We start from the raw sequence: 192,483 nt of genomic DNA, 5'->3' as shown, positions 1-192,483 counted from the left end.
GCGCAGCGCTGATCGGGAAATAAACTCCTAAACGCCGAATCCATTTCAACTTCGTACTCCCATTGCGCCCTTTGCGAATTCCTTCGCGCCCTTTGCGTGAAACCAATGCCTCATTTTTCCTTCCGCGAAGAAGCCCCCAACACCACTCCACATGCCCCCTCCTTCAGCTGCACAGGCCCATCAGTCCCCAACTGATAATACCTTATCCCCATCAAAGCCGTCACCAGTACCTCTTCATATTTCTGCTCGTAAGCCATTCGAACCTTGCCAAGATGATCCATTCCCTCCTCGATCGGCACAATCAACTCCTCCCCCTCATTATCCCAACATTGGCGCTGCTTCTCCCCATCCTCAGATATCAATACCACCCCATATCGGATCGAAAAATGCGTGGCCCTTTGCGGAACATGCCTCAGACTACCCCTAAAACCAAACTCCACCACCTGCTCTTCAGTCAATATATTCACTGTAGGAAGACTCTCCACATAATCACTCACCTGGTATTCCTTGGCCAACTCAAACCCCTTCAGCAAACCCACTTTCCCATTCAACAACTTTCTGTCCCCTCTCTCCAAGAGCTCGTCAGACTGAATAATACGCTGAAAGACCCCCGTCAGATAGGAAGGCATATAGCCTGTCTTCATATCATACAAAAAACTCCACGCCACATGCCTATACAGCTGGCTCAACGACGTGGCCCTCCCAAACTCCGACGCCGTCTTCCTGCTATTGACAAACTCCGGCCTTTTCCTAAACTGTTCCCCGGTCAGCGAGCTCTTTCTTCTCGCATAATGTTTCCCATTCATCTTATAAAAGCATACCCCATCCACGGTACCCTCAAATTCATGTCCTGCTGATTGCCTTGCCATATTTTTTTTCTCCTTAATCCATTAATCCCTTAAACCATTAATCCCAAACCCATAAACCATAAGCCTTAAACCATAAACCATAAACCATCTCGTTGTGCGAACGTCTCCCACTTCGCACCCCCACATTAATCCATTAATCCCTTAAACCATTAATCCTTCCCATATGAACATTTGAACAGTGAACATTTTGAACCCTGAACATTTGAACAATAAACCCTGAACATTTGAACACCTGAACACCTAAACATTGAACACCTGAACACCTGAACACCTAAACATTGAACACCTAAACAATAAACCATAAGCCTTAAACCATAAACCATAAACCTTAACCCATAAACGAACACCTTAAACATTAAACCTTAAGCCTTAAACACTTCAAACCATTTCAAAAAGCTCCTCCCCACAGGCAGCACCTCTCCATTAACCAACTCTACCCTTCTCCCCTCATGCCTTCTGATCGCATGCATATTGACGATATAACTCCGATGGATCCTTACAAAATTCTTCGGACCCATTTTGGCCTCCACCTCCTTCATCGTCATCCTTAGCAAATCCTTCCTGCTCTCCGTATGCACATGAACATAATCACCATCAGCCTGAAAATACAAAATCTCCTTAGGTTTAAGGGAATGAAGCTTATGCACCCCCTGACGGATATACAACGGCTCCTCCTCCTCCACCCTTGACCCATAATAAGTTGAAACCTTTGAAATCGCCTCCATAATTTCCTCCTTCCCAAAAGGCTTCATCACCGCTGCCAACACGTCCCTTATCCTATAGGATGCTATCACCTTTTCAGGATGGGCCGATACCACCACCACAGGAATTTGGTACACCTTTATAGACTCCATCAGATCCATACCATCCACATCAGGCATCACCAGATCCGTAAATAAAATATCGGGACGAATCTCCCTCACTAGCCGCAAACCCTTCTTTCCATCTGTCGTACCAAATGCAATCTTCACCCCCTCCAGCTCATCAATATACTTTTCAATCAGCTTCACCACGTGAGGCTCATCGTCTATCACCCCTATGCTATATTCACGATTCATATGTCAACCTAATCTCAAGTGAATACCAACCTCTCTTTACCCGCTCCTCCATCTGGTACCCACTTCCAAAAAGCTTTTCCAAATGCACCCCCACATACTTCTTCCCAATACCACTTCCTTCATTTGAACTTGCCGACCGCAGCTTATTATGTACACATATCAATAAGGTACCCTCACCCTCCATATATACACAGATAAAGGCCGGCTGCTGGGGATCATTGTATACGCCATGATGAACCACATTCTCCAGAAGCGATATCAACACCATTCTGGGAAATACCAGACCCTCATAGTCTGCCGACAATCCATTCATCAACAACACATGCGATTTGCCGCCAGTCCGCTCATCCAAAAACTCCAAATACCGCTTGGCTACCAGCAATTCCTCCCCAAGAGTACTATCCTTACTGGCAATACTATACTTCAAGATGTGGCTCAACTTCATAAGATGCCTGGCCTGACCATGCCCCGATAGCTCACCTTCCGATTGGATCAACTGTAGCGTATTCAGCAGAAAATGGTGGCTTATCACACCCCTGGTGTAGTTAAGCTCTGCCTCCAATACCTGCTGCTTGGCTTCCAGAGCCAGTTTCTCCGCAGCCAACACCTTGTTTTCCGCATCCAAACGCTGGTTTTCCTCCTCCACTAGCTGTCTCTTCATGAGCTCTTTCTCAGTCCCAAGCTTTTGGCTTAGCTCCCCCAGGCTTGTGGAAAGGGCATAGACACCAAAAATGAACACCCGCATCACCTCCTCCACCACAAAGTCCTGAAAAATGAGCTCAATATGGCCCCACAGCCAACTGGTCAATAGCCACTTGGGCCAGAAATAAATGTTGATGAATATCAAAAACTTGATAATAGGCCCTATATACTTCCCCTCCCATAGTACAGGCCTATAGATCCATATCCAGAAGAAATAAAAAATCATCAGGGCACATATCAAATTGATCCCTACCCTCAGCGGATCTATCTCATACTTGCTATGTAAGAGCGTGGTCGTAAAATCAAACGCCAAAAACACACTCCAAAAGAGAACATGAATATACACCTGCCTTCCTACAAAGGGGATACTTTGGTCGTTTAACCGTAAAGTTTGGTCGTTCATCGCATAAATTTTTTAGGTAAAAACTAATTAGCTAACTTTTACTTGTAATTAAAAAACCGACTTCAAACCAAGCTAAACGTCTACTAAACAATGATATAGAAAATTTTCAAATTTAAATAGCATTTAATAAAAACAATTTTCAGGTAACCTTTACCATAAGGCGACAGGAAATCCATTGTCCAAAAAATGCAACTTCTAACCAATAGCCATGACCAAACACCACAACATATTGACCGAAGTCACCGCCCTCCTACTTATCCTTTTGATGGGATATACAGGACTGGCAAAACTGGTGGATTTTCAAGGATTCCAATCAGCCATGCAGAATCAGGAGATACCATTTGATTGGGCAAGGCAACTGGCCTGGGCAATCCCCTTGGTAGAGATGCTCCTGGTGGGATTATTACTTTGGGAGAAGACAAGAATCTGGGGCTTTATCGGATCCCTTGCTTTATTATCCATCTTCAGCACCTACGTAGGCCTGATCTGGATAGGCTCCTTCCCCCGAGTCCCCTGCGGCTGCGCAGGCATCTTCGACTCCATGAACTGGGGAGCCCACCTGGCGGTCAACCTGGGATTTGCCGCCATCAGTGCTCTAGGCATATATCTCTCAACCACAAATCCTGCAGTACATCATCAGGCGGTTGGAAATAGTTCAAAGTTTAATTTCCCCTAAAGCGTAGGATGGAAAGATTAATATAGAGCAGAGCATTGGTTTATGGCTTATGGTCCGCTGCGCGGACGTTTAAAGTTTAAAACCGAAAACCATAAACTTTAAGCCATAAACGTCCGCATAGCGGACAATAACCTATAAACAAAATCCCTCTTCTTCTGAGAGTGAGGGTCAATTATAAAACTGGGCGAAAAAAAAACTTTACAAAGAAGTCTGAAGGACTTCAACTATGAGTAACCCCGGGTGGCAACCCGGGGCAAATAACTACAAAACAACCAACAACCCTGAAAGGGTTGAACTATCCGCTATACTTTTGATAGCCAAATGGATATAAACAATTTCCGCCGAGGAGGATGAACGGATTAACGTAAAGCAATGAGTGGGTTTATGGTTTATGGTCCGCTTTGCGGACGGTTAAAGTTTAAAGAACCGAGGCCCATAAACCATAAGCCATAAACGTCCTCGAAGTTTACCTCCCGCGGGAGGATGACAATAAACTATAAACAAAATTCCGCTTCTTCTGAGAGTGAGGGTCAATTATAAAACTGGGCGAAAAAAAAACTTTATATAGAAGTCTGAAGGACTTCAACTATGAATAACCCCGGGTGACAACCCGGGGAACAACAACTACAAAATAACCAACAACCCTGAAAGGGTTGAACTATATACGTAATCTTCGGCGCAGACGGTTAAAGTTTAAAACCGAGGCCCGTAAACCATAAACCATAAACGTCCTCGGAGAGGACAATAACCTTTAAACTAAAAGCCTATGGATCCATAATAATACGTCAGTCTGGGATGCTGCCAGGCAGCAAGCAGGCACCAGCAGGGGGCAAAAGAAAATCCGGCCGCCCCTCTCCGAAGAGCGCTCCTCCCCTGCCCGGGAGAAAGCTCAAAGCGACCGGAAATAGTAATAAACCATAATATATAAAGTTATGAAAAAAATCGTAAAATCGCTCCCAGCCCTGGGATTGGCGCTGGCAGCAACAATGGCATTTGCGTTTAACATGCCATCAAAAACGAATCAGGTCAAATTCGCCGACCATCCTACCTTAGGTCCAATAAATGTTACAAACTGGACTCTTGGAGAGGATTATGAATGTGATTCTGGAGACCAATGCACCTATGACGAAAACGGAATGACAGTGGAGCAAGGAGCTTTCATACCATTGCGTGAGTAGTAAGGGAAATATAAGGTGATGGAATTTTTCCATCACCTTTATTACTTACCTGGGATTCTGCTCCATATTATTTAAAATCACCTCCTCCATAGGTAAGGGAAATACATATCGGGGGTCATTCGGCAACAATTCATATTCTACCCCATCAACTATCCTTCTCAATATCCTGCCATAAAAGCCTTCCCTGTTCAACCGCTTCAAATCCAACCAATTCACCCCCCGGTGGATCAGTGACTTCCTTCGTTCGGCAATCACCAAAGACATGGGGTCATCTATGGATTCTGTGGTATAGGATTCAAACGTCCCCGCCAAATACCGGTGATCGAGCAACTCATTTAATGCCTCGATCCCCTCTTCCACCTGCCCCAACCGAATAGAAGCCTCGGCATAATTAAGATACATCTCATCCAGGGCAATTCCCCCAAACCATCTAAACATTCCCGAATACTGCCCCCTGAAACTTTTACCTGTTGGTCTATCGATAAAATATAAGCTCTTTCTCAGATCACCGTCTTCGTATTTATTATACATGGCAGTATCAACCAATGTAGTAACCCTCGAAAATGTGGCAGAATGAACCAAACTGGCATGAAATACCACCTCACTGTTATACCTTTCAAATGGGTAAAGGATAGAACTATTGAGCAGATTATAATCCATTAATGAGAAAGGCCCCGTCAATACTGAATCTGCATAAAACCTGCTCATCTCATAATTGCCCATACTATGATAGATCCTGGACAGCAACCCGTACACGGCATATTTGGAGGGTCTGGTTTTGATTGCCGAAAAGTCCGGAAGGTCTGAAACCGCATCTTCCAGATCCATTAAAATTTGTTCATAACTTTCCCCAAGCGTACTTCTAACAGGCCTTTCCAGTACATTTTGGCTCAACTTTAACGGAATACCCAGCTCTCCTACATGCGCGGGATCATACTGTCGTGCAAATATGGACACAGCATTATAGTGACCGAGCCCCCTAAAGAATCTTGCACTAGCTACTATTTCCTTAATTTCTGCATTGTCAGGATCGCTTTCCAAAAACTCCAATGCTTTTTCCAAAACCACATTGGCAAAGTACACAATCTGGTAACACGACCTCCAGTCTCCCGGAAACTCCCCCTCGTATATTTCGGGTTGCCAAGTATAGGCATTCCTTTCAACCGCGTTGGTTAGACTATTATAGGCCACTGTTGGAAAGTAAATGTCATCTGAACTGAATACCCCCATCGAAGGCACAAAATTTAGCACTTCAGAATTGTCAAGCATCAGGTTAAGGTCATCTATAGTACCCGGAACCACGATTGACTTATCCGGTCTCTCGTCCAAGAAGCCCTCACAACCGAACAGCACTCCTACAGAAAGGATGGTAATAATAAAGTATATATGTTTTTTCATGATATTTTATATTTGATGTTAAAATTTATGTTGACTCCAACTATGAACCGTTAACCGTGAACTTAAATAAATACCCCGCCCGCCGGAACCGTATAACTAAACCTTATGAAGAAAGTACGGCGGAACGGGGATATTTATGACTTGACTCAGAGATCAACCCGTATCCCAAAGGCAATGCTTCTCAGGGGTCGGCTTATTGGAAAATCCGGGTCCAATGGGTCATCACTGGCTTTCCAAAGGATGCCAAGATTGTTGGCATAGGTATAAACTTCCGCACGTTCAAATGGCAGCCTAGGAAGTTTGCTTTTACGCAACATATAAGAGAACCGAACATCCTGAAACCTTATATGGTCACCCCGTTCTACCAAAATCTCTGAAAAACGGTATATGTTATCCCTGCTGATATTCACGGCAGAAGGGATCGAGGGCACATTAGTTATAAGTTCATCCCCAGGTTGCTGCCACCGGTCAGAGAAATCCGCATGAGAAATCCTGCCTGCCAATACTTCATTGTACAATACAGAATTCCGCCTGTAGAAATAACCCAGCCTGTAACTGATGTTGACCGATAATGAAAAATCACCTACTGAAAAATCATTTCTCACCGCACCAAATACTGGCGGCCTGGCAGGGCCATGGTATATCATATCCCCAACCTCGGTATTGTTGATAACCCCGAAATAATTGTTGCTGGGTTCACCGTCCAGATATCCCCTAGGGTCTCCCGTAGCAGGATCCAGACCTGCCCAAGGAAGGCTATAAACTGAGTAAAGAGGTCTTCCTACCAGAGGATAGGCATTTATTGATCCCATTGCACCGCTGCCATGCATCAAATAATTATTGACCGTGGCCTCAAAGAAATATCCGGTGATTTTTTCCCTTACCAGATTGCCTATCAGAGTCCCTGTCCATTTTAATCCTTTATCCAATATGAGGGTATTCAACACCATATCAATTCCCTGGCTTCTGGAAGTGGATGTGTTTCCCCTAAACCTGATCACCCCACTGGATGGTGCCATTTCGGTATCACCGATCAAATCCTCTCCATATTTGTCAAAAAAATCAATACTGCCCCAAAACCGGCCATTTCCATATTCAAAATCAAGTCCCAAATTGGTAACCCGCGTCTTCTCCCATCTTAACATGGGATTGGCCGGATTTTGGATCAAACTATAGGGCAGGCCCGGATTGATTGTACCTGAGCCCCCCACAATACTGGAAGAGGTCACCTCCGCTGTCAGTCTTTTATCCACGTTGCCATTATAGCCGAAAGTACTTCTGAGCTTTAAAAAATTGAATTTTTGATTTTGCAGAAAGTCCTCGTTCGAAAGCACCCAGCTGCCTCCCACAGACCACAGCGGCACTCCCCTCATATTGGCCTCAACCCCAAATAGATTGGATTGATCTTTTCTCATGCTTGCCGAAAGACCGTATTTTTCGTTGTATAGATATGACCCATTGAAATAATAGGAGACAAACCTGTCCGTAAGATCGGTATGGGCTAGGCCGTGAGGTATCGTGTTAAGCTGGCCGGGATTGTTGTACATCGGAAACCGGCTTACATAATCCACTGGCAGACTCATGGCCAGATTGGGGTTATAGCCGTAAAATCGATTGGAATTGCCACGGGTTTCCAGATCCTTGACTTCCCATCCCCCCAGTAAATTGATATCATGTACCTGACCAATTATTTTTCTGTATCGCAGCTGCCCCCTAAGGTTATGGCTTTGCGAAAACCTGTTGTTCCGGTTTGATATAGCCCCCAGCGGAATGTGCCGCACCAGTTCCGTCCCCACGGTTTCAGTATATCTATTAATCAAGTTTCTGGTAAAATAACTATCCGCGTCCCAAACCGTACCCGCATCCCTGTCATTTTGCCAATACTGATACTGAACCTCCGCATCCAATCCTGCCAAAATATTATATGAGGTTTGCAGATTTACCCGGATATCCGTGCTTTCTATGTGCTCACGCTGCCTCCCCAGATCTTCAAGCGGAATATATTGCCAATCCAACAGCCCCTGGTCTCTGGCCCCGCTTACAAACCCCTGCCTATAATCCCGGATTATGGATTGCGGCCTACCCTGATCATCTACCAACCTTGCATAAGGATAAGCTGGATCAATGGACTCAAAGGTTACTTGGGAAGGCCCCTCATTACCCGTTGTTCTGAGGTCTCTGACCAGATAAATGCCCGTTCCCACTTTTAGCCTGCCTTTCATGCCCGTCCAGGTATTTTGGGCCGAAAGCGTAATCCTGTCCTCATTGTTGTGGGTAAAGCCGGTGGTATTGTTATCATACCCTGCCGAGTAGGCATAGGTACTGGACTTGGTCCCTCCCTGAATATTGGCCGCAATTTGATAGAGATTGCGCGGTCTCAAATAATACCGGGACAAATCATGCCTGACATCTCCGCCTCCCAGCTCACTTCTGATGGCTCCCAACTCTGAGTCGGATATCAGGCCATCCCTGTGCCTTATCATGCTTTCTACATAAGGAGTTAGCGCACGGTTGTCAATGGAGCTCTCCCTGGCATTGTAAAACCCCCTGCCAAACAACAGCTCCTCCACCTCTAGAAATTCCGGGGTGGACATTATTGGATTGTACCACAGGTCATCCTGCTGGGTAGTAGTAAAATTTGTGTTGATACTTACGCGAAGAGGCCGTTCCAGTCCTCCCTTTTTCGTCGTGATCACAATTACACCGTTTCCGGCCCTGGCTCCCCAAATGGATGCTGCAGCGGCATCCTTCAGTACCGTCACCGATTCCACATCATTGGGATTGATATTTTCCAGGGGACCGTCATAAGGAAAATTATCGATAATGATCAGTGGCTGTGAATTGGCAAATATGGTATTTCGCCCTCTTATACTGAGTGGGTCCTGAGGGGAACCGGTCCTGTTGAAAACCAATCCCGGGGTGACATCCTCCAGCCGGTCCAATATATTGTTGCCCACCCTTCTATCCACAAGCTCGTTGTCCAGATAGGAAAACGAACCCGTCATTCTCTCCTTTGGCAACTCAAGGTATCCGGTGGAAACCACTTCCACCATCTGGAGCGCATTCTCACTTTCCTGAAGCGCAAATACCAATTCATTTTCGCGGGGAAAATCAACCCTTCTTACCAACTGTTCAAATCCCACGTAATCCACCGTGAGCGTATACGACCCAGCCTCCAGATTCAAAATGAAACTTCCCTCCTCATCACTCACTGCCCCCAAATCCCGGTTTTGGATCCTTATTACCGCCCCGGGCAACCCCTGCCCATTTACGGCATCCACTACCGTACCTCTGAAGGTCCGGTCGCTACGGGTCTGCCCCATTGTTGTCAGACAACTGAGGCAAACCAAAATTTTAATCAGTAATACTCTTTTCATATCAGTTATTTTAAGGTTAAAGATTTATTGTTGACTGCTTCCATGATGAGCTTTTTCATATCCTCAGGGTCGTAGGATATTTTTCCGGACCGGAAGACACGGCCTTGGGCATCAAGTATCAGGATGAAGGGATATCCCGAGATGGCATTTTTGATAAGAAAGGGGTGCCTCCCCCCATATCCATCCGTATGCAGATTTACGGCATCACTACTGGTATATTTTCCGGTAGAAAGACTCTTGAGCCAGGTATTCCTGTTTTTGTCCACCGACACGGTCACCACCTCCACATCTGGATTGTCAGCAAATTCCTCTTGTATATGGGACAGGGTATTCTTGTAGAACCCTAGACAGGCGCTGCAGCCGCTTATCCAAAAATCCAACACCACCACTTTTCCCTCAAAATCCTTCCACGTGACAAGGGAACCTTTCTCATCCACAAACTCAAAATCCATCACAGCACCTCCTGCTTTGCGGTTGGTCACAAACGCATCCAAGTCTCTTAATACCCTCTCACTCTCCACATGCATGCTGGCCCTTTGGATTTCCTCCTCGGCGGATGCTATGGAATTAAAAAACCGGATCAGGCGGCCCGCTATTGCCTTGTCCCGCGCGATGGAGGGAGGGAGACTGTATAAGGATTTTATTGCTTCTCCACTTTCCGCTTTGGCACTGGTCCTAGACCATTGTACTATCAGATCTATGTAGGCAGGAACAACCCCGAGTATGCTTTCCTCCACCCCGTAATCCGGCAGGGCCCCATACCGGCTATTGAAATATGAAAGTGCATGACCCCTGATGCCCGAGGGATCCGTTTCGGTATTAAACTGTAGCGCTAGCTCAATCTTGGCCAAAATCCTAAGATCCCGCTCCGCTGTGGCAGCCACTTCCATTGCCTTAAATTCGGAGGCTGAAAAGACCTCCTCAAACCTGGATAGCTCCTCGAGCAGCCCCCTGAGTTTTGACTCCTCGATTTTTACCACTTCCCCGATCGGTTCGGTACCCGGGCTAAATATTCTGGACTCACGGTGGGGAACGGCATTTGCATTTTCAAAATTTTTAAGCTGGAATTCATCCGCATACACCTGCTCCCTATCGGTAATCAGGGATAAGGGATGGTCCAGAATCTGGTTTCCCTTATAGGCCTTCAGATAGGATTGGGCAAAAAGCTTTTTACCTGCCGGCCCTCCAAAATTCAATGTCAGGGAAGGCATATTAATCTTGACATAGGCAGTGTCTCCAGGAGACATAAAATAGTTGTCCATCAGCGTTCTGCCCGGTTGGAAGAAACTGACAAAAATTGGATCCACCACGGGAGGGGACACCCATGTAAAACTCCGTGTATTGGCTGGAACCTGGCCCAGATAGATATTCCCTTTTTCAAGTGCCAGTGGCTCGTTAACTATCCCAGTGCCAACAAAAGCATCATAATAATAGTCCAGATAGGCTTTCACACTTAGCTCTTCAATAGGCCCGAAAGACACTATCTCACCATACACCACCACCGGCGCCCCCTCCGTCTTGGAGGAGACTTTCGGGTGAGCGGCAACTTCCTGCCCCACTACTATTTCAACCCTTCCCATCAGACATACCAGTCCCAGGAAGAAAAAGATCATTCTTTTTTTCATCGTATTAATCGTTAATATTTACCGTAATTAATTCCCCCGTTGGAAGCGCTTGTCCCGAGAGCCCCCCCCATTACTCCTCCTTAATCCTATAATCAGTCCCCGCTGGGCATTATGCCCACGGGACGATCAACCATTATCCATAAACCTTAAGCGGCGAAGCCAAATAATCCATAAACGGCGAAGCCCCGTAACCGGCCCAGCCAAGTAACCTAGACTGCGCAGCAGTCGATAAACCATAACCGGCGCAGCCCATAAACGGCGAAGCCAAGTAAACGGCGCAGCCCATAACCTAGACTGCGCAGCAGTCGATAAACCATAAACGGCGAAGCCCATAAACCATAAGCCATAAACGGCGTAGCCAAGTAACCTAGACTGCGCAGCAGTCGATAAACCATACCCGGCGCAGCCCATAAACGGCGAAGCCAAGTAAACGGCGCAGCCCATACCCTAGACTGCGCAGCAGTCGATAAACCATACCCGGCGCAGCCCATAAACGGCGAAGCCAAGTAAACGGCGCAGCCCATCACCTAGACTGCGCAGCAGTCGATAAACCATAACCTACTGCGTTTCCGGCGGCTCCTTCCCCAAAGGCCTCACCTCTACCCGAACGTCCAGCTGATTCTTCATCCCCTCCTCCCGCAGTATCACCCCTATCGCCTTGCACAGCAATATCGCCTCCTGCTGTTCCCGGCTCAGCGGCTTCGGCTTGGGATCAGGCACATACGTACAATTGGGTTTCCCCTTACCGAGCATCCCCCCCTCCAGCCCCCGATCCCCCACCAGCAGCCACAACACCCCGTCAAGAAATTGTTTTATACTTTTCATTGGTTTATAGTTTATAGTTTATTGTCCGCAAATGCGGACGGTTAAAGTTTATAAGTTCAATGTTCAATGTTCAGTGTTCAGTGCTCAGCCCTGGCTCCAACCGTGAACAGTGAACCCCTAACCGGCGAAGCCATTTAACCCTTAAGCGGCGCAGCCCATAACCGGCGAAGCCAAATAAACGGCGAAGCCAAGTAACCGGCGTAGCCACGTAAGCGGCGAAGCCATGTAACCCTTAAGCGGCGCAGCCCATAAACGGCGAAGCCAAGTAACCGGCGCAGCCATCAAGGCATACTTCTCCCCCGAAGAATTGATGCATTCTTTTTTTTATTCAATACCTTCTCGGTTTATAGCTTATTTTTTCCCCTGCGGGGAAAGTTTATGGTTTAAAAATCCGGAATTCCATAAACCATAAACCTTAATCGGCGCAGCCAAATAAACAGCGAAGCCAGTAAGCGCGCAGCAAGTAAACGGCGAAGCCAGGACCGGCGAAGCCAAATAAACAGCGCAGCGTCAATCCGGAGATTTAATCACATTCTTTTGTAATTGCTTGTTGGTTACTTTAGGATTTTGATAGATGGAACTGGGGCAGCGACATTCGACTTGTTCCAAGAGGCCGAAGCGCAGATGTAGAATTTTGTTTTTTTCAAGAATAGAAATGCAGTGTCCCACATCTTCCAAAACGGAAGTGTTTAATTTAATTATGTGGGATTTTACGAAGCACTCTTCCATAATCTAATTTTTCTGAAAGAGTCTTGTCAAGGAAGGACCTCAAAAAATAATGAGGTGGGCTACTCCCGACACGTTGTAAGGTACGTAGGAGAACCTGATTAAGACTATAACTAGCCTTAATCTGAAACGCAATGCCAAGAGTGAGCCCACCTCTATATTCACAAATATAGTGGATGGGCTTCTACTCTCAGTCCTGCGTTTCAAGAAATTTCCTACGTTTCTACAACAAGACTCTGACTAGATGCCAATTAATTTTAATAACATCTGAAATACAATGCTAAAATAAATACTTGTCCTCAAATAAACAACATAAATGTCGAAAAATGAGGACAAATTTTTCTTCCTCTTTGTTTTATGAAAGATGGAAGACATAAAATTGACACCTCGAGACTCGCCAAAAACCTCAAAAAATTGAGGCAAGAAGCCAATTTGACCATTTCAGGCGTTCATGCTGCTACTGGGATTTCCGAAGACCACCTTCGAAGGTTGGAAAAAACAGAAAACCAAATCTCTCCTAACTCTTCCACTATACAAGCATTTCTGACTTTATACGATGTAACCTATAACTCACTAACTATGAAGGAAAATGCAAAATTAGGAGCGGCTCCCACTTTCTTGGATTCTTTTAAAAAGAATAACATAACAACAAAAGCCTATTTCTTATCAAATAAATCAATCCCAAAGCTTTTAAGCGAAACCTTAAAAGAGAATCCCCAGATGAGAAAAGGAATGACCGTCTCTGAAATATTAACTTTATTCCCTAATGCTAGGCTTACAAGTAAACAAGTATCCAATGCGTTAAAACAGCTAGTGGAAAAGAATTATTTATTAAGAGAAGATCCAGCAGGTACAAAATCTGTCTATATCTATAAAATCAATCCTTTCAAAAAATTGTAGCTCTTCTTAATTCTCAAGTCTGAATTATATGCAATTGTTGAATTGGCCACAAACCTATGATTTCCAATTTTATAGATTACAGATCGTCACTTAAACGATTCTTAAAACCGAATTTTGAAAAGTTGCACCTTTTTGAATAGTCTATACTAAGATCGAAAGAGAAAAATCGAGCAGGTGGAGAATTTTTTATCATGAGATTTGAAGGCCATTATTTATGTTTATATTATAGACAAAAAGTGGTCAACAAAATAAACATTTGATTATGGATACCCAGAAACAGCTAATTGAGCTTAGGTCACGATGTGAAGCTAAATAGAAAAGCCTCTATTCCTGGCAGAAGCTACCCTATGACCGAATTGCGAAGGGAAGAGGAATAATTTCGACAATTGATTTAACACTCAACTATATTAATGATGGCAATGAAGACGGTATAGAGCTTAAAGGAACTTAGAAATATGGGATTTCAAATTTAGAAAGTCAGAAAAATTACTTTTCCTAAAATTGCGATTCAAGGCTTTTGTACCTATATTCATTTGAAAATAATAAATGGGATTAAGTTGTATACCACCCTCCAGTGAGTAACGTACAGCCTCCGAGAGATCGGGGGCTTTTTTGATGCTTTATTTTAAAGAGTAAAAAGAAATCTCACCTGCCCGTAACTATTTGTCTCACAATGAATTAGTCTCCAAAGGATTTTAGACAACAATCTAATATCTTTAAGTCACGCTTGTAACCTTATTGATCATTCATGACAGCCAAAGAAGTTAATTTATACGAAATAAGCTCTATTGCAACCCTTAATGAGTTTATCGAAAACAACATCCTCGAATTAGAAACCAGAAGGGAGCATGCAAACCTTCTGGTAAGGTATAGAGACCTTACATTAGACTAAATAGAAAAAGAAAAAGCCCAATTTGAAATTGATTACATGATTTTTCATCCTGAGCAGGATGACTTTTTTCGTCTTATTTGTAGAAAAACAGGAAAACCCGAAAAAACTTGCGCTTATGAGGACTTAACAGAAAAAGCAAAAATGGAATTTGACTATTTATTGGATAGAGCGGAAAGGTCCATTCATCCAATCTTAAAGTCTCGCTATTACCACGTGCTTTGGAAATGTCCCTCAAAACTAAAGAGAAAAGATTTTGCCCAAAAAGCCATATCGAATTACTTTGCAACAATTGATGTCTATCTGAATATCCTCAAAACCGGAATACAGGAGGAAATTCTCTCTTTAGTAGGCGAGAATTTTGGTCACCTCAATACTTTGGTAATGGAAGTCAATGAACCAAGAGAAGAATTAAATCTTCTTTTCAGAGACCTGCTTTGGAATCACATAAACATCCCCTTCTATGAAAAGGATCATTTGGTATCCTTAACATTGAAACATCCAAAACTTTTTGACAAAGAAAGTTTAAACACAGCCTTTCAAGTGTATGAACAAGAATTTTTTAAGAATTTCAAGAAAAATGATGCGTTTTTAATTATTCACGAATACATCCCTAATGCACTCAATCTGGCAAAAAGGTTAAAGATCAATCCAAAAAAGTGGTTTGACCTACTTGGCAACTTTCATTATGAATCAGCACTTCAGGACACGGACCCCACCCGGAGCTGGATTAGACTGGACAATATCCGGCAAGCTCGACTCAATTTTAAAAGAGCTAAAAATGAAGAAAAGCTTGCGCTAGTTGAAACTTTGTATGAAGAAAGCCGGCTAAAGGTAGATCTGCCATCGACCCTCATACAATTAACAAGGGAAAAGCATAAGCATTTATTTGAATTCCGTGACCAAAAAATAGAAGCTGCCAAAGAATTGGTCCGTACAAAAGATGCCGATTTTAATTATACTCGGCTAATTTCAGGAATTGATTTCCCCTCAGCAAAACCATTTGATGAGGAGGATAACAAGTATATCCCTGATTTTTTTAGGGGAACCCGAACCATCTTCTTTGACATTACCAATAACACCAGTGAAGGAGATGAAGAAATTGAAAAAAATGTCATTAAGTTAGATTTTTATAAGCTAGAGCTGGATTTCAACACAAATCCGTTTCTGGAAGTTTTATATACTGAAGGAGTTAGATCTTCTCAATTGACTGCAGATAATTTATTAAATTTTCTCAGAGATAGAACCTGGCTTGGCCAGCCTTATTACATCCTTGACCAGGAGCAAAATCAGCATGCACTTTCTTGGCTTTCTTTATTAGAGCCATCATTACGAGAATTTTATTCCCAATTGGAACTCAAAGCGGACAACCAGGAACATAGGCTTAATTTCATTTTATGCCTTGATAGCATCGTACCCAAATTTGAAGGTTTGTTAAGGTACTTCTTGCAGCAGTGCGGGAAAACTGTCAGTGTCACTATAGCAAATAGAGTTGAGCAAATGACCTTAAATAAAATGCTTGAATCCGAAGGATTTACTTCTTTGTTCAACCGGGATGACCAAATGTTATTTCAATACCTGTTTGGTGGAGCTGGAGGTCTTGATATCAGAAACAATATAGCCCATTCCTTTTATCATTCTCACCATTATAATCTGAAAAAAATGCTTCTCGTTATCGGTGCTTTATTAAGACTCTCAAAGTATCGGTTAAGGGAAAATGAGAAAACATCATGAATTATATTCAAATAACATATACACCGCAAAAATCGAATTACGGGCATGGTAGGATACCGACCCTTTATTAATTACAGTTAAAAAAGAATTCCCATTAGAACCATAAAGTTTCCCAATGATGCCACTTGATCTACAGGAATTAAAAGCTCCTGCCGTTATTACACTTCTACTTTTCCTTATTTCTGTAATGGGTTCAGGAATTTTATTCACATTCATTTTTTACAATCAGCTATTTTCACACGCAGATACTGTGAAGTTATTACTAATTGCTTTTTCCATAGGATCTCCAATCTGGTTACTCAACTCTTATTTATTTGCCCATTTTAAATTTGTGGATTTCGTTGCTGAAGGAGGGGCTAATGTTTTGGCCATTATGGGAGCTTTAGTCTCTATCCCTGTATTTTATTTACCTATCCTACTCGGATTTTATTTCGAAATCCCCGGGAAATGGGGAATTGGGTCAATAATAATATTGGAATTTTTATTGTTTTTAGGCTTGTTGTATGATCAGATTGTCCTTAAAAAGGATGAGAGAACGAAAATTAATTCTTGACCTAATTGGTAAGAATAGTGTTCTCATTTTCCGGATTATACTGATCCTTACTCAAACTAACAAATTCTTCAAAGGGGGGGGGGGGGGCAAGGACTTTGAGGGGTTGCTGTATCAGAATCAGCCCTTAGCCCTTCTCGCTCATGGATAGGTACTTGCTCTGGTTGAGGACAATGTCCTCACTGATCTGCCGGAGGAAAAAATTCTCCATTTGGAGGCAGTGGATTTCGAAATAAGACATAAAATTGCCAAAGTACACATTTATGAAATGCTAGTTTTGGTCAATCAGCAAAATAGTCTAAAATCCTCTTGGGGCATGCCCTAAGAGGATTTTTAGTGGTGCCCTATTTGTTGCCAAATTTGGTGCAGTTTTTTTTTACCGATTACAGGGGAGGATAGATACCTTAAAAACACTGCTACTTTAACGTTAAGAAGCATAATATTTAAAAAGAATCAAACCTACCATTCAGATTAATTCTCTTTCTTTAGCTTGAATAAATTTATCTATAAGAAAGATAAACACCATCAAAATAGGTATTTATCACGTCAAAATCTTTTAATGACTTAGGCAACATATTTTCAAGACGTCTATATACTTGACCTTTTTTACCAATATCTTCAATAATTGAGAGATAATTTTTATCGTTCAGACCGCTACTTATTTCAAAGAAGAACCCTCCAATGTTTGTCAATATTTCAGCTACTGTTATTGATTGACCATTTGACAAATATATTTTATTATGTAACTCATAATTTGTCTGTTCCATTGCATCAACAACATCCCTTTGAAAATAAAAATTCAATGCGATAACTTCATCTAAATAACTATATGGGTCTTGCTGTAAAACCGGAGAAATATTTTCAATCTGAACACATAGGTGTTGAATGTTTTTTGTAAGTTCAACTGAATTTGAAATTTTTTTAATGAAACCAAACATATTTTGTAATTTTAATTGTAAATTAAATTCGTTTTTTCAACATATCATAAAATCACTTAATTTTAGGATTAAAAAAGCAATTCTATCTCAAAACATAACCTCTAACCATATCTATCGCAACACCCTTGGCGCGATAAGCTAAAAATTTATAAAGTCACCTTTTATCGCGACACTAGATCTAAATTTATGTCGCTATAGCTTCATAATATGTCCTTGGACCTAAACCCTTCGCACTATTAGACGTTATACCTCGATTCGATCGTGGTATAACGTCTAATAGGATATTCGCAAAGTCCAGAATCCACCCCTCTGCATCCTTCTCTGTGAACAGGGTTCATTTCTTCTTAAATCTCTTGACACCGGACTTCTCCATCCATTAGGTCCAGGACAGTTCCAGAGATTTCATAGTCCGTTGGATATACCATGGCATTACCTGCTTGATCCATAAACCGGTCATTGAGTTCCAGCCCCAGTATCTTTACATTTGCGAGGATGGCTTATCTACTAGTAAGAACCCCTAGCTATTTACCTACAGCCCGTTCACCTTACCTCCGCCAAGATTAAGGAATTAATTACAATTAAAAAATACCGTGATTGGGGTAATTTGTAAGGGAGTTGGTGATAAAGACAAGTTTTTAATAGAATAGTTATAATATTGTTAAATTTTTATTGGAGGGCATAGCGGATGACAGATGATCGATAGGAAAATGTAGTAAGAGGGATTATGAAAATAGTGGCTCAAATAGCACTATGACATTACCGGTCTGTTTAAACCGGGACGGTTGTCGCAATTAAACCGAAACGAGTGGCACATATCGAACCGATATATAGAAAAAGGCTCTATTCACAATTTATGGGGTATTCAAGCCAACCAATTTCCACCTTCAAATTATTGTGCCACAAACCTTTTATTCTTATATTTCATAAGCAATAGTTAATTCGGCAAAGTTGTTAACCACCCTCCAGTGAGTAATTTAAGCCTCCGAGAGGTCGGGGGCTTTTTTAATAGCTGGTACAGGTCAACGGACCTCGAAATTTAACTTTCTATTCCACCCTTCAAAATTACCCGTCTCCGGAATAGGACCAAAAGAGGTCAACCTGTTCCGGAATCATTTACTGCAATTATTTTTGGGGATCAGTCCCGACAATGAATCTAGGGACATCGGGTCAATAAATCCTGCTGTATATTGAGGGGTCACGATGGTCTGAATAATCATACTTGATCTCCCAAAGTGGCACAATTCGAACCGAACCCCGGCCCAAAACTGGCACCGTTAAACCAAAACAGGTGGCGCAGTTACTCCAAACGGGTGGCACAAATCGAACAGCTATATCCATGGTATACTTTGCCTCGGAATCAGCCGGAAAAAAGGCGACTTTCCTGGTACTTTCCCTCGGAATAAATGGTATACTTTCCCTCAGAACAGTGGTATACTTTGGATCGAAACGGTGGTATAATATAGCTCGGAATACACACCCTAAAATCAAGAAAATAACCAGAGCTTTTACTTTACAACCAATTTAAATAAGGGTTAGGAATCCATCCGAATTGAATTATTATGATTTCGATTTTGTTAAGATAAATCCTTAATCATTCTTTACTCCCCCAATTTTAAAGGCAAAAAAAATCTAAATTCGAATTGGCTGTAAACGAGAAGATTAGGTGAATTAGGGAATCTAAAGGATTCAAGTAGGTCAGCATCCCCAGGAATTGCAGGCGATTAGAGCTTTTAAACTGAGAATGAATCAATGGATCCGAAACTTTTGGGAGGGGTAATGATAGGCCGGTTTATCCAACTAGCTCATAAAAAATATACACATGACGTTAAGAGGTGTTGTGAAAAAGAACTTGAAAATAGCTAATTTCTCTAACTTTTCAAATTTTGTAAAAGTCTGGAGAAATGGGACACTTAATTTATAGGAACAATGAAAAAACCTATGCTACCATGCTCTAAACAAAATAGATGAGAAAATCAAACTTAAAAATGCTAGTTAAGAATAATTTCTTTGAATATTAAGAAATCTTCATTATCACTTTCAGTTTGAATAAATATGCTATCATGGGAAGAAAAAAAATTTAAAAACGATAACTTTTTTTCTTTACTTTCATAAAAACTTTCTGACACTAAATTAAGGCACTTATCCAATTTTTGAATTGAAAAAGGCCTGTGAGCTGCACTATTCATTTTTTTATTAGAATCCAATAATTCCTGTGAAGGCACAACTATTCGAAAATAGATTGAGTCTTTAAGAATCGGCACAATATTATGGTAAAAACCATATTCAACCATTGATTCAAGTTCAGTTTTATTATTATTTTTGTTATTACTAAAAACAGATTTATATTTTGATTTTATCGGTTTGCTTGAATAAAGATTTTGATTTATATATCGATGAATAATTTCGGAATTTCTAAATGAAACCAAAATTTCATTTTCATCAAACAAGCCCAAAGAAAACATCAGTTTATGGTCATTAAAACGATATTGGATAGAATTCATTATGTCTTCAGGAAAAATCCCAAAATAAGACGTCAAGTTAATATTATTTAAATCAATTCTTGCAATAAACGGAGAACGGTAAAAAGATTTACTAGTTTTAACATCGCGAAATGGACTTACCCTACAATAAACAATGGAATTCAATATAACATAATTATCATTGTTGTTACTTGGATTAAATTCATAATGATCATTAATAAAATTATTAATTTGAAACTTTTGAATAAGTTCCCCTTTACTACTTATCAAAAAAAGTCGCCCAATTTGGTCAGCTAAATAAATTGAATCGAAGCTAATTACATGAAATTCTGATGGAGTAAAACCAATCATTTCAGGAACATCTGGAAATTTAACAGTTTCTTTATATATCTTTCCGCCCCAATCAAAAACATCAATCTTTGAATTTATTAAATCAAAGGCATACAGGTATTCATCGTTTCCATTTGTCCAATACTTATAGCGGCTATATGAGTTTTGACCTTCACTTACATCTATTCTAATTTCACCATTTTCAAACTGTATCCGATCATATTCATCCAAATATTTACTACAAGACAAACAAATTGTTAAAAGAAAAAAACACAAACATCTCATTATTTTTTAATAAAAGATTTAACTTTATCAATTTCAAAATCACTAACCAACCAAGATTTATAATGATTACTATCACTTTTTATAAGAAGAGGTTTACTTAATCCCAATTCGTATAAAAAAGCTTTCCCCTGATCATCTATTAAGCATTTAGAATTTAAGAAAATAGTTTCAAATTTACCCTCCAAATCCTTTATATATAATGAACCTATAAAAATAATAAACACATCATCTTTCAAACTATTTGTGGAAACTAATTCCTCAAGCATATCTAGATTTTTCTGAACACAGGAACTACAACCTTCTAAATCAATTAAATAATAAAAGTGTTTATCATCTAAATCAAAATAAAACTCTTTTTTGAGATAAGTTTTAAAGTTGTCACCATAAATGTACTTTTCAAACGAATAGTCACACCCTATCATATTAATTAAACAAATAGACACAAATAGGGTTTTAAAAAATAATTTCATAAAAATCTAATTCTAATTGGGATTGAGATGATTTTCTATTTAAAAACACTATTCCTTTATCGGTAGGACTCATCATTAAATAAGTATAATTCCTACCATCGGGAACTTTCGCTTCTCCTAAATAATTAAACTGATCATCATGAACAATAATTGAGAAATTTTTTACTCCAGCATTATTTAAATATCCTGAATCATTTTTCAATTGTTGAGAATGTGAAACAATTCGATAATAAAAATTATTTTCGTAATCTTTATATATATTGTGATAGATACCATTCTCAATTAAAACATTTGTTTCCGCTTGAGGATTATAGCCTCTTTCAATAAGCTTAAACTCATTTAAAAACACACTTTTTGAAAATTTGTTTTCTATGGTTTTATCTTTCAAGTCATATATATAAATACAAGGATCTCTTCTATAAGATATTAAAATTTTTGAATTATCTAAGTTTTTTGTAAAGGAATACCTATAATCATTTACGAAATAAATACCTTTACTCAAACTCATGTAATTAGGAAATCCTATAATTGGCTCATAAGTAAAATCGGAGTTAAGTTTAATAAGCGAAGGTTTTTGGTAGTACTTATAATCTTTACTCCAATCTAATTTAGGAAATGACCTGATATATAATTTTGAATTTAACACGAAAAAGCTCTGGGAATTACTTAAAGGATCTACGCCAGCAATTTCATTCGTCTGCTTTATTTCCTTGTTTATTTTAATATGTTCCAATATATCACTTTGGGAATTTATTCTTGTTAAATTACCTCCTGGAGCAAATAAATATATTGAATCTTCTGAATGATAGAAGATTTCTTGAGGTGAATTGAAGGAGAATTCCTTTTTGCTTCCAAGAAACATTCTATTTACTATCTCCTTTTTATTAAGGTCAATAAAATCAATAATTAATGAAATATTATCAAAACCAAGAAGACAATTAGAATCTCCAAATTTTACATAATCTAAATAATTATAATTTGGAAAACTATCATCTGACTCTATAATAAGTTTCTCTTTTAAATTAAGAGTCAATTCTTTATGAACAATATTTGAAGAATCAAATAATTCATCATTCTCGAATGTGAAGGAATTTGTTTGACAAGAATAAAAAACAAAGATCAGAAGAGAAAAAAATAAGATTTTCATATTTTTTAAATTTTAAAAAGTGAACCCATAATAGGGTTCACTTATAATTATAATCAATATTCTAAACACCTTGTATTATCATGTATTTAATTACCCAGGGTCAACACTGGCTAACTCGCAATCAAAGCCTATAGTTATAGAACATAAATTACCATCTCCCACGCAAGAGCGGGCGACTCCAGATTCACATCTTGAGTCTTCCATCCGAGTTTCTGCACTACCTCTACCACCACCAAATGTAGTTATGGAAGTTCCAAACATTCCCAACCCCAGCAAAAGGGTTGACGCCAAGAATAAATTAGTTTTTTTCATGATTTTTTGATTTGTTTAAAAATTTATTAAAAATAAGATAATAACAAAAACTACCTCAAAGGCACACAGTTTAAATAATATAGCCTTTAAGCAAAAAACATTGGGGCCCCAACGAAAAAGAATTCTTTAGTGTGTTAAAAATAAATTCAATCCTTAAATAAAACAAATTTTTTAGTAAAAAAAATTAAAATTTTCCACAATCATTTGTTTTCCAGCCAGTTAAGCTATATTTTTTCTATTTACCTGTTTTCAGCGCTGGGATACCCAAAGCTAAACAGGCCCCTTTCCCTGTTGGACCGGTCTTTTCAGGCCCGCTTCTCAAAATAGCTGACAACCATTTTGAGCCCTTCTTCCCAATCCAGGATGGTGCTCTCCCCGTTGCACAGCTTAAGTGAAAGAACCTTTGATTTTTGGCCCTTACCGCCGGTCTTCTGCAATAGTACATCCTCGACGGTGTTAAAGCCAATCATATAACAATTTTTCCCAACAAAAGCTCTGATCCGGTTACCGTAATTCCTGCAATATCGTCCAGAACGTTTTGAACCGCCTGCTTTGCGTTATTGAATGTGAGCTCCAGAAGTCCACGCTAGGACTTAATCCACTGTTCTCGTCTCCCTCCTTGACAAATCTTTCTACTGATTTAAAATCCGAGCTGCTGCCGACAGTTTTGACGACTATATATTTACCAGATTTTTTCTCGATTACCTTGACGCTGATTTTTCTGCTTTTATTGGTTTTTTTCCGGACAACATAGATGAAAATAAGAAAAAAGAAGGCTGGGACACCCATTATCACCCACTAAAAACTATGATTTAATTGAAAATCATTTAATTAATCAAAAACGCGACTGACGACTGTCGAAAACAGGGGGGAAACGATTTGAACAATTTTGCGGGCCTCCTGACTTCCAAGTTTAGGAAATTCAGCTTTTATTTGTTTTGTTATACCTTCATTATTAGGCTTTTTGGACATTTCTTGAAAAATTAATAAGTTTCTAATTCATCCTCAGAAAATCTACTTCCTAATCCTCTATTAACCGACACATTATTCATGGCCCTTTTAAAATAAATCCCCACATTAAACCAGCTAGATTCAAGGTTATCACTCTTTCTTTGAGAAAGACCTTCCCCCATAATGCTAAAAGATGTTTCCATTCCTTCATTCAAAGGGCTTTTTTTCCTTTTTTTAGGCTTTTTCTTCATGGCATAAATGGTTTATAATTTTGTAACGATAAAGCAAATATAATAGTTTAATTTACAATGACCTTACCAGATGGTATCCGAAAAGGAAGCGCCGTATTTCCAAAACTTATCCTATGCTTTGTCCCTCTTGGGAAGAGAAGGAAATGGTTTAATGTTTTTCTATTGACCCCGACTCCCCCACCCTGTAATAGAGATTGGGTAACTAAAGGGGTGTCCTAAATTTTCGGTATTAATTTTTATTCATAATTATGGAATTGAGATCGCGAACCTTCATTATTCTATAGAGAATTTCTTTTGCCAAAAACTCATATGAACTTTCTAGACTTAAAGGAGATAGTTCGCTGATAAGTTTTTCAATTCGAGGTTCTTCATTCAGCAGGTTCTCTGGATAATACTTAATGGAAGGAATATATCCAATGGTTTTGTAGTTCTTGTTTACTATTATCTGGGCATTCATTACCAATCCCAATTTATACAAGAAGTCATCGAAGAGTGCATAATAACTCTTGAAGCCTGGGTAGAGTTTTTCAATCTTCAGGATTGTTTTTGAAGCATCTGAATTTGGTTGTTCATGAAGAAATTTTTTAATTCTCCGATCAAATGATTGTTCTGCTGTCATTTTTAATTTATATTTTTCAACTCCATTAAACTCCACAGTAAATAATTGATTCGATACCTATCCTTAACCGATTTGCAGGAGACTTCCAACCAACCTAGCCCGTATCCCACTTCAATATTAATCACCTCCAAATCTGGTAATTCTATTGGACTCAGTTGAATCAGAATGATCTTTTTGGAAAGAACTTAATACTTATAGTCAAAATACATAAGATAACTTACTTTTCAAAATTGATGTACTGCCATGAAATCCTACCCAGCAGTTAATCAACGATTAAAAAAAAGTCCGGTTATTAAGAGAAGAAATTGGTTTTAAATGGGCTACATAATATTTTAATAGGATACAAATACCATTTCTGATGCCCTATCTGATCTTGCCAGGAGTCTTAGATTTTTTTTAGGATAGAACCTATTTAGACCTTACTGATAATATATTTCTTTAAAGGAGTGTGGAATAAGCATCTTAAATGCATGTTTCTATAAATTTCACAGTGGAAAATCTCAATTTGATAGTTATGGAATGCTTTCAAAATTGTACCTTACTAAGGATATCACAGTACGTTTGCTAGTGAAGAGCCAGAAGGCTAAGTTGTGAATTGCTTTCAAAATTGCACCTTACTAAGGATATCACAGCCAGTTTTTGAACCAAAACAACACAAATGCCGTTGTGAATTGCTTTCAAAATTGTACCTTACTAAGGATATCACAGCTGTCCGGCCCTTTTATAGCTGCGTGGATGTGTTGTGAATTGCTTTCAAAATTGCACCTTACTAAGGATATCACAGCCAGTTTTTGAACCAAAACAACACAAATGCCGTGGTGAATTGCTTTCAAAATTGTACCTTACTAAGGATATCACAGCTGTCCGGCCCTTTTATAGCTGCGTGGATGTGTTGTGAATTGCTTTCAAAATTGTACCTTACTAAGGATATCACAGCAAGGTGGGTTTAAGTCTTTCTTCACCGGTTGTTGTGAATTGCTTTCAAAATTGTACCTTACTAAGGATATCACAGCGTCACCTTCCCCCTGAATGATCTTGACCATGTTGTGAATTGCTTTCAAAATTGTACCTTACTAAGGATATCACAGCAAATCTCCGGGTAAATTTCCGGATCAACATGTTGTGAATTGCTTTCAAAATTGTACCTTACTAAGGATATCACAGCTGGGAGATGGGCTTGAATTTCCTGGCTAGGTTGTGAATTGCTTTCAAAATTGTACCTTACTAAGGATATCACAGCTGCTGGGTTGCCGCAACGTGGCTGTTACCGTTGTGAATTGCTTTCAAAATTGTACCTTACTAAGGATATCACAGCCAGCGCCGAAAAAGCCCATACATCCAACCCGTTGTGAATTGCTTTCAAAATTGTACCTTACTAAGGATATCACAGCACCCAGAATCCAATGATCACCGTCCTAGTCGTTGTGAATTGCTTTCAAAATTGTACCTTACTTAGGATATCACAGCCAGCGCCGAAAAAGCCCATACATCCAAACCGTTGTGAATTGCTTTCAAAATTGAACCTTACTAAGGATAGCACAGCAACCAGAATCCAATGATCACCGTCCTAGTCGATGTGAATTGCTTTCAAAATTGTACCTTACTAAGGATATCACAGCAACCAGAATCCAATGATCACCGTCCTAGTCGTTGTGAATTGCTTTCAAAATTGTACCTTACTAAGGATATCACAGCAGAGAAGTACTACAGGCTACTCGAATCCTAGTTGTGAATTGCTTTCAAAATTGTACCTTACTAAGGATATCACAGCACAAACACCAAAACGGCGCGCACGAACTCCGTTGTGAATTGCTTTCAAAATTGTACCTTACTAAGGATATCACAGCACAAACACCAAACCGGCGCGCACGAACTCCGTTGTGAATTGCTTTCAAAATTGTCCCTTACTAAGGATATCACAGCACAAACACCAAACCGGCGCGCACGAACTCCGTTGTGAATTGCTTTCAAAATTGTCCCTTACTAAGGATATCACAGCACAAACAACAAAAAGGGGCGAAAGAACTCCGTAGTGAATTGCTTTCAAATTTGTACCTTACTAAGGATATCACAGCCGCTGGGGTTGTGATCAAGCCGATTGACCTGTTGTGAATTGCTTTCAAAATTGTACCTTACTAAGGATATCACAGCCCATCGGCCCGGGTATGCCATCGGCGGAAAGTTGTGAATTGCTTTCAAAATTGTACCTTACTAAGGATATCACAGCCCCTCGGCCCGGGTATGCCATCGGCGGAAAGTTGTGAATTGCTTTCAAAATTGGACCTTACTAAGGATATCACAGCCCCTCGGCCCGGGTATGCCATCGGCGGAAAGTTGTGAATTGCTATCAAAATTGTACCTTACTAAGGATATCACAGCACAAACACCACAACGGCGCGCACGAACGCCGTTGTGAATTGCTTTCAAAATTGTACCTTACTAAGGATATCACAGCCGCTGGGGTTGTGATCAACCCGATTGACCTGTTGTGAATTGCTTTCAAAATTGTACCTTACTAAGGATATCACAGCTTGCTGACGACATGAGCGATGTCAATATCCGGTTGTGAATTGCTTTCAAAATTGTACCTTACTAAGGATATCACAGCAGGGGTGTCCCAAATCACGCTTACCTCTTCGTTGTGAATTGCTTTCAAAATTGTACCTTACTAAGGATATCACAGCCATTAAAAGTTGCTGTGTGGTTGCTGAGGGGTTGTGAATTGCTTTCAAAATTGTACCTTACTAAGGATATCACAGCCATTAAAAGTTGCTGTGTGGTTGCTGAGGGGTTGTGACTTGCTTTCAAAATTGTACCTTACTAAGGATATCACAGCCATTAAAAGTTGCTGTGTGGTTGCTGAGGGGTTGTGACTTGCTTTCAAAATTGTACCTTACTAAGGATATCACAGCAGGGGTGTCCCAAATCACGCTGACCACTTCGTTGTGAATTGCTTTCAAAATTGTACCTTACTAAGGATATCGCAGCACGTGACCAATGACTTAGTCATAAACGAGTGTTGTGAATTGCTTTCAAAATTGTACCTTACTAAGGATATCACAGCCAGGGTGGAGCGCATCAGGGATTGGCTCAAGTTGGGAATTGCTTTCAAAATTGTACCTTACTTAGGATATCACAGCCAGGGTGGAGCGCATCAGGGATTGGCTCAAGTTGGGAATTGCTTTCAAAATTGTACCTTACTTAGGATATCACAGCCAGGGTGGAGCGCATCAGGGATTGGCTCAAGTTGGGAATTGCTTTCAAAATTGTACCTTACTAAGGATATCACAGCCAGGGTGGAGCGCATCAGGGATTGGCTCAAGTTGTGAATTGCTTTCAAAATTGTACCTTACTAAGGATATCACAGCCCTAACGGCTTTCAGAAGGTTTGCCACCCGGTTGTGAATTGCTTTCAAAATTGTACCTTACTAAGGATATCACAGCTGGTGGGACTTTATTTAGTGAAGGTGGTGAGTTGTGAATTGCTTTCAAAATTGTACCTTACTAAGGATATCACAGCATACCCCTAGATAACCATCTGGTATGCTGTGATTTATCACTAAAATCAGAAATGAAAATTAATTGATTTTTTGATCTGGAATTTCAAACTTTCTTAAATTTTGGATTTCAAAATAATTCTAACTGCTGGACAGGCTGTTCCTTTTCTGCTAATTTTGTTCCATGGAATACCTCCATCAATCCAAATTGCCTGTCTGTTATTTGCATAATCCCCACCTTGCCTTTCTTGGGAAGATTCTTACGTATCCGCTTTACGTGGACTTCGGCATTTTCCCTACTGGCACAAAACCTCATATAAATGGAGAATTGAAACATAGCAAAACCGTCGTCCAATAGCTTTTTGCGAAAGGAGGTAGCGATCTTCCGTTCTTTTCTGGTCTCTGTTGGTAAATCAAAAAATACAAGCACCCACAAACTCCTATATTGGTTTAAACGTGAATAAAATCTTTCATCCATATTCCGGGTAAATAATTTTCCTGCTCGTTCCCAAATAACACTCAAACAAGGAACTGGTCGTTCTACTTACCGCTACAAGCAAAGGGCTTTTTTGTCCTTCCATGGTTACATCCAGCGCCGGTATGGTTAGCAACTCCTTTTTCAAGGAAGTGTTTAGTTCACCGTAATTATCTTCGGTTTCCACAATATGGCTTACAACCAAATCTACAAATGGTCTATAGGGCTCCATAATATCATCAGCTAAGCAATAGGCATTATATTTATTTCTATGCCATATACCCACTGAAGGAAGCAAGCCAGAACTCACTAATGCTCTAGCTACTACGGCTCTTAAAATGGCATAACCATAATTCAACAAATTATTGGGTGGAATTCCTTTTTGAGCCCTATTAAACACAGGTAAAGGAAAAATATGTTGCCAATAATATGCCGCTGCTTGTGCTTCATTGTTTCCAATATCACCAGATTGTACCGTCTTGGCAAGATGCTTAAGTTTTTGAACGGAGATGCCTTTTTCTTCTAAGAGAAAAGCCTGGTTTTGGATTTTTGCAGTGACCGTTTGTTGCCATAGATATTTTTTGAGCGGCAGGCTAGCATTTAGTTGATGCCGGGCTCGTTCTGTTTGCTCACTGTGCCCATGTATAGGCAACAACAAACCACAAGGAAGATGTTGTTGATTACAGGAAATCACGGCTATCTTCTTATCCGATAGCTTAGCCAACAACCCATTGGTAATCGTGATCTGCTGATTCTCAAGAACCACAACACCCACATCTTCTATGGGAACCGTTCTAGGTTCAAGGGACCCATCAGAAAAGGTTACAACCAATTGTTCATTCTTCGTGCTTAAGTAAGCAGGATTTCCAAAGAAAAGTGTACGCTTAATCATATTAAAAAAGTTATGGAGCAACCGGAAGTAACGGTTGCTCCAGTTTTTACTCATTCCCAATTTTGCTTTTAGGCCTTATTTTTCGGGAAGAGCCTCGTTCTTCTTAATTTTGGCAATTGTTTCCAATAGGATATTTGGAGAAGATTCACCTATCTGTACAATTTTACCTAAATGGTTTAACCTTACCTTTACTATTCCTTTTAATGGAGCAGTACTTCTAATACTTTTAAATGCGATTCCTTTTAATGCTGCTGGTTCTTCCACATTCGTTTCCAGATGGTGCCTGAACATATAATTCTTTGCAGCGATTTTTTGAACTCTATAGAGATTAGGACTTATTAGGGAATAATTCGTAGGATCCATTAAATCAATGTCTCCAGGATCAAAATCCATCGATGGAAACACAAAATACTCATTCTGCTTTAAGGTAAACAGAAATTCCCAACCTTTCTCATGTTGCTTTTCAACAACTGCTCTCCCTTGGTTTTTTCTTTCTACTGCTTCAAAAAAAGAAACTACCTCTTCCTGCAGATCACCCTTCTCGTCTCTATAAATAGCGACATGGTGATTATTACCGGTACTAACAAAATTAACTTCCTCTTTTTGCCCTTCCGCGTTTAAGATGAAATTACCCCTATTATCTTTTTTATAGTGCAATGAAACTATATTGCTTACCCCAGATATCTTTACTTTTTTAATAGCTATACCTTTTTCTTTATTGAGCCATATTGGATTTTCATCAATATTTGCAAACGCTAACTTTGGGTCTTCATTATAGGAAGTCAACCTATTTTTAAGTATTGACTTAATTTTGGGATCAATCACCTTATCGACCTTCAAATCAGGAGTAATATTTTTCCTAATTGTATAATATGGCTCTAACCAGACCAATTTTACTTTTTCAGGCACCGTTATATTCTTTTCCAAGGAGAGATATATGGGAAGTTTAGTCAATGAATTTTTTCCTGTAAAGGCTTTTTTAGGATCATTTCCAAATTGCTGTAACCTAAGGGAAAGTGCATCTCTGTATTTTTTGTTGGCTACTTTTGCTATAGACTCAGAATCAAAATTTCCTCCAACCTTTTCGATCTTTGTTTTATACTGATGCTGTTTGCCATAGACAGTTTCTTTATGCAATTGCCCTCTGGGTGTTAAAGCTGTTTGGATCAGGAAGCCTCCAGCTTTTTTTATTTTATTTTTATTTATGGTTACTACTTTGTTTTTTGATTTAAATGAGACAAGAATATTACCAAGATGAAATCGTGCCTCTTCTCTAAAATTTGGAATTGGGGAAATAAATTTTAATTTCCTATTCTCTTTAAACAAATATTTTCTTTCAATCGCCCGTATCTCTATACCTTTTTCACCTTCTATTCCCTTAGCACTTAAGTTATTTAAGTATTGAATATAAGCTGGTTTAGTATAAGCTACAGCCAAAGCATCCATGGCATGGTGTCTATGGTCATTCCTTTTACTCCAATCCTTTATTTTTTTTAACCGTTCACCATTTTTCCCTTTTTCAATCTTGGTAAGGCCTAAGGCATTATACTTATCCCAATTCAGCTCTTTCATTACCTCTACCAAACCCCAATCATCCCTTAGCTTATCAGTAACTGAACCTGAGGTAACAGTAACATTTCTTGAGATACTCAGCAAAATTTCTTTTGCTTTTCGACTAATGTACTGGGTTTCTCTAATCTGCCTCTCAATAAAATCAGTAGGAATTTTATCGGTAGCCATTAAAAGTTTCTGGATTTTGGTTCTACCTATTTTACCATAGAGGCCTTTTACTCTGGCCAGATATTGTTCAAAATCACCTGCTGACAAGGTTTCCTGAAGAAATGTGAAGGCAGTGATATTGCTTTTATCTGCATTCAGCTGCCTTTCACATATTGTTTTATTAGAAAAAGAATCATCAAAAAGCCTGGCTTTAGGTATGATATGCTCAATATCGTATTCCTTTGAAAATAGTTTTGTTGCTTCAATTGGCCTGCCAGTATAAATGGAAATTCCCCCGCATTCTTTCCATAGCTTATATCTGATAATGTCATTTCTAGTCACTCGTGATATCCCAAATTCTTTTTTCAGTAACTCTCGAATTTCTTGATGGTATTTTGTGGCTCTTCCAATATCATTGGTCATCTTTTTCCTTTGTTCAGAATTAGCTTTTAATTCTCTAGCCAACTCAACCCTTATTTCATCTGGACGACCTAATGCCGGGTCTTTCACTATTGCATTGACCACATTTACCAATTGATTGAGAATTTTCTCTACAACTGGGTTCCTCAATGCGTTTTTCTTAACTAATTCAAGTTCATCCTTTAAAGGTCTATTATCATTTTCTTCCTTAGTCAGGAAGGAAGAATGGTTGTAACCAGCTTTTTCGCAAGCTTCACTATAGTCTAAGCCTAAAATTAAATATGGCAATATTTTCTTGATTGCCTTTGAACTTAAGGAGCAGTGTTCTTGCTGAAAACTCACTCCTGATATAATCTTTGCGTGATTTTCTTTGAAATTGAATTTCTTTACCATGGTCTTCCTCAGCTTTTTCTCATCTTCTGACGCATATAGAAGGTGCCATAATTGAAGATATGGCTGTTTTTCAAAGCCATCTCCAACTAATCCATTATTTACTTGCAGGTATTCCGGATTTATCCCAAACCTTAAAAATGCCTCTGAAAAAACATCCAGAATTTCATCAGCGCGCAGTTTATTTAACTTAATCTCATTACCATCCTCTAGCTCAATAATTTTTGCAAATGCGGTGAAAATCTCATGATTAGTTCTATTTCCCTGAAGCTCTTCAAAATTCAGCTCCCAATTTTTATCATACCCAATCTCCTTTAAAACATCAGCAGCAGCCATTTTTTTCTTAAAAGTCAACTCAGCTTGCAATTGCTCCTTATGCTCTTGAGATAATGAAAGCTTTTCGAACGTTTCTGTATTAGTAAGCGTCACATGATTAAGGTTTTGCCAAATCCTAAAATCCTGAAAAATTGGGGAGGATTTTGGAGCAACTTTCTGCAAAAGCTCGAATTCGCACGTGCTAATCAGGTGTTTTTGGCTTTTCAACCTCCTTTGGTAAAAAATGGTGATGTCCCTAACCTCTTTTTTAAGTTTTTCGGTAAGTTCGGGAAAATAAGCAGCTTGTTTCTCCCAAATTCTTTCAAATTCATCCAAGTAATCTTGCCGATAAAAAACCTGTCCTTTTAACCTTGTATGGCGGTTTTTTTCAACTTGCTTTAAAAGATACTGACCAACCGTCTCCTGATTAAAATAAAGCTCTTTACTCCTATCGCTAATCGCCCCTAAATACCCACTAGAGGCTGAAATTTGACCATTGATTTCCGTAAAAAGGAAAGCTAGTTCTGAAGGAGCAAGCTTTTCTTCCAAGGCATCGTTTCTCCATTTATAATGTTGTAAAGTTCTTTCAGGCCTCTTGCCTTTATTCTCTGCTAAGGGAATATTATGAAGTTTATTAAAGTAAAACCTGGTTTGATCCTTTGTTTTGCCCAAAACGTTATCTAAAAAATCGGTTGGCAACAATTCCGGAAAGAATTCCTTCTGAAATTCATAAATGCATCTAAACTCTTCTTCCAAATCTGACCTATAGAAATCCGGAATGGTTTTTCTCCCTTTTTTTAAGGCCTCAAAAACCCACTGCCCTGGAGTTAGGTTACTTTGATATAGTTCTTTTGCTATACCCATACTATCGATAGCAACACCTTCATCATCTTCCGATTTCACTTTCCTACTGCTCTTATAACCTCTTTTTTTATTGAGAGCCATTAAAACCTTCACGAAATCTTCTCTGCTTATTTTTTCAGTAACCGCTAAAGCTCGAAGAGTTAAGGTGGAATAGGTACTCTTACTACCTGATTCAGCACAGGAAAAGTCTGAATCTATATAGCCTAGCCCTGCAAAAATTTCTAATAGCGCATCCCTTCTCTGCTTAAATCTTTGGAGGTTTTTTCTTGCACTTCTTTTTAAGGTACGGTCTGCATTAATCGAAATGGTTTTACCCTTCGCAAAATCATTTTCCTCATCAGAAGTCAAAGGCACAATCCGTACCCCAACATCCACGATGCGGTTTTCTTCTTCTTCTTTTTCCTTTTCGTGCACAAAAGCCCACCCAATGGAGGTGGTACCCAAATCAAGTCCTAGGATTTTTTTCATAATACAGTGGGAGAAAAATTAAAAAAAGCTGCGTTGATTCGCTTTGAAACTTTTGAAGCAATTCACAGCATATATAAGAACAATTTAAACGCTAAGTTCAATTAAACCTTAAGTTGTCCTAAATATAAACAAATCAACGCAGCACCCAAGGAATTTTCTTACTTTATATTAATGGATACAGAGCGATATTTCCCACTGATCAAGTTTGCCGGATATTTTTTCGACATTGAGCATTACAAAGATATCACATTTATTTTTACTATTCTTATATATAGGTTCGCTGAAAAAAATAACACATCTAATCACTTGATTATCAGTTATAAAATTATTTCAAAAAAAGTATTTGGTTTTTAATTAAAAAAACCTTAACATTGAAAACAATTTTGAAGCAATTCACAATAAGGATTATTCCGTTGTGAAAACATTTCAAGGGGCCCCGTAGATTCTCTTCGGGGTCGCTTCTTTTTTGCCCCTTAAACACTTCCCCCAACCCCTAATTCTTTAAATTTTTGTGAATAAAAGGGCCCCTGAGATGGTTTAATGGCTACAGGAGGGTTAAAATTTAATTGTCCAACTTCTTTTTGCTCCGCATTGATTCTCCTTCTAAATTTAAACTGTGTGTGGCGTAAACCAATCGGTCAAGAACCGCATCGGCAATGCTAGCATACCTCAAGATTTCTGACTTTGTGCATAAATACTAACCAGTTAGATTGCATATTTGCGGCTCTATCGATTTCTCGAGACTACAGGAAGGCCTGCTTTATGCACTTTCAATTTCAATTCATTCATTTCAAAGGATTCTCTCCAATTGAGACCGATACAGGTCACGTATTGCAGCTACCCGAAGGTGGCGATTTCGAAGCACTTCACTGTCAATCAAACACAAACTTTGATCGAAGTACAAAACTTGAATTAACCACTGAATTGCCACTTTTGGGTAGCTGCTGTTATGGCACGTTGCTATATCATTCGTTTATATGGTTCTTTTTCAATAATTGCTGTTTTAATCTTGTCCCGTAGATAGTTTTTAAAATCAATTTCTCCGTCAATGACTTTAACAAATTCTTCCAAGTCAAACATTACAAGTAAAGCATTTTTAATCAATGCTTCTTTTGCAGCTGTAACACCTGATGGTGAATAACCTGATGCTGAAATAAAAATTCCGTGCGCATTGGCTCTATGATAAATTCTACCTAAATGAGAGAATATATCATCACTTCCAATAGAGTCTTTCTTCCACTTCATCTCAACCAAAAAAATCTGATTGTCAACTTCTACAATCCCATCAAGTTGTTCAATAATACCTTCCCCTGGCTCGCCAAGTCTTTTAAAATCTTCTTTAACGAGTATTTCATAAACTTTGAAATATCCATTAAGAACAGATTCTAAAGACTTTCCACGTTTTTGAGGATTTGTTTCATTGAATAATGAAAATAAATTCTTCTTTATCCTTTCAACTCGTTCTTTTCTTTTTTGAATTTCCTGAATTTTCTTTCGATGTTCTTCTTGCCTAATTTTTTGTTCGTTGTCTCTTTCTTGTTTCATTCTTGTGAATGAATCCTTTACATTAATAACCTTCTGAATTTCTGAGACAAGTCCTTTGGCTTTAAGTTGGTCACTTTCCCAACAAGTCGAAAATGCTTCAAATTCTGTTATTCGTTTTAATATTTCTCTTCTTTGTCTTAGATATTTGTCGCTATTTTGATTTATTCGTTCCAGTATTATTCTACATATTTCATATTTAGAAATTGAGTCGGGATTAGATTCCAATTCCGCAGCAACATCTTTATACAGTGTTACTTCAACACCCGCACCATTAAAAAATGTAAGAACTGCTTTTTTTGACCTGTTGAGTAATGGAATAGTTTGAACAACAAGGTCAAATAAGTCAGGTGGATAATGATAAATATCGTTCATAGTTGTCGTTTCTTACAATGTGCCATAACTCGAATATCTCCATAAGTACTATGAGGCTTATTTTTAAGGATTATTTAAGGCAACCCGTCAAAGAAAGGTTAATAGGCCTCTCCCATTCATTACTATTAGAAAAGTCCGAGGATTTTCATCCTCACTATGGATTTATTACTGAGTCTCCTACTGGCCGTTCATTTTACCTCCTCCAAGATTAAGGAATTAATTATAATTAAAAAATACCGTGATTGGGGTATTTTGAAAGAGAATTAGTGAAAAAGCCAAGTTTTGAATCGAATAGTTATGCATTACCTGATTTTTTTTGTTGAGAAATAGCGGATCACAAATAACCAATGGGAAAATGCAAGATGTGATTTAGGTAATGTAGGTGTTAAACCGGCACTTGGACAAAGCCAGTCAGATTTAAAAGGAACTGGTGGAGCAGGTAATCCGAAACAGGTGGCACAAATCAAACCGATCAGCCTACATTTCCACCTAGCATCCCTTCACCCTGCGGATGTCCGTCAATACGCCATAGGCGCACACAGCAGCCAATAACATCTCGATCACTATCGGTGACCCTGATAGATGAATGCATCAACCAGGGCTTTTTTGCTAGGGCTTTTGGCTAGTGGGCTAAATGTTATGTGCAGATTTCTTACCTTGCAAAATAGTTTTCGGGCCATAAATATTCAGGTAAGTAATGTCTAATCATTTCAGAAGCCCAATCATATCCTCTATTTTCTAATTCCCTACCAAAGTGAGGCCATGGTGGAATATTACTTCTGTAATCATTACCAGATAGGGTTGACATTCCACCTCCTTGCAAAGTAGACAAGCCTCCATATTGTAAGGTTGATAGCCCTCCATACTGCAATGTTGATAAGCCCCCATATTGCAAAGTTGATAGTCCTCCATACTGCAATGTTGAGGCTCCACCGTATTGTAAAGTTGACATTCCTCCACCTTGGAGGGTAGAAAGTCCACCACCTTGTAGGGTACTAAGGTTTCGTGGCCAAGTTCTTAAATTTGGAATATTTGGTCTCATTTTCTAGATTTTATATTTTCATTTATTTGCCCAAAACGTGATTCAGCTTGGAGACGGCGGGCATTCGAAGCCGTGGGTTCTAAATTATATGGGTCGCCCGCTGGATCCAAGGTCATGTTATGCCCAGGTAATCCCCTTATTACCTGTTATAACTTAATTATTTTTATTCTTATCCCAACCTTGTGATTCAAAATCTACACTAAAATATTTAATCACCTTATCAATATTCATATGTATAATATTATTGGGTTTGTAGAAGTCAAAAGCAACAAATAGCATAATCAGGCAACTAATTGAAGCTAAAATTCTAGCTAATAAATCCTTATCTGGTGAAAGAATGGCACTAATAAAAATCATAACCACTGTGATGAAAGGGAAAAAAATTACTACTGATTTTCTTCCCTTTTTTATCATCATTAGTAATCGGATAAAATTTAAAAATAACATTACGACAGCACTATAAATAATCATTAAATAATGCAATCCAGGCGGGGTAAAGGTAATATATATTGTCATAATTAGCAGTAAAATCATTACTGCGTCCATTAATCCAATAAAAAGTTTTGTTTTTCGTCCCATGCGTAATAAAGAAGATGACTAGATGGTAATGCTTATGGCTAGTGCATAACGGTTTCGGGCCTTGCGTTGGTGGGCTTTGAAACTGTAAACGTCAGCCGGCACCAAAGTTTATTAATTGCTCAAAAGTTTCTATTCGCACTGTCCGCCCACTAACGCAAAACCCGTGTTAGCTGGGGTTAAATTTCTGTTCGTCAACTCTTTTATTTGTATATAAGTCTTTGTTTCCATTGTAAAACCAAAAGCGCAGAATATTACTATTAATGTTATGGAATGGTTCTATTTTAAAGATATGTGTGGTATGTTCTTCGTCAAAGGGCGCAAGAAGTCCGACTTTTGTTGTAGAGTCACCCAAAACAATATATCCAGTTGTTTTTGTGTTAGCTACTCTGTCAATTTGCTGTCCAGAAAAAGGCAAAAGAGTATTGGGTTCTAGGCCTACTCGATAAATAAACGGACTACATATTTCATAATATACCGTCCCGTTAGTGTCATGGGTGTGCATCCAAATATGATTATTCAAAACAATACTGGTGTCTATTAGCTGAATGAGTGTTGCAGTTCGATTGGCTGTATCTTCTCTATAGACGGTAATTGGAACAACTTCTCTAGAAACGTCAACCATTAGATGCATTTCTCCGTTGTTTGCCATTGCAATCATTTTTAAATCTGACGGCTTTGTCAGAGCATCTAAACTTGTAAAATATGGATAGCAAATGTTTTCTAGCTGTTTTGTACCTTGATAGTTCCACAAGGATCCGCGATAACTGGATGATTTAAGAATTAGTTCTTTTGTTGCGGGTAGGGTATGGTGATATAAGTATTTATATGGAATGCCATTAATAAGTTTCCCTTTTCCGGTACTAAAGTCCATTAGATTTAATGGTCCGGTGATTCTGCATTTAAATAAATTGGAATGGTCTTGAAGATTGGTGATATGCCATTCGTTAGTAATTGTCAGTCTAAGTGTGTGTCCAAAAGCAATGTCAAGGTAAAGCGTTCCGAAGATTTCGTCATCTGAAAATTTTGAAAGCTGATTCGGCATGAAAGAATAGAACTGAAACCACGTAAAGTCAGTGTCGTTGTCCATAATGTAAACAAGGTCAGGAACAATAACAGACCATCCGTGCCCATGTACAAGTTTACACTTTACAAAACCTTCATAGTCGGTTGAACCAATCGGCTCTGTTCCACGAATGGTGTTATAAATGTTGTCCTTGTCTCCTTCGGTTCTATCGTAATGGTAGTTTCGTTTCGTCATGTTAATCGTAGCTAACTCCAATATCTCCATAAGACCTATGAGGCTTATTTTCTAAAGATTGATTAAGACAACCCGTCAAACAAAGGTTAATAGGCCTCTCCTATTCATTGCTATTAGAAAAATTTGAGGATTTCATAGTCACTATGGATTTATTACTGAGTCTCCTTCTGGCCGTTCATTTTATCTCCTCCAAGATTAAGGAATTAATTACAATTAAAAAATACCGTGATTGGGGTATTTTAAGCTGTCCGATGTAGGGATTACTGATTCCTACCCGGCCAGGCGGGTCAGATGCTTTCCGAGGGAAAAATACATGATCGGGTTTGCAAATCCCTGACATCTGGCATTTCATCATATGACATGTTGTGGATTGTCGACTCCCATTACTACCACGACCCCATGTCGCGATTAATGTCGCAATAAGTGAAAACTCCATTAAACATACCCTTCTATCGCGACAACATGACCTGGTTTATGTCGCAATAGCTTCATAATATATTCCAGGGCCGGCACCCTTTCGCTCTACTAATCCTTGTTCTACGAAGTACTTGCCCCCGATCCGCAGAGTGATAATTGAAGAATAAACTTCTAAACGGCGAATCATTATTTTCCATTTCACCTCAATCTAATTGAATAAAAAACTCGAATAAATACCACCCAAAATCCCCAAGGCAGCCCCATATATCCCTTTACCCTACTCCCGTTTTGAAATTCTTCCGAAACAGGCACGGAGCCCACCCAAGCCGCCTGTTTTGCGAATCTGATGTGCCCCTGAAGCGGACCCGATCGGGAGGAGATCGGGCCCATATAGCCCTTTGGGTCGGCGGAATTACGACTCCTGGGGAAGCTACCGGGGAAGTTAGTGTGGGAGTTACCGGGGAAGTAAAAAGTTAAGTAATAGTCTAGGATGGAGAATCGAAATATTTCAAAATTCAACAATCCGCAAAAGTTATATCTACTCCTTAATCCATTAATCAGTCCAGAAGGGAATCTAGCGCAGCTATTCCCTTCTGGACCTTAAACCAATAAACCAACTTATGCCCCTCGACTTCGCTCAGGGACCGGCTCAGAAATCGGTAAGACCATGAATAAAAGTAATTTATCAAGCACTGCGGGCTTTGCGCTTTCTCTTTGCGCCCGCCGCGTGAAACCAAAACCATCCGAAAGAGGGGTCAGTATGTACCAGATTATCCAGTTCACTGGCACGGATCTCCCACACCCGCTCCAGCAACTCATCAAAATAATCCTTGCCAAATGGATTATCAGGGTTTTTCAACTTTTTGTTATCAAGTACAAAACCCTTAATAATAAGTTCTTTTAGCTGATTGGTGGCCCATATCCTGAAATGTGTCCCTCATATGGAGTAACAGAGCCCAGCGCTCCGTGCTCCGTGCCCAGCGCTAAATTCCCCCTCCCCGCAATACCGCGATCAGGGTATTTTTTTATATATTAGCCACAAAGACCCCAAGGCACAAAGAAAAATTTAGAAAGAATAGCTAGCCCCTAAGTCGCCAAGGCACAAAGAAAAATCTAGCCACTAAGACGCCAAGTCGCAAAGAAAACTTGGCGACTTTTGGCCTTTGTGGCAAAAACAACTTCTGCAAATAAACTTTGGGCCTTCGGGCTTTTGTGGCAAAACAACTTCAGTAAATAAACTTGGCGCCTTCGGGCCTTTGTGGCAAAAACACCTTCTGTAAATAAACTTAGCGCCTTTGGGCCTTGGTGGCAACCAATCTGCTCTTCGACTTCATTTCAACTTCTTGACGGCTGTTTTATGGATCAGCAGGGATTTCATCTGCGTAATGGCCATTTGATTGAGCTGTACCAATCGTTCGCCTTGTTCTACCCCTTGGTGAATCAGTAAAGCATTGGTACTCTCCATATTAGACAAGACCACAAGCTGTTCAATAGTAGCGTAATCTCTGACATTTCCTTTCTTTTCCGGATTCCCTAAACGCCATTCCTTAGCTGTTTTTCCGAACAATGCCATGTTGAGGACGTCGGCTTCACTGGCATAGATTTGAGAGGCTTGATGTTTAGTGATTTCCGAAGGAACAAGGTTCTCCTTGATGGCGTCCGTATGGATGTGATAATTTACTTTGGCTAGAGTTCGGTGAAAATCCCACTTTAACCTTAACCGATCACTTTCATCTTCCTTAAGCCGCTGATATTCTTTTACTAATAACAATTGAAATCTTGGACTTATCCACATCCCAAAATGAAAGGCGATATCCTTATGGGCAAACGTACCTCCATATCTACCCGCTTTTGCGGTTAGCCCTTTGGCATTGGTAAGTTCCAGCCAATTTTTCACAGACAAAACGAAATTGTTACTTCCTGCTGCATTTTTAATTGTACCGAATTCGGTATAATTAAAATCAGGGTTGTATAGGGACTCCCACTCTCCCAGATATTCAATAGTACTTTTTAAACTCAGCCATTTAATAATGACTACCTCCTGCAATTGGCTCCTTGCCATATCCGTAAGTGAAATAAAATCATCTTGATCCTGAGAAATTATGGAAATCTTATTTCCTTCAATATCAATTATTTTGCTTTTAGCCATACCTATCAAAAATTTATTTAAAAAGATAAAAACCGGTAGCTGGAGCACAAGATCAGCTTTCCATCCTGAATAATCCTTTCCCTATTTCATTCCCAGGTAGCCGGGCAGAGGGCGCTTATCGTATAGCTGATTAACGGAAGCTGATCCACTTGTTACCTAAAGTTAAAAATATTATTTCAAACCAGCTCTGTCTTTATGATCGACCCGTATCTCCCTCTTTTTAAACTAATCTCATGGCATTGGCACTTTCAATCCATTTTTTTGGGGTAAGCACAAAGCTGTTTAGTGAAAAATCTAACCACAAAGACGCCAAGACCCAAAGAAAACTTGGCGACTTTGGGCCTCCGTGGCAAAACAACTTCCGCAAATAAACTTGGCGACTTGGCGTCTTAGTGGCAAATACACCTTCTGTAAATAAACTTAGCGCCCTTGGGCCTTTGTGGCAAAACAACTTCAGTAAATAAACTTGGCGACTTTGGGCCTTTGTGGCAAAAACACCTTCTGTAAATAAACTTAGCGTCTTCGGGCCTTTGTGGCAAAACACCTTCTGTAAATAAACTTAGCGCCTTCGGGCCTTAGTAGCTAAAAGACTTTCCGCTGCTCGGGACAAGTTGTGTCCTTCGTTACCCATTTCATTTTTGGCGTCGCCTCGCGCTTTTCTAAACACCTAAACCTCCCGATCCGCGCAGCGCTGATCGGGAAATAACCTCCTAAACGCCGGAGCTAATTTGGGTACAAAGTACTAGGTACCATGTACCAAGTATTTCTAGGACAGATCTGGTTTTATACCATTTGGACCTAATCGCATATTCGCCTTTGTTACCCATTTCATTTCAGCCTAGCGTCCCTTCGCGCTTTTCTAAACCCCTAAACCTCCCGATCCGCGCAGCGATGATCGGGAAATAAACTTCTAAACGCCGGAGCTAATTTGGGTACAAAGTACTAGGTACCATGTACCAAGTATTTCTAGGACAGATCTGGTTTTATACCATTTGGACCAAATCGCATATTCGCCTTTGTTACCCATTTCATTTCAGCCTAGCGTCCCCTCGCGCTTTTCTAAACCCCTAAACCTCCCGATCCGCGCAGCGCTGATCGGGAAATAAACTTCTAAACGCCGGAGCTAATTTGGGTACAAAGTACTAGGTACCATGTACCAAGTATTTCTAGGACAGATCTGGTTTTATACCATTTGGACCTAATCGCATATTCGCCTTCGTGACCCATTTCATTTCAGCCTAGCGTCGCCTTGCGATTTTCTAAACCCCTAAACCTCCCGATCCGCGCAGCTCTGATCGGGAAATAACCTTCTAAACGCCGGAGCTAATTTGGGTACAAAGAGTACTAGGTACCATGGACCAAGTATTTCTAGGACAGATCTGGTTTTATACCATTTGGACCTAATCGCATATTCGCCTTTGTTACCCATTTCATTTCAGCCTAGCGTCGCTTCGCGATTTTCTAAACCCCTAAACCTCCCGATCCGCGCAGCACTGATCGGGAAATAACCTTCTAAACGCCGGAGCTAATTTGGGTACAAAGAGTACTAGGTACCATGTACCAAGTATTTCTAGGACAGATCTGGTTTTATACCATTTGGACCAAATCGCATATTCGCCTTTGTGACCCATTTCATTTCAGCCTAGCGTCCCCTCGCGCTTTTCTAAACCCCTAAACCTCCCGATCCGCGCAGCGCTGATCGGGAAATAAACTTCTAAACGCCGGATCTAATTTAAGGGGGAGTTTAACCTACCTTCCCAATCAATTTTAGAATCAGCTGATCATGCTGCCCCAAACCGGTGTGGAAGTAGAAGAGGTGGCCGTGTTCTATGCGGAAGGTGGATGAGGTCAGCTGCAGGTCTTGGCCCAGCTCCACGTACTGCCGGATCTCGTTGGCCTTGTCCCTCCACTGGGCGGCCTCCTCATAATATTGCCTGCGCATGGCCTCAGCCTTCTCCCTCTCGGCATGCTCCAGCTTTTCCTTGCTATAAAACTCCAGATCCAGCACCTTCACCTTTAGCCCTCCTTCCCCCAGCAGCTCCCCCAATGACCTCCCAAACTCCTCACGATCAATTTCATCCCCGGCTATCAACGCATTCAGCTGCGCCACCTTTTTATCTATATCCATATTTAGCTTAAAAATTAATGAGATACAATTTACTCCTGATTGGTGAAGGATAAAAATCTTGGAGGCAGGTAGTGGGACATTTGGTGTCGGGCGTAAAATCTCGGTTTCAATTTCTCCCACTCTCCCCTTCTCCCCCTCTCCCACCCCCAAATAATCTCTGTGCACTCCGCTCCTCTGTGGTTATTTTTTTCTTCCTACCCCACGCTGCGCCCTCCGCGTTTTTCGCTGCGGCGTTGCGTGAAATCTCGTTTTCAGTTTCACCCACTCTCCCCTTCTCCCCCTCTCCCACCCCAAATAATCACCGTGCACTCCGCTCCTCTGTGGTTATTTTTTTTCTTCCTACCCCACGCTGCGCCCTCCGCGTTTTTCGCTGCGCCGTTGCGTGAAATCTCGTTTTCAGTTTCACCCACTCTCCCCTTCTCCCCCTCTCCCACCCCAAATAATCTCCGTGCACTCCGCTCCTCTGTGGTTATTTTTTTCTTCCTACCCCACGCTGCGCCCTCCGCGATTTTCGCTGCGCCGCTGCGTGAAATCTCGTTTTCAGTTTCACGCAAAGACCGCAAAGGAGGCGCAGAGATCGCAAAGATTTTCTTTTTTCTCGCCCTCACCCACTCACGCCTTCTCTCCCTCCCAAATGATCTTCTTACACCTGTGATTATTTATTCTTCCTTCCCCACGCTGCGCCCTCCGCGTTTTTCGCTGCGCCGCTGCGTGAAATCTCGTTTTCAGTTTCACGCAAAGACCGCAAAGGAGGCGCAGAGATCGCAAAGATTTTCTTTTTTCTCCCCCTCACCCACTCACCCCTTCTCTCCCTCCCAAATGATCTTCTTACACCTGTGATTATTTATTCTTCCTACCCCACGCTGCGCCCTCCGCGTTTTTCGCTGCGCCGCTGCGTGAAATCTCGTTTTCAGTTTCACGCAAAGACCGCAAAGGAGGCGCAGAGATCGCAAAGATTTTCTTTTTTCTCCCCCTCACCCACTCCCCCCTTCTCTCCCTCCCAAAAGATCTTCTTACACCTGTGATTATTTATTCTTCCGACCCCACGCTGCGCCCTCCGCGTTTTTCGCTGCGCCGCTGCGTGAAATTTTGTATTACCCCCTACCTCCCTAGCATACAATAACTTACTCCCTTATTTTTTAACAAAAAAAATTTTAATATTAATATTTTAAATCATATATTGACACGTACTAATTAACGCTATGTTATTTTTAAATAGTTAGGATGGATAGAATTAACAATTACTTCAATTGTTGTTCACCAAATTTTTATGATAATAAAGTACTTTTATGAAGTAAAATACAAACCCCGTTTTCAGTTCATTTAATTTTAGTGATATTTTATACCTTAAATATTAGAGTTATGCTGCATTTTTTATTCATTGACGACAAGCTTATCGATTTATTGACAGTAGAGGAAAAACCCAGTGGAGGGGCCGCGGTGCAGGCCTTGGGATGGGTAAAGGGATTGCAGGATGAGGGCCACCGCGTCAGCATTGTGACGCGCACCTCCCCGGATCAAAAACTCAAGCAGGAATTTGAGGATCTCGATCTCATTCCTTTTTATGACGATAACAAGGGTATCAAAAAGATCAGATGGGCCACCTACAGGCTCCCCTATTTTTACAAAATCTTCAAGGAAGTCAGACCAGATTATGTGTATGTGGGCATTCCTTCCTGGAGCACTTTCTATTTTGCACTCATGTGCAAGGCTCTCGGCATCAAACTCATTGTAAGGATTTCCAGCGATGGACTGGTGGACAACCGGATCCTTTCCAAGTATTCCAAAAGCCATAAATTACTGCAGGCTATGGGTCTCAGCCTAAGTGAAACCATCCTCTGCCAGAATGATTACCAGTTGGCCCAGATCCAAAAAAGGTTCCCCAACAAAAAAACCGTCAAGCTCAGCAACCCGATATTCCCCTACACCCCCCCGGTAAACCTGGGCATGCCCAAAAACGCCATCGTTTGGCTGGGGCTGTTCAAGCCTGAGAAGAACCTCAAACTGCTTTTTGAGATTGCCACCCTCATGCCCGAGCAGGAGTTTGTGGTAGCCGGCAAGGAGGAAAAAAACATCAATTCCATCACCCGCGCCTACGTCAAGCAGCTGAAAACCCTGCCCAATGTGAAGTTTATTGGGTTCCTGCAGCGGCACGAGGTACTTCCGGTGCTGGCCCAGGCAAAGTTTCTGCTCAACACCTCCCACTACGAAGGTTTCAGCAACACCTTTTTGGAGGCCATGTATGTGGGCACGCCCATCATATCCAGCGGGCGGGTAAATCCGGACGGCATCATTTCCACCCATAAACTGGGGATCATCTATGCCACCCGCGAAGACCTTCAGCTGCAGCTTGAGAGCTTGGATACCAAGAAATACGACAAGATGCGCTCACACTGTCTGGACTACATCTCCGCCCACCACAACCACCGCCTGCTGACCCAAAAGCTGCTGGCCTTTTTGGAAAACAGGCCGTTTATCAATGTGGAAATCCAAAAAGACGGGAAGAAGGAGAAAGCGTTGCCGGATATGGCGAGTTGAAAGCTTGGGGGTAGTCCTTCGGACTTAGAAATGGGTACCAAGTACCAGGTACCAGGTACCAAATACACCAGCACCTGAGGTTGATTGAAGCCATTCTGCCCGACTGAAGCAATCTGGCGTCTTTATTCCGTCGCCCTCCCTTGAGCTGCGCTCTTCGGATGGGGTATCAGTGTACCGAAAGTAACTTCATTATTCATCATTCATCATTCATCATTAAACTCCGTGACTGCCCGAAATTTCTTGTCACGTCCTAAATCTACTTGACACTTTTTTTCAAGCTATTAAATTTTTCACCGCGAAGTGGCCTTTCCCGATCCGCCCTCGATAATCCAGGTGGCTATCGAGGGCGGATCGGGACAAGTAGTGAAACTTCGTGAAAACCCTGACTGCCGTCAGGCAAGTTTTGTGCACTTGATGCCTTTACCTCCGCGAAGAGGAAAACTCCGTGTAACTCCTTTTAAAAACTCTGCGAAACCCTGCCTGCGCAGGCAGGTCTGTGTCCCTTTACTTCCGCGAAGAGGCCTCTTGTTCGTACTTCCGAAAAAAACATCTCCCTATCCAGCTTGTTAAGGTACAGCAAACAACCCAAGCTTATATGTCCAAAACCCCGGTGATACCAGATTTTGAGGATTTTAAAAATGATATAATAGAGATTTTTGAGCAGGTGGCACCCCATACCGAAGGCACCCCTGATGAGGATCTATTTCCGGAAGGGTTGGAAAACCCGCCTTTTGCCGTTTCCATCTGCACCATTGATGGGCAATTGCTTCAACTCGGGGACCACCACCTATCCTTTTCCGTGCAGTCCATCTCCAAACCCATCAATTATGGCATCGCACTGGAGGAACGGGGCGAGGAATTGGTCCATCAGCATATAGGTCGCGAACCCGGGGCGGAGAATTTTGAAAAGGGGATGGTGCTTAATCGGGAAAACCTTCCCCACAACCCCATGATCAATTCGGGATCCATCATGAGCGGATGCCTCATAAAGCCCGATTGGGACAATAAGAAAAAATTAAAACACGTGACGGAAATATGGGAACAGCTTTGCGGGGGAATCTCTTTGGAGTTTGATCACGATGCCTTTCAAAAAGAAATGAAAGCCTCCCACTCCAACTTTGCCATGGCCCATATTATGATGGAAAATGGTGCCTTTCCTGAGAATACCGACCTGCAAAAAGCCGTGGAGTTCCACTACCTCTGCTGTTCCATAGGGGTTAACATCGATGACCTGGCCCATGCGGCCGCCACGCTGGCCAATTATGGTCTTAGCCCGACTACCGGCAGCCAAGTCTTCAGCCATAAAACCGTGAGGGATATGCTCAGTCTCATGCTTTCATGCGGGATGTACGATCATTCTGGGCAATACGCTTTCAAAGTAGGTATCCCCTCCAAAAGCGGAGTGGCGGGAGGGCTGATTGCCGTCATCCCAGAACTGATGGGTATTTCCATTTACTCCCCTCCATTGGACAAACATGGGAATACAGTTCGTGGGGTGAAATTTTGCGAGAAACTGGTGGAAAAATTTAATTTCCATAAGCATGATGCTCTTTTCTCCAACATCCATGGAAAAAAAGACCCTCGAATTGATTATAGGAAAAGATAGGGGGCCTAAAAATGGTACTCTAAGTAAAAAATTAAACCTTCCAGGTCTCGTGAAAAATCATGGACCTGGAAGGTTTTTTTTGTGTTTATTATTTATGCTCAACTATTTCGGCGCTATTGATTTCTATTAAATTACTCCTTGAAATCATTGAAATAAGCACTTCTAAATTTCTGTCAAAAATCCCTAATAACTGATTGTTTGGCAGATTACCAGTTTTTACTAAAATTAATTTCCGAGGCTGGGAGTTGATTATAAAAGACTCTAAAAAATCCGCATCCTTACTAATAACGATTCTTTTATCCTTAGTAGCAACTTCAAGTATTTGCCTATCTGTGGTATTGTTTTTATCAGGTAATTCAAGGGTATGAATAGAATCAAATCCTTTCTTAACCAAAAAGTCTGAAAGTGATTTTGGTAATTGTGCATCCACTAAAAACTTCACGTTGTGATTTTATGGATGCTTTTGAGATGAACCAATTTTGCAGCATAAGCTAGGCAGGCCAAAATATCTTCCTGCTCCAGGTCCGGAAAGTCCTGCAATAACTCATCATGGGACATCCCTGCCGCCAACAATTCCAACAAATTCTCCACAGGATACCGCAACCCTCGAATAGTAGGCTTGCCATGGCAAATTTCCGGATCTATTGTGATTCTTTCAATGTGGTTTTCCATAGATAAGGTTTAACATAAATTTAAACATTTATTACGGCTTTATAAGCAATGTATTAAATAAACGCTTGGGAAAGGGGATGGGTTGAAATGATTTGGTGAAAATCATAGATCTGGAGGTTTTTTTCAAACCATTTCCCTCAACAAAAGGTAACCTTACAAAAAAGTCATGTATGGAATTGGTAATAGTAGGTTCGGTAATCGTAGCGGCGGTGTTTTTAATCAGGTTTGTGATTAAAAAGGTGTTTGAGTGAGAGTTTAGAAGGTTAGCGTCCCGGATCGCATAGCTTCGCTATATGCGACCCAGGACTGTTTAGAAGTTAAGATTGGGAATGGATGTGCCACCCTCCTCAGGATCTAAACTCCTAAACCTCCCGATCCGCGAAGCGATGATCGGGAAATAACCTTCTAAACGCCTGATCTAATTTGGGTACCAAGTACCACGTACCAGGTACCAAGTATTTCTAGGTCTGATCTGGTTTTATACCATTTTGACCTAATCTCATATTATATTGCATTATCTCCGCGAAGAGGCTTTGTGTTCTTCGTGAGCACTTTGTGCCCTTCGTGACCCATTTAAGTTTGGCGTCGCTTCGCGGTTTCTAAACTCCTAAACCTCCCGATCCGCGAAGCGATGATCGGGAAATAAACTTCTAAACGCACTATCTAATTTTTGTCACGTCCAAGACCTCTCCATTTCGCTTCGCTTCAGTCGAGGTGACGACGCTTAATTGTCCGCGATGTGGCCTTGGTGTCCTTTGTGGAACCTTTGTGCCCTTCGTGACCCATTTAAGTTTGGCGTCGCTTCGCGGTTTCTAGACTCCTAAACCTCCCGATCCGCGAAGCGATGATCGGGAAATAAACTTCTAAACGCACTATCTAATTTTTGTCACGTCCAAGACCTCTCCATTTCGCTTCGCTTCAGTCGAGGTGACGACGCTTAATTGTCCGCGAAGAGGACTTAGTGTCCTTCGTGAAAACTTTGTGTCCTTCGTGGCCCATTTAGTTCCGTGCCCCCCTTTAGTTCGGTAGTTTATCCGCAAACCTGCCGTACACCCAAGTACCTGCAATTGCACTTAACAGCGTCACAGCTACCACGCCGAAACCACTACCAATCTGGGCGAACAATGGTCCTGGACAGGCGCCTGTGAGGGCCCAGCCGAGGCCGAAGATGAATCCACCGATGATCTGGCCTTTTCTGAACTCCTTGTTGCCGATCTTGATGGGCTCCCCGGAGATGGTTTTGATGTTGAATCTTTTGATGATCTGAATGGAAAGCATCCCCACGGCGATGGCCGAACCGATCACCCCGTACATGAAGAAGCTCTGCAGCCTGAACATTTCCTGTATCCTGTACCAAGAAATGATCTCCGCCTTGACAAACACGATCCCAAAAAGGATTCCTACGATCAAGTATTTCAGCAGAGACAAGCCTGTCTCGTCCATTTTCTGCATATTGGGCGCCTCGCACTCCAACGGGTTGTTTTGTATGTTTTTTTGTTCTGTGTTCATTTTTTTGATGTTTTTTAAAGACGGAAGACCGAAGACGGAAGACCGGGACCGGAGTCAGACTTTAAGCTCCTTTGTGCGACTTCGTGAAAACTTTCCCGATTCGCTCCGCTGCTCGGGACAAGTTGTGTCCTTCGTGACCCATTTCATGTTGGCGTCGCCTCGCGCTTTTCTAAACCCCTAAACCTCACGATCCGCGAAGCGCTGATCGGGAAATAAACCTGCCTTTGCCGGCAGGCAGGCTTCTAAACGCACTATCTAATTTTTATCACGTTCAAGACCTCTCCATTTCGCTTCGCTTCAGTCGAGGTGACGACGCTTAATTGTCCGCGATGTGGCCTTGGTGTCCTTCGTGAAAACTTGGTGCCCTGTGTGGCCAATTGTCTCCGCGATGTGGCCTTGGTGTCCTTCGTGAAAACTTGGTGCCCTGTGTGGCCAATTGTCTCCGCGATGTGGCCTTGGTGTCCTTCGTGAAAACTTGGTGCCCTGTGTGGCCAATTGTCTCCGCGATGTGGCCTTGGTGTCCTTCGTGAAAACTTGGTGCCCTGTGTGGCCAATTGTCTCCGCGATGTGGCCTTGGTGTCCTTCGTGAAAACTTGGTGCCCTTTGTGGCCAATTGACTCCGCGATGTGGACTTTGTGCGACTTCGTGGAAACTTGGTGCCCTTTGTGGCCAATTGACCTAGAATCCCACAAATGCCATAATATGCGGTAGGAGCAGGTGGGTCATGGCGAAGCCGCCCAGCATGAAGAAAATGGTTGCTACCAAAGATGGCCACTGCAGGTTGCTGATCCCCATGATGGCGTGGCCTGATGTACAGCCGCCCGCATATCGGGTTCCGAAACCTACCATAAAACCACCTATCACGAAGAAAAACAGTCCTTTCAGCGTAAACAGGTTGTCGAAGGTAAAGATCTCCTTGGGCATCAGATTGCCAAAACTGGTTATCCCCAAGGCTGCAAGATCCCTTTGGGTGGACTCGGCCACTACTACGGTGTCGGGATTGGAAATAAACACGGTGGCCACAAAGCCTCCGATCAGCACTCCCAGCACGAATACCAGATTCCACATTTCCTTCTGCCAATTGTACTGGAAAAAGGGAATGTTGGCCGGAAAACAGGCCGCACAGGCATGGCGCAGCGAAGAGGATATCCCGAAGGATTTGTTGCCCAGCAGCAGAAGCGCCGGTACCGTCAATCCAATCAACGGGCCCGCCACATACCAGGGCCACGGTTGCTTAATCAGTTCAATTAATTGTTCCATTTTCTAATCTATTGTTTAAAATCTATAATCCATTATTACATTGAAGTTCCACATATCCACCCGGTTGATCCGGAAACGGTCGGGAACCTGGTTGGGCCTCTGGGCGGTCTTGTTGACTACCATAAACCTGAGGTCCAGCCCTTTGAGAAAACCGTCAAATTCGTAGTCAAGTTCGCCCACGAAATGATAATAGGACGGCACCCCGTATTTGTTTAACCCATAATTATTAATGTCCGGGTTTTTGACTGTGCTGGCACCCAGGGCACCTCTCCAGTTATGTGAACTTTTCCAGTCATATTTGGCGGTGATGGCTGTGACCCCGCCATTTCCTTCGAATCTTTCTCTTGGCAAACTGGCATAAAACCTTTCCCTTCCCCATTCTCTCGGAAAGAGAAATCTTCCCGAGTCTGAAATGCCGAGGAAATTCAGGGACCAGGCATGGTTTCCGCCATACCATCCGGCCTTGCCGCCTATCCCGTAGGTCTGCTCGCTGTCCATAATATAGGACATGGTTGGGTTTTCGTTGCCTCCCCCTGTTGGGGACTGATAAAAGCCCTGCAAACCCAGTTGCAACCCTTTTCCCCCCATCCCAAACTTCCAATCTGTCTGGGCAAAGGTGGTGTTGAACACATTTTCCGCCCAATAATTATATACCTGGAGGTTGCCTTGCTCATTCAGTTTGCGCTGCACGCCCAGCATCCCTATGCCTTTGGAGGTAATGTTGTCCTTATACCTAGAAGGCTCCCCAAAAGGATTCCTGCCAAAGGGATACACCCCGAAGGACTCCTCAATGGTGTACCAATCCACCGTGCCCCGCATGGTGACATGGCTGAAAGCACCCCCGTATATGTCCCATTCGTTAGTCTTGTACCTGAGAGTCAAACCACTGAAAGTATTAGGCCTCATCCGGTTGTCCTGCTCATTTAGGAATGGCGAGTTAACACTTTGCCTTCCGAAAACGGCCTGAAAACCGCCCTTAAGATAGGAAATATACAAATGCTCCAATCTGTCCAGGTCTCTGGTGTTATCCAGATCATTCATGTCATAGAGCAGGATTTCGTACCTGTTGACATTTCCCGTGCTCGGGTCCGCTATGCGCAGATTATGTTCATAGAGCTGGAAAACAAAGAACCCGCTAAATCCCACATGGAAACCTTTGAAGGAAGGGCTGTAATACCCCATCCCAGCTCCGGTGGCCAGGGAGGAATAATCCAACAAAGCGCCTTTGTTTCGGGTAGCCATGTAGAATTTGCGGACATGAAAGTCCAGCTCCCCATTTTTGAACCAGTCGCCCAGTGTTCCACTGTTCTGGCCCATGCTGTCCATTTTGGCGTGTTTCTCTTGGGGGTAAGCCACAAGAGAGATCAACATCGCCGCTACAAACAGATACTTTTTCATCACGTTACAAAGATACATCATCATCTTGTGTCCTTACAGTGACATTCATCACACTGCAAATCTTTAAACCGAAAACGGCGAGAACTGAGTCTCGCCGTTTAAGGGTTTGTTTGGTTTAATATAATGTACTAGGTACTAGGTACTAGGTACTAAGTATTTTTGGGTCGGGGGCTAGTTTTATGTCCATTTGGCCTTGGTGCTAATTTCAGCGAATGAAGCCTTAATGCACGTTTCACATCCCCCAAACCCCCTTCAAAGGGGGAATTACTTTCGGACCGCAAAGAGGATTTTGTGTCCTTCGTGACCCTTTTACTTACGTGAGTATTTGGGTACGAAGTACCAGGTACCAAATACCAAGTATTTCTAGGTCAAAGGCTTGTTTTATACCCTTTTAGCCTTGAGGCTAATTTGAGCAAATGAATCTGAGAATAGACCTTCGTGCGACTTAGAGGAAACTTTGTGTCCTTCGTGACCAATTTCATTTCAGCCTGGCGTCGCTTCGCGGTTTCTAAACTCCTAAACCTCCCGATCCGCGCAGCGATGATCGGGAAATAAACCTGCCTTTGCCGGCAGGCAGGCTTCTAAACCCACTATCCAATTTTTGTCACGTCCTAGACCTCTCCATTTCGCTTCGCTTCAGTCGAGGTGACGACGCTTAATTGTCCGCGAAGAGGCCTTAGTGCGACTTCGTGAGCACTTTGTGTCCTTTGTGACCCATTTCAGTGCCCTGCCCTTTACAGTAACGTAGAAGGACAGACGTATTCGCTTAGTTGGAATTTGCCTGAATCCTTGATGGCTTTGAAGCCGCCGTCCACGTCGATCAAGTTGTCGTAACCTCTGGCTTTGAGGATGGAGGTGAAGATCATGGACCTGTATCCTCCTGCGCAATGCACGTAGTAAGTCTTGTCCTTGTCCACTTGGGCCATGTTTTCGTTGATATAGTCCAAGGCAACATTTTCAGCTCCCACGATATGCTCGCTGATATGCTCGCTGTTTTTCCTCACATCCAATATGGCAGCCTGGGGGTCGTTTTCCTTGATAGCGGCCAACTCATCTGCTGAGATGGATCTGATGGCATCCACTTCCTTGCCTTCAGATTTCCAAGTTTCGAAACCTCCTTTTAGGTATCCCAAAGCATGGTCATAACCCACACGGGCAAGTCTGGTGATCACTTCTTCCTCTCTACCCTCATCGGCAATGATCAGCAACTCCTGCTTCACATCCGGGATCAAAGTCCCTACCCATACGGCAAATGACCCGTCGATACCGATGTTGATGGATTTAGGTACAAAACCTTTGGCGAATACCTGAGGAGCTCTGGTATCCAGAAGGATGGCTCCGGTCTCATTGGCAGCAGCTTCAAACTCCGTAGGAGAAAGAGCTCTCTGGCCTCTGGTCAACACCTCGTCGATGTTGTCATAACCCTGGATGTTCATCATCACGTTTTGTGGGAAATATGACGGCGGAGGGGTAAGTCCGGTAATCACTTGTTTGATAAACTCCTCTTTGCTCATGTCCTGCAAAGCGTAATTGGTTTTCTTTTGGTTGCCCAAAGTATCGGAAGTTTCCTTGCTCATGTTCTTCCCACAGGCACTACCCGCACCGTGGGCCGGATATACGATCAAATCATCGGAAAGCGGCATGATCTTGTTTCTCAAAGAATCGTAAAGATGGCCCGCAAGAATGTCCTGGGTCAAATCCTCGACTACTTTTTGGGCCAGGTCAGGTCTTCCCACGTCACCGATAAATAAGGTGTCGCCGGTGAAGATGGCCTCTTCTTTACCCTCCTCATTGGTCAAAAGGAAAACGGAGCTTTCCATGGTATGACCTGGAGTGTGGATCACTTTAATTTTAGCTTTACCGATGGAGAATTCCTGTCCATCCTGTGCCACTACGGCATCAAAGCCCAGTTTCATTTCAGTTGGACCAAATACTATAGTTGCACCGGTTTTGGAAGCAAGGTCTTTATGGCCTGACACGAAATCGGCGTGGAAGTGGGTTTCAAACACATACTTGATCTTCACTCCGTTTCTTTCCGCTTTTTCAATATAAGGCTGCACCTCTCTCAAAGGATCAATGATTGCGGCCTCTCCGTTGGACTCGATGTAATAAGCACCCTGTGCCAAACATCCCGTATAAATCTGTTCTATTTTCATAATGGTTATATTTTCCGTATTTGATAATTATGTCATGTTCTAAATTTACTTGACACTTTTTTCTCAAGCTTTTTAATTTTTCTCCGAGAAGTGGCCTTTGTGAAACTTCGTGAAAACTTGGTGGCCTTTGTGGCCAATTTTTACACTAGATTCGGTCTTCCGTCTTCCGTCTTCCGTCCTATTATTCTACAAAGTTAAACTACGAATCGCTCAAGCTAAATGACATTTGTCACATTATACTTTGGCGTGTTGTCTGATGACATGCACCAGCTGATTGGCCGGCACCACACCGGACTGCCTCCACAAAGGTTTGCCATTCTGGAATAAAATCAAAGTGGGAACGCCTCTAACCTGAAACTTGCTTGCGGCCAGCTGGTTTTTGTCCACATCCACTTTGATCACCTTGACGGCTGTACCCATCTGCTTGGACACATCCTCCAGTATAGGCTGCATCATCTGACAGGGTCCGCACCAGGTGGCAAAGAAATCCACCAACACCGGCTGCTCGCCGGAGATTAGCTCGTTGAAAGACTTAGGTCTATTTTGAGTGCTCATATTTTTTTCTTTTGTACAAAGTACGATAAATCAAACCGTATCAAAAGGCCAGCTCATGATGCCGCCTTTCAGGTTGTTCACATTTTCAAATCCGTTGCTAGCCATGAGGCCGGCAGCGGATCCGCTTCGGTTGCCGCTTCTGCAGTACAGGTAATACTCCTTGTCTTTGGGCAGGCCTGCGATCTGCTTGGCAAAGTTACCCATCAGGTCGATATTTCTGGCCCCTTTCAGTTTCCCGCTTGCAAATTCCCCTGCACTTCTCACATCAATGATCACGGCATTTTTATTTTTCATGCCTTCTTGGAAAGACTTGGCGTCAAGATCATTGTAACCCTTTGGTTTGCTTTTAAAGAAATTCGAGAACATAATGGTTATTAGTTTAAGTTTATGCAAAGGTAGTGTAAGGAGGTGGGGTGTACAGTAATTTTAGTCACATAGGGGGATGTCGGATGTCGGATGTCGGATGTCGGATGTCGGATGTACGATGTCGGGTGTCCGATGTCGGATGGGGTGCACGTGGTTGTCATGGTTGTACGCCCCGCGAGTCGCTTGCGGCTCCCCGGGGCTGTTGTCATGGTTGTCATTGTTCTACGTAAGGTCAGTCACGGGTGGGATGAGAGCCCGCTTAACGAGAACAGTTGAAGGTAGGGATTCGGCTATCTTTCAAAGGCTTTGCCTTTGAAAGGACTTTCGGTTGATATTACGCAAATAATGTCCTGCGGGGCGCGGATTGGAACCATGACAACAATGACAACTTAGCCAGGGAGGCGAAGCCGACCCATGGAGGGACAACAGTCCCGAAGTGCGAAGTTTACCTCCCAGGGGAGGCGACTTCGGGACGGACAACTACGGATCAATCCTTCTTCGGCAAGTATCCCTTGATGTGACTGCCCATATCGAGCACTTTGGCTCCTGTCAGTTCGTGGTGAAGGATGCTGGCGCCGATGGCGGAGCGGTAGCCGGTACCGCAATGGACGACAATGGGTTTGCCAGTAGGAATCTCATCGGCGCGATCGGCTAGCTCGGCCAAGGGGATGTTTACCGAGTTTTTGAACACCGGATAATCCTCATGCTCATCCTCTCCCCTCACGTCAACAATCGTAAACGCATCGGGATCCCGATCAAATTCAGTTTTGTCAAACTGCTGAATTTTTTCCCCATCCGTTTTATTGTACAAAAAGACTCCTTTGATATTAGGACCATACCCCACCGAATCGGCATGATCCACTAGCATGGAAAGCCTTTCAGGATTATCTGCCACTACAAAGAATTCCACCTCAGGGTCCACCATTTTGGTTAGAAATTCCCCGAACTTGGCCTCCTGAATGTTGATGGCACCCGGCAGGTGGGATTGCTTAAACTTCTCCTGAGGCCGGCCGTCAATGATCACGGCGCCACCCTCAGGGTTGTAGTTTTCCTCCATCAGCGGCACATCCCGCTTTACCGGGGTCTGCCTCTCATCCTGTGCGATTGCAGCCTGACCGAACATGCCGGCCATTGCTGCGAGAATTAGTAGTTTTTTCATTTTGTATGGATTAAAGTTATTAAAGGTGGTTAGGAGGTTATCTCTGGGCGCTGCGCGCATCCAGAGGGTTTAGAAGTTTAGAAATAGCACTCCCTAAACTCCTAACCAATCCCGCACCGCATATAGCGAAGCTATGCGGTGCGGGATGCTAAACTTCTAAACTGCCTCAGTTAAAATCCTTGATCGCCTCACTCATATCCATGACGGTTTTGTCGGGGAAGGCGTTTTTGACGATGGAGCTACCTGCTGCCGAGCGGTAACCCCCGGCACAGTGGACCACAATAGGTCTATCCTTCGGGATTTCGTTGATGCGCTCCCTAAGTTCGGGCAGGGGAATGTTGATCGCCGAATCAAATACCTTATCCCCTTTGGTTTCGCTGGTATTCCGGATATCCAGGATGGTGTAGGCATCCTTGTTTTCCTTAAACTTACCTTTATCAAATAAATCGAAGCCTTTGCCGTCTTTTCCGGTGTAAACAAAGGCAGCCTTGATATTCAGTTCATACCCGATTTTGGCTGCCTTTCGGATCAGTTTGTCCAGTGTCTCCTCGTCTTCAGCTACCAGGTAATAAGCCTCATCAGGTCCGACTATACTTCCCAGCCAGGTTTCGAATTTTTCCCCGTCCATGATGTTGATGGCACCGGGTAGGTGTGATTCCTTATATTTATCGCCTGAACGTCCATCGACGGTCAGGGCTCCCTCCTCGGGATGGAAGTTGGGCTCCATTTTTTTCACTTTGGCTACACTTTCCAGATAATCTGGCGCGCCCTGTTTGTTGAGGTCCACATCGTAGGGGAAGTACTTAGGGATAAAGGGCTGGTCCTCGAGGAGGATTTCCACAAACCTGTCCTCACTCATGTCCTGAAGGGCATAATTGGAAGCTTTTTCCTGACCGATGGTGCTGCTGTTGGCATCACTCATGGACTTGCCGCAAAGGGAGCCCGAGCCATGGGCCGGATAGACCACCACCTCATCTTCGAGTTTCATTAATTTTTCACGGGTACTTTTGTACATCTGGCGTGCAAGTTCCTCGCGTTTGGCCTGCATTTTCCCGGATTTCTCACGCAGGTCAGGTCTTCCCACATCACCGATGAATAGGGTATCCCCCGTAAAGACCGCTTTGTCTTTGCCTTCTTCCGAAAGCACTATGCTGATACTGTCAGGAGAATGTCCTGGAGTGTGAAGGGCTTTGAACTTAACTTTGTCGCCCAGGCTGATTTCATCACCTTCATCAAAGGCCTGATGCGGATAATCAGCGCCCACCATCTCACTGATGTAAACGGTGGCTCCGGTGGTCTTGTGGATCTCATAATGCGAACTGATGAAATCGGCATGCGGGTGGGTCTCGATCACACCCACGATTTCGGCACCATGCTGTTTGGCGTATTCATAATAAGGTTTCGGATCCCTGGCAGGATCTATTAGAACAACCTTGTTGTCGGCCAACACGGCATATGAAAAATGAGAAAGTCCCTTGTCTTCAAATTGTTTGATTTCCATGAATGTACAAATGGTTTGTTAATGGTTAAATTTTATTTAGTACAAAAATAATTCTATTTCTGTTTAAACTCGGTGACTTGGGTCACTTAGAGGCTCTGTCTTTCCCAAACACGCCCTTTGCTATGACGTCATGATTTCTCGCAGCGGCGCTGCGAAAATCGTTGCGCCTGCCGGCAAAGGCAGGGTCGCAGCCTGCCCTATTTGCTGTTAAAGTAGATTAAGGGTTTAACGTCCCGCTGGCATAATTGCATTGGAGCCCAGCGGGACTGATTAATGGATTAAGGAGACTTAGTGCCCACCGTTAATCCCTTAATCCTTAAACCTTTAAACCTTTATAAGTCAATATTTTTTTCTAGGAAACACTATAATATTATAACAACAAAAGACTATATTTGTAATAATATAAAGAATTATTTTAACTATTAGTATTTTATACGTGTAGCAAGTAATATCAACTAATTGCTTTTTATAAGTTGGTAATTTGGGTGGGCCTATGGGTCTTTTTTGAGGATTTTTTTTAGAAAACCATTAACCATAAACTGCTAGGCCTATGACCCTGAACTCTTCCTAACCCGTTTTTCCCGCGGCTTATCACTTTTGAGATCATTACGGGCATGCATCCATGCCGGGCGGGACACCTATGCTTTTTTTGAAATCTTTTTTACCAAACAGAGAAATTATGAAAACCTTTATACCAATCAAAACCACAGGATTTTTACACGCCCTATTGACCATCTTGCTGATTATCTACTTTGTCCCGGAGTCAAAGGGGCAGCGGGTTTTCGGTACGGGGCAGGATGGAGGGCCTAAAGGCGGGGGCACCATCTTTAGCATGAATCCCAATGGAGACAACTTTACAATTGAACATGCATTTGAGCTTCCCATGAGTGGCCCTATTGCATTAGCGCAGGGGATGGATGGCAGTTATTACGGTACCAATTATGGAGGAATATATGGGCAGGGAGCAATTAGCCGATATGCGGCTGATGGCACGGAAGTGCAGGTACTGCATTATTTTGAGGGTGGAGAAATGGGTGGCCAACCTTTCGGTCAACTTATCCAGGATGAGGACGGCAATTTTTATGGTTTTGCTTTGGGAGGGCAAACCGATGATGGAATCCTTTATAGATTTAATAGCCAAGGTGGGTTTACCATATTGCACCATTTCAATAGTGCTACGGCGGTTGGTGGAAATCCTAGAGATGGAGTCACGCTAGGCAGTGATGGAAGACTTTACGGAACCACCGGTTCTAGTTTGGATGGTTTCGGGGCAGGGGCATTTTTTGTTATCGATCGTGACGGAACTGGCTTAACTACCTTTAGGGAATTTGAGGGATTTGGAAACGGAAGCCCCTCGTCAAAGTTCTACGAAGGACCTGATGGTTTACTTTATGGGCTACTAGACTATGATAATGCCCTGTTCAGAATATCCCCTGATGGCAGCAACTTTGAGACATTAGGAAACCTTGATTCAAGTTTGCAGCTTTTTTCCATGGTAAACCATCCGGATAACGCTGCAGGAATTCTATATGCATTGGCTATTCAGGGATTTGCTGGAGGAGAGACGAAGATTTATAAAATAGATACAGAAACGGCCGAACTGGAATTGCTTTATTCTATGGAGTCCCCACAAAGCGCTGACAACAGGGTAGATTCAGGATTATTAATTGATAGTGACGGATTCCTTTATTGGCTTACCCGCACGTTCAGGGCTAATTCCCAGGTCTTCCGCTTCGATCCGGATTCGAGAGCTTTAACTGTTTTTTCCCATCTTGAGTCAAGCAATGGCTTTATAAATGCTACCACCATTGGCTTTAATAACAGTGGAGACCTATTCGGAGCAGGATCCATTCGTGAAAAGATTTCCACTTTGATCTTTAAGTTGGATTTAGAGGAAAGCACCCCCAGCATTGTTTATGAAAAAACTATTGAAGCCCCTTTTGGTCCAAACAATAGGTTGCTTGAAAGTTCATTTGGCAAGCTGTACGGCACAGCCGCTGGGGGGAAAGGTGTAGGAACGATCTTTGGAATAAATGCCGACGGAACTGGCTTTACTGTTCTAAGAAACCTTGACAGCAATGAGGACGGAGCCTACCCCACAGGGTTAATTGAAGGAAGCGATGGACATATTTACGGGGTAAATTCCGGAGGCGGGGTTCATTTGGGCGGTACAATATTTAAAATGTCTCCGGATGGTTCTGACTTTTCGGTACTCCGCCATATTCACCCAGAATTGGATGGAGGCAACATCAACGGACAGCTTGTGGAAGGGCCAAATGGGCTGCTTTATGGGTTGGCCAGAGATGAGGGTCCCGAGGGATTTGGAAGTTTGTTTAGCATCAGCAAGGAAGGAGACTTTAATGTGGTATATGCTTTTTCAGAGGCCAGAGCAGGCCGATCTCCAAACGGGTCCCTCACTTTAGGTCAGGATGGCAGACTTTATGGGTTTACCACAGAAGGCGCCAGAAATAGAAAAGGAACAATTTTCAGCATAGGTTTGGATGGCCGCGATCTGCAAGTCCTATATGAAACCCCATTTCGGGACCAAGGGATGTTTCCCATTGACCACATGGTTGAGGGAGATCCTGGGATATTCTACGGTGTGATGGTAACGGGGCCGGATGATTTTTTCAGCTTTTTGGATTATGGACTGGTTTTCAAGCTTACGGTGGAGGATTTAAATTTCGAGATTTTACAAACCTTTGTGGTGGAGGAAGATGGGGTTCCGGACATAGGGTTGGCCATTGACAATCAGGGAAATCTGTATGGCGGAACCGATATAAATTTTCAACCATATGACCCCATTACCCAATCCGGGGTGGTTTTCAAATTAAGCGCCGGGGATTACAATTACGAAATACTCAGAAGGCTCAATGAATCAACTGATGGAAAAGGTGTGACAGGCGTTAGCTTTATTAAAGGAGATTTGCCCGACTGCATTGAAATCAAGCTTGGTGATCTCATCATTGACCCAGACAAGCGCGCACCGGTGGGCAAAACCGTGAGACCTCATCTGGCACTGCCATCCGGGGAGATCAAGTCGGCCACCTGGCATTGGGGCAATGGGCAAAGCAGCCCGGCTACCATTGATAACGGCGTGGCCACGGGTACATTTAGATATGAGGAGGCCGGCCTTTACAGGATCAGTCTGGAAGTCGAAAGCGGCTGCGGGGAAAATACCCTAGCCGAGGCCGACCCCTACCCCATTTTTGATCCCGAGGCGGGGGCTGTTGCAGGGGCAGGCTGGTTCCATTCCCCGCAGGGGGCCTACATACCCAGGCCTAACTCTTCCGGCAAGGCCTTCTTCAGCCTTTCGGCACGCTATCATCGCCACAGCAAAACCCCTTCAGGCCATGTGGGACTCAATACCCGTGATTTCAAATTCAACAGCAGTTTCCTCAACTGGCTGGTGATTGAGGAGGATAAGGCCGTGATCCAGGGGGTAGGCAAACTCAATGGCAAAGGCAACTATGGATTCCTGCTTGCCAGCGCCGAAGGCACTTCCACTACCAAAGTCCGGATGAAAATCTGGGACAGAAACCGGGGTGACCAACTCGTCTACGACAGCGACATCAATGCCCCTTGGGATGCCATGCCCGAACTTTTGGCACAAGGAACGGTGACCGTGCTGGAAGGAAGCAAGCGTAAGGGCCAACCCAGCCATGAGGAGCTGTTTGCCGAACTGCTCAAGAAAATCAAGGCCTACCCTAACCCGACAACTGACAAAATCTTTGTGGACCTGGGAGATCTGTCCCCGGAACTCATCACCACTATCCTGACGGATGCCTATGGCAACCTGGAGTTGAGGGACCTGCATCAACTCTTGGAGAACAACATTTTGGAATTCAACGTGAGCAGGCTGAGAAAAGGCACTTATTATATTCAGGTTCGTACCGAATATGGCTACCACAGTGTGAAAGTTTTGAAGAGGTAAGAGTTGCTTATTGACATCTTTTGAGGCAAGTATTCCAAGTCGGGAAAAACCCAGTCCCGACTTGGGCCCGCCTCCCTATTTACCACATAATCACCTTAAAATCATTGTTTTACACCTTTTAAAAGATTTGCAATTAGCTTAAATTTGTAACATAGATTACCATTGGATTTTGATTTTTTCAGAATAATTGACTGCAGGTTAACCCAAGGCAACATGTAGCGCAACGTTACAGACTGCTTTTTAATTAGGCCGGTTATCTAGCGGGATTTTTAGGTTTTGGTACTGGTTTTCAAGCAGTTTTTTTCAAAGAGCTACGTTCCACTTAACCTTCTACACCTCTGTTGATTATGAAACCTATTTTACTAAAAAACCCAAAAAGCTTTGTTCTAGCATGGATCTGTTATCTGCTATTGGCGCCCTTTATCATTCAATCAGTGGTGGCCCAAGACAAATTTTACGGTTCCTCCCAAAGCGGATATGATTTCCCCGGAGGCTTTATTTACGCGGTCAATTCGGATGGATCGGATTTCCAAGTTATCAAAGACTTTGCCCCTACGCCGGGGGCCTTTTCCAATGGACTTTTATTACTCGATGATGGGGACTTTATGGCGTCCTCCAATACTCAGCGGGCCCTCTACAGGTTTTCGGGTGACGGTTCAAATTTTGAAACCATCCCCATAAATGCCAGGCCACTGGGTCTTTTTTTGGCAGCGGATGGATTCATCTATGGCTCCGCAGAAGTCCAAATTTCCGACGATGACGTTGAAGCCAGAATATTTCGGATCAACCAGGACGGATCAGGCCTGGAGTTTTTTGAAAACCCGGCAGGCATCCTGCCCAGAGAAGTTTTGCATGTATCCGACGGCTACTTTTATACCTCACAGCAATATGGCATCCTGAAAATCCGGATAGGTGGAAATGAAGCCACCATGTTGGGGGAGGCCGAATTCAGAACTGATTTTTTCTCCCCTAGCGTGGCACTGGTTTTTGAGGAAGATTGGATTTATGGCTTTGCGGCAGACAACAACGGAAGGTCCAGATTTTACAGAATGGGAACCGATGGCACAGACTTCCAGTATTTACGGCAATTTGAGGAGTTCGGAAATTTTGAGTTCAGGCCAGTCGGGAAATTACTCTTGTCGGACAACAACTATTTGTACGGTTTTGCCCGCAGGAGTGGGACCAGCAGTGCTGCCTTTCGCATCGGGCTGGATGGTTCAGGCTTTGAGATTTTACATGAATTCCCATCCGAACTCCACTTGGGTTCCTTGAGCGAAAGAGATGACATGTTATTTGGGATTACGGAAAGGCGGGTATTTAGCCTGGAAAAAAACGGCGATAATTTCACCCAGCTTTTCAGTTTTGATCCCCCTCTCGAGGATCCGAATTTCAGCTCACCCCTCAATCAAAATATTGCATTTGACAACGATGACAACTTACTTGCCCTAACCTACAACCAAATATACATTGCCTCACCCAACAGCGCTGATTTGGACAGCCTCCCGCTACCATTGAACGTGGAAGGACTATCCCCGATCAATCTCGTTCAGGTGGGCAATACCTTCTATGGCATAAACAGGTTTGGGGGAGAATTTGGGCATGGTACGATATTCAAAATAGAAAACGGCCAATTTGAAATCACCAGACAACTCGACCAAGAATTTGCTTTTTCACATCTGGAGGCGGGTCAAGGTGGCAACCTCTATGCCATGGGAAATCGACTGGTCCGCATTTTTGCTGAAGGAACAGATTTGGAAATCATTCGGGAATTTACGGGTAGCCGGTTTATTCCCAAAAAGTTGTTTTACAAAGATGGGTATCTGTATGGGGAGGACGGAGATGAAGTGTTCAGCATGGATACAGAAGACAATTCATTTAGCTCCATACTTGACATCCAGGATTTGGGTCCAAACTTCAACTTGTTGCTTTTGACCAGGGGCAGCACTTTCTACGCAATTTCCCAAAAATCTTCCACCCTAAGGGAGTTGGTAACGTTTTCGGATACCGGCTCTGATTTTCAGGTCTTACTGGAGTATGACACTGAGGAGATTAATGACATATTAGCTTTGATCGAAACTGAGGATGGGGAGATATTCGGGATTTATCAGGATGATGAGTCTACCTCTGGCAAGTTATTCCAACTTGAAAATGGTGATAGCGATTTTGGGGTGCTTTACAATTTCCCATGGGTTGGTGAATCCCTTATAGAGGGCTCAGACAATTCACTGTATGGCACTGCGGGCGGTTTTAGCAGCTATTTATACCAAATTGAAAAAGACGGCACCGGATTTTCTGAGATTTTCGCCATTGAAAACTCCGGCCTTTTGGGTTTGCTTGTCAAGCAAACCATGGCCGCCCCCCCAATGGACAATTTCCCACTATGGGGCCTTTCCTCTAGGGGCGATCAGGAGATAGGGTCTATTTTTTCCCTGCAAAACGACGGCTCGGACTTCACTTCCCTCAGGGATTTTGTGCCCAGTGACGGGGAAATTCCAGTCGGAAAACCAATCTTTGGTTCAGATGGATATTTTTACGGTATGACCCGTGACGGTGGATCCAATGGCCTAGGCACTCTGTATAAAATAAAACCCGATGGCACATCCTTCTCGGTGATCCATAATTTTGCCGAACCGGATGGCACCCACCCTCTGGGAAGCCTGGAATGGGGGGGAGACAACTACCTATACGGAGCTGCTTATTCTGGTGGCAATACCGGTGGGGGGACGGTCTTTAGGATTCGGCCAAACGGTTCCGGTTTTGAAGTCTTGAAACACTTTGACCAAGAACAAACAGACCAAGGATTTAGGCCAAGCGAAATCCTGCTGGCCGAGGACGGAAAAATCTATGGGCATGCCAATGGCGGCAACCAATTCAATGGGCTGCTATATAGTTTGGAAAGGGATGGCAGTGATTTTACCATATTAAGGCATTTTGACGATCCGGATGGCAGGTATCCAACTGGGGATCTCATCCAAGGGTCTGACGACTACATCTATGGCCTCACCGAAGAAGGAGGCAATCGAAGGGGAACCCTCTACAAAATCAGTCTCGATGGCTCTGAGTTTATGGTTCTAAGGAGCTTTGACAGAAATGAAGAAGGCTTTTATCCAATTGGACAGCTTTTAGAATACCGACAGGGGGTTTTCTATGGACTGCTCGAGCATGGAGTAGAGGAAGATGGGGACGGCAGCATTTACAAAATAAATGCGGATGGGTCAGGTTTTGAGGTTCTCCACCGCTTTGTTTTTCCAATTTCTAGTCCATCCAGCGGGTTGGTGGCTGGACCTGATGGGTTGCTGTATGGTATGACTATCAATGCCATCTATCGAATCAGTCCAAGCGGGTCCAATTTTGAAGTGATCAAAGAAGTGCCTAGTGAATACAGTGGCATTCGGGGGCTGGCCTTGGCTGTTTCCGAAGACTGTATTTCGGCTGAGATAGGAACTGTTGAAATTATACCTTCCAATCCCGTCGGCAGCACTACCACCATTACTGCCTCGGCAGCCTATACTGGTTCAATCCAGGGAGCCAAGTGGAATTGGGGTGACGGGAACACCACCGAAGCTACCCTCACCGATTCCACCATTGTAGGCACCCATAGCTATTCAACAGCCGGATCCTATCAGGTAACCCTTGAGGTAAGCGACGCCTGTGGAGTTCAGGTTTCGCCTTCTATAGAAGTGGAAGTCACAGATGAAGCCTCTCAAGGCACCGGTTCGGTGAAAGGCGAAGGCATGTTCCTTTCCCCAAGAGGGGCATATGTCAGCAGACCACAGGTCAAAGGCATGGCTCACTATACCTTCAGCGCCAAGGCAACAGAAGGCAAGGTCAAAGGCAACTTCCAGTTCAAGATAGCCGACCTCCACCTTAGAAGTACCCGCTTCAGCAGCTTGGTGATTGAGGACAACAAAGCCTGGCTGCAGGGCGAGGGCCGGATCAAGGGCAAGGGCAAATACGGCTTCCTGTTGGCGATGATGGATGAGGAAGACAAACGAAATGAAAAAAGCTACCGCAAGTGGAAATCCCGCGGCAAGGACAAACTCCGCGTGAAGATCTGGAACCTGCAAAAGGACGGTCGCGTGGTCTACGACAACCAGCTCGGGGATGCCGACGGGGCTGTGGCGACTGCTACTATTGAGAGGGGAACCATCATAATCCTGAAGGAAGAAACCCTCCCAGATAGCACTGCTGCCAAGGACTTCCTATTGGAGCAGCTCAAAAAGATCAAGGCCTACCCCAACCCGGCCAGCGACAGGATCACGATTGACTTGGGAGACATTGACCCAGAGCTAATCCAGTCCATGCTGACCGATGCCTACGGCAACCTGGAAATCAGGAATGTGCATAGAAAGGCTGGCGGGAATAAAATTGAGTTTGACGTGTCTTCTTTGAGGTTTGGCACTTATTATATCAGGATATATACAGACAAGGGCTCGCATAGTATTAAGATCATGAAGAAGTGAGGTCCGCCGTGAGAGAAAAGGGGCACAGAGGTTCAACAGAGCCTCTTCGCGGAGAAATTCCAGAAAGTAGCATTTGTCCCCGATGTGGTTAAACTTAGTACATAGTACCTAGTACCAAGTACAATATATGTCAGCTAATAAAGAAAGCCCCTAGGCTGTGTCCCCAGGGCTTTCTTATTTAGAAAGACTGCATATTCATGTGATTTAAATCACTGAGTGAAAGGGACCTAAAAAGTATCTTTGTATAGATTTCAATTAAGAGGTTTGAACATATTCTATGAAAGATAAACTGACAAAATTTCTCCCCATACTGGAGTGGCTACCCAACTACCAAAAGGGCAATCTTCAGGGAGACTTATCGGCTGGGCTAACGGTGGGAATCATGCTCATCCCCCAGGGTATGGCCTATGCCATGCTGGCCGGACTCGAACCAATCCATGGACTGTATGCGGTGACCATACCTCTATTGCTTTATGCCATTTTCGGGACTTCCAGGCAACTGGCCGTAGGACCGGTAGCGATGGTTTCACTGCTGACCGCTGCCGGAATCGGGGCGTTAAACCCATCCGGTCCTGAGCAATACCTACTATATGCCCTCACTTTGGCCTTTTTGATCGGCCTCATCCAGTTTGGAATGGGCCTATTCAGATTGGGCTTTGTGGTAAACTTTCTCTCCCATCCCGTGATCAGCGGGTTTACATCTGCGGCGGCCATTATCATCGGACTCAGCCAGATCAAGCACCTTTTCAGAATCAACCTACCCAATAGCGAACATATTCAGGACATGGCAGTGGCTATAGCCCAAAATATCGGGGATACCCATTTTTTGACCTTGGGTATCGGTGTACTGGGGATCCTGATCATCAAGTTTGGCAAAAAGATCCACAAATCCTTCCCTGCCCCCTTGGCGGCTGTGGTAGTCGGTATTTTGTTGGTCTGGGGTTTTGACCTGACCGGACAGGGGGTAAAAATCGTAGGGGAGGTGCCAAGCGGTTTGCCTAGCCTATCCGCTCCCTCTTTTGATTTGGACACCTGGAATACCTTGCTGCCCATTGCCTTGACGATTTCATTGGTGGGATTTGCGGAAAGTTTTGCAGTGGCCAAAACCATCCAAAACAAGCATAAAAATTACAAACTGGACGCCAACCAAGAGCTGATCGGCTTGGGGATGGCTAATTTTGGAGCGGCCTTTTTCAAAGGCTATCCGGTCACCGGCGGGTTTTCCAGAACTGCTGTAAACAATGACGCCGGTGCCAAAACAGGCCTGGCCTCCATCTTCAGTGCCGCGCTGATCGTGCTCACCTTATTGTTTTTCACTGATTTGTTTTACAACCTGCCAAGCGCCATACTGGCTGCGGTAGTGTTGGTAGCCGTTTCGGGTCTGATTGACTTTAAGGAACCGGTAAAGCTTTGGCACAAAGACAAGGCGGACTTCTGGATGTTGACTTCCACCTTTGTGATAACGCTGACCTTGGGGATTGAAACCGGGATAATCGCAGGGATGGTGCTTTCCCTGCTTGTAGTCATCTACAGAGCTTCCAGACCACATATGGCGCAGCTGGGAAGGGTTGCCGGAACCAATATTTTCAGAAATGTCAACAGATTTAAAGAGCTGGAGAATAGAGAAGATTTGCTTATGGTGAGGATTGACGGGCCAATTTACTTTGCCAACATCGAATACATCAAAAGCAGAATCGACAAATGGCTGGAGGAAAAAGGTCCGAAGGTCAAAATGATCGTCTTCAACATGGAAAGTGTGACCAACCTGGACAGCACAGGAGCCCATGAATTACACGACTGGGTCACTACTTGGAGGTCGCAGGGTTTGGACGTTTGCATCACTGCCACCAAAGGCCCCGTGCGGGACACACTCAACCGCTGGGGGCTGATTGAGTGCGTGGGAGCAGACCATATGTTTGTCGATGACAATTCCGCCGTGGAATACTTTGACCATACCGCCAACCTGGAAAACGCCAAGAAACTTTCACCCTACGCAACCCAGGTCAACTAAAAAAAGAAAATCCCGCACCAACCGACGCGGGATTTTCCATTTATAAACAACAACAATTCAGCACATGAAATGCCAGGACGGTTAGAAGGTTATGTCCCGATTGGGGCTGGCGCACATCGGGACGGTTTAGGAGTTTAGAGAATGCAGGCCTGCCGGTCGGGGATCTTTACCATCTTTCTTGCAATTTCACCCATCAACTATACTTAATCGGTTCCAACTGGCTCCGTGTATAGGCGCCAAGAACCACCTGCAATCTTTCTCGACGCCTCGCGCCTAAACTTCTAAACCGTCTCTCGCTGGAGGCGAAGTTTACCTCCCGGGGGAGGCCGACAGCGGACTTAACCTCCTAACCAGCTGTGCTAAGAAGTGGATGCAAAGGCGTTAGTACAGTCGGTTAAGAGGTTAATTTCTATCGTCCTCTTCCTTTTCCGCCTTTTTTTTCAATTCTGCCAACTCTTCTTTACTATAGGCTTTTCTTGAAATCAGAACAAATAAAACGGGTACCAGGAAAATGGTCATGGTGGTGGCAGCGACCATTCCACCAAATACTGTCCAGCCGATCGTCTGCCTGGCCAATGCTCCAGCACCACCTGCAAATGCCAAAGGCAAAATCCCCAAAATGAAAGCCATGGAAGTCATGATGATAGGCCGCAACCTCAGCTCAGCGGCTTCCCGGGCTGCTTTCTTGATGGACATGCCCTGATCTACCCGCTCCTTGGCATATTCCACAATCAGGATGGCATTCTTGGCCGCCAATCCCACCAAAGTCAAAAGCCCGATTTGGGCATACACATTATTGTCCAACCTAGGGAAAAGCAACAAGGTGAGTATGGCCCCAAAAGCCCCCGTGGGCACTGCCAGCAACACTGAAAATGGCACAGACCAGCTTTCATAAAGTGCTGTCAGACACAGAAACACAAATAAGATGGACAACAGGAAAATGATGATGGTGCTTGCACCCGTTTTGACTTCCTCCCGCGTGATTCCCGAAAACTCATACCCATATCCAGAAGGAAGATGCTTTCCCGCCAAGTCCTCCAATGCCGCGATGGCGTCCCCTGAACTCCTTCCGGGGGCTGCCTCCCCATTGATAGTGGCGGATCGGAAAAGGTTAAAATGGTTGATCAATGGGGCATTTTCGATCAGCTCCACTTCGGCAAGCGAGCTCAAGGGAGTTAGCCCCCCGGCAGGGTTACGAAGGAAAAACTGCTGTATAGCCTCCGGCTTTTCCCTGTAATTGCTATCTGCTTGCACCAAAACCCTGAAATTTCGACCATAAAGAATGAAGTCATTGACATAAAAGCTTCCCAAGTAGGTCTGCAGAGTTCGGTACGCATCTCCAATATTCAATCCCAGCCGGGCGGTTTTTTCCCTGTCCAGATTAAATCTATATGCAGGAGTGGAGGCACTGAAAAAGCTGATCGCATTGTTGATATCCGGGTGGTCATTGGCCTCTGATATGAAATTCTGGAGGTTCTCCTCAAAGTTTTTGATATCCCCACCGGCTTCAAGTTCCTGAAAAACAAATGAAAACCCAGAGGTGCTGCCCAGACCCGGAATAGCAGGCGGAGCTAAGATGACTATTTTGGCCTCAGGAAGTTCTTCAGCAAGCAGTTTTTCTAGCCTGTCCCTGACTTCAAAAGCCCCCTGCCCGCTCCCACTCCGTTTATCCCAAGGCTTCAACTGCGTGAAAACAGTTCCGCTGTTGGACTTGGTGGCAAAGTTGACGGCATTCAGGCCAGTCACGGCAGAATAATGCAAGACCTCTTCCTGTTCGTCCAGGATTTCCATGAGCCTTTTGATGGTAGAAAGGGATCGGGCCGTGGAGGACCCCTCAGGGAGTTCGAATGCGACAAACAGCCTTCCTTCATCCTCCACAGGGATGAAGCCGGTGGATTTCTGTTGGAACATGAAAAAAGTAGCCACCGCCAGTACCACAAGACCAATAATGAAATACAGCGACCTTGAAAAACTCCACTTAACTTTTTTGATATACCAGTCCCCCATCCTGTCAAACCAGGTGTTGAACTTATGGAAAAACTTGTTCAGCCCGGTGGATTTTTCAGATACCTCCGTGGGTTTAAGTAGCAAGGAGCAGAGTGCGGGGGTTAGGGACAAAGCCACAAAACCCGAAATCAGGCCAGAAACCGCCACCGCCATGGCAAACTGCTGATACAACCTTCCCAAAATCCCCGGGATAAAACCCACCGGGATGAATACCGAGGCCACAATCAATGACATGGCAATCACCGGACCTGAGATTTGCTTCATGGCCTTGCTCACCGCTTCCTTGGCTGAGATTTTTTCCTTTTGCATGATAGCAGAAGTGGCCTCCACCACCACAATGGCATCATCCACCACGATCCCAATAGCCAGCACAAACCCGAAAAGGGTAAGGGTATTAATGGTGAAGCCAAGCGGTATAAACAGGGCAAATGTACCGATAATGGATACCGGAATGATCAAGATTGGAATGAGGGTGGCCCGCCAATTCTGCAAAAAGAGAAATACTACCAAACATACCAGCCCTAAGGCTATAAATAGCGTTTTTACCACTTCATTGATGGAGGCGTCCACCACAGAAGCTGACTCAAAAGGAATGATGTAGTCCAGATCGGGGGGGAAACTTTCCTTCAGCCTTTCCATAGTCTCCCTGATCCCTTCTTCTGTTTCAAGAATATTGCTGTCCGGGGTCTGGTACACCAACAGATAGGCGGCAGGATAGCCATCGGTAAAGTTGTTTGGGGCATAATCAAAACGGCCCAACTCCACCCGGGCCACATCTCGCAGGTAGACCAGGGCATTGCTGTCCTCATCTGCTTTGAGGATTACGCTTTCAAATTCCTCCACACTTTGTAAGCGCCCATTGGAAAACAGCGTGTATTCGAAAGCCTGATAATCCGGCTGGGGAGGGGCCCCCAATCGGCCTGCGGCAATTTGGATATTCTGATCTTGAAGGGAGTTGATCACGTCAGTGGCAGTCAACCCCAGCTGCGAAAGCCTATCAGGCTTCAGCCAAACACGCATACTGAAATCCTCCGCCCGGGCAAAAATATCCCCGACACCGGGCACCCTGAGCAGCTCATCTTTTACAAATATATTGGTATAGTTATTTAGGAAATCTATATCATGGGTCCCTTCGGGGGAAAACAGGGAAACGATAAGCAGGATACTCGGATTTCTTTTCCGAATGATCACCCCCAGCCTCCTTACCTCCTCAGGCAACAAAGGTTCGGCTATACTGACCCTGTTTTGCACCTCCACGGCTGCCACATCGATATCCGTCCCCACATCAAAAGTAATGTTGATCGTCATCCTGCCCTCACTACTTGCCGTGCTTTCAATGTAAGACATCCCCGGCGTACCGTTGATTTCAGTTTCAAGGGGAGTGATAACTGTCTGTTCGATGGTTTCAGCATCAGCGCCTGTGTACACGGCCGTCACCTGAATAGTTGGTGGGGTAATGTTCGGGTATTGGGACACCGGGAGGCCCACAATGGCCAAAATGCCAAACAGTAAAATAAAAATGGATACTACGATAGCCGTATTGGGCCTTCTTATAAAAACATCTGCTATCATCGCTGCGTCTGGTTTTCTACCCGTACGGCAGCACCATCACTCACCCTTTGGATACCTTTTACAATCACTTCCTGGCCTTCCTGCAGCCCGTCCAAAATCACCGTTTCTCCCTGCAGCTTTCTACCGGTTTGCACTTTTACCTGTCTGGCTTCCCCATTTTCGACTATGTAAACAGAAAATTCCCCCATCTGCTCCTGCACGGCCTGCTCAGGCACCAGCAGCACCTCACTGCTTTCTTCTTCTTTGACAATCAGCGTGGCGCTAAGTCCGGGACGGAGTAAAAAATCCGGGTTGGGAAAAGAAAGCCTGATCTGGATGGTTCCCGTATTGCGGTCCACTGCCCTGTCGATGATGCGGATATTGCCGGTGTATGGATAGCTCTGACCGTCAGGCAAGCGGAGCAAAAACACGGAATCGGCCTCAATATTTTCACTAAACTGCAGAGAGGTAAACTTTCTCAGGTACCTTTCCTCCGGAAAAAAATCCACCCCCATGGGCTCATCTCTGGAAAGGGTGTTCAACAAAGTCTGTCCTGGCTGTATGAGGGTTCCTTCCCGGACCTGCGAAAAGCCTATGGTACCATCAAATGGCGCATAGATGCTGGCATATTGAAGGTCAATCCGGGCATTTTCAAGATTGGCCTCAGCTGCGGCAACCTCCTGTTCTGCATTGCGCACCTCAATCACCGCATTGTCATAGATCTGCCCAGCAATGGCATCCTCCTCCTGCAATGCCTGATACCTTCGCAAATCCCGCTGGGCCCTTTCCAGATTTGCCTTCGCAATGGCCAGCTGCGACTCGGCCTGCTCCTTTCTCGCCCTGAATCGGGTTTCATCTATTTGATAAAGCAGCTGGCCCTTTTTGACCCGCTGTCCTTCTTCTATATAAATACCTGTGATATAGCCATTGACATCAGCCCTCAACTCCACCTCTTCCACAGCGGTGACTGTGGCCGGATATTGTTGGGTGAAATTCACGTTGGATTTCCTGGCCTGCACGGTCTGTACTACCGTGGGTTCTTCTTCCTCTTCCTCTTCACCACAGGAAAATAGAAAGGGCAGCAAACCCAACAGCATCAGGCAGTAAATTCTGTGGTATAATCTGGTCGTCTTCAATCGTATATATTTACGTCAATAGTTCCTCTCGCCCGCAACACTTCCAGCCTGCTGGTCATCATTCTAAAAAGGGCGTTGTAATAATTAATTCTAGCCGTTCGCAGGTCGGTTTCAGCCTGTATCACCTCCAGGAAGTTTTTGATTCCTTCTTCATATTGCAGGCTGACAGTGTTGTAGATTTCCTCTGCCAACTGCTTGTTGCTTTCCAAAATTCTGAATTCATAAAACCTGGATTTGTACCCAGATAGGGCCTCTTCATGCTCACGGTTTATTTGCAACAACAGGCCATCTTCAGCATATTGCAACTGTTCAAATTCGAGGTTTGCTGCACGGATATCATGGTTTCTTCTTCCTCCTTGGAAAATCGGAAAATTCAGCCGAAGCCCTGCTAGGGAATTCGGGTATGCCCGGTTGAAAATTTCATTTCCAAAAGGTGTCTGATAGATGATGTTATAATTGAAAAAAGCACTGAGTGTGGGAATAAACCTGCGTCGGAAATAACTGACCTGTTCACCCTGCAGGTCTTGCTGGGTAAGCAGCAACTGATAATCCGGTCTCCTTCCCACCTCGACGGTTTCCAGGGTATCCAGTGAACTGCTCAACACCATTTTCTCCTCGTCGTACACCAGTCGGATGGGCTGTGTGACGCCACTTCTTTCCTGCAACACGGCCAACATGGCCTTATAATCCTGCTGAGCTTCAAATAGGGCCGCCTGGGTGTTTTGTAAGGTGATGGTTGCTCTTTTGTAATCGATGTTATCGGTAATGCCGGCTTCATAAAGCAGCCTGGCATCTTTGAGCTGACGCTCCTGTCTTACCAAGTCTTCTTTATTGATACGGATTTGTTCCTGGCTGAGGAGGGTTTCATAAAAAGCCCTACCAACCTCCAGAATTAAGTCCTGCTTGAACTCTTCTACCTGATATGCGGCCTCCTTCCTCCTAAGCTCGGCCTGTCCTTTGGCCAAAAAGAGCTCATTGTTAAATAGGGATTGCTCCACAAAGAAATTCACATTGGAATTGAAGGGCACGCCCGTACGGACTTCCTGAAATTGACCGGACTCCGGGTTGTTGAAATCGGGAAAGATGGCTACTGGCTGTTCAAAATACCTGAAATAATCCGCAAACACCCCCGCCTGCGGAAACCATCCCGACATATCCGACCTTACCTGCGCATCGGCAATGTCCTCTTGCAGCTTCATTTGCCTAAAAACCGGCTGGTTTTGAAGGCTGTAATCGATGATTTCTTCTAAAGAATACGAAACCGTGTCCTGTTGTGCAAACAACTGGCTGAACGTTGAAAAAAATAAAATTAAAAAGATTAGTCGGGTCATAATAAAACGTACCGTGGGTGAAACTTATCAACGGTACGCCAATCCAACCAGCATTTTTAGGCTTTTGTTTAACTTTTGACCTTTATCATAAGGGCTACTTACTAATCAATTCCTCAAAATCATCCCGGATGTAAATCACATTTCTTCCCAGCTCGATCCATTTTTTCTTTTCCAGCTGCTTGAGCAGTCGGGAAATGACTTCGCGGGAGGTGCCGAGTTCGTTGGCAATTTCCTGATGGGTGGTGTGGAGTTCATTGCCTTTGTATTGCTTCATCTTGGTGACGATGTAGCGCATCAGCCTTTCATCCATACGCTTGAAGGCCACCGCATCCAAGGCAACGAGCATTTCCTGAAAACGCTGCTGGTAGGTGCTGGACACAAAATCCTTCCACTGCTTATATTCATCCATCCACTTTTCGTGAAGCTGTACGGGAATGCCCAAAATGGTGGTGTTTTCCTCTGCTACGGCTTTGATTTCGCTGGGCTTGTGCGCACTGCAGCAGGTCAAAGACAAAGCGCAGGTCTCCCCAGGCTCCAGGTAATATAAAAACAATTCGCGTCCATCTTCATCTGTCCTCATCACTTTGATGGCTCCATCCAGCACGATGGGCACCATTTTGATAAACTGACCAGGCTCCATGATGGATTTTCCCTGTTCAAAAGTCATCAACTTGCCTTCTGCGTTAAGAGCGTTCAACAATTGCGGGTCTGTCAACAAGGGCAATTTTTCCTTTAGCGAATCTAATTCCATTTTAGTTTTAGGTTATTTTTTCAAAGAAAGGGGTTCACCTACTCTAAGTTAGTGATAAAAATCACACAAAGGGTATTCAAAAAGCTTTTATGGCCAAAACCATTTCAAGGGAATTTGCTTAATGATATGACAGCTATCCCTTTTACCTATGAGACTTTTTAAATGCCACAATTGCGAGCAACCGGTATATTTTGAAAACTTCCATTGCGCAAACTGTAAAGCCGAGCTCGGTTTTGACCCCAGAAATACTGGGATGAAGTCCCTGTCCCCTGTAGGGGAGTATTGGAACGACACGAGCACCGGCGAAACCTTCAAAAAATGCCACAACCATCAGCATGGCGTCTGCAACTGGCTTCTTCCAGCGGATAGCGATCAGTCCTTTTGCCTGGCCTGCTCCCTTAACCGGACCATTCCCAATCTCTCAAACCCGGAACACTTGGAACGCTGGACCGCCATAGAACAAGCCAAGCATAGATTAATCTATGCCTTGATCAGGTGGAACGTACCCGTAGTCAACAAATTGGAAAATGCCCAAGAGGGGCTGGTTTTTGATTTCAAATCGGATGAGGGCCTGCCTCCTGGGCAACGGGTTCTGACCGGCCATGCCGATGGGGTGATCACCATGAACATTTCCGAGGCCGACGATGTGGAAAGGGAAATGGCCAGAAACCAAATGGATGAGGTTTATAGGACAGTTTTGGGACATTTCAGGCATGAAGTTGGGCATTACTATTGGGACCGACTGGTGATGGGAAGTCCTTATCTGGATTCTTTTAGGGATTTGTTTGGAGATGAGCGCAAAAGCTATCAAAAGGCCCTTGATCAGCACTACGAAAACGGCCCCCCTCAGGATTGGAGGGAAAATTTCATCAGCTCCTATGCGACCATGCATCCTTGGGAGGATTGGGCAGAGACCTGGGCACATTACCTGCATATAGTGGATACTCTCGATACCGCCTTTTCATATGGGCTATCCATCCACCCCAACTTGGCCACAGACCATCCCGTGCTTTCCGGGAAGGCTGATTTTGATCCCTATTTGGAAAAAGATTTTGACCAAATTATCAAAAACTGGTTCCCCCTCTCCCTGATGATCAACAGCCTCAACAGAAGCATGGGCGCAAGAGATGCCTACCCCTTTGTCATCACCCCCACGGTACAGAAAAAACTGAAGTTTGTCCATGAGGTGATAAAAGGACAAACTAGTAGAACAGCCACCCTATTATAGCCATGACAAATTCTTATAAAATCCCCAGCCACACCCGTATTGGGCATGTGCACCTAAAGGTTTCCAATTTGCAACGGGCCATGGATTTCTACTGTGGACTGTTGGGGTTTGAGCTGCAGCAAAAATTTGGGGAGGAAGCAGCTTTCCTTTCCGCAGGAGGGTATCACCATCACATAGGCTTGAATGTCTGGTTTAGCAAAAATGCCAGCGCGGCTCCCCGCAATGCTCCGGGGCTTTTCCATACGGCCATTCTTTACCCTACACGAAAAGATCTAGCGCAAATTTACCAAAGAATCAAGGAGACCGATTATCCCTTTACTGGATTTGCCGACCATGGTGTTTCTGAAGCTTTGTACCTCGACGACCCCGACGGCAATGGCGTGGAGCTTTACTGGGACCGGCCAGTCGAGGCTTGGCCCAAAACCTCCAAGGGGGAATTGGATATGTACACCAGGGCTTTGGATATCAACAGCTTACTTTCAGCAATTGAAAGTTAATAACTCACCAGCACAAATTGACTAAATCATTGAAAATGAGTAAATTTACATCATAACCAATCGCAAAATACTCATGGAAAAAGTCATTTATTGCAGAGATGTAGGTTTTGATTGCAATGGGGTGATCAGGGCCAAAAGCGAGGAGGAAGCAATGCAGCTTGCCGCCGAACATGCGACAACGGTTCATGGCGTGAAAGAAATCACGCCGGAGATGGTAACTAAGATCAAATCAGTGATGCAGGAAAACCCCGAAGGCCATGTGATGACCTAGGAAAGGATAAACTGAAAGGTTGGTGTTCAGCCTTTCTTTTTTTTACCCACTTGATTATCAATATTTTTCTTTTAGAACCAATCATTTTTACCCCTCGGCCAATCCGTTTTCCGTAATATATCCCTAAATTGAACACACCAATTAAACTACTAACAGATTTCATGAAAAAATTAATGACCGCACTGGCCTGTCTGATGATGAGCCTTTCAGCATTTGGCCAAACTGAGCTGCCCGTAAAGGGGGAGGTTACCGTGCACGAAACCGACAACAAGGGCAAGCATTTCTCCTATATACTAGTCAATGAGGGAGAGGAAACCCTGGAAGGCGGTTCCTATCGGGTATACCTAAAAGTCAACAAAAAGTACATCAGCTTTGACCGCGTCACTTCTGACTTGGAGCCTGGTCAGGCAATCCGATATGAAAGCAATGAGATTTTCATGAAAGATGAAAAAACAGAAGAGCTCAATTACCTTCTGGAACTGACAACCAAAAAACCCAAGAAGAGACATACCTTAGCCGAAGGTTTGGTGACATGGGACGAGTAGAGGATCCTTACCAGCTTACCCGCTTCCTTGAGGCCCAAGCCAGCAGTCTGGCCCAAGCCAAGAAAGAGCTCCAAAATGGCAAGAAGGTATCCCATTGGATGTGGTATATATTCCCCCAGCTTAAGCAGTTAGGACACAGTAGTACGGCTAAGTTTTATGGAATTAGGGACCTGGCTGAGGCCAAGGCTTTTTACCAGCATCCAGTGTTGGGTCACAATTTGCGGGAATGCTGCGAGCTATTGTTGCCTCACGGGCAAAGGACAGCTTACCAAATAATGGGATCTCCGGATGATTTAAAGCTTCGATCCTGCGTCACCTTATTCCTTTTGGCTACAGGAGACCTTATTTTTCAGCAGGTATTGGACCAGTTTTTTGATGGAAAAAAGGATGAAAAAACGGTGGCTTTTATAAAACAGGACTGAAAAGTTTGTCGAAATCCTCCCTGTTTTCAGCTTCCATTTTTGATAATTTATAGCTAAATTGCTGTAAGCTATTTTTTCCACCTTAATCATTTTTTTCAATGAAAAACGTAAACGTTTTTGTCGACCCCGCGACCCGCATCAACTACACTGCCTACTATTTGGTAGGCCTCTACGATTATTTCGGGCGGAAAAATGTGAGCTTTAAAAGAAGCCCCTTTTCACAGCTTTTTCAAAACCGTGAAAAAAATGATAATGGAGAGTATTTTAACTATACAGCATTTGTGGTGGAATCTGCCGGCAAAAGCACCAAATATATTATCGATTTTAGGGACAGCCCGGAAGTATATGAACACGCCTATCGCTGGTGTGACACCTACGCCAAAATCAACGTCAATTTGGATTACCTGAGTGGCAGAAAGGATATCTCTAAGCTGCTGTCCATAGGGCCAGGGTTTAGCATTCGCATATGGGGTAAATGGAAGACCTACTGGCACTGCCTGCAAAATCTCCGCAGGCTTAACTTCCAGCCGGGAATTTATTGGAAAACCTTTGTGAGGACCTATGAAAACCAGATGGAAAAATCCTATCTCAACCAATTTGTCAACCCACCTAGGCCAGTCAGCCCTAAAAGAAAGCCATACATTTTCACCATTGCAACCTTGTGGGAACATGCCAATTGCCAACTGGGCACCAACCACCTGAGAAAGCAATTTATGACCATATGTAAAAACAGTCCCTTGTGCAGCTTTGAGGGTGGCTTTTTCTTTTATAAAAAATTCAAAGGGGTGAAGGATTTCAAAGAGTTGAAAATCAAGAAATTTGTTTCCCACCCTGAATTTCTACAGAAAACCCATGAATCCGCGCTGGTATTCAATACCCCTTCAGTTTTTAATTGCCATGGGTGGAAACTGGGTGAGTTTCTAGCCATGGGAAAAGCCATGATTTCCAGCCCCATAATCAACGAACTCCCTGAACCTTTGCAGCATGGAGAAAACATTCATTTAATAGAAGATGAAAGCGAGATGGAGGATGCGGTAAACTATCTGTTGACCAATGAGGCCTATCGGAAAAAATTGGAAAAGGGCGCAAAAAAATACTACAATGACCATCTGGCCCCAATTAGGGTGATAAGCAATATAATAGGTAAAGCCCATCCGATAAAAGACCCGGTCACCATTCGTAAGGCCGTTACCAAATAGCCGAATCTTAAGGAATCCCCTCGGTCTTACCCGCACCGTGGGGATTCATTTTTTTGTCAATATAGGAAAGGAGGGATTTCCAAATCAATCTTTATAAAATTCATTATGAACACTCAGGCCACCACCACCCCTATTTACCATTTCACTGCGCCACCCAGCCCCCGTCCACGGCCAAGGCATGCCCGGTGACAAAGGATGACCTCTCCGAACAAAGCCAAAGCACCGCATCGGCCACCTCTTCCGGCTCGCCCAACCTCCCGATGGGTTCGGCGGATTCAAATTGCTTTTCCACCTCCTTATTTTTTCCGGTGAAGCGGTCAATCATGGGGGTTTTGATCACCCCTGGGCAGACAACATTGATCCGTACGCCGGACTTTGCGTATTCGAGTGCGGCATTTTTGGTCAAGCCTATCAGTCCATGCTTGGATGCCACATAAGCGGGTATACCGGGAAATCCAACCAATCCCGCAATCGAGGCATTGTTTACAATGGCCCCGCCCCCGTTCTGGATCAGGTGGGGCAACTGGTACTTCATGCACCACCATACCCCTTTGAGATTTATTCCGAGGACTTTGTCCCAGTTTTCATTGGTGCAGTCGATCACTGGAGCGGTCAATCCTTCCACTCCGGCATTGTTGAAGGCATAATCAAGGCGGCCGTAGTGACTGATGGTCTTTTCCACCTTATTCTTGATATCTTCTTCACTGGACATATCCCCTTTAATGAAAATACAATCCCCGCCTTCATTTTTGATCTTATCCACAGTTTTTGAATCCTCCACCCAGTCGACCACCACCACCTTGGCCCCCTCTCGGGCAAAAGCTATGGCCGTGGCTTGGCCAATACCGAAACTCCCTCCGGTGACCAAAGCGACTTTATTTTCAAAGTTCATTTTCATGTGAGTATCATTAAGTTGAAAAGTATGATTTATGCAGGTTTGCTGACCTTATCCTCAGCGATCTTGATGTTTTCTATGCCTCTGAACAAGGCATCCGAACTGAAGGAAATGCTGTCAATGCCTTCCTCCACTAAAAACTGGGCAAACTCCGGATAATCACTTGGGGCCTGCCCACAAAGACCTATTTTTACCCCAGCTTTTTTGGCACTGCGGATAACTTCTGAAAGCATGCGCTTCACCGCGGCATTGTTCTCGTCAAAAAGCTCGCTGATGGTGGCGGAGTCTCGGTCTATCCCAAGAGTGAGTTGCGTGAGGTCATTGGAACCGATGGAGAAACCGTCAAATATCCGCGCAAACTCCTCGGCCAAAATCACGTTGCTGGGGATCTCGGCCATCACGTATACCTCAAGACCGTTGTCACCTCGTTCAAGGCCAAACTCTTTCATGGTCTCCAGCACCTTTTTGCCCTCCTCGATTGTCCGGCAAAAAGGGATCATCACTTTTACATTGGTAAGGCCCATTTCATCCCTGACCACTTTCATGGCCTGGCATTCCAGTCCAAAGCCTTCCCTGTACTGGTCATTGTAGTACCGAGAGGCTCCCCGGAATCCCAGCATGGGGTTTTCCTCATGGGGCTCGAAACTTTTCCCCCCGATGAGTTCCGCATACTCATTGGTTTTGAAGTCACTCATTCGGACGATGACATCCTTGGGATAAAATGCGGCTGCAACCATGGCCACTGCCTCCGAAAGGTTTTCTACGAAATATTTTTTCTTATCATGATAGTGTTGGGTGATGGCCTGAATAGCTCTCTTATCGTTGTTGTCATCCAGTTCCCCAAACTTCACCAGCGCCATGGGATGGATCCGGATGCTGTTGGCAATTATGAATTCCATTCTCAACAGGCCCACTCCTTCATTGGGATAAAAAGACAACCTGAAGGCTTTTTCGGGATCTGCCAAAATGAACATGGGTTTAGTCCGGGTGCTCTCCAAGGCTTCAAAACTGACCTCTTTTTCTTCCCAATCGAGTTTACCGTCATAGATATGGCCCTCGTCGCCCTCTATGCAGGAAACGGTGATTATTTGCCCATCATACAGCTTCTGGGTCGCGTCACCTGTTCCGACCACAGCATGTATTCCCAATTCCCTGGCCACAATGGAGGCATGGCTGGTCCGCCCCCCCTTGTTGGTAACGATACTTATCGCTTTCTGCAACATATTGTTCCAATCGGGATTGGTGATGTCAGCCACGATGATGTCACCTTTCTTAACCTTTTTGGCATCAGCCACGGAATGTACAATACAAACCCTTCCGCTGGCGATGGACCGCCCAACAGCCTTGCCCTTACAGATCGGCTCAGCCCTTGACATAAGTTTATACTCCTTCCCGGCCACCTTTTTGGCCTGCCTATGAACGGTCTCCGGTCTAGCCTGAACTATGAAAAGCTCCCCTGTCAACCCATCCTTGGCCCACTCAATGTCCATGGGGAGGTTATAATGCTTTTCAATAGCAGCGGACCACTGGGCAAGGATTTCCACTTCCCTGTCCTGCAGGGAAAAAATCCCCCTTTCAAAAGGCTCGGTTTCGATATTGGTGATGGGCCGCTCAGCATTTTCGGCATACACCATTTTATGTTCCTTGGAGCCCAGTTTGCGGTGGATGATGCTTTTCATGCCCTTTTCGAGGGAGGGTTTGAAAATATAGAATTCATCGGGATTCACCGCTCCCTGCACTACATTCTCTCCCAGTCCCCAGGAAGCCGTAAGGTAGATTACTTTTTCAAACCCTGTTTCAGGATCGATGGTAAAGGCCACTCCCGCACTTCCAAGATCTGATCTCACCATACGTTGTACCCCCACCGAAAGGGCCACCTGCATGTGGTCAAACCCGTTGTCAATCCGGTATTTGATCGCCCTGTCGTTGAAAAGGGACCTGTAGCAGCGTTTCACCGCATCCAGCAGTTCGCTCTCGCCTTTGATGTTGAGAAAGCTGTCATGTTGGCCGGCAAAACTGGCGGTGGGAAGGTCTTCGGCCGTGGCGCTGCTTCTTACGGCGACAGATATATCCTCTTGACCGAGGAGTTTACGGTAAGCCTCCAAAATTTCTGTCTTGAGCTTTTCGGAAAAATTGCCCGATGCCATGAGTTCCCGGCATTTGGCCCCAACCTCCTGGAGGTTGCCCAGCCCCTTGCTGTCCAGTTGCTGGAGTTGGCGGGAAAGACTTGCGTCAAGCCCGTTTTCATGGAGATAACTTCTAAAGGCATCTGCCGTGGTGGCAAAACCGTCAGGAATGTTGACTCCAAGCGGAGCAAGTTCGTGGATCATTTCTCCGAGGCTGGCATTCTTGCCACCGACCAGGGAGACGTCGCTGTTGCGGATTTTTTGAAAGGAGATGGTCAAAACAGTCATGTCTTTGGGATATTTGACAAATAAAAATCCGGCACAAAAAACTCATCGTAACCTTTTGCTTAACAACACCTTAAGTTAGCAATTTTATGGGAGATCTTTATTTTAAACTGACATAAATTTTCCATAAACCCTCTCAAAAGCTTTGCAAATCACCTCTCTTATATAGTCTTGGATGCCAACAAAAAAACCTACGGAAATTAATAATTTTTAACAGGAGAAATACTTAAGCATTTCTATATATTTGCGCGCTTAATTTTATGAAAACTATGAAAAAACTCATCCTCTTAGTGGGGTTTCTCCTTCCGTTTTTCTCTATGGCACAAACGGATAGAGACAGCTTGAGGCAAGAAAACCTTGTTTTGGACAGCTTATTTATATATGAGGTGGAAAATGTAAAAGGGGAAAAGCCTAAGGTACTCCATGCCGAACCGCTATATATAGATTTGATCCGTGACCTGGGTGCCAGAAAGGGCGAAAAGGAGTGGAACGTAGGGATGGGCATGAAAGCCGGCCGGCATTACAATGAGTTTGAAGCATTGGTAGAGTACGAATGGGCGCCGATCGATAGGCTTGGTTTTGAGATTGAACTTCCCGTAACCATGTACAGCCAACCGTTGAGTATGGCCAATTCGGACGTGCGCAAACCATCCAACAGGCTAGAAAGCTTGAAACTGGCTACTCAGTGGTCATTCCTGGTTTCGGAAAAGCACAACACCACCTTGGCGCTGGGATATATCCATGAATTTGAATTGACAGATCTGGATAGGATGGGCAGGGAAAAAGCCTATCAGGGCAACATCTACAACCCGTTTTTTGTAGCGGCAAAAAGGTGGGGTAGGAATTACCATACCCTCATCTATACAGGACCAAAGTTTATTCAGGAGTTCCACCACAAGGGAACCTATCAGGTGTTTGAGTTTAACACCAATCTACATTACATGATCACCGGCACCCGGAACTTCATCGGCCTTGAGATCAACAAGGAATTGAACCAGGGAAAACTGCTGACGGTGATGCGGCCACAGATGAGGCTCGCATTGGCCGAAAACCTGATGGTGGGCATCGTCTCTGGTATTCCCATCAACACGGAAATCCAGGGGCTCAGCTCCTTTGTGCGGATCATCTATGAGCCGGGCTTCAAGACCATGCACTAACTAGAAAACAGGCGATAGCAGCATGGCGATAGGCCTATTTTGAAGCCGATCAGATCTTATTAAGAATAAAAAAAACAGGCTGTAAAAGCCTGTTTTTTTTTCATTGTCATATTTTTTGCTTCCTTAATGGCTTAAACTTTCGTTTTGTGGCCGCCCCATTCTCTTCAGAAAATTTGCGTGGGACTTAAGCGCAGAGATAAAGGTTTTGTTCTCGTAATAGGGCAGGTCATGCTCCAAGGCCGTCTGCTTGACAATATCCGAAATGGCTGGGTAATGGATATGGCAGATTTTAGGAAACAGGTGGTGTTCGACCTGACAGTTGAGTCCCCCGCAAAGAAAGGTAGCTAATTTGCTTTTCCTGGCAAAATTGGCCGTTGTTCTCATCTGGTGTTGCGCCCAGGCCTCTTCTATGTTTTCGTTCTCCTCCGGCTGGGGGAAAGAGGTCTGCTCGACCAAGTGGGCCAATTGAAACACCAATCCCAACACCAGCCCCTCAGCAAAATTGAGTGCAAAAAAGCCGATTAGGTATTGCCACCAGGTGATATCCATAAATACCAATGGCAATATGATGAAAAGGGTGTAATAAATAAATTTGTAAAAAAAGAGATTGAAATACTCGATTGTGGGGTGGTTATTCTCATGTTGCCCGATCTTTTTCTGGAAAAATTTGAGATAATCTTTTCTGAAAAACCAAGACATAGAGGCCAATGCATATAGAAAAAAGGCATAGATGTGTTGGTATCGATAGATCGGTTTATGTCTTTCGATTGGGGACACCCTCACCATACCGGGAGCCACTTCCAGATCCCCGTCATGGCCTATAATGTTGGTATAGGTATGGTGGATTTTATTATGAGTGATATTCCAAATGTAAACGTTGGCCCCGATTATATTAAACAACAAGCCCAATGACTTATTGACCCATGGCTTGGAAGAATATGAGCCGTGCAGGGCATCATGACAGATATTGAACCCAATAAATGCCATGGTCATGCCCAGGCATATGGCCAATACCAATAAAAGGAAAAGGGGGAAGACCTGAAGAATAATTAGTAAGTAAAGAGAAATGAATAAAGTGATATATATCACCGTTTTGGCCACCATTTGAAAGTTGGCTCGTCTGGATATCCCATTTTTTTCAAAGTAGTGATCTACCCTGTTGCGGACAGTCAAAAAAAAACTTGAATTATTTGAATCAATAAATTTAAGGGGAGATTGCATGTAAAATTGTATGATGAATTATAAGAACAAATATATATGCATAAACATTACAAAAAAGTTGCTTATCGATAAATTAAATTAAGCCTGGAAAATTTAATTCACTAAGGACTGCCCTTAATTATAAAATAAAATTTCCATTTGAACTCCATTTTTAAAATTGTTAACTTCATATGGACTTTAACCACTTCAACTAATATGAAAAAGCGCCTGATCCTTCTAATAGATTTTTCGAAATTTTCTGAACCTCTGGTAAAGCTGGCGCATTTGCTGGCCAAACAGCTGGAGTCTAAAATCACATTAGTCCATCAAGTCCCTAGCTTGGTTCCTTCCCTATCAGACCTGGAAAGCAGAGAACAGCTGATCAGTCATGAAAAAGAAGCTGCCACCAGCAAAATGCTCGAACTTATACATACAGTCGGACTAGCTGAGGAGGAAGTTTCACTCTTGGTGACTGAAAAAAACCTGTCAAAGATTTTGAATGAGCGGTCTGTAATGGGACATGATGACATTGTCATGCTGGGCCTAAAAGGAACTGGATTTTTAAAAAAGCTATTGATCGGCAGCACGGTGACCAAAATCATTGAGGAAACCAACAAGCCTATCATTGCCATCCCCTCCAATCTGACTTCCTTTGAACCGTCCAAATTTGTAGTGGCGGTAAGCTACCGCTTTCCTGTCAATGAGGATAGTCTCCAACATATGCTTGAAACCTTCAAACCATTCCGGGTGAAGCTGGAATTTATCACCGTGGTAACCAAAAACGATAATCCTGACAGCAGCTCTGCATACTTGCTTTTGCTTGAGGAAAGATTCAGAGATTGGGGGGCCACCTATAAGATTTATCATGGAGCAGATGCTTTCAAAGAAATCAAATCGCACGTCCATGCCATTCCCAACTCCTACTTGGTAGCCCAAAAGGGAAGCCGGACGCTGAACGACCAGCTTTTCAGAAACTTTATGCTCAACGACCTGATTCACGATGGCTCTATGCCGCTTTTGATATTACCCAAATGAATTGGCTTTCCAGTTTAGCGGACAACCCTTTTTATGAATTTGCCATAATATTGTTTTTGGCGGCATTGATGGGCGGGCTTGGGCAACTGCTGAAGCAACCATTGATCGTGATGTTTATTGCCTTGGGCATCCTGGTTGGCCCTGCCTTTCTCAATGTGGTAAAATCAGAGGACAACATCCATCTGCTGGCAGAGATAGGCATCGTGATCCTGCTTTTTATCGTGGGGTTAAAGCTGGACCTGAGAATCATCAGCTCGATCGGAAAAATCGCCCTACTTACAGGGCTGGGGCAGGTTTTATTCACTTCCCTGATAGGTTTTTTTATAGGCGTGGCTTTGGATTTCTCCTACCTTCACAGTTTTTACATTGCCGTGGCCCTGACATTTTCCAGTACTATAATCATTGTCAAACTGCTTTCCGACAAGAAAGAAATTGATTCCCTACACGGGCAAATAGCGATAGGTTTTTTGATCGTGCAGGACATTGTGGTGATTTTGGTCATGATCGTCTTATCCGCCATGCGCCAAAGTGAGGGAGGCTCTTTTTGGGAAGACATGGGCAGCACGGTGCTGGCCGGGGCGGTTTTGGGTCTCTTGACTTTCATCGCAATGAAATTTATCATCCCCAGACTGAGTATTTTTCTGGCAAAATCTCAAGAACTTCTGACCTTGTTTGCCATTGCTTGGGCTATAGCGATGGCGGCCCTGGGTGACGCTATGGGTTTCAGTGGGGAGGTTGGCGCCTTTTTGGCGGGGGTCAGCCTGGCCTCCTCCCAGTTTAAAGACGTCATCAGCAGTAGGCTGATAAGCCTGAGGGATTTCCTTTTGCTGTTTTTTTTCGTCAATCTAGGGGCAAACTTGGATCTCGGCATTATAGGAAGCCAAATCCCCTCCTCCCTGATTTTTTCCGTTTTCGTACTCGTTGGCAACCCCATAATCGTTTTGATCATCATGGGAGTCATGGGCTATAGGAAAAGGACCGGGTTTCTGGCTGGGCTCACCGTAGCCCAAATCAGCGAGTTTTCCCTGATTTTTGCCGGCTTGGGACTGTCGGTGGGACATATTACTGAGGATGTGGTAGGGTTAATAACACTAGTGGGATTGATAACCATCGCATTGTCCACTTATTTGATCATCTATAGCCATCCCATCTACGATTTTATAGCCCCTGCCCTGAGTATTTTCGAAAAAAGACATCCGTATCGGGAGGCCGAGTTTGAAGAGGAAGTTCATGCCAAATATGATTTGATCATATTTGGGCTGGGAAGGTTTGGTTCCAATGTGGCAGACCTGCTTGATCAGTACCATGACATAAAATATTTGGCCATAGACTTTGATCCCATTGTGGTCAGGGAGTGGCGAAAAAAGGGCGATCATGTGATTTATGGAGACATTGAAGATCCGGATCTATTGGATTCCTTACCCTTAACCACGGCCAAGTGCGTGATCTGCACCGTCCCCAGCACGGAATTATCCATCAACCTAATCCATGCCTTGAGAAGGCAGGAATTTAAGGGGAAAATATACGTGACTGCCATGCATGAAAAGGATCTACGGATCCTGCAGGCCGAAAACCCCGACCAAGTCCTTCTGCCGCACCAGTTGGCAGCCACTTCGTTTTATCAAACCCTCATGGAGGAGGTGCAAGCTTAATTAGCCTCCACTTTTTCCGGTTGCGTCCTGAATTTCCAAAAATCTATGGCATTCCCCAGGTTGTCCAATGAGGTGGAAGTTTGCCGGATTACATTGGCCAAGGTGGATACTGGAAAGAGTTCGTGTTTGTTTTTTCTTAATTCCAAATGCAGGAAGGTATTGATTTCTTTGAGGGAGAGTTCATTCCCATATCGCCAAGCATTCAGGTTGTTAAAGGTCAAAGATCCGGCCTGAACCCTTTCTTCTAAGTCCAACAAACTATTTTTGAGCTGGTTTCTCAGCTTTTTCAAGATCTCTGTAGTGAGTGTATCCTCCGAATTTTCCATCTGTCGCAGGTTGTGTTGGATATCTTTGATGTCTTTGGCTGCAAAAATCATAGACCGTAAGCTGAGCATGAGATTGGTGAGGGACTCCGCCTCCCTCTCACTAAGCACCTCCTCCTGTAAGGAAACATGGTAGGCGGTAAGCTCATCCTCGATTACCTTGAGCTGGTTGTAATTTTCGATGGGGTCTTTCACTTCGCTGACAATCCTTCTCCATGTAGGCATTTTCTGCCGTTTTTTACCCGCCTGGAAAGTGCCAATTATAAAATCCACTGTTTTCTCAAAAGTCGCCGCCACCTCCTTTTCCACGGCCGAAACCGCCACCTCAGGTACCTTGGTAGACACGTTTTTGATGTAAAGGGTCTGACCTTTGGGTTCTGATTTCGAAAACCGGCGCTTGAGCCATTTTTCCAAAAGCCCCAGAAAAGGAAGGAATAGGAACACGCCTAGCAACTTGATAAATGTACTGAAGATCACCAAATCAATCAGCGCATCCTGAACTGGAAAGAGCATGAGGGTCAAGTTGATCAAATCCGCTATGAAGGCATAAATGATCAAGCCCGTGACCAAGTTGAAGAGCAGGTGTGCCAAGGCCAGGCGCTTTTTATCGGCCGCCCCGCCCATGGCTCCTATGGCCACGGTAATGGTGGTGCCAATATTGGCCCCCACTACCATTGCGGCCGCCTGTGTGAGGGTCACCACATCTGCATGCACAGCGGAGAGAATGATCACCATCATGGCCGAACTGGACTGGATCAGCGCAGTAACAATGATCCCAATGCCCAAGAACATCCACAGGCCATAATGCTGATATTGCTTAAAATCAATCTGAGTGGCAACCTCTTCAATGGCCACCTTCATGAAATCCAAGCCCAAGAAAAGCAATCCAAAACCTATACAGAAATAGCCTATGTTTTTCAGCACCGGCCGTTGCTGCAGAAAAATGACAGATAGGCTCCCCAATCCCAGAAAAGGTAGGGAAAAATCGGCCACACTTAGCTTAAAGCCCAAGGTAGCCACAATCCAAGCGGTAATGGTGGTGCCCAAATTGGCCCCCAAGATCACGCCTAGGGAACTGCGGAGATTGATGACTTTGGCTCCTAAAAACGCCAGCACCATTAGGGTCACCAAGGAGCTGCTCTGCAAAACCGCCGTGATCAAAGCGCCCACCAGCACCCCTTTCCAGGACTGGTCGGTCAGGCTTTGCAGCATTTTGCGGAAAGATTTCCCGGCAAGCTCTTTCAAGGCTGTCTCCAGTTGGCTCATACCAAAAAGAAACACCCCTATGCCGGCCAGGAACCGCCAAAAATCAAAACTTGGTTCTCCCATTAATCGTACAGCTTATAAGCAAATATAAGTAATGCCTACCAAAAACAGTCATTACCTAATTTTAGGATTAAAGAGTTGAGGAACTTATTCCTCTTCTATTTATTTATACCTTATCACAAAGATTTTTACCTTTGGGTAAACCTAGCTTCAAAAAATCAGAGCTCAAGATTTAAATACCGCCCATAAAAACCAAGCTTCAACGCTTCGGAGGATTTCACTTTACCTTTTAAGTGCGGTAATGCTTGTCATGGCCTGCAATAGCAGGAAAGCCATTTCGGAGTATTTTGAAGTCTCCATTCCCAAACCTCTTAACGTCACAAAGCCCATCCTTCAAAATGAGGGCTGCGAAATCCATGATGATTTGGCTTGGGGCGAAAAGGTTGAGGCCTTTGAGGTTTCGGAGCACCATGTAGGACTTGGTTTTGCAGAAGCAGCCCGGTCAACTTTTTCATTTAAGACCCTACAACAATTCACCCCACAATCCAATAATAATATTGGCTCATGGGCAAAACTCCCCTTATACATCTTATTTAAGCAATGGAAGTCTTGGCTGATGTAATCACCTTTTACAGCCAAAATTATTTGAACTTCTAATTGCATTAAATGAAATCACAAGAATTAAAATCTTATGACGGCCATTCCTATGAACTGGCTGGACTATTTTCCCTTGCCCTGAGATTAGTGGCCGGATGGACATACTTCTCTGCATTTTGGAGAAGGTTAGTTTTGGAAAACAAGCTCGACCCGGATGCCCCAGGCTACATTGGTGAGAAATTCAACCATTTCCTCCCCAATGCCTTGGGCATACAGCCTATGATTGAATATCTGTTGCTGAACCCCGATATTTTATGGATAGCCATGACTGTTTTCACCCTAGTGGAAGCGGTGGTAGGTCTACTTTTCATGCTGGGTTTATTCACCCGATTGATGAGTGTAGGGGTGTTTGGATTGGCAATGGGCATCTTGCTTGGCGCCGGATGGATAGGAACAACCTGTCTGGACGAATGGCAAATCGGCATTTTAGGGATTGCGGTTGGCTTTACCGTCTTTCTATCAGGCAGTGGCCGGTATTCTTTAGATTATTATCTAATGAAAAACCACCCCTCAATCAACGAGAAGCCCTGGTTTTCCTGGCTGGCCTCCGGTGTAATGCCGATCAAGGCCAATGTCTTGCACAAGCTGGTTTTGGGGGGCTCTTTGGCCATTTTATTTATAACCCTTCTAACCAACCAGGTTTTCCATGGAGGGGTTTGGGGAACACTTCACAACAAATCCGTGAAGCCTAAACTTGAGCTATCAAAACCACAGCTGGAAAATGGCAGCTTGGAATTTACCGTTTTCAGAGTGGAAGGTGTTGATGTATACGGCTCTTGGCTAATCGGAATAGCGCTAGAGGAGCCAAATGGCGAGGCGGTTTTGGAATTGGATGGCAAAGAGCTGGCAGCATTCCCGGAAAGTCAGATTGCCAATACTTATGTGACCAAAGTTAAACCAGGTGCCCACAGTTTGATCATTCCTTTAGGCGGCAAAGCACGTCTGCGGATAGAAGACACTAGCCTAACTTCATTGAATAAAAATGAATATAGATTGAGGCTAACGGATATCAGCGGTGCTGAATGGACTATCCCTGTATATAAGTAAAAGCATGAGGCCGGGCCAACCTGGCCTCATGTTATTTTATAAACCCTGCGCCAAAGTTTGAACCCCTCCACCCAAATCACCGAGGCAAACCCGACTGCTAATGTTTGAAGCAAAATAGCGGCATTTAGAGGCGCAAAGTCAAAAACATTTCTCAATGGCTCAAAGTACAAAGCAAGTCCCAATACCCCCAGAGATGCCAATAATATCAGCGGCATGAGCCTGTTAGAGTAGCTCAGTGTTTTGACAATCGAATAATAAAAAGACCTGTTGACCAAGGTAAGAAAAACATTGCTGAAGATGAGTGTGGAGAAAATAACGGTTCGCACCAAATGCTCACTTGCCCCGGCCTCTATATAATAATACCCAATTCCCAGACAGCCTGCCGTGATCACCAGCCCTTGGACTATGCTGATGGCCAATTCCCGCAGGGAAAAGAAAGTGCTAGTCATCTTCCTCGGTGGACGGTTCATGGACCCCGGCTCAATGGGTTCGTTTTCAAACACTATAGAGCAGGTAGGCCCCATCACCAACTCCAAAAAGATCACATGTATAGGAGAAAATATGGCAGTGAATTCCCAGAAAAACACCAAGGGAAGGGTAACTATCAGAATAATGGGGATGTGGATGGAAATGATATATTGGATGGCTTTTTTAAGATTTTCATAAATCCTGCGCCCCAATGCCACGGCATCCACCATATGGGCCAGATCGTCATCCATCAGAACCAGTGCAGCAGCTTTTTTGGCGATCTCAGTCCCTCTCAGCCCCATGGCCACTCCAATGTGGGCGGCTTTTAGCGCTGGGCCGTCGTTCACCCCGTCACCCGTCATGGCCACTATCTCCCCATTTTCCTTCAAGGCTTCCACTACTTTCATTTTGGCTTGGGGAAACATCCTGGAAAACAGCTTGGTGTTTTTGACTTTCTCCCGCAGTTCATTTGCATCCATACTTAGCACTTCGGTTCCGGTAAGGGCGGATGAGTGGTTTTTCATACCAATCAACTCAGAAATAGCCTGGGCCGTTTTGGCATAATCGCCGGTTATCATTTTTACCTCAATCCCGGCTTTGTAAAACTTGGAGATGATCTCGGGGATATTGGATTTTGGCGGATCATAGAAGCAGACCAACCCCAGGAATTCAAATTGGAAATCAAACTGGGTTTCTGGAAAGGCTCCCACCCAATGAGCCACCTTTCCCACTGCCAAAACCCTATACCCCCGATGGGTATAATCATCCACCACTTTCATGATACCTTCCTTTTCGGACAGGGTCAAATCACATTGCTTAACGACCCCTTCCACGCTGCCTTTGACGGCGATCTTCCTGTCTTGGCTGCCATTCTGAAATATGTGCGTCATAATAGGAGGCGTCCCTCCCAATGGGTATTCATGAACCATGTTATAGGCCCCTCTCATATCCACTTTTGCGGCCAATTGATAAGTTTTGTGGATAGCCTTTTCCATGGAATCAAATGGCAATATCTCGGAAGCCCAAAGACTATATTCCAGCACTTCATTAAGTTCGGCCTGTCCATCATTATATCTAAAATGCCTACCAGAAGCATGTTCATAAATGGCTGCCAACTCCATTTTATTTTCTGTAAGCGTCCCTGTCTTGTCCACGCAGATTACCGTGGCCGCCCCCAAGGTTTCCACGGTATAGGGACTCCGGGTAATGATTTGCTTTTTGTAAAGATGAAAAGCTCCCAGGGCCATAAATGTGCTGAAAGCCACGGGGATCTCCTCCGGCAGCACTGACATGGCCAGTGTGAGTCCCTGCAGAAGACTGTCCCAGATGTTCTCGGACAGGTAATAATTGAGCCCCCAAACAATAAAAAAAGCCACCGCTCCTATAGCCGCCATGCCGGTGACGAACCTGGAAATTTGAAGCTGAAGCGGTGTTTTGCTGGTTTCAATTCCGTGAAGGCTGATGCCTAGCTTATTCAAGGTGGTGTCCTTTCCCACCGCAGTAACTCTCCCCACACAGTTGCCTCCCAAAACCAAAGTTCCCTGGTAGAGGCTCTCCTTTTTACCATTGCCTGTCTTGGTTACGGGAAAGGATTCCCCCGTCAGGGCACTTTCATTGACCGTAAAATCATGGGACTCGATCACCTCCGCATCAGCGGGTATCAGATCGCCATCTTCCACCATCATAAGGTCATTTACCACCAACTGCTCACTTGGAATGGTGAGCAGCTCCCCTTCCCTGAAGACTTTGGCTTTTGGGCTGCTCATTCTCTTCAGCGCATCGATAGCATTTTGGCTCTTTCTTTCCTGAAAAAGGGAAATACCCGAAACCAACCCAATAGCAATCAACATGATAATACCTTCCTGATATTCTCCGAGAAAAAAATAAATGGAGGCTGCAGCCAATAATATCAGGAATATAGGCTCAAGCACAACCTCCTTAAGCAACTCCAACCAGCGCCATCTACTATCAGTTGGCATCAAGTTAGCTCCATGCTTTTCTCGGCTGGACAATACCTCCGCAGCATTTAATCCGGTGAATTGATGTAGCTGTTCCATTTCCTCAATAATTTACTGCTTATTTTTTGCATAAAAAATGAGGTAAACAACCTGTACGTATTTTATATTTAGTTTAAATAGGCCTATACCTAATCAGTAATGAAAACCAAACTGATATTTTTCTGGGAAATGATCAAAACAAGTTTTTGGTTTATACCCGCCCTTATTGTCAGTACGGCCATAGCTTTGGCCTTTTTCCTCATTCATGTGGACAGTAAGTATTCCATGGAGCCATTTGGCTTGTTTGATTATATCATTACGGAAGACGTGGATTCAGCCCGCGCCATTCTATCCACGATTGCTGGAGCGATGCTGAATGTTACCAGTATCGTATTTTCGATCACCTTGGTGGCGCTAACACTGGCATCTTCGGAATATGGATCGAGGCTGCTGAGAAATTTCATGAATGACCGGTTGAACCAAACGGTGCTCGGGGCTTATATTGCTACTTTTATGTTTTGCCTGCTGATTATGAGGGTGGTAAGAGAAGGGGATGGCTCTACGGATGAGTTTATTCCAAACATTTCGATTATCGCCACTTTAATCATTGCCTTGGCAAATATTTTCCTTCTTATCGCCTACATCCACCATATCGCTGTGATTATTCAGGCGGATAATATTATCTCAGATGTAAGCGACAAATTAAATAAAAGCTTAAACCATATATTCCCAACCAGCATCGGGAAAGAGAACCTCGAGCAGGACGAGACTTTTATCAATAAATACATACAAAAAATACCCTATAAGGATTTTGTGTATGCGGAAGAAAGTGGCTACCTACAGTTGATTAATGGCAATGATCTGATCAAGTTTGCAAAGAAAAACGACCTGATTCTGGTAGTGAAGTTCCGCCCCGGGGACCTGATTGTAAAAGGAAGCGAGCTGGTGCAGGTTCACGCCAACAAGATTTTGGAAGAAGGGCAGGCCGATGGCATCCGAGAGTCATTTGTGATCAGCCATGCGCGTACCCCAACGCAGGATGCCCAATTTGCCATCCACCAGCTGGTGGAAGTTATTGCCCGTGCCCTTTCCCCGGGTATCAACGACCCCTTTACCGCCATCACCGCCTTGGACAAGTTGATATCGAACCTGAGTGAGCTGGCTGATAAAAAGTTTCCTTCTCCATACCGATTTGATGAAGGGGACCGTTTACGCTTAGTGGTCAAATGCCTTGACTTTTCAGGAATGGCAGATGCTGCCTTCAATCAAGTGCGACAATATGGAAAAGAAAACCCTTCCGTTTTGATACGTTTGATGGAGGGCTTGAGTATAGTCAACAAATTTATAAAGATGAAAGACCGAGAGGAAGTCATCTTAAAACATGTCCATATGGCCATGAGGGCCGGTGAGGATTCCTTTAGCGAGCCAGAGGATTTGAAAGACCTTCGGGAAAGGTATAATAGGGTATTAAACCAACCTCCCCACGACCCCTCTGAGGGCGATTAAGTTAGATAACAATTAAATTACAAGTAGTTGGTTTGAAATTTATTCCCAACTGATTAATTTTCCGAAAAATAACCCATCCAATAAACGTAATGCTTTCCCTTACCAATCCAGAAAAACAAAAAATCGCCGGATTCTTAATCAAAGGTTTGATTTGTTTCTACGAAATTGATTCCAAGAAAATCTACTCCTTGCCTGACGATGAAGACCATTTCAGCTACGACCTGACGCCCGAGGAGGAGGATATTCTGGACGAAATCGAAGAAGATCCGGACAATTACGTGGAGTTTGTCAAAATGGAGCCTTACCATGAGAGTTTGATCATGGAGGAGTTTGCCGACCGCCATGTCAAAGAACGCTCCATGCAAGAGGATTTATTCAATGCCTTGGCCAAAACTAAAGCCACTTCCAGTTTCCGCGTGGTGCTGGAAAACTCCCCTCAATATAAGGCGAAATGGAACGAATATCTGCTATCCAAATATATCGACTGGGTGCAGGAACAGCTGGACAGCCATAACATCATGGAAAACTAATTTCTCCCTCTGATGCTAAAAAACCTGTTCCCCGTTCTTTTCCTGCTTCTTTCTTTCCAGGCGTATGGGCAGACTCTGCGTGAACTGCTCTCAGAGCCAACCCCCATCATTTGCAGCCACAGGGGTGTAATCCATCCCGACAAGGTTGAAAATAGCCTTTCCAGCATGGAAGAGTCCCTCCAGGCTGGAATCAAAATGCACGAGATAGACATTATGGAGACCAAGGACGGGGAGCTGTATATTTTGCATGACAAAACCCTGGACCGCACCACCAATCTCCAAGGTAAAATCTCGGAAAAAACCGCACAGGAACTCCGTCAAGGCAAGCTACTAAACACTGAGGAGTCCATTCCAAGCTTTAAAGACGCATTAAATTGGGCAAAAGAGAACGATGCCTTATTGATGTTAGATGCCAAGGAAGCACCTGTCCAGACTATCATGGATGCGGTCAAGGCTGCTGAAATGATGGAAAAGGTGATGATATTGACCTTTTCCCGAGAGCGGGCCGCTGAGGCTTTTGATTATGATCAGCCCTATTATGTCTCTGTGCTGATCACCTCTGAAGAAGATATCTCTTATTACCAAGAACTTGCGACAGACCCTTCCTACATGATCGCATACATTAACAAGGCCGCTGATCTGGAGCTTTACAACAAGGTGCTGGAAGCCGACGTACCTATCGTCACCGACACCATGGGGGAGCTAGATTTGGCTGCCTATGAAGAAGGATTACAGGTTTTTCGTGAGTTTTATGAGCAAAGAAAACCAAGCATAATCGTAAGCGACTACCCTCTTTTGGTGCAGGAGGCAATTTTGAAATAGCAGTTTTGAAAGGAAATGCGTAACTTTTCACAAAAGACATTTTATGAAAAGACTACTTTCCTGCTTGATACTTTTCCTATCTATCCAAACCCTTCACGCCCAAGACTCATGGACCTGGGGTGGGCCCTCAGATCCTCTTCAGGCTAAATATGAAGTGGAACACTATACGCTGAAGCTGGAATTTTTCCCTGAAACACAGGAAATAGCCGGAAGCAATACCATCAAATTCACCTGTCCTGGAAAACTGGACACCCTTAGGCTGGACCTGATTGATAATTATAAAGTGTCAAAGGTTCTGGTTTACGAGAAAGAAGTGGATTTTTCCCATCAAGAAGATATTTTGGATATTTATATCCCCGACGGCTGCGCTGAGGAGGTTACCGTATTTTATGGCGGCAAGACGCCCATTGCTCCGAATCCACCTTGGGTAGGCGGATTTACCTGGACCACAGATGAAAGCGGCAACCACTGGATGGGCTTGTCTAGCCAAAATGAGGGTGCAAAAATCTTCATGCCGGCCAAAGACCACCCTTCTAGTGAGCCCAAAAATGGCGTGGACCTGTACCTCACGGCCCCCTCCCCCTACTTCATCGCCTCCAACGGCCGGTTAACCCAACAAGAGGAAGCTGAAAGAAAAACCACGTATCACTGGACCAGCAGCTACCCCATCAATAATTATAACATCAATTTCACCCTTGGCAAATTTCACAAGGAAAGTAAGGAGTATGCTTCCATAGATGGAAATCCCATTCAGATGGAAGTTTATGTGTTGGAGGAAAATAAATCCCAGGCTCCTATGCTCTTGAAAGTTTTGGAGAATAGCACTCGCACCCATGAGTATTATTTTGGTGAATTCCCTTTTCCAGATGATAAAGTCGCTGTAGTGGAAACGCCTTACCTGGGCATGGAACATCAGACTATCAATGGGTATGGCAACAATTTTCAATTTGTGCCCATGGGGGATGAGTTTTATGATTGGCTGCTACACCATGAGCTTGGCCACGAGTGGTGGGGAAATAAAGTCAGTGTGAGAGATTGGGCCGATTTCTGGATCCATGAGGGCTTCACCGCTTATGGAGACTGGCTTTTTTACCTCAAACACGGCGGAGAGGAAGCCTATCAGCAGAAAGTACGTTCAGTCAGAAAGGATATCCCCAACAGCCAGCCAATTGTAAAAGGCACCAATCTCACAGCCGAAGAAGCCTACCATCCCGAAATTTACACCAAAGGGGCTTATATACTTCACAGCTTAAGGTTTTTTGTCGGGGATGAGCTCTTCTTTCCAATGTTGAAAGCCCTAGCCAACGACGAGCGCTTTATCTACCAAAACAGGACTACCACGGATGCAGTGATTGAATTTATGGAAACTTATAGTGAAAAGAGCCTTAGAGCATTTTTTGACCTCTATCTATACACCACCGACCTGCCTGTGGTGAAAGTGAAAAAGAAAGGCAAAGGAGCATACCATGTCAGCTTGGACAATATAGATTTCAAGATGCCGGTGGAAGTGCAAACGGATGAGGGCATCAAAACGGTCGAACTTTCCAAAAAGCCCACCACCATCCGTAGCAAGCAGGCTCCTGAAGTGGATCCAAAAGGGTGGTACTTGCTCAAAAAATAGGATTAACCTCGGATAATCAATTCATCCTCCTCGATGGGCAGGTCGATACTTGGCATTAGACTACTTACACCCCCTAATCACCCCTTAAAACTCATTTTAATGACTAAGCGAAGAAATTTATGCATTATTTTTAGTCAAAATAGCAAAATTTAAAATTTAATAATTATTTTAGAAGCGTTTTAAATCTAATAGACAATTTGGTCTAGAGCTTTTTTGACCCAATCAAACCTATTTTAACTCTTTATTAAACAATTTAATTTTTACTCACACTTTTATTCCACACAAAAAGAGAATTTAAAATGAAAAATTTCAAAAACACCAAATTTTTACCTTTGGTCGCTCTACTCAGCTTTTTATTAGTTGGGTGCAATAGTGACTTAATGCAAGTTGACCCTGTTCAGGAATCCTTGATGGATGAAGAGGCATTAATGAGTCAATTTAATCTAAAAGAATTGACCGAAATGACCGACTTCGCTAATTTAAGAGAGGGAGATTTTACGGGAAGATACTTGATTATAGCAAGAAATTCAAATTTACCAAATAACTTAAACCAAAGAATTAAGGATGCTGGAGGGGAAATAGTAAAAACCTTTCCTGAAATTGGAGTGGCTGTTGCTGTTGGCCGATCAGAAGACTTCTTTTTGAAAGCAAACCGTATAAATGGCATAGAGTCGGTGACACCAGATATAATCTTGAAGTACACTGAAGAGCCGGAGATAAGTGATTTTGACATGGCTTTAGAAGGTTCCGGTTCAAGCATCAATTCTTCTGGAAATGCTTTTAACTATGCCGATGCTATATTTGATGGATTTCAATGGGCGCCTTCATCTATAGATGCTCCACAAGCATGGGATGCCGGAATTACCGGAGAAGGAGTAAGAGTGGCCGTAATTGATGGAGGCTTTCATTCCTCACATATAGATTTGGCGCCAAATTTAGACATGAACAGTTCTACTTCAACAGTACCAGGATTTCAGTTTAATCAGGATACAGGGACATTTTGGCATGGCACACACGTGGCAGGCATAGTTGCTGCTTCCGGTTTTGGTATTGTTGGCATTGCACCAAAGGCTACAATTATTGGAGTTAAATCACTTCATAGTGGATCTGGTGCATTTGAGTGGATTCTAGAAGGCATTCTTTATGCAGCTACTCCACTATCACAAGGTGGAGGAGGTGCACAAATTATCAATATGAGCTTAGGCGCATCTATTAACTATAGAGACAATTGGCAAGAACCTGGTTTTAGGGATTTCTTTCGGGAATTACAGAAAATCTACGATAGAGCTACCCGATACGCTAATCAAAACGGGGTAACAGTTATTGCCTCGGCTGGGAATGGTGCAACAAACCATGATGTTGCAAAGGAATTGTTTAAACTTCCTGCACAAAACCAATTTGTACTGTCCATTAGTTCAACTGGACCAAGAGGTTGGGTATTAGGTAGCACAAATTTTTCTGATCCTGCGTATTATTCAGATTTTGGTAAATCATTAGTAGATTTCGCTGCTCCGGGAGGCACAGCAGGTTTTGCCATTGTAGATGGCGACTTCTCCCCATGTACTTTGATCGGAACAACGCGTTCCTCTACGCAGACCTGCGCTGTCTTTGACCAAGTTTTTAGTACCATTAGAGGAAGCACTGATGGAAATTATGGTTGGGCTCAAGGCACATCTATGGCTTCCCCTGCTGCAGCTGGGGTTGTAGCGTTGATGATGGAGGCAAACGGAGGTCACATGACCCCAGCCCAGGTAAACGCAAGATTAAGGCAATCTTCCACTGACTTGGGAAAACCTGGCAATGATGAATTCTATGGCCATGGATTTGTAAATGCAGCGAAAGCAACTGGAGTAAACTAATCAAATTCAGATCTAACTCAAATAACAAAAAGCTTTTGATTTAAAACACACTCCTTGGGCTGTTTAAATGGTCTAAGAAAATTAAAGCCTTCGGTTAATCTAACCGAAGGCTTTTTATTTTTTTGAGCCACCTTATTGTCAACCCCGAATAATCAATTCATCCTCCTCAATGGGCAGGTCGATACCCGGCGGCAGGTCAAGTACTGGGTCGCCGTCTTCTCCTTCGTCCCCGTCATCACCTTTGTCATCATCATCCCCATAGCCTCCTTTGACTATCAGCATGACTATTCTCAGCACTATTACCAAACAAATGATAATAGCCACGAAATAGTCCGGATGTAAAAGGAAATACTCCCTCATGGCAACTGTATTTTACTGAAAAATAGCCAGTAGTAAAATACATAAATTATACCAAGAGGGAGTATTTCGGCAAAGGATTTTTTACAGATTTTTTAGCTTTTGGATGCGAAGTCCTCCACGGCTCTCCAAACCCTAAACACATTGGTGCTGCAGATTTTCTCGATGTCTTCTTTGCTATACCCTCTTTTCAACAATTCCGCGAAAAGGTTTGGATACATAGAGACATCTTTGAGCCCTGTGGGTAAAGAATCCCCCACTCCGTCAAAATCCGAACCCAGTCCAACATGGTTGATCCCCACCAAGGATACCACGTGGTCAATGTGGTCGGCTACTTTTTGCACATCCGGAAAAGGGTTGTGCTTGGCCGAGTATTCAGAGATGTACTTTTGGGCTTCGGGATCATTTCTGCTCAATTCATTTTCGGCCAACCAGTTCACAATATGCTCCCTCACTTCACCTGTCTTCTGCTGGTAATCCCCGTCTATGAAGCTTCCTCCAAAATTGATCATGATCACACCGTCATTTTCAGCCAGTTTTTTGATCATATCATCATCCATGTTTCTTTCAAACCCTGGGGTAAACTTTCTTGCAGAGGAATGGGAGGCAATTACGGGAACGCTTGTCAATTCCATGACATCATAAAAAGTATCATCCGAAACGTGCGAAATATCTACCATGATACCCACGCGGTTCATTTCTTTTACTACCTCTTTGCCAAATTCACTAAGACCACCATGCGTTTTGGTATCATCATAAGAGGAATCTCCAATTAAGTTGTCTTTTCCATGGGTGAGGGTCACATAGCGGATTCCTCTTTCGTGGAAATAGGCTACATTTTCAAGCTTGTCCTCTATAGGGGCTCCGTTTTCCATCCCCATAGGCAGGGAAATAAGTCCCTTCTCAAAATTAGACTCGATATCACTAGGGCTGTAGGCCATGGCATATTTGTCAGGCCAGGTGTCGGCTATCCTCTCGGTCATCAGAATCAGGGAATCAGCAAATGCTTTTGCCCCGCCCCTTTCCTGATAACTTGCCGGAATGTAAATCGACATAAAGGGAGCATCAAGTCCCCCTTCTTTGGCTCTTGGGTAGTCAAAATTCCCCCCATCGGTTCTTTCCGATACGTCCAACATTTCACGCTGCAGGGTAAACCCTCCCACCTTCATTCTGTAAGGCAAATCCACGTGCCCATCAACCATGATAAATTCCTGGGCCATGGAGCGGGCAGCCTCCAGCCTTTCCTCATCGCTCATGGATTGATAATCGGTATCCTGCTGCACATCTGACTGCTGGCAGGCAAACATCATGGGGAAGGCCAAAGCCATCCCGATATACTTCAATGCTTTCATAGTAATGGATTAGGTTAGATTTTAGTCTAAAAAGGAATGTAGCACAAACTTTCCATAACAGGAAACGATTATCTACAAACGGTCAAGTAGCCCCTAGAATGGTTGGGTTTGTTAAAAAATGTGGATAAATTAACAAAATCCAAGAGGAAACTGAAAAGATTAAACGGGTTTTCCATATTGAGCTTTACAGGATTATCCTTAACTTGCTGTTTATACGGGCCTAACCATGCCCAAAATAACTGAATCCTCCCGTTCTGCTAGTGTAATCCTACATTTGAAAGACTGGAAATTTTCTTTTAGAATAGGAATATAAAGTACCATGAAAGCAATAACAAACCACGAATTAGAAAAAAACATGGAGGTCATCAGCCAACTTGATGATCTTGTAGGCGAGACTGTCGACAGCGTGTTGGTAGATCCAGACGATTGCTGGCAGCCCACCGATTTCCTTCCTAACATGACCGAGCCTGATGCCCTCGACCAGGTGAAAGCCCTGCAGGAAAGAGCGGCCGGCATCCCTGACACGGTAATCACTTCCCTGATTGGCAACATGATCACCGAGGAGGCCCTTCCGAGTTACCAGACTTACTTCAACCTTTTGGAAGGCATCAATCCTGAGGGAAGCCTTTTAAGCGAAAGAGGCTGGGTAAGATGGTCCAAAGCCTGGACGGCTGAGGAAAACCGCCATGGCGACCTGCTCAACAAATACCTTTACCTTTCTGGCCGTGCAGACATGAAAGCGGTAGAGCAAACGATCCACAGACTAATCTATAACGGTTTTGATCCAAGATCTGAAAAAGATCCTTATCAGGCCATTATCTATACTTCTTTTCAGGAAAGAGCCACCAAGGTATCCCACGTGAATACCGGAAAACTAGCCACTAAGGCCGGTGATGATGTGCTTTCCAGGATTTGCAAAACCATTGCCGGTGATGAAGCCCGTCATGAGAAGGCCTATAAGTCTTTCATGAGCAGGATCTTTGAAATCGACCCCAATGGTGCGATGGTTGCCTTTGAGAAAATGATGAAAAAACAAATTGTGATGCCTGCAGTTCTTATGGGTGAAGGTGGAAACAATCCAACTCTTTTCAGTCAGTTTTCGGCCATCACCCAAAAAATCGGGGTGTATACCGGCTGGGATTACGCCAGAATAATCGATCACCTAGTGAAGCTGTGGGATGTAGAGAACGTAACCGGACTCAACGATGTAGCGGCTAAAGCCCAAGATTATTTATCCGGACTTTCTTCCAGATACATGAGGCTAGCAGATCGAATGAAAACCCCAGACGAAATCAGCCTAGCTTGGCTTAAATAAGAAACTGAAAAGCTTGAATAACCTTCAAGCTTTTTTTTATGCATATTTTATGAACCCATGAAAACGATCAAACAAATTCATCCCGGGGAATTTCGTCCTATTGCGGACTTAATCACTTACAGCCCCATGCCCACACAAAGGCTTCAATATTTGGATCCTTTCCTATTTTTAAATCACCACGGTCATCAGACCTACGCTAAGGGAAACAATGGCCTCCCATTTGGCCCCCACCCACATAGGGGTATGGAAACAGTCACCTTTATATTGGAAGGTGATATATCACATAAGGACTCCTCAGGACACGAATCGGTAATAGAGGCTGGGGGTGTACAATGGATGACCGCCGGAAAGGGGTTGATCCATGCGGAAGTCAGCAGCGATCAATTCAAAAAAGAAGGCGGCCCGCTGGAGATCCTTCAACTATGGGTCAACCTTCCCGCAAAACATAAAATGACTGCCCCAAAATACATCGGACTACAGAAAGAAGAAATAAACACTTTCACTTACCCTGAGGATGAAAAGGTCACCATCCAGCTAATAGCAGGAGAATGGAATGGGGAAAAGGGAGCGTTTGAAACTTTAAATCCCATTTTCTTGAGCACAATACATATGAATGAAGGGGGGAAATTTACTAAGGAAGTGCCTAGCAGTGAAAATATCTTTTTTTATGTAGTGAGGGGCACGGTTAATGTAAATGGAACTGAGGTGGGATTTAGGAATCTAGTGGAATTTGCCAATCAAGATGGTACCTTGGAAGTGAGCGCCAGTGAGGACGCCGTTATTATATTGGGACACGCCAAGCCTTTTATGGAACCCATAGTGGCGCAAGGGCCATTTGTAATGAATTCACAGCAGGAAATCATGCAGGCTTACCAAGATTACCAGCAAGGCAAATTTGGCCATTGGGTTGATTAAGAAAAAAGAAAAGGAGGTAGAAAAAGTTATCAAAAAATACCTCCTTTATAGTTTCTCAAAAATAGTAAAGCGGAAAAAGTTGCTTAATCACCCTACGTAAAGATAGAAGTGAACCAACTTTTTTGAAATACCCAATTAGGGGTATTTTTTGACTTTTTTTTGTTGACAAAGTACAATTTCGAATAGGTAAAATATTAAACCTTCTGAAAAGGAGGGAATTATCTATTTCATATAAGATATTAAGCATAATTTATTATATAGCAAGGCTAACTTTTTATGGATTATCAAGAATTAATAGATGAAGTTTACCACGAGGTATCAAAATTAAAACTGAAAGGTAAAGTGGCTGATTATATTCCCCAACTGGCTGATATAGACCCCGATTTATTTGGTATCGCATTGGTGGATTTAGAAGGGAATGTTTACGGCGCAGGGGATTATCGGAAGGAATTTTCTATCCAAAGTATTTCCAAAGTTCACACCCTTACCATGGTTTTCCATGTTTTCAAGAGCAAGCTCTGGCACCGCGTAAATGTGGAACCCAGCGGCAACCCATTCAACTCTGTGGCACAGCTGGAATATGAAAAAGGAATTCCCAGAAACCCATTCATCAATGCCGGGGCCCTGGTAATCACAGATGCTTTGGTTTCAAAATTTAAAGACCCTGAAAAGGACATCATCAAATTTATCAATGAAATTACTGGCCATAAGTCTGTAAAGGTCAACCCCATAGTCCACACATCGGAATTAGACCATTCTGACCGAAACATGGCCTTGGCCCACTTTCTACGCGCGCATAAAAATTTTAACAACGGCATAGACAGGGTTTTGGATGTATATACTTACCATTGTTCTCTTGAAATAAACTGTATCGACTTGGCCAGGTCGTTTAACTTTTTGGCCAATGATGGTCATTGCATTTTTGCTGACCGCAGCATCCTGACCAAAAGGCACACCCAAAGGGTAAATGCCCTGATGCTGACCTGTGGGTTTTATGATGAATCCGGGGAGTTTGCATTCAGAGTGGGTATGCCGGGAAAAAGTGGTGTAGGCGGAGGCGTGGCAGCCGTGATGCCAAACAAATTTAGTGTCGCAGCATTCAGCCCCCAGCTCAACGATAAGGGAAATAGCCTCAAAGCTATGAAAGCCCTGGAATCGCTAACTACAAAACTAAAATTCTCCCTTTTCTAATTCTCATGGGCCAGGGCGAGCTTGATTTGACAATAGCTGAACCTGTCCCCAAAATGTTCTTTGACAGGCTTGAGGCGCTTTTCCTCAAGCCTTCTATAAAATACCCGAATGCTTGTGATGTCATCCTTTGAGACAAACTTTTCAGCATCCACTTTACCGTTTTTCACCAAATTTACCAAGTGACTTTCAATAGTATTGACTTTCATCTCGCGTTTATCGGCGATTTGATAGGTATTCATACCTTCCTGCAAGTATTTGTAGGTCAACCATTCTGTATCCGACACACCCGTACTTACTGCTTTTTTGACAGCACTCTTGCTAGTTGTCAGCTTCATCCTGACTTTTAACTTATGGGTTTTGATAAACCGTTTTATGACTTCCAAAAAGTCGGTCCCATAACGGTCAGCCTTTACCTCACCAACACCAGTCATATCCAAAAGTCTTTCCTTGGTATTGGGGCAATAGGTAGCCATATCAACTAGCGTGGTATCAGAAAACACAATATGCGGAGGCACATTTTCCTTTCTGGCTAATTCGAACCTCACCTCTTTTAAGGCTTCAAACAACTCCTTATTATATGCAACTTCTCTGGAAACCTTGACAGGCGCCTCCATTGGCAAGAATATTTTCTCTTTCTTTTTGAGTTTGTCCCAAGCCATGGTGGTTAATTTAAGAGTCGGGAACTGGCTTCCGGCCTCGGCTATATAGCCCTCCTTCATCAACTTTTCCCCCAGAGTTTTCCAATAATCTTCTGTCTGGTCCTTGCCAATCCCATACACAGACAATTTGGCATGCTCCTCTCTTATTTTAGCAGACTTTGACCCTCTCAAAATAAGAATGGTGTACCCAAGCCCAAAAGACTCCTGCAACCTTACTATGGCGGACAACAGCATCTGTGAAGGCACAGTCATGTCCCGAGCATTCCCCTGGCTAAAACAAATGTCACAATTGCCACAATTATCGGTAAAATCCTCCCCGAAATAATTCATCAAATACTTCCTACGACAAGTTCTGCTCATTCCAAAATTTCTCATTTTGGCAAGTTTCCCTTTCATGATAGCCACATAGTCGGGATTGTCGGCTTTCTCGAGCATGCGCTCAAGTGTAATGGAATCAGCCACGCTGAAGAAAAGTAAAGCCTCACTGGGCAACCCATCCCTTCCTGCTCTACCGGTTTCTTGATAGTAGCCTTCAATGTTTTGGGGCAGGTTCATGTGAACTACAAACCTCACATTGGACTTATCTATCCCCATCCCGAAAGCGATGGTAGCCACCATGATCTTGGTTTCATCCTTGATAAACTGTTCCTGGTTCTTCTCCCGGACTTCTCTGGGCAATCCTGCGTGATAGGGCAAAGCAGAAAGCCCAACCATCTGGAGTTTTTCGGCGGTCTCCTCCACATTCTTTCTGGAAAGGCAGTAAATGATCCCACTATTCCCCTGCTGTTCTTCCAGGAACTCTAGCAACCTTTCGAAAGAATTCCGCTTGGGCTCCACTCTATAGGTGATGTTGGATCTGTCAAAAGAAGAGATAAACCATTGGGGATCCTTCAGGCCTAGGTTAAGCGCAATATCCTTGCGGGTAAGTTTATCCGCTGTGGCAGTGAGGGCTATGAATGGGATGTTAGGCAGAAGCTTCCTGAGTTCACCTATCTTGAGATATTCTGGACGGAAATCATGCCCCCATTGGGACACGCAGTGGGACTCATCGACAGCCACCAAGGAAAGTTTGCTGTTTTGCAAAAAATCCGACAAGGGTGAAGATGGGGAAAATAGTCTTTCCGGCGCTACATACACCAGCTTGATCTTTCCTTGTTTCACTTCCTGAAGAATGTATCGCTGCTCACTTTGGCTTTGGGTACTGTTCAAAAAAGCCGCGGGGATACCATTGGCGTTAAGCGCATCCACTTGATCTTTCATCAAAGCAATCAAAGGACTTATCACAAGGGTAAACCCTTCCAAAACCATCGCCGGCACTTGGTAGCAGACTGACTTCCCTCCACCGGTAGGCATGAGGACAATGGTGTCCTTCTTGTCCATCACCGATTTGATAATGGCTTCCTGGTTGCCACGGAATTGATTATAGCCAAAAAAGCCTTTAAGTACTTCAATAGGAGAGTTCATAGAAAAACAGACAGGTGCTTGAATTACAAATCTACAAAAATCAAATTGACTGAGGGAAATACAATCTAAAAAGTAAGGGCCATCATCTTTTAACGATCTTGATCCTTTCTACTTTGTCTCCCCAGTGCACTTCAAGAATCCATAGCCCCGGGGTAATGGCCCCAATCAACTCTGAGGCCCCGAACCTGAGTTCATTGAGGTCCTTAAACGCCAACTGCCCCGAGCTGGTGGTGGATGAAAAAATACGGCATAAAATCTCCTCGCCACGGTACTGCTGGGCGTCCAACAGTTCCAGCTGAAATTCCGTCCCAGTGGCGGGATTGGGATACGCCCGCCACACCCCTTGGGTGAACGTGGCTGATGGCACCCGGATTGAAATGATGTCGCTATAGTCAAACGACCCATTAAAATCCACCTGCTTCAATCTATATAACAAGTTCCCACCCTTCAACGGAAGCCTGTCGTCCACGAATTCATAATTGCTCAGGGATTCCGACCACCCTGTACCCTGCACATTGCCAATAACCTCAAACCCACTAGCGCCATCAATGGACCTTTCAATTTCAAAATGGCTATTTTCCCATTCTTTGGTGGTGGACCAGTAAATTTTATTTTCTCTTATATTATTATTGAATGTAACATTAATATTTTGCCATTCAATTGGGGTAATGCTTATCAATTGGAACTTGACAATGACAATTCCAGATCGACCATCCCCGCCTTGAAGGCTACCTGCTCCACCGCCTGAACCTGGTGTTTGACCAGCACCACCTTCTCCAACATTCCTAGCAACACCGCCAACCCCGCTACCCCCAACACCTTGAGAACTTAAATATAAATCCCCTAATGTTGCCGTAGCACCTCCTCCAGCAGAATATATATTCCGTATGCCTGAAAAGTCAGACTCTACGCCAGCCCCACCATTTCCTCCCGATACAAATTCAGCATCCAATGCACCACTAATACCTGCCGAGCCGGCTCCTCCACCACCCCCACCAGAGCCATCTAGACCATTAATTATACCTATTCCCCCATTATTTCCATCGCCATTGCCAAAACTACCATTTCCACTCGCTCCACCACCTGCTGCACCATTTCCAGTCCCCGCACTACCATCTGATTCATTTGTGGAACCCCCACCACCTCCACCACCAGAAATAACTGCAAAAGATCCATTCAAATCAAAACTTGATTGACCACCGTCGCCACCTCTATTGTTTAAATCACCTGAGCCAACCCCTCCATCACCCACTACTATAGGGATCCTAACATCAAAGCCAAACCCCTGACCATTATTAATGTTTGTAAAGGTCAATTCAATATGCCCCCCACCGCCGCCGCCGCCGGCCATTTCACCTCTACCGCCGCCACCGCCACCACCAACTACCATTACTTCAAACTCAGTAAGTCCAACAGGAGGAATCCATTCACAAACCCCGGTTAAAAACTCTATTATGGCCTCCCCAGTTAGAGCTCCATCATCGATTAATGTGGCACAATCTGGCCAATTGGGATCAGCATCAGGACAGGAGTATGAAATTTTCACATATCCGTTGCCGCCCTTACCTCCGACAGCGATATTTTGAGCAGGATTATCTGTTTGCCTTCTTCCACCACTACCGCCACCACCTCTAATTCCATCTGAACTTCCTTGCCCTTGACTACTCCCATCACCACCTTTGCCCCCACCTTCTACTTCACCTCCAGTTGGCCCCTGGCCAGCAACACCATTTTGGAAAGTACCACCGGATGAACCACCTCCGCCCGAAACAGGGGATATAGTGTTTCCCGGTGGCCGAGTAGTAGTGGTTTGATTGCCTCCATTTCCACCGTTGTACCTAATCTCTCCTATCCCCAAGGCAGCTTGTCCACCCTGTGCTCCTGTTGGAGAATTTAGACCTACGGAGCTTCCACCTCTAGCAAGTACAAAAGGGTTATTTACATTTGTTGATAATGAAACCCAAGAGGCTTCCCCTGGATTAACGCTTTCACTGCCTTCCCCCACAAAAACACTAAGAGTTTGTCCTGGGATCACTACAAGCGTTTGCCTAGAGTAGGCACCGCCACCGCCCCCACCACCTCCACCAGTAATGGACATATCAGCCCCTTTTCCACCAGCACCCCAAACTTCAACTGTGACTGATGTAACCCCAAATGGAACATTGAAGGAAAAATTCCCTGAAATAGGATATTCCCTGAAGCACTGGCCTTGGGCAAAGCCAGCGGTAAGTATAAAATAAAAGAAAATTGACTTAAAAAAGACTTTCATAATGCAAGCATTTACTCCTAAAAATCGGAAAGTAATAGACACTCACTCGCAGAATAGCTAACTTCTTAAAAAAAGAAATTGAGACAAAAATAATTTTGCTTATACAAATATATGGAATAAATTAATTTGAATCACTCCTCATCTTAGAATTAATTACAGATTACCCTAGAAATACCAAAACCATGTAGTTTTATAAAAATAAAAGGCTGACTTTATAAGCCAACCTTGATAAAGAAATGTTTTTTTAAGAAAAAGGGATAAAAAAATGAGTATCAAAAAGCCAGGCCCCTTCATTTCTTCTCATCGCTAAAAGTAAATTTAAAAAATCTATAAATGCATTTAGACACCGTTTATTTGCATTACAGAAGTAAATTTACAGAAAAATTTTAATCCCGCAATATCCCCACTCCCTTTTTTATCACTATTTAATGATTTATTTATCCACACAGTTATTCACATATCTCAAAGTGGACAATAAGCAGATTTTGATAGCACAACCATGATTTATCAGCCATCTGAAAAGCAAAAATTCCCGGCAGGTTGAACCCACCGGGAATTTTAATTCCATATTCTTGGTCTGATACTAGATTAGCCAACTTCTTCGGTCTTCGGTCTTCGGTCTTCCTTCACTAAAAGCAAATGGAAATTGGCTACCGATCTCCCTATGGATAATAATTATATTCCGTAATATTTTTTAATCTTTGATAACCTTCAGGTATTCTATCTGCTGATTGGACTGAAGCTCTACCACGAAAACCCCTTTTGGGATTCTGGGCAGGAGCTTTTGTACGTGACTGTTAAGCTCTACCTCGCTTTTGGCCGTGAAGGTAGCCACCGGGATCTGGGAAGTCATCACTTTTACCTGAATATCCGACCGCAGGCTTTCCGTAGCCAGACGGACGATATTGAATTTATTCCCCCTAATGGGATTGGGATAGGCGCGCCACTCACCCTTGGTCACCTGTACCCCTGGTACATTCACCATCATGGTCTGGCTATAATCAAAAGTCCCTTCAAAATCAACCTGCTTAATTCTATAATAAACTCTACCCCCACGCAGGGGCAGATCCTCATCACAAAAACTATACACCGTCAAATCATCCGACCAGCCCATGCCTTCCACACGCCCTATCTTCTTATAATCCTTCACTCCATCTATGGACCGCTCAATTTCAAAATGGCTGTTTTCCCATTCTTTGAGGGTCGACCAGTTCACTGTGTTGGAACGGGAAAAAGGCGCGTATTTGGCGGATACTTGATGCCATTCGACTGGGAGGACATTAATATTTAATAAAGAACAAATATTTTTGGTGCCACTTGACCAAGAAATATTTCCCGACTCTCCTTCTGTAGGGGCTGTATCATCATCATTTGGGTCAGAACAATAGCCATCACCTGTCCAACCATCAATTACAAGTCCCCCATTTTTTATGTCAATTTCTGCAATATCAAACTTAAGCTTTGCATTGTCTCCCATTAAGTTGATTTTCACACCATCAAAAGTAAAAGTTTCACGGTTTTTATCACCATCAAAAATTAATTCCGCATTATCTTCAACACAAATTTCAACATTTTTCAAACCTGAAATATACCCAAACTCTAAAGACGAACCACTTTTTATAGTAATACACCCATTTTGAATATCAAAGGCCATATGGTTTCCACCATTTTTCTCAAGTTCTAATTTTGTATTATTATCTAGAATTATTCCACCTAGTCTCAATGTTTCATTTCCAGCTGGAACATCCCAGGTAAAAGTCCCCCCTCTATCAAAAACTACAGTTTGATAAGCCAAGCTATCATACTTTTTAGTCCAAAAATCTTGTATTTTAGTAGTCTTATCATTATTTGGTATATAATTAACTACTCTAGGCCCATTGTTACGGTATTTATTTAAAATAGCCCCCTCACAACTCTGGCATTCTTGTGAATATGCAGAATAAGACGTAAATAAGAAAAAACAAAATAACTTATACATAAAACTTACGGAGATAAAATCAATACAAATATATGCTTTTCACAGCATAAAAAAAGAACTTTAAAAAAATACATTAATATTGGATTAAATTTAACAAAAAAGCACCCCAATCCTGAGGTGCTTTAAATATTATTTATTTTAGGTAATTCTTACCCGTTCATACTGATCAAAAACTCCGTATTGTCACGTGTGCCTCGCATTCTCTGAAGCAGGAACTCCATGGCTTCTTGTGAGGTCATGTCGGACATGAGCTTTCTCAGGATCCAGATACGCTGCATTTCTTCCTTGTCCATAAGGAGATCCTCGCGACGAGTACCAGAACCCGGTACATCGATAGCTGGATAGATACGACGGTTGGAAAGTTTTCTGTCAAGGGAAAGCTCCATGTTACCGGTTCCTTTGAATTCCTCGAAGATCACCTCATCCATTTTGGAACCAGTTTCCACCAAAGCAGTTGCGATGATGGTCAATGAACCGCCATTCTCCACGTTTCTTGCCGCACCGAAGAATCTCTTTGGCTTGTGAAGCGCGTTGGCATCCACACCTCCGGAAAGGATCTTTCCTGAGGAAGGCACTACCGTGTTATATGCTCTGGCAAGTCTGGTAATGGAATCCAAAAGGATCACCACATCATGACCACATTCCACCATTCTTTTCGCTTTTTCCAAAACCATGGAAGCTACCTTCACATGACGCTCGGCCTGCTCATCAAAAGTTGAGGATATCACCTCAGCCTTTACAGATCTAGCCATATCTGTTACCTCTTCAGGACGCTCATCGATCAAAAGGATCATTAAGTGAACTTCAGGATGGTTTTCAGCGATGGCGTTGGCAATTTTTTGAAGCAATACCGTCTTACCTGTTTTGGGCTGCGCCACGATCATCCCCCTCTGGCCTTTACCGATAGGGGCAAAAAGATCCAAAATACGGGTAGAATAGTTGTCCGGTTTAGTAGTAAGATTTAACCTTTCCTCAGGAAACAATGGAGTAAGGTATTCGAAAGGAATTCTATCCCTGATCTCCTCAGTAGTCTTACCGTTTACGGTTCCTACCTTCAACAGGGCAAAATACTTTTCCCCTTCTTTTGGAGGACGGATCTGGCCTTTGATATTATCACCCGTTTTCAGACCGAAAAGTTTGATCTGGGAAGGGGATACATAGATATCATCCGGTGAGGCCAAATAATTATAATCCAATGATCTCAAGAAACCGTATCCGTCGGACATGATTTCAAGCACACCTTCATTTTCTATAATGCCATCAAAATCCTTAATGCTAATGTTTGATTTCTTTCTGGAAGACTCATTAGGTTGCGATTGGGGCTGTGAATCCTCATCTCGCTGCTGTCTTCTACGCGGCTGCTCCTGATCTTGAGACTTTTCGGATGCAGTGCTGCTGGAAACGGCTTCTTCGACCACGGCTCTTCTTCTCGGCCTAAAGCTCCTTCCGGACTCTTCCTGCTTGCCTTCAGAAGATCTCTTATCCTCCTGCTTTGGCTGAGGCTTGGGCGGCGCTTCTTTCTTTTGCTCTTTTTGCGGCTCTTCCTTTCGGGTTGGCGCTGCCTTTTGGGGCGCTTCCTGCTTTATGGCCTCTTTTGGAGCTTCTTTTTCTTTTTTGGGCTCCTCTTTTTTGGCTTCAGGCTTTGGTTCCTTATCATCCTTTTCAAGTTCAGTCACGTTCTGGCGTCTGAATTTTGGTTTGGAAGGCTGTTCTTGAGGTGTGTCTGCTGATTCTTCCGGGGAGGAAGGTGTTTCAATTTCTGCTTTGGAGGGCTTTTTCTTGGGGAGGGCTTTTTCCGGAGTGATGGCCTGCTGGTCCAAAATGGCATAAACAAGCTCGTCTTTCTTAAGGGATTTAAAGTTTTTGACCCCCAGCTCCTCAGCTATCTCTTTCAGTTCAGACAGCAATCTGATTTTTAATTCTTCTATGTTATACATAAAAAGCGTATGATATTACTCGAATTGAATAAATGAAGTAAGTATTGTGACTAATTGTGATTGGAATAAAAAGGTCTTCAGGATAATGTAAAATCACCGGGACCGGGATTTTTGATACTGTGACTTTGCAATATTACATCATCAGAATTTAATTAGCAAATTTTTCTTCTGCAAGCAACTGAATCTTAGCAATAAATTCACACGTTGCTCGAAAACAAGTAAAAATCTTCTCATTCCGATCCTTTGACACACTGCCATGTGAGGCCTATGTGTCCCGCTTTTATAAGCAAAAGCTCTGCCTAACTGGTGTCAAATTTGCTATCTTTGCACTTTATCTCATTTTTATAATACATAATCATCCATGTTACAGGTAAACAGCATTAAAGAAAATTACCAAACCGTTTTGGCAGGCCTGGAGAAAAGGAACTTCCCGGAAGCAGACAGCACCCTTCAAATGGTTTTGGACATAGATCAAAAACGTCGCGAAACGCAAACCGAAAGAGACCAATTGCAGGCTGAATCCAACAGCATATCCAAGCAGATCGGAATGCTGATGAAAGAGGGCAAAAAAGATGAAGCCGAAAAGGTCAAGTCCCGAACTGCCGAAATCAAGAGCTTGATCAAGGACCTTGAAAACCGCTACGACGAATTTGAGCAGGAATTAACCCAACTTTTATATACCATTCCAAATATCCCGCACGAAAGCGTCCCTGCAGGCAAGAGTGCTGAAGACAACGAGATTGTATTGGAAAACGGACAGATCCCGTCCCTGGCTGAGGACAAAATGCCACACTGGGATTTGATCAAAAAATATAACATTATAGACTTCGACCTGGGAGCAAAAATCTCCGGTGCGGGCTTTCCTGTTTATAAAGGTAAAGGCGCCAGACTTCAGCGCGCACTCATCAACTTTTTCCTTGATGAGGCCACCGCTCAGGGCTACAACGAAGTGCAGCCACCTATTGTGGTAAACGAGGCCTCTGGGTATGCAACTGGCCAGCTTCCTGACAAAGAAGGTCAGATGTATGAGATTGCGGCTGACGGCCTTTTTTTGATCCCTACTGCCGAGGTACCTATCACCAATTTGTACCGGGATGTGATTGTCTCAGAAAATGATTTCCCAATCAAAAATGTAGGCTTTACGCCTTGTTTCAGAAGGGAAGCGGGCAGCTGGGGAGCGCATGTGAGAGGTTTGAACAGGCTGCATCAATTTGACAAGGTTGAAATCGTGCAAATTACCCATCCGGAAAAATCCTACGAGGCTTTGGAGGACATGAGCAATTATGTACAGAGCTTATTGCAAAAGCTTGAGCTCCCCTACCGTGTACTGAGACTTTGCGGAGGCGATATGGGCTTCACTTCAGCTTTGACGTATGATATGGAGGTATATTCCGCCGCTCAGGAAAGATGGCTTGAGGTAAGCTCTGTCAGCAACTTTGAAACCTACCAGTCGAACAGGTTGAAGCTGAGATTTAAAGGTGAGGACAAAAAGACTACTTTGGCCCACACCCTTAACGGGAGCGCCTTGGCTTTGCCTAGGATTGTGGCTTCCATCTTGGAAAACAACCAGACAGAAAATGGCATCAGGATGCCGAAGGTATTGGTTCCTTATTTGGGATTTGATATGATAGATTAAATCAAAAGCCGGCCATTATGGACCGGCTTTTTTTATTCAGATGCTTTTTTGATCCTTCTTTATTATATTTCAAGTATAAAAACCCAAATTCAACTATGGATAAAAAGAAACTAATCGCCCTAGGCCTTGCCTTGGGCCTTTTCACAGGTGCACAGGCACAGATGCAAATGGATTTGAATTACCCCAACACGACCAAGGGTGAGCAAATAGACACCTATTGGGGAGAGCAGCTGGCAGACCCCTACCGCTGGCTGGAGGATGATCACGCGGAGGAAACCAAAGCTTGGGTAGAATCCCAAAACAAGGTCACTTTTGATTACTTGAAAAAAATCCCGTTCCGCTCCCAGATCCGGGAAAAACTTGAGGATGTCTGGAATTACGAAAAAGTAGGCGCTCCATTTGAATATGGGGATTATACGTATTTTTATAAAAACGATGGCTTGCAAAACCAGTCTGTTCTTTACCGCAAAAAAGGCGAAGATGGCCAGGAAGAAGTATTCTTGGATCCCAACCAACTTTCGGAAGACGGCACCACTTCCTTGGCCTCAGCCAATTTCACAAAGGACGGAAGCCTATTTGCCTATGCCGTGTCGGTAGCCGGATCCGACTGGAGAGACATCTATATAATGGATGCCAATGAGAAAACTTTGCTAGATGATAAAATAGAAGATGCCAAGTTTACCGGAATAGCCTGGAAAGGCAATGAAGGCTTCTACTACAGCACCTACGAAAAGCTGGGGGGCAGCAAACTTTCTGCCCTTACCAATAACCACAAACTTTATTATCACAAGCTGGGGACAAGCCAAGAGGATGATGTGCTGGTCTTTGGTGATGACGAAAGCCCTAGAAGATATGTAGGCGCAAGAGTGACGGAAGACCAAAACTTCCTGATCATAACAGCCGCAAACAGCACAACGGGCAACGAATTGTATGTGCAGGATTTACGGAAAAATGACAGCGAAATTCAGCCTATCGTTTCCGACATGGAAAATACCCATTCGGTGCTTACTTCCAAAGGCGACGAATTGCTGATCTTCACTGATATGGACGCGCCAAACAACAAGGTAGTACAAACCTCGATTGATCAGCTTTCCCCAGAGAATTGGACAATAGTTATTCCTGAAACAGAAAACGTATTGAGGGCAAGCACTGCCGGAAAAAACATATTTGCATCCTACCTGAAAGATGCCATTACCCATGTAAAGCAGTTTGACCTGGAAGGAAATGAAATCAGGACGGTGGATTTGCCAGGCATTGGTTCAGCAGGTGGTTTCTCAGCCAAGGAGGATGATGAGCACCTTTATTACAGCTTCACCTCTTACATTACACCAGGCACAATATATAAATATGAGATCGAATCTGGCGAAAGCGAACTTCACATCAAACCAGACGTCAAATTTAACGCTGAAGATTATGAAAGCAAGCAAGTTTTCTTCACCAGCAAAGACGGAACAAAGGTACCAATGATCATCACCCACAAAAAAGGCCTTGAACTTGACGGCAGCAACCCAACCTTATTATACGCTTACGGTGGATTTGGCGTTAGCTTGACACCATCCTTTAGCGTAGCCAATACGGTATGGCTGGAAAAAGGAGGTGTTTATGCGGTTCCTAACCTTCGTGGGGGTGGAGAATACGGCAAGAAATGGCATGAAGCAGGTACCAAGATGCAAAAGCAAAATGTGTTTGACGATTTCATTGCAGCGGCCGAATACCTCATTTCTGAAAACTATACTTCCTCGGAAAAGCTGGCAATCAGCGGCGGAAGTAATGGAGGATTATTAGTTGGGGCTACGATGACGCAAAGACCAGAATTGGCGAAAGTAGCTTTCCCCGCTGTGGGAGTTCTAGATATGTTGAGGTATCACCAGTTTACTGCTGGAGCAGGTTGGGCATACGATTACGGAACGGCTGACGACAGCAAGGAGATGTATGAATACTTGAAAAACTACAGCCCACTTCACAGCTTAGAGGATGATACGGAATACCCAGCCACTATGGTCACAACAGCAGACCATGATGACAGGGTAGTGCCAGCCCATTCGTTTAAATTTGCCGCAAGGCTTCAGGAAGCCCACACGGGCAGCAACCCGGTCTTGATCAGAATCGAAACCAATGCGGGACACGGTGCAGGAAAGCCGACCAGCATGATCATCGATGAGGTAACAGACAAGTTTGCCTTTGCCTGGTACAACATGGGTGTCAATCCATTCGAGTAACTCTTAAAAGCCGGCAACCTCAGCCGGCTTTTTTCTTTTTAACTTAGAACTTTTCCCCCTAAACAACCTTCAAGCCCCACCTTGAAATCCTTTAAATTTGATCAAAAATAAGAATACCATACATACTACCTCCCCATATCCCATTAAGCCAAAAGCTGTAACATGGTTTTACAAAGAAACAAGATCACAGCAGCACTTCCATATATCCAGATCACCTTTAACCTATTACTCCTATCCAAAAACCAAAGAGCATACACCGGCTTTACAAAGCCTGCCGCCAGGTTAATTAAGGAAAAGTAGAAGAGGATTTTGACCAATATGATTAACGCTTCGATCATGTGCAAAAATAAAAAAAGGCGGTTTAAATAAAACCGCCTTTTAAATCTATATGAAATTAATTATTTCTTACGTTTGATTTCTCTCATTTCGTATCCCTCGATGATATCGTCAAGTTTGATATCATTGTAGTTTTTGATCGAGATACCGCACTCATATCCAGCTTTCACTTCAGCTACATCGTCCTTGAATCGCTTCAACTGATCGATTTCTCCATCATGGACAACAATACCTTCGCGAATTACTCGAATCTTGTTCTTTCTGGTCACAAAACCGTCAGTCACATAACATCCGGCAACTGTACCGATTTTAGAGATCTTGAAGACTTCTCTCACCTGGATATTACCCGTGATTACCTCTTCAAATGTAGGCTCTAGCATACCCTCGATAGCATCTTTGATCTGGTTGATCGCATCATAGATGATGGAGTAGTGACGGATTTCAATTTCCTCCTGCTCGGCCAATTTCTTGGCGTTGGTAGAAGGTCTAACTTGGAATCCTAGGATGATGGCGTCTGAAGCAGAAGCCAACAAGACGTCAGATTCTGAAATCTGACCCACACCCTTATGGATGATGTTCACACTTACCTCATCTTTAGATAGCTTCAGCAAGGAATCAGATAACGCTTCCACAGACCCATCCACATCACCTTTGATGATGATGTTAAGCTCCTTAAAGCTACCGATAGCAAGACGCCTTCCAATCTCATCAAGGGTAATATGCTTCTTGGTACGCATGCTTTGCTCACGGTTGATCTGGCCTCTTTGGTTGGCGATTTCTCGGGCTTCACGTTCTGTGCCGTAAACCTTGAGGATATCACCGGCTTGAGGTGCACCGCTAAGACCAAGCACCTGAACTGGTGTGGACGGTCCTGCTTCTTTCACCTTCTTACCTGTATGGTCAAACATGGCTTTTACCCTACCGTAATGCTCACCGGCCAACATGATGTCACCGATTTTCAACGTTCCGGCCTGAACCATCACCGTAGAAACATAACCTTTACCTTTATCAAGGGAAGCTTCCACTACAGTACCAACCGCGTTTTTATGGGCATTGGCTTTAAGTTCAAGGATTTCCGCTTCAAGAAGCACTTTTTCAAGTAGGTCGTCAACACCTTGCCCTGTTTTAGCAGAAATTTCCTGGGACTGGTATTTACCACCCCAATCTTCTACCAATAGGTTCATATTTGCCAATTGCTCCTTGATTTTCTCAGGGTTTGCATTTGGCTTATCTATTTTATTTATTGCAAAGATCATCGGCACCCCAGCTACTTGGGCGTGATTGATAGCTTCCTTGGTTTGAGGCATGATGTCGTCATCAGCTGCAATCACGATAATGGCCACATCGGTGATTTTGGCACCCCTAGCCCTCATCGCCGTAAAGGCTTCGTGACCCGGTGTATCCAAGAATGCGATCTTGTTACCATTGTCTGTCATTACATCGTAAGCTCCGATGTGCTGGGTGATACCACCTGCTTCACCTGAGGTTACTTTTGCACTACGGATGTAATCAAGAAGGGAAGTCTTACCGTGATCGACGTGACCCATGATAGTCACAATAGGAGCTCTTTCCTCCAGATCTTCCGGTGCGTCTTCTACCACTTCCACATCCTCATCTTCATCAGCTTTGGAGAATTCAACTTCGTAGTTAAACTCATCCGCAATGATGGTGATGGCTTCCGCGTCAAGTCTTTGGTTGATGGAAACAAACATACCAAGGGACATACAAACCGAAATGATCTCATTTACGGATACGTCCAAAAGGCTGGCAAGGTCGTTTGCAGAGATAAACTCGGTAACCTTAAGTACTCTTGTTTCCTCCACCCCTTCAACTTGCTCTCTGCTTCTTTCAGAACGCTTGTCTCTACGGCTGCTTTTCTTTCCGCCTTTGCCACCGCCTTGAAGACGGGCAAGGGTTTGTTTGATTTGGTCTTGGATTTCCTTTTGCGTAGGCTCGGCTTTTTGGAAACGGCCTGCGCCTTGTCCTTTAGCCCCAGGTTTACCTCTTCCAGCTTGCCCCGGTCTGGCGCCACGGCCTTGCTGGCCTGCTCCTCTCGGTCCGCCTTGACCTTGTCCTGGTCCGCCCGGTCTTTGCTGACCGCCGCCTTCTCCAGGTTTTTTATCGATTCTCTTGCGAGGTCTTTTCTTTTTATCTTTCCCTTTTTCATCTGAAGACGCCACAGGCTTGGCCTTTTTCTTGGATCTATCAGCAGGAAGTTCAATTTTACCCAAAACAGTAAGGCCCTTGAGCGCGTCAGCTTTAGCGGAAATTACCTGTCCAGGTTTATCCTCCGCTTTTTCGGCAGGCTTTTCAGTCTGCTCTTTGGCAGTTGGTTTTTGCTCTACTGGCTTGGCAGGCTTTGGTGCGTCTTTCTCCTTAGATGCGTCTGGAGCTGTCGGCTTACTTTTGGTAGGTTCAGTTTTAGCAGGTTCAGAAGTCTGAGGCTTCACAGCCTTAGGTTGAGGAGTTGGCTTTTCCTCTTTTGGTTGTTCTTTTTTCTCAGGCTGAGGCTTCTCCTCTTTCTTGGGAGGTGCAGCTTCAGGTGTTGCCGGCTTTTTGGCCTCCGGCTTAGGTTGCTCAGGCTTTTCTTTTTTCTCGGCCGGCTTTTTGTCCAAGTCGATTTTGCCCAAAACTTTGATTCCAGGAAGCTTGTCGGCTGATGCCTGCACTTTGTCAGACTCCGGCTTCGGCTCTTCCTTCTTCTCTACTTTCTTTTCCTCTGGTTTGGGAGCTGGTTTGGTAGGAGGCTCCGGTTTTTTCTCCTTCTCAGGCTCAGACTCAGATTCAGCTTTGATGGTAAACGTCTCATTATGACGTTTGCCAATGGAAAGGTGGGATGCCTCCTCCTTTTCCTTTGCAGAGGACTTAAATTCCTTAGCCAACATGTTGAATTGCTCAACACTTATCTTGGAATTAGGGTTGCTCTCTACATCAAAGCCTTTCTTAGCCATAGAATCTACAATCGTAGAAATCCCTACGTTGAGTTTTCTGGCTACCTGGCCCAATCGCATCATTTTTTCTTCTGACATACGCTAAAACCTTGCTATTTTATTTTTGTGTAAATATAACGCCTTTAAATTAACTATTCGACGCTTTTTTACTGTTCAAATTCTTGTTTCAATATTCTGAAGACCTCATCGATGGTTTCTTCCTCAAGCTCCGTCCTGCGTAGGAGCTCTTCTTTCGTCACTGCCAATACACTTTTGGCGGTGTCCAAACCGGTCTTCTTCAACTCTTCAATTACCCAATCTTCGATCTCATCGGTGAATTCTGTCAAATCCACATCCTCCTCTTCCTCATATTCGGAAAGCTCCCGGAACACGTCGATCTCATATCCTACCAAGCGGCTGGCAAGTCTGATGTTGAATCCTCCCTTACCAATTGCCAAAGATACCTGATCAGGCTTTAAAAACACGGAAAGTCTCTTTCCCTCTTCGTTAACTTGTATAGAACTAACCTTTGCCGGGCTTAACGCACGGGAAACATACAGCTCCAAGTTGTCGGTATAATTGATTACGTCGATGTTTTCATTCTGAAGTTCTCTCACCACAGCGTGGATCCTGCTTCCTTTCATCCCGACGCAAGCACCTACCGGATCAATACGGTCATCATAAGATTCCACGGCAACTTTTGCCCTTTCACCCGGTTCACGCACGATCTTTTTGATGGTAATCAACCCATCATATACTTCCGGCACCTCATTTTCGAATAATCTCTCTAAGAAAATCGGAGAGGTTCTGGAAAGAATAATTTTAGGATTGCCGTTAATCATTTCCACTTTGTGGACAATGGCTTTCACAGCATCGCCTTTTCTATATCTGTCTTTTGGAATCTGCTCGCCTTTAGGCAAAACAAGCTCATTACCTTCACTGTCCATCAACAAAGCCTCACGGCCAAGCACCTGGTACACCTCTGCTGTGATGATCTCACCTACCAATTCCTCATATTGCTGAAAAAGAAGATCCTTCTCCAGGTCCTTGATCCGCTGGATCAACGTCTGGCGGGCCATCTGAACGGCTCTACGTCCAAAGTCCTCAAGCTCCACCTTTTCGTATGTCTCTTCCCCGATTTCAAAATCGGGCTCAAGTTTTCTTGCCTCAGTCAGGCTGATCTTGTCATTATCCCAGATATCCTCTGAGTTATCGTCTACAATCTCCCTAATCCTCCAAATCTCAAGGTCGCCTTTGTCGGCATTGATGGTCACATCAAAGTTTTCGTCAGTTTCGTATTTCTTACGAATCATTGCTCTAAATACATCCTCCAGTATGCGGATCATGGTAGGGCGATCCACATTCTTAGACCTTGCAAATTCTGCAAACGATTCAATTAAAACTTTAGCATCCATTGTGTTTATTTAAAAGAGACTAATACAATTGATTTCTTTATTTGGTCAAAAGCCAACTGAACTTCTTCCTCTACAGCTTTTTTCCCTTTTTCTTTTTTCTTTGTCTTCAAAACCACATGTAGCGGCTCCACTGATGTCAGCTCGCCTTCCTGCTCGCCTCCATTTTCTAGTGTCACCTTTATATTGCGGCCGATGTTTTTTTGGTACTGCCTCCTGCTAGTCAATGGAAAATCCAAACCAGGAGAAGAAACCTCCAGCACATACGCCTCCTCAAGAATATCCTTGGCCTCAAGCTCCTCCCCTACGGCACGGCTCACCTTGGCACAGGCATCTATGTTAAGCCCCTCATCGGCATCGATCAGGATGATTACCTTCTGCTTCCCCGAAGCTTCCTTCACGGTCACATCAACCACAAAATGGCTGGCATCAGGCAGATGCTTCTCTACAATTTCTTCTATATTCTGCTTCAAACTCATGTTCAAATTCTAGCATAATGAAAGAGGGGACTGCTTGTCCCCTCTCTAAATTCGGCTAAGTAGGGTACAAATGTAATAATTTTTTTTCCTATAAAAAAGAAATAATCCCTACAGAAAATTATTCCCTAGGTCCGTTTTAAACCTTTTTACCCTAAATTCGGTGTTTTTATTTGGACATTTAAGTAATCGAACCCCTTCACAACGGAAGTGTTCATTTCACAGTTTTCTTAATTTTCTCTCTTGATTTGATAAATTTGTAACATGTATTCAAAAGATTTAAAAATATACAACACCCTCAGTCGGAAAAAGGAACTTTTCGAACCGCTAAACCCTCCCTTTGTGGGGATGTATGTTTGCGGTCCTACCGTATATGGCGACGCCCATCTGGGCCATGCCCGGCCGGCTATCACTTTTGACACTTTATACCGCTACCTCACCCATTTGGGCAATAAGGTCAGGTATGTCCGCAACATCACCGACGTGGGACACCTGGAAGCCGATGCCGATGACGGGGAGGACAAGATAGCCAAAAAGGCTAAACTCGAACAGCTCGAGCCTATGGAGGTGGCCCAGCATTATACGGACACTTATCATAGGGATATGGATTTGCTAAATACCAAAAAACCGAATATTGAGCCTCGAGCAACCGGGCATATTCCTGAGCAGATCCAGCTGGTGAAAGACATCCTTGCCGAAGGTTTGGCCTATGAGGTCAACGGCAGCGTGTATTTTGATGTGCTTAAATACCACGAGCGGGAGAAATATGGAAAGCTTTCCGGAAGGATACTGGAAGAATTGGTATCTGGAAGCCGCGAACTTGATGGACAGCAGGAAAAGCGCAACCCAATAGATTTTGCCCTTTGGAAAAAAGCTTCTCCGGAGCATTTGATGAAATGGGATTCTCCGTGGGGACAGGGTTTTCCTGGCTGGCACTTGGAGTGTACAGCTATGAGTGCAAAGTACCTGGGCAAGCATTTTGACATCCACGGTGGCGGCATGGACCTTATGTTTCCACACCACGAATGTGAAATCGCACAGGGCAACGCCTGCAACCACACCGACCCGGCCAAATACTGGATGCACAACAACATGATCACCATCAATGGCCAGAAGATGGGCAAATCCTTGGGCAATTTTATCACCCTGCAGCAGCTATTTAATGGGGAACACGAACTATTGGAGCAGGCCTACAGTCCCATGACGATCAGGTATTTCATATTGACTGCCCATTATAGATCTACGCTGGATTTTTCCAACGACGCTCTGAAAGCAGCCCAAAAAGGCTACAAGAAAATCATCAACGCCCTTCGAATTGCCAAAAACCTAAAATTTGAGCAGGAAGAAGGCGTGGATATCGATGAAAACCAGGCCAAACAGGTGGAGCAAAACATTCAAAATGCCTATAGAGCGATGAACGATGACCTCAACACCGCACAGGCTATCGGCTACCTTTTCAACCTGACCAAGAAGATCAACAGCTGCTTCACTGGCCAGCTTAAACCTGCCGCCTTGGGAAAGGAGGTTTTTGAAAAGATGCTCGACCGCTATATAGTGTTTGTGGAAGATATTCTAGGTCTTGTAGAGGAAAAAGCAGACATTCAATATAGCCTCTTGGATGCATTGTTAAATGTATATGGCGACGCCAAGAAAAACCGTGACTATGATTTGGTAGATCAGATCAGAGCCACCTTGAAAACCAATGGCATCATAGTAAAAGACATGAAAGATAAAATCGACTGGGCATATGAAGAGTAACTGGATTTTCGCAATACTTTTCATATCTCTCATAGCTTGTGGCCGTGACCAGGCCGAAGAGAGGGTTGTAGAAGAGGAACTAAGAGAAGTACCTGAATTTAATGCAGATTCTGCCTATAGCTTTATCCAACGGCAAGTTGATTTTGGGCCTAGGGTGCCCAATACCGAGGCGCATCAGGAGACCAAAAGATGGCTTGTTGAAAAATTCAATGAGTACGGAATGCAGGTTACCGAGCAGGATTTTGAAGCAAAAGCTTATGACGGAACCAACCTGAAGCTGACCAATATCTTTGCAGCCCACAATCCACAGGCTAGCAAAAGAATTCTCTTGGCCGCCCATTGGGACACCCGGCACCTAGCCGACAAGGATACCGAAAACATTGAGCAGCCAATTGATGGGGCGAATGATGGAGGAAGCGGTGTTGGCGTGATCTTGGAAATAGCCAGGGTTATAGCCACATCCGGGATGGACCCGGAAGTTGGCGTGGACTTTATACTTTTTGACGGGGAGGATTACGGGGAGCCCGAACAGACCAAGCCAAGCGACCGAAACCACTCCCAGATTTGGTGGGCCTTGGGCTCCCAGCATTGGTCCAGAAATCCACATGAAGCCGGATATTCAGCCTATTATGGAATCCTTCTCGATATGGTTGGCGCCAAAGGAGCAAGGTTTTATCGAGAGGGTTATTCCATGCAATACGCCCGCAATATCGTACAAAAAGTATGGAGAAATGCCCATCGCTTGGGTCATGGCGATTTCTTCCCCATGAGGGATTCTCATGAAATCATCGATGACCACGTGTTTGTCAACCAAGTGGCGAAAATCCCGATGATTGACATCGTGGAATATTCACCTGATTACGGTTTTGGTAAATACCACCATACCCATCAGGACAGCATGGACTTGATCGACAGAAGAACTTTAAAAGCTGTGGGCGAAACTGTTCTCTTTACCATTTATCAGGAATAGCAAAAAAGAAAAGATGAGTGTTAGCTCATCTTTTCTTTTTCCTTCAAACTCAATTGCCAATTCCAGGAATCCCTGAGGGCATCCTCAAGATTCAGTCTGGATCTCCATCCCAGGACCTGCTCTGCCTTATCCGTATTGGCCCACACTTTTTCGATGTCCCCAGACCTTCTAGGGCCTATCTTGTATTTTAAGGATTCCCCGCTTACCTTTTCGAATGTCTTTACCACTTCCAAAACGGTATTGCCTTCACCTGTACCTAAGTTAAATAGGTCAAAATAAGTCGCAGGTTTATTAGCAAGGTGCTGAATGGATTTTACGTGTGCTTCGGCCAAATCCACCACGTGGATATAGTCCCGAATACACGTACCGTCAGAGGTATCGTAATCATCCCCAAAAACAGTTAATTGCTCCCTGAGCCCAGCTCCCGTTTGGGTTACGAATGGCACCAAGTTATTGGGAACCCCTAGCGGCAACTCTCCAATGGCCGAACTTGGGTGTGCACCTACCGGGTTGAAATACCTTAAAGCTATCACTCTCACCGGAGCCTTGCTTTTCACATAATCGTTGAGGATATCCTCGCATACCTTTTTGGTGTTCCCATAGGGGCTTTCGGCCTCCTTACGGGGGGTTGATTCCTTTACAGGGTTTTCATCTGGCTGACCATAGACGGTACAGGATGAAGAGAAAACAATGTCGCTCACCTCAAATTTCCGCATGGTCTCCAAAAGCACCAGCAGGGAACCTACGTTGTTTTTGTAATACTTTAAGGGATGCTCAGTGCTCTCTCCTACTGCCTTATAGGCTGCAAAATGGATAACTCCTGCGATTCCTTCTGTGGAAAAAATTTCTTCCATCAGTTTCACATCATTGCAGTCACCTTCGTAAAGCTTTACTTCTTGCCCCACAATTTTCTCGATGCCCCTAACTGCGGATTTGTCAGAATTGGAAAAGTCATCGATTACAACTGGCTCAAAACCTGCCTCAAAAAGTGCTACAGCGGTATGGGAACCGATATATCCGGCTCCTCCCGTGATCAATATTTTTTTCTTCATAGCTAAAAATCCAATTTTATTTGTAATAAAAAAAGCATAATCAAGGAATAAACTCACCTGATTATGCTTTTCACTCTATATTATAATGTATTAATTAGATACCGATTCCATAATGGGTGAACCCAAGCTCTTTCAAGTACTTAGGATCGTAGATGTTTCTACCATCAAAAATCACCTTGTCATTCAGCAGCTTGGTCAACACATTCCAGCTTGGCATTCTAAATTCAGACCATTCCGTTACAAGCAATAATGCATCTGCATCAACTAGGGCTTCATAAGCATCATTGCAATAAGTAATCTTATCACCTATATAATGCTCTTTTGCCTCTTTCATGGCAATAGGATCATAAGCCTTCACTTGCGCGCCAGCAGCCAATAATTCATCGATAATCACGCATGCAGGAGCCTCTCTCATATCATCTGTATTTGGCTTGAAGCTTAGTCCCCACATGGCAAAAGTCTTTCCAGAAAGATCTTCTCCAAAGTGCTTTTTCACTTTGTTGGAAAGCACATATTTCTGTTTCTCATTTACATCCTCCACAGACTGCAATACCTTCAACTCGTAATTGTACTCTCTAGCAGTTCGTATGATAGCCTTCACGTCCTTGGGGAAGCAAGATCCACCATAACCTACACCTGGGTAAATGAACTTGTTGCCGATACGAGGATCGGAACCGATCCCCTTTCGCACCATGTTGGCATCTGCGCCCACTAGCTCGCAAAGGTTGGCGATATCGTTCATAAAAGAAATCTTGGTTGCCAACATGGCGTTAGCCGTATATTTGGTCATTTCCGCAGATGGGATGTCCATATAAATGATTCTGTCACCGCTAAGCTGGAAAGGCTTATAAAGGCGCTTCATGATAGCTTCGGCTTTTTCATCCTCCACACCAATCACGATTCTGTCCGGCTTCAAGAAATCTTCCACTGCGGCTCCTTCTTTCAAAAACTCAGGGTTGGAAGCAACTGCAAAACCCAAGTCACTGCCTCTTCCTTCCAAGGCTTTCTGAATGGCCGCATGCACTTTTTTACCTGTACCTACCGGTACGGTACTCTTGGTAGCCACTACCATGAAATCATCCATGCTTTTACCGATACCTTCGGCTACGGCCAAAACATACTGCAAGTCAGCAGAGCCGTCTTCACCCGGAGGGGTGCCTACCGCGATGAACGCCACTTCACTTCCTTTTATCGCTTCACCTAAATCGGTGGAAAACTGCAACCTTCCGCTTTTATAATTACGCACTACCATCTCTTCCAAACCTGGCTCATAGATAGGCATAATACCTTTTTTCAAATTATCTATCTTCTTCTGGTCTACATCTACACAGACCACTTCCACACCTACATCGGCAAAACATGTACCCGTTACCAAACCTACATATCCGGTACCTACTACTGTAATTTTCATAATTAATTTTTGTAAAATGATTTAGTGAAAAACAATTTTTACCTGTTCTGATTATTTTAAAACAAAGCGGCTGGTCACCGCGGCGAATCCTCATGAGTAAAAAACTTGGAAGATTCTCTTAAAAATTCATTTAAGGGTGATTTGCATCCTTCGAAGTGATATCCGAATAAAATCAACAAATTCGAGATCCTATAAACAAAATTTACGCCAACAAATATAAAAGTCTGGTTCCCTTTAAAAAAACCATTTTCAAAATTAAGTCAAATTCCATGCAAGAATTCAAAAAAAGATTCTCTAATTTGGAATTTTGAACTGCAAACCCAAATAAACTTATAAAATTATGATGAGTTTCGAACTCAATGAGAACCAAAAAATGATCGCGGAAATGATCCGGGATTTTGGAGCAAAGGAAATTACCCCTTTTAGAAAAGAATGGGATGACGAGCAAAAATTCCCATTGGAGCTATTTAAAAAACTTGGAGAACTTGGCCTTATGGGCGTGCTGGTTCCCAATGAATATGGAGGATCAGGATTCGGTTATTTCGAATATGTAACTGCCATTGTGGAACTGACCAAGCTTGACCCGGGAATAGGCCTTTCTATGGCTGCCCACAACTCCCTTTGTACCGGACATATCATGATGTTTGGCAATGAGGAACAAAAGAAAAAGTACATCCCCAAACTGGCCAGTTGCGAATTTCTAGGTGCTTGGGGCTTGACAGAACCCAACACCGGTTCGGATGCTGGAAACATGAGAACCACCGCTGTAGAAGATGGTGATTATTATGTATTGAATGGCGCCAAAAACTTCATTACCCACGGTGTATCCGGAGATGTGGCAGTGGTCATTGCCCGAACTGGAGAAGTCGGTGATTCCCATGGCATGACGGCTTTCATTATTGATCGTGACACCCCTGGATTCAGAGGCGGCAGAAAAGAAGATAAGTTAGGCATGCGATCCTCAGAAACGGCTGAGCTGATTTTTGAAGATTGCAGAGTCCATAAAAGCCAAGTGTTAGGAGAAGTAGGTGATGGCTTTATCCAGTCGATGAAAATTTTGGATGGAGGAAGAATTTCCATCGCTGCCCTATCCCTGGGAATTGCCGAGGGCGCTCTTGAAGCAGCCATCCAGTATAGCAAGGAAAGACAACAGTTTAACAAGCCTATCAGCAGCTTCCAAGGCATCAGCTTCAAACTTGCCGATATGGCCACCCAGGTAGAAGCATCAAAACTGCTTATCTACCAGGCTGCGGACTTGAAAAACAAAGGACAAAACGTAACCAAAGAAAGCGCGATGGCTAAACTTTATGCCTCTGAGGTTTCTGTATCAGTAGCAAATGAGGCTGTGCAGATTTTTGGTGGATACGGCTTTACCAAAGATTATCCGGTGGAGAAATTCTATAGAGATGCCAAGCTTTGTACGATTGGTGAAGGTACTTCTGAGATACAAAAATTGGTAATCGGACGTCAAATCTTGAAATAATATTCCACAATCAGGACTTATTTTTGGATTGACAGAATAATTGGCTACATTTGCACTTCGAAAGGAGGTGTAAAATTATGATCGTAGTAAACGTTAAAGAAAACGAATCTATCGAAAAAGCTTTGAAAAGATTCAAGAAGAAGTTTGACAGAACTGGAGCAATCAGAGAACTGAGAGCAAGACAGTATTTTGAGAAACCTTCTATCAAAAGAAGAACTGAAGTCATCAAAGCTGCTTATAAGCAAAGAATGCAAACTGAGGAAATGGGTTAATCATTTTCTTTCTCAAGATAAATAAAGCATATTAGTGTAAATATTCACTAATATGCTTTTGTCGTTTATAGCCTACCTACAACACACCAAAAGGGCAAGCCAACACACCCTCACCGCTTACCAGAAAGATCTGGAACAGTTTGAGGAGTTTTGCCAAACCGCCTTTGAAACCCCTCTTGAGGACGCCCAGCATGCTGAAATCAGGGCATGGGTAGTCGATCTGGTCGAAAGCGGCCTTTCCCCCAGAAGCATTAACAGGAAGATTGCCACGCTCCGCTCGTTTTATAAATTTTTGTTGAAGGAGGGCCAAATCCAAAAAGACCCCACCTATAAAATCCAGGCGCTAAAAACCCCAAAGAGATTGCCCGAATTCATATCTGAACAGAACGTCGAAGAAGTGCTTTCAGAAATCCAATATCAGGAGGATTTTGAAGGACAGCGCGACAAGATGGTCATGGAATTTCTCTACCTCACCGGGGTGCGTTTATCCGAACTTTTGAACCTAAAATGGAAGGATGTAGACCTTAATTCCGATCTCGTTAGAGTATTGGGGAAAAGGCAAAAAGAACGTATAATTCCAATCACAAAAGTCCTTAAACAAAATATTATTTCATACAAAAAATCATTTGAAAAAACATTTCATAATCTAGACCATTGTGATTATTTTATCGTTACAATTACAAGAGAGCCGGCATATCCGATGAAAATTTACCGTATAGTGAAGCATTATCTAGATCTTTTTGCCCAAACTTCCAAACGAAGCCCTCACATCCTGAGGCACACTTTTGCGACCCATCTTCTCAATAAAGGAGCAGACCTCAACGCCGTAAAAGATCTACTTGGACACGCCAATTTGGCCGCCACCCAAGTATATACCCACAATTCCATGGAAAAACTGAAGGCCGTGTTTGATCAAGCACATCCTAAAGCTTAATAAAAGTTTAACTATAAACCGTAACGATTATGAAATTACAGATGCATTCAATCCACTTTGACGCTGATCAGAAGCTCATCAATTTTATTCAGAAAAAAGCGGACAAGCTGGACACCTACTATGATCGTATCATTGACGGAGAAGTTTTCATGAGGTTAGATAAAAATGACAGAAGTGAAAACAAGGTCGTGGAGATCAAAATGAATGTACCCGGAAAACAACTGTTTTCCAAAACCCAAAACGGTTCTTTTGAAGCTGCCGCGGACGAAGCAGTCGAGCAGTTAAGAAGGCAGCTTAAAAAGCACAAGGAGAAATCCTTGCTGGCAAAACAATAAACCCTCCCCTAGGCCCTCTTGTTCAAGAGGGCTTTTTATTTACCCCTACCCCCATGTGGAAATAATCCATAAATTTGCATAAAAAATTTCCGGGGATGAACACTAACCTAACTGAGCCTTCAAATCACACCTCCACACAACTTTTCTTACTACTACTGTTTGCCGGCTTATTCCTGACTTATATTTTTGCTCTCTTCGTCCCATTGATGGATTCAGATTCCGCCCATCATGCCAACATAGCCCTACACATGGTGCTAACTGGTGACTACATCAGCCTTATCGACAAAGGCAAGCCCTATTTGGACAAGCCCCACTTGCTATTCTGGACCAGCGCTGCCTCCTTCAACCTGTTTGGGATTAATGCGTTTGCCTACAAATTTCCCTCTTTCCTTTTTACCTCACTCGGCCTATATTCCACTTTTAGGCTGGGAAGCGGACTTTACGACAAAAAAACGGGATGGCTCGCCACTGCAATTTTAGCCACCAGCTTTGCCTTTATCCTGGCAAACAGCGATGTGAGAATGGATGCCATGCTTACAGCATCCATGATCTTTGCGGCTTGGCAAGCTTGGGGATATTATCAGTTTAGATCCTGGCCCTATCTTGCCGGAACAGCCCTTGGGCTTAGCCTTGGCTTCATGACCAAAGGCATGATTGGCCCCGCAGTGCCGGTTTTCGCATTCCTTTTCTACCTAGTGGAAAAAAAGGACTGGAAGTTTTTTCTTGACTATAAAGCCTATCTGGCCATACCGCTATTTTTCATATTTTCCAGCCCAGTACTATATGCGTATTACATCCAATTCGACCTAAACCCTGATTTGGTCATTAGAGGCAGGGAAAATATTTCAGGAATAAAATTCATCCTTTGGGACCAGAATTTTGAGCGATTTGACGGGGAAACTTGGGGTGGTGACGGCAGCAAGGACTACCTGTTTTTTCTACACACCATCCTTTGGGCATTTTTGCCCTGGTCCTTCCTTTTCTATTTCGGCATTGCCAAAGGGCTAAAACAAAAGCTTATCTCCAAAACCGGATTGGATTGGATGACAATGGGAACGCTGATATTTCTGCTGGGAATTTATTCTTTAGCCGGTTTCAAACTTCCGCACTACCTCAACACACTTTTCCCATTCATGGCAATTGTGACTGCAGCGGCCTTGGTTAAATTTGAGATCTCACCTGCCATAAGAAATGTCCAATATGTAGTTCTAATCTTGATCACCTTGCTGGCGATAACGGTGAATGTTTTCGCCTTCCCAAGCTGGGCCATCATCCTCCCATTGTCCATCGCAGCCGTTTATCTGGCTTACTGGAAAAAATTAGAAAAAAAATGGGCCTCCATGGTCATGCTCTCCCTTTCTGTCAGTGTGGTGGTCAACATGATGATGCAGGTCAATTTCTATCCCCAACTTTTAAAATACCAAGGAGGAACTGCTTTGGCCAAAGAAGCAGAGCGAATGAGGCTGGATAAAGAACAAACCTATTTCTTTGAGATGCACAGTTATTCTTTCGATTTCCAGAGCAAGCACCTACACAAAAGGGTAACGTACGAGGACATATTGGACAAGGTAGCCAGTGGCCCCATATTTTTGTATGTAAATAACGACGGATTAAACTTCCTCCAATCCCAGACCAATCTTCAGGTAGACAACCTTGCGGAAAAAGGCGCTTTCCATGTTTCCCGATTGAAAAGCCGGTTTCTAAACCCTTCCACCCGGGAGAAAGCGCTTACACCAAATTACCTGATTGAGGTACGCTCCAGCGGGCCGCTACTAGCCAACCATTAAATCCAGCTTGCTGCCACGGTATAAAAAGCGTAAATTTGGCAAAATTCCACCCTATGCACATTCCCAAACTCTCAGTCGTAGTCACCGTTTTCAACGAAGAAGAAAACATCAAACCCTTGCTGGATGCTGTTTATTCAGCAATGGGAGAGCTCGATTACGAACTTATCCTGGTTGACGACGGCTCTTCCGACCAAACCATCAGAGAAGTAAAAAAAATAGCCAACAGAAGGACAAAGCTGATCATTTTCAATAAAAATTACGGCCAAACCACTGCCTTGGCCGCGGGTATTGACCACGCCACGGGACAATACATTGCCACCATGGACGGGGACCTGCAAAACGACCCCTCTGACATCCCGATGATGCTCAATAAGGCTATTGACGAAAACTGGGATGTGGTAGCAGGGAGACGGGCAGACCGGAAAGACGGCTTTGTACTTCGAAAACTGCCCAGCAAGATTGCCAATTATGTCATCCGGAACACCACCAAAGTATACCTAAAGGACTATGGCTGTAGCTTAAGGGTTTACAAAGCCCAAATTGCCCAGAACATGGAATTATACGGGGAGCTCCACAGGTTCATCCCTGTTTTGGCCAAGCAAGAAGGTGCTACGATGACTGAAGTTTCTGTTAAACACCACCCACGCATCCATGGCGATTCAAAATATGGATTGAGCAGGACTTTCAAGGTTATTGCTGACCTTATCCTCATGCTTTTTTTCCAAAAATACCTACAGCGTCCAATCCATATATTCGGAACTTTAGGACTACTCAGTCTTTTGATTGGAGTAATAATTAACCTGTATTTACTAATTGATAAAATATTGGGTGCGGATATCTGGGGAAGGCCTATCCTATTATTGGGCTTCATCTTCCTTTTAGCCGGGATTCAGCTGATTACCACCGGCATCATTGCGGAAATCATCGTGAGGACATATTTTGAATCACAGGACAAAAAAACCTATAAAGTTAAAGAAGTATTTACTGGTGATATTTAGTGAATCAAGCCCAATTTATATTCGAAAATCAGAAAAATCCCAAAAACCCCTAAAACAGCCTAATTAACAACTTTTTACCTTGTAAATTTAAAACCACACTTTAAATTTACAAGGTTATTTTTAATATTTAACCTTGCAAATTTAAAATTACACTTTAATTCTACAAGATTAAATTTAGCCTTTAACCTTGTAAATTTAAAATCATTATTTAAATTTGCAAGGTGATTAAACGGTATATAACATATGAACTCAAAGACCTCTTGCAGGATTTCCCAGCAGTTGCCATACTGGGTCCCAGGCAGGTCGGAAAGACCACACTAGCGCAGGAAGTAGCGGAAAGTATGGACCAAGACGCCATATATCTCGATTTGGAAAGCCCCGCAGATAAAGTGCGGCTTGCCGATCCGGAAGCCTATTTTGACTTTCACGAAGGCCGGCTTATCATTTTGGATGAAATCCAACGAATGCCAGAACTCTTTCAGGTATTGAGAGGAGTTATAGACCGGAGAAGAAAAAAAGGGTTTCGTACAGGGCAATTCTTGATTCTGGGATCTGCTTCACTGGAGCTGATTAAGCAATCCTCCGAATCGCTGGCTGGCAGAATCGCCTATGAAGAACTATTTGGATTTAACCTTCTGGAAATAAAAAACATGTCAGAAAACCCCTTGAACCAACTATGGCTGAGAGGAGGTTTCCCTGACAGTTTTCTGGCCAAGTCTGAATACAACAGCATGCGGTGGAGGCGAAATTTCATCACCACTTACTTGGAAAGGGACATCCCCCAAATTGTGACCATGATTCCTGCCACCCGCTTGCGGAACCTCTGGACCATCCTTGCCCACCAGCAAGGCCAGCAGGTGAATTTTAGTAAAATCGGAGCAAGTATGGACTTGAGTTCGCCTACCATAAAAAGCTATGTGGAGATGCTGGAAGATCTATTGCTCATCAGGCAGATACGTCCATGGCACAACAATGTAGGTAAAAGGCTGGTAAAAAGTCCAAAGGTCTACATCCGGGATTCAGGATTGACCCATGCACTACTGAATATACCCAACATGGAAAGCCTCCTGAGCCATCCAGTATTGGGATCGAGCTGGGAAGGGTTTATTATTGAAAACATCCTTTCAGTTTTGCCAAAAGGTAGTGATTACTATTACTACCGCACTTCGGCTGGTGCCGAAATCGACTTGATCTTGATTGTCAAAGATGAAGTCTGGGCAATTGAAATCAAAAGAACCCTCAGCCCAAAGGCATCTAAAGGTTTTTTGATCTCATGTGAAGACATAAAAGCGGTTCGTCGTTTTATTGTCTTTGCGGGACATGATGAGTTTCCCTTGGGAAATGATGTGTGGGCGGTAAGCTTATTTGACTTGATGCAGAAAATTAAATCAGCGCAATAATCCAATTGTAACTGATTCCCGCTACGATTCCCAGGGCGATGATCAGCGGTGAGGAAAGCTTGGTAAACTGCAGCAGGGCATAGGTGGCCACAATGGCTAAAATATTGAAGGTATTGGCGTCCAAAGGTTCGAAAAGCAGATATGCAGCAGCCAGCAGCATTCCGCAACTTACCGCGTTGATACCTTCAAGAGCCGCCCTTACTGGTCTGTATTTTTTCAGACCATCCCAGAACCTGATCACAAAGAATATCAAAAATGTCCCTGGAAGGAAAATTCCTGCCGCAGCGATAAAACCACCCAAGATTTTTCCGCTCAGCCCAAATTCCCGCATAGACAACGCGCCTATGTAAGTACTAATGCTGAAAGTTGGCCCGGGCAGTCCTTGAGAAATTGCGTAGCCGGTCAAAAACTCTTCAGAAGTCAGGTAGTTTTTGAACTCCACAAACTCGGTATATAGATAGGGAACCAGCACCTGCCCTCCCCCAAATATCAAGCTACCGTTTCGATAAAAGTTTTCGAATAGCCTAATGGGCAGCAACCTTGTAAAATGCCCCAACACAGCCGCTCCGATCAACACCCCTGCCCAGAGGATAAAATTTGCCCACTTCACATTTAATATAGCCTTGTCGTTGACTTTGGGCTGCTTGTTATACTTCAGGGAAGTACTCAAGCCACCTATGGCCAACATCAAGGGAAACACAAAGGGAGAATTATAAAAGAAAGCGACAAAAGCAGAAAGCATCATCAGCACCATGGCTTCCTTGGTCTGAATCATAATCCGAATGGTCTTTTGGGCTGCAAAAATGATAAACCCGATAGCCATTGGCTGGATGAATTTGGCAAAGTCCAGCGACCCAGCAGTATTTTCCTGCAAAAAATCAATCAGCACAGCCGCCAGGATCATCAGAAGGGTGGCTGGCAAAATCCACACAAAAAGAGAAAGATAGGCTAAATTAGGTCCGCCAATGCGGTAGCCTATTGCCGAAATGGTCTGGGTAGAGGTTGGTCCAGGCAAGACCTGACACAGCGCATTCAGCTCCATGAGGTCATTTTCGGAAAGGTAGCCCCGCTTTCTCACCATGATATCCAATACCATGGCGAGAAATGCCTGTGGGCCTCCAAAGGCTGTCACTGAGAGAACCAATACATCTCGCAGATATAAATAATAACGAACTCTCTTGACAGCCACTTATCTTACTTCTTCAATCCAAGCTCTCTGAGGCGCTCGTCAAGGAATTCTCCAGCAGTAGCATCTTCAAATTCCTTAGGGTGTTGATCATCCACACAACTATCCAAGCAAGTAAGGTCCATTTCGGATCTTGGGTGCATGAAGAATGGCACCGAATATCGGCTGCTGTTCATTTTCTCCTTTGGAGGGTTGACCACTCTGTGGATCGTTGACTTCAGTTTCTTATTGGTCAATCTTTCCAACATATCTCCAACATTCACTACCAACTGATCAGGCAGGGCGGTGATCGGGATCCACTGGTTATCTTTTCGCAACACCTGCAACCCATCGGCACTGGCACCCATCAAAAGCGTGATGAGGTTGATATCACCATGCTCTGCAGCTCTTACGGCATCAGCAGGCACATCATCAGGGTTCTCGATTGGGAAATAGTGGATAGGTCGAAGGATGGAGTTCCCAAACCTTACCTTGTTCTCAAAATAATCCTCCGGCAATTCCAGATAAAGCGCGATAGCTCTTAGCATGTTTTTACCAGCGGCTTCGATGGTTTTGTAAACCTCCAAAGTCACCTCTTCAAATTCGGCAATTTCAGAAGGGAAAACATTTTCAGGATATTCGGATTTGATCGCATCTGAATCAGGAATATCGTTAAGATCCTGTCCAACGTGGTAAAACTCCTTGAGATCACCTGTATTTCTACCTTTGGCGTGCTCTTTTCCTTTACCCGTATAGCCTCTTTGATAACCGATTTCAGGTCTCTCATATTGGGATTTCACACTGTCTTCCAATGCAAAAAACTTTTTAATCGTAGCATACAGCTTGTCTTGAAGCTCTTGCGATAGGCCGTGATTTTTGATGGCTGCAAAACCTATGTTGTTGTAAGCCTGGCCCAAGGCCTGTACAAACGCCGCTTTCTTCTCAGCATCTCCGGAAGTAAAATCCGCTAAATCCAAAGATGGAATTTCATTATACAGAATTTCGCTCATGTAATTTGTTATTTTGTACCGCAAGTTAATTTATTTTCGCCTAAAATTAAATATCTTTAACCAAACAGAACCCGCTTTGCTATGCTGAGAAATGCTATTGGAATGTTAGCTTTTGTTATGGTTGCCACTTTTGTAGGCTGCGATGGCAAAAGAGAAAGAAAGTCGGAAAACCTAGTCACAGCTCCTGCCGAGGGAGACACGGATGAACATTCGGTACATTTTTACACTTATACAGAGCACTCCGATTACCCAGATGCCATTCTGGAAATGTACAGCCCCCTTGGCAACCAGAACTTTAGCTCCAACAAGGTCCCCTTCGAATTTAATGTCAAAAACTATCCGTTCGGGGAAAAGGGAATGGGCTTTCAGTTGAAAATGGTGCTGAACGGGAACGATCCTATTGGCTATAACATGCCCATTTTCCAAAAAGAACTCAATCAGGGCACTTATCGCGCCGTAGCCTATTTGGTGGATGAGGAAGGTTTGGCGCTGAAGGAATTTGGAAATTATGTAGACAGGGACTTCAGGGTAATGGATAGCCAGCCCTTTCCCGAAAACGATGAGCCATTTCTTATCCTAAACCTCCCCCTCAATGAGCAGGAATACGGAACAGGTGACGAGGTAATCGTCGATTTTATGGTTTTGGATGGGGAGTTGAAAAATGATGGCTATATGGTGAGGATAAAGCTTAACGGCTACGAATTTACCACCGATGAAATCGAGCCTATCCGTGTGGACCAGCTGCCTGCGGGGGAATACAAGCTGGAGGTTAGCCTGATCAAAGCTGACGGCTCTGAACTGGAGGGCGTATTCACTTCTTCCCAAAAACGGATCAAGGTTAATTAAGGCTACGAAGCACTTTGATGGATTTCAATTCCGCAAAACCCTCCACATGCAATTTATAAAAGGACAATAGGTCATCCAGCATTTTCTTCCTGAAGATGCTTGGAACCTTGAGATCATTGGAAAATGGATCATCCATCAATTCTCCCAGATACCCTTTTTCCTCCCTTATAAAATCATCCTGCTGATCAAGACCATACAATTGGGAAAACAGCTCGTGTGGATCGTCTGAGCCAAACCCCAGAAACTTGGCCGTTTCGAGCAAAAAAGATTGGGGATACAAATGAAGCCTGGTGGACTCTTGATCCAAATGGCTCAGCGCATGCGTCAAAAAATCAAATAAGGCTTCGTTTTGATAATCCTCATAGATCACCTTACCCAACACCTCGCCCACAAACATTGCCACGCCTGACCTTTGGAAATCGAATGGAATAAAATGGTAGGGCAATTTGAGTTTTACCTCTGAAATGCGGTTGAGGTTGGCCTTCTCTTTATCGTAAACTACCAGTTCCAAAATGGTAAGGGGTTGAAAAAAGCCCATTTTGGTTTTGGCTTTTGAGCTGCGCACGGAGTTGACTATATAGCTTTTCAGCCCAAGTTCACGTGTAAAAATCTTGACAATAATGGAGGTTTCCCTATACTTCAAGTAGCTGATGACTATACCGGAGGTTTTGCGAAGCATACAGCGGAAGTCTATTTTTTATCTTCGTAAAAGCATTTTCTGCACCTGGCCTCATAACTTTCCTTTTCCCCGAGCATCACTTTCTGTTTACTATCGGACAGTCTAAAGCTATAAGAGGCTAGTCCTCCGCATTTCATGCAAATGGCGTGAACCTTGGTCACATACTCGGCTATGGCCAAAAGCTGGGGCATCGGCTCAAACGGGCTGCCGGCAAAATCCATGTCTAGACCAGCCATGATAACCCTCTTGCCAGAATTGGCCAGAGAAATGGCCACGTTCACAATCTGGGTGTCGAAAAACTGAACCTCATCGATGCCTACTACCTCGCAGTTTCCGGCCAAGAGCATAATATCATCTGCAAACTGTACTGGAGTGGAGCGAATTGCGTTTTCATTATGGGAGACAACGTCCATGTCGTGATAACGCTTATCGACAGCAGGCTTGAAAATCTCAACCTTTTGCTTTGCGATGAGCGCCCTATTAAGGCGACGGATGAGTTCTTCTGTTTTACCGGAAAACATGGAACCACAGATCACCTCGATATGACCAGCTTTTTCCTTTAATGTGTTTTTCCCTATGGAAGGTTCTATAAACATGCGTGACCAAACTTATTCACTGTACTCAATATGGGGAAACTTATTTTCTTCGGCAACTCGGATCGCCAAGGTCCCACCCATAATTTTAGCTTGGCAAGATAATCTTTCATTCACTTTTAACCTGCCTTTTTCTGCAAAAAATTGTTCTTTATCGTTCATAGGTGTCAGATTCTCCATACCGTCTGACACTATCATCTTGCAACTGGTGCACCGCCCTTTTTTCCCACAGGCATGCATCCAGTCAATGTAATTTTCATGAATAATTTCAATAACTTTATAGTCCGGTTTGGGAACATCAATTTCCCTGAAATTCATGTTTTCGATAATGATTTTAGGCATGATCCATGTCTACTTACTGTGAAACCATATAACAATGACTGATAAAATTAATTTCAATTATTTAGAATCCTATGCCCAGAAGGTTTCTGAATCCGTTTGCGACGAATATTTCCGCTCAAGGAAGTATATGACCGGACAAGAAATCATCCAGCTTACCCCAAGCCAGCAGGTCAATCTGTTGACCATTCGGTCTTTATTCAATGCCTGGCAAGAAGAAATGGAGGAGCTGAAAAACAGTCCATATTTCGATTACCGTGATATTGCTGTTGACAATGCCTTGAAGGAATTTATGAACGTCTTGTCCCGATCCATCAAAGTGGAGAGAAGGTACTTCGAGCCCCTACTCAAAGAGGCCGTGGAAGACGCCATCATCTTGGCCATTGACCCTTTTATGTTTTTCAACATCCTTATAGACAAAGGGCAGGATAACGAACAATATTATAAGGATTCCAAAAAGTACATCAAATGGCACAATGAACTCTTGACCCACTTGATGGACAAGGCATCCATGGGACTCACCGTGCCAGACCTGAAAATGGCCTTGCGCAACAAGTACCAGGCTATCCACCGTGACCTGGACAACCCGGAGATTTTGCTCAAACCGCTTAACCAGATCCAGCATTTGGAACTCATCCAGCTTTTTGAGGACAAATCCCACAACCCAACACCGGAAAAACCTGAACCAAAACCTGAACCAAAGCCTGAACCTCTACAAAAGGAACAACTGACGGTAGAGGCAAAGCCAGTGGCTGTCAAAGAGCCTGAAATAAATGAAGAACAGTCCACAAACCCAGAACCTCAGCAGCCTAAAAAGCCTGTTTCTGGGGAGAGCGAAAAGGAAATTGATCCGGCCTTAACCTGGGCCAAATTTGAATCTGAAACCTACAGCTACATGAAGGGCAGCATTGACACCCTCACAGATGGATTGGCCTTGAACCAAAAATTCATGTTTACCCGGGAGCTGTTTCAAGGCAACCATGACCTGATGAAGCATGCTTTGAAATCCATTGACAATTGTGACAGTTTTATGGAAGCGGTGGAGTTGCTCAACAAGCGATATGTGCATGAACTGAATTGGAACAAGCACTCCGAGGAAGTCAACGAATTTCTGCAATTAGTTTTCCGGAAATTTGAGAGCAAGTAAAAGTTAGGCAATTAGCGAAAAAATGAACAAAAAAAGAGTACACATGGCATGTACTCTTTTTTTGTTAATGTCTTCCCAATAATTGAATCCTGTGGGAATCCAGCTTTATAAATATAAACAACAGGATGGTAAAGGACCACAATGAAGATCCACCATAACTAAAGAAGGGCAACGGGATCCCCACTACAGGAAATAAGCCAATGGTCATGGCTATATTGATCGTGAAGTGAAAAAGCAGAATGGACATCACGCAGTAGCCGTATATCCTGGAGAACCGGGTCTTTTGCCTCTCTGCCAGAAACACCAATCGGATCAGTAAGGCTACAAACAATCCAATCATCACAGCCGACCCAACCCAGCCAAACTCTTCCCCAAGAGTACAGAAAATAAAGTCGGTATGTTGCTCCGGCACAAAATCAAATTTAGTCTGTGTACCTTCTAGATACCCTTTCCCCATAAAGCCTCCTGATCCAATGGCGATCTTGGATTGGGTCACATTCCACCCTACCCCAAGCGGGTCAAGGTCGGGATTAAACAGTACCATGATCCTGTTTTGCTGGTGATCTGGAAGTTTGGAAACGACATAATCCAAACTGTATGAGTAGGCTATCACGATCAAGCCGATTGTTGTAAGTGCCGTGATCCTTTGCCAGGTTTTTTTCCCAATAAGAATCAAAGCTGCAATTACTACCCCTACTCCGGCTGCCAAGTAAAGGTTTTCTTCAATCCCCAAGGAAAGCAAGGAGATGGCCACAAAACTGAGGGCAAACACATAATACCTCTGAGGCATTCCTTCCCTAAAGAGCATGATACCAAATGCACTGTAAACCATCGCTGTGCCGGTATCAGGCTGCAGCATGATCAAAGCCACCGGCAGGGCAATGATACCCAATGCCCGCATCTGGAATTTGGTTTTGGAAAGGTCAAAAGTGGGGGACTCCATGAATTTTGCCAAGGCCAAAGCCGTAGCAAATTTGGCAAATTCCGCTGGTTGCAATCGAAACACCCCGATTTCAAACCATGCCCGCTGGCCGTTGATTTCTTTACCGAAAAAGGGCGTCAAAAGAAGGATAAACAGGAAAAACCCAAACAGGATCATACTGAGGTTGTCAAAAAGCCGGTAGTCGGCCACCATAATCACTGTAATAAGTAATATGGCCGTTCCAATCCATACTAGCTGCTTACCTGAGTTGATAGAAAAATCGAAAATACTCTTGGCTGCCTGCTCGTCATACACAGCAGCATAGATATTGAACCAGCCCATGGTGACCAGGGCTATGTAGATCAGAATGGTGATCCAGTCAATTTTGTTGATATATAAATCGTCCTGCCTCAATTAATAAAGAAATTTACCTGCTAACACATAATCCTCCAACGCCGGCCTGGTGATGTGGCCTCTGAGGTATTTTTCAATCATCAAACTTGCCGTACTGGCAGCCGCACGTCCGCCAAATCCGCTGTTTTCCACATATACCGCTATAGCGATCTGCGGATCTTCTTTAGGGGCAAATGCTACGAATACCGAGTGATCGGCTCCAGCCGGGTTCTGAGCTGTCCCGGTTTTACCGGCAATGGCAATATCCTTAATGATGGCCCGGTTGGCTGTCCCCATCAAGGCTTCATTCATCGCATCATGCACCATATCAAAATGGTGGGCATCTATTCCTACCTCCACTTTTGTCCTAAACTTCTCTGGAATATTGGCCCGCTCCCCATCGATGGTTTTCACCAAGTGAGGCGGATAGTACCAGCCCTTGTTGGCAAAAATAGCAGCCAAGTTGGCCATCTGTAGTGGAGTCACCAACATTTCACCTTGCCCAATGGATAGGGAGTAAATGGTAGAATACTTCCATCTACCTTCACCATAAATACGGTTGTAAAGTGCGCTTGATGGGATTGAACCACCTTTTTCATTATTCATATCTATCCCCAAGGTCTGTCCCAATCCAAACTTCATCACTGACTCTCTCCACTGGTCGAGTCCGATCTGGGTATCTTTGAACGTGTTGCTAGAAACCTCCCTATTGATCATCTTACGGTATGCCTGGTGATAATAGGGGTTACAGCTATACTTGATAGCGCCAAATAAATTAGTTGGGTTGGGATGCGGGTGGCATTTTACCAAAGCTTGATTGCAGCTAAATACGGTATTGGTTTGCAAAACCCCTTCTTGTAACCCTATAAGCGATTGAACCACTTTGAAAATGGACCCTGGAGGATACATGGCCATAATGGGGCGGTTGAAGAGAGGCTTGGTCTCGTCCATAGTCAGCACGCCGTAATTTTTTCCAAATCTAGATCCCGCAAGGATGTTTGGATCATAGCTAGGTGCGGAAATCATGGAAAGTATCTCGCCTGTTTTAGGCTCTATAGCCACCACGGAACCTCTTTTCCCTGCCATCAGTTTTTCACCATATAGCTGAAGCTCCAGATCTATGGTGGATTGGATATTTTTACCGGCAAGTGAAAGGGTATCATACTCCCCTCCTTTGAAGGAGCCTTTGTCAATACCCCGGACATTGACCATTTTATACTTGACGCCTTTTTTGCCCCTTAGGTCATCCTCATAATATCTTTCCAATCCAGCCAGGCCCACATAGTCACCTTGGCGGTAATATCTGGTAGAATCCGCTTTCAGTTGGTTGCCGCTGATCTCCCCGATATAGCCCAAGGCATTGGCAGCACTGGCTTGGGGATAAGCCCTCACTGAGCGGGTCATCACGAAGAGCCCTGGATAATCAATCAAAAAATCTTGAATCCGAGCAAATTCAGCATTTGAAATAGCCTTCATCAAAGGGGAAGGCTTCACCCAAGAATATTTGCGGGCTGCCTGATATTTGTCGATAAGTTCCTCTTTCTCGATTTTAAAAAGCTGACAGAATTTCGCTGTATCCTTCACAGTAAATTCCTTGGGAATGATCATCAGATCAAAAACCGGGTTATTGTACACCAACAACTTATCATTACGGTCATAGACCAGCCCACGGTAGGGGTGGTCCACTACACGTTGGATAGCGTTTCTTTCGGCCCTTTTGAGGAAACTATCATCCGCTACCTGGATCAAAAACAGTTTCGTAAGAAGCACCCCCGCTATCAAAACAATGACAGCTACTAATATAGCCGGCCTTGGATTGTTCATTATATTCCCCTCTTTTTCTTATAAAACAACATCTGGACTATTACCCCCAATATAAAAGTGAACGCCGCACTCGACACAGCCTTCATAATTACTGGAATATATAAATCAGTTCCCAAATTGTCAATATAGAAAAAGGCCAAATGATGAACTAATATCAATGGCAGGGCATAAGTCAAAAACCAGCCAAAACCCATGTTTAAAACAGTGGGATCCGTATTGTCGTCAAACCCTCCAGTAGGGGTGTGGACGTTGAGCCAGGATTTTCTCAGGAATGCCACCAGCACCAAACTGGCCGTGTGCATACCCAAGCTGTCATAAAATATATCGATCGAAAAACCCAACAGGAAACTGACCAGCATCAAAGGAATGGTCTTGATTTCCAATGGGAATATCAATATGTAGATTACATACAAAAAGGCAAAAGCGCTACCAAATAGCACCACGTTTTTCAGCACAAAAGCCTGCACGGCCATATATGCAAAAAAACCAAGTATAGCTAATATGAAACTTCTGCTATTCATTTTGTACGCCTGACATTTGGTATAGGGAATCTAATTCTTCCTCCAATGGATTTTCAACCAGGTAGACATAGGTCAGCCTGCTAAACTCAGTGGAAAGATCTATGGTGATATCCAAGTAATTCGTTTCTGCACCCTTAGTGACTTCATCCACGATTCCAATCATGATCCCTTCGGGAAATACAGCATTGTAACCGCTGGTCACCACCGTATCGCCTTCAGACAGCATAACATGGCGAGGCACATAAAGCAATTTGGCCTTTCGGGTATTCTTGCCGTCCCATTTGGTAGACCCAAATACGGATGAGGATTTGACCTTGGAAGAAATAAGCAGTTCAGTGTGCAAAAGTGAAATTACCGAAGAAAAGTTCTCGGTAACCCCTTTTACCCGGCCAACTACCCCTTGCTCGTTAAACACCCCCATACCTTCCCGCACCCCGTGTTTGCGGCCTTTGTTTAGGGTGATGTGGTTTTGATTTAAACGGATGGAATTATTGATCACCTTTGCGGAGCGGAATTCATACTGACTGGCCAAAACGCTATCTATTTCAAGATAGGCGCTGTCAGCAGGCTGCATGGTTACAGAAAGTCTGCTGAGAAGCTCGGCGTTTTTTTCAGCCAACGCCTCATTGGCCGCCCCGAGGGTAAAATACCCTGTGACACCATCTCTTGCCTGCAAAACGGAGCCTGCAAAATAGTTGGAGGAATTGAAAAAAACCGCCCCCTGGGGGGAATTGTAAGAAAAGATCAGCCAGATGGCTAAAACCTCTAAACCGATAAAGATAAGAAAGACGCGTAAGCTATATAGAAATAATAAGATGCGTTGCATTCAAACATCAGGTCATCAGGACGGTTCTGAAATTATTTATGTTTTTCAGGGCTGTACCTGTTCCTCTCACTACCGCTCTCAACGGATCCTCGGCTATGTGGATAGGAAGTTTGGTTTTTTGATGAAGCCTCTTATCTAAACCTTTGAGCAAGGCACCACCACCTGTAAGGTGAATACCGTTGTCATAAATGTCAGCTGAAAGCTCTGGTGGGGCGATTTCAAGCGCCTTCAATACTGCTTCTTCAATCTTAGAAACAGACTTATCCAAAGCAAAAGCAATTTCTGAATATGAAACTTTGATAACTTTTGGAATACCTGTCATCAAATCTCTTCCTCGGATTTCATAATCCTCAGGAGCATCGTCAAGCTCAGTTAATGCTGATCCAATGGCTATTTTGACTTTTTCAGCAGAACGCTCCCCGATCAATAGATTGTGCTGTCTTCTCATATAATCCAGGATATCCTTGGTAAAGGTATCCCCAGCTACTCGTATGGACTGATCAGCCACAATCCCCGAAAGCGCAATAAGGGCAATCTCAGTGGTACCACCCCCGATGTCTACAATCATGGAACCCATTGGCTTTTCGATATCAATACCTATACCGATAGCAGCAGCGATCGGCTCATATACCATATACACCTCCTTGGCACCCGCATGCTCCGCGGAGTCACGTACGGCACGTTTTTCCACTTCCGTAATCCCTGAAGGTATACAGATTACCATACGGTGGGATTGTGGGAACATGCTTTTTTTGTGACCTGGGATCATTTTGATCATCCCGCGAATCATCTGCTCGGCAGCATAGAAATCAGCAATCACACCGTCTTTCAATGGCCTGATCGTCTTGATGTTTTCATGCGTTTTTTCGTGCATGTTCATCGCTTCGCGTCCTACGGCAAGCACCCTATTGGTGGTTTTGTCGATGGCGATGATGGATGGCTCATCCACCACAATTTTATCTTTATATATAATCAAGGTATTGGCTGTACCTAAATCTATTGCTATATCACTTGAGAAAAAGTCAAATAATCCCATTCTTGGTTTGTGCTTTTATTTGATGTTAGTTGAACGTTTTAAAGTTAGCACTCTAAGTGCTTAAATAAAACGGAGGAGTGCAAATTTATTACCTTAATTTAAAATTTAAATGGTAAGACGCGATTTTTTATTTTAAATTTTTAAGCCTTTAAGCACCTGCACAAAATTGATAATCAACCATTTGCACATCAATAACATTTTATACTGTTTAAATGGCATTTTACACCACCGTAATGCTTTGTACTTATCAAAGACAGATTTCCTGCAAGCTTTCCTCAAGATTACTTTCGATTCGAAATATTAAATTATTAACTTTGTTTCCTACCCAAATACACCCCCCTATCATGAACGAAAGGTATATGCAGCGAGGCGTCTCCGCTTCCAAAGAAGATGTCCACAAAGCAATTTCCAAACTTGACAAAGGGCTGTTTCCCCACGCTTTCTGTAAAATAGTAGAGGACACGCTTGGCAACGACCCTGAGTATTGCAATATCATGCATGCCGACGGAGCAGGCACCAAGTCCTCCCTAGCCTACCTATATTGGAAGGAGACTGGCGATATGAGCGTATGGAAAGGCATTGCCCAAGATGCTATCATCATGAATATTGATGACCTGCTTTGCGTAGGCGCCACCAATAATATCCTTGTATCCTCGACCATTGGCCGTAACAAGAACCTGATCCCCGGAGAAATCATCTCTGCAATCATTGAGGGAACCGAAGAAGTGTTGCAAATGCTTCGCGACAACGGAGTGCACGCTGTACTTACCGGCGGCGAGACTGCGGATGTGGGTGATTTGGTGCGAACCATCATTGTAGACAGCACCGTGACAGCCAGAATGCGTCGGGAGGATGTAATATCCAACGACAGAATCAAAGCCAATGATGTGATTGTAGGTATTTCATCTTTCGGACAGGCAAAATATGAAAATGAATACAACGGCGGAATGGGCAGCAACGGCCTGACCTCAGCCAGACATGATGTTTTTAACAAAGTCTTGAAAAGCAAATACCCTGAAAGCTTCGACCCAGCTGTTCCGGATGAACTAGTTTATTCAGGCAAATATAATTTGACAGACCCAGCCCCTGGCTCCCCTGTCGACATTGGGAAGCTGGTACTATCCCCTACCCGAACCTATGCGCCAATCATGGCCGAGGTGCTCAAGTACCTCAGACCAAAAATCAACGGCTTGGTTCATTGCAGCGGTGGAGCTCAGACAAAAGTCCTCCATTTCATAGACAACCTGCATGTCATCAAAGACAATTTGTTCCCAACCCCGCCTCTTTTCAACATCATTCAGGCAGAAAGCCAAACTGATTGGAAAGAGATGTATAAAGTTTTCAACATGGGCCACCGGATGGAGGTATATCTGGATGAAAAATATGCTGAAGAGGTGATTGACATTGCTGAATTTCACGGGGTGGAAGCCCAAGTTATCGGTCGCGTAATGGCTGGAGAAGGCAAGAAGGTAACCATCTCTGGTCCACATGGCGAATATGAATATACTTCATAATTAATTTCATTTGAAAAGCATACTTAAAATACTGGCCTGGATTTCAGGCCTTTTACTTTTGCTTGTAATCTTTTTGCTAGCTCCAGTAGATCGCACAGATTACAGGGAAAAGGATTATTATGCTCAAATGATGGAGAAAATCTCGGAGTTAGAACCTGAGGTTTTTTCCAATGATTTTTTGTTAGGCGGCTGGGGCAAAGCCAACATGACTCCTCCCCAAGCCGTTGACCTCGTGGGGTACAAACCTCGCGGCCCCTATGAATTTGTCCAGGACAGTTCCTACGTAAAGTCTATTTTAATCAGCAACAATCATCTGACTATAGCTTTTTTGAATTACGAGCTGTTGATTGTTCATCCCCATCTTGCTAAAGCGGTTAAATCTGCCATTGATGAAAAGAACTTGCCCATTGACCAAGTGGTATTTTCCGCAACCCATACCCATAGTGGGATGGGAGGATATATACCAGGGATTATGGGCAAGTTGGCTTTTGGTGGATATGACGAGGAAGTGGTGGACCACATGGTCAACTCCAGCCTTAAGGCTATAAATATAGCGATGGAGGCTATGGATACCCTAAATATAGGCTTCAAAAAAACCCCCCTGCCAGAAGGCGTAAACAATCGCTTGGTTGAAAAGGGTATAACAGACCCCTATCTTAGACAGTTGGTCATAGAGAAAACTTCTGGTCAGAAGGCCACCTTACTAACCTACACCGCACACGCCACCGGTATACACAGCGGTTTTATGGGTCTTTCGGGCGATTATCCATTTTACCTCATGGAGGCCTTGGAAGAGGATCGTTACGAAATGGCCCTTTTCAGTTCGGGAGCGGTGGGCAGTCACAGCCCAAATCTGCAAGCAAGGGAGGTGGAAAAAGTGAAACTATATGCAGCCGACCTGGACAGTATGCTGAGAGTGAGATCAGAGCCTTCTTTTGAGTCGATAAAAGGGGGAGACATGTGGGTAGCAGACCTTTCCATGAATCTTCCACCGGCCCACTACCGCGTTTCCGATAATATCAGGCTGCGGCCATGGGTCTTTAATTCATTATTTGGGGAAACAAACGCAAATATCAACATTTCCAAAATAGGCAATATCCTCCTCCTTTCTACTTCAGGGGAGGTATCGGGCATGTTTATGGAAAAATGGGAATCCCTGGCCAATAATCACGGACTTCAACTCATCGTCAGCACTTTTAATGGCGGGTATACGGGCTACATCATCCCCGACGAGTATTATGATCTCCGACACCACGAAGCCCGGGATATGAACTGGTATGGCCCCCACGCCGGTTCCTATTTTGACGAGGTGTTCACCAAGATTATCCAGAAGGCAGCGGATATAGCTCACTGAAGCAGACGTTTCTAATATCCTAGCCCTGCCGAACCTGTCCAAGTATCTCACCACCCATGATGGCAGGTTAAGATTTGGATTAATCAGGGATCAATTCCAGATCAGCTTCGGATTACTATCAGATTTATATGTAAAAAATACAATCAAATGTAGTTTTTAATTTTACTGATAAAGGCTTAAGGTCTCCTGACAATGGCGAAGGGCTAAGGTAAGGGCTAGATCTATAGAATGCTTTATCCTACTTACGAACCCTCTCAAAACAAATCCTTCCCATTTCATCTTATTACCAGAAGGCCATACATTTTTTCAATGGTCAGGTGTACCGTGTTTAAACTCTTTTCGAATAACAAATGAAAAACTTCTTTCAATCCATTTCAGGCATCAAATCAATCTTAAAAAACCTGGATATAGAAAAACTGAACAAGCTATCCCAAAAAGTTGACCTCAATGAGATGATGGGGGTCGTATCGTCCATGAGTGATGAGGACCTGGCCAAGATGATGAAAATGATGAAATCGGGAGGCAAGAAAAAGGCAATCCCTCCGATCAACGGGGACTTTTATGAACTGGGGAAAACCCTTCCTGAGAAGGAAAGGGAGATACAGCTGAAAGTCCGGGAGTTTATGGAAAAGGAAATCCGGCCAATTGCCAATGAATACTGGAACAAGGCCGAATTCCCCATGCATATCATTCCAAAGATGGCAGAGCTCAACATAGCAGGCCTTACCTATAAAGGCTATGGCTGTCCGGGCCATTCGGCCCTTTTGGAAGGGTTTCTGGCTATGGAAATGGCCAGGGTTGACACTTCTATTTCAACATTTTTTGGGGTACAGACCGGCTTGGCCATGGGCTCCATTTATTATTGCGGATCGGAAGAGCAAAAGCAGGAGTGGCTGCCCAAAATGCAGAAAATGGAAGTGATTGGTGCATTTGGGTTGACCGAGCCGGAAGTGGGCTCTGCCGTAGCGGGAGGACTTACCACCACCTGCAAGCGGGAAGGGGACGAATGGGTGATTAACGGCCAAAAGAAATGGATTGGAAATGCGACCTTTTCGGATATCACCATCATTTGGGCGAGAGACTTAGATGATCAAAAGGTTAAAGGTTTTATCGTAAGAAAAGACAACCCAGGCATCCATCCTGAAAAGATGGAAAATAAAATGGCCTTGCGGACAGTTCAGAACGCCTTGATCACCTTAAAGGATTGTCGAGTTCCGGAAAGTGACAGGCTGCAGGAAGCCAATTCCTTCAAAGACACATCTGTAGTATTAAAAATGACCCGTGCCGGGGTGGCTTGGCAGGCTGTGGGCTGCGCAAGGGGCGCATATGAAGCAGCCTTGAAATACACCAATGATAGGTTCCAGTTTGGAAGGCCAATCGCAAGCTTTCAATTGGTACAGGACCTGCTGGTGACCATGCTGGGAGATCTTACCGCCATGCAGACGATGGTGACGCGTCTATCCATCATGCAGGACAATGATGAGTTGCTGGATGAACATGCATCCTTGGCAAAGGTGTTCTGCACACTCCGGATGCGGGACATTGTGGACCAGGCAAGGGAATTATTTGGAGGAAATGGGATTTTATTGGAGTACGACATTGCCAGGTTTGTGGCAGATGCTGAGGCCATCTATTCCTACGAAGGCACTAAGGAAATCAACTCCCTGATAGTAGGTAGAGCCATTACAGGCCACAGCGCATTCGTTTAATTCTTATACAACAGCTTTTTTAAAAGACAATTAAAAGGAAAGGTAGCATGAAGGAAGCTTCCATCACCTGCCGTGCTACCTTTCCTTTATCAAAATATTGAAAGAACTGCAGAGCCTGGATCAAAAACATGATTAGCAGTATGCTGATATGGATATAATAAAATGAAAGCAATAGCCAGTATAGGGATAAAATAAAAACCAATCCTACTCCCATCCAAACGGCAATTAAGAAAGTCAGCTTTTTTCTACCCAAGACTGTCGCTATGGAGGCAAAACCGTCTCGTTTATCGCTTTCCAATTCAACCCAAGAAAGAATCCACAAATTGAGCAGGGCTACAAATAAATACGCCAATCCAAATAACCAAAAAGCCTTGTGAAGCGGATCCTCCCTGTAGAAGAGAATTGGTACGAGCATTATTCCCATTATGTAAAAAATGGAAATATTAAATTCCTTGAATACTGCAAACTTTTGGAGGCTGAATTTCATCAGGAACATATTAAACAAAATCAGCCCCCCAAGTCCCAGACCCGCAAGTGAAAAACTTGAGATTCGGAAAATCTGCCAAGCAATAGCGAGACCTGCAATTGCTACCACTATTAAGGCAATTCGAAGACTATGAAAGTTTTCCCGATGAAATCTGTGCCGGGGAGAAGATGGCAAGGACTCCATACTTTGGGCATCCATCAGGTGGTCCAGCGTATATATACTCCATACGGCCAGGGCTAATAGCAAATAGTAAATCATCCCTAGCGCTACACCTGCCACATCGGCAAAAAAATACATCCCTGCACATGCTCCCAAGACTACATCGAGAGAAAGATATTGGAAGAGGCGCAGCAATTTTGGATTTTCACTATTTAGACCCACAATTCAAAGATAGGAATTATGCATTTCAAAATGCATACCCATATATTCACGGGATTAGCATTAAACAGATCACTGTAAAAAAAACAAAGCCCTTAACTTTTCAGCTAAGGGCTCTGTGTTTTCAATATATCGATTCTTAATTACCGCCAAGTGCTTCAGCACCGGCAACAATTTCAAGAATTTCATTGGTAATAGCTGCCTGACGGCTTCTGTTGTATAGCAACCTAAGGTCTTTAAGCAACTCTCCGGCGTTTTCAGTAGCTTTGTCCATGGCAGTCATCCTAGCGCCGTGTTCAGAGGCATTGCTTTCCAAAACAGCTTTGTAAAACTGAATCTTCAAGGAAGTTGGCACGAGTTCCTCAATGATGTACTCTCTGCTTGGCTCCAAGATGTAATCCACCTCATTGTTAGCTGCGGCAACCTGCTCACCTTCAGTGGCAGTATTTTCCATTGGCAGAAACTGCTCAGCTCTTACAATCTGGGTAGCTACGTTTTTAAATTCATTGTAAACCACGATTACTTGATCGAATTCTCCAGAAGCATATCCTTCCATTGCTCTTTCCGCTGCAGCTCTTACTTTATCAAAAGTAAGGTCCAAGAAAAGGTCCGAAAAATCGGTAATCATGTTGAAATCTCTTTTCTTATAGGCATCAAAAGCCTTTTTCCCGATTGGCATTACTGTTACATTCTCACCCGCAAACTGGGTGTTGATAGTAGCCATGGAAGCTTTGATGATGTTGGTATTGAATGCACCACAAAGACCTTTATCAGAAGTCACAGGCACGATCAAAACATTCTTGATCTCCCGCTTTTGGGCGTAAACAATATCCGCTTGAGATTCGCTGGCAGCGGAAACATTATTGAGAATGGCAGTAAGTTTTTGGGAATAAGGACGCATCTGGACAATCTTGTCCTGTGCCCTTCTCAGTTTGGCAGCCGACACCATTTTCATGGCTTTGGTTATCTGCTGGGTAGATACAACCGAGGTGATCCTTTCTTTTACTTCCTTTAAATTAGCCATATTTACTAGACAAGTATATCAAAAACCTCCCGGCTCAAAGCCAGGAGGAATGTTTTCAATAATTAATTAGAGTACTTTGGAGTAAGTTCAGCGGCAGCTTTCTTAAGGATTTCTCCAGCGCCGTCGATATTACCCTTCTTGATGTGGTCAAGAGCCTCTGGATAAGTATTGGTGATCAAAGTATAAAACTCCTTCTCGAAAGCTCTTGCTTTCTCAACCGGAACTTTGTCCATCAAACCTTTAGTAGAAGCATAGATGATAGCCACCTGAAGCTCTACAGCTACTGGAGAGTATTGAGGCTGCTTCAAGATCTCTTGGTTTCTTCTACCTCTTTCGATAGTTCTCTTGGTAGTAGCATCAAGATCAGAACCGAACTTGGCAAAAGCTTCCAATTCACGGAACTGGGCTTGGTCAAGTTTCAAAGTACCGGCTACTTTCTTCATAGCTTTGATCTGGGCAGCACCCCCTACTCTGGATACCGAGATACCTACGTTAATCGCAGGACGGATACCGGAGTTGAAAAGGTTAGTTTCCAAGAAGATCTGACCGTCAGTAATCGAAATTACGTTAGTCGGGATATAGGCAGAAACGTCACCAGCTTGGGTTTCGATGATTGGAAGGGCAGTCAAAGACCCGCCACCTTTCACCAAATGCTTGATAGAATCAGGCAAATCGTTCATCTGCTGGGCGATGGTATCGGAAGAGTTGATTTTGGCAGCTCTTTCCAACAATCTTGAGTGAAGGTAGAATACATCACCTGGGTAAGCTTCACGTCCCGGAGGTCTTCTTAGAAGAAGAGAAACCTCACGGTAAGCAACAGCTTGCTTAGAAAGATCATCATAAACCACCAATGCAGGACGTCCTGTATCTCTGAAGAATTCACCGATAGAAGCACCGGTAAATGGAGCAAAGAACTGCATCGGAGCCGGATCAGCTGCAGAAGCTGACACCACTACTGTATAAGGAAGGGCACCGCCTTTTTCCAAAGCAGCCACGATACCGGCTACTGTGGAAGCCTTCTGACCTATGGCTACATAGATACAGAAAACAGGCTCGCCTCTGTCATAAAATTCTTTTTGGTTAAGAATGGTATCAATCGCCACGGCAGTTTTACCTGTCTGACGGTCACCAATGATCAACTCACGCTGACCTCTCCCGATTGGAATCATGGCATCGATTGACTTCACACCTGTCTGAAGAGGTTCTGCTACCGGCTGTCGATAGATTACCCCGGGGGCTTTACGCTCAAGTGGCATGTCATAAAGTTCACCAGCAAGAGGGCCTTTACCGTCGATTGGGTTACCCAAGGTATCCACCACTCGGCCTAGCATGCCTTCACCTACTTTGATGGAAGCAATTGTTCTTGTTCTCTTTACGGTGTCACCCTCCATTACTTCTTTGGAGTCACCGAAAAGTACCGCACCCACGTTGTCCTCTTCAAGGTTAAGAACCATGGCCTTCAAGCCATTTTCAAACTCAAGCAACTCACCGGCTTGAGCCTTTGAAAGTCCATAGATACGAGCTACACCGTCACCAACTTGTAGGACGGTTCCTACTTCTTCCAGTTCAGCTTCAGTTCTAGCACCTGAGAGCTGTTCTCTCAATATTGCCGAAACTTCATCAGGTCTTACGTCTGCCATTCTTAAATATGATTAGATAGTTATTGCTAATTTGTTAAATATGCTTTTCGTACAGGTTTTGGGAAAACTGAAGACGAAGAGCGTTCAATTTGGAATTCAAAGACTCATCAAGTTGTCTGTCACCTACTTTCAGCACAAATCCACCAATGATATCCTTGTTTACTTTCTCGATAAGCTCTACTTCCTGCTTGTTGGAGATTTGCTTGACAATCTTCTTGAACTCCTCTCTCTGCTTGTCATCCATGGCAAAGGTAGTGGTCACTTCAGCCACTTGGATTCCCCTGTGCTCATTGTAAAGATTTACAAACGCTTTGGCAATGTCCAACAAGAGAGACTCTCTGCCTTTTTTGGACAGGATGTCAAAGAAAGCAAGCGTAAGCTCGTTTCCATTAGGAAAAAGGGCTTTCAATACTTTAAGCTTCTTATCACCTTTGATCACCGGGCTTTTGATAGCACTGACAAACTCTTTGTTTGAGGTGCCAATAGCCAATAGCCGGTTCATGTCCTCACGCACTCCTTCCAATACCCCTTTCTCGATCGAAAGGTCAATCAGGGATTTGGCGTATCGGGAGGAAACTCTAAATACTGACATGGATTAGGGTTTAGTTTAATTTAAGATCGCTAACAAATTCTTCCACAAGAGCTTTCTGGGAAGACTCATCCTTCAATTCTCTTCTCAACAATTTCTCGGTTACTTCAAGAGAAAGAATAGCCACTTGGTTTTTCACCTCAGCAAGAGCCGCCTTTTTCTCGGTTTCAATTACCGCCTTTGCGTTGGCGATCATCTCCGCACCGGCTTTCTCGGCCTCCAGCTTGGCTTCCTCGATCATTCTGGCCGAAGTTTCAGATGCTTTCTGAAGAAGTTGATCTCTTTCCAATCTGGCTTCCTGAAGCAAAGATTCATTCTGAGCCTTCAAGTTAGCCATTTCATTTCTGGCATTTTCTGCAGCAAGAATGGCTGATTCAATAGCCTGCTCTCTTTCTTCCAATGCGCCCAGGATTGGTTTCCAGGCAAATTTGGCCAAAAGAACAAACAATATGATAAAACCTATTGCTTGCCAGATAATTAAGCCCGATTCAGGTAGTATAAGATCCATCTTTATTAAATGTTATATTTCTTATTCGTATTTGTTCAAATTTAAATAAGGAGCCGGCCTAAAGCCGACTCCCATTCTTTTGTTCTTAGTTGAAAGTAAGACCACCTGCGTTAAGAGCAATAAGTAGACAAACTACTACTGCAAACAGGGATACAACTTCCACAAGAGCTGCAATGATCAACATAGCCGTCTGGATTTTACCAGCTGCTTCAGGCTGACGGGCAATAGCTTCCATAGCTTGACCACCAATTCTACCGATACCAAGAGCTGCGCCTATCGCAACAACACCAGCACCAATACCTGCTCCCATAAGAGCTAGACCTGCAGACAATAATAATGAAGTTAACATACGTGTTATTAGTTATATAAATTGAACAAAGAAATTTTAATGCTCGGTTGCTTCATGATGGTGCTCAGCTACTGCTGCGCCGATGTACATCGATGTAAACAAGGTAAATACATAGGCCTGGATAGAGGCTACCAAGATTTCGATCAAGTTGATGAAAATCACCATGATGGTACTCACTACGCCAATGGCATAAGATTCAAAGATAAAGATCAAGGCGATAAAGGCCAAGATCACAATGTGACCCGCAGTGATGGCCACAAATAAACGGACCATCAAGGCAAAAGGCTTAGTAAACAGACCCATAATCTCTACAGGCACGATTACTAGCAACAATGGAATTGGAACTCCAGGAGTGGCAAACACGTGTTTCCAATAATCTTTATTACCGTTAAGATTAACCACAATAAAGGTGATGGCTGCCAACGTAGCCGTTACCGCGATGTTACCAGTTAAGTTGGCAGCACCAGGGATCAAGCCCAACAAGTTACCTATCCAGATAAAGAAGAACAGGGTAAGCAGGTAAGGCATGAATTTCTTATACCTCGGCCCGATGTTAGGTAGGGCGATCTCGTCCCTGACAAACAACACAACCGGCTCAATAAAAGAAGCAACACCTTTCGGAGCGCTATTTGGCCTTTTCTTGTAGTTATTTGCCGTTGATATCATTAAAGCTAAAATCACCAGGATTACGATAAACATCATGGCGACATTCTTCGTAATAGATAAGTCAGTGATTGCTCTTGACTCATCCACAGGTCTCAGCTTGTCATGGTCATCGATGATGTAGCCTTCATGCTCTTTTCCGAAAGTATGGGTTTCCGGATCGATAAAGTCACTTGAGGAAAACACCTCTACACCTCTATCTTGAGAATAAACGATTACAGGAAGAGGAAGCGTCACATGGGTATGGCCTACGGTAGCAAAATGCCACTCGTGGGAGTCCTTGATGTGATGCATGATAAAACCAGTCTTATCTTCATCCGAACCAGAGGCTGCAAAAGCTGCCGGTGCGCTCAGCAAGAAGGCTGATAATAAAACACTTAGAAACAGAAACTTACGGATCATCAAATCAATTTTTAGAAACCTACTTTGAATGCGGGCGCAAATTAGTTATTAACCCGTATATATCAAATAATAAATACAACAAATAAACCGCAAAGAAATTAGTTACAAACAGAATAATATTGTCCAATCCTAAAAACAGAAAGATCAGGATATACCCCAAACTGAAGAAAAATCTGAAAATAGTAGCCCCCAGTACAACTTGAGCAAAATTTTCTTCTCCATTTTTTAATATCAATTGGGTTAAAAACACCATAACTAAGGTGAGAAAGAAGAAAAACAAAAGAATGTTCCAAACCTTTGCATGAAGCAACTGTTCAAATCCCAACATGGAAATGATGGCAACAAGGGCGGCAATTCCCAATGTAAGGCCAATCAATTTGGTATACATGGAGGAGAAAATCTTCATTTTATTCTGCGTACTTTTTTCGGATTGCAAAGTTACGGCTTTTTATTCCGAGATTCCTCCCTTTCATCTGCTTTTATCAAGAGAAATAGCTGATAGAAAGCCACTCCTATGGAAAGGAACACAAACAGAAGAAGCCAGATGGGAAACTTCATCTGGCTTCTCTCTTGCACTTTGAGTCCCACGTAGACCCCCAGCCCAATCACTCCAAACATCTGAAACGCCAAACCTATGTATTTGACATAGGTAGGGACATTATTTGACGAGGAGTTTTTCTTTGGATTGTTCATGATTATTATTGACGGTTTGTTTGGCCTCGCTGTCCACGGATATCACCTCGGTCATATGGCATTTACCATTGAACACGGCGCCATTTTCGACAACCAGCTTTTTGGTCACCATATCACCTTTGATTACAGCGGATCTTTTCAGGTAGAGGGCTTCACTGCACTTGATCTCCCCTTCAATGTATCCTGAAATCTCCACTTCCACAGCGGAAATGTTGCCAATAATACGGGCGGATTCACCGATCACCACCTTCTTCTCGGATTTCAAAGTTCCTTCTACAGTCCCTTCAATCCTAATGTTGCCCTGGGCTACAATTTCGCCGGTGATCTTAGTCTCCTTGGCAATAACGTTACTTGAATTTACCATCTCAGTAACCGCTTTCTTTTCTTCATTCTTAAACATATCAATCAAAGGTTATAAATTCCTGGGGATTAAGCGGGGTGCCTTTGTACCACAACTCAAGATGTAAATGCTGGCCGGTAGTCTGTTCGCCCGTGTTCCCTATTATAGATATTATCTCTCCTGCCTGAACAAGGTCTCCGACCTTCTTCAATAATACAGAATTATGCTTATATATTGAAATTAATTCATTCGAATGCTGCACCCCAATATTATATCCTGTCTCGAGGGTCCAATGGGCAAAGATTACACTTCCCGCCGCAATGGACTTTACAGGCTCGTCTTCGGCAGCGACGATATCCACCCCAAAATGCTCCGCAGCCGGATCAAAACTTGAGGTGACTAGACCTTGTAGCGGTGGAAAGAAATACACCTCCGTGAAAGTCCCGCTGGAAAGCCGCTCAAAGCTCCCTTCTGAAGGCTGGGTTTCAAACTCATCGAGAATCCTTTGGGTGGCCTCCCCTCTTTTATAAAGGTCAATTCCCCTCCGATCCATTTCCAGCGTCGCTTCCTCCGGCCTTTGGCCCGTGGTGTCCATCACCTCCCCACGTATCAGGTGCATGATGTTGGTCACATACTGGTCCTTGGCGTGCACCTCTTTATATAAGGAGTCAACCGTGGCCGATAGGGCTATTAACTTCTCCGTATTTTCCGACTCTTGATGAACGGGGTCAAACCAGCGACCCAAAAGTGTTTTGGACAGGATCAAAGCCAGTCCAAACACTAGGATAAACCCTAGGAATGTTAGCAATCCTATCTTAATTTTGGTCAAACTGAAACTGTTTATGACTGAGAAATCCTCTTCTCTGCGTATGACAAACAAATATTTAGTTTCGAACCAGTTTTTTATCTTTTGGGAAATACTCAAATTGCAATAATTTTAAATATGCTGCTCTTGCAAAAATAGAATATTAATTTAAAGCGTTTAATATTTTAATACAAAAGAGCTAATTTGCCTCCTGGTAATGACGACAAGAAACAGATTTTCAAAGTATTTATTTTCGGTTTTCCTTCTTGGGATGCTGGTGGCCTGTAGTGCGGAGAGAAACACCTTCACGAGTCGACTTTACCATAACACCACCGCCCGATACAACGCCTATTTCCTGGCCAAAGAAAAAATCGCGGAAGTAGAGCAAAACATTGAACTGGCCTATCGGGAGGACTATTCCGAGCCTTTGCCGGTATTCTTTCCTATCGACAGTGCCACCATAGAGCAAAATGAGGGCTTGATTGAGGATGCCCATGGGATGGCCTCCAAGGCTATCGATTGGCACAAAAATAGCAAATGGGTTGACGACAGCTATTTCCTGATCGGCAAGATCCAGCATTTGCAGGCAGACTTTGACGATGCCATCAACACATTTAAATACTTGAATGTAAACAGCAAGAAGAAGGACGTCAGGCACCAAGCCCTAGTGCAGCTGTTGCATGCCTTTATAGATCTCAAAAAATTCGATGATGCTGCCTATGTGATTGACTTTTTGTCAAAAGAAACCGGTATAAGCAAAACTAATAGGCAAAAGCTTTACCTCACGCTGGCTTACTATTATGAAGTACGCGGGGAAAGGGACGGCATAGTGTCCTCTCTGGACAAGGCGGTAGAGCTGACTAGCAACCCCAAGGAAAAATCAAGGATAAATTTCATCTTGGGCCAGCTATATCAGCGGGCAGGCTTTGACGCTGTGGCCTATGAATATTATCAAAAAGCCCTCAAAGGCAATCCTCCCTACGAACGTGCATTCTTTTCCCAACTTTATTCCCAGCAGGTGGTGGAGCTGGAAAAAAGCAAGGATTTTAAGAAGGTAAGGAAATATTATGACGAGCTGTATGATGACCGAAAAAACCGGGACTTACGGGATGTGATTCTTTATGAGAAGGCCTTGTTTGAACTCAAGCAGGATAATCAGGATGAGGGAATCCGCCTACTCACACTGGCGGCCAAGGAAGAAAGCCCCAACCCCAGGCAGAAAGGCTATATTTATCATAAACTCTCCACCATTTACTTTGATGAAATGAAGGATTACCGTGCTGCCAAGTACTACCTTGACAGCGCAGTAGAAAACTTTAAGGAAACGGACCGTCTCTATGCATCCATACAGCTCAAAAAAAAGGTGCTGGATGATTATGTGAAAAACTTTGAGGTGATCCAAAAGAATGACAGTTTACTACATTTAGCCTCCCTCCCTAGGGATGAGCAGATCCAAGTGGCCGAAGCGTTTATAAAAAGTGAAGAAGAAAGGCTGATCAGGGAGGTTGAAATGAAAAACCAGCAGAAATCTACCGGCATATTTGACAACCTTCTAGCCTTTGGAGGCAGGGGCGGAGGGTCATCTTTTTATTTTGACAATCCCTCCGCGATGCAGCAGGGCTCCATCGACTTTTACCGAATTTGGGGCAATAGGCCTCTGGAAGACAACTGGCGAAGGAGCAGTAAAGGGTTTCAGGAGGCAATTGGGGAAACCTTGGATCAAGCAGACAGTATAGAGAATACCGAAACAGAGGAGCAACCAGAGATTGTCCTTCCAGACCTTGACGATCTGCTTAACCAAATCCCGAGCGAAAAGTCGGTATTAAATGAGATGAAGGCTGAAATGGAAGAGTCCTATTTTCAACTTGGAAAGATTCTCTACATAGATTTAAAGGAACCCAACAGGTCCATTGGATACCTGAACCGCCTGCTTTCGGATTATCCACAAACACCCAAAAAACCCGAGGCCTATTATACCTTATTTATGGCCTCCAGAGAGGCCGGACTACCCCACGGGCAGTACAAGGAAATTCTTAACAAAGATTTCCCTGATTCACCGTTTACCAAATCCCTTAATAATCCTAATCAGGGAAGTTCATCCCAGGACCACCGTGCAGCTGGGGAGCTCTACCGTCAAGCCTATGAACTTTTCAACCAAAAAGAATATTTATCTTCTAGACAGCTCGTTAGAGGAGCATTGGATGATTACCCGCTGACTAGGAATACCGAGAAGCTTTGGTTGCTTGACATCATGGTCTCACACAAATTGGATGGAGAGAATGCCTACAAACTGAAGCTTGAGCAGTATTTGCAAAGCGTGGAAGACAAGGATCTGGAAAAACTGGCAAGGAAAATGTTGGCACTTGTGGCAGGTGAGGACAAGCCCCTCCAGGCCAATAAAAATCTGGATGAGAAGGCAGAGCTAGACACTCCTGACACCTTACTAGTGGCAGAGGAGGAAGTCAAGGAACCTTCCCCCTATAAAGAAAACCTTGAGCAAACCCACATATTCATTTTGGCCTTGGAGCCAAAGCAGAGCCAAGAGGCTAAACACCTGACGGCCGATTTAGAAAATTTCCATTCCAGACATTATGCAAATGCCAGACTACGAACGGGTACCATATCCATCAACAAGGAAAACACCCTGATAATAATCAGCCCATTTGGTAAGGCCGATAAAGCACTGGAATACCGGGAAAAGTTCTTAACTGAATTTAACAGCGACGACCTACCACCTGAAATAAAAAATAGTAGTTTTGTAATTTCGATAGAGAATTTCCAACAGTTAAATAAGCGTAAGGACATAGAAGAATACAAGGCTTTCTATAAAGAAGCTTATAAATAAAAAAATGAGTAATAAGAAAAAAAAAGAACTGGTTTCCGCCTCTGCTATTAAAAGTGCTATTCTTTATCTATGGCTGGGCTTTATTGCTGCTGTATTAAGTTTTATCATTTTTATATGGGCAGTTAGCGTGAATTTTTTGGGCTTATTTGGAGATCTTCCGGATTTCAAAGCCTTGGAGAACCCCAAAAGCGACCTTTCTTCCGAACTATACTCCGCTGACGGGGTCCTGCTAGGAAAATATTTCAGGGAAAACAGAACCCCGGTTGAATACAACCAAATCTCCAAAAACCTGGTCAATGCACTAGTGGCTACTGAGGATATCCGTTTTGAGGAGCATTCCGGCATTGACCTCCAAGGTATGGGAAGGGTATTGGTAAAATCACTCATCCTGCGCCAAAGCGGTTCTGGGGGTGGCAGTACCCTAAGCCAGCAGACGGCTAAAAACCTTTTCAAAACCAGAAACCTGGATAGTCAAGGCACACTCAGCAGAATCCCTGGATTGAGGATGCTGATCATCAAGACAAAGGAATGGATTGTAGCAACCAAGTTGGAAAGAAGCTACACTAAAAACGAGATTCTAACCCTTTATTTAAACACCTCAGAATACGGAAGTAATGCTTACGGGATTAAAACTGCCTCTTCTACTTTCTTCGGCAAGGATCCAAACGAGCTGAACCTGCAGGAAGCTGCCACCCTAGTGGGGCTTTTCAAGGCTCCGACTTATTACAGCCCCGTATATAACCCCGAAAACTCCCTTAGAAGGAGAAATACGGTTTTGGGGCAGATGATGAAATATGACTTCATCACCCGAAATCAATTTGACTCTTTGGCACAATTGCCTATTGAACTGAATTACAAGGTAGAAAACCACAACTTGGGTACTGCCACGTATTTCCGTGAGGTGGCCAAAGCTGACCTGCTTAAGTGGGCCAGAGAAAACCTCCGTCCAGATGGCAAACCTTACAACCTGTTTGAGGATGGATTGAAGATCTACACAACTATAGACAGTCGCCTGCAGAACTATGCCGAACAGGCTGTTTTGGAGCATATGCCTGCCCTTCAAAAGACATTTGAAAACGAAATGGGAAACCGTAAGCCTTGGATTGATAGCCAGGGTCGTGAAATCCCCAATTTCCTCGATAATGCTGTAAAACGTACTGAAGCTTACAGACTTCTGGTAAATAGATATGGAGCTGACTCTGACAGTGTAAAAATTAAGCTGAGGGAAAAGAAAAAGATGAGAGTGTTCTCCTATGAGTTGGGAGAGATTGACACGCTTATGAGCACCATGGATTCTTTGGAATACTACAAAAAATTCCTTCAGACCGGCTTTGTATCCTTAGACCCTTCCACTGGCCATATCAAAGCCTGGGTGGGTGGAGTAAACCATAAGCACTTTAAATATGACCACGTGCGACAAGGTAAGAGACAACCAGGATCTACCTTTAAGCCATTTGTGTATGCTGCCGCTATTGAAAATGGCTACGGACCCTGTTACGAAGTGATTGACCAGCCGGTAGAGGTAAATATTCCAGGCCAACCAACCTGGAGCCCTAAAAATGCTGACGGCAAGTTCACCTACGAAAAGATGAATATCCGTGAGGCCATGGCCAGATCGGTGAACTCAGTAACAGCATTTATGATGAAAAAATTAAGCCCACAAGTGGTAATCGAAACGGCTCACCGTATTGGTATCACTAGCCAGCTTGACCCTGTACCAGCCCTGGCCCTGGGTACCAGTGATGTTTCCATTATGGAAATGGTAGGCGCCTTTGGAACCTTCGCCAACAAAGGGGAGCATATTACCCCATTCTATATCGATAGAATTGAGGATAAAAACGGGAACGTACTACAGCAATTCACTCCACGAAAGAAACCTGCCATGAGTGAAGAGCATGCTTACCTGATGGTGTACATGCTACGTGGTGGTCTTGAAGAGAGTGGCGGGACTAGCCAAGGGGTGCCTTGGGCCCTTCGCGATGAAGGAAACGAAATCGGCGGTAAAACCGGTACTACCCAAAATGCATCCGATGGTTGGTATATGGGCATGACCAAAGATTTGGTTAGCGGTGTATGGGTCGGTGGAGATGACCGTGCCATTCACTTTAGAAGCTGGATTGCAGGTCAGGGAAGTAGAACGGCAAGACCAATATGGGTGAAGTTCATGCAAAAAGTGTATGAGGATGAAACCCTGGAAATAACCAAAGGTCCATTTCCTAAGCCCGACAGGCCTTTGAGCATTGAATTGGACTGCAGCATGTACAATAGAGATTCTCCAACTGAATTTGACTTTGACTCTAGGAGTATTGACTTTTAAGGAGGGGGTTGAAAACGGGAGACCGAAAACAGAGAAGAAAATATTGATGATAATAACAAAACAGCCCTAGTGGCTGTTTTTTTTATATTTGTAATCTATGCTAGCGACTTCTTATACACCAGAGGAATATAACCAGTTACCCGACCAGCCAGGCGTTTATAAATATTACAACGCCGAAAACACGCTTATATACGTGGGCAAAGCTAAAAGCCTTCGCAAACGCGTTGCCAGCTACTTTGTCAAAAGTGCCGGTCTCAATGCCAAAACCAGGAGGATGGTAAGGGAAGTCAAGAAGATTGAGTTTACCATAGTTGATTCAGAGTTTGACGCCCTACTGCTGGAAAACAATCTGATAAAGAAAACCCAGCCTAGGTACAACATCCTGCTGAAGGATGATAAAACTTATCCTTACCTGCTGCTTACCAAGGAGCATTTTCCCAGAATCTTTCCTACACGCAGAGTAATTCCCTCACGAGGCTCCTACTATGGCCCCTTTGCCAGCGTAAAGGCCATGAACAATATATTGGATCTCATACGGAGCATCTTCACCATCAGGACCTGCAAACTGGACCTACACCCACGCAAGATCGCAGAACAGAAATACAAAGTGTGTCTGGAGTATCATATAGGAAACTGCCTTGGTCCATGTGAGGCGCTCATTGGTGAGCCCGAATATTTAAAGGATATTGAGCAGGCCAAGCACATCCTGAAAGGCAACTTGGGCATTCCAAAAAGCTTCTTCAAAACCAAAATGCAGGAAGCTGCAGAAAACCTCCAATTCGAGATGGCTCAGCGGTATAAAGAAAAGCTAGACCTGCTCGAAAAGTATCAGGCAAAATCCTTGGTGACCAGCCCTACAGTGAGCAATTTGGATGTAGTGGCGCTAGTCTCAGATGAAAAACATGCCTATGTCAATTATTTGAGGATAAAAAATGGGGCAATTATCCTTACCAAAACAGTCGAGCTGAAGAAAAAGCTGGACGAACCAGATAGTGAAATTCTCCTTACCGCACTTGTCCGATTAAGGGATCAATTTCAAAGTGAATCTAAGGATACCATTTCCAACATAGAGGTGGAATTTGAAAATGAAAACCTGACGATAACCGTTCCCAAGATTGGGGACAAAAAAAGACTTGTAGAGCTGTCGCTAAAAAATGCCCTTTATTACAAAAAAGAAAAGGCCCTTGCTGCTGGTGATGTCAAGGACAAGAAGGACCGTATCCTACGCCAATTACAGGCCGATCTAAGCCTGAAAGACCTGCCGGATCATATTGAGTGCTTTGACAACTCCAACATCCAAGGCACCCATCCAGTAGCCAGCATGGTATGTTTTCTCAACGGCAAGCCGGCCAATAAAGAATACAGGCACTATCATATCAAGACGGTAGAAGGCCCCAATGATTTTGCCAGTATGACCGAGGTAGTTGGCAGAAGGTACAAGAGGCTGATGGATGAGAAAAAGCCTTTACCGAAGCTGATTGTAATTGATGGAGGTAAAGGGCAGCTATCAAGCTCTGTTGAGGCCTTGAAGCAATTGGGCATCTATGGCAAGATCCCCATTATAGGCATCGCAAAAAGACTTGAGGAGATTTATTTTCCAGATGACCCGTTCCCACTTCATATTGATAAAAAGTCGGAATCCCTGAGACTTCTTCAAAGGATCAGGGATGAGGCGCACAGGTTTGCCATCACTTTCCACAGGGATGTTAGAAGTAAAAATGCTTTTGGCACCCAACTGACCACCATCAAAGGAATTGGGCAGGAAACGGCCGACAAACTATTGAAGCATTTTAAATCCTATAAAAAAATCGGAGAAGCTACACTGGAGGAAATCATTGAGGTGGTAGGCAAAAGCAAAGCAGAAAAAATCATAGAGGCTATAAAAGAAAAAAGCGGATAAAAATCCGCTTTTTTCTTTTATCATCTTACCACTCCCACAGGGAGTTTTCCCACTCAAGAAGACCATATTCAAACTCCAGGGAGTTTAGATAGGCTTGTAGTTGAGCATTTGGATGGTCAGGGTCAATCTTATCCACAATCAGGGCATTGTCAGGATTATAGTGCTTTCTAACCACAGCTTTGAAGAGTCGCAAGTCGAAAGCTTGCGCATACGAAAGGTGCTTAGAGGTGTTTTTAAAGTTCAACCATTTGGCTTCAGGATGATCCTTGAAGTGGTTGTAGAAATCTTTGTATCTGATATAACCTATTGTCTTTTGACCTGCATTGGAGTTGGTCTCAGAAGGCATCACAAGTTCAAGATACTTCACATCAAAGAGGATCTGAGATCTATGCTTATCAAAGACGAAATCCTCCATCAAATCTAAGTAGTAAAGATTCTTTACGAAAACACTGTCTCCGTTAGCCGCAATCCAGAAGTTTTCCTGAAACTCGCTGATTCCCATAGGTTCTTTGAAAGTTTCATCTCTAAACACTTCCAAAGCATTGTCTTCCACAATGGCCTTGTAAATATGGGTGATGATACCGTCATCCTTGATGTCTCCAGATCCATAAAGAGGCAAGTTGTATTTCTCCCTTAAATCAATCCTTCTCCATACTGCCATCTGGAACATCTTATCGTCATCCCGAATAGAATGGGCCGAAAAGGTAGTATCCATTTTAAACTGGCGATCTCCATTGCTAGAGGGTTGCACACTGGTAGCCCCTTGTGCCATCACCTTAGCCCCCGTAAGACTCACCAAAAGGAAAGCTAGGGAGAAAATAAGTTTTGCCTGTAGTTTCATATCAAAAACTATTTAAAATTTCAATTCTTAATTAAATCCTTATCGAATAGAGAAGGAGTAAACTTCATTGAGTGAAGTCTTAATTTTATTTCCTTGGAAGTTTGTTCTGGTAACTTCTCTCACCACCACTACAAATCTATCGCCAGGTTGCGCTCTTTGTCTCAAACTATTAATCCCACCGACAGTCTCTCCTGATATCTGAACCGTCTCTCTTGGAACTTCATTTCTAATCAATCTCACCTCGCCAGCGGTTACTTCGAAGTTGGCATCGTTAGCCATAGTTCTTCCGAAGTTAGCCTCAGGTATGGCTTTCACCAATAATGTACCTGGACCTGGTGAAGCATATGGAGAGGTCAAATCAATTGGGCCTCTATTATCATGAAGGCGGATGGTTGGAGCAGGTACCGGCTTAATGTCGTATTCCACATCACCAATCTTGTTTCCTCCACTGCTTACTCCGATCGTTACTTTTCCTGAGTCAGAAGTCGGGATAATAGTTACCTGACCTGGTCTGCTACCGCTGATCGCCCTACCATTTGATACGGTAAAGGATGGTGCATAAGAAGTACCTAAAGCAGGAACATCAATCATCAACACGTTAGCCGAATTAGCGTAAAGCTGGTTGACAGTCTCAGACTCTACTCTGATAACCGGCTTAGCTACAAAGTACTCATAATTAACCGCCAAAGTACTGTCTTTACCGGCAATGTTTACCGTAATTTCACCTTGAAGGGTTTTCTTAGCCAAACCTCTGTCGTCATAGTTTGAAGCAGGAGGAACGGTGAAACTGATTTTACCGAATCCATCCTCTACCGGCACCTCACGACCATCTACTGTCATCTTAGGCATGGCAGACGAAGAGGCAGAAGCTATAAACATATCACCTTCAAACTTGGTACCTGCTGCCACTACATTGCTGCTGGCCGCCACTCTGGCTTCAAATACATCAGACTTGAAGTAGAAGGTACCAATTGAGTTGGTAATGGAAGAAAGCGCCTCACTTTCAATGTTCAACACCTCATTCTGATACTGGCTAATAAGTGCCAATACAGCTCCAACTGGGGATTTCACAAAGTTTAGATTTACGAAATCCTTATAGTTTGCGTTTGGATCATTTTTGAAAAGGTCAATTTCTCTGGCATCCTTAGCGATTCGATCGAAACTTTGCTCGATGCCAATGCTTGCTAGAACATTCTCGATCTGGACAGGAAATTCATTCAGCCTTTCCTCCATCTCATAACCTTTACGATTGTTATTGAAGATGTTACCAGTGATATCCTGGTTTTTCAAAGAACTTGTCTTATAAGTTCCATCCTCATTCTTTGCATTTGTCTGGTCAATGAGCTCTTGCTTCAATCCTTCGAGGTAGGCGAAAATATCAGAAGTTGCCTCCCTAATTTCCCTTGCTGCCTCAACTTTTGGCAAGTCTCTCTCATTGTTACCTTGCTGCTCTACAGTGCTCCTGATGGAGTTAACCATGAAAGCATTTTTCTCAATATAATTTTTGGATGTTCTTTCCAACCCGTCGTTAAGAAGAACAAACTTTTGAAGTATCTGATTACTTACTTGCAACGCCAAGAGAGCGGTCAGAACGAGATACATCATCCCGATCATCTTCTGCCTTGGAGTTTCCTTACCTCCAGCCATAGTAGTATTTTAAATGGTCAAACATTAATTAAGTTGAAAGATTGAATTAACCTTTCATGGCTGTTAGCATGCCACCATATACTTTGTTCAATGAACTTACATTCTGGTTCAATTTGGCAAGCTCATTCTTGAAGGCTTCAGTTTCCTTACCTGCCTCATTTAGACCTTCCATGGCAGCGGTCACGTTAGAGTAGAACTTGTTCAGCACTTTCACGTGGTTGTTGGCATCCTGAAGTTCCATTTCATACACTGCGTTAAGTGCCGATAGGTTCTTAGTTACCGTTACTACTTGCTCATGGTATTCTTTGGCATCACCCGTAGCAGAAGACATTTCTGCCAAAGCAGTGGCTGTCTGAGCATACGATTGATTCATGTCTGTAAGAGTTCTTGATGCTGTTTTTACATTTTCTGCATACTCATTGGTAGCAACTGCCGCATTGGAAAGTGAACCCATTTTCTCCGCTGACTCAGCGAGATTTTTAATTCCTTTACCAAGGCTCTCTATAAGATCATCTCCGATTTTTGCATCGGCCAATACTTTGTCAAATTTCTGGGTGGTGCTATCCGCCATTGGGGTACCGCCTTTGGCCGCAGAAGGCATAGTTGGCATACCATCACCATTATAGTCAGGAGCCAATTGTGGATAAACTCTTGACCAGTCCACGTCTTCATGCTTTGGCTCAAAAGAAGAAAGGAAGAAAATTGCGGCCTCAGTAGTAAGACCCACACCGATCATCAAAGTAGCCCCTGGCCAGTCCAAAATCTTAAACATCGCCCCAAGGATTACTACTGCTGCACCGATACCATAAATCTTAGGCATGATATCGCCGTAAAATTTATATCTAAACGAATTGTTGTTTGCTGACATGTTACTCTAATTTTTTGTTAATGTTGTTGCTTTTTGATTATATAAGGTTGTTTTGTTTCTATCTTCTTCTTCTACGCTTAGATCCTACATCCATGGAACCTGATCTACCGATAAAGGTCATGGCAGTTCTGAAACCGATGTGGGCAGTTTTCACATCCTGATATTCATAAGTTCTAGTGCTTGTTTCTAAATAATGGGAAATATCTTTCCAAGATCCACCTCTTACCACTTTTCTAGGCTCATTAGGATCTTTGAATACCGGATCCAAATCCCAGCTAAGAGAGCTACCGGCAGGATTGTAAGCATCCTCTACCCACTCAGCCACATTGCCGGCCATGTTGTAAAGTCCGAAGCCATTAGGAGCGAACACATCAACTGGGGCAGTATAGGCAAATCCGTCATCTATGTAGTTACCTCTTCCAGGCTTGAAGTTGGCCATTAGACAACCTCTTCTGTTTTTCAGGTATGGACCACCCCAAGGGTATTTGGCAACATCTTTTCCACCTTTTGCGGCATATTCCCACTCTGCTTCTGAAGGGAGTCTGAACTTCGGCATGTCGTATTCAGAGCGGTCGTTTGCGTTCATATGGTAGCTTCTCCACTCACAGTACTGCTTGGCCTGCTCCCAGCTGATGCCCACTACTGGGTAATCATCAAAAGCAGGGTGGTCAAAGTAATACTCCATCAACGGGTCACCATAGTGGTGGGTAAAGCTTGAAGACCATACGGTGGTATCCGGCAATAGCTCTTCCAAATTGAATTGTGGGGGATCTGCCTGGGTAGTGGGCGTACCAAGAGCCAAGTCACCACCTCTTACAGCTTCAAGAAACTGGCGGTACTTGTTGTTGGATACCTCATACTTGTCCATGTAGAATTCCGAAATGGTGATCTGCTTGTTGAAGGCAGATTGGGAAACGGCAATATCCTCATCGGCCTGGCCCATCCAGAACGTACCGGCCTTCACTGGCACCATATCATATGGAAGTGATTGCTTCCAACCTGATCTTTTAGGGACACCGGTAACTTCCCCTCTTCTGTTTTCCTTTTCACTGGCAGTTCCACTGCTCCCAAAAAGGCCGCAACCCTGCAGTAGGGTCGTTGCCAGAAACCCTACAATCACTGCTAAAAGTCGTGAATTCATTTTTTTATACATAAATGACACTAATTTAATTGTATTGTTATTTCCATATTTTTCACACACTACAAGCTCGAAATTTAGTAGAAAATATTAGAAAATCGCAAAAAGAATTATAAAATTAAAGAATCTTTTTTTTCCTAAAATCTAAATCTCGGCGTTCGTTGTATCACCCGTTGGATGTCGCGAGCTACGGTAGGCAATTGATAAGCAAGCATGAATTCATGTGATGTGGGAGCCTTGGCCTCCACCCCTCCTATTACTAGGTCAAATGCATATCCCAACCTTAAAGAATTATCCCTTAACAGGCTATACCCAAATAATACCGACACTGACTCCTCTCCTCTGTATGCTAAACCCCCGCTAATCTTATCATTATGTGTCGCTATAACGCTGATGTCATATGAAAAATTATCTAGGGAGACAGTTTTTAACAAAAGGTTAGGTTCAAAACTAAATTGACCAAAAGTCCTTATTCTGTAACCGGCCAACAAGTAACTGTGATTTCTCAATTGATTGCCAAAAAGCCCCTCTCCAAAATCAAATTCAGGCTCATTAAGATGCCTGCTGCTCAAACCCACATAAAAGTTCCCATGATCATATAGCGCACCGGCGCCAAAATTAAAATTGATCTGGGACTCCCTGCCGGACGCAGGAAGCAGCGGATCTGGGTTTACCGGGTTCAGTTCGTCATATTTGATGGTGCTGGAAAAAAAGCCACCTGAAGCACCCAAACTCAACACCCCTCTTCCAATCTGCAAATGGTACCCAAGGGAAACATTCACTTCTTGATTGGCCGTCGGTCCGATGTCATCATTTACAAAGTTCAAGCCAAAACCAAGATTCGTGTTGGCTATTCTGCCCGCTGCGGTCAAAAGTTGGGTATTTATCCCGTTGCCTCCCGAGGACGGCGCATTGTAGCCCAGCCATTGGGTGCGGTGAAGAGCGGAAAAATGATAACCGTTTTCCTTGCCCGCAAAGGCCGGGTTGTAATACAGCCCATTGTACATATACTGGGTAAACTGCGCATCCTGCTGGGCATGGGCCGCAGAGGTACACCACAGATTAATCAGGGAACCGCAAAGTACACTTAAAATCAGGTAATATCTTTTTTTCATGCGTAGTCTCAAATATCATGACCACCTTATTCCACAGGAGAAAAATGGGGCAAAACCACCCCTCCCCTCCGGGAGCAATCAGGTTAAAAGTATCTATAGCCTTTGGAAGAACTATTCTACACAATTTAACTGAAATTACCTGTAAAATGATTAAAAAGATACTATAAATTGTTGGCTTTTTTGATATACAGCTCCAAGGCCCCCGTCATACTCGGCGCATTGGGCATCGGTGCCTCAATATCCAAAATCAAACCCTCATCCCTCACAGCCTGGCTTGTAGTAGGGCCAAATGCGGCAATGCGGGTATTGTTTTGCTTAAAGTCTGGAAAGTTTTGCAATAAGGATTTGATTCCAGACGGGCTGAAAAAGGCCAAAATATCGTACTTAATGTCTTTCAGGTCGGAAAGATCAGCCGCCACTGTGTGGTAGATAATTGCTTCGGTAAATTCAATGTTGTTTTTCTCCAAATAAGCAGGGATGTCATCTTTGCGGATATCCGAGCATGGGAAAAGGTATTTCTCGCCTTTGTGCTTTTTGAAGTAGTCAAACAGATCAGATGCCGTACGCACCCCCACAAACAATTTTCTCTTTCTGATCACGATGTATTTCTGCAGGTAATGGGCTGTCTGCTCAGAGATGCAGAAATACTTCATATCTGCCGGCATTTCGATTTTGAGCTCCTGGCAGATGCTGAAAAAATGGTCAATGGCGTTTCGGCTGGTAAAAATAATGGCCGTGTGCTTGAGGATATCGATCTTTTGCTTCCTAAAGTCCCTTACGGAAACTGGCTCTACTTTGATAAAAGGTCTAAAATCAATTTTCAGGTTGTATTTTTCTGCTAACTGGAAGTATGGCGACCGCTCATCGGAAGGTTTAGGTTGAGAAACTAGGATACTCTTTACAGGGTTAAATCTGTCTTTTGTAGATTTAGTCATCTTACTTAGGTTTACTACTTCTTTCTGCTTTCCTTTTATTAAAGAACTACCCTATAATCAGCTTTACAATAGCCAAAAAGGGAATTAATTCCGCGGTGCAAAGGTAAGAAAATAAATGGTAATTCTTAAACGAAACCTTCTTTGTCATAAAAAAGAACAGCATGGAAACTCCACCTATATATAGTATGAAAAACAAGACCATAGAATAGCTGATCAACTGCCGGGTTTCCATGATGTCATTGGCCAGCCCAAGGGTAATAAAAGCAACCAATACCAACAGGGTATAAGAAAAGACCCTAAGCATGTAGAAGAAGTGGATAAACTCCAGCCTGCCTACTTCATAAATAGAGGTTGTGGCCTTCAGCCACATTACCTTGCCAACCGAAATAACAAATAAGACTACCGAACCCAGGAGCCAAACCAAAAACAGGAAATTGAGCTCCCCCCTTAAAAAGTTTCTAAGAATGGACACCTCCATAAAATACACAGCCAATACTACGATTAGCATGAGCAGCATGTTGAAGATCACAAGGTAAAATATCACGTCGGTGGAGAAAATTCGGCTTTTGGCATGGCTATCCGCAAAATCCTCGGCAGTAAAAACTGAGGCAGGTTTGAGCATATTGGTAAACACCACTGGAAACACCACCTTATATAAAGCCACCAAACCCATTACAATAACTAAGGCAATGTAAAAGAATTCCTTTAGCCGGTCTTTCCCCCTTTTTACCATGGCTGTCTCCACTAGGATCGGCTCAGACACAATAGGCGTGGCGTCTTCAAAATAGCCTTTATGTAGCGAAAGCATCCTGGGCTGCAAATCTCTTTTTAGAATACTTACCTTTCTAGTGGCACTTTGACTGGGGAACTGGGTTCTCCAGGTATCGCTACCCACAATAAAACTGGTATCGGCATCGGCATGCTGCCAAAGGACATTTTCTACAAACACCGATGCACCCTTTGGTACCGAGATCTTGAATTGGGCCGATGGAAAATCTTTAACATTGACTTCAACTGTAGCCCGCTCGGGTGAATAAAAGGGCTCAAAGCGGTGGGTGATTTCAAAAGCTGAATTATAATTTTCCAAAACCTGGCCGAAAGTGCTTCTAGCAAGCCCCGCCACCAAAACCAACCCTAAAAATATCCCTATAAGTTTTTTCATCTAAAATCTGCCTGTGTAACCAAAGTGTATCTTGGAGTAATTGAAAGCGAAAGGTTGTGTGGCCGACCTTCCGAGCGCATACATGAAGCGGAACATCCCTCCCCCTGTATCAAGATTTATACCAGCCCCCCCGGCCCTTGGCCAATCTGTATGCACTCCTCCCACACTATTATCCAATCTGCCAATATCCGCAAAAATCATAAAATAAGAATAGGTATCAAAATAAAATCTCGGCTCCACATTCAAATAGGCAAACTTGTTGGCAAAAAAGAAATTCTCGTTAAAGCCCCGAATCGACCGCAGCCCTCCTACCCGGTAAAGGTCATTCAAAAGCAGGTTGTTGCTTTCAACCAGTCCTGCCCGAAGGCCGGTCCAAAGCCCCACATTGGGACGGAAATAAAAATGCTTTTCCAAATTGAACTTGATGAAATACTGCAGGCTCTCCATATCCACATCTTCATAGAGCCTTTCGGGCAAAGCCGTGTTTTCCAGCAACCGCTTATTCCCCACCCCTACTTCAAAGCTGGCAAAATGGCCTCTCCTTGGAAAAAACACATCATCCAAACGGTTATTGTCCAAGTGCACCCCGTAGTTATTGAACCTGAAATCCGCCGCTTCCGGCAAGACCTCAGCCTGCTGAAACCTGCTCACATCCAATAGACCACCAGCTTGGCGGCTGTTGAAAAACGTTAAATAAAGTGCGGGAGAAACCCTGTAACCCAAATCCACCCTAAAATTACGATTTAAAAAACTGGTGTCCTGTTTTAAAAAGCTGAACTGGGCCATCACGTCAAGGTTGGACCCTAGAATTAGTGGCTCCACCGCACTGACTTCGAGATTTTGGCTATGCTGGCTGAGCCGCTGCCAGTTCAGCGCATAATTGCGTCCCTTTCCCCCAACATTATATAAAGCCAGATCAAATTGGCCGGTCACCAGGATTTTGTTCTGCTCCAATTCGTTGGGCAAAAAGCCAATAATCCCATCCAGCATATTAATACTTCGATCATCAATGGGCAGGTAAAAGGTAGCCTCACTATTTTGGAAGCTTAAACTGGGCTCTTCCGTGATCTTGAGATAAGGCAGATTTCTTACTCTCGATATAGATTGGTCTATCTTTCTCTGCGAAAAGGGAGTGCCCGGCGGGATCTGAAGGAGTTTGGACAAAAACAGCGGATCGGTTTTGGAACTGCCCGTGATTTTAATGGTGTCAAAAGCTATGAAAGGCCCACTTTCATAGGTCAAACCAGCCGAAAGCAGGTTGCCATTCAGGGCCAGGGAATCCAGCCCCACTTCGGCAAATGGATACCCCTGCCCTTCAGAAGCCTGGATTATCCTCTCGAGGAGACTTAGCACCTTATTATAGGAGACAACTTTGCCATTGAACATTCTATCATCAAAACCACTTTTCAGCAGTACCTCTGCAGGCAGCCCCCCTTGTTTTAGTTCAACCCAGTGATATTGCATTCCAGCATGGAAGGCAACCTGCAATGTATCGGTATGGAACCCCACCCTTTCCGCCTTCGCCATGAGGTGGCCTTGTTCCATCAGCTGGGCAACATGGGAAAGAATGTAACTTTCCCTTTCAAGGCTATCCTGAAATGCTCTATGGGAGTCAGTTGGTCCTAAAATATGGAGAATAGCTTTGTTTTTCTGAGCCAAGAGGTCCTGGCTCAAAAGGCAAAAAATCAATATGAAAACAGCCCTCCCCACAAATGACAAATTAAAGCAGTATCTTTGAGGTCTAAAAGTAATAAAAAATTGTCCGGAATCTATCTTCATATTCCTTTCTGTAAGCAGGCCTGCCATTATTGCGACTTCCATTTCAGCACCAATCCCCAAACCATGGAAAAAATGGTGGAGGCCATGTGCCGCGAATTGGCCTTGCAAAAAGACTACCTGGGAACCCAAAAACTGATAAAGACCATTTATTTCGGTGGGGGCACCCCCTCGCTCCTGCCCACGAAAATGTTGGAAAGACTGCTGGAGGCCGTCTATGCAAATTATGCAGTCAACCCGGAAGAGGTGACCCTAGAGACCAACCCTGATGACCTCACCGTGGAAAAGCTACAGGACTTTAAATCACTGGGGATAGACCGGCTGAGTATTGGGATCCAAAGCTTCAATGAGGGTATCCTGCAATTCAGCAACCGCGCACACACGGCATCCGAATCGATAAAAAGTATTGAACTGGCCCAAAAAGCAGGGTTCGAAAAACTGAGCATCGATCTAATGTATGGCTTTCCCTCAGCTGATCACCAGATTTGGAAAGGTGATTTGCAAAAAGCAGTAGAAATTGATGCGGGACATATTTCGAGCTATTGCCTGACCATTGAGCCCAAGACAGCCTTTGGGGTGTGGGCCAAAAAGGGCAAAATACAACCCAATTCGGATGATTTTAATGCCGAGCAATTTGAAATGCTGCAGGAAAAGATGGAGCAGAATGGCTACATACAATATGAAATTTCCAATTTCGGAAAACCTGATTCGTTTGCCATCCACAATAGCAATTACTGGAAGGGCGTACCCTATCAGGGTATTGGCCCAAGTGCGCATTCTTTTGACGGGAAAAACAGACAGCACAATATCGCCAACAACATTAAATACATTACTGGTGTGGAGACCGGGTCGCTGGCTATCATATCCGACCCGCTCACGGGTAATGATATAATTAATGAGTACATTTTAACCTCCTTGAGGACCATTTGGGGTGTGGACTTGACACTCATACAAGAACGGCACCAGATAAATCTATTGGAGCTTCATAGCCAGCTGATTGCCACTTTGAAAAAAGAAGGGCTGCTGGAAAATCCTGACAACAAGCTTGTTTTGACAAAAAAGGGAAAACTTTTGGCTGACCTGATTGCCGAAAAGCTGTTTATTTGATTACATTTACCATATGGCGTACTATAAAGATTACAGCAAACGCAAAAAGGAAATGACTCCTTTAAAAGAGGCGTTTGAGGAATTGTTGCAAACCTACAGGCTAAAAGACAGATTTAATGAGCGGATGGTTGTGCAGGCCTGGGGGGAACTGATGGGGAACACCGTTTCCAGCAGGACTTCAAGTCTTTTTATAAAAGATAAAAAATTGTTCGTCAAGCTCAGCTCTGCCGCCATCAAGCAGGAACTCATCATGAACAAAAGCAAAGTGATGGGACTGATCGAAGGACGGTTTGGCAAAGGGACAATTGATGATGTGATATTTCAATAGGGCGGCATACACCGCCCTATTTTGTTTATTGCCCATCCTGAGCCGCAAACACTCTTCGCATCAAGGAAGAAGTCCTCTGCATCGGGTTTTCTCTAATGTTTTTCTCTTCTTCCGCAATCAGCGTAAAAAGTCCATCAAGCGCCCTTTCCGTCACATAATTATTCAAGTCCGGATCAATGTTGGATGTGGTTGGAATGGCATTGTAGGCCCTCACCAAATCCGAATAATGCCTCGTGGCCCCCACCTGATCCAGTGATTCCTGAATTCTTGGCATAAAAAGCCGGGTAAGCTCCTCAGATGTGGTTCTTCTCAAATATGAAGTGGCCGCATCGTCCTCTCCCCGAAGAATTCCCCAAGCATCCTGCACAGACATCTGCCTAATGGCATTCACGAAAATAGGCCTTGCCTCTCTTGCGGCATTTTCCGCTCCACGGTTGATAGTGAGCAGCACCCTGTCGACCTCACTACCCAAACCTAAGGATCGCATGGTGGATTCCACTCTCCTCATCTCCTCTGGAAGGGCAATTCTTATCAACTCGTTTTTGAAAAAGCCATCTTCCCTGGAGGCACTTTCGGAACCTTTAGAGATTCCTTGCACCAAAGCTTCTTTCAGACCGCTGGCCACATCATCTTCTGATAATGCCCCGCCCGCAGCGCCTCGAAGAATACTCCCCACATCAGCACCCGCACAGGCAACCAAAAGCAGGGTCATTAAAAATACAGACACTTTGGATAAATAATTTTTCATTTTCAGCAACATTTAAAGAGTTTAAAAGGAAAGTTTACAAAGAGCATAAAGTCCGCTAGATTATGTATTATTGTAGTGGTTTTTATTTATGCTCAAGATCTTTAATCTAAATATCGGTAGAATTGCCTTATTATTAGCCATCATCACGTGGTTAGCTCTCCTATTTGTGGACCTGGTCCGCCTTTTTGGAGCGATAAACCGTATGGATACAGGCTTTTCCCCGGAAATCACTTGGATACTACAAACACTATTTTTTATCATGGTGTTTTTGTTTTTTCACAATGACATCAAAAAAAATGAGGGAATAAGTTTTCTGGATCTGATTTGGAAAGGGGTTTCTACGGGTTTGTTTGCCGCGGGGATCACCTTGCTGATCCGCTTTTTCTACTTTCTATTGGGAAATAGCCGCTTATCCACTGACCCCTTACTCAAAAATTTCTTCTATCACGTCAATTTTGGGCTGAGCACAATATTCTTGATCTCAGTGGCCCTGATTTGGCGGCAGCTCATCCTTTACCAAAAGGACAAAAACGTAGTGCAGCAATGGCAGGCCTTTGAGATCATTCTGCTGGTCAGCATGTTTTTCGTGTTCTTTAACCAGACCACGTTTAATTATAGCTTTATCTTTGGACTATTCTTTATTTACATTTTCGGAATTATACTTTCTGTAAACCTGAAATGGATACCCTACCTTACATTTAAGGAAAAATGGAAGTCTATTTTATTTCTGGTCATTATTCTGCTTTCAACAGGCTTCCTGTTTTTCCACACCGTTACCCAGACCGAGGAAGCTACAGTGGTGGTAAGCCTTACCGAGAACCTATTTCTACTGGGACTATTTGGGTTTGTATTTATTTATGCGCTATTCAGCTTTTTGGTGACACTGTTCAACCTGCCAACCTCCTCAGTCTTTGAGCAAAAGCTGACTGAGGCCATCAATTTTCAAAAACTTAGCCAATCTATTCAGCCTGGACAGAGTGAAAATGAGGTCATGGATATCCTGATGGACAGTTGCATGAGCGCCGCCTATGTTGATGCCGCTTGGCTGGAACTTTCTCCCTTGGGGGAAAATCCAACAGTTATCCACCAAAGGTTTATAAGCGAAGAAGACCGAGTTGAAGTGGAAGAGCAGCTGAAAAGCGCCAAGCCCTTTAAAGACTTTTTGTCCAAAGAAGAACCGAAGTCGTTTGAATACCTGACAGGCAAAATAAAACACCCCTTCTATAAGTCAGCCTTAATCATCCCACTTCGTGTAAATAAGGAAGTGCTGGGACATATTTATTTGCTCAAAGAGGTGAAGGATGGCTTTAACAAGGAAATGATTAATATCATCTCGACCTTTGTGGGACAGGCCAGCATATCGGTAGAAAACCACAGGCTTTTGAGCGAAGCGATCAGAAACGAGCGATATAAAGAGGAATTGGAAATTGCGCAGCGGGTCCAAAGAAGCCTTTTGCCATCTGTGCTGCACAAAAACGAATGTTTTGACATTGCAGGACTTTCCGAAGCGGCCGATGAGGTGGGCGGGGATTATTATGAGACCTTCCAGTTTACACCTGACAGATTTGCGATCATCATAGGTGATGTATCGGGAAAAGGCACTTCGGCGGCCTTTAACATGTCGCAGATGAAGGGGGTTTTCCACACTTTGGTGCAGCAGGACTTGCCACCATCCACCTTTTTGTCCCAGGCAAATGGCGCTTTGGGCAGGTGCTTGGAGAAAAACCACTTCATCACCACCACCTACTATGTTATTGACACCGCCACGAAATCAATCAATTACAGCCGGGCTGGGCACTGCCCCACCCTTTATTACAGCGCAAGGAAAAACACTTGTGCCTATTTGGAAGTAGATGGTCTAGGACTAGGGATTCTCCGCAATTCCCAATATTCGAAATTCATCAAGGAAAAAACCCTGCAATATCAGCCTGGAGACATCATGCTGATGTATACCGATGGCATCATCGAGGCTAAAAACGGGCAAGGGGAAGAGTTTGGATTCGAAAACCTGCAAGAAGTCCTTGAGCAAAACTACAGGTTGTCGCCTGAAGACCTTGTCAAAAAAATAATGGAAAAAGTTTATGAGTTTATCGGCACCGACACCCTGCCGGACGATGATTACTCTTTATTGATAGTTAAGTTTTTAAAATAAACCCTAACCGCTAATTAGCGTATAAAAAACTATGTTGCAGATAGATAAGATACAGGAAGACGAACACGTAATATTGACCCTCTCAGGCGAGGTGGATGCCAGCAACTCCGTCGATCTTGACAACGCCCTGCAAGCCGTAATGGAACCCAATAAGAAAATCCTCTTGGACGGCAGCAACCTTCAATACATTTCCTCCGCCGGACTCGGTGTCTTTATGTCTTATCTGGAGGAATTTGAAGCCCAAAACATACAGTTTGTAATTTTCGGATTAAACCAAAAAGTTTATAATGTCTTTCACATACTTGGACTCGACCAGCTCATTATTATCCAGACTACCAAAGAGAAAGCTCTTCAAGAATTCTATGAGGCATAATCTTATCTTAAGTTGTGAAAAAAGCAAACTTTCCGAACTCCGTGGTTTTCTCAACGGGGTATTGGACAAGTCGCAGCTTTCTGAAATAGCCAAAAACCAGGTGGTGCTTGCTGTGGATGAGGTGTGCTCCAACTTGATGATACATTCCCATCAGTGCAACCCCAACGATAAAATCTATCTGGAAGTCTTCCAAACCGAAAGCAAGCTGGTCATAGAGATCAAAGATAGCGGTGAGGGCTTTAACATACTCGAATACAAGCAGCCTGAACTTGCTGAAGTGAAAAGAAAAAGACGCAAGGGCGGCTTGGGCATCATGCTGGTCAAAAAAATAATGGACAACATTGAATTCGAATCTACAGGAACCCAAAACACCTGCAGATTGACCAAAATGCTTAATTCCAAATAATTGTTAATAATTTCCACATATACAATCCCACCCCTATTTTTCTTCTATTAAATTTGTAACATTGCACTATCGTTTTCGGCAAGCCAACATATATGAAAATAAAGTATTTCCATTTCCTGTTAGTGGGGGGCATGTTAGCCTGTGCCCCATCCGCAAAGATGGATACCAATACCGCAATTGACAACTCCCCTCAGCCACTGCTTACCTTGGGCGAGGAAAAGATTTTTGCAGACGAGTTTGTCCATATCTATACCAAAAGCCAGCACTTTGAGGGAGCCGAAGACAAAATTTCCAAGGCCAACTTTGACAAAAGCCTGGATGCCTTTATCAATTACAAGCTCAAAGTAATCGAAGCGGTCAATTTAGGGATGGAGGATTCAGATGAGTTCGACAAGGAATTCACCATATTCAAAGAAGACCTAAAGAAACCCTTCATTTTAAAATACTCCCTGCAGGAAGGGGAGATAAAAAAGGCCTATTCAAGAACCCAAGAGGTATTGAAAGCCAGCCACATCCTATTGCAATTTCCTCAAAATGCCAGCAGGCAAGACAGTATTGCTGTATTGAGAATGGCGGAAAAGATCAAGGCAGAAGCCGAAGAGGGGGCCGATTTCAACCAACTTGCATTGGAGCATTCAGATGACCCTACGGCAGAGGAAAACAAAGGCGACTTGGGTTATTTTACTGCTCTGACTATGGTCCAGCCATTTGAGGATGCTGCCTATGACCTTTCCATAGGGGAAATTTCAGCTCCTATTCTGACCAATTATGGCTATCACATCATCAAACTGGAAGACCGAAAGCCCAATCCGGGCGAGGTTCGCGTATCCCACATTCTGGTACGCACCAATTCTGCAGACCCCGTAACAGAGGATCGGGCCAGACAGCGAATTGCCGATATCTATACCGAGCTGCAAAAACCAAACGCAGACTGGAATACCGTGGTGGAAAACTTCTCCGATGATCAAAGCAACAAAAACACGGGAGGAAAACTTCCCTGGTTTGGTGTAGGTGCCATTATTCCGGAGTTTGAAAAAGCCGCATTTGAATTGAAAGATAAAGGAGAAATCTCTTCTCCTATCAAGACGGCTTACGGGTACCATATTATACGACTGGAAGATGTGCGGGAAGTCCCCCCCTATGAAGTGATGGAGCCTGCATTAAGGTCAAAAATTTTACGTGACAGCCGCTCCTCTCTGATTCAAACGCAGGTGGTGGCTATGCAGAAGTCGAAATTTGGCTATCAGGAAAACAGTGGACTAATAGAAAACATCAAACCACAAATAGACCAAGCCCTTGGAAAAAGTCTACAGGCAGTAAAAAGTGAACTGGAAGAAAAAAACCTTCTGGATACCACGTTGATCACTATAGCGGAAAAGGATCGCTCAGTGAGGGATTTTATTAGATTCATCGAGAGTGACCAGGCAGTGGTAAAAACCAGCCCGCAGAAGTTTTTCCAGCCATGGTTTGACAAATTCATCCAAGCAGAGCTTGACATAGCCGAGGAACAGGAACTGCTTCAGAACAATGAGGAATACAAAATGCTCGTTAAGGAATACCGGGACGGTATTTTACTGTTCAGTTTGATGAACGATATGGTATGGCAAAAAGCGCTTTTGGACACTGCGGGTTTAGAGGCCTATTTTGCCAAAAACCAGGAAAGATACCAGTGGAAGGAACGAGTACCCGCTTTAATCGTGAAAATGAACAAGGAGGAGCAACTCTCCAAAGTAAGAAGATTCTTGTCCAATAAAGCCTACAGCTCTAGATTAAAGCCAGCCGTGGAAGACCAGTTTCTAAATGATTACCCTGGCTTATTTGAACTTGAAGACGGTGTATTTGAGCATGCTAACCATGCTGTGCTTCAGAAGGTAGACATAGCAGAGAAATACCATGAGTTAAAACATGATGGCCGCTCTCATTTCTTGGTCTTGGGCTCCTCCATTGAACCTGGGCCCAAAAAGCTTTCAGAAACAAGAGGCAAGGCGATACAGGATTATCAAGAAACTTTGGAGAAAGAGCTGATCGCAGAATTAAGGGAGCGCTATCCCATTCAGGTGAATGAAGAAGAAAAAGAACGTGTATTTGAGATTATTAAAAAGTAAGGTTTACCTTTTGATCCTCGCGGGTGCGCTTTCTTCTTGTGAAAACACGGGAAAAAGGATCGGCAGAGATGCAGATGACCGTCTTGTGGCTTCTGTTGGCAGCCAGCGTCTATTCTCAACTGATTTGGAGTTTCTCAGTGCTAAAATCACCCCAGGTGAAGACAGAGCGAAATTTGCCGAACGTTACGTTCAAAACTGGATCAGAAAACAACTGATGGTGCAGCAGGCAGAGAAGAATAAATCTATAGACCCAGCTGAGCTGGAAAGGAAACTTTTGGACTATAAATATGCCTTAATGGTGTATGAATATGAAAAAGACTATGTAGACCAAAACTTGGACAAGGATGTACCTTATGAAGAAATTTCGGCTTACTACACCCAGAACAGGGAAAACTTCATCCTAAAAGAAATAATAAGTAGGGTCAATTTCTTCAAGCTGGAAAAACAGCTGCCCCAGAATAAAGATTTGGAAAGGCTGTTGAAATCCAATCGAGACAACAGCAAAGAAATTAGGGAGCTAGCCCAAAGATATGCGAGCAATTTCTTTCTTGAGGACAGTACATGGGTTAAATTTGACGAAGTCACCCAGAACACCCCATTGGCTGGTCATCCAAATAAGGTCCAGTTGCTGAAAAGCAACGACTTTTATAAAGTCGAGGATGAGGAATTTGCCTATTATTTCAAAATACTGGAATTTAAGCTTGCCGATCAGGTACCCCCGATGGATTTTGTGCGGGATGAAATAGCCAAAATCATCCTTAATAAGCGCAAAGTAAGCTTAGCTGACCAGCTACATAAAGATATTTATAATCGCGCATTAGAAAAAAATGAGTTTACAATACATGATTGACATTAAAAAATGCTTTTTTACCATGGCCATATTGCTTGGCGTGGGGCAATTGATGGCGCAAGATCAAGACACCGCAGCCCAAACGCCCCCTGTTCCAAAAACAGGACAGGTGGTGGATAAGATCATTGCCAAGGTTGACAATTACATCATTTTGGAATCAGACCTTCAGAAAGCCTATCTGGAGTCCATTTCCCAACAGCAGGAAGGATTTGACGCCCCTACCCGATGTGATGTCTTCGAATCACTTTTGATAAATAAAATGATGGTGGCCAAAGCTGAGATTGATTCCGTAGTAGTATCAGATGCCGAAGTGATGCTGCAAACTGACCAAAGGTTTTCTATGATCATGCAGCAGTTTGGCGGCGACGAAAATACCTTGGCAGAAGTGTATGGAAAAACAGCCGACCAATTGAAAGCTGAGTTGGAGACGCCCATCAGGGAGCAATTGATCATTGATAAGATGCAAAAGAAGATCACTGCTGGTCTTACCGTGTCCCCTGCTGAGGTAAGAAGGTTCTACAACAAGATCCCTAAAGACTCCCTGCCGTTTTTCTCGGCTGAGGTAACAGTGGGCCAAATTGTGAAAAAGCCTGAAGTGAACAGGGAGGAAAAAGACAGAGTGGTGAACTTCCTGAAAGGTTTGAAGGAAAAAATCCTGAACGGTGAGGAGGACTTCGGTCCACTGGCTAAGAAATACTCCGAAGATCCAGGTTCTGGTGCACAAGGCGGTGAGCTGGGCTTCTTTAGAAGGGGCGAATTGGCTCCTGAATATGAGGCAACTGCTTTGGCTTTGAAGCCAGGAGAGATCAGTGACCCGGTAGAATCCATGTTTGGCTTTCACATGATCCAACTTTTGGAAAGAAGGGGAAACACTTTCAACACCAAACACATCCTCATCAGACCTAGGCCGACCGATAATGACATCGCAAAGGCTGAAAGATATTTGGACAGCTTGAGAACCAAGATTGTCAATGACAGCATTGCCTTTTCAAAAGCAGCAAAGGAGTATAGTGACGACCGTAACACGTCTGATAATGGTGGCTTTTTCAGTGACCAAAACACCGGAGCAAATAGGTTGACACTTAGAAACCTGGATGATCCTGTTTTGTATTTCACATTGGATACCATGAAGGTGGGTTCCATCACAAAGCCTATGAGATACCAAAATGAGCGTGAAGAGGACAGGGTAAGGATTCTATATTACAAGGAGAAGTTCCCAGCACACCGCGCCAATCTGAATGATGATTATGAAAAGTTGAAAACGGCGACTCGAAGGCAAAAAGAAGAAAACCTGCTCAACAAATGGTTTATTAGTGCCAAAGATGACGTTTATATAGATATTGATCCAGCATACGACCGATGCGACGTTTTAAAAGAACGCTGACGGAATTAGATAAAAAAAGAGGAGCTTTGAAAAGCTCCTCTTTTTTGTTAAGGGTTTAAAATATTCCTAATCCATGGTTCAAGGTTAACATTGCCCGCCCCTTCTGTCTCCGGTCTCCCGTCTTCGGGCTTTTTTTCAAATCAAAGGCTTAAACTGCCGCAAAAACCTGATATCATTTTCAGTAAACAGTCTCAAATCCTTGATCTGATATTTCAACATGGCAATTCTTTCGATGCCCATTCCAAAAGCAAACCCGGTAAATTCTTCAGAGTCAATTCCGCAATTTTCCAAAACATTTGGATCCACCATTCCTGACCCGCCGATTTCTACCCAACCGGTACCTTTGCAGACATTACAACCTTCACCTTTGCAGAGCTGGCAGGAGATATCAATTTCAGCGCTAGGCTCAGTGAAAGGAAAGTAGGATGGTCTAAACCTCACTTGGGTATTCTTCCCAAACATTTCCTTTGCAAAGTGATACAAGGTCTGCTTCAAATCCGCGAATCCGACATTTCTATCCACATACAACCCCTCCACTTGGTGGAAAATACAGTGGGCTCTTGCCGAAATGGCCTCATTTCTGAAAACCCTTCCCGGAGAAAGAGTTCTGATCGGCGGCTTTTGGTTTTCCATCACCCTCACCTGAACAGATGAAGTGTGTGTTCTAAGGGCGATATCCGGATTCTTTTCCAAAAAGAAGGTATCCTGCATTTCCCGGGCAGGGTGATTTTCAGGGAAATTCAACGCCGTGAAATTATGCCAGTCGTCCTCGATTTCCGGGCCTTCAGAAAGGTTGAATCCGATACGCTCAAAAATCTCGATAATGCGCTGCCTTGTGGCCGTCAAAGGGTGGATCCCTCCTACAGGCAAAGTGGTAGCCGGCAAAGTAAGGTCAATGTCAGTCGATTTTTGGCTTTTGCCATTTTGACCTACCGCCTCAATAAGTTCCTGAAACTTGTCTTCCGCTGCCTGCTTCACGGAATTGATCTTCTGGCCAAAGGCTTTCTTCTCTTCATTGGGGACGTTTCGCATTTCTGCAAAAAGCTCACCTACCACACTCTTTTTGCTGATAAACCTCATCCTGTAAGCTTCCAACTCCTCAGGGGAATTGGCCTTATAGGAAGTGATTTCATTTAAAAGGGTTTCTATTTTATCGTTATACATGGAAAACTCTTAATTTGAGATTACAAATCTAAAACTTTCTCGACACTATTCACAGCAAAGCGGCATTTAGGGCTCCTCTGGAAAGACTATTTCCATCTCCTCTTCTTTGGGAATCCTGGGTTGCCCCAATCCTACCGATCCTTTTAGGCCAGAAAGCGTGGCCCTCCACCAGTAATTAAAGATAAACCTGCTGTCGTCCCTTGGCTCATAGATGGTTGAGGTCACCAGGTTATTGAAAAGCCTTCGGGGGTTGTTGCTTCTCACGGCTATGGCATTGATCACCCAAGAAAGAATCCGCTTTCTTCCCGTGCCCTGCTCTAGGGTACGCTCGTCGAGTAAGCGCAGGTTAAGCTTTCTGTATTGCACAGTCATTTCCCCCCTTGCGCTGTTATCGTCGGCTATAAATTCCCAATGAGCCTCTTCAATAGTTCCTCTTCTTGCTGTCGCAAAAGCATTGGTTTCCAAAATCGGATTGATGAGTGCCAACTCAAATTCACCTGTCTGAGCCCTCACTTTCATCGGGAAATCACCAAAAAAGTACATGGTGCCCGAAATCTCCATGGGTGCCACCTCATTCATAAACCCTTTGCCAAACAGCTCGCTGGACTGAAATTCATAATTATCCGGGTTCTCGGTCAGCTGAAAAGGCGCAATGGATATATCCATATCATTGAACTGTATATTGCCAGGCACCATACCTTTGGAAGGAAACTCATGATAGCGGATGTTTGCCTTTGACATAATCAGTGAATCTACGGTCACATCAATACCAGCATTCATCATCAGCTTTTGCGGCATTGGGCGATAATTACCTTCCTTGATCTCAAAGCGTTTATCCCTGAATACCTCTGCCGAAAGGTCGTGGAGTTCAAGCCTTCTGGCTACAAATTTCTTATCCTCCACAAACTTGTTCAAATCCAGCCCATCAAAAACCACCTGCGGAATGTGTACTGTCGCAACATCGGTTTGGTGGCCTACTTTCCTAATGTATTCGTATTTCCCTACTTTTGGGAACATGCGCACATCATCTAAGATAAGTTGATCTCCGTTAAGCTTTGCCAGCCCCACCCTGACTACATTCAGGCTATCTTTCAGCTCCAATTCGTAATTTGGAATCACTACCTCATAGTCTGAATTCAGGAAAAACTTGGTATCAAGCTCACCCATTCGGGTGAGGTCAAAGTTCAGGTCGCTGAGCACCAAACCCAAGTTGGAGAAAGTCTGTATGTCTTGGGCGGTACCTTTTTCCAAAAGCTGGATTTTCCCTCCCCCTATTTCAAACCTGCCAATATAGAGGTTTGTCAGAATCTGCTGAAGGGCCTCCTCAGTCTTCTCCACCTTCTTAACTGTTTTCTCTCCGTTGTCCAAATAAAGAGCTATGACTGGATCATCTAATTTCAGGCTCGAAATGATAAACTCCCCAGTTTGCTGGAGTTCATTCAGGGATTCGGTCTTCATCACCACTCTCGGAACGGCTGCAGAAATCACAGGCCGACCCGGTTGGCCCACAGTGTTAATGGGTGTCAAAGCAAGGTCGGTAAATACAATCTCCTCATCTTGGGTGTTGAGGTCTACTTTGGCGAAATTTATCGAATGTATACTATCTTGAAGTACCAGTGAAAAATCATCGATGCTGGCCTCCATGTTTCCAAAGAATTCAGCAATTTCCCCGTGGGTCAGCTTGGTGCTGTCCAATAGGAAATTGAAAAACTTGAGGTTTATCCCCGTATCGATCAGCTCCCTGCTCACTCCGTCAATACGGTAAGCTACATTGATGTGGGCATTTTCAGCCTCTATGGTGTCAATCTGCACCACATCAATGGTTCTTGGGAGATTCCGGTCGCGCCCCCTTCTGCCCCGTCCATTTCTTCTGTCCTCCCTTTCTTCATCCCGGTTGATAAATAAACGCACGTCCGTATCGGTCAGCTTCACTTTTTGAAGCGATAACTCATTGTCAAATACAAAGGTCTCCAAATCCACCCCTCCAAAGCTCATTTCTGGAATATCGGCACTGATGGATACTTTGGCTGGGATATTCCTGCGCGGGCGGAGCCTCACATTGGTTGTCAATATCTCCTCTCGGGCAGAATTAAAGCTGATTTTGTCGGCGATTATGCTGTATTGTCCTTCCGCCAGATTAAAGACATAATTGTCCAAGCTGATATCCAGCTCTTCAGCAAAAAAGGATTGCAACTCCCTTTCCCCTGAATATTGGTCCAGGTAAAAATTCTTAACCCGGATGGATACATTGTCTTCTGCAAAAGTCCGGATTCGGTCCTGACCCAGGTTTTCATATTCCCAAGTCCCCGCTATCAGGTTAAGTGAGTCCACCTTTATCACTGAGAAATAAGTGGTGAGCAAATCATATATATCGGACTTATCAATATCGGTTTCTTCACGGTCCTCCCTCCCTTCACCTTTTCTATATTGTGTGAGCTTAATCACTGGCGATGGAACTTCAATTTGATTGACAAGCAGTTCGCCTCTAAAATATGCTGAAGGGATATCAATTCCTCTTGCAGAAAACTCAGGGATTTCAATATCCAGCACCGAGTTGATCTCATATCGGTTGAGGTTTTCCTGAATATTATTGGGATCTGCCGGGCGAAATTTAAAACCGTTGATTTGAAGGAAATTCTCTTTGGTATCCAGATAAAGTCGATCCGAAGTGAACATGTGCAGGTTATCGGAAAGCTTCAAAGCATAATCCTGAATCTCCAACTGCAAATCCTCGGCGAAGAAAATCCTAGACGACTGACTGTCCACATCTTCGTCCAATCGGAAATTTTCCAGCACAAAGTTAATTTCACCAAAGGCCAAACTATCTTGCCTCAGTCGAAGTCTATTATCAAGCACAAGGTTACCTTTGCGCATTTCCAGCCTCTCCACATAGATTGCCCGAAGGAATTCACGGGTTAATTCCTGAAGGGATGTTTGTGCCAAGTTTTGGTCCCCATCGCCGGCCCGCACGTCTTTGAGAAGTACGGAAGGCTCATTGATGATCATTTCCTTGATATCCACAATATTCTCATTATAGATTTTCTTCAGATTGGCATCGGAAAGTGAAAGGGAGGGGACATCTATTTCAAACAGGGTTATGTCGGGGGTCTCTCCTTCATCGTCAATGGGAAATACTTTCACGCCCGTGATCTCTATCGCATCATCAAAGGAAGAAAGAAGCACTTTTTGACCGGTTACCCAATGGACGCCATCTGCCAAGGCAATCTTTACATCCGAGATATCAAGGGCAGCATCTCTGGCGTGAAAAAACTGATTCCGTTTCTTTTCCTCATCTGGACCAATGTACACATCCACCATCTTGAAATCTATAGACCCCGCCTCCACTCTGTTGCGATTGGTATCCCTGATGCTCCTTTGAAGATAGCTTCCTTTATAAATATCCATATTTTCCACACTGATGGAGGCCAGGATGTCCTGAATCAGGGGATAAAGATCATATTCAATGGCCCCTTCTGCATCATCGGTGACCACATCTGAGAAAATGGAAAACTTGGGATAATTGAGCGCCAACCTGCCCACTTCAACCTCGGAGGTGTAAAACACCTTGTTGATATCCGCATCCGTCAATTCCAAAAAATCGAGCTCCACCTGATAATAGATTTCAGAAGGGCTGGTCACATCTGGGACTAAACGCACCTGCTGTCCTTTGATATAAGACTCCAGCGAGGAAACATCAACATGGTTAGCCTTAATGGTGTGAATACTATCCGCCAAAAGCAGCTCGAAATTGTCCATCTGGAAATCAAACCCTTCGGCATTGAAAGGCGTGGCAATCTCCCTTTCCTTCAAAATCTGGATGTTGGCAACGTGGAAATGGGTTTTTTCAGCTTTTATGGACTGCTGGCTAATGAAATTCTCCAACAGCAGGTCCGCATTGTCCACGTACAGATCCCTGATAATAATATCCTCCAAGTTACCCCCTACCGATTTCCGGATTTCCTGTTCCAACATCCGCAGCGGGCTTTCGCCTCTTTCCTCCTCTTCCATTTCCTGAAGACGGGACTGGATCATCGGCTCGGTAAGTCTAATGGTTCCCAGAACCAAAATCTTATCACCAAAGCGGTAATTAATCCCCTTGATGGAAAATTCAGGTATTTCGATTCGGTGAAAAGCGAGGTGCTTTTCTTCTTCCAGCGTTTCGTCGGAAGGCACCAACGTGAATCCCTCCACATAAAATCCCCGTTCCAAAAGGGACAGATAAAACCTTTTGAAATCAATGGTGTACTTTCCATCCGAGGCAATTTCCACCTGCTCTTTGATATAGCGGCGAAGAAGAAAGTCAGATGTGAAATATACCGTAACCTGTAGAAAAAGAATAGTCCCAATAAAAATCAGAAAGTAACGGAGGAATTTCCGTTGCCCATCGCTCAATTGTAACTTTTGGGGTGTTTTTTCGGTCATACCTAAGCAATCAAACAGCAAAATAACCTATATATGGCTATAAAGATATTTTTCTAGGAAAAAATTGTAAAACTTTAACTAATGAAATATAAAAAAAGCTATGGAATATTACTCCATAGCTTTAGTCAATTAACAATAAACCCAAAATAACCTGTTGTAAGAGAAGGATTCGAACCTTCCTGAGCCTATTGGCCGGCTCTCCGTATTGGACAATACCTTACATCAATCCGTACATTGAGTACCAATTGGTTTTACAAATATACGGCAGGTCTTTGGAAATTTAAAATTCCTCAAACATTTGGATCAATATTTACAGATTATTTATTTTGAATCGTTTTCGGTTACCATATTGGCAAAATCAAATATTTATTTGAGCTTATTTTTGAAAACTCATCAACCATATACCAGTTCCTCAATTGACAAATCGGGAAAATGATTGCGATGTAATTAATAATTCCTCAGCCCAGGCAGGGAATTTATACAAATTCAGCAATTAAACATCTGTCTGTACATAGTTTTCCCATTTCTCAAGTGCCAAAGTGAAATCCTCAGGAAGCGGGCTTTCGAAATGAAGCTTTTCATTGGTCACCGGATGGATAAATCCTAATGAAGCGGCATGCAGGGCTTGCCGAGGCAGAATCTCAAAACAGTTTTTGATAAAAGCTTTGTACTTTGAAAACTGTGTTCCCTTACGGATTTTATCCCCTCCATACATTGCGTCATTAAATAATGGATGTCCCAAATGCTTCATGTGCGCCCTGATCTGATGGGTACGGCCTGTCTCAAGGTTACATTGCACCAGCGAAACATACCTTAATTTTTTCAACACCTTATAATGTGTAATGGCATTTTTGCCCTGACTGCCGTCGGGAAAAGCCTGCATGACCTTCCTGTCCTTGGCACTTCTGCCCACATGCGCATCAATGGTTCCTTGCTCTTCCGCAGGTTCTCCCCAAACCAGTGCCATGTAAGTACGCTCGATGGTATGGTGGAAAAACTGATGAGCCAGATGCGTCATCGTCTCCTCGGCTTTGGCAATCACCAACAACCCACTGGTATCTTTATCAATTCTATGCACCAATCCCGGTCGTCCTGAATTGCCCGGCATAGTAGGCAACTGATTGAAATAATACACCAAGCCGTTTACCAAGGTTCCTGTCCAGTTACCATGGGCAGGATGAACCACCATCCCGGCGGGCTTATTGACCACCATCAAATAGTCATCTTCATAAATGATATCCAAAGGAATCTCCTCCGGGATCACTTCGCTATCCATCTTTGGCTTGTCAAACATCACCGTGATGAGGTCCCCAGGCTTAATCTTATAATTCGACTTCACCTTTTGGTCATTCACCAAGACATTTCCCTGGTCAATACCGATCTGAACTTTATTCCGAGTTGAGTTGGCAATTTTGTCGGTCACAAACTTATCTATGCGCACCATCGCCTGGCCCTTGTCTACCTTGATGCTATAATGCTCATAAAGGTTTTCATCACCATCATCGAAATTTTCTTCGTCCTCTAAATCTTCTTTCATGATGCAAAAATACAAGGTGTCAGACAAGAAATTGGTATTTTTGGGAATTATCTGAAAACATGCCCCTTTTCGATCCAAACGCGATACCGACCCAACTCGTCAATTTGCCTTCTCTGGAAAGACAAAACATCAAGCTTTTGCTCAAGCGGCTGGATTTGGTTCATCCCTTTATTTCAGGCAATAAATTTTACAAGCTCAAATACAACCTGGAAAAAGCAAAAAGCGAAAACCATCACACAGTCCTGACCTTTGGGGGAGCTTTCAGCAACCATATCCAGGCTACGGCTGTGGCAGCTAAGCTTTCGGAAATAAAATCTATCGGGATTATCCGGGGTGAAAAACCCAAAAAGCTGAATCCAACCCTTGAGAGAGCCCTAGAAAACGGGATGGAGCTGTACTTCATAAGCAGGGAAAGTTATAGGATGAAAGCTGACCCTATTTTTCTAGAGAGTCTGAAAGAGAGATTTGGTGATTTTTTCCATATTCCAGAAGGTGGCACCAATGATTTGGCAATTCAAGGAACCTCGGAAATCTTGACTGAAGAAGACCTGCGTGCCGACATCATCGCAACAAGCATAGGAACTGGCGGAACGCTGGCAGGACTGGTTAAAGCCGCGAAAAAGCATCAGCAGGTCTGGGGATTTTCCGCACTGAAAGGGGATTTCATGGGGGAAGAGTTCAGAAATCTTCTTAATGCTCAGGTGATCAACCATTCATGTGAATACACAATTTTCACGGATTACCATTTTGGAGGGTACGCCAAGCACAACAAAGTTCTTTTGGAGTTTATCGAATATTTCTATCGGAGTTTTGGAATCCCGCTGGACCCCATTTATACCGGCAAGATGCTTTATGGGGTTTTGGATCAATGCGAAGGCTTGGAAAATAAGACCATTCTATGTCTACACACCGGGGGGCTGCAGGGCATAAAAGGGTTCAATCAGCGGTTTGGAACCGACCTAAAGGATCGGTAAATTAATCGTCCCTGCTTTTGAGATCACCACGCTTGATGCTTCTGATGAAGTC

145 protein-coding genes, 2 pseudogenes and 1 CRISPR repeat array (1 of these 148 cut by a window edge) are annotated in these 192,483 nt (G+C 43.8%); of the genes and pseudogenes, 57 read left to right on the top strand and 90 right to left on the bottom strand.

Annotation, left to right across the window (positions count from 1 at the left end; all coding sequences use genetic code 11):
• Positions 1-110: 110 nt before the first annotated feature.
• The 3 genes from KIH41_RS02280 to KIH41_RS02270 form a co-directional block, all read right to left on the bottom strand.
• A complete protein-coding gene (locus KIH41_RS02280; RefSeq protein ID WP_214161362.1) occupies positions 111-869 on the bottom strand; it encodes a hypothetical protein in 759 nt (252 codons plus the stop codon).
• A 362-nt stretch (positions 870-1,231) separates the two neighbouring features.
• Complete coding sequence (locus KIH41_RS02275; RefSeq protein ID WP_214161361.1) at positions 1,232-1,927, bottom strand: LytR/AlgR family response regulator transcription factor; 696 nt, start codon at positions 1,925-1,927, stop codon at positions 1,232-1,234.
• Positions 1,917-3,032: a histidine kinase gene (locus KIH41_RS02270; protein ID WP_214161360.1), complete on the bottom strand. Its 1,116-nt coding sequence runs from the start codon at positions 3,030-3,032 to the stop codon at positions 1,917-1,919. Before KIH41_RS02270 ends, KIH41_RS02275 begins: the two co-directional genes overlap by 11 nt.
• Before the next feature lie 208 nt (positions 3,033-3,240).
• Here KIH41_RS02270 and KIH41_RS02265 point away from each other — a divergent pair, with 208 nt between their 5' ends.
• Both KIH41_RS02265 and KIH41_RS02260 read left to right on the top strand, forming a co-directional pair.
• Positions 3,241-3,708, top strand: coding sequence for a MauE/DoxX family redox-associated membrane protein (locus tag KIH41_RS02265; RefSeq protein ID WP_214161359.1), 468 nt, complete (start codon positions 3,241-3,243; stop codon positions 3,706-3,708).
• 932 nt (positions 3,709-4,640) lie between these two features.
• The gene (locus KIH41_RS02260) at positions 4,641-4,886 is read left to right on the top strand and encodes a DUF6520 family protein (RefSeq protein ID WP_213946847.1); all 246 of its coding nucleotides are present in this window, start codon (positions 4,641-4,643) and stop codon (positions 4,884-4,886) included.
• Between the two features lie 45 nt (positions 4,887-4,931).
• Here KIH41_RS02260 and KIH41_RS02255 read toward each other — a convergent pair whose 3' ends face one another.
• The 4 genes from KIH41_RS02255 to KIH41_RS02240 all read right to left on the bottom strand — a co-directional run bounded on the left by KIH41_RS02255 (position 4,932) and on the right by KIH41_RS02240 (position 12,111).
• Complete coding sequence (locus KIH41_RS02255; protein ID WP_214161358.1) at positions 4,932-6,284, bottom strand: RagB/SusD family nutrient uptake outer membrane protein; 1,353 nt, start codon at positions 6,282-6,284, stop codon at positions 4,932-4,934.
• Positions 6,285-6,430: 146 nt separating this feature from the next.
• Positions 6,431-9,661: a SusC/RagA family TonB-linked outer membrane protein gene (locus KIH41_RS02250; RefSeq protein ID WP_214161357.1), complete on the bottom strand. Its 3,231-nt coding sequence runs from the start codon at positions 9,659-9,661 to the stop codon at positions 6,431-6,433.
• Positions 9,662-9,666: 5 nt separating this feature from the next.
• Entirely contained in the window at positions 9,667-11,286 is a 1,620-nt protein-coding gene (locus KIH41_RS02245; protein ID WP_214161356.1) for a TlpA family protein disulfide reductase, read from the bottom strand.
• Between the two features lie 558 nt (positions 11,287-11,844).
• Positions 11,845-12,111 carry a hypothetical protein gene (locus KIH41_RS02240; protein WP_214161355.1) on the bottom strand — a complete coding sequence of 89 codons (267 nt, stop codon included), beginning with the start codon at positions 12,109-12,111 and terminating at the stop codon, positions 11,845-11,847.
• Between the two features lie 1,083 nt (positions 12,112-13,194).
• On the opposite strand from KIH41_RS02240, the gene KIH41_RS02235 reads away from it, so the two are divergent.
• The 3 genes from KIH41_RS02235 to KIH41_RS02225 all read left to right on the top strand — a co-directional run bounded on the left by KIH41_RS02235 (position 13,195) and on the right by KIH41_RS02225 (position 16,913).
• The gene (locus KIH41_RS02235; protein ID WP_214161354.1) at positions 13,195-13,737 is read left to right on the top strand and encodes a helix-turn-helix domain-containing protein; all 543 of its coding nucleotides are present in this window, start codon (positions 13,195-13,197) and stop codon (positions 13,735-13,737) included.
• Positions 13,738-14,665: 928 nt separating this feature from the next.
• Positions 14,666-16,360: a DUF4209 domain-containing protein gene (locus KIH41_RS02230; RefSeq protein WP_214161353.1), complete on the top strand. Its 1,695-nt coding sequence runs from the start codon at positions 14,666-14,668 to the stop codon at positions 16,358-16,360.
• Positions 16,361-16,475: 115 nt separating this feature from the next.
• Positions 16,476-16,913 (top strand): hypothetical protein, encoded by a 438-nt coding sequence (locus tag KIH41_RS02225; RefSeq protein WP_214161352.1) that lies wholly within the window; start codon positions 16,476-16,478, stop codon positions 16,911-16,913.
• Between the two features lie 497 nt (positions 16,914-17,410).
• Here KIH41_RS02225 and KIH41_RS02220 read toward each other — a convergent pair whose 3' ends face one another.
• The 18 genes and pseudogenes from KIH41_RS02220 to KIH41_RS02140 form a co-directional block, all read right to left on the bottom strand.
• Complete coding sequence (locus KIH41_RS02220; protein WP_214161351.1) at positions 17,411-17,848, bottom strand: hypothetical protein; 438 nt, start codon at positions 17,846-17,848, stop codon at positions 17,411-17,413.
• A gap of 1,988 nt (positions 17,849-19,836) precedes the next feature.
• Positions 19,837-20,889 (bottom strand): DUF4221 family protein, encoded by a 1,053-nt coding sequence (locus KIH41_RS02215; RefSeq protein ID WP_214161350.1) that lies wholly within the window; start codon positions 20,887-20,889, stop codon positions 19,837-19,839.
• A gap of 53 nt (positions 20,890-20,942) precedes the next feature.
• Positions 20,943-21,413: a hypothetical protein gene (locus KIH41_RS02210; protein WP_214161349.1), complete on the bottom strand. Its 471-nt coding sequence runs from the start codon at positions 21,411-21,413 to the stop codon at positions 20,943-20,945.
• On the bottom strand, positions 21,397-22,560 hold the full coding sequence (locus tag KIH41_RS02205) for a hypothetical protein (protein ID WP_214161348.1): 1,164 nt from the start codon (positions 22,558-22,560) through the stop codon (positions 21,397-21,399). Before KIH41_RS02205 ends, KIH41_RS02210 begins: the two co-directional genes overlap by 17 nt.
• Before the next feature lie 743 nt (positions 22,561-23,303).
• A pseudogene (locus tag KIH41_RS18340) lies at positions 23,304-23,661 on the bottom strand (hypothetical protein); the annotation flags it as partial.
• Between the two features lie 194 nt (positions 23,662-23,855).
• Positions 23,856-24,074, bottom strand: coding sequence for a hypothetical protein (locus KIH41_RS02195; RefSeq protein WP_214161346.1), 219 nt, complete (start codon positions 24,072-24,074; stop codon positions 23,856-23,858).
• 229 nt (positions 24,075-24,303) lie between these two features.
• Positions 24,304-24,693, bottom strand: a complete 390-nt coding sequence (locus KIH41_RS02190) for a hypothetical protein (RefSeq protein ID WP_214161345.1) — start codon at positions 24,691-24,693, stop codon at positions 24,304-24,306.
• A 511-nt stretch (positions 24,694-25,204) separates the two neighbouring features.
• Positions 25,205-28,213: direct repeats of the CRISPR family, unit length 46 nt; unit sequence GTTGTGAATTGCTTTCAAAATTGTACCTTACTAAGGATATCACAGC.
• Positions 28,214-28,320: 107 nt separating this feature from the next.
• The gene (cas2, locus tag KIH41_RS02185) at positions 28,321-28,668 is read right to left on the bottom strand and encodes a CRISPR-associated endonuclease Cas2 (protein WP_214161344.1); all 348 of its coding nucleotides are present in this window, start codon (positions 28,666-28,668) and stop codon (positions 28,321-28,323) included.
• Positions 28,661-29,611 carry a type II CRISPR-associated endonuclease Cas1 gene (cas1, locus tag KIH41_RS02180; RefSeq protein ID WP_246538892.1) on the bottom strand — a complete coding sequence of 317 codons (951 nt, stop codon included), beginning with the start codon at positions 29,609-29,611 and terminating at the stop codon, positions 28,661-28,663. The genes cas2 and cas1 overlap by 8 nt, the downstream gene beginning before the upstream one ends.
• Positions 29,612-29,632: 21 nt before the next feature.
• Positions 29,633-33,733 carry a type II CRISPR RNA-guided endonuclease Cas9 gene (gene cas9 / locus KIH41_RS02175; RefSeq protein WP_214161343.1) on the bottom strand — a complete coding sequence of 1,367 codons (4,101 nt, stop codon included), beginning with the start codon at positions 33,731-33,733 and terminating at the stop codon, positions 29,633-29,635.
• A 562-nt stretch (positions 33,734-34,295) separates the two neighbouring features.
• Complete coding sequence (locus KIH41_RS18305; protein WP_394369779.1) at positions 34,296-34,406, bottom strand: ATP-binding protein; 111 nt, start codon at positions 34,404-34,406, stop codon at positions 34,296-34,298.
• Positions 34,407-34,693: 287 nt separating this feature from the next.
• Positions 34,694-35,650, bottom strand: a complete 957-nt coding sequence (locus tag KIH41_RS02170; RefSeq protein WP_214161342.1) for a restriction endonuclease — start codon at positions 35,648-35,650, stop codon at positions 34,694-34,696.
• 652 nt (positions 35,651-36,302) lie between these two features.
• Positions 36,303-36,692 carry a hypothetical protein gene (locus KIH41_RS02165; protein WP_214161341.1) on the bottom strand — a complete coding sequence of 130 codons (390 nt, stop codon included), beginning with the start codon at positions 36,690-36,692 and terminating at the stop codon, positions 36,303-36,305.
• 153 nt (positions 36,693-36,845) lie between these two features.
• On the bottom strand, positions 36,846-37,238 hold the full coding sequence (locus KIH41_RS02160; protein ID WP_214161340.1) for a hypothetical protein: 393 nt from the start codon (positions 37,236-37,238) through the stop codon (positions 36,846-36,848).
• A 199-nt stretch (positions 37,239-37,437) separates the two neighbouring features.
• Positions 37,438-38,529: a hypothetical protein gene (locus KIH41_RS02155; protein ID WP_214161339.1), complete on the bottom strand. Its 1,092-nt coding sequence runs from the start codon at positions 38,527-38,529 to the stop codon at positions 37,438-37,440.
• Between the two features lie 1,102 nt (positions 38,530-39,631).
• Positions 39,632-39,871: pseudogene (gene rhuM / locus KIH41_RS18335) on the bottom strand (RhuM family protein); the annotation flags it as partial.
• A 405-nt stretch (positions 39,872-40,276) separates the two neighbouring features.
• Positions 40,277-41,095: a KilA-N domain-containing protein gene (locus KIH41_RS02145; RefSeq protein WP_214161338.1), complete on the bottom strand. Its 819-nt coding sequence runs from the start codon at positions 41,093-41,095 to the stop codon at positions 40,277-40,279.
• Between the two features lie 1,744 nt (positions 41,096-42,839).
• Positions 42,840-43,223 carry a UvrB/UvrC motif-containing protein gene (locus KIH41_RS02140; protein ID WP_214161337.1) on the bottom strand — a complete coding sequence of 128 codons (384 nt, stop codon included), beginning with the start codon at positions 43,221-43,223 and terminating at the stop codon, positions 42,840-42,842.
• A 1,362-nt stretch (positions 43,224-44,585) separates the two neighbouring features.
• Between KIH41_RS02140 and KIH41_RS02135 the strand changes: the two genes are divergently transcribed.
• Both KIH41_RS02135 and KIH41_RS02130 read left to right on the top strand, forming a co-directional pair.
• Positions 44,586-45,761: a glycosyltransferase family 4 protein gene (locus KIH41_RS02135; protein ID WP_214161336.1), complete on the top strand. Its 1,176-nt coding sequence runs from the start codon at positions 44,586-44,588 to the stop codon at positions 45,759-45,761.
• Positions 45,762-46,356: 595 nt separating this feature from the next.
• On the top strand, positions 46,357-47,367 hold the full coding sequence (locus KIH41_RS02130; RefSeq protein ID WP_214161335.1) for a glutaminase: 1,011 nt from the start codon (positions 46,357-46,359) through the stop codon (positions 47,365-47,367).
• A gap of 88 nt (positions 47,368-47,455) precedes the next feature.
• Here KIH41_RS02130 and KIH41_RS02125 read toward each other — a convergent pair whose 3' ends face one another.
• The 10 genes from KIH41_RS02125 to KIH41_RS02080 all read right to left on the bottom strand — a co-directional run bounded on the left by KIH41_RS02125 (position 47,456) and on the right by KIH41_RS02080 (position 57,943).
• Positions 47,456-47,809, bottom strand: a complete 354-nt coding sequence (locus tag KIH41_RS02125) for a DUF5615 family PIN-like protein (RefSeq protein ID WP_214161334.1) — start codon at positions 47,807-47,809, stop codon at positions 47,456-47,458.
• Positions 47,806-48,039: a DUF433 domain-containing protein gene (locus tag KIH41_RS02120; RefSeq protein ID WP_214161333.1), complete on the bottom strand. Its 234-nt coding sequence runs from the start codon at positions 48,037-48,039 to the stop codon at positions 47,806-47,808. The genes KIH41_RS02125 and KIH41_RS02120 overlap by 4 nt, the downstream gene beginning before the upstream one ends.
• A 1,017-nt stretch (positions 48,040-49,056) precedes the next feature.
• Positions 49,057-49,548 carry a DUF6691 family protein gene (locus tag KIH41_RS02115; RefSeq protein WP_213944996.1) on the bottom strand — a complete coding sequence of 164 codons (492 nt, stop codon included), beginning with the start codon at positions 49,546-49,548 and terminating at the stop codon, positions 49,057-49,059.
• Positions 49,549-50,226: 678 nt separating this feature from the next.
• Positions 50,227-50,808, bottom strand: a complete 582-nt coding sequence (locus tag KIH41_RS02110) for a YeeE/YedE family protein (protein ID WP_214161332.1) — start codon at positions 50,806-50,808, stop codon at positions 50,227-50,229.
• 15 nt (positions 50,809-50,823) lie between these two features.
• On the bottom strand, positions 50,824-52,206 hold the full coding sequence (locus tag KIH41_RS02105) for an OprD family outer membrane porin (protein WP_246538890.1): 1,383 nt from the start codon (positions 52,204-52,206) through the stop codon (positions 50,824-50,826).
• A 734-nt stretch (positions 52,207-52,940) separates the two neighbouring features.
• A complete protein-coding gene (locus KIH41_RS02100) occupies positions 52,941-54,362 on the bottom strand; it encodes an MBL fold metallo-hydrolase (protein ID WP_214161331.1) in 1,422 nt (473 codons plus the stop codon).
• Between the two features lie 234 nt (positions 54,363-54,596).
• A complete protein-coding gene (gene trxA / locus KIH41_RS02095; protein WP_214161330.1) occupies positions 54,597-54,917 on the bottom strand; it encodes a thioredoxin in 321 nt (106 codons plus the stop codon).
• Between the two features lie 30 nt (positions 54,918-54,947).
• Positions 54,948-55,283 carry a rhodanese-like domain-containing protein gene (locus KIH41_RS02090; protein ID WP_213945000.1) on the bottom strand — a complete coding sequence of 112 codons (336 nt, stop codon included), beginning with the start codon at positions 55,281-55,283 and terminating at the stop codon, positions 54,948-54,950.
• Between the two features lie 487 nt (positions 55,284-55,770).
• On the bottom strand, positions 55,771-56,442 hold the full coding sequence (locus KIH41_RS02085; RefSeq protein ID WP_213945001.1) for a rhodanese-like domain-containing protein: 672 nt from the start codon (positions 56,440-56,442) through the stop codon (positions 55,771-55,773).
• A gap of 166 nt (positions 56,443-56,608) precedes the next feature.
• Positions 56,609-57,943, bottom strand: coding sequence for an MBL fold metallo-hydrolase (locus tag KIH41_RS02080; RefSeq protein ID WP_214161329.1), 1,335 nt, complete (start codon positions 57,941-57,943; stop codon positions 56,609-56,611).
• Between the two features lie 679 nt (positions 57,944-58,622).
• Here KIH41_RS02080 and KIH41_RS02075 point away from each other — a divergent pair.
• The 3 genes from KIH41_RS02075 (at position 58,623) to KIH41_RS02065 (ending at position 68,351) form a co-directional block, all read left to right on the top strand.
• A complete protein-coding gene (locus tag KIH41_RS02075) occupies positions 58,623-61,877 on the top strand; it encodes a choice-of-anchor tandem repeat GloVer-containing protein (protein WP_214161328.1) in 3,255 nt (1,084 codons plus the stop codon).
• Between the two features lie 347 nt (positions 61,878-62,224).
• The gene (locus tag KIH41_RS02070; protein ID WP_214161327.1) at positions 62,225-66,340 is read left to right on the top strand and encodes a choice-of-anchor tandem repeat GloVer-containing protein; all 4,116 of its coding nucleotides are present in this window, start codon (positions 62,225-62,227) and stop codon (positions 66,338-66,340) included.
• A gap of 277 nt (positions 66,341-66,617) precedes the next feature.
• Complete coding sequence (locus KIH41_RS02065; protein ID WP_214161326.1) at positions 66,618-68,351, top strand: SulP family inorganic anion transporter; 1,734 nt, start codon at positions 66,618-66,620, stop codon at positions 68,349-68,351.
• A gap of 402 nt (positions 68,352-68,753) precedes the next feature.
• On the opposite strand, the gene KIH41_RS02060 is transcribed toward KIH41_RS02065, so the two are convergent.
• The 4 genes from KIH41_RS02060 to KIH41_RS02045 all read right to left on the bottom strand — a co-directional run bounded on the left by KIH41_RS02060 (position 68,754) and on the right by KIH41_RS02045 (position 75,127).
• Positions 68,754-71,930, bottom strand: a complete 3,177-nt coding sequence (locus KIH41_RS02060; protein WP_214161325.1) for an efflux RND transporter permease subunit — start codon at positions 71,928-71,930, stop codon at positions 68,754-68,756.
• A complete protein-coding gene (locus tag KIH41_RS02055) occupies positions 71,927-73,045 on the bottom strand; it encodes an efflux RND transporter periplasmic adaptor subunit (RefSeq protein ID WP_213945007.1) in 1,119 nt (372 codons plus the stop codon). The genes KIH41_RS02060 and KIH41_RS02055 overlap by 4 nt, the downstream gene beginning before the upstream one ends.
• A complete protein-coding gene (locus KIH41_RS02050) occupies positions 73,042-74,328 on the bottom strand; it encodes a TolC family protein (RefSeq protein ID WP_214161324.1) in 1,287 nt (428 codons plus the stop codon). The genes KIH41_RS02055 and KIH41_RS02050 overlap by 4 nt, the downstream gene beginning before the upstream one ends.
• A gap of 142 nt (positions 74,329-74,470) precedes the next feature.
• On the bottom strand, positions 74,471-75,127 hold the full coding sequence (locus tag KIH41_RS02045) for a Crp/Fnr family transcriptional regulator (protein ID WP_214161323.1): 657 nt from the start codon (positions 75,125-75,127) through the stop codon (positions 74,471-74,473).
• A 148-nt stretch (positions 75,128-75,275) separates the two neighbouring features.
• On the opposite strand from KIH41_RS02045, the gene KIH41_RS02040 reads away from it, so the two are divergent.
• From KIH41_RS02040 to KIH41_RS02015, 6 genes are all read left to right on the top strand, one after another.
• Positions 75,276-76,355 (top strand): zinc-binding metallopeptidase family protein, encoded by a 1,080-nt coding sequence (locus tag KIH41_RS02040; RefSeq protein ID WP_214161322.1) that lies wholly within the window; start codon positions 75,276-75,278, stop codon positions 76,353-76,355.
• 2 nt (positions 76,356-76,357) lie between these two features.
• Positions 76,358-76,852, top strand: coding sequence for a VOC family protein (locus KIH41_RS02035; RefSeq protein ID WP_213945011.1), 495 nt, complete (start codon positions 76,358-76,360; stop codon positions 76,850-76,852).
• 73 nt (positions 76,853-76,925) lie between these two features.
• A complete protein-coding gene (locus KIH41_RS02030) occupies positions 76,926-77,123 on the top strand; it encodes a DUF1059 domain-containing protein (protein WP_214161321.1) in 198 nt (65 codons plus the stop codon).
• A gap of 161 nt (positions 77,124-77,284) precedes the next feature.
• Positions 77,285-77,668 (top strand): hypothetical protein, encoded by a 384-nt coding sequence (locus KIH41_RS02025; RefSeq protein ID WP_213945013.1) that lies wholly within the window; start codon positions 77,285-77,287, stop codon positions 77,666-77,668.
• Positions 77,656-78,090, top strand: a complete 435-nt coding sequence (locus KIH41_RS02020) for a DUF1810 domain-containing protein (RefSeq protein ID WP_214161320.1) — start codon at positions 77,656-77,658, stop codon at positions 78,088-78,090. Before KIH41_RS02025 ends, KIH41_RS02020 begins: the two co-directional genes overlap by 13 nt.
• Before the next feature lie 98 nt (positions 78,091-78,188).
• Entirely contained in the window at positions 78,189-79,289 is a 1,101-nt protein-coding gene (locus KIH41_RS02015; protein ID WP_214161319.1) for a glycosyltransferase, read from the top strand.
• A gap of 142 nt (positions 79,290-79,431) precedes the next feature.
• On the opposite strand, the gene KIH41_RS02010 is transcribed toward KIH41_RS02015, so the two are convergent.
• Together KIH41_RS02010 and ppsA are read right to left on the bottom strand one after the other, a co-directional pair.
• Positions 79,432-80,187, bottom strand: coding sequence for an SDR family oxidoreductase (locus KIH41_RS02010; RefSeq protein ID WP_214161318.1), 756 nt, complete (start codon positions 80,185-80,187; stop codon positions 79,432-79,434).
• 29 nt (positions 80,188-80,216) lie between these two features.
• Entirely contained in the window at positions 80,217-82,598 is a 2,382-nt protein-coding gene (gene ppsA / locus KIH41_RS02005; RefSeq protein WP_214161317.1) for a phosphoenolpyruvate synthase, read from the bottom strand.
• 266 nt (positions 82,599-82,864) lie between these two features.
• On the opposite strand from ppsA, the gene KIH41_RS02000 reads away from it, so the two are divergent.
• The gene (locus KIH41_RS02000) at positions 82,865-83,752 is read left to right on the top strand and encodes an HAEPLYID family protein (protein ID WP_214161316.1); all 888 of its coding nucleotides are present in this window, start codon (positions 82,865-82,867) and stop codon (positions 83,750-83,752) included.
• Positions 83,753-83,875: 123 nt separating this feature from the next.
• Here the strand turns inward: KIH41_RS02000 and KIH41_RS01995 are convergent, their stop codons facing one another.
• Entirely contained in the window at positions 83,876-84,973 is a 1,098-nt protein-coding gene (locus KIH41_RS01995; protein WP_214161315.1) for a fatty acid desaturase family protein, read from the bottom strand.
• Between the two features lie 195 nt (positions 84,974-85,168).
• Between KIH41_RS01995 and KIH41_RS01990 the strand changes: the two genes are divergently transcribed.
• Together KIH41_RS01990 and KIH41_RS01985 are read left to right on the top strand one after the other, a co-directional pair.
• Positions 85,169-85,987 (top strand): universal stress protein, encoded by an 819-nt coding sequence (locus KIH41_RS01990; RefSeq protein ID WP_213945020.1) that lies wholly within the window; start codon positions 85,169-85,171, stop codon positions 85,985-85,987.
• Positions 85,984-87,639: a cation:proton antiporter gene (locus tag KIH41_RS01985; protein WP_213945021.1), complete on the top strand. Its 1,656-nt coding sequence runs from the start codon at positions 85,984-85,986 to the stop codon at positions 87,637-87,639. The genes KIH41_RS01990 and KIH41_RS01985 overlap by 4 nt, the downstream gene beginning before the upstream one ends.
• On the opposite strand, the gene KIH41_RS01980 is transcribed toward KIH41_RS01985, so the two are convergent.
• Positions 87,636-89,291 carry a Na/Pi cotransporter family protein gene (locus KIH41_RS01980; protein ID WP_214161314.1) on the bottom strand — a complete coding sequence of 552 codons (1,656 nt, stop codon included), beginning with the start codon at positions 89,289-89,291 and terminating at the stop codon, positions 87,636-87,638. The genes KIH41_RS01985 and KIH41_RS01980 overlap by 4 nt on opposite strands.
• Positions 89,292-89,538: 247 nt before the next feature.
• On the opposite strand from KIH41_RS01980, the gene KIH41_RS01975 reads away from it, so the two are divergent.
• Both KIH41_RS01975 and KIH41_RS01970 read left to right on the top strand, forming a co-directional pair.
• Complete coding sequence (locus KIH41_RS01975; protein WP_214161313.1) at positions 89,539-89,850, top strand: hypothetical protein; 312 nt, start codon at positions 89,539-89,541, stop codon at positions 89,848-89,850.
• 44 nt (positions 89,851-89,894) lie between these two features.
• On the top strand, positions 89,895-90,932 hold the full coding sequence (locus KIH41_RS01970; protein ID WP_214161312.1) for a TQO small subunit DoxD: 1,038 nt from the start codon (positions 89,895-89,897) through the stop codon (positions 90,930-90,932).
• 26 nt (positions 90,933-90,958) lie between these two features.
• On the opposite strand, the gene KIH41_RS01965 is transcribed toward KIH41_RS01970, so the two are convergent.
• Complete coding sequence (locus KIH41_RS01965) at positions 90,959-93,457, bottom strand: cation-translocating P-type ATPase (RefSeq protein WP_213945025.1); 2,499 nt, start codon at positions 93,455-93,457, stop codon at positions 90,959-90,961.
• Positions 93,458-93,556: 99 nt separating this feature from the next.
• Here KIH41_RS01965 and KIH41_RS01960 point away from each other — a divergent pair, with 99 nt between their 5' ends.
• The 5 genes from KIH41_RS01960 (at position 93,557) to KIH41_RS01940 (ending at position 99,735) form a co-directional block, all read left to right on the top strand.
• Positions 93,557-94,903 carry a DUF2254 domain-containing protein gene (locus KIH41_RS01960; RefSeq protein ID WP_214161311.1) on the top strand — a complete coding sequence of 449 codons (1,347 nt, stop codon included), beginning with the start codon at positions 93,557-93,559 and terminating at the stop codon, positions 94,901-94,903.
• Positions 94,904-94,992: 89 nt separating this feature from the next.
• Positions 94,993-95,433: a UPF0158 family protein gene (locus tag KIH41_RS01955; RefSeq protein WP_213945027.1), complete on the top strand. Its 441-nt coding sequence runs from the start codon at positions 94,993-94,995 to the stop codon at positions 95,431-95,433.
• A gap of 12 nt (positions 95,434-95,445) precedes the next feature.
• Positions 95,446-96,255, top strand: coding sequence for a glycerophosphodiester phosphodiesterase family protein (locus KIH41_RS01950; RefSeq protein ID WP_214161310.1), 810 nt, complete (start codon positions 95,446-95,448; stop codon positions 96,253-96,255).
• 43 nt (positions 96,256-96,298) lie between these two features.
• Positions 96,299-97,876 (top strand): M1 family metallopeptidase, encoded by a 1,578-nt coding sequence (locus tag KIH41_RS01945; RefSeq protein WP_213945029.1) that lies wholly within the window; start codon positions 96,299-96,301, stop codon positions 97,874-97,876.
• A 299-nt stretch (positions 97,877-98,175) separates the two neighbouring features.
• Positions 98,176-99,735, top strand: a complete 1,560-nt coding sequence (locus KIH41_RS01940; RefSeq protein ID WP_214161309.1) for a S8 family peptidase — start codon at positions 98,176-98,178, stop codon at positions 99,733-99,735.
• A 138-nt stretch (positions 99,736-99,873) separates the two neighbouring features.
• On the opposite strand, the gene KIH41_RS01935 is transcribed toward KIH41_RS01940, so the two are convergent.
• Both KIH41_RS01935 and KIH41_RS01930 read right to left on the bottom strand, forming a co-directional pair.
• Positions 99,874-100,095, bottom strand: coding sequence for a hypothetical protein (locus tag KIH41_RS01935; RefSeq protein ID WP_213945031.1), 222 nt, complete (start codon positions 100,093-100,095; stop codon positions 99,874-99,876).
• Between the two features lie 92 nt (positions 100,096-100,187).
• Complete coding sequence (locus KIH41_RS01930; protein ID WP_394369781.1) at positions 100,188-101,402, bottom strand: dipeptidase; 1,215 nt, start codon at positions 101,400-101,402, stop codon at positions 100,188-100,190.
• A 361-nt stretch (positions 101,403-101,763) separates the two neighbouring features.
• On the opposite strand from KIH41_RS01930, the gene KIH41_RS01925 reads away from it, so the two are divergent.
• The 3 genes from KIH41_RS01925 to KIH41_RS01915 all read left to right on the top strand — a co-directional run bounded on the left by KIH41_RS01925 (position 101,764) and on the right by KIH41_RS01915 (position 104,865).
• Positions 101,764-102,759, top strand: a complete 996-nt coding sequence (locus tag KIH41_RS01925) for an acyl-ACP desaturase (protein ID WP_213945033.1) — start codon at positions 101,764-101,766, stop codon at positions 102,757-102,759.
• A 57-nt stretch (positions 102,760-102,816) separates the two neighbouring features.
• Complete coding sequence (locus tag KIH41_RS01920) at positions 102,817-103,674, top strand: pirin family protein (protein ID WP_213945034.1); 858 nt, start codon at positions 102,817-102,819, stop codon at positions 103,672-103,674.
• Between the two features lie 276 nt (positions 103,675-103,950).
• Complete coding sequence (locus tag KIH41_RS01915) at positions 103,951-104,865, top strand: glutaminase (protein WP_214161308.1); 915 nt, start codon at positions 103,951-103,953, stop codon at positions 104,863-104,865.
• Here the strand turns inward: KIH41_RS01915 and recQ are convergent.
• The 4 genes from recQ to rho form a co-directional block, all read right to left on the bottom strand.
• Entirely contained in the window at positions 104,862-106,988 is a 2,127-nt protein-coding gene (gene recQ / locus KIH41_RS01910; RefSeq protein ID WP_214161307.1) for a DNA helicase RecQ, read from the bottom strand. The genes KIH41_RS01915 and recQ overlap by 4 nt on opposite strands.
• Before the next feature lie 82 nt (positions 106,989-107,070).
• Positions 107,071-109,257 carry a glycine-rich domain-containing protein gene (locus tag KIH41_RS01905; protein ID WP_214161306.1) on the bottom strand — a complete coding sequence of 729 codons (2,187 nt, stop codon included), beginning with the start codon at positions 109,255-109,257 and terminating at the stop codon, positions 107,071-107,073.
• Between the two features lie 694 nt (positions 109,258-109,951).
• Positions 109,952-111,052, bottom strand: a complete 1,101-nt coding sequence (locus KIH41_RS01900; RefSeq protein ID WP_214161305.1) for a hypothetical protein — start codon at positions 111,050-111,052, stop codon at positions 109,952-109,954.
• 332 nt (positions 111,053-111,384) lie between these two features.
• Entirely contained in the window at positions 111,385-113,172 is a 1,788-nt protein-coding gene (gene rho, locus KIH41_RS01895) for a transcription termination factor Rho (RefSeq protein ID WP_214161304.1), read from the bottom strand.
• A 361-nt stretch (positions 113,173-113,533) separates the two neighbouring features.
• Between rho and serS the strand changes: the two genes are divergently transcribed.
• On the top strand, positions 113,534-114,808 hold the full coding sequence (serS, locus tag KIH41_RS01890; protein ID WP_214161303.1) for a serine--tRNA ligase: 1,275 nt from the start codon (positions 113,534-113,536) through the stop codon (positions 114,806-114,808).
• A 95-nt stretch (positions 114,809-114,903) separates the two neighbouring features.
• Positions 114,904-117,027 carry a prolyl oligopeptidase family serine peptidase gene (locus KIH41_RS01885; RefSeq protein WP_214161302.1) on the top strand — a complete coding sequence of 708 codons (2,124 nt, stop codon included), beginning with the start codon at positions 114,904-114,906 and terminating at the stop codon, positions 117,025-117,027.
• Between the two features lie 143 nt (positions 117,028-117,170).
• On the opposite strand, the gene KIH41_RS01880 is transcribed toward KIH41_RS01885, so the two are convergent.
• From KIH41_RS01880 to KIH41_RS01865, 4 genes are all read right to left on the bottom strand, one after another.
• Positions 117,171-117,365 (bottom strand): hypothetical protein, encoded by a 195-nt coding sequence (locus KIH41_RS01880; protein WP_213945042.1) that lies wholly within the window; start codon positions 117,363-117,365, stop codon positions 117,171-117,173.
• A gap of 60 nt (positions 117,366-117,425) precedes the next feature.
• Complete coding sequence (gene infB / locus KIH41_RS01875; RefSeq protein ID WP_214161301.1) at positions 117,426-120,392, bottom strand: translation initiation factor IF-2; 2,967 nt, start codon at positions 120,390-120,392, stop codon at positions 117,426-117,428.
• 68 nt (positions 120,393-120,460) lie between these two features.
• Positions 120,461-121,708 (bottom strand): transcription termination factor NusA, encoded by a 1,248-nt coding sequence (gene nusA, locus KIH41_RS01870; RefSeq protein ID WP_213945044.1) that lies wholly within the window; start codon positions 121,706-121,708, stop codon positions 120,461-120,463.
• A 5-nt stretch (positions 121,709-121,713) separates the two neighbouring features.
• Positions 121,714-122,184: a ribosome maturation factor RimP gene (locus tag KIH41_RS01865; RefSeq protein ID WP_214161300.1), complete on the bottom strand. Its 471-nt coding sequence runs from the start codon at positions 122,182-122,184 to the stop codon at positions 121,714-121,716.
• A 261-nt stretch (positions 122,185-122,445) separates the two neighbouring features.
• On the opposite strand from KIH41_RS01865, the gene cysS reads away from it, so the two are divergent.
• The gene (cysS, locus tag KIH41_RS01860; RefSeq protein ID WP_214161299.1) at positions 122,446-123,939 is read left to right on the top strand and encodes a cysteine--tRNA ligase; all 1,494 of its coding nucleotides are present in this window, start codon (positions 122,446-122,448) and stop codon (positions 123,937-123,939) included.
• Complete coding sequence (locus KIH41_RS01855; RefSeq protein WP_214161298.1) at positions 123,929-124,909, top strand: M28 family peptidase; 981 nt, start codon at positions 123,929-123,931, stop codon at positions 124,907-124,909. Before cysS ends, KIH41_RS01855 begins: the two co-directional genes overlap by 11 nt.
• A gap of 20 nt (positions 124,910-124,929) precedes the next feature.
• Here the strand turns inward: KIH41_RS01855 and galE are convergent, their stop codons facing one another.
• Both galE and KIH41_RS01845 read right to left on the bottom strand, forming a co-directional pair.
• Entirely contained in the window at positions 124,930-125,961 is a 1,032-nt protein-coding gene (gene galE / locus KIH41_RS01850) for a UDP-glucose 4-epimerase GalE (RefSeq protein ID WP_214161297.1), read from the bottom strand.
• 94 nt (positions 125,962-126,055) lie between these two features.
• The gene (locus KIH41_RS01845; protein ID WP_213945049.1) at positions 126,056-127,372 is read right to left on the bottom strand and encodes a UDP-glucose dehydrogenase family protein; all 1,317 of its coding nucleotides are present in this window, start codon (positions 127,370-127,372) and stop codon (positions 126,056-126,058) included.
• 343 nt (positions 127,373-127,715) lie between these two features.
• Here KIH41_RS01845 and KIH41_RS01840 point away from each other — a divergent pair, with 343 nt between their 5' ends.
• The 7 genes from KIH41_RS01840 (at position 127,716) to KIH41_RS01810 (ending at position 134,581) form a co-directional block, all read left to right on the top strand.
• Positions 127,716-128,855: an acyl-CoA dehydrogenase family protein gene (locus tag KIH41_RS01840; RefSeq protein WP_214161371.1), complete on the top strand. Its 1,140-nt coding sequence runs from the start codon at positions 127,716-127,718 to the stop codon at positions 128,853-128,855.
• 77 nt (positions 128,856-128,932) lie between these two features.
• The gene (gene rpsU, locus KIH41_RS01835; RefSeq protein ID WP_143962538.1) at positions 128,933-129,127 is read left to right on the top strand and encodes a 30S ribosomal protein S21; all 195 of its coding nucleotides are present in this window, start codon (positions 128,933-128,935) and stop codon (positions 129,125-129,127) included.
• Between the two features lie 52 nt (positions 129,128-129,179).
• Positions 129,180-130,061, top strand: a complete 882-nt coding sequence (locus KIH41_RS01830; protein ID WP_214161296.1) for a tyrosine-type recombinase/integrase — start codon at positions 129,180-129,182, stop codon at positions 130,059-130,061.
• Positions 130,062-130,090: 29 nt separating this feature from the next.
• A complete protein-coding gene (gene hpf / locus KIH41_RS01825) occupies positions 130,091-130,396 on the top strand; it encodes a ribosome hibernation-promoting factor, HPF/YfiA family (RefSeq protein WP_213945051.1) in 306 nt (101 codons plus the stop codon).
• 95 nt (positions 130,397-130,491) lie between these two features.
• Positions 130,492-132,183: an ArnT family glycosyltransferase gene (locus tag KIH41_RS01820; protein ID WP_214161295.1), complete on the top strand. Its 1,692-nt coding sequence runs from the start codon at positions 130,492-130,494 to the stop codon at positions 132,181-132,183.
• Between the two features lie 53 nt (positions 132,184-132,236).
• Positions 132,237-133,181 carry a glycosyltransferase family 2 protein gene (locus KIH41_RS01815; RefSeq protein WP_214161294.1) on the top strand — a complete coding sequence of 315 codons (945 nt, stop codon included), beginning with the start codon at positions 132,237-132,239 and terminating at the stop codon, positions 133,179-133,181.
• A gap of 221 nt (positions 133,182-133,402) precedes the next feature.
• Positions 133,403-134,581 carry an ATP-binding protein gene (locus tag KIH41_RS01810; RefSeq protein WP_214161293.1) on the top strand — a complete coding sequence of 393 codons (1,179 nt, stop codon included), beginning with the start codon at positions 133,403-133,405 and terminating at the stop codon, positions 134,579-134,581.
• Here KIH41_RS01810 and chrA read toward each other — a convergent pair.
• Both chrA and KIH41_RS01800 read right to left on the bottom strand, forming a co-directional pair.
• The gene (gene chrA / locus KIH41_RS01805; RefSeq protein WP_214161292.1) at positions 134,565-135,770 is read right to left on the bottom strand and encodes a chromate efflux transporter; all 1,206 of its coding nucleotides are present in this window, start codon (positions 135,768-135,770) and stop codon (positions 134,565-134,567) included. The genes KIH41_RS01810 and chrA overlap by 17 nt on opposite strands.
• Positions 135,771-135,775: 5 nt before the next feature.
• The gene (locus KIH41_RS01800) at positions 135,776-136,756 is read right to left on the bottom strand and encodes an isopenicillin N synthase family dioxygenase (RefSeq protein ID WP_214161291.1); all 981 of its coding nucleotides are present in this window, start codon (positions 136,754-136,756) and stop codon (positions 135,776-135,778) included.
• Between the two features lie 102 nt (positions 136,757-136,858).
• On the opposite strand from KIH41_RS01800, the gene KIH41_RS01795 reads away from it, so the two are divergent.
• Entirely contained in the window at positions 136,859-137,602 is a 744-nt protein-coding gene (locus KIH41_RS01795) for a hypothetical protein (protein WP_246535346.1), read from the top strand.
• Here KIH41_RS01795 and recO read toward each other — a convergent pair.
• Genes recO through KIH41_RS01780 form a run of 3 tightly spaced genes read right to left on the bottom strand, consistent with a single transcriptional unit; the run spans position 137,595 to position 139,216 of the window.
• Positions 137,595-138,281, bottom strand: a complete 687-nt coding sequence (gene recO / locus KIH41_RS01790) for a DNA repair protein RecO (protein WP_214161290.1) — start codon at positions 138,279-138,281, stop codon at positions 137,595-137,597. The genes KIH41_RS01795 and recO overlap by 8 nt on opposite strands.
• Positions 138,282-138,292: 11 nt before the next feature.
• Positions 138,293-138,877, bottom strand: coding sequence for a thymidine kinase (locus tag KIH41_RS01785; RefSeq protein ID WP_214161289.1), 585 nt, complete (start codon positions 138,875-138,877; stop codon positions 138,293-138,295).
• Positions 138,878-138,889: 12 nt separating this feature from the next.
• On the bottom strand, positions 138,890-139,216 hold the full coding sequence (locus KIH41_RS01780; protein ID WP_213945060.1) for a 2Fe-2S iron-sulfur cluster-binding protein: 327 nt from the start codon (positions 139,214-139,216) through the stop codon (positions 138,890-138,892).
• Between the two features lie 34 nt (positions 139,217-139,250).
• Between KIH41_RS01780 and KIH41_RS01775 the strand changes: the two genes are divergently transcribed.
• Entirely contained in the window at positions 139,251-140,360 is a 1,110-nt protein-coding gene (locus KIH41_RS01775) for a hypothetical protein (protein WP_214161288.1), read from the top strand.
• A gap of 64 nt (positions 140,361-140,424) precedes the next feature.
• On the opposite strand, the gene rodA is transcribed toward KIH41_RS01775, so the two are convergent.
• From rodA to KIH41_RS01750, 5 genes are read right to left on the bottom strand one after another with little or no spacing between them, the layout of a single operon-like run.
• Positions 140,425-141,696, bottom strand: a complete 1,272-nt coding sequence (rodA, locus tag KIH41_RS01770; protein ID WP_213945062.1) for a rod shape-determining protein RodA — start codon at positions 141,694-141,696, stop codon at positions 140,425-140,427.
• Positions 141,697-143,499, bottom strand: coding sequence for a penicillin-binding protein 2 (gene mrdA / locus KIH41_RS01765; protein ID WP_214161287.1), 1,803 nt, complete (start codon positions 143,497-143,499; stop codon positions 141,697-141,699).
• Positions 143,499-144,020: a rod shape-determining protein MreD gene (locus KIH41_RS01760; RefSeq protein ID WP_213945064.1), complete on the bottom strand. Its 522-nt coding sequence runs from the start codon at positions 144,018-144,020 to the stop codon at positions 143,499-143,501. The genes mrdA and KIH41_RS01760 overlap by 1 nt, the downstream gene beginning before the upstream one ends.
• The gene (mreC, locus tag KIH41_RS01755; protein WP_214161286.1) at positions 144,013-144,846 is read right to left on the bottom strand and encodes a rod shape-determining protein MreC; all 834 of its coding nucleotides are present in this window, start codon (positions 144,844-144,846) and stop codon (positions 144,013-144,015) included. The genes KIH41_RS01760 and mreC overlap by 8 nt, the downstream gene beginning before the upstream one ends.
• A 7-nt stretch (positions 144,847-144,853) precedes the next feature.
• Complete coding sequence (locus tag KIH41_RS01750; RefSeq protein WP_035076270.1) at positions 144,854-145,882, bottom strand: rod shape-determining protein; 1,029 nt, start codon at positions 145,880-145,882, stop codon at positions 144,854-144,856.
• Positions 145,883-146,226: 344 nt separating this feature from the next.
• Between KIH41_RS01750 and KIH41_RS01745 the strand changes: the two genes are divergently transcribed.
• From KIH41_RS01745 to KIH41_RS01735, 3 genes are all read left to right on the top strand, one after another.
• The gene (locus KIH41_RS01745; RefSeq protein WP_214161285.1) at positions 146,227-147,396 is read left to right on the top strand and encodes an AIR synthase related protein; all 1,170 of its coding nucleotides are present in this window, start codon (positions 146,227-146,229) and stop codon (positions 147,394-147,396) included.
• 10 nt (positions 147,397-147,406) lie between these two features.
• Positions 147,407-148,750: a neutral/alkaline non-lysosomal ceramidase N-terminal domain-containing protein gene (locus KIH41_RS01740; protein WP_214161284.1), complete on the top strand. Its 1,344-nt coding sequence runs from the start codon at positions 147,407-147,409 to the stop codon at positions 148,748-148,750.
• Between the two features lie 350 nt (positions 148,751-149,100).
• Positions 149,101-150,459, top strand: a complete 1,359-nt coding sequence (locus tag KIH41_RS01735) for an acyl-CoA dehydrogenase family protein (RefSeq protein ID WP_214161283.1) — start codon at positions 149,101-149,103, stop codon at positions 150,457-150,459.
• A gap of 19 nt (positions 150,460-150,478) precedes the next feature.
• Here the strand turns inward: KIH41_RS01735 and KIH41_RS01730 are convergent, their stop codons facing one another.
• The 11 genes from KIH41_RS01730 to KIH41_RS01680 form a co-directional block, all read right to left on the bottom strand.
• Positions 150,479-151,327 (bottom strand): UbiA family prenyltransferase, encoded by an 849-nt coding sequence (locus KIH41_RS01730; RefSeq protein WP_214161282.1) that lies wholly within the window; start codon positions 151,325-151,327, stop codon positions 150,479-150,481.
• Between the two features lie 136 nt (positions 151,328-151,463).
• Positions 151,464-152,348 carry an ATP synthase F1 subunit gamma gene (gene atpG, locus KIH41_RS01725; RefSeq protein ID WP_213945071.1) on the bottom strand — a complete coding sequence of 295 codons (885 nt, stop codon included), beginning with the start codon at positions 152,346-152,348 and terminating at the stop codon, positions 151,464-151,466.
• A gap of 62 nt (positions 152,349-152,410) precedes the next feature.
• Positions 152,411-153,988 (bottom strand): F0F1 ATP synthase subunit alpha, encoded by a 1,578-nt coding sequence (gene atpA / locus KIH41_RS01720; RefSeq protein WP_213945072.1) that lies wholly within the window; start codon positions 153,986-153,988, stop codon positions 152,411-152,413.
• Positions 153,989-154,022: 34 nt separating this feature from the next.
• Complete coding sequence (gene atpH, locus KIH41_RS01715; RefSeq protein ID WP_214161281.1) at positions 154,023-154,580, bottom strand: ATP synthase F1 subunit delta; 558 nt, start codon at positions 154,578-154,580, stop codon at positions 154,023-154,025.
• Between the two features lie 10 nt (positions 154,581-154,590).
• Positions 154,591-155,085, bottom strand: coding sequence for a F0F1 ATP synthase subunit B (gene atpF / locus KIH41_RS01710; RefSeq protein WP_213945074.1), 495 nt, complete (start codon positions 155,083-155,085; stop codon positions 154,591-154,593).
• A gap of 85 nt (positions 155,086-155,170) precedes the next feature.
• Positions 155,171-155,434: an ATP synthase F0 subunit C gene (gene atpE, locus KIH41_RS01705; protein ID WP_035076334.1), complete on the bottom strand. Its 264-nt coding sequence runs from the start codon at positions 155,432-155,434 to the stop codon at positions 155,171-155,173.
• A 36-nt stretch (positions 155,435-155,470) separates the two neighbouring features.
• Positions 155,471-156,499: a F0F1 ATP synthase subunit A gene (atpB, locus tag KIH41_RS01700; protein ID WP_214161280.1), complete on the bottom strand. Its 1,029-nt coding sequence runs from the start codon at positions 156,497-156,499 to the stop codon at positions 155,471-155,473.
• 19 nt (positions 156,500-156,518) lie between these two features.
• Positions 156,519-156,905, bottom strand: a complete 387-nt coding sequence (locus KIH41_RS01695) for a hypothetical protein (RefSeq protein ID WP_214161279.1) — start codon at positions 156,903-156,905, stop codon at positions 156,519-156,521.
• 32 nt (positions 156,906-156,937) lie between these two features.
• Positions 156,938-157,192 carry an AtpZ/AtpI family protein gene (locus KIH41_RS01690; RefSeq protein WP_213945077.1) on the bottom strand — a complete coding sequence of 85 codons (255 nt, stop codon included), beginning with the start codon at positions 157,190-157,192 and terminating at the stop codon, positions 156,938-156,940.
• Entirely contained in the window at positions 157,158-157,592 is a 435-nt protein-coding gene (locus tag KIH41_RS01685; protein WP_213945078.1) for a bactofilin family protein, read from the bottom strand. Before KIH41_RS01685 ends, KIH41_RS01690 begins: the two co-directional genes overlap by 35 nt.
• A gap of 1 nt (position 157,593) precedes the next feature.
• The gene (locus KIH41_RS01680; protein WP_317194905.1) at positions 157,594-158,361 is read right to left on the bottom strand and encodes a M23 family metallopeptidase; all 768 of its coding nucleotides are present in this window, start codon (positions 158,359-158,361) and stop codon (positions 157,594-157,596) included.
• A 193-nt stretch (positions 158,362-158,554) separates the two neighbouring features.
• On the opposite strand from KIH41_RS01680, the gene porW reads away from it, so the two are divergent.
• From porW to uvrC, 3 genes are all read left to right on the top strand, one after another.
• On the top strand, positions 158,555-161,182 hold the full coding sequence (gene porW / locus KIH41_RS01675; protein ID WP_214161278.1) for a type IX secretion system periplasmic lipoprotein PorW/SprE: 2,628 nt from the start codon (positions 158,555-158,557) through the stop codon (positions 161,180-161,182).
• 4 nt (positions 161,183-161,186) lie between these two features.
• Positions 161,187-163,499, top strand: coding sequence for a penicillin-binding protein 1A (locus KIH41_RS01670; protein WP_213945081.1), 2,313 nt, complete (start codon positions 161,187-161,189; stop codon positions 163,497-163,499).
• 97 nt (positions 163,500-163,596) lie between these two features.
• Positions 163,597-165,399: an excinuclease ABC subunit UvrC gene (gene uvrC / locus KIH41_RS01665; RefSeq protein WP_213945082.1), complete on the top strand. Its 1,803-nt coding sequence runs from the start codon at positions 163,597-163,599 to the stop codon at positions 165,397-165,399.
• 25 nt (positions 165,400-165,424) lie between these two features.
• Here the strand turns inward: uvrC and porN are convergent, their stop codons facing one another.
• From porN to KIH41_RS01625, 8 genes are all read right to left on the bottom strand, one after another.
• Entirely contained in the window at positions 165,425-166,240 is an 816-nt protein-coding gene (gene porN / locus KIH41_RS01660) for a type IX secretion system ring subunit PorN/GldN (RefSeq protein ID WP_213945083.1), read from the bottom strand.
• 39 nt (positions 166,241-166,279) lie between these two features.
• A complete protein-coding gene (porM, locus tag KIH41_RS01655; protein ID WP_214161277.1) occupies positions 166,280-167,887 on the bottom strand; it encodes a type IX secretion system motor protein PorM/GldM in 1,608 nt (535 codons plus the stop codon).
• A gap of 46 nt (positions 167,888-167,933) precedes the next feature.
• Positions 167,934-168,755 (bottom strand): type IX secretion system motor protein PorL/GldL, encoded by an 822-nt coding sequence (gene porL / locus KIH41_RS01650; protein WP_213945085.1) that lies wholly within the window; start codon positions 168,753-168,755, stop codon positions 167,934-167,936.
• A gap of 58 nt (positions 168,756-168,813) precedes the next feature.
• Entirely contained in the window at positions 168,814-169,908 is a 1,095-nt protein-coding gene (gene porK / locus KIH41_RS01645) for a T9SS ring complex lipoprotein PorK/GldK (RefSeq protein WP_213945086.1), read from the bottom strand.
• A gap of 122 nt (positions 169,909-170,030) precedes the next feature.
• On the bottom strand, positions 170,031-171,008 hold the full coding sequence (locus tag KIH41_RS01640) for a PorP/SprF family type IX secretion system membrane protein (RefSeq protein WP_213945087.1): 978 nt from the start codon (positions 171,006-171,008) through the stop codon (positions 170,031-170,033).
• A gap of 161 nt (positions 171,009-171,169) precedes the next feature.
• Complete coding sequence (locus KIH41_RS01635) at positions 171,170-171,943, bottom strand: uroporphyrinogen-III synthase (RefSeq protein ID WP_213945088.1); 774 nt, start codon at positions 171,941-171,943, stop codon at positions 171,170-171,172.
• 46 nt (positions 171,944-171,989) lie between these two features.
• Entirely contained in the window at positions 171,990-173,105 is a 1,116-nt protein-coding gene (locus KIH41_RS01630) for a DUF4271 domain-containing protein (protein ID WP_214161276.1), read from the bottom strand.
• Complete coding sequence (locus tag KIH41_RS01625) at positions 173,106-174,884, bottom strand: BamA/TamA family outer membrane protein (RefSeq protein WP_246538887.1); 1,779 nt, start codon at positions 174,882-174,884, stop codon at positions 173,106-173,108.
• Here KIH41_RS01625 and hemW point away from each other — a divergent pair.
• Positions 174,864-175,988 (top strand): radical SAM family heme chaperone HemW, encoded by a 1,125-nt coding sequence (gene hemW / locus KIH41_RS01620; protein WP_214161275.1) that lies wholly within the window; start codon positions 174,864-174,866, stop codon positions 175,986-175,988. The genes KIH41_RS01625 and hemW overlap by 21 nt on opposite strands.
• Before the next feature lie 13 nt (positions 175,989-176,001).
• Positions 176,002-176,316, top strand: a complete 315-nt coding sequence (locus KIH41_RS01615) for a DUF721 domain-containing protein (protein WP_214161274.1) — start codon at positions 176,002-176,004, stop codon at positions 176,314-176,316.
• Between the two features lie 25 nt (positions 176,317-176,341).
• Here KIH41_RS01615 and KIH41_RS01610 read toward each other — a convergent pair whose 3' ends face one another.
• Complete coding sequence (locus tag KIH41_RS01610) at positions 176,342-177,064, bottom strand: DUF4197 domain-containing protein (RefSeq protein ID WP_213945092.1); 723 nt, start codon at positions 177,062-177,064, stop codon at positions 176,342-176,344.
• A gap of 88 nt (positions 177,065-177,152) precedes the next feature.
• Here KIH41_RS01610 and KIH41_RS01605 point away from each other — a divergent pair, with 88 nt between their 5' ends.
• The 6 genes from KIH41_RS01605 to KIH41_RS01580 all read left to right on the top strand — a co-directional run bounded on the left by KIH41_RS01605 (position 177,153) and on the right by KIH41_RS01580 (position 184,334).
• A complete protein-coding gene (locus KIH41_RS01605) occupies positions 177,153-179,216 on the top strand; it encodes a GAF domain-containing SpoIIE family protein phosphatase (protein ID WP_213945093.1) in 2,064 nt (687 codons plus the stop codon).
• A 31-nt stretch (positions 179,217-179,247) separates the two neighbouring features.
• Positions 179,248-179,589 (top strand): STAS domain-containing protein, encoded by a 342-nt coding sequence (locus KIH41_RS01600; protein WP_213945094.1) that lies wholly within the window; start codon positions 179,248-179,250, stop codon positions 179,587-179,589.
• Positions 179,579-179,995, top strand: coding sequence for an ATP-binding protein (locus KIH41_RS01595; protein ID WP_213945095.1), 417 nt, complete (start codon positions 179,579-179,581; stop codon positions 179,993-179,995). The genes KIH41_RS01600 and KIH41_RS01595 overlap by 11 nt, the downstream gene beginning before the upstream one ends.
• A gap of 92 nt (positions 179,996-180,087) precedes the next feature.
• Positions 180,088-182,100: a peptidylprolyl isomerase gene (locus KIH41_RS01590; RefSeq protein ID WP_214161273.1), complete on the top strand. Its 2,013-nt coding sequence runs from the start codon at positions 180,088-180,090 to the stop codon at positions 182,098-182,100.
• A complete protein-coding gene (locus KIH41_RS01585) occupies positions 182,057-182,950 on the top strand; it encodes a peptidyl-prolyl cis-trans isomerase (RefSeq protein ID WP_214161272.1) in 894 nt (297 codons plus the stop codon). The genes KIH41_RS01590 and KIH41_RS01585 overlap by 44 nt, the downstream gene beginning before the upstream one ends.
• Positions 182,943-184,334, top strand: coding sequence for a peptidylprolyl isomerase (locus KIH41_RS01580; RefSeq protein WP_394369777.1), 1,392 nt, complete (start codon positions 182,943-182,945; stop codon positions 184,332-184,334). Before KIH41_RS01585 ends, KIH41_RS01580 begins: the two co-directional genes overlap by 8 nt.
• Positions 184,335-184,469: 135 nt before the next feature.
• Here the strand turns inward: KIH41_RS01580 and pheS are convergent, their stop codons facing one another.
• From pheS to KIH41_RS01565, 3 genes are all read right to left on the bottom strand, one after another.
• Positions 184,470-185,498 carry a phenylalanine--tRNA ligase subunit alpha gene (gene pheS / locus KIH41_RS01575; RefSeq protein WP_214161271.1) on the bottom strand — a complete coding sequence of 343 codons (1,029 nt, stop codon included), beginning with the start codon at positions 185,496-185,498 and terminating at the stop codon, positions 184,470-184,472.
• Positions 185,499-185,564: 66 nt separating this feature from the next.
• Positions 185,565-189,920, bottom strand: a complete 4,356-nt coding sequence (locus KIH41_RS01570; RefSeq protein WP_213945100.1) for a hypothetical protein — start codon at positions 189,918-189,920, stop codon at positions 185,565-185,567.
• A 493-nt stretch (positions 189,921-190,413) separates the two neighbouring features.
• The gene (locus KIH41_RS01565) at positions 190,414-191,457 is read right to left on the bottom strand and encodes an RluA family pseudouridine synthase (protein ID WP_213945101.1); all 1,044 of its coding nucleotides are present in this window, start codon (positions 191,455-191,457) and stop codon (positions 190,414-190,416) included.
• Positions 191,458-191,516: 59 nt separating this feature from the next.
• Between KIH41_RS01565 and KIH41_RS01560 the strand changes: the two genes are divergently transcribed.
• The gene (locus tag KIH41_RS01560) at positions 191,517-192,431 is read left to right on the top strand and encodes a 1-aminocyclopropane-1-carboxylate deaminase/D-cysteine desulfhydrase (protein ID WP_214161270.1); all 915 of its coding nucleotides are present in this window, start codon (positions 191,517-191,519) and stop codon (positions 192,429-192,431) included.
• 1 nt (position 192,432) lies between these two features.
• On the opposite strand, the gene KIH41_RS01555 is transcribed toward KIH41_RS01560, so the two are convergent.
• Positions 192,433-192,483: the 3' end of a carboxypeptidase-like regulatory domain-containing protein gene (locus tag KIH41_RS01555; protein ID WP_394369776.1), read on the bottom strand. 603 nt of this gene lie beyond the right edge of the window; only the last 51 of its 654 coding nucleotides appear in the window; its start codon lies beyond the right edge, outside the window; its stop codon occupies positions 192,433-192,435.

It is taken from the genome of Litoribacter ruber (genome assembly GCF_018500185.1).
GTDB lineage: Bacteria > Bacteroidota > Bacteroidia > Cytophagales > Cyclobacteriaceae > Litoribacter > Litoribacter ruber.
Note: the sequence above shows the minus strand (reverse complement) of the source record. Positions and strands in the feature narration are given on the sequence as shown.

Excerpts from the sequence above, each read along its gene's own strand:
- KIH41_RS02280 (WP_214161362.1), bottom strand. The coding sequence starts at position 869 with ATGGCAAGGCAATCAGCAGGACATGAATTTGAGGGTACCGTGGATGGG.
- KIH41_RS02275 (WP_214161361.1), bottom strand. The coding sequence starts at position 1,927 with ATGAATCGTGAATATAGCATAGGGGTGATAGACGATGAGCCTCACGTG.
- KIH41_RS02270 (WP_214161360.1), bottom strand. The coding sequence starts at position 3,032 with ATGAACGACCAAACTTTACGGTTAAACGACCAAAGTATCCCCTTTGTA.
- KIH41_RS02265 (WP_214161359.1), top strand. The coding sequence starts at position 3,241 with ATGACCAAACACCACAACATATTGACCGAAGTCACCGCCCTCCTACTT.
- KIH41_RS02260 (WP_213946847.1), top strand. The coding sequence starts at position 4,641 with ATGAAAAAAATCGTAAAATCGCTCCCAGCCCTGGGATTGGCGCTGGCA.
- KIH41_RS02255 (WP_214161358.1), bottom strand. The coding sequence starts at position 6,284 with ATGAAAAAACATATATACTTTATTATTACCATCCTTTCTGTAGGAGTG.
- KIH41_RS02250 (WP_214161357.1), bottom strand. The coding sequence starts at position 9,661 with ATGAAAAGAGTATTACTGATTAAAATTTTGGTTTGCCTCAGTTGTCTG.
- KIH41_RS02245 (WP_214161356.1), bottom strand. The coding sequence starts at position 11,286 with ATGAAAAAAAGAATGATCTTTTTCTTCCTGGGACTGGTATGTCTGATG.
- KIH41_RS02240 (WP_214161355.1), bottom strand. The coding sequence starts at position 12,111 with ATGAAAAGTATAAAACAATTTCTTGACGGGGTGTTGTGGCTGCTGGTG.
- KIH41_RS02235 (WP_214161354.1), top strand. The coding sequence starts at position 13,195 with ATGAAAGATGGAAGACATAAAATTGACACCTCGAGACTCGCCAAAAAC.
- KIH41_RS02230 (WP_214161353.1), top strand. The coding sequence starts at position 14,666 with ATGATTTTTCATCCTGAGCAGGATGACTTTTTTCGTCTTATTTGTAGA.
- KIH41_RS02225 (WP_214161352.1), top strand. The coding sequence starts at position 16,476 with ATGATGCCACTTGATCTACAGGAATTAAAAGCTCCTGCCGTTATTACA.
- KIH41_RS02220 (WP_214161351.1), bottom strand. The coding sequence starts at position 17,848 with ATGTTTGGTTTCATTAAAAAAATTTCAAATTCAGTTGAACTTACAAAA.
- KIH41_RS02210 (WP_214161349.1), bottom strand. The coding sequence starts at position 21,413 with ATGAAATTATTTTTTAAAACCCTATTTGTGTCTATTTGTTTAATTAAT.
- KIH41_RS02205 (WP_214161348.1), bottom strand. The coding sequence starts at position 22,560 with ATGAAAATCTTATTTTTTTCTCTTCTGATCTTTGTTTTTTATTCTTGT.
- KIH41_RS02195 (WP_214161346.1), bottom strand. The coding sequence starts at position 24,074 with ATGAAGAAAAAGCCTAAAAAAAGGAAAAAAAGCCCTTTGAATGAAGGA.
- KIH41_RS02190 (WP_214161345.1), bottom strand. The coding sequence starts at position 24,693 with ATGACAGCAGAACAATCATTTGATCGGAGAATTAAAAAATTTCTTCAT.
- cas2 (WP_214161344.1), bottom strand. The coding sequence starts at position 28,668 with ATGGATGAAAGATTTTATTCACGTTTAAACCAATATAGGAGTTTGTGG.
- cas1 (WP_246538892.1), bottom strand. The coding sequence starts at position 29,611 with ATGAGTAAAAACTGGAGCAACCGTTACTTCCGGTTGCTCCATAACTTT.
- cas9 (WP_214161343.1), bottom strand. The coding sequence starts at position 33,733 with ATGAAAAAAATCCTAGGACTTGATTTGGGTACCACCTCCATTGGGTGG.
- KIH41_RS02170 (WP_214161342.1), bottom strand. The coding sequence starts at position 35,650 with ATGAACGATATTTATCATTATCCACCTGACTTATTTGACCTTGTTGTT.
- KIH41_RS02165 (WP_214161341.1), bottom strand. The coding sequence starts at position 36,692 with ATGAGACCAAATATTCCAAATTTAAGAACTTGGCCACGAAACCTTAGT.
- KIH41_RS02160 (WP_214161340.1), bottom strand. The coding sequence starts at position 37,238 with ATGGACGCAGTAATGATTTTACTGCTAATTATGACAATATATATTACC.
- KIH41_RS02155 (WP_214161339.1), bottom strand. The coding sequence starts at position 38,529 with ATGACGAAACGAAACTACCATTACGATAGAACCGAAGGAGACAAGGAC.
- KIH41_RS02145 (WP_214161338.1), bottom strand. The coding sequence starts at position 41,095 with ATGGCTAAAAGCAAAATAATTGATATTGAAGGAAATAAGATTTCCATA.
- KIH41_RS02140 (WP_214161337.1), bottom strand. The coding sequence starts at position 43,223 with ATGGATATAGATAAAAAGGTGGCGCAGCTGAATGCGTTGATAGCCGGG.
- KIH41_RS02135 (WP_214161336.1), top strand. The coding sequence starts at position 44,586 with ATGCTGCATTTTTTATTCATTGACGACAAGCTTATCGATTTATTGACA.
- KIH41_RS02130 (WP_214161335.1), top strand. The coding sequence starts at position 46,357 with ATGTCCAAAACCCCGGTGATACCAGATTTTGAGGATTTTAAAAATGAT.
- KIH41_RS02120 (WP_214161333.1), bottom strand. The coding sequence starts at position 48,039 with ATGGAAAACCACATTGAAAGAATCACAATAGATCCGGAAATTTGCCAT.
- KIH41_RS02115 (WP_213944996.1), bottom strand. The coding sequence starts at position 49,548 with ATGAACACAGAACAAAAAAACATACAAAACAACCCGTTGGAGTGCGAG.
- KIH41_RS02110 (WP_214161332.1), bottom strand. The coding sequence starts at position 50,808 with ATGGAACAATTAATTGAACTGATTAAGCAACCGTGGCCCTGGTATGTG.
- KIH41_RS02105 (WP_246538890.1), bottom strand. The coding sequence starts at position 52,206 with ATGAAAAAGTATCTGTTTGTAGCGGCGATGTTGATCTCTCTTGTGGCT.
- KIH41_RS02100 (WP_214161331.1), bottom strand. The coding sequence starts at position 54,362 with ATGAAAATAGAACAGATTTATACGGGATGTTTGGCACAGGGTGCTTAT.
- trxA (WP_214161330.1), bottom strand. The coding sequence starts at position 54,917 with ATGAGCACTCAAAATAGACCTAAGTCTTTCAACGAGCTAATCTCCGGC.
- KIH41_RS02090 (WP_213945000.1), bottom strand. The coding sequence starts at position 55,283 with ATGTTCTCGAATTTCTTTAAAAGCAAACCAAAGGGTTACAATGATCTT.
- KIH41_RS02085 (WP_213945001.1), bottom strand. The coding sequence starts at position 56,442 with ATGAAAAAACTACTAATTCTCGCAGCAATGGCCGGCATGTTCGGTCAG.
- KIH41_RS02080 (WP_214161329.1), bottom strand. The coding sequence starts at position 57,943 with ATGGAAATCAAACAATTTGAAGACAAGGGACTTTCTCATTTTTCATAT.
- KIH41_RS02075 (WP_214161328.1), top strand. The coding sequence starts at position 58,623 with ATGAAAACCTTTATACCAATCAAAACCACAGGATTTTTACACGCCCTA.
- KIH41_RS02070 (WP_214161327.1), top strand. The coding sequence starts at position 62,225 with ATGAAACCTATTTTACTAAAAAACCCAAAAAGCTTTGTTCTAGCATGG.
- KIH41_RS02065 (WP_214161326.1), top strand. The coding sequence starts at position 66,618 with ATGAAAGATAAACTGACAAAATTTCTCCCCATACTGGAGTGGCTACCC.
- KIH41_RS02060 (WP_214161325.1), bottom strand. The coding sequence starts at position 71,930 with ATGATAGCAGATGTTTTTATAAGAAGGCCCAATACGGCTATCGTAGTA.
- KIH41_RS02045 (WP_214161323.1), bottom strand. The coding sequence starts at position 75,127 with ATGGAATTAGATTCGCTAAAGGAAAAATTGCCCTTGTTGACAGACCCG.
- KIH41_RS02040 (WP_214161322.1), top strand. The coding sequence starts at position 75,276 with ATGAGACTTTTTAAATGCCACAATTGCGAGCAACCGGTATATTTTGAA.
- KIH41_RS02035 (WP_213945011.1), top strand. The coding sequence starts at position 76,358 with ATGACAAATTCTTATAAAATCCCCAGCCACACCCGTATTGGGCATGTG.
- KIH41_RS02030 (WP_214161321.1), top strand. The coding sequence starts at position 76,926 with ATGGAAAAAGTCATTTATTGCAGAGATGTAGGTTTTGATTGCAATGGG.
- KIH41_RS02025 (WP_213945013.1), top strand. The coding sequence starts at position 77,285 with ATGAAAAAATTAATGACCGCACTGGCCTGTCTGATGATGAGCCTTTCA.
- KIH41_RS02020 (WP_214161320.1), top strand. The coding sequence starts at position 77,656 with ATGGGACGAGTAGAGGATCCTTACCAGCTTACCCGCTTCCTTGAGGCC.
- KIH41_RS02015 (WP_214161319.1), top strand. The coding sequence starts at position 78,189 with ATGAAAAACGTAAACGTTTTTGTCGACCCCGCGACCCGCATCAACTAC.
- KIH41_RS02010 (WP_214161318.1), bottom strand. The coding sequence starts at position 80,187 with ATGAAAATGAACTTTGAAAATAAAGTCGCTTTGGTCACCGGAGGGAGT.
- ppsA (WP_214161317.1), bottom strand. The coding sequence starts at position 82,598 with ATGACTGTTTTGACCATCTCCTTTCAAAAAATCCGCAACAGCGACGTC.
- KIH41_RS02000 (WP_214161316.1), top strand. The coding sequence starts at position 82,865 with ATGAAAAAACTCATCCTCTTAGTGGGGTTTCTCCTTCCGTTTTTCTCT.
- KIH41_RS01995 (WP_214161315.1), bottom strand. The coding sequence starts at position 84,973 with ATGCAATCTCCCCTTAAATTTATTGATTCAAATAATTCAAGTTTTTTT.
- KIH41_RS01990 (WP_213945020.1), top strand. The coding sequence starts at position 85,169 with ATGAAAAAGCGCCTGATCCTTCTAATAGATTTTTCGAAATTTTCTGAA.
- KIH41_RS01985 (WP_213945021.1), top strand. The coding sequence starts at position 85,984 with ATGAATTGGCTTTCCAGTTTAGCGGACAACCCTTTTTATGAATTTGCC.
- KIH41_RS01980 (WP_214161314.1), bottom strand. The coding sequence starts at position 89,291 with ATGGGAGAACCAAGTTTTGATTTTTGGCGGTTCCTGGCCGGCATAGGG.
- KIH41_RS01975 (WP_214161313.1), top strand. The coding sequence starts at position 89,539 with ATGGCCTGCAATAGCAGGAAAGCCATTTCGGAGTATTTTGAAGTCTCC.
- KIH41_RS01970 (WP_214161312.1), top strand. The coding sequence starts at position 89,895 with ATGAAATCACAAGAATTAAAATCTTATGACGGCCATTCCTATGAACTG.
- KIH41_RS01965 (WP_213945025.1), bottom strand. The coding sequence starts at position 93,457 with ATGGAACAGCTACATCAATTCACCGGATTAAATGCTGCGGAGGTATTG.
- KIH41_RS01960 (WP_214161311.1), top strand. The coding sequence starts at position 93,557 with ATGAAAACCAAACTGATATTTTTCTGGGAAATGATCAAAACAAGTTTT.
- KIH41_RS01955 (WP_213945027.1), top strand. The coding sequence starts at position 94,993 with ATGCTTTCCCTTACCAATCCAGAAAAACAAAAAATCGCCGGATTCTTA.
- KIH41_RS01950 (WP_214161310.1), top strand. The coding sequence starts at position 95,446 with ATGCTAAAAAACCTGTTCCCCGTTCTTTTCCTGCTTCTTTCTTTCCAG.
- KIH41_RS01945 (WP_213945029.1), top strand. The coding sequence starts at position 96,299 with ATGAAAAGACTACTTTCCTGCTTGATACTTTTCCTATCTATCCAAACC.
- KIH41_RS01940 (WP_214161309.1), top strand. The coding sequence starts at position 98,176 with ATGAAAAATTTCAAAAACACCAAATTTTTACCTTTGGTCGCTCTACTC.
- KIH41_RS01935 (WP_213945031.1), bottom strand. The coding sequence starts at position 100,095 with ATGAGGGAGTATTTCCTTTTACATCCGGACTATTTCGTGGCTATTATC.
- KIH41_RS01930 (WP_394369781.1), bottom strand. The coding sequence starts at position 101,402 with ATGATGTTTGCCTGCCAGCAGTCAGATGTGCAGCAGGATACCGATTAT.
- KIH41_RS01925 (WP_213945033.1), top strand. The coding sequence starts at position 101,764 with ATGAAAGCAATAACAAACCACGAATTAGAAAAAAACATGGAGGTCATC.
- KIH41_RS01920 (WP_213945034.1), top strand. The coding sequence starts at position 102,817 with ATGAAAACGATCAAACAAATTCATCCCGGGGAATTTCGTCCTATTGCG.
- KIH41_RS01915 (WP_214161308.1), top strand. The coding sequence starts at position 103,951 with ATGGATTATCAAGAATTAATAGATGAAGTTTACCACGAGGTATCAAAA.
- recQ (WP_214161307.1), bottom strand. The coding sequence starts at position 106,988 with ATGAACTCTCCTATTGAAGTACTTAAAGGCTTTTTTGGCTATAATCAA.
- KIH41_RS01905 (WP_214161306.1), bottom strand. The coding sequence starts at position 109,257 with ATGAAAGTCTTTTTTAAGTCAATTTTCTTTTATTTTATACTTACCGCT.
- rho (WP_214161304.1), bottom strand. The coding sequence starts at position 113,172 with ATGTATAACATAGAAGAATTAAAAATCAGATTGCTGTCTGAACTGAAA.
- serS (WP_214161303.1), top strand. The coding sequence starts at position 113,534 with ATGTTACAGGTAAACAGCATTAAAGAAAATTACCAAACCGTTTTGGCA.
- KIH41_RS01885 (WP_214161302.1), top strand. The coding sequence starts at position 114,904 with ATGGATAAAAAGAAACTAATCGCCCTAGGCCTTGCCTTGGGCCTTTTC.
- KIH41_RS01880 (WP_213945042.1), bottom strand. The coding sequence starts at position 117,365 with ATGATCGAAGCGTTAATCATATTGGTCAAAATCCTCTTCTACTTTTCC.
- infB (WP_214161301.1), bottom strand. The coding sequence starts at position 120,392 with ATGTCAGAAGAAAAAATGATGCGATTGGGCCAGGTAGCCAGAAAACTC.
- nusA (WP_213945044.1), bottom strand. The coding sequence starts at position 121,708 with ATGGATGCTAAAGTTTTAATTGAATCGTTTGCAGAATTTGCAAGGTCT.
- KIH41_RS01865 (WP_214161300.1), bottom strand. The coding sequence starts at position 122,184 with ATGAGTTTGAAGCAGAATATAGAAGAAATTGTAGAGAAGCATCTGCCT.
- cysS (WP_214161299.1), top strand. The coding sequence starts at position 122,446 with ATGTATTCAAAAGATTTAAAAATATACAACACCCTCAGTCGGAAAAAG.
- KIH41_RS01855 (WP_214161298.1), top strand. The coding sequence starts at position 123,929 with ATGAAGAGTAACTGGATTTTCGCAATACTTTTCATATCTCTCATAGCT.
- galE (WP_214161297.1), bottom strand. The coding sequence starts at position 125,961 with ATGAAGAAAAAAATATTGATCACGGGAGGAGCCGGATATATCGGTTCC.
- KIH41_RS01845 (WP_213945049.1), bottom strand. The coding sequence starts at position 127,372 with ATGAAAATTACAGTAGTAGGTACCGGATATGTAGGTTTGGTAACGGGT.
- KIH41_RS01840 (WP_214161371.1), top strand. The coding sequence starts at position 127,716 with ATGAGTTTCGAACTCAATGAGAACCAAAAAATGATCGCGGAAATGATC.
- rpsU (WP_143962538.1), top strand. The coding sequence starts at position 128,933 with ATGATCGTAGTAAACGTTAAAGAAAACGAATCTATCGAAAAAGCTTTG.
- KIH41_RS01830 (WP_214161296.1), top strand. The coding sequence starts at position 129,180 with ATGCTTTTGTCGTTTATAGCCTACCTACAACACACCAAAAGGGCAAGC.
- hpf (WP_213945051.1), top strand. The coding sequence starts at position 130,091 with ATGAAATTACAGATGCATTCAATCCACTTTGACGCTGATCAGAAGCTC.
- KIH41_RS01820 (WP_214161295.1), top strand. The coding sequence starts at position 130,492 with ATGAACACTAACCTAACTGAGCCTTCAAATCACACCTCCACACAACTT.
- KIH41_RS01815 (WP_214161294.1), top strand. The coding sequence starts at position 132,237 with ATGCACATTCCCAAACTCTCAGTCGTAGTCACCGTTTTCAACGAAGAA.
- KIH41_RS01800 (WP_214161291.1), bottom strand. The coding sequence starts at position 136,756 with ATGAGCGAAATTCTGTATAATGAAATTCCATCTTTGGATTTAGCGGAT.
- KIH41_RS01795 (WP_246535346.1), top strand. The coding sequence starts at position 136,859 with ATGTTAGCTTTTGTTATGGTTGCCACTTTTGTAGGCTGCGATGGCAAA.
- recO (WP_214161290.1), bottom strand. The coding sequence starts at position 138,281 with ATGCTTCGCAAAACCTCCGGTATAGTCATCAGCTACTTGAAGTATAGG.
- KIH41_RS01785 (WP_214161289.1), bottom strand. The coding sequence starts at position 138,877 with ATGTTTATAGAACCTTCCATAGGGAAAAACACATTAAAGGAAAAAGCT.
- KIH41_RS01780 (WP_213945060.1), bottom strand. The coding sequence starts at position 139,216 with ATGCCTAAAATCATTATCGAAAACATGAATTTCAGGGAAATTGATGTT.
- KIH41_RS01775 (WP_214161288.1), top strand. The coding sequence starts at position 139,251 with ATGACTGATAAAATTAATTTCAATTATTTAGAATCCTATGCCCAGAAG.
- mrdA (WP_214161287.1), bottom strand. The coding sequence starts at position 143,499 with ATGAACAATCCAAGGCCGGCTATATTAGTAGCTGTCATTGTTTTGATA.
- KIH41_RS01760 (WP_213945064.1), bottom strand. The coding sequence starts at position 144,020 with ATGAATAGCAGAAGTTTCATATTAGCTATACTTGGTTTTTTTGCATAT.
- mreC (WP_214161286.1), bottom strand. The coding sequence starts at position 144,846 with ATGCAACGCATCTTATTATTTCTATATAGCTTACGCGTCTTTCTTATC.
- KIH41_RS01750 (WP_035076270.1), bottom strand. The coding sequence starts at position 145,882 with ATGGGATTATTTGACTTTTTCTCAAGTGATATAGCAATAGATTTAGGT.
- KIH41_RS01745 (WP_214161285.1), top strand. The coding sequence starts at position 146,227 with ATGAACGAAAGGTATATGCAGCGAGGCGTCTCCGCTTCCAAAGAAGAT.
- KIH41_RS01735 (WP_214161283.1), top strand. The coding sequence starts at position 149,101 with ATGAAAAACTTCTTTCAATCCATTTCAGGCATCAAATCAATCTTAAAA.
- atpG (WP_213945071.1), bottom strand. The coding sequence starts at position 152,348 with ATGGCTAATTTAAAGGAAGTAAAAGAAAGGATCACCTCGGTTGTATCT.
- atpA (WP_213945072.1), bottom strand. The coding sequence starts at position 153,988 with ATGGCAGACGTAAGACCTGATGAAGTTTCGGCAATATTGAGAGAACAG.
- atpH (WP_214161281.1), bottom strand. The coding sequence starts at position 154,580 with ATGTCAGTATTTAGAGTTTCCTCCCGATACGCCAAATCCCTGATTGAC.
- atpF (WP_213945074.1), bottom strand. The coding sequence starts at position 155,085 with ATGGATCTTATACTACCTGAATCGGGCTTAATTATCTGGCAAGCAATA.
- atpE (WP_035076334.1), bottom strand. The coding sequence starts at position 155,434 with ATGTTAACTTCATTATTATTGTCTGCAGGTCTAGCTCTTATGGGAGCA.
- atpB (WP_214161280.1), bottom strand. The coding sequence starts at position 156,499 with ATGATCCGTAAGTTTCTGTTTCTAAGTGTTTTATTATCAGCCTTCTTG.
- KIH41_RS01695 (WP_214161279.1), bottom strand. The coding sequence starts at position 156,905 with ATGAAGATTTTCTCCTCCATGTATACCAAATTGATTGGCCTTACATTG.
- KIH41_RS01690 (WP_213945077.1), bottom strand. The coding sequence starts at position 157,192 with ATGAACAATCCAAAGAAAAACTCCTCGTCAAATAATGTCCCTACCTAT.
- KIH41_RS01685 (WP_213945078.1), bottom strand. The coding sequence starts at position 157,592 with ATGTTTAAGAATGAAGAAAAGAAAGCGGTTACTGAGATGGTAAATTCA.
- porW (WP_214161278.1), top strand. The coding sequence starts at position 158,555 with ATGACGACAAGAAACAGATTTTCAAAGTATTTATTTTCGGTTTTCCTT.
- KIH41_RS01670 (WP_213945081.1), top strand. The coding sequence starts at position 161,187 with ATGAGTAATAAGAAAAAAAAAGAACTGGTTTCCGCCTCTGCTATTAAA.
- uvrC (WP_213945082.1), top strand. The coding sequence starts at position 163,597 with ATGCTAGCGACTTCTTATACACCAGAGGAATATAACCAGTTACCCGAC.
- porN (WP_213945083.1), bottom strand. The coding sequence starts at position 166,240 with ATGAAACTACAGGCAAAACTTATTTTCTCCCTAGCTTTCCTTTTGGTG.
- porM (WP_214161277.1), bottom strand. The coding sequence starts at position 167,887 with ATGGCTGGAGGTAAGGAAACTCCAAGGCAGAAGATGATCGGGATGATG.
- porL (WP_213945085.1), bottom strand. The coding sequence starts at position 168,755 with ATGTCAGCAAACAACAATTCGTTTAGATATAAATTTTACGGCGATATC.
- porK (WP_213945086.1), bottom strand. The coding sequence starts at position 169,908 with ATGTATAAAAAAATGAATTCACGACTTTTAGCAGTGATTGTAGGGTTT.
- KIH41_RS01640 (WP_213945087.1), bottom strand. The coding sequence starts at position 171,008 with ATGAAAAAAAGATATTACCTGATTTTAAGTGTACTTTGCGGTTCCCTG.
- KIH41_RS01635 (WP_213945088.1), bottom strand. The coding sequence starts at position 171,943 with ATGACTAAATCTACAAAAGACAGATTTAACCCTGTAAAGAGTATCCTA.
- KIH41_RS01630 (WP_214161276.1), bottom strand. The coding sequence starts at position 173,105 with ATGAAAAAACTTATAGGGATATTTTTAGGGTTGGTTTTGGTGGCGGGG.
- KIH41_RS01625 (WP_246538887.1), bottom strand. The coding sequence starts at position 174,884 with ATGAAGATAGATTCCGGACAATTTTTTATTACTTTTAGACCTCAAAGA.
- KIH41_RS01615 (WP_214161274.1), top strand. The coding sequence starts at position 176,002 with ATGGCGTACTATAAAGATTACAGCAAACGCAAAAAGGAAATGACTCCT.
- KIH41_RS01610 (WP_213945092.1), bottom strand. The coding sequence starts at position 177,064 with ATGAAAAATTATTTATCCAAAGTGTCTGTATTTTTAATGACCCTGCTT.
- KIH41_RS01605 (WP_213945093.1), top strand. The coding sequence starts at position 177,153 with ATGCTCAAGATCTTTAATCTAAATATCGGTAGAATTGCCTTATTATTA.
- KIH41_RS01600 (WP_213945094.1), top strand. The coding sequence starts at position 179,248 with ATGTTGCAGATAGATAAGATACAGGAAGACGAACACGTAATATTGACC.
- KIH41_RS01595 (WP_213945095.1), top strand. The coding sequence starts at position 179,579 with ATGAGGCATAATCTTATCTTAAGTTGTGAAAAAAGCAAACTTTCCGAA.
- KIH41_RS01590 (WP_214161273.1), top strand. The coding sequence starts at position 180,088 with ATGAAAATAAAGTATTTCCATTTCCTGTTAGTGGGGGGCATGTTAGCC.
- KIH41_RS01585 (WP_214161272.1), top strand. The coding sequence starts at position 182,057 with ATGAAGAAGAAAAAGAACGTGTATTTGAGATTATTAAAAAGTAAGGTT.
- KIH41_RS01580 (WP_394369777.1), top strand. The coding sequence starts at position 182,943 with ATGATTGACATTAAAAAATGCTTTTTTACCATGGCCATATTGCTTGGC.
- pheS (WP_214161271.1), bottom strand. The coding sequence starts at position 185,498 with ATGTATAACGATAAAATAGAAACCCTTTTAAATGAAATCACTTCCTAT.
- KIH41_RS01570 (WP_213945100.1), bottom strand. The coding sequence starts at position 189,920 with ATGACCGAAAAAACACCCCAAAAGTTACAATTGAGCGATGGGCAACGG.
- KIH41_RS01565 (WP_213945101.1), bottom strand. The coding sequence starts at position 191,457 with ATGAAAGAAGATTTAGAGGACGAAGAAAATTTCGATGATGGTGATGAA.
- KIH41_RS01560 (WP_214161270.1), top strand. The coding sequence starts at position 191,517 with ATGCCCCTTTTCGATCCAAACGCGATACCGACCCAACTCGTCAATTTG.